This is a genomic window from Porphyrobacter sp. CACIAM 03H1, assembly GCF_002215495.1.
GTDB lineage: Bacteria > Pseudomonadota > Alphaproteobacteria > Sphingomonadales > Sphingomonadaceae > Erythrobacter.
Genome location: NZ_CP021378.1, coordinates 1,426,764 through 1,647,413, shown reverse-complemented (window position 1 = coordinate 1,647,413; position 220,650 = coordinate 1,426,764). Strand labels below are relative to the sequence as shown.

Genomic DNA, 220,650 nt, shown 5'->3' with positions numbered 1-220,650 from the left:
CGTTGCAGGCGATGGTCCGCTTCCGCGAACTCAACCTGATGGGCGATTGGCCGATGCGGCGCCCCTTCGATGTCATCTTCTGCCGCAATGTGATGATCTATTTCGACGCCCCGACCAAAGAGCATCTGGTCGCCCGTTTCGCCCGCCAGCTGGCACCGGGCGGCCATCTCTACATCGGTCATTCCGAAAGGGTGAGCGGTCCGGCAGCGGCGCTGCTCGAACCGGTCGGCCCGACAATCTATCGCCGGAAGGGCACGGCATGAGCATCCGCGTCCTGATCGTCGACGATTCCCCGCTGATGCGGGCGCTGCTCCAGCACCGGCTCGAGCGCGAGAGCGACATCACCGTCGCCGGCACCGCCGCCGACGCCGCCGAGGCGCGCCAGCTCATCAAGGCGCTCGATCCGGACGTGGTGACGCTCGACATCGAGATGCCGGGGATGGACGGGCTGTCCTTCCTCGAGAAGATCATGGCCCTGCGCCCGACGCCGGTGATCCTCGTGTCCGGCGCGACCGAGGCCGGCGCGAGCGCGACGGTGCGCGGCCTGCAGCTCGGCGCGGTGGGCTGTATCCCCAAATCCCAGTTGCGGATGACGCAGGGCGGCGCCGACGACGGCGCCTTGCCGGCAATGGTGCGCGAGGCCGCGCGGGTGCGCTTCGCCACCGCCCCTGCGCGGCCGGCTCGCACATCCTCCGCCGCTGCACCCACCCCGGCCTCCGCCACCGCCCTGCCCGACGCCATCGTGATCGGCGCCTCGACAGGCGGGGTCGAGGCGCTGCACACCCTTCTGGCAAACTTCCCTGCGGATTGCCCGCCGACCCTCGTCGTCCAGCACATCAACGGCTGCTTCGCCGGGGCCATCGCCCAGTCCCTCGACCGCGCGGTGCGCCCGCGCGTGATGCTGGCGGAAAGCGACATGCCGCTGGAAAGCGGCACGATCTTGCTCGCGCCGGGCAACGAGCGCCACCTGCAGGTCGCGGCGGCCGGCGCGCGGGGGCTACGCTGCGTGCTGCGCGAGGGCGATCCGGTGTCCGGCCACCGCCCCAGCGTCGACCGGCTGTTCGCCTCGCTCGCCTCCACACTCGGCCCCGCGCGCGGCCCCCGGGCACTCGGCATCCTGCTCACCGGCATGGGGCAGGACGGCGCGCAGGGCATGGTCGCGCTCGCCAGTATCGGCGCGCGCACCATCGCCCAGGACCAGGCGAGCTGCGTCGTCTTCGGCATGCCGCGCGCGGCGATTGAGCTGGGCGCGGCCGGCGAGGTGCTGCCGCTCGAGCGCATTGCCCCGGCCATCTTCACACCCAGCAAGGCACCCGCGCCATGACCGCCATGACCCCCTTCTCCGCTCCGGCCGGATCGCCCTCCGAGGCGATCCGCGTCACCATCGTCCAGGGCGAGGCCAAGGCGAGCACCGATCCTCGCGTGGAGATGAGCACCATTCTCGGCAGCTGCGTCGCAACCTGCCTGTTCGATCCCGTGGCGCAGGTGGGCGGCATGAACCACTTCCTGCTCGCCGAGCCCCCGGCCCATGTCCGAAACCAGACCTTCGACAGCGATTACGGCCTGTTCCTGATGGAACTGCTGATCAACGAGATGCTCGCGCTGGGCGCAAACAAGAGCCGGATGCGCGCGCGGCTTTACGGCGGCGCGAACCTCAATCCCGATCTCTCCCCGATCGGCACCGCCAATGCCGCCTTCGCCCGCCAGTTCCTCGAGCGCGAGAACATCCCCAAGGTGTTCGAGGATCTCGAGGGCACCCAGGCGCGGCGCATCCAGTTCCGCCCCGCCAGCGGGCAGGTGCGCGCCCGGCTGGTGCCTTCCGACAACGCCCCTACGCAGAAACCACTGGGGCGGCCGCAATCGGCATTTGGGACGGTCGAGCTATTCTAGGGCCAAACGGAGCACATCATGCAAGCCAGCAACCCCTCCACCATCCGTGTCCTGACGGTCGACGACAGCGCCTCAATGCGCGCGCTGCTGCTCGGCGCCCTCACTTCGCGCGGCTTTGCGGTCGAACAGTGCGAGGATGGTCAGGAGGCGCTCGAATGGCTCGCCTCGAACGAGGTCGACGTCATCATCACCGACATCAACATGCCGCGCCTCGACGGCTTCGGGCTGATCGAGAAGCTGCGCTCGAGCGCGCTCCATGCCGAACGCCCGATCCTGGTGCTGACCACCGAAAGCTCCGAGGAAAAGAAGCAGCGCGCCCGCAACGCCGGAGCGACGGGGTGGATCGTCAAGCCCTTCGATGCCGACAAGCTCACCGCCGCGCTGCGCCGCGTGATCCACTGACCCTGCCCGAGGTAACGCCCCCATGCGCCACGAACTCATCACCTTCGGGATCGCCAGCCAGCGGTTCGGCATCGACATCATGACCGTGCGCGAGATCCGCGCCTGGTCGCCCGTTACCCGCCTGCCGCGCGTGCCCGACTATGTCGCGGGGGTAGTCAACCTGCGCGGCGCGGTGCTGCCGGTGATCGACCTCGCCGCCCGGCTCGGGTGGGAGCCGACCGACGCAACGCCGCGCAACCCTATCATCGTCATCGAGCACGAGGGCCAGATGCGCGGCCTGATCGTCCACGACGTCGCCGACATCGTCGGGATCGAGGCCGGCACGCTCCAGCAGCCCGATGCGATGGGGCACGAGACCATCACCCACTTCCTCGAAGGCATCGCCCCGCTGGGCGAGGACATGGTGATGGTGCTCGATCTTGCCCGGCTGATGGCGGACGAACCGGTCGAACTGGCGGCCTGAGGATGGTTCAGCCTCCCGAATCCCGTGCGGCTCCCTCTCCGGCCCTGCTCGAAGGCATCGCCGCGCACCTTGCCGCACTGGCTGAGGAGTCCGAGACCTTCGGCATCGTGCTGTGCAGCGACCCCGATGTCGCGGGCCGCTATCTGGTGCAGTTGCAGCAGATCGACCGGCTGGCGCAGTCGCTGCGCGAAATGGCCGGCGTGCTCGCCTCCCCCGATCCCCGCGCGGCGGTGGCGGCGATCCGGCTCGGCGACCTGCGTCACGCGCTGGAGGAGGCCGGTGCGGCTTGAGCGCGCCCTGATCGGCCTGCATGCGGCGGGCGTGGTGTTCGCGCTGGTCGCAGCGCTGGCATGGCCGCGTCCCGGGCAGGCGGCGTTGCTGGTGCCGCTCGGCACCGGCGGTCTCCGCGGCGTGCTCGCATGGGCCGACCGAACGGGGGCACCGCTGCTGGCGCTCGACAGCGCAAGCGGGCGGGTGATCGCGCGCATTTCCGACAACCGCAGCCTGCTCCATGCGCTGTCGCAAGGCATCGTGCCAGTTGCCGCGCGCGCGCCGGGCTGCCGGTCCGATGGGGGGTGACATGACGATGATTGTCGACGAGATGCGTGAGCTGCGGGAAACCGGCGTGCGGGTGGTGGGCTCGCTCGCGGGCGTGGTGGGATCGATCCTCGTGGTTTGGGGATTGGCGGGCGGCGCCCCCTTCATTGCACTGAGCTCGGCCCTGCTGGTGGCGGCCCCGGTCTGGTTCGCCGCCACGCGCCGCTGCGATCCGCTGGCGCGGGTCGTCATCTCGGTGACCTATCCGCTGCTGGCAGCGCTCCTCCTGGCGATGGCGAGCGACAGCGGCTGGATCATCGACATGCACATGCTGTTCTTCGCCTTCCTGGCGGTGCTCGCGGCGCTGGCCGACTGGCGCACCATCGTGATCGGTACAGTCGTCACCGCGCTGCACCACCTGCTGCTCAATTTCGTCGCGCCAGCCTATGTCTTTCCGGACGGTGCCGACATCTCGCGGGTAATGTTCCACGCAGTGGTGGTGCTGATCGAGGCGGGGGTGCTGATCGCGCTGTGCCGCCATTTCGAGGCGCTTATACGGCGGCTGATGGAAACCCGCGCCGCGCAAGCCGCCCGCGATGCCGAACTTCACGCCGAGCGCGAAGCGAAGGCGGCCGAGCAGCGCAGCGTTCTCGCCAGCCTCAGCGAACGGCTGGTCGCGATGTCCGGCGGGGACCTCGGTTCGCAGATCGCGACCCCCTTCCCCGGCGACTACGACAGCGCGCGCACGCTGCTCAACGAGACCTGCGCGCAGCTCGACGGGCTGGTCGGCGCCGTGGCCTTCACCGCCGAGCAGGTCGCCACCGGCGCGCACGAACTGCGCGAGGCCTCGGGAGATCTGGCGGCCAAGACCGAGCAGCAGACCGCCGCGATCGAGACTGTCGCCCGCACCGCCGCGGAACTGCTGCGCGATATCGAGGCGCAGGCCCGGCTGTGGGCCGAGACCCGCGAAACCGCGCTCGGCGCCAAGGCCGACGCCGACAGCGGCGCCGCCGATGTTGCCGGCGCCGCCGAGGCGATGACCCGGATCGAGACTTCGTCGACCCAGATCGGCGAGATGATCGCCTTCATCGACACCATCGCCTTCCAGACCAACCTGCTGGCGCTCAACGCCGGGGTCGAGGCGGCGCGGGCGGGCGAGGCGGGCAAGGGCTTTGCCGTGGTGGCAGGCGAAGTGCGCGAACTTGCCCAGCGGTCGGCGCAGTCGGCCGGAGCGATCAAGCAGCTGGTGGCGACCTCGAAGGAGGAGGTCGCGCTCGGCGTTGCGCGGGTGCAGCAGCTGGTCGCCCTGCTCAGCTCGCTGGTGAGCCGCTTCTCCGACATCGCCAGCCAGGTCGAAAGCATCGCGCAGGGCTCGGGCAGCGCGGTCGAGGCGATCCGCCAGATCGACGCCGCGATGGGCCTGCTCGACCGCGGGATGCAGCAGAACGCGGCGATGGCCGAACAGACCAGCGCGGCCTCGGTCGAATTGCTGCGCGGAGCGGAGGACCTGCGCGGACAGGTGAGCCACTTCCGCCGCGAGGATGGCGAACCGCGCCCGATGCGCCTGCGCCCGGCAGCCTGACGGGCGGCGCTACTCGGCGGGCTGTCAGGGGGCCTGCATGATCTTGGGCGCCGAAGGAATCGGCCCGCCCGTGAGGATCGAATTGGCCTCGTTGGCGAGGATCCCCACCACCATCGTCCACACCGCGACATTCTGGCGCAGTTGCACCGGATCGATCTTGTCCAGCGTGTCGTCGGGGGTGTGGTGCAGGTCGAAATAGCGCATCCCGTCCTGCTGGAGATCGATCAGCGCGCCCTTCTGGTCACGCACGATGTTGAGGTCCGCGCCGCCGGTGGCGACATCGCTGCCGGCCGAGACGCCGAAGCGCGCGACGGCGGCGGCGATGCGCTTGTGGAGCGCAGGGTTGCTCTCGCGGAAGTTCGAATCGAAGCGCCACACCCGGTCCGCGCCGAAATCGCTCTCGATCCCGACCGCGATCGCCTCGTCGAGGTGCGCCTCGCTATAGGCCTTGCTTCCCCACAGGCCGGTCTCCTCGGCCCCGGCCATCAGGACACGCACGGTGCGCAGCGGCTGGCCGGCCTTGGCGGCATTGAGCGCGGCCGCCGCGACGATCGCGCAGCCCGCGCCGTCGTCGAAGGCGCCCGGCGAATTCCACCAGCTGTCGATATGGCAGGCAAGCAGCACCGGCGGGAGCGAAGGGTTCTGCCCGACGATCTCGCCCACGACATTGCCGCTCTCGGTCTTGCCGAGCTGGCGCGGGTTCATTTCGAGCCGCAGCGTCAGCGGCCGCCCCTTGGCCCGGGCGAACATCCGCTCGAGGTTTTCGGCGTCCGGCAGGCTCAGCGCGCCCGCCGGGATCGGCTTCACGCCCTCAGGGAAGCTGGTGCCGCCGGTGTGCGGGTTGCGGTGGTGATCGGTGCCGACCGACTTGATTACGACACCGACCGCGCCCTTGCTCGCGGCGAGGCCCGGGCCGACCCAACGCACCGGGCCGGCAAAACCGTAATGCGATCCGTCCTGGGCGGGGCGCATCTGGTGGCTGATATAGGCGATCTTGCCCGCGAGGCTCTCGGCGGGCGCGGCGCGCAATTCGTCGACGGTGCGGAAGAACACCACCTCCGCCTCGATCCCCCCCGCGGGCGTCGCGCCGGAATTGCCGAGCGGCAGCACGGTCAGGTCCTGCGCGAAAGGCGCGGTGACGCGGGCGCGGGCGATGTCGCCGGGCACCCAGGTGTCCATCATGAAGGGCTCGTCGGCGACATTGGCGAAGCCCTTGGCCTTGAGCCAGGCCACGGCCCAAGCCCGCCCGCGCGCCTCGGCTTCGGTCCCTGCCTGACGCGGGCCGACCTCGGTGGTGATCCCCTCGACGAAATCCCACGCGTAGGTGTCGCTCTCGAGCGCGGCGGCGGCGGCCTGTTCGAGCGCCTGGGTCTGCGCGAAGGCGGGGGTGGACAGGAAAGCGAGCGGGAGCGCGGCGAGCACTGGGACGAGGCGGTTCATGGCCACAGGTGCTATCGGCAGGGCGCACGCAAGTCTAGCCGCTTGCCCTCGCCCCTCCCCTTCCCTATCTGCGGCCCACAAATTTCCCGCTGATCACTCGACCCGAAGGACCATCCGATGGCCGCGCAATACGCCTATGTCATGAAGGGCATGACCAAGACCTTCCCCGGCGCCCAGAAGCCGGTGCTGAACAACATCTCGCTCCAGTTCTACCAGGGAGCGAAGATCGGCATCGTCGGGCCGAACGGGGCGGGCAAGTCGACGCTGATCAAGATCATGGCCGGGATCGACAAGGACTTCACCGGCGAGGCCTGGCCGGGCGAGAACATCACGGTCGGCTATCTGGAACAGGAGCCCGAGCTCGATCCGACCAAGACCGTGCTCGAGAACGTGCGAGAGGGCGCCAAGGAGACCGCCGATCTGGTGGCGCGTTTCAACGAAGTCAGCGCGCTCATGTGCGAACCCGATGCCGATTTCGATGCGCTCGGTGCGGAGATGGGCGAGCTGCAGGACAAGATCGACGCGGTCGATGGCTGGACCCTCGACAACCAGCTCGAAGTGGCGATGGAAGCGCTGCGCTGCCCGCCGGGCGACTGGCCGGTCAAGGACCTCTCAGGCGGTGAGAAGCGCCGCGTCGCGCTCACCCGTCTGCTGATTCAGAAGCCCTCGATCCTGCTGTTGGACGAACCGACCAACCACCTCGACGCGGAATCGGTCCAGTGGCTCGAAAACCACCTCAAGGAATATGCCGGCGCGGTGCTGATGATCACCCACGACCGCTACTTCCTTGATAACGTAGTCGAATGGATCCTCGAACTCGATCGCGGCTCCTACTACCCCTACGAAGGCAACTACTCGACCTACCTCGAGAAGAAGGCCAAGCGCCTCGAGCAGGAAAGCCGCGAGGAAAGCGGCAAGCAGAAGGCGCTGGCCCGCGAACTCGAATGGATCCGGCAGACGCCCGCCGCGCGCCAGACCAAGTCCAAGGCGCGTATCCGCAAGTTCGAGGAGCTTCAGAACAGCCAGGACAACCGCCAGGTCGGCAAGGCGCAGATCGTCATCCAGGTGCCCGAGCGCCTCGGCGGCAAGGTGATCGAGGCCAAGAACCTCACCAAGGCTTACGGCGACAAGCTGCTGTTCGAGAACCTGTCCTTCATGCTCCCCCCTGGCGGGATCGTCGGCGTGATCGGGCCGAACGGCGCGGGCAAGTCGACCCTGTTCAAGATCCTCACCGGCAAGGAACAGCCCGACAGCGGCACGATCGAGATCGGCTCGACCGTACGCCTCGGTTACGTGGACCAGAGCCGAGACCATCTCGACCCGAAGAAGAACGTCTGGGAGGAAATCTCCGACGGGCTCGATTACATGAAGGTCAACGGCCAGGACATGAGCACGCGTGCCTATGTCGGTGCGTTCAACTTCAAGGGCGCGGACCAGCAGAAGAACGTCGGCAAGCTCTCGGGCGGTGAACGCAACCGCGTGCATATGGCCAAGATGCTGAAGCAGGGCGGCAACGTGCTGCTGCTGGACGAGCCGACCAACGACCTCGACGTCGAAACGCTGGCGGCATTGGAAGACGCGATCGAGAATTTCGCGGGCTGCGCCGTGGTCATCAGCCACGACCGCTTCTTCCTCGACCGGCTCGCCACCCACATCCTCGCTTTCGAGGGCAACAGCCATGTCGAGTGGTTCGAAGGCAACTTCGAGGCCTACGAGGAAGACAAGCGCCGCCGCCTCGGCGATGCGGCGGACCGCCCGACGCGCCTCGCCTATAAGAAGCTCACGCGCTGAACCTGATGCGCCATCCCGGAGCCGCCCCAGGATGGCCGCATCAGCCGAGCTTTACCTTCCCGCGCATCACCTCCTCGCTGAACATCATCAGATGGATGGTGGCGTATTTGCGCGCTTCCTCCGAGAGGTCGGCGCGGGTCGCGTATTCGTGCAGCTTCTCGCGCTGCAAGGCGACCAGGCCGTCGGCATAGCCGTTCTCGGCATCGGGGTTGTAGAGCACCATGCCGAAACGCGCCTTTTCCAGCGCGCTACGCAGCGGGCTTTCAGGGTCCATCGCCAGAAGCTTGGCAATCGTCGACGGGCTCTTGAGCAGCGCGAGTCTGTTGCCCGCCATGTGCGGCTTCAGACCGTTGCGTTCCAGCATCGGGCCGATCGCGGGATCCGTCCACAGGCTGGGAGCGAAGATGAACCCGCTCTCGAAATCGAGATCGAGCCCGAGCGCCTGCGAGAGCATCGCTATCGCCGCATCGGCGCCGTCATTCGCGCCGGATTGCGACGGGCGCGGCTCGGGGGCGAAGCGCTGCGGCTCCGGGCGGGGCTGGGGCTGCGGCTTCTTGCGACCGAAAATGGGCATGGGGCGCTCCTTGCGCGGTGATGCGATATGCCATCTTTACCAGCGAGGCGTTGAGCAAGCGTGAAGACCCGCAGGAACTCCGGCAAATTGCTGAACCCTGCGAACCGCTTGTCGCAAGTGTTTACCCCTTCTTAATCAGGCCTACGTCACTCTCCTTAACAACCAACAAGGTCGCATAAGGGGCAGCAGGGGCAATGACAGGGATCGAGGTGCCGCTGGAGCTGGCCTTGCTGCTGTGCGCGGGCTTTGCCGCAGCCGGGGCTTGGGCCGGGCAGGCGCGCGCCATTCGCCGGCTGGATCCCCGGCGCAATCCGCTGCGCGACCTGTTGAAGCCCGAGGTGCTCTCCGAGGCGATCGACCTTGCCGCCCGCCGCAACGCGATGCGCGCCGGCTCGCGGGCGGTGCTGCACGGGCGGATCGACCAGCTCTCGGCCTGCTCGGGTACCTGGAACAGCGCCACGCGCGACGAGGTGCGCGAGCATGTCGCCGCTGTGATGCGCGCGGGCCTGCGCCGCGACGACCGCATCGTGCTCTCGGGTCGCGAGGGCTTCACCATCACCATCGGCGGTGCCGACGAGCGTGCCGCGACCCGCATCGCCGATCGGCTGCGCAGGGCGCTGGCGCAGCTCAGCCTCCCCCAGCTCGGCAGCGAGGCGCGGCTGACCGCCAGCTTCGGTGTCGCGGCCGAACGGTTCGGCGACGGAGAAACCGGGCTCGACCGGCGGGCGCGACAGGCGCTCGATGCGGCGCTGGCCAAGGGTTTCGACCATGTCGTGCCGGCGAGCGAAATCGAGGAGGTCATCCTCCTGCCCGCCCCGTCCGGTCCGACAGCCTCGGCCGCCTAGGGCGAAACCCAGCGCCCCTCCCACGCTCCGTCTTCGGCCGCGCGGGAGAACTGCGCGCGGACATGGCCGGTGTGGGCGAGATAGAGCCAGTCGAGCGCAGTCAGCGTGATCTGCAGCAGGGCGAAGTTCTCGCGCGCCGGGATGAGCTGGGCATCTTCGGGTTCCACCCCCTCGAACTCGGGCGGAAGGCCCGAGGTCGGCCCGTCAGCGCTGGTGCCCGGCCCCTCGCCCAGGTAACAGCGCCGCGCGAAATTGGTGCTCGCGGCCCAGGCCGCATCGACCTCGCCGCCCTCGCGCAGGATTGCGCCGGTGCCACGCGCACGGATCTGCACCTTGGCGCCCTTGTCGTAGAACAGCACAGCGATCCGCGGGTCGGCGGCGATCACCTGCGCCTTGGGAGCGCGCGAATCGGTGTGGAGCCGCAGCCGCCAGCCTTGCGCATCGAAAGCGCGCAGCACCATCACCCGGGCATCGACATCGGCGGTCACGATCACCGGCGTGTGCATCGGCGCCTTGCGGTCGCGCGGCGCGCGAATCAGCCGGTTGCGGCAATCGGCAAGCACATCGTCGAGCGTTTCGGACATGGTAGGACGGTTTGGCACCGGACGCGCGCGCGTCAAGCGCAGCGAGAAATGTTAAGCTCACGCGCTTTTTTTCTGAACACAGGCGCCTCGGTTCATCGCCGCGACAACTTGCCGGGCGTAAGGCTCGGCCCATCGACATGCCGCTTGTGGTGGGCTGGCGTTACTGGAGGCAACACAATGACCACCCTCTTTGCGAGGGGCGGATCGCTGGCGGCGCTCGCCGCGGCGCTCGCCCTTGTCCTTCCCGCCACCGCTGCCGCCGCGCAGGAAGTCCCCTTCCAGCCCGACGAATCTGATCCTCCCGGGATCAGGGTCGAGCGGCCCTCCTCCGGCACCGAGTTCGGGGGCGGACCGGCGCGCGCCGAAATCGCGCGCCCCGCGGCGCCGCCGCCGAGCTATGCCCGTGCCGATGCCGACACGCCTGCCCCGCGGTTCGAGCGGGTCGCTGCCGAGCAGCGCCAGCCGCGCCCGCGCGGCGAGGGACGGGCGGAACGCGGTGCACCTAGCGGGTTTGGCGGCGACGTGATCGCCCGCGCTCGCGCCGCCCAGCAGGCGGAACGGCGCGGACCCGACCGGGCCGAACGCGTCGACCGCCGCAGCGAACAGCGGGCCGACCGGGTCGACTGGCGCAGCGAACAGCGCGCGAACCGGGTCGACCGGCGCAGCGAACAGCGCGCGGACCGGATCGAGCAGCGCGGCGACGTGCGGGCGGACCGGCTTGAATGGCGCGGCCGCGACAACGCCGCCGACCGCGTGGACCGGCGGACCGAGAACCGCGCCGACCGGGTCGAGCGCCGGGGCGATTTTCGCGCCGACCGCATCGAACAGCGTGGCGACAACCGCGCGGGCCGTATTGAACAGCGCGGCGACAACCGCGCCGAGAGGGTCGACGGACGCCGTGGCAACTGGCGCGACGGCCAGGGCGGAGGCTTCGACGGTCAGGTCCGCGACATTGCCCGCGATGCGCGCCGAGCCGACCAGTGGCGCGACGGGCGCCGCGACGATTGGCGCGACGGGCGCCGTGACGACTGGCGCGATGGCCGGCGAGACGGCTGGCGTGACGGGCGCCGCGACGACTGGCGCGACAGCCGGCGCAATTGGCGGCGCGACGACTGGCGCTGGGGCTGGAATGGCCGTCCGGGCTGGGACAACCGCGACTTCCGGCGCTGGAACCGCGGCTGGCGCGGCAACCGGTCCTACGACTGGTTCGATTTCCGGCGCGGCAACCAGTTCCTGTTCCGCCCGGGCCCCTACTTCGCGCCGTTCCGCAGCCACCGCTACAGCCGGGTGGACATCGGCTTCTTCCTCGACAGCCTGTTCTTCCAGCCGCGGTTCTTCATCAACGATCCATGGGCCTACCGCCTGCCGCCGGCCTACGGGCCGTATCAGTGGGTTAGGTATTATGACGATGTCCTGCTCGTCGATATTTACACCGGCGAGGTCGTAGACGTGATCCACGGCTTCTTCTGGTAGGTCTCCTGGTCGGTCTCCACCAGATGCAGGAAGCCCCGTCGGACCTGTCCGGCGGGGCTTTTTCGCGCCCTGCGCGCTTGCTACCGCCAGATCATGACCACGCCCGATCCCGCGCCCGACCGGCAGGCCCTCGCCCGGCTCGGCGAGGCGGTGCGCGCACGGCTGGCTGCGGACCCGGCGATCTACCGCATCGAGGACGAGCGGATCGAGCTCTTCGCCGTCGGCGGCTTCCTTTCCGATGAGGAATGCGCCCGTCTCGTGGGGATGATCGACGCGGTCGCCCGGCCCTCCTCGCTCCACGAACTCGACTATGCGAGCGGCTTTCGCACCTCCTACTCGGGCGATCTCGACCCGCGCGATCCCTTCGTCGCGGAGATCTCGGCGCGGATCGACGCGCTGCTCGGAGTCCCGCCGGAGATCGGCGAGCCGGTGCAGGGCCAGCGCTACCTGCCCGGCCAGGAGTTCAAGCCGCACAACGACTGGTTCTATACGTCCGAGAGCTACTGGCCCGGGGAGCAGCGACGCGGCGGGCAGCGCAGCTGGACGGCGATGGCCTATCTCAACACGGTCGAGGCGGGCGGCGCGACCGTCTTCACCCTGCTCGGACTCGAGATCGAGCCCAAGCCGGGCGTGCTCCTCTTGTGGAACAACGCCCTGCCTGACGGCCTTCCCAACGAGGCGACCCTGCACGCCGGGTGTCCGGTCGAACGGGGAGCGAAACACGTCATCACCAAGTGGTATCGCACCCGCACCTGGCGCTGAGCGATCAGGCCTTCGCCAGTGCCTCGGCGATCAGCTGGCGCGTCGGCGCGATGCCGTAGAGCGCAATGAAGCTGCCCATCCGGGGGCCCTGCTCGCTTCCCAGCAGCGTCTCGTAGAGCGCCTTGAACCAGTCGCGCAGCGACTCGAAGCCGAACTCGGGCTGCTTGCCGATCTCGTAGACGATGGTCTGGAGGTCCTCCGCGCTCGTCGCCGGGTCGGCCGCCGCGAGTGCCGCGTCCAGCGCCTTCAGCGCCTCGGCCTCGCCGCCCGCAGGGGCGCGCTTGGCGAGCGTCGGGGCCACGAAGTCGCGGTTGTAGGCGAGCGCGCGGCCCACCAGCGCATCGAGCGCGGGGTGCGCGGCCGGATCGGCGTCCGCGACATAGTTTCCGAGGTAGGACCACACCGCCTCGCGCGTCGCCCCTGCGCCCAGAACGCCCACGAGGTTGAGCAGCAGGCTGAAGGGCACCGGCAACGCATCGCCCTGTCCCGGCGCGTCGGCGCCTTCGTGATGAGCATTGGCGCGCAAAAGGTGCCACACGGGGTTGCCGAGCCGCTTGTCCACGTCCTGCCCGGGGATTGCGGCGCGGAACTGCCAGTAATCGTCCACCGCCTTGGGGATCACGCCGGCGTGAAGCTGCTTGGCGCTCTTGGGGTTGGCGAAGATGTAGTAGCCGAGGCTCTCCGGGCTGCCGTATTCGAGCCACTGCTCGATCGACAGGCCGTTGCCCTTGGACTTCGAGATCTTCTCGCCCTTGGCATCGAGGAACAGCTCGTAGATCAGCCCCTCGGGCTTGTTGCCGCCGAGCACGCGTGCGATCTTGCCCGACTGGATGCCGCTGTCGGTCAGGTCCTTGCCGTACATCTCGTAATCGACGCCGAGCGCCACCCAGCGCATCGCCCAGTCGACCTTCCACTGGCACTTGGCCATGCCGCCGAGCGCCGATTGCTCCACCACGCTCCCGTCCTCGTCGGTGAAACGGATGATCCCGGCATCGGCATCGACCACCTCGACCGGCACCTGAAGCACGGCCCCGGTGGTGGGGCTGATCGGCATGACGGGGGAATAGGTCCTGCGCCGCTCCTCTCCGAGGGTCGGGAGCATGATGTCGAGGATCGCCTGGAAGTTCGCCAGCACGCCGCGCAGCGCATCGTCGAAGCGGCCCGAATTGTAGCAGTCCGAGGAGCTGACGAACTCGTATTCGAAGCCGAACCGGTCGAGGAAGTCGCGCAGCATCGCATTGTTGTGCGCGGCGAAGCTTTCGAACTTTTCGAAGGGATCGGGGATGCGCGACAAGGGCTTGCCGAGATGCTCGGCCAGCATCGCCTGATTGGGGACGTTGTCCGGGACCTTCCTCAAACCGTCGAGATCGTCCGAGAAGGCCACCAGCCGCGTCGGCGCGCCCCCGGTCAGCGTCTCGTAGGCGCGCCGCACGAGGCTGGTGCGCAGCACTTCCTGAAAGGTGCCGATATGCGGCAGGCCCGAGGGGCCGTATCCGGTCTCGAACAGCACGCCGCCGGGCTTGCCTTCCGGAAGGCGCTTGGCGAGGCGCTGCGCCTCCTGGAAGGGCCAGGCCTTGGAGTTCTGCGCAGCAGCGATGAGGGCATCTTGGGTTATCGTCATGACGGCGGGGCTATTAGGGATGCAAGGGCGGCTTGCAAGCGGAATGGCGCACCCCAAGCGGACAAAGCGGACACCGTGTCCGCTTGCCACAACCGCGATTTTCGCAGGTGTTTCATTGCACTGCACTCCTTTTCGTGCTGCGGACGGACAGGGAAGCGGGGCCTTTTCTTCCGCCCACCGGTCCGCAGCACCCGATGATCTACCAATCTGCCAGCGTGTAGGACAGCGGATCGGGCACAGCGGCGGCGCGATGCGTTTACATCGCCCCTGCCCTCGCCCATCTTGGTCGGCGTGACGCCGCCTGCGACCCTGCCCGCCCCGCTTCCGCTCCCCGCGCTCCACGCCAGCCATGGCGGCCACTGGCTGCGCACCGGCAGCGGCGCGACCGAGGCCGTGTCCAAGGGCGATGCGATCATGGCTGCCGCCGATACTCCGGTGCTGCTCGTCAACGCGCCGCTGGTGGCGAGCCGGCTCGGCTATCCCGACCTCTCGGGGCTCGACCTGCTCGAGGCCTTCGCCTTCATCCACCCGGCGCGCTTCTGCGTCCCGACTCCGCGCGGTCTTGCCGAGGCGCTGGGGCTGCCGGTGCCCGAGAACGACGCTGCCGTGCCCGAGATGCTCCAGCGCGCGGCGGGCGCCCTGATCGCCGCCTGCCACGATCCCGAGTGGTTCGAGCGCGAGGGCGCGTGGAGCGCAGTGCAATCGCTCGAACGCCTGCGGTGGCCGTGGGCGCAGGTGCTGCGGCCCCATATCGCCAAGCCCGAGAAGGCCGAACGCTGGCTCTTCGCGCGCCTGCCCGAATGGGAGGAGACGGGCGAGCGCCCCGCCCCCCGGCAAGTGGAAATGCCGGCAGAGGCGGTCCAGCAGCAGCTTGCCCGCCTCACTGGCGAAGGGGCGGAACAGCGCGACGGGCAGCGCGCCTATGCCGCCGATGTTGCCCGCATCTTCGCCCCGCGCTCCGCTCCCGGCAGGCCGCATCTGGCGCTGGCGCAGGCGGGGACGGGGATCGGCAAGACGCTGGGCTATCTCGCCCCTGCCTCGGTCTGGGCTTCCGCGAGCGGGGGCACGGTGTGGGTCTCGACCTTCACCAAGAACCTGCAACGCCAGCTGCGCGCCGAGAGCCGCCGGGCGTGGCCGGTAAAGCGCGCCGACGGCACCCCGCCGGTGGTGGTGAGGAAGGGGCGGGAGAACTACCTGTGCCTCCTCAATCTCGAGGATGCCTTGCAAGGCGGCTTTGCGGGGCGGCCCGCGATCCTCGCGCAGCTGGTGGCGCGCTGGGGGGCCTATACCCGCGACGGGGACATGATCGGCGGCGATCTGCCGGGCTGGCTCGGAACCTTGTTCCGCAAGCGCGGCATAGCGGCGCTCACCGACCAACGCGGCGAGTGCATCTATGCCGGCTGCCCGCATTACCGGAAGTGCTTCATCGAACGCGCGGCGCGGGACAGCGCCCAGGCTGACCTCGTCATCGCCAACCACGCTTTGGTGATGGTCAACGCCGCCCGCGCCCGCGACCCGAACCAGCGCCCGACGCGGCTGATCTTCGACGAGGGCCACCATGTCTTCGACGCTGCCGATTCCACTTTCGCCGCAACGCTTTCCGGTCAGGAGACCATCGAACTGCGGCGCTGGATCATCGGGCCGGAGAAGGAATCGCGCGGACGGCGGCGAGGCCTCGCGGCCCGGCTCGCCGACCTTGCCAGCTATGACGAGGCCGGGTCCGAGGCCATCGCGGCGGCCTGCAAGGCGGGCCAGCTGCTCCCCTCCGATGGCTGGCTCCAGCGCCTCGCCGAAAACAGTCCTTTCGGACCCATCGAGGCCCTGCTCGCCGCCGTTCGCACCGCGACCTATGCCCGCGACGAGAGCGGCGGGATCGACGCCGGATACGGGATCGAGACCGAGGCGGCGGGTCTTCCGGGCGAGGTGATCGAGGCGGCGGGCGCTGCCTCCGAGGCGCTCGCGAGCATCCGCGTGCCGCTGATCCGGCTGGGCGGCAGGCTCGAGGCGATCCTCGCGGAGCCGCCTGACTGGCTCGACGCACAGGGCCGTGCGCGGATCGAGGGCGCGCGGTTTGCGCTGGCATGGCGGATCGAATTGCTGGCTGCATGGGAAGCTCTGCTCGACCGGCTGGGCGGCCCGGCCGATCCCGAATTCGTCGACTGGCTCGCGGTCGACCGCTCCGATGCGCGCGAGTTCGACGTGGCGATCCACCGCCGCTGGCTCGACCCGATGAAGCCCTTTGCCCGCGTCGTGCTCGAACCCGCACACGGGGTGCTGCTGACCAGCGCCACCCTCGCCGACCGGACCGAAGACGACGACAGGTGGGCGAGCGCCATCGCCCGCTCCGGTGCGGCCCATGTCGAGGTCGCCCCCTTGCTCTCGGCTGCCGAGAGCCCCTTCGATTACGCCTCCCGCGCCGAGGTGCTGATCGTCACGGACATCGCAAAGGGCGATCTGCCCGCGCTCGCCGGGGCCTATGCCCGGATCATCGAGGCCACACAGGGCGGCGTGCTCGGCCTGTTCACCGCGATCCGGCGGCTGCGCGCGGTCCACGGCCGCATCGCCGACCGGCTCGCGCGGGCGGGCCTGCCGGTCTATGCCCAGCATGTCGATCCGATCGACACCGGCACGCTGGTCGATATCTTCCGCGACGATCCACGGGCGAGCCTGCTCGGCACCGACGCCCTGCGCGACGGGGTGGACGTGCCGGGGCACAGCCTCAGATGCGTGGTGATGGAGCAGGTCCCCTGGCCGCGCCCCGACATCCTCCACAAGGCGCGCCGCCTTGCGGGCGGCGGCAGCGCCTATGACGACCGCATCATCCGCGCGCGGCTCGCGCAGGCCTTCGGGCGGCTGATCCGCTCGAAGGAAGATAGCGGCCACTTCATCGTCCTCTCGCCCGCCTTCCCCTCGCGCCTGCTCTCGGCTTTTCCGAAAGGCACGCCGGTGGTGCGCGTGACGCTCGATCAGGCTTTACAACGCAGCGCGGCTGGTGTTGGAGGCCTTGCCTCTCCGGTTGCGCAAGGAGCCCTCGATCCATGAAGATTCTCGGTCTCCTGCGCCACGCCAAGTCGGACTGGGACGACACGAGCCAGCGCGATTTCGACCGCGGCCTCAACGCCCGCGGCCGCAAGGGCGCGGAGCTGATCGGCAGGCACATCCGCGATCACGGCATCCGGTGGGACAAGCTGATCGCCAGCCCTGCGGTACGGGTGAAGCTCACGCTGGAGGGCGCTCTGCCCGAGATCGAGCCGATCTACGACCAGCGGCTCTACCTCGCCAGCTTCGACACCATCGTGGAGACCATCGAGGCCCATGCCGGCACGGGCGACGAGGAGGCGCAGGCGATCCTCATTTCGGGCCACAATCCGGGCCTTCAGGACGTGCTGCTGGAACTGGTCGCCCCGGGCAAGGAGAACGCCCTGTTCAAGGAGGCGGTCGTCAAGTTCCCGACCGCCGCCTATGCCGTGCTCGAATGCGACGTGGCGCACTGGAGCGAGCTGAAACGCTACTGCGCCGAGCTCGTCCATTTCGCGCGCCCCCGCGATCTCGACCCCGATCTGGGGCCGGAGTTCTAGCTGACCTCCACCAGGTTGTCGTCCGAATCCCGGTCGATGTAGAAGTTGTAGGGGTCGATCCCGGCGAAAACCGGCTTCTTCGCGGTCACCACCTCGATCACCTGCTTGCCCGCCCGCACCGGCATGCGCTGCATCGACAGCACCGCCGCCTTGTCGAAGGCACCGCTGCCGGGCCGGTCGGTGAACAGGCCGACCTCGATGCTCTCGGCGAGCGGCGCGGGCGTCTCGACACCCTTGCCGTCGGCGTAGAACTTGCCCGCCTCGATCGTGATCCGCGTCACCCACCTGCCATCGGCGCGCTTCGTGCTGGCGGCTTCGGTCGCCTTCAGATCATAGATCGTGATCTTCTCGAACAGGTCGGTGATCAGCGCCTGATCCTCCGCCGATTTCGCCTCCTTGCGCAGTTCGCCGAGGAGGTCGAGGCTGCGCGGATAGGGCGCGCCCTTGAAGCGATACTTCGCCACCAGCCGCGCCAGCGCGCGGTTGACCGCATTCTCGCCCAGCCGCTCCTGCAGCAGGTACATCACGAGGCTGCCCTTCTGGTAGTGGATATGCTGCTGGTTCTCGACCCGGTAGAGCGGCTGTTCGGGCAGCGGGTCGCCCTTGCGGCCCGAAAGGTAGCGGTCGAGCTCGAACTTCAGGAAGCGGCGGATCTTGTCCTCGCCATAGAGCTCTTTCATCACCATCAGCGCGGAATACTGCGCCAGCGTTTCCGACAGCAGCGTCTGGCCCTGCATGTTCGCGCCGATCACCTGGTGCGCCCAGTACTGGTGCCCAACCTCGTGCGCGGTGATGTAAGAGACGTAGTCGATCGTCTCGGGATCGCGCACGTCGGCGGCAAAGCCGATGCTTTCCGAATAGGGCATCGTCCCAGCGAAAGCCTGCGCGAAGCTGTCATACCCCGGGAACTCGATGATCCGCGCATAGCCGAACTGGTAGGGGCCGAAATTGCGCTCGTAATAGGCAAGGCTGGTCTTCAGCGCCTTCTGCATCGCCGGCACGTTCCACGCGTGGCGCGGATCGTGGTAAACGCTGAGCAGCACCGGCCCGACCTGCTCCTCGGCCACGGCATAGCGCGCGGATTGCACCGAGAAGAAGTTGAGGATCGGTGCGGGGCTCTTGAACACCGCGATGCGGCGATTGCCCTTGACCTCGTCGGACAGCTTGTTGCCCGGCGCGATCGGAACCTGATCGGCCGCGGTGCTGACGGTGATGCGCGAATTGACCCAGTCGGCGCCGATGTAGTTGCCCGCCTGCGCGCGGGTGTCCTCGAGCTTCGCCATGCGCAGCTCGGCCGGCAGGCCCTGCCGCCGCCGCGCGGTGCGATCCTGCAACAGGCCGCGCCGGTCCATCCCGATGATGGGCGCGAAGGTGTAGTTGTTCACGAAGGTGCCGTTGTCGACCAGATCGGTCGCCGCCCCGTCGTTGGCAAAGCCGCGCCGCCAGACATCGCTGGCGAAGTCGAGCCGCACCGTCGCGCCGGGCTCGAGCGGGGTGTCGAAGCGGTAGATGCGGTAGAGGTGGACCTTGTCGTGGCTCGCCAGCCTTGCGCCTGCGATGTCGAGACGGGTGAATTCCGCGCCCTCATCGCCCTGCCGCACGTGCAGTTCGCTGATCGGAACGCCGCTGTCGTTGCGCAGGGCATAGCTGCCCGTCACCTTCATGCGCCGCTCGTCAGGATAGATCGCGACATCGAAGACGACATCTGTGACGACGGGGCGCGGCAGGGTCTCGTATTTGAGATATTTGCGCTCGTAGTCGGCGAGACGCTCCTCGGCCTGGTCGGAAGTCTCGAAGGTGTTGAGCTCGTTGATGTTGCGGTGGATGACGAGGCCGGTGCCCGCCATCACCGCGACCGCCGCGACCGCGATGCCGCCAGAAGCGAGACCCGTGCGCCGCGCGATGCCCTTGAGCCGCGGGACCACCGCGACCACGGTGCCGCGCGGCCATGCCCAGTGGGCGAAGACCAGCAGCAGCACGGCGAACGCCGCCCAGTAGGTGCGGGCGATCGCCGCCCCCACCCAGAAGCCGCCGGTGCCGTTCATGTCGGAGAGCGGCTCGGACGGGGTACCCGCGTAATTGTAGAGGATGTTCGAATAGCCGAGGTTCGACATGAAGATGCGGGCCAGGAACCACGCCAGGAACAGGCCCCAGCCGACATACTTGTTGGGGCTGAGCACCTGGAAGAACACCGCCAGCACAGCCAGCAGCAGCAGGTCTACGCTCTGCGGGAGCACATAGGCCGAAAGGTACAGGCCATAGTCGATCGATCCTGCGCCCTTGCCCAGCTGGTAGAGTACGCCCGTCGCCATCCCCGCCATCGCCATGGCCAGCAAAACGGTAAAAATGGCGAGGATCTTGGGCACGAACATCGCCCATGCAGGAACGGGGGTCGCGTCGATGATCTCGCCCATCTTCACGTCGCGTTCGCGCCACACCAGTTCCCCGCCGTAGAACACGGCGACGATCAGGCTGAACAGCGCGGCGCTGCTGATCACCGTCTCGATGACATTGGCCGTCAGCGGGTAGGACGGCGTGCCGTAGGCGGTCTCGGAAAAGACGAGGTTGAGCGTCGCAAAGGCGACCGAGATGAGCAGCAGGACGATCAGGCCCGGGCTCTTCAGCACGAACATCACCTCGGCGCGCAGCCGCAGCCAGAAGGTGGCGAGCGCATGGCCGGAGCCGAAGCGGCGGGCGACGGGCGCGGTCAGCGCGCGCGGCGCGACGCGCTCGGCCCTGGCGACCTTGGCCGCCTGCCGTGCCAGCCGGCGCTGCTGCCAGCGCGACGGCGCGCGCTCGGTCATGCTGAAGCGCAGCCAGGCGATGCCGAGGAACACCGCCGACAGGCCCAGCACGAAGATGCGGTTGAACAGCAGGTTGCCTTCCAGCGGAACGGCGCGCGTGTTCATCTCTGCCGCAGTCCAGTAACGCGCGACCTCGGAAATCGCGCCGGTGCCGAGCGGCTCGTAGCGCGCGACCACGTCCTGCATCGACGGATCGGCCGACAGGATGATGCTGACCGCAAGATAGCCCATCACCAGCACCAGCACGCCGATATAGCTCGCCAGCATCGACCGGGTGAGCGTTGCAAGGCTGAACAGGAACGCGGCCGACAGGATCAGGTTGGGGACGGCAATGACGAGGAACGGCCAGGCGTAGAGCGCAAGGCTGTTTGGCCCCACCGTCTCGGCATCGACCCACGGCATCGCTGCGCCGAGCGCGATCCCGGCGGGAATCGCGACATAGCCAAGGATCGCGATCGCCAGCCCGCCGATGAAGCGTCCGGCAAGGAAGCTCGTCCGCCCCACCGGGGTGGCGCGGATCATCGGTCCGAAGCCGGTCGCATCGTCGCGCACCACCGCATTGGCGACGAAGGCCGTGATGACGAAGAGGTAGAAGGTCGCGAACACCGCGGTCGCCAGCGTCACGGTATAGGGCGAATTCTCGTTCACCGCGCCGGGCGCGCCGAAGCTGACATTATCGCTGGCGCTGAGGCCGAACCCCAGGAGGAAGAAGATAGCGACCGATACCCAGAACACCGGATTGCGGAGCTGGTAGCGGATTTCGAATGCGGCGAGGCGGGCCGTCAGCATGATGCGCGCTCCTCTCAGGCCGCAGCGGCGGCAGGGGCGCGACGGGTTTGCGCGAGCGTGGCGAAATACACGTCCTCCAGCCCGCCGCTGACAGGCGCGAAGCCTTCAGGCTGGGTGTCGCTGAGCACGTGGACCACGATCTCGCCGGCGAAGAAGCGGTGCGAGATGACCTCGTATCGCGCCTGCATGTCGGGCAGCTCGGTGTGCGGCACGGTCTTTTGCCACACCTGCCCCTGCGTCTGGCGGATCAGTTCGAGCGGCGCGCCTTCCAGCCGCACCTTGCCCCCGGCGAGCACCGCCATGCGCGGGCACAGGTCGGCGACGTCGTCGACGATGTGGGTCGAGAGGATCACCACCACGTTCTCCCCGATCCCGGCGAGCAGGTTGAGGAAACGGTTGCGCTCTTCCGGGTCGAGGCCGGCGGTGGGTTCATCCACGATGATCAGCTGCGGATCGCCGATCAGTGCCTGCGCAATGCCGAAACGCTGGCGCATCCCGCCCGAAAAGCCTGCAATTGCCTTGCCGCGCACGGCCCACAGGTTGGTCTGGTTGAGCAGGTGCTCGACCATCGCCTTGCGCTCGCCCGCGGCGGTCACGCCCTTGAGCACCGCCATGTGATCGAGCATCGCCTGCGCCGAAATGCGCGGATAGACGCCGAAATCCTGCGGCAGGTAGCCCAGCGTGCGGCGCAGGCGATCGGGCTCGGCCAGCACGTCGATGTCGCCGAAACGGATGCTTCCGTGGGTGGGTGCCTGGAGCGTGGCGATGGTGCGCATCAGCGTCGACTTGCCCGCGCCATTGGGGCCGAGCAGGCCGAACATCCCCTTGGGGATCGACAGCGTCACATCGTCGAGCGCGCGGGTGCCGTTGGGATAGGTGTGGCTGACGCCGGCAAGTTCGAGCATGGAAGGAGGCCCCTGTTTCAATCCTTTGCATGGTAACGCGGGCCGCGCGGAGTTAAAGCCGGTTTGGTGGAGCGGCACCGGCGATTGATCGAAGGTGATTGCCGTTCGTCGACCGCAGTCGGCGGTGCGGGGTTCAGGCCAGCAGCTTGCGCGGCCCCGGTCCCTGCGCGCCCAGTTCGTCGCCGGGGTTCCAGATCGCGCAATGGGAAAGGCTCAGGCAGCCGCAGCCGATGCAGCCGTCGAGCCGGTCGCGGGTGCGGACGAGCTCGGCGATGCGCTGATCGAGCCGCGCCCGGACTGCGCCGCTGATCGCCTCCCAGTCGGGTGTCGTCGGCGTGCGGCCATGCGGAAGCCGCCCAAGCTCGGCCTCGATCTCGCCGAGCGAGAGGCCGAGCCGCTGGGCGATCAGGATGAAGCTGAGGCGGCGGATGTCCGAGCGCGGGAAGCGCCGCTGGTTGCCGCCGGTACGCACCGGCTCGATCAGGCCCCGCTCCTCGTAGAACCGGATCGCCGACACACTGAGGCCGGTGCGGCGCGCGATCTCGCCGATGGTGAGCAGGTCGGTCGATTTCGGGCGGCGGGCGGCGGCCATGCAGGAGCTCTCCGATAAAGCTTGACCTCAAGTTAGGTTGAGATTGCACCTTCGGCAAGTTCGTCGATTCGCACCGCCTTTTTCAGGTGCGCGTCGGCACATTGCGAAAGGACTTCTGCCATGCCCTCCGGACATCTCGAACACGTCAACATCACCGTCAGCGACATCGACAGGAGCGCCGCGCTGCTCGCGCAATTGATGGGCTGGCGCATCCGGTGGCGCGGGCCCTCCCAGCTTGGCGGGGAGACCATCCATGTCGGTGGCGACGACGATTACATCGCGGTCTACACCCGCGGCACCGTGCCCCGGCCGTTCGCCAAGGGCGTGCCGCTCAATCATGTCGGGCTGGTGGTCGACGATCTGGATGCGGCCGAAGCGGTGGTGACGGCGGCCGGGCTCGAATCCTTCAACCATGCCGATTACGAACCCGGACGGCGGTTCTACTTCTTCGACTGGGACGGGATCGAGTTCGAGATAGTGAGCTACGCCTAGAACAGCCCCGGCTGCTGCAGGGCGGGCGCAGGGGCGGCAGCCTTGCCCCAAGGGTCGCCGGTGCGCTCGATCGCCAGCGGCCCCGCCCATGCGCGGCACAGGGCGAAGGCGTCCTGCGGCGACGCTTCGAGCCAGCGCGCTTGATCCGAGGGCGCGAGCAGCACCGGCATGCGTTCGTGCACGGCAGCGGCATCGGTGCCTTCGCTGGCGGTCATCACCATCGAATAGCAATCGCCCCATTCCTCCGAAGGCCGCCACACGCCGGCCGCGGCGAACAGGGGCCGGTCGGGAAGCGACAGCCAGGTGCGGGTCATCCGGCCCTTCGGCCCCTCGGCCTCGCCCCAGGCCTCGAGCGGGATCAGGCAGCGGCGATGCTCGAAGGCGTGGCGCCAGAACCCGGTCGCGAGCTTGTCGGAGCGCGCGTTGTTCACCGGCTTCGGCTTCAGGGGCTGGCCCTTCGCGCCCTTGAGCACCAGCGGGAAGCCCCAAGTCATCGCCCGCACCGCCCCCTCGGCGACGACGAGGCCGGTGTAGCCCGGATAGACCTCTGCCGCGAAGTTCGCGCCCCTTGCCCCCTCCACCGCATCGAACCACGCGGCGACCTCGCTCGCGTTCTTCGTCATGCGGTAGAGATTGCACATCGCGCCTAGACCCCGGCGTTCCCGACCACGAAGCAGGCCGCCGCCATCAGCGCCCCCGCCGTACGGTTGGCGCGGAAGCGGGCGAGCGGGTTGGCGGGGTCCTGCGGGTCGAGGGTCGCCACCTGCCAGGCGAGGTGCCCCGCCACCGGCAGCAACGCGAGGCAGGCGATCGGATCGGCGCGGTAGAGCCAGAAGCCGAGGCCCCACAGGCCCACGGCGGCGGCATAGAAGGCCGCGATCCCGCCCCTGACCCGCGTGCCCATCGCCAGCGCCGAGGAACGGATGCCGACCATCGCGTCGTCCTCGCGGTCCTGCAGGGCATAGATCGTGTCGTAGCCGATCACCCAGCAGATGCACCCGGCATAGACCGCCGCAAGCGCGTCCCAGTTGTCGAAGCGCAGCTCGGCCCAAGCCACCGGCAGGCCCCAGCTGAACACCATCCCCAGCCACGCCTGCGGCCACCACGTGATGCGCTTCATGAAGGGATAGGCGGCAACCAGCGCAAGGCTGGCAAGCGCCACCAGTTGCGCCTGCCAACGCAGTTGCAGCAGCACCAGGAAGCCGACAAGGCTGAGCGCGACGAGCCAGCCCCAGGCGAGACCCTTCGTCACCCGCCCGCTCGCCACCGGACGCAGCATGGTACGCGCCACCTGCCGGTCGAGATCGGCGTCGACGATATCGTTGTAGACGCATCCCGCCCCGCGCATCGCGATGGCGCCGGCAAGCAACCAGGCGAGCAGCACCGGCTGGACCCCCGCGCCTGCCAGCCACACGCCGAAAACGCAGGGCCAGAACAGCAGCCACCAGCCGATCGGGCGGTCGAAGCGGGCCAGCAGCGCAAGGTCACGCGGAAGCTGCGGCAGGCGCGCGACAAGGCCGCGGTGCTCGGTATCGGGGACGATCTGTTCGCTCATGCCCGTCGCTCCGCAATCCGCGCTGACCGCCAGCCGACGAGCGCGCACGCCAGCATCACCACGTTCCCGGCAAAGTCGAGCATCCCGATGCTGGTCAGCACCGGCACCTCGTAGTGAAACCAGTAGTTGAAGCCGAAAAACGGCAGGAGCAGCAGCGCGAACACGAGAAAGCCGCGCGCGCTCCAGCGCACCGCCAGCGCCATCAGCCCGAACAGCACCGCCTGTGCGCCGAAGCAGGCAACGGCGAAACGAGCCAGGAAGCCCTCGTCGCGGAAGGGTTGTGCGATGGCGAGATCGATCACGTTTGCGGGTGCCAGCAGCGCCCAGCCGCCGAGCAGCAGGAAGATGGCAGCGATCAGGACCTGCGCGATCCGCGCGGCACTCGGCAGAGCGGTGGCCGGGAAGGTAGTGGGAGCAGTCACCCGCCCCCACTAGACCAGACGGATCAGAAATTCACTACCGCCACGCTCAGCTGATAGGGATAGGCCTTGCCCGAGGTTTCGGCGGCCCCCATCAGGTAGACGCGGATGGTGTAATCGCCCTTCACCGTCTTGATCCCGGTCGCGTCATTGCCCTCGACCGAGCTGTTGTAGACCGCCTCGCCCTTGCTGCCGGGCGGCAGGATGTTGAAGTTGACCGAGCTGCTGCCGGTCAGCGACACCGCCATGGTCTGGCCGTTGCCCACGCCCAGCTTGTAGTCGCGATAGGCCTTGCCCTTGATCGTGCCCTTGACCGAGGCGTTGTCGTTGCCCTTGGCGAAGGTGATGCGCGACACGGTCTGCGCGACGGCCGGTGCGACGACAACGGCGCCCGCGAGCGCCGCGCAGGCCAGCGGCAACAGGAACTTGCTTTTCATCCCGATTATCCCCCTCATAAGCGACCGCGACGACTCGCGGGCTGCCGGAATTGTAGACGCGGAGAATATGCCGACCTACAGAAATCAGCAGATCGCATGACCCACACGCCCCTCCCCCGCACACCCGCTTGGCCGCCCCGAAGCGCCCCGCGCCTGTTCGTCACGGACACTCTCGAGGAAAGCCGCAGCCTCGCGCTCGATGGTCCACAGGCCCATTACCTCGGCAAGGTGATGCGGATGCGCGAGGGCGACACGGTGATCCTGTGCGACGATGTCACCGGTGAATGGGCCGCGCGCATCGGCGATGTCGGCAAGCACCGGGTCGATGTGACCATCACCGAGCGCTTGCGCGGGCGCGAGGCCGTGCCCGACCTGTGGCTGTGCGCGGCGCTGCTCAAGAAGGACCGCTTCGACCTAATTCTCGAGAAAGCGACCGAACTCGGCATCGCCCGTCTCCAGCCGGTCCTCACGCGCCGCTGCGTCGCGGACAGGCTCAACATGGAGCGCGCCCGCGCGATCACCACCGAGGCGGCCGAGCAATGCGCTCGCACGGCGCTCCCCGCGCTCGCCGAACCGGTGAAGCTCGACGCGCTGCTCGCCGATTGGCCGGAGGGCCGCGCGCTGTTCTTCGCCGACGAGAACGGCGGCGCGCCCGCGGCGGCGGCCTTCGCGGCCCATTCCGGCCCCGCAGCGATCCTCACTGGCCCGGAAGGCGGCTTCGACGATGCGGAGCGCGAGCGCGTGCGCGCCCATCCTGCGGCGCGCGCCATCACCCTTGGTCCGCGAATTCTGCGCGGTGAGACCGCGGGCATCGCCGCGCTCTCGCTGTGGATGGGCACCGCGGGCGACTGGTAGGCCCCCGCCCCGTCACATTCCGGCAAGACATTTCGGCTTCACGGCGCCAAAGGCGAATTCGGCTTCCCACCGGCAAACCCGTTTTCTAAAGCAACCGGCCAGAGAGGGCCTAACGAGCGATGAGCACACGCGAAGCTTCCACTGCCGACGATCCGGTGATCGAAGGCTTCGACCAGCTGGTTGCGCCGATGATCGGGGGGGAGAAGCCGCCCGAGCGCTGGCGGATCGGCACCGAGCACGAGAAGCTGGTCTACAAGCGCAAGGATTTTCGCGCGCCCTCCTATGACGAGCCCTGCGGCATCCGCGATCTGCTGAAAGGTCTCGAACCCTTCGGCTGGTCCCCTGTCGAGGAGGGCGGCAACGTCATCGCACTGAAGGGGGATGACGGGGCGGTGAGCCTCGAACCGGCGGGCCAGCTCGAGCTGTCGGGCGCGCCGCTCGAGAACCTGCACCAGACCTGTGCGGAGACGGGAAGGCACCTGGCGCAGGTCAAGGAAGTCGGCGAAAAGTGCGGCGTGGGCTATCTCGGCCTCGGGATGTGGCCCGACAAGACCCGCGAAGAGCTGCCCATCATGCCCAAGGGCCGCTACGACATCATGCTGCGCCACATGCCGCGCGTCGGCTCCATGGGCCTCGACATGATGCTGCGCACCTGCACGATCCAGGTGAACCTCGATTATTCGAGCGAAGCCGACATGGTGAAGAAGTTCCGCACCAGTCTCGCGCTGCAACCGCTGGCGACGGCGCTCTTCGCCAATTCGCCCTTTACCGAAGGCAAGCCCAACGGCTTCCTGTCCTACCGCTCGCACATCTGGTCGGACACCGATCCGGCGCGCACCGGGATGCTGCCCTTCGTCTTCGAGGACGGTTTCGGCTACGAACGCTGGGCCGAATACATGCTCGACGTGCCGATGTATTTCGTCTTCCGCGACGGCAAGTACATCGACGCGGCGGGCCTTTCCTTCCGCGACTTCCTCGAGGGCAAGCTCTCCGTCCTCCCCGGCGAGCGTCCCACCCAGAGCGACTGGTGGGACCATCTCTCGACCGCCTTCCCCGAGGTGCGGCTCAAGAGCTTCCTCGAAATGCGCGGTGCGGACGGCGGCCCGTGGAGTCGGATCTGCGCCCTGCCCGCCTTCTGGGTCGGGCTGCTCTATGACCAGGGTGCGCTCGATGCGGCGTGGGATCTGGTCAAGGGCTGGTCGATGGAGGAGCGCGAGCGCTTGCGCAACGAAGTGCCACGCCTTGCGCTTGCCACCAGGTCGCCGAGCGGCGGCACCTTGCAGGATCTGGGGCGCGAGGTCCTGAAGATCGCGCATGCCGGTCTGAAGGCCCGCGCGCGGCTCAATGCGGCGGGCGACAACGAGACCGGCTATCTCGACACGCTCGACGAGATCGTCGCGAGCGGCAAGGTCCCGGCCCAGCGCCTGCTCGATGCCTATCACGGGGAATGGAACGGGGACATCACCCGCGTCTACGAACAATCGTTCTGAGGAGGGGGAAAGAAGATGCTGATCGTGCTAGCGAAAGCGCAAGTCGGTGAGGGCGCGATGGAGGCGGCGAAGGCGGCGATTGCCGACATGGTCGCAGCCTCCAACGCCGAGGAAGGCTGCATCGCCTATGCCTTCACGCAGGACGTGCTCCAGCCGGGTGTGCTCCACATCGTCGAGAAGTGGAAGGACGAGGCGGCCCTCGCCGCGCACTTCGCCACGCCCCACATGGCGGCCTTCGGCGCGGCCATTGCGGGGCTCGATTTCACGGTGATCGAGGCGCTCAAGTTCCACGCCGACGAAGGCGCGCCGGTGATGTGATCCTACTCGGCGGGGAAGGCTTCGGCCTCGCCCGCCCTGTCAGCGGCGCCCCCGGTGAGGCGCGCCTTCAGCCGCGCGAGCGGGGCGGTGATCAGCCCGTGGCGCTCCATCCACGCGTGATATTCCCGGTATTTGGGGTCCTCGGCGAGCAGGTGCGCCTCCTCGGTGCGGGCGCGCCAGTAATAGATGGCGTTGACCGCCAGCAGGAAGACGCAGTTGCGCAAGGCCTCCAGCAGCGAACCGCCGTTGACGAGGAAGGGCAGGACGCTCGCCCACCAGAACAGGTTCTTCGAGAGGTAAGCCGGGTGGCGGGTGAAGCGGTAGGGCCCGTGGGTCAGCACACCGCGATAGGTGAGGTTCGAGAAGCGGATCCCGAACACCACCGTCGCCCATGCATAAACGCCTGTCAGGAAAAGCAGAAATCCGCCCCAGGCCCACAGCAGCGCCGTGTGGCCGCCCAGCCAGTGCGCCCAGCCGGGGGTGGCGAATTCGTAGCTCAGGATCTGGTTGTCGGGCCCGATGATCCCCCAGACGAAGGGCGGATAGCACAGCAGCGCGGCGAGCCAGCCAGCCAGCAGCGGGTTGCCCGAGCGGATGTGCGAATCGAGCGGGCGCAGGGTCAGAAGGTAGCCCACGGTTCCGATCTGCACGTCGATGACGAACAGCAGCGTCACCAGCAGCATCACGAATTCCACAGGATTGCCAATCAGTTGCGCCGGGTCAGCCTCGACCACCTGGGCAAAGCCGGGGGGCAGGATCGAGATCATGAAGGCCCCGAAAAAGCCCTTGATCGCCCAGGCGCGCCAGTGCTTGGCGATCGCCGCGCCGTCCCATTGCTCGCGACCCACGATCCCGCCGCCGGCGACGAAGGCGCCGAAGTGGAAGCACCCGTCGCGCGGCTCGACCAGATGGCGATCGAGCCAGATTACGTAAGGAACAGAAAGGATTACCAGCGGCAGGATGGCGATCGACAGGACCTCCATCGCGAACAGGTAACTGCCCGTCCAGTACCACCGCCCCAGAACGTAAAAGGCCGCGAGCAGCGCCCAGGTCGCCCACAGGCCGACGAGCTTGATCACCGCCACCGGCATCACTTCGGGCAGGGGACGCTTCAGGTTCCAGTCGATGCCGGTCGAGGGGCGCAGGTGGACCTTGTCGACCAGCACCGACCACGCCGCCATCGGCAAGGCGGTGAAGATCATCGCTGCAAGCGAGGCATAAGGTCCTGAAAGGACGCCCCGTTCCCCCGAGAATCCACCACCGAGGCCGAGCACCCCGGCAATCACCGGATAGTTGCGGCAGAACAGGATCCACGCGAACAGCCCGAGCAGCCCGACCAGCCCGACGCCGGTCGAGACGTCGCTGGGCGGCAGCGCGGGGCGCGCGGTCGGGGCGGAGGAATGCGGCGGATTCATCGCCGCACACTCCTACAGCAGACTGGTTAACAGCTCGGCAAAGGCCGGCTCGCGCGGGCGATGCGGATGCAACGACGCGGCGACGACCCGCACACGACCTGCCGACGGCCGCGCAACGGCACGGTGCAGCCGGTTGGGCCTACTTCCAGGCGTGGATCGTGCCGCTGTCGTCCAGCAGGTAGAGGTAGCCGTCGGCCACAACCGGCGGCAGGCTGACCGGCTGGCCGACATCGGCGAAGAGGCTCGCCGAGCCTTCGCCCGCGCTCACCTTCCACACCTCGCCGCGCGAGCTTGCCACCCACAGGTTGCCGCCGGCGAGCACCGGGCCGGTCCAGAAGATCGGGCCCTTCTTGTCTTCCACGTCCTTGTAGGCCTGGAGCTGGGTGATCCAGCGCACCCGACCGCTCGACCGGGCGATGGCGAGCAGGCGCGCATCGTCGGTCAGGGTGAAGATCCACTCGCCCGCGATCGCGGGGGTGGAGATGCCGGCGAGGTTCAGTTCCCAGATGCGCTGGCCGGTGACCAGTTCATAGGCCGCCATGCGCCCGCCCTGCCCGAGCGCATAGACGCGGCCCGAATCGATGATCGGGTCGGCGTCGATGTCGGTGATCGAGCCCACGGTGGTCGAGATGTTGGTGCGCGCCAGCGCGTCCGACCACAGCACGCGGCCGTTCTCGTAGCGGTAGGCGGTGAGCTCGCCGCTCGAATAGCCCGCGACGATCGTGCCCTGCCCGGCGGCGGGTGCGGCGACGCCGAACACGCCCGACTGGGTGTTCGATCCGCTCTCGTCCCAGACCAGCGAGCCATCGTTGATGTTCAGCGAGATCAGCTGGTTGTCCTGCGTCATCACGAACAGCTGGCCGAAGGCGATGGTGGGCGAACCGCGCAGGGGACCTGCCGGCTTGACCTTCCACAGCACCTCGCCGGTGTCGGCGTTCACCGCCTTGACCTCGCCCACACCGTTGGTGGCGTAGAGCTTGCCCGCCTCGTAGCTGACCCCGCCGCCGAAGGCCGAGGGGGCCTGGTCCTTGGTCATCTCGTCATCGCCGCGGGTCCACAGGCGCGCGCCGGTGTTCTTGTCGAAGGCGACGATCACGCCGTCGGTGCCTTCCGCGAAGAGCTTGTTGCCCCCCACCACCGGTGCGGCGGCAAGGCGCATGCGGTTGCTCGAACCGGCGACCCGCGCGGTCCAGACCTTCGCGGGATTGTCGGCCAGCGCGAGGTGACCGTAGGACTTGCCCGCCGCCCCGCCGACCTGCGCCCATTCGGTGTTGGCGCGCTGCGGGGGCAGCACCACAGAGATCGAGGCGAGCGCGGGATCGACCTCGGCCCCGCTCTCGATCCGCGAGAGGATCGGCACGCGGTTGCCGACGGTGGGCGTGACATCGTCATCGTCACCCCCGCCGAACAGGCCGCCCTTGCAGCCGGTCAGCCCCGCGGTCATCAGGCCCGCGAGCAGCGCGGCGCGGGCAAGTTTCGTGTTCATCATCGAAGTAGCGTCCAATCCTCGTCCTATCGGGGCGCGGCGGTGCTGCCGTCTTCCCCGCCCGCTTGCGCGACCCCCTGATCCTTGAGCAGTTTCTCCACGTCCACCACCGCGTCGACGCCCATCAGCCCGGCCATCTGGCGGGCGCGGCTGCGCAGGGTTTCCGGCTGTTCCTCGTCCTTGGCGATGGCGGCGAAGATGCGGCCCGCCTCGGCGCGGTTGCCGCCCTCGAGATGGGCCATCGCCACCAGTTCGCCGGCGCTGCCGAAGAAGGGATTGCCGGGCTTGGCGAGATCGCCGAGCTGGGCGATCACGTCGGACGGCTTCATCCGGTCGAAATTGATGCTGATCTCGCGGATGCGCGCCAGATCGCGCAGCACCGGCGGCGCCTCTTCATCGGTTGCGATCGCCTTGTAGAGCGTGCTCGCCTTGGCATTGTCACCCGCCTCGAGCGCCGCGCCGGCCTGCATGAACCGCGCCGAGGCGCGCGCGCCGGGCGAGGTGTCCTCGCCGAGCAGGCCCGCGACCTTTTCCGATGCGGTCTTGAAATCGCGCTGTTCGGCATAGTCGAGCGAGGAGATCAGCGCCTCGGACTGCCGCTCCAGATCCTGTTCCGCATAGTGATCCCAGACGAGATAGCCGCCGAGACCCGCGATGCCGAGGCCGATCACGCCCAGCACCTTCAGCCCGTGATCGCGCAGGAAGGTGAGCACGGCATCCTCGCGCACCGCCTCGTCGATCTCGCGGATCAGGACTTCGTCCTCGCGCGAGGGCGTGGAGCCTTCTGGGATGGTGGTCGGAGTGCGCGCCATGGGGCCTTGGTGTTCCTCGGTTGGTCGTGCGCCGCCATGTGGTGACGGGCAGCGCGCTCTTTAGGCAGGTGACGCCTCTCGTGCAATGGCACCGGCCAAATGGCCCGGGGCAATTGAACGGGGGATGAAGCGATCTGCGCAGGTTGGCAGGTATCAGAAGCCCCGCCCCATCGCCCCGGCATAGACCGCCTCGTAGGCGGCGCGCATGGCGGCGATGTCGAACAGGGCACGGGCGCGCGCGGCGTTGGCCGCGCCAAGAGCAGCGCGCCGCGCCGGATCGGCGCCGAGGGCGACGAGGCTTTCACCGAGCGCGCGGGGGTCGCCCGGCGAGGTCAGCAAGGCGGCGTTTTCGGGCGCGAGGATGTGGCGGATGTCTCCCACGTCGGGCGCGGCGACCGGCAGCCCCGCCGCCATCGCCTCGACCACCGACAGCGGGAACTGCTCGGAGGCCGAGGAGAGCGCGAAGATGTCGAACAGGCCGACCGCTTTGGCGGGGTCGACGTTTCCGGGCAGGTGAACGCGCGCAGCGATGCCCAGCGCCTCGGCCTCGGCGAGGATCGCCCCGCGCTCCGGCCCCTCGCCGCAGATCACGAGGTGCCAGTTGGCGGGGAGGTTTTCGAAGGCGGCGACCAGATCGGGCAGCCGCTTGACCGGGCGCAGGCCGGCGAGCGTGCCGACCCAGAATTCCCCCTCGCACTTGCGGATCGGCAGCGCGACGGGATCGGGCGCGGCGACGAAGGCGGCGGTGTCGATGCCGTTCGGGATGCGCCGGACGCGGGCTTCGGGCTGGCGCCAGACCTTGCGGGCGATGGTCTCGAGCGCGGTCGAAGGCACCACCAGCGTCGCCGCCCGCCCCAACGCAGCGCGGCGGTAGAGGTTGCGTTTCGGGTCGAGCCGCTCGGCCTCGTCCTCGTTGAAGCCGTCCTCGTGGTGGACCAGCGGCGGCAGGCGATAGGCGGGCGCGAACAGGCGGTGCGCCATCACCGCGTCCATCGCGCCCCAGTTGTAGGTGCACACGAGGTCGTAGCCCCGCATCGCCCGCGCGATTCCCGCCAGCCGCCACGGGGTCGGCTTGCCGGTGAGCGGGGGGAAGTCCTGCGGATAGGCGACCGGCACGCCCGGCCCGATCAGCGCGGCGGCCGCCATTGCCTGCGGCTCGGCGGAGACGACGGTGTGATCGAGGCGCGGCCCCCAGGCGTTCATCAGCCGGGCGCAGCGCACCTCCTTGCCCCCGGCGCTGAAGGTCGAATGCAGGTGCAGGACGCGGGGGCGCACCCCCGGGGCCTGGTTCACTCCACCCCGTCCAGCAGTTCGAGGATCGCCTCCCGCACCTCGGACTCGTCGAGCGTCGGGGCGTGGCCCACGCGCGGGACGGTGATGGTGCGCATCTTGGGGTTGCGCATGCCCATCTGCTTGACCGTGTCGGGGGTGATGAGATCGGACAATTCGCCCCGCACCAGCAGCATTGGGACCCCCGCCAGCGCCTCGAAGGCGAGCCACAGGTTGGGCGGCGCGGCATTGCCGGGCTTCCCGAAAGGCTCGGCGATGGCCATGTCGTAATCGAACACGATCCGCCCGTTCTGGCTCACCACCATCGTGCGCTTGGCCATCTCGAGCCACTGGTCGAGCGTGTAGTCGGGGAAGGCCGCCCCATGCGCCTCGGCAAGGCCCCGCGCGGCGTGGACCCAGGTCGGGAAGCTGCCCCCCTGCCCGACATAGCCCGAGATGCGCGACAGCCCCTCGGCCTCGACCACCGGGCCGATGTCGTTCATCACCACCGCCGCCATTCGCCCGGGCGCGCCCGCGGCCATCAGCATGGTCATCAGCCCGCCCATCGAGGTACCCACCGCCACGAAGCGGGTGATCCCCTGCTCGGCGAGCAGCTTTTCCACATCCTGGACATAGGTGACGGGCGAATAGGTGTCCGAATCCGGCGCATAGTCGCTCATGCCCCGACCGCGCATCTCGGGCACGATCACCCGGCGGGTCGTGGCCAGCACCTCGGCGAGGCTGGCGAAGTCGCGCGAATTGCGGGTGAGGCCGTGCATGCACAGCACCGGCAGCCGCTCCCCGCCGTCGGGGCCGGGATAGTTGCGGTAATGCAGATCGAGCCCGTCGCTGCTGGTCCAGAAGCGGTCTTCGTAAGTCGCGGCCATGAGCCCTGGTCGTTCCCCGTGATGCTGCGGGCGGCGCGCCTTGCGCCCGGCCCAGCTTGCGCCCACTATCGCGGGATGAGCGATGCTGTGCAACACCCCGATTTGCCCCCGACCTATCACGCCGATCCCGCGATCCTCGCATTGGCGGGCTGGCTGGGGGACATGGTCGCACCCGCCGACTTCCCCGAGACCCGCATCCGCTTCCGCAACGACCGCGCGGCGGCGGGCGTGGGGCTGGCGGAACTGCCGGATACGCAGTGGGCTGCGCATTTCGGGCGGTTTGCGCCCCTGCCGGACAACCTGCCCCACCCCCTCGCCCTCAGGTATCACGGGCACCAGTTCCGCGTGTACAACCCGGAAATCGGCGACGGGCGCGGGTTCCTCTATGCCCAGATGCGCGATGCAGGCGGGCGGTTGATGGACCTCGGCACCAAGGGTTCGGGCCAGACCCCGTGGAGCCGCTCGGGCGATGGCCGCCTGACCCTGAAGGGCGCCGTGCGCGAGATCCTCGCGACCGAGATGCTCGAGGCGCTGGGCGTCAACACCTCGAAGACATTCAGCGTGATCGAGACCGGCGAGAGCCTGTGGCGGGGTGACGAGCCATCGCCCACCCGATCGGCGGTGCTGGTGCGCCTCAGCCACTCGCACATCCGCATCGGCACCTTCCAGCGGCTGCTGGCGCTCGAGGCGGCGGACGAGATGGAGCAGTTGATCGACTACTGCCTCGCCCACTTCCCCGGCCCGCCCCCGCCCGAGGACGCGCCGGGCCGCGACGAACCCGCGATCCGGCTGATGCACGCCGTGGTCGAGCGCATGGCCGATCTCGCCGCGAGCTACATGGTGGCAGGCTTCGTCCACGGGGTGCTCAACACCGACAACATGAACATCACCGGCGAAAGCTTCGACTACGGCCCGTGGCGCTGGCTGCCCGCGTGGGACCCGGGCTTCACCGCCGCCTATTTCGACCACGCCGGCCTCTATGCCTTCGGCCGCCAGCCTGAGGCGCTGCACTGGAACTGCGGGCAGCTCGCCGTCGCGCTGCGCCTCCACGCCGAGACCGCGCCGCTGGTCGCCGCGCTCGAACGCTTCGGGCCGCTCTACATGGCGGCGGTGGCGCGGCGCTGGTGCTGGCGGCTGGGGGTGCAATCGCAGGGGGTGGAGGCCGACACGCAGCTCGTCGCCGCCTGCGAGCAGGCGATGCGCGAGGGCGCGCTCCAGCCCGATGCCTTCTTCTTCGCCCACCGCGGCGGGCGCGGCGATGCCGCCGGGGCGCTCGGCGAGGTGCTGGCGTCCTATGCCCCGGTGGCCTCCGATCACCCCTACTGGTCGGACCCCGCCCCGCAATCCATGCTGATCGAGGAGGTCGAGGCGATCTGGGCCGCCATCGCCGAAGGCGACGACTGGGGCCCGCTCCGCGCCAAGGTCGAAAGCCTCCGGCGCATGGGCGAGGCCCACGGGGCACCCCCCGTTCCTGCGGGTCATGCGTAGCGGGCTTCCCCCTATCTTTTCAGAGACAACCGCGATAGTGCCCCAGACACACGGGAGCAGGGCACAACGGGCATATAGCGCGAGCGTGAGCGAGAACATTCTCATCTCCTACGAACCCGCGAGCGGCGAGGAGCTGTGGCGCGGCGCGGTGTCCGATGTCGATGCCGCGGTCTCGGCCGCGCGCCGCGCCTGGGCGCCCTGGGCCGCGCGCGCGCTGACAGACCGGATCGAGATCCTTCGCGCCTTCGCCAACACCGTGCGCCGCGACGCCGACATGTTCGCCGACCTGATCGCGCGCGAGGCGGGAAAGCCCCTGTGGGAAGCCCGCAACGAAGTCGACGCGGTGGTGAACAAGGTCGACATCTCGGTCGGCGCCTATGCCGAGCGGACCGGCAAGAAGAAGCTCGACGCGGGCGTGGGTGCCAGCGCGGCGCTGCGCCACAAGCCCCACGGGGTGATGGCGGTGCTAGGCCCCTACAATTTCCCCGCGCACCTGCCCAACGGCCACATCGTCCCCGCCCTGATCGCGGGCAATGCGGTGCTGTTCAAGCCCTCTGAAAAGACACCCGCCGTGGGCGAGGCGCTGGTCGCCGCCTTCCACCGCGCGGGCGTTCCGGAGGACGTGATCCAGCTGGTGATCGGCGGGCCGGACGAAGGCAAGGCGCTGGTCGCCCATCCGGGGATCGACGGGGTGCTGTTCACCGGCTCGGCGCAGGCGGGGATCGCCATCAACCGCAAGCTCGCCGCCAATCCGGGCAAGATCGTCGCGCTGGAAATGGGGGGCAACAATCCCATCGTCGTGACCGACACGCCCAAGCTCGCCGATGCCGCCGCGATCATCGTCCAGAGCGCCTTTGCCACCGCCGGCCAGCGTTGCACCGCGGCGCGGCGGCTGATCGTCAAGGACAGTGTCTACGATCCGCTGATGGCTGAACTCGTGCCGCTCGCACGGAAGCTGATGGTCGGCGATCCGCTGGGCGAGCCGCAGCCCTTCATGGGGCCGGTGATCGACAACGAGACCGCCGAGCGGCTGATGGAAAGCTTCGTCGCGCTCATCACAGCCGGGGGCCGGGCGCTGCTCAACATGCGCCGCGCGGTGCCCGATCTGCCCTTCCTCAGCCCCGGGATCATCGACGTCACCGACGTGCCCGAACGCCCCGACATCGAGCTGTTCGGGCCGCTTTTGCAGGTGATCCGGGTGCCCGATCTGGACGCGGGGATCACCGAGGCGAACAACACCCGCTTCGGCCTCTCGGCCTCGCTGATCGGCGGCTCGCCCGACGATTACGGGCGCTTCTGGGCGAATATCCGCGCCGGGATCATCAACTGGAATTCGCCGACCAACGGCGCCTCGTCCAAGGCGCCATTCGGCGGGATCGGGTTGTCGGGGAACCATCGCCCGGCGGCCTATTACGCCGCCGATTACTGCGCCTATCCGGTCGCCAGCACCGAGATGGACCAGCCGCGCGCGACGATCAACGTCGGCCTCAGGCCCTAGTTCGCGCGGTAGACCAGCGTCACGCCGGTCAAGGCGTGGGGCGCGGCGCGGACATGGGCGACGAGCTTTTCCGCACCCTTGCCGCTCGCCGCGATCGCATCCCCCTGGCGCTGAGAGGTCAGCCCGGCGCGCAGGGCCCGGGCGTGGTGATATTGCAGCACGTCCTCGCGCGGCGCGGCGGTGAGGTATCGGACGATGCGCAGGCGGCACCCCGGGCCGTCCGAGCCTCCGGCCTGCTGCACCATGCCGCGCGGCGGAAGGGCGGCGGCAGGCGGCAGGCTGGCCGCGAGCGCGAAATCCTCCGTCAGCCCCGCGGCGCAAGGCCCAGGTGCGCCGACCGCCGCTAGCAGATCGGCCGCGCCCGACATCGGGCCGAGCGCCTTGCCCCCGCTCTCCTGCGCCAGCGGCAGATCGGGGATCGGTCCGCTCTCGAGCAGTTCGAGCCGCAGCGCTTCGCGCGCGGCTTGGGCATCGGCGCTGCTCGCGGGCAGCACCGGCAGGGCGGTCGAGTCGGCAAAGCCGATGGCGGCATTGGCCTCGTTGCGGGCGGCGAGATCGGGATCGCTCATCAGCGGATCATTGAGCGCGCGGGCGATCACCGGGTCGCGGTCGATCAGCGCCGCATCGCGCGCGGCCTCGCCCTCGCCGGAGGAGCAGGCGGCGAGCATCAAGACGGCCGGAAGGATCAGGACAGGGCGCATGATAGCCCCCATGCCACGGCGATGGTTAACCGGCCCTTCACCCGCGCGCATGAAAACGCCTCCGGCATCCTGCGACACCGGAGGCGCTTTCCGCACCGGCCCCAAAGCCCGGCGCGCTGGCGGCCCCTGGTGGGAAGGACCGCAAGTCGATTTCGTTCATCTATAATGGTTCGAAACTGAACGAATCGGCAGCAGGTTCGACAGCCGCCGTTCAGTGATCGCTCTTCTTGCGCCCCGCGCCCGGTCCCCCTAACGCCGCGCGATCATGAGCACCCCTGCGCCCGCCCCTGCCGTCGCCACGCCGCCTGCCTCGGGCCTCGCGCCCGCGATCGGGGCCTATCTGATCTGGGGCTTCCTGCCGCTCTACCTGATGCTGGTCCGGAGCGTCCCCGCCTTCGAATTCGTCGGCTGGCGGATCATCTGGACCTTGCCGCTGTGCCTCGCCATCGTCGCGGTGCGCCGCCAGTTTCCCGAGCTCCTTGCGGCACTCAAGTCCCCGAAGAGCCTGCTCGCCCTGCTGGCGAGCAGCGTGCTGATCGGCGGGAACTGGTTCATCTACGTCTGGGCGATCATGGCGGGCGAGGTCTATGCGACGAGCCTCGGCTATTACCTAAACCCGCTGCTCAACGTGCTGCTGGGCACGCTGTTCCTCGGCGAGCGCCTGTCGCGCCGGCAGTGGGTGGCGGTGGCAATCGCCTCGGTCGCCGTGGCGCTGCTGGCGGCGGGCGCGGTCACGAGCCTGTGGATCAGCCTCAGTCTTGCCCTGAGCTTTGCGCTCTATGGCCTTGTAAGGAAACAGGTTGCCGTCGGCTCGCTACCCGGTCTCACGATCGAGAGCGCGATCCTGCTGCCGGTCGCAGGCGCGGTGGTCGCGTGGTATGCGGCCGGACCGCAAGGCTCCGCCTTCGGGCAGGATGCGGCGATGAGCGCGCTGATCGTCTTCTCCGGCGTCGTCACCGCCGTCCCCCTGCTGATGTTCGCGATCGCCGCGCGGCGGATGGATTACTCGACGCTCGGCTTCATCCAGTACCTTGCGCCGACCATCGTCTTCATCCTCGGCCTGACCGTGTTCAAGCAGCCCCTCGCGCCCGCCAAGCTGGCGAGCTTCGTGCTGATCTGGGTGGCCGTGGGCGTGTTCGTGTGGGACCTGTGGGCGAGGCGGCGGGCGGGCTGACCAACGATCCGTTCGTGTCGAGCGAAGTCGAGACACTTGCCACAGCCTCTCGACCACGCTCGAGGCGAACGGGCTCAGGTCAGCCCAGGAATTTCCACCCGATCGTCTGCCCACCGTGCCAGGGGACGATCTCCTCGCCTGTCACGTGCAGCACCGGCGGCACCGCCACCTCGGCGCGTTCGAGCGTCACGCTCTCCTCGTTGACGGGGAGCTTGTAGAAGGCCGGGCCGTGGAGCGAGGCGAAGCCTTCGAACCGGTCGAGCGCGCCCTCCTCGTCGAAGACGGTGACGTAGCTCTCGAGAGCATAGGGCGCCCCGAAAATCCCCGCGCAGCCGCAGGCGCTTTCCTTGTCCTTCCTGAGGTGCGGCGCGGAGTCGGTGCCGAGGAAGAACTTGGGATTCCCGCTCGTCGCGGCCGCCCGCAAGGCCAGCCGGTGCGTCTCGCGCTTGGCGACGGGGAGGCAGTAGTTGTGCGGCTGGATCCCGCCCACCAGCATGGCGTTGCGATTGATGTGGAGGTGCTGCGGGGTGATGGTCGCGGCGACCTGCGGCCCGGCGGCGGTCACGAAGTCCACCGCGTCCGAGGTGGTGATGTGCTCGAACACGATCCTGAGTTTCGGAAAGGCCGCAACAATGCCGCGCAAGTGCCTCTCGATGAATTCCTTTTCCCGGTCGAACACGTCGACCGAGTGATCGGTGACCTCGCCGTGGATGCACAGCACGATGTCCTCGGCCTCCATCCGCGCGAGCACGGGATAGAGCTTCTCGACATTCGTCACCCCCGCAGCCGAATTGGTGGTGGCGTTGGCGGGATACATCTTGGCGGCAGTGAACACCCCCTCGGCCGCGCCGCGCGCGAGATCGTCTGCGTCGGTGTTGTCGGTGAGGTAGCAGGTCATCAGCGGCGTGAAGCGCACGCCCTCGGGCACCGCGGCGAGGATGCGCTCGCGATAGGCCGCGCCCAACTCGGTCGTCGTCACCGGCGGGGTGAGGTTGGGCATCACGATCGCCCGGGCGAACTGGCGCGCGGTGTAGGGCACCACCTCGCGCATGATCGCGTTGTCGCGGAAATGCAGGTGCCAGTCGTCGGGGCGGCGGATGGTGATGCGGTCGGGGGATGACATCGACAAAGACTCCGTTCGGGCTGAGCTTGTCGAAGCCCTGTCCTGCTTGCGGGTTGGCGGGCCAATAGAAGAAAATGCAGCCCTTCGACAAGCTCAGGGCGAACGGTGATTGATGCGGGTGGCCGCGCAACCTACTTCAACCGCATGGCAACGCACCTCTCCTCCCGCGCGCTCGTCCGCCTCTCGCCCCTCGACGAGGGCGAGGACGTCGCGGCCTTCCTCCAGGGCCTCGTCACCAACGACGTCATGGGCCCGCTGCCCTGCTATGCCGCGCTGCTGAGCGCGCAGGGCAAGCACCTGTTCGACTTCCTCGTGTGGCGCGATGCGGCAGGGCTGCTACTCGATTGCGAGGCCGCCCATGCCGACGAGCTGGTCAAGCGCCTGTCGATGTACCGCCTGCGCCGCAAGATCGCCATCGCGCGCGACGAGAGCCTCGCGGTGCACTGGAGCCCGGAGCCGCAGGAGGGGGCCGTCGCCGATCCGCGCCTGCCGGAGCTTGGCCACCGCTGGCTCGCCGCTGCCGAAGGCGGGAGCGCCGATGCCGAATGGCTGGCGCACCGCCTCGCCCTCGGCGTGCCCGAGGGGCGGGCCGAGATGGGCGACATCCTCTGGCTCGAAACCAATGCCGTCGAACTCAACGGCGTGAGCTTCACCAAGGGCTGCTATGTCGGGCAGGAGAACACCGCGCGGATGAACTGGCGCCAGAAGGTCAACCGCCGGCTGGTGGTGGTGCCGCTCGCCGCCTCGGACGAGGCGCGGCGCACGGCGGCCCATCCCGATCTCGGCCTTGCGGTCGATCACCTGAGGGTGGAAGGCCTCGATCCCGCCACGCTGCCCGCATGGCAGGGTGCAGGGGTGGCGGCGCCCGAGGGCTAGCCCGGCTGATGCTCGGCGAAGCTCGTCTCGAGCATCGCCGTCGCCCGCTCGCGCGCGGCATCGCGCGGCAGGCCGAGCGACTTGGCCAAGGCATCGCCGATCAGCGCGTCGCCAAGCGCCAGTAGAACCAGGCTCAGCGTCTCTCGGTGCATCCGGCGGTCGGCGATATGCTCCGGCGGCTCGCCCGGGGCGAGCTCGTCGAGCAGGTCGTGGATCGTGCCGATGATCGGGTCGAGCGCATCCTCGTTGCCGGTCAGCAGCATCCAGCTCGTCAGCGCCCCCGCCCCTTCGCGGTCGAAGGCGTCGAAGGCCAGATCGACCACCTCGCGCGGGTGGCCGAGCCCGGCGCGGCTGGCATGGACGGCCTCGCGGATGGTCTCGCACACCGTGCGGGCGAGATGCTCGGCGAGCGCCTTCTGCAACCCCGAGGCCGAACCGAAGTGGTGCAGCAGGTTCGCATGGGTGCGCCCGATACGCGCCGAGACCGCCTTCAGGGTCACCGACTGCGGCCCCGTCTCGATCAGCAGCGCACGCGCGGCCTCGAGCGCGGTGCTGCGCGATTCTTCCGGAGTCAGTCTTTTTCTGGCGACCATAGGGCTGCGGCACTAGGGGATTATGCAGGCACGGACAAGCCGCCCGCCCCCGGTTCAGGCGGCGCGCTGGCTTGCGATCGCCTCCTGCCCCAGCAGGCGGCGGTACTGCACCGCATCGACCTCGGCCCCGCGCCCGCACGACCAGCGCGGCTCGACCCGGCCCGTGGGCTCGAAGCCGAGCTTGCGCAGCACCCGCCCCGAGGCCGGATTGTCGAGGAAGTGTGCGGCGGTGAGGACCTCGTGGCCGAGCGTCGCGGCGATCTCGAGCACCGCTGCGCCGGCCTCGGTCGCATAGCCCTGCCCCCAGTGCTCGCGGGCGATCCAGTAGCCGAGCTCGCACTCGCCGGGATGGCTGCTGCCGGCATCGCCCGGCTGGCCGATGCCGATGCAGCCGATCGCTGCGGCATCGGCGGCGCGGGTGATCAGGAAACGCGGATGGAGCGGATCGGCGGGCATCGCTGCGAATTCGCGCGCGTCGGCCTCGCGATAGGGCCACGGCGCGCGCGCCAGGTTGCGCACCACGCCCTCGTCCGCAATCCCTGCGAACAGCGCCTGCCAGTCCTCGGGCCAGATCGGCCGGAGCAGCAATCTTTGACTGCGATGGAACACGAGAACTCCCTTCCTCGCCCCGCGGCGCCTCTAGGGCGACCGCATGACAATTTTAAGGCCGCGAAACATTATGATTCCGCAGCTTTTCGAGGGAGAACGCGAAAAAGGGAGACAGACCCCCTCGGCTGAGGACGGTCCTGTCTCCCTCGTCTGGTCGGTCTTTCACCGACCGGGACCGTCCTTTCGGACGACCCCTTTATCGAATCGTCCGCTTATTCTGCGGCTTCGGCCATGGCGTCCACGGAGACGTATTTGCGGCCGAGCTTGCCCGCGTGGAATCGGACCACACCGGCTTCGAGCGCGTAGAGGGTATGGTCCTTGCCCATGCCCACGTTGACGCCCGGGTACACCTTGGTCCCGCGCTGACGGATGATAATGTTGCCGCCGATCACTTCCTGACCGCCGAACTTCTTCACGCCGAGACGACGACCGGCCGAATCACGACCGTTGCGCGACGAACCGCCTGCTTTCTTGTGTGCCATGGCTCAGTCGCTCCTTATTCGGCCGACGCGGCCGCTTCGGCGGCCGGGGCTTCGGTCTTGGTCTTCTTGGCGGCGGCCTTCTTGGCCGGCTTGGCGGCTTCGCCAGCGCCCACGGCGGTGATGCGCAGCAGGGTCATCTGCTGGCGGTGGCCGTTCTTGCGGCGATAGTTGTGACGGCGGCGCTTCTTGAAGACGACCACCTTCTCGCTCTTGGCCTGGGCGATGATCTCGGCCGAGACGGTCACCGACTTGGCATCGGCGAGGGTATCGCCTTCACCGGCCAGCAGGACATCGCCCAGCGTGATCGTGTCGCCGGCTTCGCCTGCGAGCTTTTCAACGGCAATCTTGTCTCCGGCGGCAACCCGATATTGCTTGCCGCCCGTGCGCACTACAGCGAACATGGCTCTAAACTCTCTTGTCTTACGCGGTGACCGGAACAGGTGGTGACGCCCACAGGAACCGACCAGCAATGCGGGGCTTGCGCAAGTGCAGCCCCGTAAAGGATGCGTGCCGTTAGGGGAAAGGCGGGCCCAAGTCAACGCCCCAGCCGCGCCCGCGCCGTCAAAAAGTCGCACCCCTGTTTCCGTAAGCACGCTTTGCCAGCATCGAGTGTCATGCTAACAAGACACGGGATCTTTATGCGTTCACGACTGACAAAATCCGTTGCTCTGGCTGCGCTTGCTGCGGGCCTTGCCGCCTGCGCGGGGGGCGACGGCGACTATCCGTCGCTGGCGATGCGCCCGTTCGAGAGCGGCCCCGCGCCCGCGACACCCGCCGCGCCCGCGCCGATTCGCCCCGTCACCCCGCCCGCCCGCCTCGCCGAGCTGCGCGAAGCCGCCGCAGCCTCGCACGCGGCCTTCCTCGCACGGGAAGACGATGCCGCGCGACTCGCACGCGCCGCCTCCGGGCAGCCGTTCGAGAGCCGGGCACGGGCCTCCGCGCTGGTCGCGCTCGCCGATCTCGATGCGCAGCGCGGGCGGACCGCCGGGACGCTCGCCGCGCTCGACGCGCTCGCCGCAGAGGCCGCCGCCGCGCTCGGCCCGGACCCGGCGCTCGTCGCGCTTCAGAGCGAAGTGGCGGCGAGCCTTGCCCGCGAGGATGCGGGCATTGCGCGTTTGTGGGAGACGATGGGATCATGAACCTCGCGTGCAGCACCTGCCCGGTCAAGGAAACCGCCGCCTGCGCGGTGCTCACCCCTGAGGAACGCGACGCCATGGCCGCCGCGGGGCGCACCCGCGTGTTGAAGCGCGGCGAGATGCTGTTCGCCGCGGGCGACGAGGAGGCCGCCTGCGCGACGCTGCTGACAGGCGCGCTCAAGGTCTCGGCGATTGACCAGGATGGGAACGAGCAGATCCTCGCCCTCGTCCACCCCGCAGGCTTCATCGGCGAGCTGTTCGCGCCTTTCGCGCATCACGACGTGGTGGCACTGACCGAAAGCCGGTTGTGCACCTTCGCGCGGCGCGACATCGAGCGGGCGATCGAGGATTACCCTGCGCTTGCCCGCGCGCTGCTGCGCCGCAGTCAGGCGGACCTGCTGGCGACCCGCAACCTCCTCGAGCTGACCGGCCATGCCAGCGCCGAGGCGCGGCTTGCCGCCCTGCTCCACGATTTCGCGGCGGCCGCGAGCGAGAGTTCGTGCCATCTCGCCAAGTTCTTCGAACTGCCGCTGACCCGCGGCGAGATCGCCAACATGCTCGGCCTCACCATCGAGACCGTGAGCCGAAAGCTCGGCGAGCTGGAGGACATGGGCGCGATCAAGCGCGAGGGCAAGCGCGGCATCGCGCTGCGCAATCCGGAACTGCTGCACGAGATTTCGGGACGTTGAGAGCCCAGTTCCGTTCGTGCTGAGCTTGTCGAAGCACTGTCCTTTTCTTCAGACCTCGTCTCGAAAGAAGAGCAGCCCTTCGACAAGCTCAGGGCGAACGAAGGTGGTTCTCATCCGAAACAAACCGCCCACCCCGACTCCCCACCCGGCAGCCATACCCTGACGGTACACTTGGCGGGCCGGATGGAGAGACGGGACGGGCGCGTTGAATTCAGGAAAAGTTGGGGCGGCAGCGGGGGGAGAGGAGCCGCCGCCCCTAGGGGAGAGCCTTTCAGGCCACCACGGCGGCGATCACCGCCACCGCAAGGCCCCAGATCACCAGAAGCACCGGCAGGATCAGCACCTGGATGGCGGCGTCGCGCGGCGCGAGGCGCCCGGTGTTGGTCATGATCCCGCGCGTCTCGAACTCGCCGAAGGTCTGCGGCGCGCTGGCATTGCCTGCCAGCCGCGTCCAGATCGCCGGAATGCCGAAGCCCGCGATGATGAACAGCACGAAGATCGCCATCGGGATCGCGAGGACGGGGTTGGCGAAGGCGCTGCCGACGATCACCAGAAAACCGAGATAGCCGGCCACGGTCGCCCCGTAGAGCGCGGTGGGCAGGCCGAAATTGCGGTCGACATCGACCTGGTGGCGGACGGGTGCCGCTTCGGGCAGCTCGACGACGCGCGCGTCGCCGCGGGCGATGAGATCGTGGACGATGTGGCTCATGGTGATCCTCCTGATGTTGGAAGGAGAATTACCGGTGCGGGGGCGCGCCTGCTTTGATCGCGGTCAAATCACGTCTGCCAGCGCGCAAGATCCCTGTGATCCTGTTCGCGCGGCTCGATCCAGTGCCATTGGCCCGCGCGCTTCTCGCGCTTCCAGAACCACGCGGCGCTCTTGAGGTGGTCCATGCAGAAATCGACCGCGTCGATCGCGTCGCGGCGGTGGAGCGCGGCGGCCGAGACGCAGACGATCGGCTCGCCCGGGCGCATCAACCCGACGCGGTGGACCATCAAGAGGCCCATCAGGGTGAATCGGTCGAAGGCGCGATCCGCCAGGTCATGCATCCCGGGCAGGGTCAGGGGCTCGTAATGGGTGAGCTCGAGCGCCTCGACCCCGTCATCGAAGCGCACTTCCCCCACGAAGGTGCACACGCCCCCGAGGCCGGGGTTGGCATTGGTGAAGGGCCCGATCAGCGTGCCGGGGATGAACATCTGCGGCAACAGGCGGATATCGCGCATCATCCCCCCGACACCGGCGGGAGCAGGGCGATCTCGTCGCCCTCGCCGGCCCGCAGTGCGCCCTTGTCCGCGAGCAGCGCGCCGTTCAGCGCCACGCGGTTCCTCGGATCGTCCGCCGCCTCGGCCAGCGGTCCGGGAAGCGCCGCCTTCAGCCCCGCCCAATCGAGCGGCGCCGCGAGCGCCAGCGAAGGCGCGCCCGCAAGGTCGGCAAGCTTGCCGAGGAACACCACCGTCACCACCGGCCCCTAGCCCCCCGTCATCGACATGTGCCGCGCCAGCGCCGGGGCCGCGCCGCGCTGGTCCATGCGGAAGTGGTGCTTCTCGGGCTTGATCCGTAGCGCCTCGTCGAGCGCGGCGGAAAGGTTCGCCTCGGGCGCATCGGAGCGCAGCGCCGCGCGCAGATCGACCCGCTCGCCTCCGCCGAGGCAGGGGTAAAGCTGCCCCGTGGCGGTCACCCGCAGGCGGTTGCAGCCCTCGCAGAAATTGCCCGTGTGCGGCGTGATGAAGCCCAGCCTGCCGCCGGTCTCGGCAATGTCGACATAGCGCGAGGGCCCGCCGGTGCGGTGCGCGCTCTCCGTCAGGGTCCAGCGCCGCGCGAGGCTCTCGCGCACGGCGTCGAGCGGGAGATACTGGTCGAGCCGCTCCTCCTCGACGTCGCCCAATGGCATCACCTCGATCAGGGTCACGTCATGGCCCTGCCCGTGACCCCAGGCGATGAGATCGGGAAGCTCGTCCTCGTTCACGCCCTTGAGCGCCACGGCGTTGAGCTTGACCTTGAGCCCCGCCGCCTTGGCCGCGGCGATGCCTTCGAGCACCTGCGGCAGGCTGTCGCGGCGGGTGAGCTCGGCGAACTTCGCGCGGTCGAGCGTGTCGAGCGAGACGTTCACGCGCCGCACCCCCGCCTTCGCCAGCGCCTCGGCATGGGCCGCGAGCTGCGTGCCGTTGGTGGTGAGCGTCAGCTCTTCCAGATCATGCCCCAACCGGCGGCCCAACGCCGTAAACAGATCGACAATGTCGCGCCGCACCAGCGGCTCGCCGCCGGTGATGCGGATCTTGGTGACCCCGCGGGCGATGAAGCCGGTGGCGAGTTCGTAGAGCTCTTCGAGGCTCAGCACGTCCTTCTTGGGCAGGAAGGTCATGCGCTCGGGCATGCAATAGGAGCACCTGAGATCGCAGCGGTCGGTGACCGAAAGCCGCAGATAGGTGATGCGGCGGCGGAAGGCGTCCACCAGCGGCCGCGCCGTGCCCAGCTCGGGGAGCAGGATCAGATCGGGCTTGCGGGGCGAAGAGAGCGGCACGGCGTCATTCATCGCACACGAGATACTGGCCTGTCACCCCCGGCGCATTTGCCAAAAATCGCAGCGTCTCTGCGAGCGCCCCGCCCTCGCGGCCGGCAACGACATTGACCCGCCTGGGCGCCGCCTCGCGCGCCAGATCGCGGGCAAGCGCGAGGCGCCAGTCGCGGTGGTCGGGCCCGGCGGGCGGCAGCACGATGGCGAGCGCGGCGGTTTCCGGATCGGCCAGCAGGGCGCGGGCGGCTTCGAGGTGGAAGGCCATGAAGGCCCCCGCGGCATCGAGCGCGCCTTCGGGCAGCAGGCCGACCTCGAGCTGCCGCTGCATCCGCTCAGCCCCCGTGTTCCGGCCGCCGTTCGCGGTGGAGGGTGATGCCGATCTGCTCGTCCGCCTCGGCGATGGCGAGCTTGACGATCTTGACCGTCACCGCCTGCACCTTCGCATCCTGCACGAACAAGGTCTCGCAGATGTGGTCCGCGACCGCCTCGATCAGCTTGAAGTGCACGCCCGCGGGCAGGCCTTCGGAGGCGGCGAACTTCAGGTCCATGTAGTTCTTCGACGCATCGAGCGGGGTGTCGGGCTCGTAGCGATCCGCCACCGCATAGCGCGCCGCGACCGAAATGCGCAGCGGCTGGGGCTTGCCGGTCTCCTCGGAATAGATGCCGGTCAGGACATCGACTACGAGATCGTTGACCTCAAGGGTAAGCGAGTCGGTCATGTTCTCTGTTTTCTGCCCCAATTGAAGCATTCCTCCACGCATCGGGCGTGAAACTCTTCTTCATCCCCCACTGTGATTCCGAGACGCCTAGCACCGTCGGCAAAACCCGAAAGAGCATCTTCACCTAGCGTGCCGGTTCCAAGATTCTCGCGATTCACGCAGATCGCCGTCAGCAGCGGCAGGCCCTGCGTGCGACATACATCGAGCAGGGTATCGAGATGCCCTTTGGGACCGTTCATTTGATGCCGAGCATGACTCCATTCGACCCCGCTGGCGGCCGCCAAATCGCCATAGGTCGTAAACTTGCCCTCGATTGCACGCACTTTCAGGTGCTCAAGCGACAGCTCGAAGCTTAGCTTTTGCTTGACCTGCCGGCGCCTAGCTCGCTCGGCCACTATGGCAGCGTAGTCGGGATGGTCAGTCCTCCCGGCCTTCTCGAAATTGCTTGCCCAGCTTTCGATCTGGGAATCGGTCTTGTTGTCGAACCTCATGGATTGCTCCATCTGGCGAAGATTGCGGTCGGCAGCAGCCGCCCGCCTTCCCCGTCCTCGCGCACGGCCAGATCGCCGTGCTCGATCACGCCGGGGAGATGGCCGAGCGCCTCCTCGAGCAGACCCGCGATGGCGAGGCTGCTCATCCGCACGGCATAGACGGTGAGGAACAGGAAGCGGCTGTCCCCGTCGAGCAGGCGCGCGCAATCGGTGATGAGGCCGGGGAGGTGTTCCTCCAGCCGCCATACTTCGCCCTCCGGCCCACGGCCGAACTTGGGGGGATCGAGGATGATCCCGTCATAGCGCCGCCCGCGCCGCACCTCGCGCGCGGTGAACTTGGCGGCATCGTCGGTCAGCCAGCGGATCGGGCGCGCCTCCATGCCCGAGAGTGCGGCGTTCTCGCGCGCCTGGGCGACGGATTTCTTGGAGGCATCGACATGGGTGACCTTGCCGTGCCGCGACAGCGCCAGCGTGCCGAGGCCGGTGTAGCCGAAGAGGTTCATCGTCTCGGCCGCGTCCATCCCATCGAGCTGCGCGCGCATCCAGTCCCACACCGGGGCCATGTCGGGGAAGAACTGCAGGTGGCGGAAGGGCGTGGGGCGGGCGGTGAAGCGGACCTCGTTCCACGAAAGCTCCCAGCCCTCGTCGGGCAGGCGACCGGTGAACTGCCAGCGTCCGCCGCCATCCTCGTCGGAGCCGGGAATGAACTCGCCCGCGGCCTGCCAGTTGTCGCGGCGCGGCTGCCAAAGGGCCTGGGGTTCGGGGCGGATGAAGGAATGGGGGCCGAAGCTCTCCCACTTGCGCCCTGCGCCGCTGTCGAGGAGGCGGTAGGAATCCCACCCAGCGCACTCCATCACCAGCGGTTGCTGGACGAGGCGTGCCATCACGCCTGCGCGCCGGCGGCGTGGGCCAGCACGTGATCGCGGGCGGCGGCGTAATCGCCGGCCAGTTCGGTGAAGCTCTCCGCCCGTCCGAACAGGTCGCCGACCCGCGCCGGGAGCGCCGGGCGCATGCCGATGGCGCGCTCGACCGCGTCGGGGAACTTGGCCGGATGGGCGGTCGCCAGGGTGACGACGGGCACGCGCGGATCGATCGAACCGCCCTTCACCGCATCGCGCGCCGCCGACAGGCCTACTGCCGTGTGCGGATCGATGATCTGCCCGCTGGCCTGCCAGGCCCATTGCATCGCCCGCGCTGTCTCGATCTGGTCCGCGCGGAAGGCGGTGAAGAGCTCCTTGATGCCGGTGCTCTGGGCATTTGTGAGCCGCATCGCCTTCGACGCCTCGAAGCCGCGCATCTGTTCCGCCAGCGCCGCCCCGTCGCGCCCGCCCGCATCGAACAGCAGCCGCTCGAAATTGGAGCTGACCTGGATGTCCATCGAAGGCGTGATCGTGGGCGTCACGCCGCCGGCCGAATAGTCCCCTTCGTTGATCGCGCGGCGCAGGATGTCGTTGACGTTGGTGGCGACCACCAGCACCTCGATCGGGAGGCCCATCTTGGCGGCGACATAGCCGGCAAAGACATCGCCGAAATTGCCGGTGGGGACGGAATAGGCCACCGTCCGGTCGGGCGCGCCAAGCTGGAGCGCGGAGGCGAAGTAATAGACCACCTGCGCCATCAGCCGCGCCCAGTTGATCGAGTTGACCGCGCCGAGGTTGAGCACGTTCGCCACGTCCGGATCGGTGAACATCCGCTTCACGTGGGCCTGCGCGTCATCGAAGCTTCCTTCGATGGCGAGGTTGTGGACGTTGGGCGCGCGCACCGTGGTCATCTGGCGGCGCTGCACCTCGCTCACCCGCCCCTTGGGGTGGAGCATGAAGATCTCGGTCCGCTTGCGCCCCGCGACGGCATGGATCGCGGCCGAGCCGGTGTCGCCGCTGGTCGCCCCGACGATGGTGAGGCGCTGGTCACGACGTTCGAGGAAGGTTTCGAACAGCCGCCCGAGCAGCTGCAGCGCGATGTCCTTGAACGCCAGCGTCGGCCCGTGGAACAGCTCGAGCAGCCAATGCTGCTCGTCGAGCTGCACCAGCGGGGTCACTGCGGCATGGGCGAACTGGCCGCCATAGACATCCCGACAGATCGCGGTGAGCTCGGCCTCGGTCAGGGCATCGCCGATGAACGGGCGCATTACCGCGACCGCGACTTCCCAGTAGGCGCGTCCGCGCAGGGCGCGGATCTCGTCCTCGGTGAAACGCGGCCATTCTGACGGGACATAGAGCCCCCCGTCGCTGGCGAGCCCAGCCAGCGTCACCCCTTCGAAATCGAGCGCCGGTGCGCTTCCCCTGGTCGATACGTACTGCATGGGGGACAGCGCCTACCCGCGACGCCGCCTTAATGCCAGCACGTAGATGACAAGCGCGGTCAGGGCGAAGAAGAACCATTGCCCGGCATAGGCGAGGTGGTTGTTGGGAAGGTCGCCCGGATCGGGCTTGCCCATCGGCTGGAGGCCAGCGACCGGCGGATCGGCGACAAGGCGCGGACCGGGGGCGATGATGCCGGTGATCTCGCCTCCGGTGAAGGCGGGCGTGGCGAGATCGCGGCTGAAACCGAGATCGACCGTGACGGCGGCATCCGGACCGACCGCGCAGGTCGCGCGCTGAACCCAGCCCTTCTCGCCCCGGGCCGAGGTGCCCGAAACGGCAGCGATGTCGCTCACCTTCGTGCAGTCGAACCGGCTGCGGCGAAACAGCACGCCCTCGCCGCCGCCACCTACCGGGAAATCCACCGCCTCGCTCGATGCTGCCACCGCCTCGTAGTTGGCGATCAGCGCCTCCTTCTCGGACCGGCGCCCCAGCTGCCACACCCCCAGGGCGATCATGGTGCCAACCGCGGCGAGCACGACAAGCGTCGCAAAGAAGGGCAATGGGCGGCTCATGGCTGGCGTTCCTCGAATTGGTGGTAAACCCACATCGTCTTGTAGAGCCTGAGCCCGCCGATCACCGTTGCCACGGTCACCGGCCCCCAGAACAGAAAGGTCGCCCACAGCGGCGGGCGCAGCCATTCGTCGACCGCGAGCGCGGCAAGGATCAGCACCAGCGCCAGCAGCATCGTGACCACGCCGACGAAGCGTCCGCCCCGCTCCAGAGCGAGGAAATCGAGCCCGCAGTTCGCGCATTCGTCCGCCAGCCCCGCGGGTGCAGAGAAAAGCGTCTTCGATCCGCAGCGGGGGCACAAACCGGAAAGGGCAGCCGAGACGAGTCCCGGCTGCCCCTTCTGATCACGCGGACCGGATGGCCCGTGCCGCATCAGTGATATTCGGCACCCCAGCCGCCCCACACGTAGACGGCGACGAAGAGGAACAGCCACACCACGTCGACGAAGTGCCAGTACCACGCGGCAGCCTCGAAGCCGAAGTGCTGGCGCGGGGTGAAGTGGCCGAGATAGGCGCGGTAGAGGCAGACGGCGAGGAAGATCGTGCCGATCAGCACGTGGAAGCCGTGGAAGCCGGTCGCCATGTAGAAGGCCGAGGAATAGGTGTTCCCGCCGAAGCCGAAGGGCGCGACACTGTATTCGTAGGCCTGGATGCAGCTGAACAGCACGCCCAGCGCGATCGTCGCCCACAGGCCCTGCTTGAGGCCCTGGCGGTCGCCGTGGATCAGCGAGTGGTGCGCCCACGTCACCGTGGTGCCCGAGCACAGCAGGATCAGCGTGTTGAGCAGCGGCAGCGCGAAGGGATCGAGCACCTCCATGCCTTCCGGGATGAAGGCGGCGATGGCGCCCTCGGTGCCGAACAGGCTGGTGGTCGCGCCGGTCGCGTGGTCGAATTCAAGCGGCGTCGGGAACAGCGCGAAGTCGAAGAAGCTCCAGAACCAGCCGACGAAGAACATCACCTCCGAGGCGATGAACAGGATCATGCCGTAGCGCATGTGGAGCTGCACCACCGGAGTGTGATCGCCGCGCTGGGCTTCGATCACGATGTTCTTGAACCACATGAAGAAGGTGGCGATCAGGCCCGCAAGGCCTGCCCACATGACGAAGCTGGCCGAGGCCCCGAACAGGTCGGGGTGCCAGCTCAGCACCATGCCGCTGGTGAAGGTCAGCGCCGAGATCGAGCCGACGAGCGGCCAGATATCGGGTTCGAGAATGTGGTAATCGTGGTTTGCCTTGCCAGCCATGTGGTCGTTCCCGTCCCTGGGTTTAGCGGATCAGTTCGTGCCCGAGGACGCCGGGCGGGCCGGGTCCTTCGCGCGGTGGAAAGTGTAGCTCAGCGTGATCTGCTCGACACCCTTCATGTTCGGGTCATCGAGTGCCGCCGGATCGACGTAGTAGAGCACGGGCATGGTCACTTCCTGCCCGGGCTGCAACGTCTGCTCGGTGAAGCAGAAGCACTGGATCTTGTTGAAGTACTTGCCGGCCTGTTCGGGCTCGACGTTGAAGGTCGCCATACCGGTTACGGCCACATCGCTGTCGTTGCGGGCGATGTAGGTCGCGATGTCGCGCTCGCCGATGGTGACGGTGTCGGTCGCCTGCGCAGGGCGGAAGGTCCACGGCATCCCCATCGCCGTCGTGGCGTCGAAGCGGATCGAGATTTTCTGCCCCGTGGCGAGCGAGGCGGCGCGGGCGGCGTCGCTCTCGGTCGCCTGCATGGTCGTGCCGCCGAAGCCGGTGACCTGGCAGAAGAGGCGATAGAGCGGCACCGAGGCATAGCCGAGGCCGAGCATTGCCAGCGCGCCCGCAAAGGCGAGCAGGCCGACGCGCAGGTTGCTGCGCGCGGTTTCGATGCTGACGGGCGCGGCGCTCGCCATCAGCCCTGCCCTCCGATACGGACCATGGTGATGGCGTAGAACAGGATCACGAAGAACAGCAGCGTTCCTGCGACCACCAGATTGCGCGCCTTGCGGCGGCGCAGGAATTCCTTCTCTTCCTCGGGGGTCATGCAATCCACCCCTGATAGGCCGCGACGCGGTCGGCAACCAGCGCGGCGAACAGCACGAAGAGATAGACGATCGAGAACTTGAAGAGCGTCTTTTCCGGCGTCATGGCGTCGACCTCGGCGCGCATCCGGGTGAAGACCGGCATGGCCAGCACCACGAACAGCGCAGAGAGCACCACCGCGACCGAACCATAGATCCAGCTCGTGCCGCCGATGGCCCAGGGGGCGATGGCGATGGGTGCGAGCACCAGGGTGTAGAGCATGATCTGGTTGCGGGTCGCCTTCTCGCCCGCGACAACGGGGAGCATCGGGATGCCGACCTTGGCGTAGTCCGACTGCACGAACAGCGCGAGCGCCCAGAAGTGCGGCGGGGTCCAGAAGAAGATGATCGCGAAGAGGAGGATCGGCATCGCCGTCACCTCGCCCGTCACCGCCACCCAGCCGATCAGCGGCGGAAAGGCCCCGGCGCCGCCGCCGATGACGATGTTCTGCGGAGTGCGCGGCTTCAGCCACATGGTGTAGATCACCGCGTAATAGATGATCGCGCCCAGCAGCAGCGCCGCCGCGAGCCAGCCCACCGCAAGGCCCATCAGCACAATCGACACGCCCGACAGGAAGATGCCGAAGTCGCGCGCATCCTCGCGCCGCATCCGGCCGCCCGGAAGCGGACGGTTCATGGTGCGCTTCATGCCGGCGTCTATGTCGGCTTCCCACCACTGGTTGAGCACCGCCGAGCCACCGGCGCCCATCGCGATCGCCAGGATCGCGGTAAAGCCGATCACCGGATGGATCGAGCCCGGCGCCGCCAGCACGCCGCAGATCGCGGTGAAGATCACCAGCGTCATGACGCGCGGCTTGGTCAGCGTGAAGAAGTCACGCCATTCCGTCGGCATCGTCGCGGCAGTCTGGGGTGCGGTGCTGGCCATTCTCTCGTTTGCTCTAAGGGCAAGGAGCGCGAGGTCACTGACCCGCGCTCCCCCCGTTTGTCACGCTCCGGCGAGGGAGCCGATCACGCCGTCACCGGACGGTGATCGTGGTAGTCGTGCGCGTCGGTGATCACCGGCAGCGTCTCGAACTGGTGGTAGGGCGGCGGGCTCGGCAGGGTCCATTCGAGCGTCGTCGCGCCTTCGCCCCACGGGTTGGCCTCGGCCTTGCGGCCCGCAACCAGCGCGTAGAGGATGTTGACGAAGAAGAAGATCATCGACCCGGCCATGATGTAGTAGCCCAGCGTGCTGATCTCGTGCCAGAAGGTGTAGGCTTCCGGATAGTCGGGGTAGCGGCGCGGCATCCCCTGCATGCCCAGGAAGTGCTGCGGGAAGAAGATCACGTTCACGCCGATGAAGAAGGTCCAGAAGTGGAGGTGCGACAGCAGCTCGCTGTGCATCCGCCCGCTCATCTTCGGGAACCAGTAGTAGAAGCCGGCGAACATCGAGAACACCGCGCCCATCGACAGCACATAGTGGAAGTGCGCGACGACGTAGTAGGTGTCGTGCAGGTTGTCGTCGATCCCGCCGTTGGCGAGCACGACGCCGGTCACGCCGCCCACGGTGAACAGGAAGATGAAGCCCATCGACCAGACCATCGGCGACTTGAAGCTGAGGCTGCCGCCCCACATCGTCGCGATCCACGAGAAGATCTTCACGCCGGTCGGCACAGCGATCACCATCGTCGCCGCGGTGAAGTACATCTTCGTGTTCACGTCGAGGCCCACGGTGTACATGTGGTGCGCCCAGACGATGAAGCCCACGACGCCGATCGCGACCATGGCGTAGGCCATGCCGAGGTAGCCGAACACCGGCTTCTTCGAGAAGGTCGCCACGATCTGCGAGATCATGCCGAAGCCCGGCAGGATCATGATGTAGACTTCCGGATGGCCGAAGAACCAGAACAGGTGCTGGTAGAGCACCGGATCGCCGCCGCCGGCCGGATTGAAGAAGGTGGTGCCGAAGTTGCGGTCGGTCAGCAGCATGGTGATCGCGGCCGCAAGAACGGGGAGCGCCAGCAGCAGGAGGAAAGCGGTGACCAGCACCGACCACACGAACAGCGGCATCTTGTGCAGGGTCATGCCCGGCGCGCGCATGTTGAAGATGGTGGTGATGAAGTTGGTCGCGCCCAGGATCGAGCCGGCACCGGCAAGGTGCAGCGAGAAGATCGCGAAGTCGACCGCCGGCCCGACCGAACCGCTCGTCGAGAGCGGGGCATAGACCGTCCAGCCGGTGCCTGCGCCCGGACCCGTGCCGCCGGGCACGAAGAGCGAGAACAGCAGGCTGAAGAAGCCCGCGACCGTCAGCCAGAAGGAGACGTTGTTCATGCGCGGGAAGGCCATGTCCGGCGCGCCGATCATGAGCGGCACGAACCAGTTGCCGAAGCCGCCGATCATCGCCGGCATGACCATGAAGAACACCATGATGAGGCCGTGCGCGGTGATGAACACGTTCCACATGTGGAGCGCGGTGTTCAGATCGCTGCCGCCACCCATGAACTGGGCCCACCACTGCAGGTACTGGATGCCCGGCTCCTGCAGCTCGACGCGCATGATGCCCGAGATGGCACCGCCGACGATCCCCGCGATGATCGCGAAGATCAGATACATCGTGCCGATGTCCTTGTGGTTGGTCGACATGAACCAGCGGGCGAAGAAGCCCGGCTTGTGGTCCGCATGATCGTGGGCGTCGTGCCCGTGATCGTGATGAATGTCGAAGCCTTCTGCGGTGGTTGCCATGATCAGCTACTCTTCTGCTTCAATTCTTGTTTCTGTCTCAGCCGGCCGCGGCCGGGGCGGCGGCCTCGGTCGCTGCGGGCGCCGCGGGGGCGACCGTCGCCGCGCCGTTGTCGGCCTCGCCCGGCATCGTCCCGCCCTGCGCCCGGACCCAGGCAGCGAACTCGGCGGGCGGAAGCGCCTCGACGACGATCGGCATGTAGGCATGGCGCGCGCCGCACAGCTCGGAACACTGGCCGTAATAGACGCCCGGTTCCTTGATGGTCAGCATCTTCTCGTTGAGCCGCCCGGGAACCGCGTCCATCTTGAACCACAGCGACGGGACGGCGAAGGCGTGGATCACGTCGCTCGCGGTGGTCTGGATGCGCAGCGGGACGCCCGCGGGCACGACCATGCGGTTGTCGACCGCGAGCTGCCCGGGCTCGCCGCGCTTCACGGCCTCGGCCTCGTCGAGCATGTTCGAGATCACCTCGATCTCGCCATGGTCGGGATAGGTGTAGCCCCAGTACCACTGGTAGCCGGTCGCCTTGATGGTGACGGCATCGGCGGGAGGAGTCTCGTACTGGCGCGCCAGCAGCGTGATCGAGGGGATGGCGATGATCACGAGGATGATCACCGGAACGATCGTCCACACCACCTCGATCATGGTGTTGTGCGTGGTCTTGGAAGCGACCGGATTGGCGCGGCGGTTGAAGCGCACGACGACGTAGAGCAGCAGGCCGAGCACGAACAGGCTGATCACCGTGATCACCGGCAGCAGGATGCTGTCATGCATCCACAGCGCATATTCGCCGTTGGCCGAATACTGGTCCTGGAAGGTCAGGCTCTTGACCGGATCCTCCTGATAGGAGGTCGGCATGCCCTTGCCCTTGGTCGGGGCCATCGGGGTGTAGGCACCCTCGCCCGCGGGAGCGGCAGCGGCTTCGGCGGGGGTGAGATTGCCCGGCAGGGCCTCAGGCCCGGGCGCGGTCTGCGCGCCTTCGACGACACCCGCTTCGGACGCGTTGGATCCGGGCGCGATGGTGTCCTGCGCCGCAACGGCCAGCGGCGTGAACGCCGCCAGCCCGGCAGCCAGCGCCGCCAGAATAGCCTTCTTCATACGGGTGTCCCTCTGACCCATCGTCATGTGCCTAAATGCTACGTATCTGATCCCATACTGCCCGGCGACCGGCCCCCCTGAGACCTGCTGCGGACAGCGTTTGGCCGGCCGAGGGCCAGCTTCAACCCCGCCCTTAGCGATGCTTGCCGAGGGCCTCAAGCGCTTCTAGGGAGAAAATTATGCACCGGCCCATGTGGCACGCGCAAGTCGGCGCTTTCCCTCAGGTTTTCTAAGGAGTTCGTTCGTGACGCAAGAGGAAGTTCTGGCCGAGTTCCGCAGTTCCGGCGCCCTGCTGGAAGGCCATTTCAAGCTGTCCTCGGGCCGCCACAGCGGACATTACCTGCAGTGCGCGCGGGTGCTGATGAACCCCGCCCGCGCCGCCCGGCTGGCCGAGGCGGTGGTCGCGGGCCTGCCTGCCGAAGTGGTTGAAAAGGTGGATGTCGTCGTCTCGCCGGCGATGGGCGGGATCATCATCGGCCACGAGGTCGGCCGGGCGCTGGGCAAGGACGCGCTGTTCCTTGAGCGGCCCGAGGGCACCTTCCACCTGCGCCGCGGCTTCGCGCTCGCGCCGGGCGCGAAGGTGCTGATGGTCGAGGACGTCGTCACCACCGGTCTCTCCAGCCGCGAGGCCATCGCTGCCGTCGCGCGCGAAGGCGGCGAGGTGATCGCCGAATGCGCGATTATCGACCGTTCCTGCGGTTCGGTCGATCTCGGCGTGCCGTTCTACCCGCTGCTCGCCATCGATTTTCCGACCTATGACGAAAGCGACATCCCTGCGGCGCTGGCGACCGTAGAAGTGACCAAGCCCGGCAGCCGGAAGGAATGACCCTGACCCAACCCCACCACCTGCGTCTCGGCGTCAATATCGATCACGTCGCCACGATCCGCAACGCGCGCGGCGGGGATCACCCCGATCCGGTGCGCGCGGCAGAGATCGTCGCGGCGGTCGGCGGCGACGGCATCACCGCGCACCTGCGCGAGGACCGCCGCCACATCCGCGACGAGGACTTGGCGCGCATCCAGGCGGCGACCGACCTGCCCCTGAACCTCGAAATGGCCGCCACACCGGAGATGCTCGCCATCGCCCTGCGCCACAAGCCCCACGCCGCCTGCATCGTCCCGGAGAAACGCGAGGAGCGCACCACCGAGGGCGGGCTCGATGCGGCGGGGATGCACAACACGCTGGTCCCCATCGTCGAGGAGTTGCGCGCGGCAGGCATCCGCGTCTCGCTGTTCATCGAGGCCGAGGAACGCCAGCTCGACGCCGCGCTGCGGCTGGGCGCACCCGTGGTGGAGTTCCACACGGGCGAATATGCCCACGCCTTTCTCGATGGCGACAGGGAGAAAGTGGCGCGCGAACTGAAGCGCATCGCCGATATGGCCGCTCTCGCCGCCAAGAACGGGATCGAGCCGCACGCAGGCCACGGCCTGACCTTCGACAATGTCCAGCCCATCGCCGCCATCCCCCAGATCGCCGAGCTCAATATCGGCCACTATCTGATCGGCGAGGCGGTGTTCGTCGGACTCGAGAACGCGATCCGGCGGATGCGCGAACTGATGGACGAGGCCCGCTAGTGACCGCGCCCGACCTTCCCCCGCTCACCGGCGAGCAGAAGCGCTGGGCCTTCGGCGCGGCGGCGCTGTTCCTGGTGGCGGTGGGCTTCCTCGGCTTTGCGCTCAATACCGGCGTCATGCGGGTTTTCGCGGTCGGCTGGGTGGCGCTGATGATCTTCGGCTTCGTCGGCGCTGGCCGCGTCGCCAAGGGGGACTTCGCGCACCCGCTGTTCAAGGCGCAGGTGATGCTCCACGTGGTCGCGGTCGGCCTGCTGGTGGCCGTGATAATCAGGGCGTTCAAATGATCATCGGCATGGGCTCCGATCTCTGCAACATCGAGCGGATCGCCAACTCGCTCGCACGCTACGGCGAGCGGTTCGAGAACCGCGTCTTCACCGAGGTCGAAATCGCCAAGGCGCGCCGCCGCCCCTTCACCATCGCCGGCACCTATGCCAAGCGCTTCGCCGCCAAGGAGGCGTTCAGCAAGGCGGTCGGCACGGGCTTCAAGCGCGGCGTCTTCATGAAGGACATCGGCGTGGTCAACGCGCCCTCCGGCGCGCCGACGCTCGCGCTCACGGGCGGGGCGGCTTTGCGGCTTGAAGAAATGACGCCGAAAGGCCATGAGGCGCGCATCCACCTGACCCTCACCGACGATCATCCCTGGGCGCAGGCCTTCGTGATCATCGAAGCCATCCCCCTGCGCTAGGCCCTCCGTTCATGGCAACCACCGAAAGCCCGCAGATGACCGACAGCCCTGCCCCGGACAGCGCAGCCCCCGAAGGCGAGGCCCCGGCCGCCCCCGCAACCGCCGCTGCGGCGCAGAGCGATGCTCCCGAGAAGGTCAACTGGCTCGCCGAGATCCGCGGCCTTGCGCTGATGCTGCTCGCGGTGCTGGCCTTCCACAGCCTCGTGGCCAAGCCCTTCTACATCCCCTCGACGTCGATGATGCCGACCCTGTGGGTTGGCGACCGGCTGGTGGTGAGCAAGTATCCCTATGGCTGGTCGTGGGCCTCGGCGAGCTTCCACCTCCTGCCGCGCGGCGACTGGCGGGTGCTGGGATCGACCCCGGAGTATGGCGACATCGTCATTCCCGTGCACCCCACCCGCGACGAGGACTACATCAAGCGGGTCGTCGCCTTGCCCGGCGACACGATCGAGGTGCGCGGCGGCCAGATCATCCTCAACGGCACCCCGATCCGGCGGGAGGTCGTGCCCGAGGTGCGCATCCCCTTCGAGCCCGAACTCATTTGCAAGGACGGCCCCTGCCTGACCGCCTTCGAGCCCTTCCGCGAGACCAGCCCCGACGGGCGCGAATACTACGCCCCGCCGACTTGGCGCGAGACCCTGCCGAACGGCGCGACCTATCTCACCATCGACTATACCGACCAAGAGCTCGACAACTTCGGGCCCTACACCGTGCCCGAGGGCAATGTCTTCGTGATGGGCGACAACCGCGATCTTTCCGCCGACAGCCGTGCACCGGCCATCGCCAACGGGCTGGGCGGCGGCGTGCCGCTGGCCAATATCGGCGGGCGGGCGGAGTTCATCACCTTCAGCCTCAACGGTTCGACCACCTGGAACCCGGCGACCTGGTTCTCGAGCCTGCGGGGCGACCGCGCGTGGACGACCCTGCGCCCGCCGCTCGCCGAGGGCGCCGCTGCAAAGTAAGCTGAGGATACAGCCTTAGAATGGCCCGCAAGTTCCTCTATTTCATCGCCTTCTGCCTCATCCTCGTGATCGGCGGGCGCATCCTTTACGAGCTGTTCCAGGAGGAACTGGCCGAAATCGCGCTCGTGCCCTCGGCCGCCTTTGCGCCGGTCGAGCCGCTTGAAGCGAACGCCTACGAGGACCCCAAGCTGTGGCATTCGCGCCCCGGCATCGGCGTCAGCGATCCGGCCCGCTGGCAGCCCGCCTGGGCCTCGGACCGCGGCGTGCTGCCGACCCCGGCCGAGCCGAAGGTTCCCTTTGCGGTGTTCTTCGTCCACCCGACGAGCTACCTCAACCGCGCGAGCTGGAACGCCCCGCTCGCAAACGGCGGCGATCCCGAGGCCGAGCGAATCGCGCGCATCTATCTGCGCGGCATGGCGAGCCCCTTCAACGCCGCCTCCGAAATCTGGGCGCCCCGCTACCGCCAGGCGACCTTCGGCGCCTTCCTCACCGATGCGCCCGAGGCAAGGCAGGCGATCGATGCCGCCTATGCCGACGTGCGCGAGGCTTTCCGCTATTTCCTCTCCAGCGTCGATCCGGGGACGCCGATCGTGCTGGCGGGCCATTCGCAAGGGTCGTTGCACCTCAAGCGCCTCATCGCCGAGGAAGTGAAGGGCACGCCCGTCGCGTCGCGGCTGGTGGCGGCCTATGTGATCGGCTGGCCGGTCTCGACCCTGCACGACTTGCCGGTGATGGGCCTGCCCGCCTGCGCCGCGCCCGAGCAGACGGGCTGCGTCGTCAGCTGGTCGAGCTTTGCCGAACCGGCCGACCCGGGCACGCTGCTCGAGACCTATGCAAGCACCCCCGCGCTCGACGGCAAGGCGCCGGGCAACGAGCCGATGCTGTGCACCAACCCGCTCACCGGCACCCCGGGTGCGAGCGCGCCGGCCAGCGCCAATCTCGGCACGCTGGTGCCCGAGGACAGCATGGAGAAGGGCACGCTCCAGCCCGGGCTCGTGCCCGCCCGCTGCGACAGGCGCGGGTTGCTGCTGATCGGGCCGCCGCCGGAGATGGGCTCCTACGTGCTGCCGGGGAACAATTATCACGTCTACGACCTGCCGCTGTTCTGGGCGAACACCAAGGCGGACGTGGCGCGGCGGGTGGGCGCGTGGAAGCCCGCGAACTGATCTTCGAGGACGCGCGCGGCTTCGGCGAAGCCGTGGGAGACGGCGGCGTGCTGCTGGGGCTCGACCTCGGCACCAAGACGCTCGGGACCGCGACCTGCGATGCGGGCTGGCGCTTCGCCACCAACGGCACCACGATCCAGCGCGGCAAATGGGGCAAGGACCGCGAGACGCTGGCGGCGCTGATCAGGAGCCGCAGCATCAAAGGCATCGTCCTCGGCCTGCCGCGCAACATGGACGGATCGGAAGGGCCGCGCGCGCAGGCTTCGCGCGCCTATGCGAGGAACTGCGCCGAGGCATTCGCCCTCCCCCTCCTGCTGTGGGACGAACGCTGGTCGACGCAGGCCGCCGAGGCGGCGATGATCGGCATGGACATGAGCCGCGCCAAACGCGCCGCCGCGATCGACAGCCATGCCGCCGCCGTGATCCTGCAGGGCGCGATCGACCGGCTGGCGGGGGGCGTGCTCTAGCCCAAACTCCGTTCGCCTCGAGCGAAGTCGAAAGGCGATGCGCTGGTGTCTCGACTACGCCCGACACGAACGGAACAAGGCTTGCGCTCGCAAAAAAAGGGCGTTGCCACCCCGGCGTCCACGCCCCTATGCCCGCGCCCATGAACACCCCCACCCCCCGGTTCGACGCGCGCGAGGCGTCCAAGTGGTTCTTCCGCCACGGCCACACCGGCTGGCTCGGCCTGAGGTTCACCGATCAGGGCGAGAACTGGGTCGAGCTCGAACTCCCTTGGCGCGAGGATCTGCTGGGGGACGCCAGCCGGCCGGTGCTCGCATCCGGCCCGATCATCAGCCTGATGGACATGGCGAGCGGCATGGCGATCTGGCAGACGCGCGGCAGTTTCCAGCCGGTGGCGACGCTCGACCTGCGCGTCGATTACCAGCGCCCGGCGCGCGAGCGGGCGAGCGTGAAGGGCCGGGTCGAATGCTACCGCATCACCCGCTCCGCCGCCTTCGTGCGCGGGATCGCCTATGACGACGATCCGGCCGATCCGGTCGCTCACGTCGCGGGCTGCTTCATGACCATCGGCGCCGATCCGCGCGAGAGCAATCCGGCCCTGCGAGGAGGCGAGGATGCCTGAGGGGCTGGAGCTTCCCGCCTACGCCCGTTCGCTCGGAGTTACGCTCACCGGCGAGACCGAGGGCGGGATGCCGGTGCTGACGGTCGATTTCGGCGGAAACGTCGAGGGCCGGCCGCAACATTTCCACGGTGGTGCGACCGCGGGTCTGCTCGAGAACGCGGGCTATGCGGCCCTTCGCACCGCACTGCTGGCGGCGGGGCGCGATCCGCTGCTCAAGCCGATCAACATCACGGTGCAATATCTCGCCGCGGGCAAGTCACAGGCGAGTTTCGCGGTGGGACGGATCACGCGGCTCGGCCGGCGCAATGCCAACGTGACCGTGGAGGCATGGCAATCCGACCGCGCGCGGCCGATCGCGACGGCCGTGATGAATATCCTGATGGTCTAGGGCGGGGGCGCCGGGCTCGGCGAGGCCGAGGGCTGGACCACCACCCCGCCGCCATCCACGCGCACCTCCACCGGCACGCCGGGTTGGCTGAGGGTCACGCCGCCCTGTTCGATCCTGAGGGTAGTGCCGTCCTGCCCGACCGGGATTTCCTCGCCGTCGAGCACGTCGAGCGGCTGGACCGGGCCTTCGGGATCGGGCGTGTCCTCCGCCTTCGGCTCCGGCGCGGCCTCGATCTTGAGCGCGCCGCGCAGGAAATCGCGCCAGATGCGCGCCGGGGTGCTGCCGCCGGTGACGCCGTTCAGGGGCGTGTTGTCGTCGTTGCCGACCCACACTCCCACCACGAGGTCCCCCGCATAGCCCACGAACAGCGCATCGCGGTAATCCTGGGTCGTGCCTGTCTTGCCGTAATTGGCGATCGGAAGGGAGGCGTTGCGCCCCGTCCCGCGATTGATCGCGGCGCGCAGCATCCCTTCGAGATCCTCGTGATCGCCCGAGGACATCGAATCCCGCCGCGTCGTCAGCCAGTCCCACCAGCTGCGCTCCCCGCGAGCGAAGGCGTGGGGTTCGACCGGGTATTCGTTGGCCGCGATCCCCGCATAGGCGGCGGTCAGCTCCATCAGGGTCATCGAGAAAGTGCCGAGCGCAAGGCTCGGGTCGCCCTCGGTCATGGGCGCGGTGATGCCGAGACGGCGGGCGGTGCGGATCACCTTGTCGCTGCCCACCGCCTGGAACAGCCGCACGGCGGCGACATTGCTGGAGGAGGCGAAGGCGTCCTCCAGCGTGATCTGGTCGGAATATTGCTCGCGCGCGTTCTTGGGGCGGTAGCTGCCTTGGGTGATCGGGGTGTTGGGGATGGTGTCGTCGGGCTCCCAGCCCTCTTCCAGCGCGGTCAGATAGACGAAGGTCTTGAAGGTCGATCCCGGCTGGCGGCGCGCCTGCGTGGCGCGGTTGAAGGGGCTCTTGCGATAGTCGCGTCCGCCGACCATCGCCACGACCTCGCCGTTGCGGCGCATCGCCACCAGCGCGACCTGCGCGCCGCCCAGCGGGGCGCGCGCGACGATGCGGTTCGCCAGCGCCTGGAGGCGGGAATCGAGCGTCGTGGTGAGGGTCTGCTTGGAATAGCTCGCCTCCATCCCCTCGCGCGCCAGCGGCAGGGCCCAGTCGGCGAAATAGGTGCCGGTCGGCAGGTTGTCGTCGCGCGTGCGCACGTCGATGCGCGGGTCGGGCAGCGCCTTCGCCTCGGCGGCGGTGAGATATCCCTCGTCGACCATCGAGCCGATCACCAGCTCCATGCGCTTCTTGGCCTTGTCGTAGTGCTTGGTCGGCGCATAGCGCGAAGGCGCCTGGAGCAGCCCCGCCAGCATCGCCGCCTGTTCGGGCCGCAGCTTTTCGGGCTGGCGGTAGAAGTAATGGAGCGAGGCGGCGCGCAGGCCGTACTGGTTGTCGCCGAAATAGGCGTTGGACAGGTAGCGTTCGAGGATCTCGTCCTTGGTAAGCCAGCTTTCCAGCCACAGCGCGATCAGCGCCTCGCGCGCCTTGCGGCTGAGGCTCTGTTCGGGGGTGAGGAAGGTGAACTTGGCGAGTTGCTGGGTGATCGTCGAGCCGCCGCCGTATCCCGTCCATGCCGCCCGGGCGATGCCGCGCGGATCGATGCCCCAGTGCGAATAGAACCGCCGGTCCTCGATCGCTATGAAGGCCTGCACCACGTGGGGCGGCAGGTCGGCGACCTTGACCGGCGCCTCGACGATCGCCCCCTGCCGCGCGATCGGCGTGCCGTCGCTGGCGAGCAGCGTGACCTGTGGCGGGGCGATGGGTTCGAGGCTCTTGGAGAGCGGGGCGGTGACGGCAAGCCAGCCGATCAGCAGGGCGAAGACGGCGAAGGCGGCGAGCAGCCCCCGCCCTGTCCACCACAGCTTCGACCGTGCGCGCCAGTAGTCGCGCTGCCACCAGCGCAGGCGCCGCTTCTCCTCGACCGCCAGCGCCTCGTCGACGAGGCCGAGCTTGGCGTCCCAGGCGTCGAAATCGGGTGTCGCCGAGACGCGCGGGCGCGGCAGGTCGTCCTCGTCGTCATCAAGGGGCCGCTGCGATTCGTAGAGCGGGTAGAACCCCGCAGGCGTGCCCGTCCCGTCCGGAGCACCGGCACGCGAGCCTTTCCAGAATCGGTCGAAGAACGCCATGGTGACGGCTGTGTTACCAGCCTAGGACACTTGGTAGCAAGCGGATGGTTACCGCTTCTTCGCCGCGCCCTCCGGCAGGTCCTCGCCGAAGACGCGCTGGTAGTATTCGGCCACCAGCGTGCGCTCCGCCTCGTCGCACTTGTTGAGGAAGCTGAGGCGGAAGGCGAAGCCCACCGAGCCGAAGATCGCGGCGTTCTGCGCCCAGGTGATCACGGTGCGCGGGCTCATCACGGTCGAGATGTCGCCGTTCATGAAGCCCTGCCGGGTCAGCTCGGCGACCTTGACCATGTCGGCGATCAGCTTGTCGTCGGCCTGCGGGGTCTTCGACTTGACGATCTGCTGCTCCACCTCGGGCTTGAGGTAGTTCAATGCGACGACGATGTTCCAGCGGTCCATCTGCGCCTGATTGATCGCCTGCGTGCCGTGATAGAGCCCGCTGGTGTCGCCGAGGCCCACGGTGTTGGTGGTGGCGAAAAGGCGGAAGAACGGGTTGGGCGTGATGACGCGGTTCTGGTCGAGCAGGGTCAGGCGGCCGTCGAACTCGAGCACGCGCTGGATCACGAACATCACGTCGGGGCGACCTGCGTCATATTCGTCGAAGGTCAGCGCCACCGGGTGCTGGAGCGCCCACGGCAGGATGCCTTCCTTGAACTCGGTCACCTGAAGACCGTCCTTCAGCACGATCGCATCGCGCCCGACGAGGTCGATGCGGCTGATATGCGCGTCGAGGTTCACGCGGATCGAGGGCCAGTTGAGGCGGGCCGCGACCTGTTCGATGTGGGTCGACTTGCCGGTGCCGTGATAGCCCTGCACCATCACCCGGCGGTTGTGCGCGAAGCCCGCGAGGATCGCCAGAGTGGTGTCCGGATCGAACACATAGGCGCCGTCGATCTCGGGCACGTGCTCGTCACGCGTTGAGAAGGCGGGAACCTGCCAGTCGACATCGATGCCGAAGGTCTCGCGGACATCGATGGTGGTGTCGGGCTGGGTGGGCATGGCGCTGGCGCCGGAGGGGATCGGTGAAGTCATTGCCGCGTCCGGTTAGAACGCATGGGGCCGGGCTGCAAGCGGTGGTTTGACAGGCGGTGCTGGCATTTTGGCGAGTCCCGATAGCAGGGCGGCAGAGTTGTCCCTATATCCCTGCCCATGGCCGATCCCGTCGAATCCCTGCGCCTCAAGCTGGTCAGCCAGGTGCGCGGCGTGTTCCACGACACGGCGAACGGCCAGACCCCCACCCCGCCCTCGGACGAGGCCCTGTTCCAGCGCGACACGCCGATCCGGCTGGTCCATGCCGATCTGGTGGGCATGATGACCGGCGGGGTGCGCGCGCTGCTGCTGCAGATGCTCCATCCCCATGCGCTGCAAGGGGTGCTCGACCATTCGAATTTCCGCGAGGACATGCACGGACGCCTGCGTCGCACCGCGCGGTTCATCGCGGTGACGACCTTCGGCCATCGCGACGAGGCGATGAAGGCGATCGACCGCGTCAACCGCATCCATGCCAAGGTCGGCGGCACGTTGCCCGACGGCTCGCGCTACGAGGCGACCAATCCGCGCACGCTCGCCTGGGTGCACGTGACCGAGGCGCAGAGCTTCCTTGCCGGCTATGTCCGCCACGTAAGGCCGGCGATGCCGGTCGCCGAGCAGGACGAATATTACCGCCAGTTCGCCGTCATCGCCCGCGCCCTGGGCGCCGATCCCGTTCCCGAGACGCGCGGCGAGGCGGAGCGGATTTTCCGCGAGTTGCGCCATGATCTTGCCACCTCGCCCGAGGCGCGGGAGGTGGCCCAGCTGGTGCTCTCGCAGCGCCCTCCCGGCGCGCCGCGCAGCGTCCAGACAATGATCACTGCCGATGCGGTGTCGATGCTGCCCGACTGGGCGCGGCACATGCTCGGGCTCCAGCGGCCCGTCCTCACCGCCCTCCCCGCGCGTGCGGCGACATGGGGCATGGGGCGGACGCTCCGATGGGCCTTCCGGCAGAACTGAGGATACGAGGGAGAGGACAATGGCCGAATTCACTTTCTACACCGTGGCCATGAGCCGCGGGCAGATCTCGCGCTGGGCGCTGCACGAGGCGGGCGCGGATTACGAGCACGTGGTGTTCGACTGGGCGACGCGGCCCGAGAGCTTCAAGACCATCAACCCGATGAACAAGGTGCCCGCGCTGGTGCACCACCATGGCGGCCACGATCACGTCGTCACCGAATGCGCGGCGATCAACCACTACCTCGCCGAGACCCACCCCGAGAAAGGCCTGCTGCCCGACGCGCACGAGAAGGCCGGCTATTTCCGCTGGCTGTTCTTCGCTGCAGGGCCGCTCGAACAGGCGGTGGTGGCGCAGGCGATGGGCTGGCAGGTGCCCGAGGGCAAGACCGGCATGGCGGGCTTCGGCAGCCTCGAACTGACGCTGGATGCGCTCGACAGCTGGCTGTCGGCGAACGATTTCATCGCCGGAGGCCGCTTCACCATGGCCGATACCTATGTCGGAAGCCAGTTCGTCTGGGGCCTGCGCTTCGGCTCGATCCCCGAGCGGCCCTCCTTCAGGGCCTATGTCGAGCGCATCACCCAGCGTCCGGCCTATGCCGAGGCGAATGCCATCGACGCGAAGATCATCGCCGCGGCGCAGGCCAGCGGGTGAGGGTGCGCCCCGCCACCCTTGCGGATGTGCCGCAGTGGGCCGCGATGCGCGCGCAGCTCTGGCCGGACAATCCGCCCCCGGCCCATGCCGAGGATATCGCAGGGACGTTCCTCTCCGGCGACCCCGACCAGGTCGCCTTCGTTGCCGAGGGCCATGACGGCGCCCTGCTCGGCTTTGTCGAAGCGAGCATCCGGCACGACTATGTCGACGGCTGCGACACCTCGCCCGTGGCTTTCGGCGAAGGCGCGTTCATCGTGCCGGGCGCTCGCGGTACCGGCGTGGGCCGGGCGCTGGTGGAGGCGGTGGCCGATTGGGCCCGCACCAACGGCTGCACCGAACTCGCCTCCAACGCCTTGCTAGACAACACCGCCAGCCACGCCTTTCACGAAGCGGTGGGCTTCGAGGAGACCGAGCGGGTGGTGTTCTTCCGCCGGATGCTGTGAGGCCTCAGGCCAGCGCCGCGCTCCTGCGCAGCAGCTGGTAGGCGTCGACCACCGCGGTCAGCTGCGCCTCGTGACGGCGGTCGCCGCCGTTGCGGTCGGGATGATAGCGGCGGACGAGTTCGGAATAGCGGCGCCTGAGCCGCGTGCGGTCGGTGTCCGAGCCGAGCCCCATGACCTCGAGCGCCGCCGCCTCCTCGCGGCTGAAGCGCCCGGACATCGCCGCCTTGGCCTCGCGCTCGGCACGCGACCTGATGCCTCGGGCGCGGGCGGAGATGGCATCGAGCGGATCGGCATAGTCGGCCCAGCGCGGAGTATCGCCGATGCCCGCCGTGGGCCGGAACACGCGGCTTTCGGTCTGCCAGCCGGCGATAGGGGACTGGGCGCGCAGGATCTCCTCGGCGCTCATGCCCTCGAACCAGTCGTAGCCCGCGTTGAATTCGCGAACATGAGGCAAGCAGAACCAGCGCCACTCGCCCGGGCCGTCAAAGCCGTGCGGACGGCGCCCGGGGGCGCGGAATTCGCCCGCCTCGCGGCAGCCGGGGGCTTCGCATTGGCGTCCGGGGCTCTCGACGCGGCCGTGGAATCGTGGTGAAGGCATAAGCGCGTTGAATGGCGATTGGGCGCCCAAGTTCCAAGTCCGATCCGCCCCTGCCTGCTTGCGAAAAAGGAAAGCCGTGATGAGTGTCGCCGAGGAAATGCACGCCCTGCTGACCGAAGCCTTCGCCCCCGCCCGCCTCGCGATCATCAACGATTCCGCGAAGCATTCGGGCCATATGGGCGACGACGGTTCGGGCGAATCGCACTTCACCGTCGAGATCGAGGCGGCGGCCTTTGCGAGCATGAACCGCCTCGCCCGCCAGCGCGCGGTGATCGCGGCACTGGGCGATATCGTCGGGCAGCGCGTCCATGCCGTGGCGATCAAGGCGAGCGTGCCGGCCGAATGACGCTGAACCCCGCCCTGCGCCTGCGCCGCGCGGCGCGGCTGATCGTGGTCGATCCGGAAATGCGCGCACTGATGTTCCGCTACGACGTGCCGGGTCGCGATCCCTTCTGGGTCACGGCCGGGGGCGAATGCGATCCGGGCGAAAGCTTCGAGGATGCGGCGCGGCGCGAACTCTTCGAGGAAACCGGCATCACCGCCGATCCCGGCCCCCAGATCGCGCGGATGACGCCCGAATTCATAACGGTCGAGGGCGAGCCGGTGCAGGCGGACGAACGGTTCTTCCTCGTGCGCGTCGACAATGCGCGCGTGGATACGGCGGGCCACACCGAGCTCGAACGGAAGCTGATGACGCAGCACCGCTGGTTCACGCTCGACGAGCTGGAAAGCTGGCACGAGGCGGTGTTTCCGGTGAACCTTGCCGACATGATCCGGTCCCATATCGCAACCTGATTGCACCGCGCCGGAGCGCCCGCTACTCCTCCCCTCAAAGGGAGAGAGACATGGACTATGCAGGCAAGGTGGCGTGGATCACCGGCGCATCCTCGGGCATCGGCGCGGCGCTGGCGCGCGAACTGGCCGCGCGCGGCGCGCATGTGGTGCTGTCCGGCCGTGACGCGGCGCGGCTGGAGGAAGTGGCGGCGGATTGCGGCGAGACGCTGATCCTCGCCTTCGATGTGCGCGACGAGGCGGCGCTGGCCGACGCGACCGCCAAGGCGATGGCCTGGAAGGGCGGCGTCGATCTTGCCATCGCCAATGCCGGCATCTCGCAACGAAGCCGCGCGCTCAAGACGTCGATGCAGGTCTATCGCGACATCATCGACATCGATCTCACCGCCCAGATCGCCTTCTCGCAGGGGCTGATCGGCCATATGGCGGAGCGGGGATCGGGCGGGCTCGCCTTCATCTCCTCGGTCGCGGGCAAGGTCGGGGTGCCGATGCGCACCGCCTACTCGGCCGCCAAGTTCGGCCTTGCAGGCTATGCCGATGCGCTGCGGGCGGAACTCTCGATCAACGGCGTGTCGGTGCACACCATCTACCCCGGCTCGGTCGCCACCAACGTCTCGCGCAATGCGCTCACCGCCGAGGGCACCGCGCGGGGCCGGTCGGACAAGGCGATCGACGAGGGCATCCCCGCCGACGTCGCCGCCCGCGCGATGCTCGACGGGATCGCCGCCGGGACACGCGAGATCATCGTCGCCGAGGGCATGGAACTGGCGATGGGCGAGGCGCGCCGCACGCCCGATGCGCTGTTCGATCAGGTCGCGGGGATGGTCGCCAAGGGCTACATGGACAAGCTGGAGCAACAGTGATGAGCTTTGACCTCAAGCGCGTGGCGCTGCCGAACGGCATCCACCTCGACATCGTCGACGAGGGCCCGACCGATGCGCCGGTGCTGATCTTCCTGCACGGCTTTCCCGAAAGCCACCGCACCTGGCGGCACCAGATCCGGCATTTCTCGGATCGCTACCGCTGCATCGCCCCCGACCAGCGCGGCCATCGCGGGTCCTCCAAGCCGCAGGAGGTCGCGGCCTATACCCCCGACAAGCTGATCGGCGACATCTTCCTGCTGGCCGACGCGCTGGGGATCGGCAGCTTCACCATCGTCGGCCACGACTGGGGCGGCGCCATTGCCTGGGGCGTGGCGCTCGCCGGGCAGCACGCCCGCGTGACCCGCGCCGTGATCGCCAATGCGCCGCATCCGGTGGTGTTCCAGCGGCTGCTCTACACCAATCGGGTGCAGCGCGAGGCGAGCCAGTACATCCGCGGCTTCCGCGACCCCGCCAACGACGCGCTGGTCAAGGAGCACGGCCTCACCGGCCTGCTGCTCAAGGAAGTGAAATGGGACCGCCCCACCGCGATGGAGCCCGAGGAGCGCGACCAGCTGCTGCGCGACTGGCAGAACCGCGACGCGGCCTTCGGGATGCTCAACTACTACCGCGCAAGCCCGATCGACGTGCCGACGATGGACGCGCCCTTCGAGGTCCCCGAGGGCTGGACGCCCCCTGCCCTGCCCAAGCTGACCATCCCGACCCTCGTAATCTGGGCGCTCGACGATCTCGCCCTGCCGCCGGAAAACCTCGAAGGGCTGGAGGACATCATCGACCCGCTCACCATCGTGCGCGTGCCCGATTGCGGGCATTTCGTGCCGTGGGAAGCGCCCGGGGCTGTGAACGCGGCGATGGAGGAATTTCTCGCGGGCTAACCCGCCAGCCACTCCACATCCGCCCCGTGCGGGTGGGACCAGGCTAGCTGCACCTCCTCGCTCCTGCCGGGCCAGTGGCGCACGGTCAGCTTGTGACGGTGGACGGTGCGGTCGGCCTCGACCTGCACCCATGCGAGCGGGCGCTCGGGCGTGGCCTTCGCGCCCGCCGCTTCCATCGCCGCCGTCACCCGCGCCTGCTGGTCGGCAGGCACATATTGCCAGACGATCGAGTGCATCAGCATCCGCGTGGTGCCCTGTTCCTGCGGCCTTGCAAGCTCAGCCTCGACGAAATCGGCGGCGTTCATCGCCACGATGTCGGGCTTGCTCTGCGAGGCTGCGCGGATCGCGGCGTCCATCCGCTCGAAGCGCACCGCGTGCTCGGGCCAGATATAGGCCTTGAGCCTGAGCGCCTGCGCGGGATCGGTCAGATCGACCGGAGCGACATCGCAACCCCTGGCCTTGGCGATCTCGATCCGGTGCGCGGGCGGCGGCGCCCCGTTCCATGCAGGCGCGAAGGTCATCACCGGATCCTCCGGCCCCACCTTCACCCCACCGAGGTCATAGGCATAGCGCCCCAGCATCAGGTTTATGCCGGCGCTGGAGCCGATCTCGAGGCATTCGAACCGCGGCGGTAGGCCCCGCTCGGCCAGCCACAGCGTCGCGGCGATGAAGTTGGCCGAACGCCCCGCCTCGTTCGTCTGCGGCGGACCGTCCAGCCAGGGCAGCAGCGCCGCCTCTTGCGCGGCGATGACCTGCGCGATCACCGCCGCATCCTGTGCCGCCTCCCCGCGGTATATGGGCCCAAGCTGCGGCGCCGCGCCCGACAGGTGGAGCGCGTGCAGCCCTCCCGCCACCCGCAAGGGTAGCGCATCGGCGAGCGGCGCGCCCTGCCAGCCGCGCACCCTGCCGAGCAAGGCACCCTGCGCTTCCGAGGCCAGCACCGCGGCGATGCCGCCGACCACCCGCGCGGTGACATGCGCGCCCGCCGCCTCGCAATAGGCAACCTGGTTGGCGAAGGCCGTCGCCACCGCCCCCGGACCTGCCGTGTTCATGTCGACGAATTCATAGGCCGGCCGCGCCCCGGATCCCTGCATCACCATTGCCCTTTACGCCTCCCAGCCCTAAGTGCGCGACCGATCATGACCAGCATCGGCCTTCCCGACAACAGCTTCTTCCGGCCCGGACAGCTCACTTTCGCTGTCCCCAAGGGTCGCATCCTCGACGAGGCGCTCCCCGTCATGGCGCGCGCCGGGGTGGAGCCTGCCGCCGACTTCCACGACCCGAAAAGCCGCGCCCTGGCCTTTGCATGCACCCGCGACGACATGCGGATGATCCGCGTACGGGCCTTCGATGTCGCGACCTTCGTCGCCCACGGCGCGGCGCAGGTCGGGATCGTCGGCTCCGACGTGATCGAGGAGTTCGACTACGCCGATCTCTACGCCCCCGTGGACCTCGGCATCGGCATCTGCCGCCTCTCGGTCGCGCGCCTCGCCACGGACACGGACGAGGCGGGCAGCGCCAGCCACCTGCGGGTCGCGACCAAGTATCCCAACCTCACCCGCCGCCACTTCGAGGCCGCGGGCGTGCAGGCCGAATGCGTCAAATTGAACGGCGCGATGGAGCTTGCTCCCTCATTGGGCCTTGCGCGCCAGATCGTCGACCTCGTCTCGACCGGCACCACCCTGCGCGAGAACGGCCTCGTCGAGACCGCCACCATCCTCGAGATCTCCGCCCGCCTGATCGTCAACCGCACCGCCCTCAAGACCGACCCGCGCGTGCCCGCACTGGTCGATGCCTTCCGCCGCGAGGCCGAGGCGCGCGCACAGAAGGCTCCCGCCGCCGCATGACCGTGTCGCTCCTCTCCACGCTCCAGCCCGATTTCGAGACGCGCTTCACCCGCATCGTCGAGGCGCGGCGTGAATCCGACACCGATGTCGCGGGGCAGGTCTCGGCCATTCTCCAGGCGGTGAAGGGTCGCGGCGATGCGGCGCTGGTGGAATACACCCAGCGGTTCGATGGCCACGCGCTGATCGCCGAGAGCGACTGGGTGATCCCGCGCGAGGCCTGCGAGGCGGCCTACGACGATCTCGCGCCCGACCTGCGCGACGCGCTCGAACTCGCCGCCGCCCGGATCCGCGCCTATCACGAGGCGCAGCTGCCGCAGGACCGCGACTATGTGGACGCGGCGGGCGTGCGCCTGGGCGCGATCTGGCGGCCGGTCGATGCGGCGGGGCTCTATGTGCCGGGCGGCCGCGCGGCCTATCCCTCCTCGTTGCTGATGAACGCCATTCCGGCGCGCGTCGCGGGGGTCGAGCGGCTGGTGGTGGTGACCCCCACGCCCAAGGGCCAGACCAACCCGCTGGTGCTCGCCGCCGCCCATATTGCCGGGATCGACGAGATCTGGCGCGTCGGCGGGGCGCAGGCGGTGGGCGCGCTCGCCTACGGCACGCAGCGCATCCGTGCCGTGGATGTCATTACCGGCCCGGGCAATGCCTGGGTCGCCGAGGCCAAGCGGCAGCTTTACGGCGTCGTCGGCATCGACATGGTGGCCGGGCCCTCGGAAATCCTCGTGATCGCGGACGGCAAGAACGATCCCGACTGGATCGCCGCCGATCTGCTTTCGCAGGCCGAGCATGACCCGACCTCGCAGTCGATCCTCATCACCGACGATGCCGGCTTCGCGCGGCAGGTGGAGGACTGCATCGACCTCCAGATCACCCAGTTGGCGACCGCCAAGACCGCCCGCGCCTCGTGGGACGCGCACGGGGTGATGATCGTGGTCAACGACCTCCTCGCCGAGGCTCCCGCCCTCGCCAACCGCCTCGCCGCAGAGCATGTCGAGATCGCGGTCGACGACCCCGAGCCCTACCTGAAGGCGATCCGCCATGCCGGGAGCATCTTCCTCGGCCGCATGACGCCCGAGGCAGTCGGCGATTACGTCGCCGGACCGAACCACGTGCTGCCGACCGGACGCCGCGCGCGCTTTTCGAGCGGGCTTTCGGTGCTCGACTTCATGAAGCGCACCAGCTTCCTCGGGCTCGATGCGGCCTCCTTCAAGGCGATCGGCCCCGCCGCCGCCACCCTCGCCCATGCCGAAGGGCTACCGGCGCACGCCAAATCCGTGGAATTGAGAATCCGATGAACAGCCCCGCCCGTTCCCAGGCCCGCTCGGCCGCGCGTCTTGCCGCCGTGCAGGCGCTCTACCAGCAGCACATGGAGGGCACCCCGCTCGCCCGACTGCTCGACGAGTTCCACCAGCATCGGCTGGGTCGGACCATCGACGAGGATGCCTTCGACCAGGCCGAATATGCCGAGGCCGAGGTGCCCTTCTTCGACGACGTGGTGCGCGGGGTGGATGCCCGCCGCGACGAGATCGACGCGCTGGTGGCGAGCAAGCTCGCAAGCGGCTGGAGCCTCGCACGGCTCGATCGGGCGATGCTCCAGGTGCTGCGCGCCGGCACCTACGAGCTCATCGCCCGCGCCGACGTGCCGGCGCCAGTCGCGATCAACGAATATGTCGAGGTCGCCAAGGCCTTCTTCGACGACGGGCAGGCGAAGTTCGTCAACGGCATCCTCGATGCGGTGGCGAAAGAGGCGCGGGGCTAGAAACCAGAACCGTTCGGGCTGAGCTTGTCGAAGCCCTGTCCTTTCTCCGAAGAGAAGTGCAGCCCTTCGACAAGCTCAGGGCGAACGGATATTGGTGAGGGCGATGAACGAACCCGACTTCATCGCCGCCCTGCGCGCCCTTCCGCTCCATCCCGGCGCGCGCGGGCTGTCGGACGATTGCGCGGTGATCGAGGTCGGCACCGAAACCCTCGTCATCACCCACGACATGATGGCGGAGGGCGTGCACTTCCGCCCCGATGCCGACATGGCCGACGTGGCGTGGAAGCTGGTGACAACCAATCTTTCGGATCTCGCGGCCAAGGGCGCGGTGCCCCTCGGCGTCCTGCTCGGGCACACGCTGGGGCGGGACGATGCGCGCTTCATCGCGGGGTTGCGCGAAGCCCTCGAGGCCTTTGGCACCCCCCTGCTAGGCGGGGACACGATCGCCGCGGCAGGCCCGCGCTCCCTCGGCCTGACGGCCATCGGGCGGGCGAGCCACACCCCGGTCCCCTCGCGCAGCGGCGCGCAGGCGGGCGACGCGGTCTGGCTGACCGGGCAGGTGGGCCGCGCGATGCTCGGCTTCGAGGGGGCCGAGGAGCACCGCGCCGCCTTCGACCGCCCTGTCCCGCGCCTCGCCGAGGGGCAGGCGCTCGCGCCCCATGTCACGGCGATGATGGATGTGTCCGACGGGCTCCTGCTCGATGCCTTCCGCCTCGCCGAGGCGAGCGGCGTGACCCTCGCGCTCGATCCTGCCGCCATTCCTGTCGCCGATGCCGCGCGGGCCGACCAATGCATCCGCTGGGGCGACGATTACGAGCTGCTGTTCACGGCGCCTCCGTCCGCAAGGCTGCCCATCCCCGCGCACCGGATCGGCACCGTCACCGACCGCGCCGACGCACCCCTGACGCTCGGGACGGAGACCTTCGGCGACCCTGCCAGCCTCGGCTATCGCCACGGCGATCCCTCCCAAAACTGCTGAAACCGTCGCAAAACCGGGATTGGCACTCTCGGTGAGGCTTGCCAGCCTTCCCTTTGTGCCTATGACTGTGCGCCTCGCGCCCGAGGGATCAACAAGAGGCGCGCGTCTCCATCATCGGGGACAGGACATAACGAGAGGGGATTGCTCGTGAATCTATTGCTCATTTCGATTGGGCTGGGGGTGCTTGCCATCGTCTATGGCATCATCACCAGCTCGCAGGTGCTCGGCGCCAGCGCCGGGAACGCGCGGATGCAGGAAATCGCAGCCGCCATCCAAGAAGGCGCGCAGGCCTACCTGAACCGTCAATACACCACCATCGCGATCGTCGGCGTCGTCGTCGCCGCGATCGTCGCCTTCGCGCTCGGGACCACCGCCGCGATCGGCTTCGTCACCGGCGCGGTGCTTTCGGGCGTCGCCGGCTATATCGGCATGAACATCTCGGTGCGCGCCAACGTGCGCACGGCCGAGGCGGCCAGCACGGGCCTTCAGGCCGGCCTCACCCTCGCCTTCCGCGCGGGTGCGATCACCGGCATGCTGGTGGCGGGCCTCGCGCTGCTGGCGATTGCGGTGTTCTTCTACGTCATGGTCGGGCCGATGGGCCTCACCCCGGCGAGCCGCACCGTGATCGACGGCCTTGTGGGCCTCGCTTTCGGCGCCTCGCTGATCTCGATCTTCGCGCGTCTGGGCGGCGGGATCTTCACCAAGGCAGCCGACGTCGGCGCGGACCTCGTCGGCAAGGTCGAGGCGGGCATCCCCGAGGATGACCCGCGCAACCCCGCCGTGATCGCCGACAACGTGGGCGACAACGTGGGCGACTGCGCAGGCATGGCCGCGGACCTCTTCGAGACCTACGTCGTCACCGTCGGCGCCACCATGGTGCTGACCGCGCTGCTGCTCACCCAGCTGGGCGACCTGCTGCTGCCGATGATGGCGCTGCCGCTGCTGATCGGGGGCGCGTGCATCGTCACCTCGATCCTCGGCACCTACTTCGTGCGCCTCGGCGGCGGGACCAACGTGATGGGGGCCATGTACAAGGGCTTCATCGTCACCGCCGTCACGTCGATCCCGCTGATCTGGTTCGTCACGCAATATGCGCTCGGCTCGGTCGGCATGGACATGAACACGGTGATCAACCCGGGCCAGGAGATGACCGAGTTCAACGGCCGCGAGCTGTTCTACTGCGCGCTGCTCGGCCTCGCCATCACCGGGCTGATCATCTGGATCACCGAGTACTACACCGGCACCAAGTACCGCCCGGTGCGCTCGATCGCCAAGGCCTCGGAAACCGGCCACGGCACCAACGTGATCCAGGGCCTCGCGATCAGCCTCGAGGCGACCGCGCTGCCGACGCTGGTGATCGTCGCAGGGATCATCATCGCCTATGGCCTCGCCGGCCTCATGGGGATCGCCTATGCGGCGACCGCGATGCTGGCGCTCGCCGGCATGGTCGTGGCGCTCGACGCCTACGGCCCTGTCACCGACAACGCCGGCGGGATCGCCGAGATGTCGGGTCTGGACGATAGCGTGCGCGAGAAGACCGACCTTCTCGACGCTGTCGGCAACACCACCAAGGCCGTCACCAAGGGCTATGCCATCGGTTCGGCGGGCCTCGGCGCGCTGGTGCTGTTCGCGGCCTACACCACCGACCTTCGGACCTTCTTCCCCGATGCGAACGTGGACTTCAGCCTCGAGAACCCCTTCGTGATCGTCGGGCTGCTGCTCGGCGCCCTGCTGCCCTACCTCTTCGGGGCGATGGGCATGACCGCGGTGGGCCGTGCGGCGGGCGACGTGGTGGTGGACGTGCGCGAGCAGTTCCGCACCAACCCGGGGATCATGGCGGGCACCTCCAAGCCCGACTATGCCCGCACCGTCGACCTCGTCACCAAGGCGGCGATCAAGGAGATGATCATCCCCTCGCTGCTGCCGGTGCTGGCGCCGGTGGTGGTGTACTTCGTGATCACCGCGATCGCGGGTCAGGACAACGGCTTCGCGGCGCTGGGCGCGCTGCTGCTCGGCGTGATCGTGGGCGGGCTGTTCGTGGCCCTTTCCATGACCGCCGGTGGCGGGGCGTGGGACAACGCCAAGAAGTACATCGAGGACGGCAACCACGGCGGCAAGGGCTCGGAAGCCCACAAGGCCGCGGTGACCGGCGACACGGTCGGCGATCCCTACAAGGACACTGCCGGCCCGGCCGTGAACCCGATGATCAAGATCACCAACATCGTCGCCCTGCTGCTGCTCGCGGCGCTGGCGCACGGGGTGGCCTGAACCCATCAGGCCTGCCTGAAAATCCTCACCCCGCCGGGAGCAATCCCGGCGGGGTTTATCTTTGCCTTTTCCCCTGTCCCCCAACCGGACAGGTCCCGACAGGGCACAAGCTTTCTTAAAATCTATGTGACATTGCAGCTGCCGAAGGCGCGGAGGGCTGCGCCCGAACGGGGTTAACCGCAGATGGACATGGCACGTGCGGACAGTTTTCGCACCGGCGCGCCGCGCGGCTATCCGCCCGGCGCCCTGCCGCATGGCGAGCTGCACCTGCTGACCGCGGCCGAGCTTGCCCGGCCCGCCTTCCTCGCCGCCTGGGAACGGCTGGTGCTCGCCGCGGCGGAGCCCAACCCCTTCTACGAACCGTGGTTCCTGCTGCCTTCGCTGGCGCAATGGGGCGAGAGGGACCGGGTCGTAACCAAGGCCTGGTATCACGAAGGCAGGCTCGCCGGGCTGCTGCCGGTGGTGCGCAGCGCGGCCTATTACGGCCACATCGTCACCCACGCTACCGGCTGGTCCCACCCCAATTCCTTCTGCGGCGCGCCGCTGATCGCGGCCGGACACGAGGACGCCTTCTGGCGCGACATCCTGGCCCATTTCGACCGCCGTGCGCGCCGGGCGCTGTTCCTGCACCTGCCGATGATGCCCGCCGACGGCCCTGCCAATGCCGCGCTCGAAAGGGTGCTCGCCCGCCACCCGCGCGCGCAATACATGGTCGCCGAGGAGAACCGCGCGCTGCTGGCCGGGGATGCGGGCGCCGCCGCCTATCTCGAGGCGGCGATGAGCGCCAAGAAGCGCAAGGAACTGCGCCGCCAGCACAACCGCCTCGCCGAGGAGGGCGCGCTCGTCTTCGAGCGGTGCGAGGACGATGCGGGCCTCGCCGAATGGACGGCGGAGTTCCTCGCGCTTGAGGCGGCCGGGTGGAAGGGCGAGGCCGGCTCCGCCCTCGCCAGCGCGCCCGACACCCGCGCCCTGTTCGAACAGGCGCTGGCCGGCGCTGCGGCGGCAGGGCGGCTCGAACGGCTCGCGCTCAGGCTCGACGGGCGCGCCATCGCGATGCTCGCCAATTTCATCACCCCGCCGGGCGCCTACAGCTTCAAGACCGCCTTCGACGAGGCCTATGCCCGCTTCTCTCCGGGGATGCTGCTGCAGCTGGAAAACCTCGCCCTTATCGAACGCCCGGACGTGGCGTGGGCCGACAGCTGCGCGGTCGAGGGCCACCCGATGATCGAACGCCTGTGGCGGGACAGGCGCCGCATGATCAGCCGCAACATCGCCATCGGCGGGCCGCTGCGCCGCGCCTGCTTCCGCCTGCTGATGGCGTGGGAAACCCGACCGAGGAGGATTCCATGAACGCCCCTGCCCGTTTCACCGATGCCCTGCCCGCGACCGTCTTCGACGGCCCCGCCCGCACCCGCTTCGCCGCCCATTACCCCGAGACGCCGCACATCCTGACGCACAGCCTCACCAGCCACCCGCTGCTCGAGATCGAGGCCCTGGCCGCCCTCGCCGAGAGGCTGCCGCTCGCCTCGGTCGAATACAACCGCGGCGACCTGCCGATCGGGGTCGACGGCAAGCCGGGATCGAACGGCATGACCATCGCCGAGACCATCCGCCGCGTCGCCGAGGCGGAAAGCTGGGCGGTGCTCAAGAACATCGAGCAGGTGCCCGCCTATGAGGCGCTGCTGATGAGCCTGCTCGAGGAGATCCGCCCGGAGATCGAGGCGGCGACCGGCGCGATGCTGACCCCGCAGGGCTTCATCTTCGTCTCCTCGCCGAACTCGGTCACGCCCTACCACTTCGATCCCGAGCACAACATCCTGCTCCAGATCAGGGGCAGCAAGGTGATGACCCAGTTTCCTGCGGGCGACACCCGCTTCGTGCCGGACGAGGCCCACGAGACCTACCATTCGGGCGGCCCGCGCGAATTGATGTGGGACGATGCGATGCTCCCCCACGGCACCGAATTCGCGCTTGCGCCGGGAGAGGCGCTGTTCGTGCCGGTGATGGCGCCGCATTTCGTGCGGAACGGCCCCGCCCCCTCGGTGTCGCTGTCGATCACCTGGCGCTCGGAATGGAGCTACCGCGAAAGCGATGCGCGCATCTTCAACGCGATCCTGCGCGAGCGCGGCTTCCGCCCCAGCGCGCCGGGGCGCTGGCCGCAGCAGAACTATGCCAAGGCCTATGCCTTCCGCGCTCTGCGCAAGCTTGGCTTGACGGGTTCGTAAGCCGCAAGCATGGCCTCGCGCCATGACTGACACGCCCACGAACGAAGAACTGGTCGCCGGCCTCGTCCGCCTGCTGACGGTCGAGAAGCGCGCCGCCGATGTCTATGCCGGGCCCCCGCAGGCCGACGGGATCGGGCGGGTGTTCGGCGGGCAGGTGCTCGCGCAGGCGCTCCAGGCCGCGCAGGCGAGCGTCACGGACGGCAAGTGCGCCCATTCGCTCCACGCCTATTTCCTGCGCGGCGGGCGCGAGGGGGCGGGTATCGAATACCGCATCGAACGCGACTTCGACGGGCGCAGCTTCGCCAACCGGAGGGTGGTCGCCTCGCAGGAAGGCGAGGACGGCACGCCGGTGCCGATCCTCAATCTCACCGCCAGCTTCCAGCTGCCGGAAGACGGCCTCGAACACATCGATTCGCCCATGCCCGATGTCGCGCGTCCGGATGATCTGCGCCCCGACATGGAGCTGCGCCGCGAGATCGCCGAACAGTGGGCCGACAGGCTCTCCGAGACCCAGCGCCGGATGATGCTGCGCCCGCGTCCGATCGAGATGCGGACGATCGACCGTCTGCACTGGATGAGCCGCGAACCGAGGGAGCCGCGCGCCCACACCTGGTTCCGGGTCTGCGCCCCGATCACGGGCGAGGCCGACACCCCCGAACTCCACCGCGCGATCATCACCTATGCCAGCGACTACACCCTGCTCGGCACCAGCGCCCTGCCGCATGGCCTGAGCTGGATGCGCAACGAGTTGGTCGGCGCCAGCCTCGACCACGCGATCTGGTTCCACCGTGACGCGCGGGCGGACGAATGGCTGCTCTACGCCACCGACGCGCCGTGGTCGGGCGGCGGGCGCGGGTTCAACCGCGGGCGGATCTTCAACCTTGCCGGCGAACTGGTCGCGAGCGTGGCGCAGGAGGGGATGATGCGGAAGAGGGTCAAGGGGTAAGCCCGCCGCGCCTTGCCCGTCATGCGCCGCTGGCCGATAAGCGCGCCATGCTCCGGATCGACCCGTTCCACGCGATTCTCGCCAACAGCCTGTTGCAGAACGTGGTCAATTTCACGGTCTGGTTCGCGCTCGTCTTCTGGGCCTATCTGGAGACGCAGTCGGTCTTCGTGACCGGCATGATCGGCGGCATCCACCTGGCCTTCACCGGCGCCTTCGCGATCTGGTTCGGAAGTCTCGTCGATCACCACCGCAAGCGCCCGGTGATGCTGGGATCGAGCGCGGCCTCGCTGGCGCTCTATGCGGCGGCGCTCGGCGTGTGGCAGCTGAGCCCGCCGGGGGCGATGGCCGATACCGCCGGACTGGCTCTGTGGGGCTTCATCGTGCTCGTCATGCTTGCGGTGATCGCGGGCAACATCCGGATGATCGCGCTCGCGACGCTGGTGACGGTGCTGATCCCGCCCGACCGGCGCGACCGCGCCAACGGCCTTGTCGGCATCGTCGGCGGGGTGGGGTTTCTGGTGACCTCGGCGATCAGCGGCTTCCTGGTCGCATGGGACGGCATCCGCGGGCCGCTGGCGCTGGCAATCGGCTTCAGCGCGCTCGTGATCGTGCATCTGCTGACGGTGAGGATCGGCGATCCCGAACCCGAATCCGCCACCGGGGGCGCGCGCCGGGAGATCGACCTTCGCGGCACGATCCGGGTGGTGGCGGCGGTGCCGGGGCTGTTCGCACTGATCCTGTTCGCGACCTTCAACAACCTGCTGGGCGGCGTGTTCATGGCGCTGATGGACGGATATGGCCTGTCGCTGATGAGCGTCGAGGAATGGGGCCTGCTCTGGGCCGCCGCCTCGAGCGCCTTCATCCTCAGCGGCATGGTGATCGCCCGCACCGGCCTCGGCAGGAACCCGCTGCGCACGCTGCTGCTGGTGAACCTCGTCATCTGGATCGCGGCGAGCCTGTTCACCATCCAGGCCTCTATCCCGCTGCTGATCGCCGGCTGCGTGGTCTGGATGTTCTTCGGCCCCTTCGCGGAAGCCGCCGAGCAGACCACGCTGCAACGCGTCGTCCCCTTCGAGAGGCAGGGGCGGGTGTTCGGCTTCGCGCAGTCGGTCGAACAGGCGGCAGCGCCCCTCACCGCCTTCCTGATCGGGCCGCTGACGCAGTTCGTCGCGATTCCGTGGATGACCACCGGCGCGGGCGCGTCGCTGATCGGCGGGTGGTTCGGCACGGGCGCGGACCGGGGGATGGCACTGGTGTTCTGCCTGACCGGCGCGCTCGGGGTGGTGCTGACCCTCGCCGCCTTTGCCTCGCGGTCCTACCGGCGGCTGTCGCAGGCCTACGCGGCAGCGCCCGCCGGGGCGCCGCCGGTGGTCGTCACCCCGCGCGAACCCTAGAGCGGGATCGGCGGCGCGTAGCCGCTGGGCGTGCGGACACCTAGTGCGCCAGCAAGACCGGCATCTGCGGCTCGCTCAGCATCCGCCGCGTCACCCCGCCCATGATCATCTCGGCAAGCCGCGAGTGGCCATAGGCGCCCATCACCAGCAGCCCGCAATCGCGCAGTTGCGCCGCCGAGAACAGCGTGTCCGCCACCGCCGCCTCGCCGCGCGGAATCTCGACGATCTCGCAGTCGATCCCATGCCGGCTGAGATAGCGCGCGCCCTCGGTGGAAGGCAGGTCGAAGCGCGCGCGTTCGCTGTCCTCGACCACGCAGGCGAGCATCACCTTGCACGAACAGGCAAGCAGCGGCACCGCCGCCCGCAGCGCATGGGCGCTTTCCGACGAGCCGTTCCACGCGACCAGCATCGGCGCGCCGACATCGAAGCTCTTCGTGCCCTCGGGCACCACCAGCACCGGCACCGGCGCCTTGAGCACCACGTCGCCCACCAGCGCCGAGGGCCCGCGCCCGTCGCTGCCCGCTTCGGCCGGGCCGACGATGACGATGTCGGCCAGCGGCGAGGCTTCGAGCAGGCGGTGCGGGGCGATGCCGTAGACGAAGCGCCAGTCCCACGGCACGCCCTCGTGCTCGAGCTCGCGCTCGATCTCGGCGCGCAGCTTCTCGGCGTTCTCCTTGATCACAGGCATCGCCGCGGCGATCGCCGAGCCGTAGAAATCGCCGGGCGCAAAGACCTCGTAGCTGATCGCCTGAAGGCAGGTGATGTGGCCGTTGGTCGCCCGGGCGATGTCGAGCGCCACCTGCAGGCGCGCCTGCATCGCCTTGTCGTGATCGATGTGCAGCAGGATGGATTTCATGGCGTGTCTCCCATTGATGATGAGGATGATCGCCCCGAGCGTCGCGCTGTGCCTTGACCCGGATCAATTTTGCGGGCCGCGCTGGCGCGCGCATAGCACCTTGCCATCGACAAGGCGCGCGATCATTCTGCAGCCCGAGGGAGAAAGCCATGCAGATCACGCGCCACCCGCCGGTGAAGACCAGCCTCGAACCGTCGAACCACCCCTACCTCACGGGGCCGTGGACGCCGCTGCACGAGGAAGTCGATGTTGCCGAGCTGCCGGTGATCGAAGGCGAGATCCCCGCGGACATCGACGGCATCTACCTCAGGAACACCGAGAACCAGGTGCACCAGCCGCTCGGGCGCCATCATCCTTTCGATGGCGATGCGATGATCCATCAGGTCAACATCAGCGGCGGCAAGGCGAGCTACCGCAACCGCTTCGTGCGCACGCACTGCTTCGAGGCGGAGCAGATCGCGGGCCGATCGCTGTGGGGCGGGCTGATGGACCCGTGGGGCACTAGCGTGCGCCCCGGTTTCGGCGCGCATGGCGGGCTGAAGGACACCGGCAGCACAGACATCATCGTCCATGCCGGGACCGCCTATGCGACGCTCTACCAGTGCGGCGAGGCGTGGATGCTCGATCCGGTGACGCTCGGCAGCAGGGGCAAGGCGCCCTGGGTGCCGCTCGACGGCATCTCGGCCCACCCCAAGGTCGACGAGGCGACCGGGGAGCTGATGTTCTTCAACTATTCCAAGCACGCCCCCTTCATGCATTACGGCGTGGTCGACCGCACCGGCCAGCTGGTCCACTACGTCCCCGTCCCCCTGCCCGGCCCGCGCCTGCCGCACGACATGGCAATCACGCCCAACTGGTCGATCCTCAACGACATGCCTTTGTATTGGGACGAGGAACTGCTGGGCCGCAACATCCACGCCGCGCGGCTGCACCCGGGCGTGCCCACCCGCTTCGCCCTGATCCCGCGCCGCGGAAGCCCGCAGGACATCCGCTGGTTCGAGGCCGCGCCCACCTACGTGCTCCACTGGACCAATGCGTGGGAGGAAGGCGACGAAGTCATCCTCGAAGGCTATCACCAGGCCAAGCCCATGCCCGATCCGCTCGAGGAGATGGGCCGCTACAGCCACATGATGGCCTATGTCGACGAGCATTCCTTCCAGTCGCGCCTGCACCGCTGGCGCTTCAACCTGAAGACCGGCGAGACCCGCGAGGAGCGCCTGTCCGAACGGATCGTCGAGTTCGGCATGATCAATCCGCTCTTCGCCATGAAGAAAAGCCGCTACGTCTGGTCCACGACCACGCGCCCCGGCTGGTTCCTGTTCAACGGCTATGTCCGCCACGACACCGAAACCGGCGAGGAACAGGTCTATCGCCTGCCCGAGGGCATCTATGCCAGCGAAAGCCCGATGATCCCGAGAAAGGGCGGCACTATCGAGGACGACGGATATCTCGTCACCTTCCTGATCGACGAGAACACCGGCACCTCGGAATGCGCGATCCTCGATGCGAGCGATGTGACCAAGGGCCCGATCTGCCGCCTCGCGCTGCCGCACAAGATCTGTTCGGGAACCCATTCGGTGTGGGTCGAGCATGACCAGTTGCGGGCCGATGCAGCCTTCCATGCAAGCCGTTTCGCCGCCGCCCGGGCCTGACCGCACGCGTCAACTCGTCGTATCCTCTGCCCTGATGACCCCCTCCTGCGGGGTGCAGGGCGGGTGCGTTCATCTGAGAGCAAGGTTTCGAACAACAACCACGCCTCGCTCACGAAGCCATCGAGGGCCAACAAGGGATCGCGGCCCGCACCGCAGGAGGATTACCACTGTGACCACCACCATCTTCACCCCGCGCAAGATCGCGCTCGCCGCCCTCATGGGTGCTGCCGCAGCGTCCGGTCTCGGCGCTCAGACCATGCCTGCCAACGTTCCGCCCGGCGAACAGCAGGGCGAAGTCCTGACCACCGTCTATGGCTCGCTCCCCCCGCTCGCCGAGATGGAAGCCGGGCCGCGCGTCACCGGGATCATCTCGGCCCGCAAGGGATCGCGCCTCCAGATCACCGGCGATGACGGCGCGACCACGATGGTCACGCTCCACCCCGACACCGAGATCCGCACCCGTGGCGGTTTCCTCGGCATCGGCAACAAGACCCTCGACCAGAGCGCGCTGATGAACGGCCTGCCGGTGATCGTGAAGACCTCGCAATACGGCGAGGGGCTGGTGGCGAGCGAGGTCCGCTTCACCAGCGACGACCGCCAGATCGCGGCTATGATCCGCGGCGGCACGCAGCAGCAGTTCGGCGAACAGGGCGCGGCGATCCAGGCCAACGCCGCCGCCACCGAGGCCCTGCGCGGCCGCCTCGGCGACATCGACAAGTACAACCTCAAGAGCACCACCAACGTCTATTTCGACACCGGCAAGTGGGCGCTCTCGCCGAGTGCGAAGAACGAGCTGTGCAACGCCGCGCAGCAGGCGAACGCCAACGAGAACTCGCTGATGCTGGTGCTCGGCTACACCGACATCACCGGTTCGCAGGAGTTCAACCAGACCCTGTCGGAACGGCGCGCGGCGGCGGTGGTCAACCACCTGCAGCAGGTGTGCAAGTGGAAGCCCTACCGGATGCTGACCCCGACCGGCATGGCGACCGCCGATCCGGCCGCCGACAACACCACCGCCGCCGGCCGCGCGCAGAACCGCCGCGTCTCGGTCAACGTGCTGGTGAGCAAGGCGCTCGACGGGCAGTAAGGACGAACGGGGCGGGCCTCGCCGCGGCCCGCCCCCTTCCCGCGCCGCGCCTCAATAGGCGTTGGTGCAGAGCACGTCGGCGAGATAGACCCGCTGGCGCACCGTTTCGAGGGTCTGGCGGGCCGAACGCCGCCACCCCATCGCGGTGCAGAACTGGTTCGCGGTGCGCTCGGCGCAGTTGGCCGTGGGGGAACCCGTCGAACAGGCCAGAACCCGGTAGCCGCGCTGGGCCGGCGCCGGATAGAACTCCGAGGCCATGCCCCTGAGCGAGGGATTGCGCCCCGGCTCGAGGCTGCCCCAGCCGCCCCCGCCCCCGTTTCCGCCGATCGGGCGCATCGATTGAACCCGCCGCCCCTTGAACGCCGCGCCGAACAGCGGCGTGTCGCGGTCGACCGTCCAGCAATCGCCGCGATAGCCCGGTTCCTCGCACAATTCCCACCGCCCCGAGCGCACCCGCACCGACTGGACCCGCCAAGACAGGCCCATATTCGGCTCCGCCCGGGTGGCAGTGACGGCGGGGCCGTCGTAGCCCGCATCGCGGTAGACCGTGGCCTCGGCATTGTTGCCGAACAGCCCGCGCTCCTGGGGCTCCTGCGCCGTGGCGCCGCCCATGCCCGCCAACGTCATTCCCGCCAGCGCCGCCGCGCCCGCGCCGATTGTCCAGATTTTCTGCTGCATCACCATCTCCCCCTCCACGCGCCGCAGCGCAACCCGGTGGCGAAAGTGACTCACCTTGAGCGGGCTGGCAAGCCCGTCGCGGGCGGGCCGTGTCAGCCGCCCGCGTGGTAGAAATCATAGACCTTGCGCGCCACCGTGGCGCTCACCCCGGGGGCCCGCTGGAGGTCCTCGAGCGCCGCCGCGCGCACCTTCGACGCGGTGCCGAAATGCAGCAGCAGCGCGCGCTTCCTCGCCGGGCCGATGCCGGGGATCTCGTCGAGCGGGCTGGCCGTGATCGCCTTCGACCGCTTGGCCCGGTGCGCGCCGATGACGAAGCGGTGCACCTCGTCGCGCAGGTTCTGGAGGTGGAACAGCAGCGGCGAGTTCACCGGCAGCATCTTCTCGCGCCCGTCGGGGAAGTGGAACACCTCGCGCCCCTCGCGCCCGTGATGCGGCCCCTTGGCGATGCCGATCACCGCCACCTCGTCGGCGATGCCGATCTCCTCGAGCACCCGCATGACGCTGGAGAGTTGCCCCTTGCCGCCGTCGATCAGGATCAGGTCGGGGAGGATGGTTTCGTGCCCGCCCGCCTTCGCCTCGGGGTTCTCCTCCCCTTCCGCGAAGTTGCGGAACCGCCGCGCCATCACCTCGCGCATCATCGCGAAGTCGTCGTTCGCCTGCGCCTCGCGGATGTTGAACTTGCGGTATTGCGACTTCTCGAAGCCGTCCGGCCCGGCGACCACCATCGCGCCCACCGCCTTGGTGCCCTGGATGTGGCTGTTGTCGTAAACTTCGATCCGCTGCGGCGGCGTGTCGAGCTCCAGAAACTCCGCCAGCTCGCGGTTCAATCGCGCCTTGGTGCCGGTCTCGGCCAGCCGCCGCTCGAGCGCCTCGACCGCATTGCGCTGCGCCTGCTCCATCAGCTTGCGCCGGTCACCACGCTCAGGGACGGAGAGCCGCACCTTGCGCCCCGCCAGCTCGGACAGAGCGGCCTCGATCAACTCGGTCTCGGGCAGTTCGCGGTCGACGAGGATGGTCGGCGGCGGCGGCACTTCCTCGTAGAATTGCAGCATCACGTCGGCGAGCACCTGTGCCTCGTCCACATCCGCCGTGTGGCGCGGGAAGAGCGCGCGGTGGCCCCAGTTCTGCCCGCCACGGATGAAGAAGGACTGGACGCTCATCTGCCCGTTCTTGGACGCAAGCGCGAAGACATCGGTATCGCCCAGCCCCTGCGCATTGATCGCTTGGCTTCCCTGGATGAAGGTCGCCGCCCTGAGGCGGTCGCGCAGCATCGCCGCAGTCTCGAAATCGAGGTTCGCCGCCGCCTCGGCCATCTGCCGCTCGAGATCGGCCTGCACCGCGCCCGACTTGCCCGAGAGGAAATCCTTGGCCTGCCGCACCAGCGCGTCATAGCCCGCCTCGTCGATCCGCCCGACGCAAGGAGCGGAGCAGCGCTTGATCTGGTAGAGCAGGCAGGGCCGGTCGCGGTTGTTGAAGAAGCTGTCGGTGCAGCTCCTGAGCAGGAACAGTTTCTGGAGCGCGTTCAGTGTCGTGTTGACGCTCCCGGCGCTGGCGAAAGGCCCGTAGTAATTGCCCTTCGCCCGCCGCGCGCCGCGGTGCTTCTGGATGCGCGGAAAGGCGTGATCGGCGCGCAGCAGGATGAAGGGAAAGCTCTTGTCGTCGCGCAGCAGCACGTTGAAGGGCGGGCGAAACCGCTTGATCAGCTGCGCCTCGAGCAGCAGCGCCTCGGCCTCGGAGCGCGTGACGACGATCTCCATGCTGCGCGTCTGGCTGACCATGCGCTGGAGCCGCCCCGAAAGCTGGGCGATCTGGGTGTAGTTGGCAACGCGGGCCTTCAGCGAGCGCGCCTTGCCGACATAGAGCACCTCGCCCCGCGCATCGAGCATCCGGTAGACGCCCGGGACGGGCTTGAGCACCTTCACCGTTTCGCGGATCGCCCGCACCCCGCCCTCAAGATCGGGCTGGGCCGAGGCGACGGTGTAGGCGGCGCGCTCCTCGTTGAAGCGTTCCGCACCGCGGGGGTCGTGGGGGGTGCCTGCGGGGGTTCGGGCCATGCGGGTCAGATAGGGATGGTGGGGGGCGATTGGCAATCGCCGCGCGCGCCCCTATCGGCAGGATCGTGGAACAAAGCGACGTCATCATCCTCGGCGCGGGCGCGGCCGGACTGTTCTGTGCCGGGCAGGCGGGGCAGCGCGGGGTGCGCGTGGCACTGCTGGAGAAGGCCGAGGCTCCCGGCAAGAAGATCCTCATATCCGGCGGGGGACGGTGCAATTTCACCAATCTCGGGGCGGGACCGGCGAATTATCTCTCGGCCAACCCCCATTTCGCCAAGAGCGCGCTCGCCCGCTACACCCCGGCCGACTTCATCGCGCTGGTCGATCGCTACGGCATCGCATGGCACGAGAAGACGCTGGGGCAGCTGTTCTGCGACGGCTCGGCGAAGCAGATCGTGGCGATGCTGCTGGAGGAATGCCCGCCCGAATTCGTGACCCTCACCTGCGGGGTCGATGTCGCCAAGGTCGTGCGCGGAGAGGATGGCACCTTCACCGTCAACGCCGCCGATGGCCGCGCGTGGCAGGCCCCCGCGCTGGTGATCGCCACCGGCGGGCCCTCGATCCCCAAGATGGGGGCGAGCGATTTCGCCTACCGGCTGGCGCGGCAATTCGGCCTGAAGGTGGTCGAGCCCCGCCCCGCCCTCGTCCCGCTGACGCTCGGGGGCGAGGAGGCGCTGTTCCGCGAGCTTTCGGGCGTCGCCGCACCGGTGCGGGCGCGGGCCGGACGGGCCGAGTTCGCGGAGGCGGCGCTGTTCACGCACAAGGGGCTCTCCGGCCCCGCGATCCTGCAGGTGTCGAGCTACTGGCGGCACGGCGAGCCGGTGGGGATCACCTTCCTTCCCGAGGCCGCGACCGACTGGCTGATCGAGGCCAAGCGCGACCGCCCCCGCACCCACCTGCGCACACTCCTGCGCGAGCGGCTTCCCGATCGCCTCGCCGATGCGCTGGCCGACCGGCTGGGGCTGGACCGCGAGCTCGGGAACCTCGGCGACAGGGATCTGCGCGCCGCACAGGCCAAGCTCGCCGACTGGCGCTTCGCCCCGAACGGGACCGAGGGCTATGCCAAGGCCGAGGTCACCGCCGGGGGCATCGCCACCGCCGAACTCTCCAGCCGCACGATGGAAGCGAGCAAGGTGCCCGGCCTCTATGCCATCGGCGAGGCGGTGGACGTCACCGGCTGGCTCGGCGGCTACAATTTCCAGTGGGCCTGGGCGAGCGGCCATGCCTGCGCCGAGGCGCTGGGCGCGCGCACGGCCTGAGGCGCAGCGGGCGTTTTCCTACTGCCGCGCCGCGCGCTATGTCCCTTGCGGCTCTTTCCCATGGTCCATCCCCGCGCCCGCGCCTGATCGAATCGCCGGGGCCGCGAAAAAGCGAAAACACAGTGTCAACTTCGCTTTTCGCGCCTTACCTCATGAATTTACAGGGCAATTCGTGTAGGAATGCGAAGTTTACAGTGTCAACTTTGTAAACTTCGCCACCCCGCTCAGAACAGCTTCCTGAGGTCGATCCCGAGATAGAGCCCGAGCGGGTCGATCACGAAGGGATTGTAGTTGACCGGCGTGACACCGGCCGAGTCCCGCACCCGGCGCTGCGCATCGAAGACGTTGTCGGCGACGAGACTTACGCGCAGGTCCTTCATCAGGCCCTCGTTCTTCCCCGTCACCTCGCCCATATTGGCGAAGATGCGCAGGTTGAAGGTCACGATGTCGTCGAAGAACAGGTCGCTGGTGCCGACCGCCCCGTCGAGCCGGGTTTCGCCGGTGTAGATGCCCGAAAGGCGGAAGCCGACGCCCTTGCCGAACAGGCCCGCTTCCAGCCGGCTCGAATGGCGAGGCAGGCCGAAGGCACCGGTGGCCTGCCCGTCGAGCTGGTCGAGCGGGGCAATGCCCGGCGCGATCAGGATCTCGTTGGCGAGCTCGATCGTGTGGGTCAGGTTGAAGAAGTAGCGCCAGCCCTGCATCTGCCGCCCGCCCGCGAGCGGGTTGAAGGCCGGGCCGCCCGCAGGCGCACCCCCGCCACCCGGAGCACCGCCGGCACCCGGAGCCCCGCCGGACGGCGGTGCCGCGGCGCAGAAGCGCTGCTTGAACTGCTCGAGCGCCTCGGGCGGGATCGTCCCGTCGGGGCGGCGCGAACGGTCGAGCGCCATCTTGATGAAGGCCGGATCAACGCCCGGCAGTTCGGCCGAGACATCCTCGCCGCGCTCGATCTTGCCGACCAGCTGGGCGATCGCCGCGGTGCCGTCGGGGCCGCAGGCCCGCTCGCGGAAGGCGGCGAGCGCCGGGGGCATGGCCTGCCCCGCCGGACGTCCGGCAGGCGCGCCGCCGGGAGCACCCCCCGCCGCGCCGCCGCCCATCATCGCCGGGTCGATGGCGCAGATGCGGGTGCGGAACTGGGCAAGGCGCGCAGGGTCGATCTTGCCGTCCGCGCCGCGCAGGCGGGCGAGCATCGGGGCGAGCCGCGCGGCGTCGATCCCGGGGTATTCGGCCGAGATGTCCGCGCCGCTGTCGATGGCGGCGACGAGCTTCGTCAGGAAGGCCTCCCCGTCATCGGCGCAAAGCCGGGCGCGGAAGGCCATGAACTGCTCGCGCTGTTCGGGGGTCGGGGCGAAGCCGCCGCCGAAGCCCCCGGCGGGAGGCCCACCGGCGCCCGGCTGGGGTGCGGGGGCCGGTCCGGTGGTCGGCGGGGCCGGCTGGGCGGCCGCGGCAGGCGCGCCGCCCCCACCGCCGGGGCGTCCGCCGCCACCGCCGAAGGGTCCGCCGGGGCCACCCGCCGGCGCGCCGATGCTGCCGTTGGTCGAGAAGGTGAACTGCAGCCGGTCCGCGCGGGTCTCGGCGAAGCTCACCGGACGGCGGTCGACGGCGATCAGACGTCCGGCGGCGTTGCGGGTGACGCGGCCCGGGAAGGCGGCCTCGATGTCGGCGGTGATCTGCGGGAAGCCGCTGACCACGTTGTCCGAGCGGTTGCGGATGTAGTCGACCGCGAACCGCGAGTTCTCCCAGAAGGGCAGCGACCAGTTGGCCGAGAACTTCCAGTCGCGCTGGGTTTCGGGCGGGAGCGCGGGGTTGCCCCCGGTGGTGACATCGGCCAGCACGGTCTCGCCGCGCACGAAGTCGAACACGGGGACGTTGAGGTTGACGATCTGCGGATTGCCGAGCTGCGCCAGCCCCGGCGCCACCTCCCGCCAGATATAGGTCGCCGACAGGTCGAGCCCGTCGAACGGCTTCCAGGTCAGGCCCGCGTTCCAGTCGCCAAGCACGCCGAAGTCGCTGAGGTCGTCAACGCCCGCCTGCAGGTTGAGCGTGAAGTCACCGAGCGCATCGAGGAACTCGTCGCGGCGGCTGGTGAGCGGGATCACGACATTGGCCCCGGTCGACAGGTTGCGCCGGGTCAGCGTGACCTCGGTCGCCGAACGGGTGTCGGCGCTCTCGATCCGCTGCCAGTCGAGGCGCAGGTCGAAGGTCGCCAGCACCTCGCCCGCCGGAAGCTCGCCGAGCGGGCCTTCGAGCGTTGTCAGCGTGCTGCCGTTGATCACCCGGCTGCGCGCCGTGTCGAAACCGTTGGCGGTGTCTGCCGGCAGAGGACCGTTGAGCGCCAGCGTGCCGGCAAGCGCAGCGGCCTGGAAGACCGCGAGCTGGTCGGCGCGCAGTCGCCGGTCGATCTCGGTCTCGCTCTCGGTGAACGAGCCATCGAAGGTGCTCGTCAGGCGGAACGAATTGACCGGCCTGGTCACCGATCCGGCGGCCGAGATCGTGTCGCTCGAATTGCGCCGCGCCAGCGGGGTGTCCTCGCCGAAGGTGCGGCGCAGGCCGTCCGGGTTGGCCGCATTGCGCAGCACCACGGTGTTGAGCCCGTCGAGGCTGCGGCTTTCGTTGCGGGCGTAGTTGAGGTTGGCACTCAGGGAGGTGCCGCTGTCGATGATCGCCTTGGCCCAGGACACGTTGGCGTCGATGCCGAAGGTGTCGGCGAGCAGGCTGCGGAAGGCGGCCTGGTCGGGATCGGTCGCGACCTGCGAGATCGAACCCGGCGTCTGGGGAACGTCGCGTTCGTCCTCGGTCAGGAGGTTGGTGTCCTCCAACCGGATGCTGGCGTTGATCCGCCCGCCATTGGCGATCTTCAGCAGGCCGAGCTGCTGCTCGTTGCGGCTGTAGCCCCCGCGCGAGGGCGCCTCGAACTCGAGGTCGAGCTGGCGGTTGGCGTAATTGTCCTTGAGGATCAGGTTGATCACGCGGCGATCGGGCGGGAAGCCGAAGCGCTGGGCGACTTCCTCGGGGAACACCTCGACCCGCGCGAGCGCCTCGGGCGGGTAGTTGGCGAATTCGCGGAAGGAGCCGATGCGGATGCCGTTGACGAGGATCACCGGTCCGCCGCCCCCGCGCCCCCGCGCCGAGCCGGTGCGGGCGCTGATCTGGGCGATGAGGTCGGTGATCGAGGTCACGCCTTCCGAAGCGATGGCAGTCTCGTCGAGCTCGAGCAGCGGGGCCTGGTCGACGAACAGCTGGCCCTTGAGCCGCCCGGAGCGCACGATGATCTCGTTGGGGGTGACCGAACCCGCATCGCTGGCGCTGGCGGGCTCTTCCTCCTCCGGCTCGGCCGGAGGGCCGGGCTGCGGCTGCACGGCCGCACCGGCGGTGGCGCCGGTCTCGGCAGCGACCGGCGGCAGCGTCATGGCCAGCCCCAGTGCACAGGTGCCTGCGCGCAGCATCGCGCGGGAGAGCGGGGAGAGGTTCATGGTGTCCCTTCGATTGCAGTTCTTCGGTCAGGGCGGCTTTTACCGCTCCCGTGCAGGCCGTCGGCGAATACAGGTCGCCGATCGGCAACGCATAATGCGCCCGATCCCGAACCTGCGAAAACCCGCAGATCACCGCCCTAACGCACGAGCCTTCCCTTTTGGTTCCCGCATCGCTAAAGCGCAGCCCCACATCGACGGGCGTATTGTGCGCCGCAACGGGAATACGAAGGAATTTCATGGCCAAGGAAGAACTCCTCGAAATGCGCGGGCGCGTGGTCGAACTGTTGCCCAATGCGATGTTCCGGGTGGAGCTTGAAAACGGCCATGAAGTGCTCGGCCACACTGCGGGCAAGATGCGCAAGAACCGCATTCGCGTGCTGGTGGGCGACGAGGTGCTGTGCGAGCTGACGCCCTACGATCTCACCAAGGCGCGCATCACCTACCGCTTCATGCCGGGTCGCGGCGGCCCCGGTCCGCAGTAAGGCCCAAGGGCCCGCCGGATGGGCTCTCTCCATCTGACACTGGCATCGGCCTCCCCCCGGCGGCGCGAGCTGCTGGGCCGGCTCGGCCTGGCACCCGACGCCGTTACCCCTGCCGATATCGACGAGACCCCGCTGAAGGGCGAGCAGCCGCGCTACTATGCCTTGCGCATGGGACGCGAGAAGGCGCTTGCGGTGAACGCCCCCGGCTTCGTGCTGGCGGGCGACACCGTGGTGGCGGTGGGTCGGCGGATCCTTCCCAAGACGGAAGACGAGGCCGAGGCCCGCGCCTGTCTCGAACTGATGAGCGGGCGGCGGCACCAGGTGCTCTCGAGCGTCGTGCTGCGCGCGCCCGACGGCACTGTGCGCGAGCGGCTCGACGAGACGGTGGTGTGCTTCAAGCGCCTGAGCGCGCAGGAGATCGCCGATTACCTCGCAGGCGGCGAGTGGCGGGGCAAGGCCGGCGGCTATGCCATCCAGGGTGCCGCGGAAGGGCTGATCCGCTGGATCCACGGCAGCCATTCGGGGGTGATGGGCCTGCCGCTCTACCATGCCCGCGCGCTGCTCAAGGCGGCCGGGTTCCCCATTGGCTGAGTGGCTCGTCGAAGAGGGCATCGGGGAGACCCGGGCCCTGCTGGTGGAGGGCGGGCGCGTGCTGGCGGCACGGCTGCGGTGGCCGGGCGAGCCGGTCTGCGGTGCGGTCCACGCGGCACGCCTGACCCGGCGATTCGCCGGCACCCGGCGCGGGATCGCGACACTCGACACCGGCAGCGAGGCGCTGATCGACCACCTGCCGCGCGAGGCGACGGAGGGCGTTGCAGGCAAGGTGCGCCTGACCCGCGCACCGATCCACGAACGCGGACGTCTCAAGCGCGCGCAGGCCCGCTGGCTGGGCGAGGCCGACCCAGGCAATGATCCGGTCGAAATCGAGGGCGAGATCGTCCGCCGGTTCCCGCAAGGCCTGTGGGAGGATGTCTGGCACGCGGCATCGGCCGGCGCGATCGCCTTTGCGGGCGGCGAGATCCTGTGCGCCGCGACGCCGGCCATGACCGTCATCGACATCGACGGCGAGCTAGCCCCGACCGCGCTGGCCCTCGCCGCGGTCCCCGCCATCGCGGCCGCGCTGGCGTGGTTCGAGAGCGGCGGCAACATCGGGATCGACTTCCCCACCATCGAGGCCAAGGCGGATCGCCGCGCGGTCGACGACGCGCTGGCGGCGGCGCTCGACCACTGGCCGCACGAACGCACCGCGATGAACGGGTTCGGCTTCGTCCAGATCGTCGCGCGGCTCGAAGGGCCCTCGCTCCTCCACCGTTTCGCCACCTCGCGCACGGGGATGTGCGCGCGCTTTGCCCTGCGTCAGGCCGAAAGGGTCGAAGGCGCGGGCGTCACGCTGCTGACGGTGCACCCCGCAATCAAGGCGAAGCTCAGGCCGGAGTGGCTCGAGGACCTGCGCCGCCGCACGGGCCGCGCGGTGCGGGTGGAGACCGATCCCGGACTTGCGCTCGAAGCGCCCAGTGCCCAAGTCGTACCGGCATGACCACCAAGCCCAAGCCCTGTCCGATCTGCCGCAAGCCGCGCTCGGAAAGCTATCATCCCTTCTGTTCGCAGCGTTGCAAGGACCGCGATCTGGCGCGCTGGTTTTCCGATTCCTATGCCGTTCCCGGCCCTCCGGCCGATCCCGAGGAACTCGCGCAGGAAAGCTGGCGCGAGCAGGATTGAGCCACCGCGGAGAAAGGCGAAAAAAGGGCGTGAAAACCCCTTGCCAACCCCCGCGCCCTTCGCCATAGGGCCGCTCTCATTTGCTCGCCGGGGCAGCCAGATGGCTTCGCCCCGTCGCTCGCAGCGAATGCCCGGGTAGCTCAGGGGTAGAGCAGCGGATTGAAAATCCGCGTGTCGGTGGTTCAAATCCGCCCCCGGGCACCATTCGCTGAAAAGGGAAACCGTCGATGTCCCGCCGCACCAAGCTCTACGAAGGCAAGGCCAAGATCCTCTACGAGGGCCCCGAACCGGGCACGCTCATCCAGTACTTCAAGGACGACGCGACCGCCTTCAACGCCGAGAAGAAGGGCACGATCAACGGCAAGGGCGTGATCAACAACCGCATCAGCGAGCACGTCTTCACCCGCCTCGGCCATATCGGCATCCCCACCCACTTCATCCGCCGCCTCAACATGCGCGAGCAGCTGATCCGGCAGGTCGACATCATCCCGCTCGAAGTGGTGGTGAGGAACGTCGCCGCCGGCTCGATCTCCAAGCGCCTCGGGATCGAGGAAGGCGAGCCGCTGCCCCACACGCTGATCGAGTATTATTACAAGGACGATGCGCTCGGCGATCCGCTGGTGGCCGAGGAACACATCGCCTGCTTCAACTGGGCCAGCAACGACGAGATGCACGACATCTCCTCGATGGCGATCCGCATCAACGATTTCCTGTGCGGGATGTTCGCCGCGATCGACATCCGCCTGATCGACTTCAAGCTTGAGTTCGGCCGCCTCTACGACGGCGATTACAGCCGCGTGATCCTCGCCGACGAGATCAGCCCGGACGGCTGCCGGCTGTGGGACATGGCGACCGGCGAAAAGCTCGACAAGGACCGCTTCCGCCGGGATCTCGGCGGCGAGGAGGAGGCCTATCGCGAGGTCGCCCGCCGCCTCGGCCTGCTGGGCGCCGAGGACAACGGCCCGGGCGAGGTCTTCGACCTGTCGCACGCACGCTCGCGCCTGCGCGGCCCGCCGCCGCTCAAGAAGTGAGCGGGCCCGAGAAATAGGCTGACAGCCGCGTTTCCGGCGCTAGTCTCGGCACGGTAACCATCAAGCCGTGAGAGACCTCTGAAATCCATGCGGAAATTTCCCTTAACCGCCGCGCTGATGCTGGCGCTCTCTCCGCTTGCCCTGACGTCGGCGCTCGCCGCGCAGGATACCCCGGTCGCCGCAGCCGCCGCCCCGGCCGAAGCACCCGCACCCGTCTGGGCCTTCGAGACGAGCGACGTGCCGGTCGATCCCGGCTACACCTTCGGTCGGCTCGACAACGGAATGCGCTACATCATCCGCCGCAACGCTACCCCCGCGGGCACGGCGCTGGTGCGGATGCGGATCGATTCCGGCGCGCTCGAGGAAACCGACACCGAACGCGGCCTTTCCCACTATCTCGAACACATGGCCTTCAACGGATCGAAGGGCATTCCCGAAGGCGAGATGATCAAGCTCCTCGAGCGCGAGGGCCTGGCTTTCGGCGCCGACACCAATGCCTCGACCGGCTTCGAGGCGATAACCTACATGCTCAACCTGCCGCGCAACGACGAGGCGCTGCTGGGCACGGCGCTGAAGCTGATGCGCGAGACCGCGAGCGAGCTGACCATTTCCGAGGAAGCCGTGGCGCGCGAGCGCGGGGTCATCCTCGCCGAACGGCGCGACCGTGCGGGCTTTTCCCTGCGCAACTACGAGGACAACGCCGCCTTCCTGGCGCCCGGCGCGCGCTACACCCAGCGCCTGCCGATCGGCACGCTCGAGGTGCTCTCGGGCGCCACCGCGGCACAGATCAGGGCCCTCTACGAGCGCACCTACACCCCTGCCAACACGGTGCTGGTGGTGGTCGGCGACTTTCCCGTCGAGTTGGTCGAGGCCGCGATTCGCGCCCGCTTCGCCGACTGGACGCCTGCCCCAGCCCCTGCCCGACCCGTTGCAGGGCCGATCGATGTGACGCGCAAGGGGCTGACCGACATCCATCTCGACCCCTCCCTGCCCGAGTTCGTCACCATCAGCCGCCTCGCCCCCTGGCGCGACGAGCCCGACACCATCGCCAACCGCCGGGGGACGACATTCCGCAGCGTCGGCTACGCGATCATCAACCGCCGCCTCGCCCGCCTTGCCCGCGGCGCAGATGCGCCCTTCCGCAGCGCCACCTTCGGTTCGGGCGACATCTTCGAGGATGCGCGCATCACGAGCCTGCAGGTCGGCAGCGCCGATGGCGAGTGGCGCAAGGGCGTGCTCGCCGCCACGCGCGAGGTGAACCAGGCGCTCGCCTACGGCTTCACCCGGGCCGAGGTCGACGAACAGCTCGCCAATATCCGCACCGCACTGGAAAACGCCGTGAAGGCGGCCGACACGCGCGGCAATGCGGTCTTCGTGAACGCCGCGCTCGGGCTGGTCGGCAATGAACAGGTGCCGGTGACGCCCGAATGGCAGCTCGCCGAGTTCGAGCGGCTGGCTCCCGAAATGACCCCGCAGGCGATCTGGCAGGCGGTGAAGGACGATGCGGCGCCGCTGGTCGATCCGCTGATCCGCTTCGAGGGCCGCACCGCGCCCGAAGGCGGCGAGGCGGGGCTACGCAGCGCCTTTGGCGAAGGCATGGCGCTCGCCATCGCCGCGCCCGCCGACAACGGACCGCTCGCCTTCGGCTACAGCGACTTCGGCCCGGCGGGAACGGTGGTGTCGGACACGCTGGAGCCGCGCCTCGGCCTGCGCCTGGTGCGCTTCGCCAACGGCGTGCGGCTGACGCTCAAGAAAACCGATGTGCGCAAGGACCGGGTCGCCTTCACTCTCGCGGTCGATGGCGGCGACCTGATGAACACGCGCGAGGCACCCTTGCGCACCTACCTCACCAATTCGTTGGCTGCGGGCGGGCTCGGCAAGCACAGCCAGGACGAGCTCACCAGCGTGCTGGCCGGGCGCAGCGTCGGCTTCAGCCTGTCGAGCGATGCGGACGCCTTCGGCAGCGGCGGCACCACCACCCCGCGCGACCTCGCGCTGCAGATGCAGGTGCTCGCGGCGATGCTGACCGATGCGGGGTACCGCCCAGAGGGCGTCGAGCGCTATCGCAAGAACATCGACAACTTCTTCAACACGCTCGATTCCACCCCCGGACGGGCGCTGTCCTCGGCGAGCGGAGCGATTCTGTCGGACAACGACCCGCGCTTCAGCCTTCATCCGAAATCCGCCTTCGAGGCGCTCGACTTCGTGCAGCTGCGCGACGCGATCGGCGACAGGCTGGCGCACGGCGCGATCGAGCTCGCGCTGGTGGGGGATCTCGACGAGAACGCCGCCATCGCCGCCGTCGCCGCGACGCTCGGTGCGCTGCCGCCGCGCGAGGAGGCCTTCCAGCCACGCGCCGAGAACCGCAACCGCAGCTTCACCTCCACCCGCGGCCCGCGCACGCTGACCCACAAGGGCGAGCCCGACCAGGCGCTGCTGCAATGGGTGTGGCCGACGACCGACGACCGCAACCACGCCGAGGCGCTGCGCCTGCAACTGCTCGCCCGGATCGTGCGCCTGGAACTCACTGACCGACTGCGCGAGAAGCTGGGACAGGCCTATTCGCCCTCGGCCGGATCGAGCAACAGCCGCATCTATCCCGGCTATGGCACCTTCGCGATCAGCGCTTCCGTCGCCGCCGATCAGGTTGCGCCGACGCAGGCAGCCTTGCAGGAGCTGATCGCCGACTTGCGCGCCGGCCCGCTCGATGCCGACGTGGTCGAACGCGCGCGCAAGCCCTTCCTCGAGGAGTATGCCAACCTGCTCAAGGATCTGGGCGGCTGGCTCGGCCTTGCCGCTAGGGCGCAGAGCGAGCCCGAGCGGCTTGACCGCTACTTCGCGACGCCCGTCCTGATGGCGGCGATCACGCCTGCGGATGTGCACGCCGCCGCGCTCAAGTATCTCGATCCCGCAGGCGCGGTCGCCTTTGCCGTCCTGCCCGAAGCCGTAGGCGAGGGCCCCCACCCATAGGCAAAAGAAAAAGCCGGCAGGTCGCCCCCTGCCGGCTTTCCCCTTTCGGTGCGCTCCCCGTTGCCGGGGAGCCTACCCTCAGTACTTGACGCCGAACATCACCCCGATCACGCGCGGATCGTTGACGAAAGCGGTGTTGTTGTTGAAGTCCACCACGCCGAGCACGTTGTCCTCGTCGGTGATGTTGCGCGCGAAGGCGGCGACTTCCCACTGGCCGTTGTCGCCCGAGTAGCCCACCTTCAGACCACCCTCGATCCGGCTGCCCGCGTTGAATTCGCGGCTTTCGTAAAGGAGGAAGTTGGTCTCGCCGAGGAAGATCCAGTCGGTGAAGATGAAGAACTCGCCCGAATTGCCCACCGGAATGCCGTAGCGGGCGGTGAAGTCACCGCTCCATTCGGGGGCGTTGGGGAAGGGATTGCCGTCGATCAGCGCGCGGCGGTTGCCGGCAATCACGCGGGTCGGATCGGTCACGGTGCACTGCGCGCAGATGCCGACCGCGAGGTTCGGATCCTGGATCTCGGTGTTGTTGTAGGCAACGCCGAGCGTCACGAGGAACTGCGGGCTGATCTGGAACGCGCCGTCGAGTTCAAAGCCGTAGGCCTCGCCCTTGTTGGCGTTGATCAGCTGGACGAGATTGCCCGCCCCGCCCACGGCGGTGAACTGCGGGTCCTCGACGGTGTAGTAGTAGACCGCACCGTTCAGGCGCACGCGGCGATCGGCCAGCTCGCTCTTGAAGCCGACTTCGTAGGAGGTGATGTTCTCCGACTGCGCGACCGAGGGGGGCGAGAAGAAGGCGACGTCGCGGCCCTGGATGGTCGGCCCGCGGAACGAGTTGGCGACCTTGGCATAGACGCTCGCATCATCCGAGACGTCGGCGAACAGGCTGATGTCCCAGTCGAACTGCTCGTCGCCCACGCTGCGCGGCTGGCGCGCGGCGCCCGAGCGGACGAAGAAGTCCTTCTGGTCGTCGGTGTAGCGCAGGCCGCCCGTGACGCGCAGCGTCTCGGTGAGCTGGTAGCCGAGCTGGCCGAACAGCGCCCAGGCCTCGTTGGTGTGGTTGACGGTGACCGGCGGCGGGAAGGTGAAGCCGACGGTGGTGACGTCGAAATCGCTCTCGAAGTAGAAGCCCCCGACCTGCCACGTCAGCGGGCCGTCGGTGTTCGAGGCGAGACGCACTTCTTGGGTGGTCTGCTTGAGGTCGATCGAGTCCTGCGTGTCCGAGGGGAACGGGATGAAACCCGGGCCCATAACAGGCAGGAAGGACGCGCCGAAACCGCCGTCGATGTCGCCGCGGCTCGAGCCTTCGCTGGTCCAGTGGCTGGTGATCGAGGTCAGCGTCGCGCCGTCGAATTCGTAGGACGCGGTCAGGGTCGCGCCGAACTGCTGGTAGTTGGCAAGGTTGCCGCCGCCCGCATCGTAGAACACGGTGTTGCGGTCGTAGTTGTTGTTGAGGCGATTGTTGCCCGGGCCGAGAATGTTGGCGCGGAAGAAGGTCGAGGAACCGTCGAGATCGCGGAAATTGACGGCGGCAAGGATGCTCGCCCGGTCGCTCGGGGTGAACAGCAGCTGGCCGCGCGCGGCAATGTCGGTGTAGCCGCCGAGCACGTTCTCGTCGTTGGTGAAGCCGTTGTCGATCCAGTCGCCGCGGCGCTGGAGCTGGACCGAGGCGCGGAAGGCCAGCACGTCCTTCGCAATCGAGCCGCCGATCGCGCCGTTGAGCGAGATCGTGTCGAGGCTGCCGAAGGAAAGGTTGGCGACCGCCGAGGTGTCGTGGCTGGGCTTCACGGAGTCGATCTTCACGATGCCCGCCGGGGTGTTGCGGCCGAACAGCGTGCCTTGCGGACCGCGCAGGACCTCGACCCGCTCGACGTCGAAGATCGGGAAGCTCTTGAGCGTCACGTTCTCCATCACGACATCATCGAGCAGCACCGAGACGGGCTGCGAGGCGGCAAGGTCGAAGTCTGTGTTGCCGAGACCGCGGATGTAGAAGCGCGGGGCGACACGGCCGTTCGAGCTTTCGACGTTGAGGCCCGGCGCGGTGCCGGCGAGCGCGGTGATGTCGGCCGCCGCGCTGAAGATCGCGCCGACCCGCTCCTGATCGAGGATGTCGGCCGAGACCGGCACGTCCTGGAGGTTTTCCTCGCGGCGGTTCGCCGTGACGATGATGGTTGCGAGCTGGCCCTCGGTTTCGGCGGCGGCAGTGTCCTGCGCCGCAGCGGGAGCAGCGAAGCCGAAGGCGGCGGCGAGCACGGTGGAACCGGCCCATGCTGCACGGATGGCAGAGAAGCGGTGAGACATCGGACAACCTCTTTGGTTGGAGCGGATGGAGAGGGGGTGCGCGCGCGGTGACATTTTTGCGCGATTCGCGCGAGGATGCAGCTTCGCAATGCTGCGAGAATGCGCAGGATCGGCGGCGATCTTGGAGCGCATGTTGCAAGAAGGTTACAATCATGGATGATGATTGACCGCTTTGTGACAGGGGCGCGACACATCCCTGCGCGAAGCCTGCGTGCACAAGCCGCATCAGCGTGATTGCACCCGCGCGGTCACACGCTATAGCGACGCCGCAACGGCCCTGCGCCGGTCCCTCGCGAAATATGGAGCATCAGGTCATGCAAGTGCGCGTCCTCGTCAGGTTGAAGCCCGGGGTGCTCGATCCGCAGGGCCGCGCGGTGCACCATGCGCTCGAAGGGCTCGGCTTCACCGGCGTCGAGGAGGTGCGGATCGGCCGGTTGATCGAACTCGACCTCGCCGACGGCACCGACGAGGCGACGATCCGCCAGATGTGCGAGAAGCTGCTCGCCAACACGGTGATCGAGAACTTCAGCATCGAAGGCGCGCAGTGATGGCGTTCCGGGCGGCGGTGATCACCTTCCCCGGCTCGAACTGCGACCGCGACATGGCGGTGGCCCTCGAGGCGGTCTCGGGCAGCCCTGCGATCCGCGTGTGGCACGGCGATGCCGAGCTGCCGGACCGGCTTGACCTGATCGCCCTGCCGGGCGGCTTTTCCTACGGCGACTACCTGCGCTCGGGCGCGATGGCGGCGACCAGCCCGATCATGCGCGCCGTGATCGCCGCAGCCGGGCGCGGCGTTCCGGTGCTCGGCGTGTGCAACGGCTTCCAGGTGCTGACCGAGGCGCGCCTCCTGCCGGGCGCGCTGCTGCGCAATGCCGGCCAGCGGTTCGTATGCCGCACCGTGCCGCTGACGGTCGCAAACGCCGCCTCGCCCTTCACCGCAGGCTATGCGGCAGGCGAGACGATCCGCATCCCCGTCGCCCACCATGACGGCAACTACTACGCCGATGCCGAAACGCTCGACCGGCTCGAGGGCGAAGGCCGCGTCGCCTTCCGCTACGCCGAAAGCTGCAACGGCTCCTCGCGCGACATTGCCGGGGTGCTCAGCGCCAATGGCCGGGTGATGGGCATGATGCCGCACCCCGAACGGGCGATCGAACCGGCCGCGGTGGCGGCGCTCGGCGGGGCCGACGGACGCCGGCTGTTCGAGAGCATCCTGTCGAGCTTCGCCACGGCCTGACGGCGGGCGTCAGGCGCGACGCTCGCGGATTGCGGCGAACAGACTGCGCGCGTCCTCGGCGGTCATCGGCCGGCCGAAATAGAAGCCTTGGATCTTGTCGCAACCGAGGTTGCGGATCAGTTCGGCTTCCTCGGAGGTCTCGACCCCTTCGGCGGTCGTGGTCATCTGCAGGCTCTTGGCCATCGCCACCACCGCGTTGATGATCGCGAGGCTCTCCGCGCTGCCCTGCGCCGCCCCCTGCACGAAGGTGCGGTCAACCTTGATCGTCGAGAACTTGAGCTTCCTGAGGTAGCCGAGCGAGGAATAGCCGGTCCCGAAATCGTCGAGCGCAACCGAGCAGCCCAGCGCCATCACCTGTTCGAGCGCATTGCGCGCAACGCTGGCGTCGCGCAGGAAGATGCTCTCGGTCACTTCCACCTCGAGCCGCTCGGGCCTGAGGCCGCTGGCGGCAAGCGCCTGCACCACCTGATCGTGGAAGCCCGGTTCGAGCAGCTGTTCGGGCGAGACGTTGACGTTGACCTTGACGTGCTCGGGCCAGTTCCGGGCTTCCTCGCAGGCGCGTCGCAGCACCCACTGGCCGATCGGGACGATGAGGCGGGTATCCTCGGCAAGGGGGATGAACTTGCCGGGGCTGACGAAGCCGTGATCGGCGCTGTTCCAGCGCACCAGCGCCTCGAAGCTGACAACGCTCTCGCTGCGCGCATCGACCACCGGCTGGTAGTGCAGCACCATCTCGTCGCGCCCCAGCGCCTTCCTCAGCGCGACCTCGAGCTGGCGGCGTTCCTCGGCCGAGGCGTGGAGCACCGGTTCGAAGCGGCAATGTTCGCCGCCGCCCATGTCCTTGGCCCGGTAGAGCGCAAGGTCAGCGTTACGCATCATCTCCTCGACGCTGTTGCCGTCGCGCGGACCCTCGGCCGAACCGACGCTGGCACCGACGTAGAGGGTGTGGTGATCGACCTGATAGGGTTCCGACAGACGGTCGATCACGCGCCGCGCCAGATCGCGCACGATCCCGACCTGGCTTGCGTCGCGGATCACGATCGCGAATTCGTCGCCGCCCAGACGCCCGCATAGATGGTTCTCGCCCATCAGGGACTGCAGCCGCGCGGAAACCTGCGCGAGCAACTTGTCGCCCGTCATGTGGCCGAGCGAATCGTTGACCGCCTTGAACCGGTCGAGATCGACCATCAGCAGCGCGCAGCGCGTGCGCCATTGCGCGGCATAGCGCAGCGCCTCGCCCAGCGCCTCGGTAACCTGGAGGCGGTTGGGCAGCTGGGTGAGCGTATCGTAGCGCGCCAGATAGGCGATCTTCTCCGACGACTTGCGCTGTTCGGTCACGTCAGAGCCGACCCCTCGGAAGCCGGTGAATCTCCCCTGTTCGTCGCGCACCGGGGTGCCGGAGAGTTCCCACCAGCGTTCCTCGCCGAGGATCGAGACCTGCACCAGCATGTTCGAGAAGTTCTCGCGGTTCTTCAGCCGCTCGGCGAGATCGTGGAGGCTGGGCGGAAACTGGCCGCTCGCCCAGTTCTGGCCTGCGACCATCTCGAGCAGCGGCTTGCCCTCGACCTCGCCCTGGGCGCGGCCGAGCGCAAAGGCGAAGCGCGGGCTGACCGAACGCAGACGCCGGGCCGGATCGACCTCCCACAGCCAGTCGGCCTCGTTCTCCTCGAATTCCCGCAGCAGCAGCGAGACCACCGCTTCCTTCTCCGCCACGGCAGCCTCGGCAAGGCGCGCCTTCACGAAGGTGGTGCGGATCTGGATGGTCGCGACGAGACTGGCGATGGTGAACAGGATCGCCCCGCCCACTGCCTGCCACTGGCCCGCGAGCGCCAGCGACAGGATGACGCCGAGCCCGAGAATACCGATATAAAGCAGGACGCTCAGCGGGGAAGTCGAGAACACGAAGGTCGAGGCGACCATCAGCGTCAGCAGGATCATCTGCAGGGTGTAGGCCTGAGCGCCCCCCGAGAGCAGAGGAAAGAGCAGCACTGCCCCCACCCAGCAGGCTGCGCCGGCGATGGCGTGGAGGTTCTGCCAACGCTCGAGCGTGGCCGGCCCGACGCGGGTGCCGCTGGCCGCCAGCAGCAGGTCGGTCTGCCGCGAGCGGTAGAGGACGAAGGCAAGCAGACCCGCCCAGGGCACCACCACCAGAAAACCGATCAGCGGCGCGAAGACCGCAGCCGTGAAGAAGGCTACCAGCGCATTGGCGAGCATCCGGTTGCGGCTGGCATAGGCGAGTTCGGCATATTCATCGCCACGCAGGCGCATGGGATCGAACGCCGGATTGCGCGTCAATCCGAGCACATCGGCGATCGACAATTCGGCAGAAGGTGCCGAGGCGGAAGAGGTGCGGTTGTTGCCCACGCCCGCGGCCTTAACGCCGAATGGTTAGGCCCCGGTAAAGCGCCCGAGAATTTCGCGCGCCGCCATGGTTAAGGCTCGGCCGGCTTATTCGACCGTCACCGACTTGGCGAGATTGCGCGGCTGATCGACATCCGTGCCCTTCACCACCGCAACGTGATAGGCCAGCAACTGCACCGGCACGGCATAGACCAGAGGCACGATCAGCGGGTGGACCACGGGCATCTCGATCGTGGCGATGCAGCCCTCGCCGGCGTGGGCGATGCCCTGGGCGTCCGAGATCAGAACCACCTGCCCGCCGCGCGCGCGCACCTCCTCCATGTTCGAGACGGTCTTCTCGAACAGAGGGCCCGAGGGCGCGATCACCACCACCGGCACGGCGTCGTCGATCAGCGCGATGGGACCATGCTTCATCTCCCCCGCGGCATAGCCCTCGGCGTGGATATAGCTGATTTCCTTGAGCTTAAGCGCCCCTTCCAGCGCCAGCGGATAGTCCTGCCCGCGCCCGAGATAGAGCACGTCGCGAGCAGGGGCGACGAGGTGCGCCATGGCCGCGATATCGTCATCGTGCTCGAGCGCCGCGTTTAGCGCGGCCGGGGCCTCGAGCAGGTGGCGAACGATCTCGGCCTCCTGCTCGCGGGTCAGGCGCCCCTTCTTCACCGCCATGTGCGCGGCCAGCGCGGCGAGAACAGCCAGCTGGCAGGTGAAGGCCTTGGTCGAGGCGACACCGATTTCCGGCCCGGCGTGCGTGGGCAGCAGCAGATCGGCCTCGCGCGCCATGGTGCTGGTCGGCACGTTGACCACCACGCCGATGGTCTGCCCGTTCGCCTTGCAGTGCCTGAGCGCCGCGAGCGTGTCGGCGGTCTCGCCGCTCTGCGAGATGAACAGCGCAAGGCCGCCCTCCTCCAGCACCGGCTCGCGGTATCGGAATTCCGAGGCGACATCGATGTCGACCGGCACGCGGGCGAACTGCTCGAACCAGTATTTCGCCACCATCCCGGCGTAAAAGGAGGTGCCGCAGGCGACGATCGTGAGGCGGCGCACCGCAGAAAGGTCGAAATCGATCTGCGGCAGCGCGACCGAATTGTCCGAGCGCCTGAGATAGGAGGCGAGCGTCTGTGCCACCACGGTGGGCTGCTCGTAGATCTCCTTCTGCATAAAATGGCGGTAATTGCCCTTTTCGACCGCCGCGGCGGACGCGCCCGAGGTCTGGATCTCGCGGGTGACGGGCTTGCCCTCGACGTCGAAGATTTCCGCGCTGCCGCGGCGGATCACCACCCAGTCGCCCTCTTCGAGATAGGCGATGCGCTGCGTCAGCGGGGCGAGCGCGAGGGCGTCGGAGCCGAGATACATCTCGCCCGCCTCGGCATCCTCGCCATAGCCCACAACCAGCGGCGAACCGAGGCGCGCGCCGATCAACAGATCGGGGTGGCGGCGGAAGGCGATTGCGAGCGCAAAGGCACCGCGCAGGCGCGGCAGCACGGCGCGCACTGCAGTAACCGGATCGGCCCCTGCCTCGACTTCGACCGAGATGAGGTGGGCGACGATTTCGGTGTCGGTCTCGCTCTCGAAGACACGGCCCCTGGCGGCGAGTTCGGCGCGCAGTTCCTTGTAGTTCTCGATGATCCCATTGTGGACGATGGCGAGTTCGGCCGTGGCATGGGGGTGGGCATTGGCAGCGGTCGGCGCACCATGGGTGGCCCAGCGGGTGTGGGCGATGCCGACATTGCCCGGCGCCGGGTCGGCGCCGAGCACGGTCACGAGGTTGGCGAGGCGCCCCTCGGCGCGGCGGCGCACCAGCGCGCCATCGTGCAGGGTGCAGATCCCGGCGCTGTCGTAGCCGCGATATTCCATCCGCTTGAGGCCGTCGACCAGCCGGTCGGCAACGCTGCTCTGGCCGACGATCCCGATAATCCCGCACATACGCCTGACTCGTCCCCTGTGACCGTTACCGCCGCTCTACCCGCACCGGGCGCGAGGGCAAGCCCTGCGAGTGCTGCCCTTTCGGCAGCTTAGGAAAAAAACAACCATTACCGCCTATTCACCATTCTTCGTGACGCACCCTTCGCTTGTCATGGGCGAGGTGCCAGATTGATTGAGACCCTCGGGGGCTGGGAATGAGCGCATTCGGCAAAAAGGGCAATGCAGGCGGAATGAAGCCGGGCGCGCGGCCCGCCTTCGGTGTCGCACGACCCATGAAGGGCGCAGGTGCGGTTCCGCGCGGCGGTGAGCAGTTCCCGCCGATCCCCGGTGAAGCCGTGCCGCCCCGCCCCGCTCCGACACCCCAGCCCGCCCCGGCCCGCCCCGCCTCGACCTCGGAGGCGATCGACCGGCTCAACGAGCGCATGGCCGCTGTCAACGAGGCGAACTCGGAGGTCGGCGGCTTCGAGGCGAGCGTTCACAAGATCAAGGAACAGGTGCTCCCCCGCCTGCTCGAGCGCGTCGACCCGGAAGCGGCGGCGACGCTGTCCAAGGAGGAGCTCTCCGAGGAATTCCGCCCGATCATCATGGAAGTGCTGGCCGAGCTCAAGGTCACCCTCAACCGGCGCGAACAGTTCGCGCTGGAGAAGGTGCTGATCGACGAGCTGCTGGGCTTCGGTCCGCTGGAGGAGCTGCTGAACGATCCGGACGTGTCCGACATCATGGTCAACGGCCCGGACCAGACCTACATCGAAAAGAAGGGCAAGCTCCAACTCGCCCCGATCCGCTTCCGCGACGAGCAGCACCTGTTCCAGATCGCGCAGCGCATCGTGAACCAGGTCGGCCGCCGCGTCGACCAGACCACCCCGCTCGCCGACGCCCGCCTCAAGGACGGCTCGCGTGTGAACGTGATCGTCCCTCCGCTCTCGCTGCGCGGCACCGCGATCTCCATTCGTAAGTTCTCCGAAAAGCCGATCACGCTCGACATGCTGCGCGACTTCGGCTCGATGTCGGACAAGATGTGCACCGCGCTCAAGATCGCGGGCGCGTGCCGGATGAACATCGTCATCTCGGGCGGTACCGGTTCGGGTAAGACGACCATGCTCAACGCCCTGTCGAAGATGATCGACCCGGGCGAGCGCGTGCTGACCATCGAGGACGCGGCGGAACTGCGCCTGCAGCAGCCGCACTGGCTGCCGCTCGAAACCCGCCCCCCGAACCTCGAAGGGCAAGGCGCGATCACCATCGGCGACCTCGTGAAGAACGCCCTGCGTATGCGTCCGGACCGCATTATCCTCGGCGAAATCCGCGGCGCGGAGTGTTTCGACCTCCTTGCGGCGATGAACACCGGTCACGATGGCTCGATGTGTACGCTCCACGCCAACTCCCCGCGCGAATGCCTTGGCCGTATGGAAAACATGATCCTGATGGGCGACATCAAGATCCCCAAGGAAGCCATCAGTCGCCAGATCGCCGAATCGGTCGACCTGATCGTGCAGGTGAAGCGTCTGCGCGACGGTTCGCGCCGCACCACCAACATCACCGAGGTGATCGGGATGGAAGGCGACGTGATCGTGACGCAGGAGCTGTTCAAGTTCGAATATCTCGACGAGAGCGAGGACGGGAAGATCCTCGGCGAATTCCGCTCGTCGGGCCTGCGTCCCTACACGCTGGAAAAGGCGCGGCAGTTCGGCTTCGATCAGGCTTATCTGGAGGCCTGCCTGTAATCGGCTAGGACGCGCCGAGCACCACCGGCAGGCTCATCGCGAGGCACCCGCCGCCGAGGATCGCGGCGAGCATGAACAGGCCCGTCCACGGCACCCAACCGACTTGTTCGAGCCGTGCCAGATTGCGCCCGCGCGTCCGGCGTCGCTCCATGACCCCTGCAAATCCGGCAAACAGCCACAAGGCCCCGCCCGCCAGCGCCAGCTGCGCCGCATCGCTCAGCAGTTCGAATTGCGCGATAAGGTTCGCCGGCAGGTCCATCGCGCGCCCATGTAGGCGCGCGCGGCGCTTGCGCAATCCCTGCTGCTCGGCCAAGCCCGCCAGCGATGGATGGCTCGATCGCCCGCCCCCGCCCCCTCCTCGCACTCGGCGTGCGGCTGCTGGCCGCCTTCGCGCTCGCGACGATGGGGATGCTGGTGAAGCTTGCCGGGAGCCGCGGCGCGCACCTCGTGGAGCTGATCTTCTGGCGCCAGCTTCTGACCACGATCCTGCTGGCAGGCGGCCTCGCCCTGACCGGCCGTCTGGCGCTACTGAGGACGCAGCGCCTGCCCGCCCATGCCCGGCGCGCCGCCGCCGGGGGGGTCGGCATGGTCTTCACCTACGGCGCCGTGCTGCTCCTGCCTTTGGCCGAGGCGACCACGCTCGGCTTCACTGCGCCCGTCTTCGCCGTGCTGCTCGCGATCGTGCTGCTCGGAGAGCGCATCGGCCCCTATCGCTGGGGCGCTGTGGCCATGGGATTTGCGGGCGTGATCGTGGTGATGCAGCCCTTCGGCGGCCTGCATGAAGGCGTGACGGCGGCAGGCGTGGCCGTCGGCCTGGTCGCGCCCTTCATGGTCGCGGTCATCAGCTTCCAGATCCAGGACCTCAACACCACCGAGAACCCGTGGAGCATCGTCTTCTGGTTCGCTGCCCTCTCGACCCCGGTTGCCGCCTTGGCCCTGCCCTTCGTGTGGGCCGCGCATGATCCTGTCACCTGGGCGCTGATCCTCGGGATGGGGCTGGTCGGGGCGGCCGCGCAGATGCTGCTGACGACCTCGCTGCGTTTCGGATCGGCAGCGGTGATCCTGCTGATGGACTACACGGCGCTGCTCTGGGCGAGCTTCTACGGTTTCTATGTTTTCGACCGCGCCGCGCCCGCAAGCCTGTGGCTCGGTGCGCCGCTGATCATCGGCGCCGGCCTCCTGATCGCGTGGCGCGAGCGGCAGCTTGCCCGATCCCGGGTGCATTCCGGCGAATAGGATGGACCTTGGGCAGCGCGGCTCCGGTTGCCTTCCCAGGGACCATCACGAAGGAGCACCCTGCCATGAACAGTCGCATTCTCATCACCGCCCTTGCGCTTGGCGCTGCCGCGCTTGGCACCGCCGCCTGCAACACCGTCGAAGGCGCGGGCGAGGACCTGCAATCGGCCTCGCGCGAGGTGAAGGAGGAAATCTGACCCTAGAACCGGGGCGGCGGTGGCCACGCAGGCCTTGTCAGGAAAACTTAAGCCGGTTCATGCGTTGATCCACCAAGATCGACGAAAAAGGGACCTGCCGATGATTCGCAACCTGCTCGCCACCGCCGCCCTTGCCATGCTCGCGCTTGGCACCACCGCCTGCAACACGGTCGACGGGCTCGGCGACGATATCAAGTCCGTCGGCCGGGCGGGCAAGCGCGCGATCGACTAGACGGCGCGATAGACCAGCACGATGTTGTTCGCTGGCAGCGCATGGCGCGCGCTGCGGGCCATGTCGTGCCGCGCGGCGAGCGCATCGAGCGCCTCGGCCTCGCGCAGGCCCCAAGCCCGATCGCGCGCCTTGAGACTGGCATCGAAGTCGAGGTTCGATGCCGCCGTCTCCACGCCCTGCTCAATGAAGGGGCCATAAATGATCAGCGGACCGCCAGTGCTGCCCACCAATCGGGCAGCACCCCGGAAAAGCCCCTCGGTTGCAGCCCAGGGGCTGATGTGGACCATATTGATGCACAAAACCGCGGCAGCCTGACGCGCGGGCCAGCTCTCCGGTGCCGCCGCATCGAGCAGCTGCGGAGCGGCGAGGTTCGCGCCCTCGTAATCCTCCCGGTAGGCCGCGATCGAGGCGAGCGCCTCGGTGGAAGGATCGGTCGGCTGCCATTCCAGCGCCGGGAAACGCCCGGCGAAGAACACCGCGTGCTCGCCCGTCCCCGCCGCGATCTCGAGCACCGTGCCGGTCGCGGGCAGTTCGCGCGCGAGCACATCGGCGATGGGCTCGCGGTTGCGCAGGGTGGCGGGTGCGTGACGCTTCACCTCACGAGACCTGCCGTTCCTGCCCTTCCCAATAGGGTGCGCGCAGTTCGCGGCGCAGGATCTTGCCGCTGGCGTTCCTCGGCATCATCGGGATTATATCGACGCTCTTGGGCGCCTTGAAGGCGGCGATCCGCTCGCGCGCCCAGGCGATCACGTCGGCCTCGTCGACCTCGCAGCCGGGCTTGGGCACGACGCAGGCCTTGACCTCCTCGCCCCACTTCGCGCTCGGCACGCCGATCACCGCGACCTCGGCGATGGCGGGGTGGCCGTAGATCGCGCTCTCGACCTCGGCCGGATAGACGTTCTCGCCGCCGGAGATGATCATGTCCTTGATACGGTCCTGAATGTAGACGTAGCCGTCCTCGTCCATCACGCCCGCGTCTCCGGTGTGGAGCCAGCCGTCGGGATCGATCGTCTTTGCGGTCGCCTCGGGCAGCTTCCAGTAGCCTGCCGTGTTCGAGGGTGAGAGGATGCAGACCTCGCCGATTTCGCCGCGCGGCACCTCGACATTGTCGGGCCCGCGCACTTCGATCGCGACCCCGGGCAGCGCCCTGCCGGCCGAGCGCATCCGCTGGTTGCCCTCGAGAGTGTGGTCCTCGGGCGGCAGGATCGAGACCGTGCCGGTCGTCTCGGTCATGCCATAGGCCTGGAGAAACTGGGTATTCGGCATTGTCTGCACCGCCTGCTTGAGCAGTTCCAGCGGCATCGGCGCGGCGCCGTAGATCAGATAGCGCAGGTTCGAGAAGTCGGTGCTTGCCGCCTGCGGGTGCTGGATCACCATCTGCAGCGCGGCGGGAACGAGGAACATATGGGTCGTCCCCGCCTCGATCGCCTCGAGCACGCCGGCGGGCGTGAACTCGGCCTCGAAGCGGCAGCGGATGCCGGCAATGATCGCGAGATTGAAGGTGCCTGTGCCGCCAATATGAGCGATCGGCATGGCCACCATCATGCAATCGCCGGGTCGGTAATCGGTGTAGTAGGTCAGCCCCGCCGCAATCCCTTCGTTGCGCAGCCGGGTAAGGTTGGCGTTGGACAAGAGCACGCCCTTGGGATGGCCGGTGGTCCCGCTGGTGTAGAGCTGCAGGATCGGATCATCCGCGCCGCAGGGCGTGAACGGCGCCGGGTCGCAGGCGCGCGCCGCCTCCAGCATCGCTGCATCGCCGAGCAGTTCGGGCGGGCTCGCCAGCTCCGCCATCGCCTTGCCCGCAAGCTCCTCGAAATCGGGCGCCGCCACCAGCAGCTTTGCTCCGGTATCGGCCAGGATGTAGGCGATCTCGCGTGGAGCAAGACGCCAGCCGACCGGGGCGATCACGATCCCCGCCCGGGCGCAGGCACAATAGAGCAGGCCGTAGGCCGCCGCATTCTTGCCGAGAAAGGCCACCCTGTCGCCCGCCCCGATCCCTCGTGCTGCAAGCAGCGCGATGATCTGGCGCGACAGCCGGTCGAGCTCGCCATAGCTGAACGAATGGCCCGTGCCTTCGATTGCAGGTGCATCGGGCTGCTCAGCCGCCCAATGGGTCAGGATGTCATCGATGGTCAGCAGGCGGTGCTGCGCAATCTGGGCCATGCCGGTCTCTCTCCCCTAAGGCTTTTTGCCCGGGAGATTAGCCGACCGTCTGGCGTCGTCCAGCCCTTCCTTGTCAGCGGAAGCGGCCCTGCCTCCGGGCGATCGGCTCGCGGATCAGCAGCCACAGGCCCAGCCCCAGCGGTCCGGCCATGAGCGTCGCGAACAGCACCGGAGCCTGAACGAACCGCGAGATGTTTTTCGCATCGCCGTCACGGGCAATCCAAAGGCCGACAAAGAGATCGAAGGCGAGGTAATGCGTCCAGCCGATCGTCACGCCGGCATCGGTGGCAAAGATCGCGCGGATGCCGTCGATGGTCGAGAAATCCGCACCCCCGCCCCCGGGATTGGGGATCAGCCCGCTGACGACGCCGATCAGGCCCGCGGCATAGACGAGGCACAGCAGCCCGACGCCGAGATAGAGCACTGCCGCCAGCAGCGCTGGCCAGCGCGGCAATGCGATCAGTGCCACCCAGCCGAGCAGCGCCAGCAGGTTGACCGCACCGAACACCGCATCCCAGCTCATGCCGCCTCTCCCGTCTCGCCGACGCGGCGCCATTCCCGCGCCGCGCGGCGCATTGCCTCGTTGTCGTGGGTGAAGCGCCCGCCCGCCCGGCGCAGCGCCAGCCCGAGCGCGGCTTCGGCAACCAGCGCGGCGTCGATCGAGCGATAGCGCGTCCACGAACCGGAGAGCAGCGGATCGATCAGCGGCGCAGCGATCAGCGCGGCGCGCTCGGCGAAGCGCAGATCGTCCTCGCGCTGCCCGCGCAGCAGGCCGGGGCGCAGGATGTCGAGCCGCTTGAAGCCGATACGCGACAACGCCTCCTCGGTCTCGCCCTTGACCCGCATGTAAAAGGTCTTGGAGCGCGCGTCGGCCCCCGCGGCGCTGACCAGCACCATGTTGGGCACACCTGCGCGCTTGGCCGCCTCGGCGGTGGCGAGCACGAGATCGTGGTCGACCGCACGAAACGCGGCCTCGTCCTTGCCCGCCTTCTTCCAGGTGGTGCCGAGCGCGCAGATCAGCGCGCGCGGGCGCACCGCGTCCATGACATCGCCCCACTTGCCGGGGTCGGAAACGAACATCTCCATCCGCGCGCCTGGCGGCAGCGGCGCCTCGCGCCGGGCGATGCCGAGCAGGCGCACCTCGTCCCCGCGGCTGGCGGTGGCGATCACCTCGCGGCCAACCAGACCGGTCGCGCCCACCAGCGCCACCCGCACGGGGCCCGTCACGCGCGGCTCATACATTGATCAACCCTTCCGGCCTTGTCCCGTAGATGCGCGCCACCGCTTCCATCGCGAAGCGGTCGCTCATGCCGGCGATGAAATCGGCGATCATGCGCGAACGCTGCGGCTCCTGCGCGGGGAGGCGCGCCGGCCAGTCCCCGGGCATCAGGCGCGCGTCCTGCGCATAGGCGGCATAGAGCCGCGCAACGACATCGCGGGCACGCTCCGCGGCGGCGATCTGTTCGGGGTGGTAGTAGAGGCGTTCGTACATGAAGGCCTTCAGGCGTCGCTCCTGCGCGGCCATGGCGGGGGAAAAGCCCGCCAGCTGCCGCCCGGCAGCGCGCACCTCGGCGACCGATCCCATGCCCTTTGCCGCGGCCGACGTGTTGGCAATCACGTCGTTCACCATCATCCCGATCTGGTCGCGTATCATCTCGCGCAGCAAACGCTCGCGGGGCGCATGGGGGAAGCGCTTTTCGACCGCCCGCCACTGGTCTGCGAGGAAATCGAGCGTCAGCAGATCGTCGAGCTGGAGGAAGCCTGCCCGCAGGCCATCGTCGATGTCGTGGTTGTCGTAGGCGATGTCGTCCGCCACCGCCGCCACCTGCGCCTCGAGCGAGGGCCAGGTCGCCAGATCCAGCGGAAAGGCGGCGTCGAGTTCGGCCAGCGCCCAGCCCGGCGCACTCACGGGTCCGTTGTGCTTGGCAAGCCCTTCGAGCAGGTCCCAGGTGAGGTTCAGACCGTCGTGATCGGGATAGGGGCTCTCGATCCGCATGACCGTTCGCAGCGCCTGGGCGTTGTGGCAGAAGCCGCCGTGGCGCTCCAGCGCGTCCGAAAGCGCCGCCTCCCCGGCATGGCCGAAGGGCGGATGGCCGAGATCATGCGCGAGACACAGGGCTTCGGTGAGGTCTTCGTCGAGCCCCAGCGCCCGGGCGATCACCCGGCCGATCTGGGCGACCTCGAGGCTGTGTGTCAGGCGGGTGCGATAGTGGTCGCCGTCGGGAGCGATGAACACCTGCGTCTTGGACTTCAGGCGGCGGAAGCTCATCGAGTGGATGATCCGGTCGCGGTCGCGCTGGAAGGCGCTGCGCGGGCCCCGCCGCTCGGCACTCTGCGGCCCGCCGAATTCGCGCAGCACCGGCGCATCGGGATCGGCGGCGAAGGGGGCGCGGGTCATCACGGTAGGAGCGATTAGGGGACCGCAGCGCGCGGCTCAACCGGAACAGGTCGGGAACCTTGCCGGAAGCGCGAGATATGTGCGGGCAATTATGGGGCCGCCCCCCGGTGATTGGGGGGGAAGGGAGGCAGCCCCAAGGGCCTGTCGGTGCGACCCGAAGACCCGGATAATGTCGAGTACGTTTCCGTGACAAAATCCGCGCGCCACATAGGAGAGGCGTTAAGACGTTGCACCCCATGCAACCTTGCGATGCGGCAGGGTGCCCGCATGGGCGGACGAACCGAGGACTAATTCACCACTTCCTGCTCGAGAATCCAGTTCGCGGCGGCCTCGCAGTGGATCCGGGTGCTGTCGAAGATCGGCAGGACGTTGGCGTCGACATCGACCACGAGGTCGAGCTCGGTACAGGCGAGCACGATCGCCTCGGCGCCTTCCTGGGCCTTGTTCGTGATGATCGTCTTCAGCGTCCGCTCCGCCTCGCGGGTGACCTTGCCGACCATCAGCTCGTCATAGATGATCCGGTCGAGCATCTCGACATAGGTCAGATTGGGCGGCAGCAGGTCGATGCCGTGCGCGACAAGGCGCTTGCGGTAGAAGCTCTCGGTCATCACGTTGCGCGTTCCCAGCAGGGCAGCGCTGTTCTTCCCGGCGCGCTTCATGGCGAGGCCGACATATTCGGCGATGTGCAGGATCGGGATGTTCACCGAGGCTGCGACATCGTCGTAGAGGCGGTGCATCGAGTTCGCGCCGATGATCAGCGCCTCGGCCCCCGCCCCTTCGAGCCGCCGCGCGCTGTCGATCAGCACGCTGGCCGCGCGTTGCCAGTCGCGCTCTTCGGTGAGGGCGTAGAGCTGGCAGAAGTCGAGACTCTCGATCAGGAGCGGTGCGCTCGCCATCGGGGCGGCGCGTTTCTGGACGATGCGGTTGATGCGATCGTAATAGGTCGCGGTCGACACCCAGCTCATGCCGCCTATGATCCCGAGTTTGCGCAAACGGGCATCCCTTCCTGTTCCAATGTGCACTTGCGAACGGCTTTAGGCGGCAAGCGTTCCGCGCGTCCAGAGGGTGCGGGCGTCAGGGTGCTTTCGGCGGGACGGCGTGCCCGGCAAGCCACGCCTCGAGGGTCGCAAGCGTCTCGGCGGCCGCTTCCTCGTGCGGCAGGTGGCCGATACCGCGGTAGACCACCAGCGTGCTGTCGGGCAGGGTCCGGTCGAGCCACTCGCCCGCCTCGACCGGGATCAGGCGGTCCTCCTCGCCCCACAGGATGAGGGTCGGTGTGGTAACCGCCGCGACCTCGGCCTCGGTCAGCGGATCATAGGGCTCGCTGAAGCGCTTAAGCGTGGCGCGGCGGTTGCCGGGATAGCGCAGCAGCTCCCAGTAGCGGTCGATCATCGCCGGAGTGACGATGGCCTTGTTCGACACCGACTGCTCGAGGCTCTGGGCGATCAGGCTGCGCGGGGTGATCTGTTCGGCCAGAAGGTTGACGCCCGGCATCCGCGCGATCCTGAAGCCGATATTGCCGGAGGTCTTCTCCTCCTTGGCCTTGTCGAGCTTGAGCATCGGCCCGCCGCTGCCGTCGACCAGCACGAGGCCGGCGAGCCGCTCGGGATGGGCCACGGCGAAGGCCAGCGCGTGCTTGCCGCCCATCGAATTGCCGCCGAGGACGAAGCGTTCGAGGCCCAGCCGGTCCGCGACCTCGAGGATATCGGCGACATAGTTGTCGCGCGAGTAATCCTCCTTCGGGTCGGGGCCTGTGAGGCCGTGACCGACCTGGTCAAAGCGGATTACGCGGTAGCGATCCTTGAGTGCCTGCACCCAAGGCTCCCAGGTGTGGAGATCGGCGTTGGAGCCGTGCAGCAGGACGATCGCGGGCGCATCGCGCGGGCCCTCGTCGCGCAGGTGGACGGTCACCCCGTCGCCAATCTCCACGAATTGCGAGGGCGGCGCGCCGTACTTGCCGCGCATTTCCGCCGCGTCGGTATCCGGCGTGCGGAAGACCAGGAAGGCGATCACCAGCACCGCAAGGAGCGCGAGCAATCCGCGCAGGAACCACTTGATCATTTCATCTCCGCGATCCAGCGCCGCACCACCGCGACGCCATCGTGATCGATACTGCTCTTGCCCAGTTCGGGCATGGCGATCCCCGGTTCGGCGCTGTCCATGCGGTAGAGAAGGATTGAGGCATCGGGGCGCCCCGGCAGCACCGAGAAATCGTGCCCTCCCGCGCCGCGCCCGGCGGCGACCGGGCGCTTCATGACGCCGATGGCGTGGGGATCGGTCTGCTCCCAGCGCAGGTCGAGCCCGGAATTGGAGGCGCCCCCGCCGGGCTGGTGGCAATGCGCACAATTGACGTCGAGATAGGCCCGCGCGAGCGGCTGCGCGGGGGCGGTCGCATGGGTGCGCCAGTCGGGCAGACGGTCGCCGGCGGCTGTGTCGCCCTCCAGCCGGCCCTCGCGCTGCATGTCGCCCAGCCACTGCGCCGAGAGGTTCCTTGCCTTGGGGCCGATGGGGATCACCTGCCCGTCCTTGCTGTGGCAGGTCTTGCACTGGTTCTTGTTCGGGATGGCATAGGAGATCGCCTCGCCCGCCGGGGTGACAAGATCGAGCCGCCCGCCCGCCAGTGCAAGGGTCGCCTCGGTCTGCTCGGCGTTCCAGCGATAGGGCAGCGCCACCCAGCCATCGGCGCGGTGGAGGAGGATGCGGGTCTCGATCAGCCGACGGTCCGCGCCCTTGCCGAAGGCGAAGGTCTTGATGATCGCGGCGCCCACGGGGAAGCGCAGCAGGCCCTCCCCCTCGGCAGCAAGCTGTGTGCCTTGCGGAAGGTAGATGAAGCGCAGCTTTTCCGCCCCGTCCGACCACAACGAAACCTTGAGTTCGTAGGGGACGACCCCAAACGCCGGCACCTGCCCCCGGCCATCGGCGAAGAACCCGAATTCCGAAAGCGACCGCGGCATCCCCGCGCCAGCCACAACGCCGTCATTGACGCGCGGCGCGGCAGGCACCGCCCCGCGTGCGGCGATCGTGCCCGAAAGCAGCGCGGCCGCCGCCGCCAGCAGCGCGACGCCCCGCCTCACTTCAGCCGCGCCTCCAGCGCCGCCGGAGCGCCGACTTCCGGGAACTCCCAGCTTGCGACCGGCGTCAGCATCAACGGACCGGGCTGCGCCTCGGCGAGGCTCTGGCCGGGTTTCGCGAGGTTGAGGCTCCAACCGGTGACGCCCTCGGCGATCTTGAGCCCGTTGCCGGGCTGCTCCGCGATCCCGTCCCACAGCACCGGTGGCAGCGCCCCGCCGAAGGCCGACAGCAGCATCGCCGCCCCATCGAGCTGCGGATCGTCCCCGCCGCGACCGAAGGCGTTGGAGCCGACGATCACGTTGCGGGCATGGGGATTGTAGCGCGCATCGTCATAGGGCTGGGTATAGGCGATAACCACGACATGGGCGGTGGGGTTGTTCTCGAAGGCGTTCTTCTCGATCAGCACGCCGTCATTGGCCATCACCAGCACGCCCGTTCCGCGCCGGACGGAAGCGACGATGTTGCCCGGCGGCGCGAAATTGGGGGTGTCGTTGTCTGACACGGCGTTGTTGCGCAGGATCACGTTGCCACCGCCCATCACCGGCAGGCCGGGAAGGTCGAACACCAGCAGCCCGCCGGTGTTGCGGGTGGCGACGTTCCGCTCGACCAGCGCGTTGCGACTGTTCTCGATCTCGATCCCGGCGACATTGAACCTGACGACATTGCCGCGCACCGTGATGTCGCGACTCTGGCCGACATAGATCCCCGCGTCGGACGCACCCGAGACGATCGACCGCGTCACCAGCACCCCGGTGCTCTCGACCGGGTAGATGCCGTAGGCGCCATTCTCCGCCTTGGGCCCGCCGGTCCATTCGACGCGGATGCCGTCATAGATGATCATGTCCGCGCCCTTGGACTTGATCCCGTCGCCCTTGGGGTTCTCGACCGCGAAATCGCGCAAGGTCACGTTGTCGGAGGTGACCAGCAGCCCCTCCCCCGCCCCCGCCTGGGTCGTGAAGTCGAGCACGGTCTTGTCCATGCCCGCCCCGCGCACCGTCACCCCGTCAACGTCGAGGCTGAGCCCGTCGGTGAGGACGAAGCGCCCCTCGGCGAGTTCGATCACGTCGCCCGGAGCGGCAAGGATGAGCGCCTCCTGCAGGCGGGCAGCAGCGCCCTCGCCCGGTTCGACGCGGTGGGTCTCGGCGGCGAGCGGCGCGGCGGTTACGAGCAGCGCAGCGGCAAGTGCCAGTCGGATCATGATGTTCTCCCTCTCCGCCGCGCACTCTGGCGCAAGGGGGGGAAGAAATGCAAGCGGCTAGCCGATGCCCAGCGCGCACAGCCCCGCGGAGGTGGTGAGCACCGCGACCGCCTCGCCGTCGTCGACGCGGCGAAGGCGCTTGACGAGTTCGCCAAAGCCATAGCCTTCTTCCGGTTCGCCCTCCTGCGCCGCCATGCCCTGCCGCAGTTTCCACAGCTGGCCGAGGGTGAGGCGTTCGACCATCCGTTCGGCCATGCATTCGGCGCGGCCCTCGCCAATGCCGGATTCGACCAGCGCGCCCTTGACCTGCCAGCGCACCAGCGGGTCGGCGAGGCCGGTGAACAGCGCACCGGCCCCGAGACCTGAGATCAGCAGCAGTCCGATAAAGAGCTTGCGCATCAGTCGAGCGACTTGACGATTTCCTCGACCATCTTCTTGGCGTCGGCCAGCAGCATGACGGTCTGGTTCATGTAGAACACGTCGTTGTCGACCCCGGCATAGCCGACCCCGCCCATCGAGCGCTTGATGAAGAACACCTGCTTGGCCTTGTCGACGTCGAACACCGGCATCCCGTAGATGGGCGAGGACTTGTCGGTCTTGGCCGCAGGGTTCACCACGTCGTTGGCGCCGATGATGAAGGCGACGTCGCACTGGGCGAACTCGGAGTTGATGTCCTCCAGCTCGAAGACCTCGTCATAGGGCACACTGGCTTCGGCGAGGAGCACGTTCATGTGCCCCGGCATACGCCCCGCGACGGGGTGGATGGCATACTTCACCTCCACGCCCTTTTCCTTGAGCTTGTCGCCCATTTCGCGCAGCGCGTGCTGGGCCTGCGCGACCGCCATCCCGTAGCCGGGGATGATGATGACCTTCTCGGCCTGTTCGAGCATGTAGGCGGCGTCTTCGGCAGAGCCCTGCTTGTAGGGCCGCTGTTCGCGTGCCCCGCCTGCACCGCCGGCGCCTGCATCCGCGCCGAAGCCGCCCGCGATCACCGAAATGAAGCTGCGGTTCATCGCCCGGCACATGATGTAGCTGAGGATCGCGCCCGAGGAACCGACCAGCGCGCCGGTGATGATCATCGCCGAATTGCCCAGCGTGAAGCCCATCGCCGCCGCGGCCCAGCCGGAGTACGAGTTCAGCATCGACACGACAACCGGCATGTCCGCGCCGCCGATCGGGATGATCAGCAGGAAGCCGATGGCAAAGGCCAGCACGGTGATCCAGATCACCAGCTGCCCCTCACCCGCGCCGCCCGCGCCCGACAGCGTGTAGGCGGCGATCAGGCCGAGGATCGCGAGCAGCGTGCCGAGGTTGATGATGTGGCGCGCGGGCAGCAGGATCGGCGAACCGCTCATACGTCCCGAAAGCTTGAGGAAGGCGATGACCGAACCCGAGAAGGTGATCGCCCCGATCGCGATGCCGAGGCCGAGTTCGACGCGGCTGACCGCCATGATCTGCCCGGCGGCATCGGTGATGCCGAAGGCGGCAGGGTTCAGCCATGCGGCAAGGCCCACCACCACCGCAGCGAGGCCCACGAGGCTGTGGAAGCCCGCGACCAGCTCCGGCATCGCGGTCATGGCGATGCGCCGCGCGATGGTCACGCCCAGGATCGCGCCGATGGCAATCGCAATTCCGATCTCGACAAGGTTGGTGCCGTGCATGACGAGGGTCGTGCCGACCGCGATGGCCATGCCGATCATGCCGTTGCGGTTGCCCGCGCGGCTAGAGGCCGGGCTCGAGAGCCCGCGCAGCGCGAGGATGAAGAACACGCCCGCCACGAGATAGGCGAGCATCGCCCAGGCGGGGGTGGCGCCTTCGCCGGAGGCGGCGGCGGAAAGGAGGGAGAAGTCCATCACTTACTTCTCCTTCTTCTTGTACATCGCGAGCATGCGCTCGGTCACGGCAAAGCCGCCGAAGATGTTGATGCTCGCCATCACCACGCCGGCGAGCGCGAGATACTTGGCGACCGGGTTCTCGGCCTCGGCCGCCGCGATCAGCGCGCCGACGATGATCACCGAGGAAATCGCATTGGTCACCGCCATCAGCGGGGTGTGGAGCGCCGGCGTGACCGACCAGACGACGTAATAGCCCACGAAGCAGGCCAATACGAAGATCGAGAGAATCGAGATAAAGTCCATGTCAGCCCCTTGTTGCGGTCCATGGCAGAACGAAGTTGCGGCCCTCCGCCCAAGTCTGGCCCACCATTGTGCCATCCACCAGACAGGCCGATGTGTGATAGAGACCCTGCCCGTCGGTGGTGCGGAACGCGACGCAGGACCGGCCCTGCGCCGATCCGGCACGCCCCGCAAGGATCTCGCTGTTGTAGAAGCTGCCGGTCACTATGCCATCAGCCGCCACGGTCAGCACCATCGGCTGCGAATAGGGTTCGTCGGCGAGGTCGACCCTGAGATCGACGCTCCACGTGCCGGAAAGCGCGGCAGCACGTTCCTCGGCGGGGGTGGCGGCCACAAGAACGGCTGCCAGCGGTACGATGGCGAGCCGTGTTGCGTAGTACGAGAGCCTTCCCATTCGTCCCCTCATTTGCCCGGAGCGAGATATTCGGTGAGCAGCGTCACCAGGCCAGGCACGTCCGCGCCCCGGCTGACGTTGAAGGCAATCGGCGCAGAGCCCGACACGGTCAGCGTCACCTCGGTATCGAGGTCGAAATGTCCGGCGCTTTCGAGCGTGAAGGTGGTGATTGCGCGGTACGGGATGGTCAGGAACCGCTTCTTCGATCCGGTCAGCCCCTGGATGTCGATCATCAGGATGCGGCGATCGGTGAAGATGATCGAATCCCGCACCAGCTTGAACGCCATGCGCACCACTTCGCCCTTGCCGAGCGCATAGGCGAGGTCCTCGGCTGCGTCGGCAGTGTCCCAGACGGTGGCGTTGATCAGCCCCATCGGATCAGCCGAGCAGCCTCTCGTTCACCACCTTGCCGCCCTGCGTCAGGCGGATCGCGTTCCCGATCTCCTCGTCGAGCACGGGTCGCCCGGCCTCCTTGTCCCAGAAGGCGCTGAGAAAGTTGTAGTGGTTGCGCGCGAACAGCGCCGAGGCGTCGGCAGGAAGCTGCGCGGGCGTGTTCGAATAGCCGATGATGGTGACGCCGTGCTTGACCACGACCTGATCGGCGACCGAACCCTCGACGTTCCCGCCCTGCGCCACGGCAAGATCGAAGATCACGCTGCCCGGCTTCATGGTCGCGATCTGCGCGTCGGTGATGAGGCGCGGCGCGGCCCGGCCCGGGATCAGCGCGGTGGTGATGACGATGTCCTGCTTGGCGATGTGCCCGCTCACCAGTTCGGCCTGGGCCTTCTGGTATTCCTCGCTCATCTCGGTCGCATAGCCGCCAGAGCCCTCACCCTCGATCCCGGCGACGTTCTCGACGAAGATCGGCTTGGCGCCCAATGACTGGATCTGCTCCTTGGTGGCCGAGCGCACGTCGGTCGCCGAGACCTGCGCACCGAGGCGCCGCGCCGTCGCGATCGCCTGGAGGCCGGCGACGCCCACGCCCATGATGAAGACGCGCGCCGCCTGCACCGTGCCGGCCGCGGTCATCATCATCGGGAAGGCGCGGCCATATGCGTCCGCCGCCGCCAGCACGGCCTTGTAGCCGGCAAGGTTCGACTGGGAGGACAGCACGTCCATCGACTGCGCACGGGTGATGCGCGGCATGAACTCCATGCTCAGCGCCTCGAAGCCGCCTGCCGCATAGGCGTCGACCACATCGCGCTTGGTGAAGGGCTCGAACAGCGCCGCCACCCATGCGCCCGGCTTTGCTCCCGAAAGCAACGCCACATTGGGCGCCTGGATGCCGAGCACGATATCGGCATCCTTCACCGTTGCCACCGCGTCGCCCAGCGTCGCGCCTGCATCCGCATAGGCCGCATCCTCGACGGAAGCGGTCACGCCCGCCCCCGCTTCCACCGCGACCGTGCAGCCGAGCGCGGCAAACTTCTTCACCGTTTCCGGCGTGGCGGCGACGCGCGTCTCGCCCGAGGCGCGCTCTTTCAGGATGGCGATTTTCACGTTGGCGCGGCTTAGCTGGCGATCGCCGCGACGACGGCGAAGGTGATCAGCGCGATCACCGGAACGGCCCATTTGAGCGTGCCCATGAAGCCGCTGTAGGTGGCCTGGGCCTTTTCCATGTCGTGAACAGTCATTCTGCTTATTCCCCTTGGGCCCCTCAACGCGCGATGGCGCGATTGGTTGCCGAATGGTTGCCGAAAAATCGGACCGGGTGGTCCATGGCGTTCCCGTATCGGAGCAGGACGGCTATCTCAAGTCACCTTTAGTGAGAGTCCGCCCCTTCCTCCGCCCGCCGTCGCGAAGCCCCTGTCCCGCGACGGCACAGCCTTAATCGGGTCTTTACCTCCCTGTCCTATGGATAGCCGGTGATGTCGGTTCGGGCGCCGTGCCCGGACGAACGAGGGAGCCGAGCGGCACAGCTGATGGCAGAGATGGATTGCCTCCCCCACGCGCAGGAAGACGCGCGAATCGTCATGCTGATCGACGACGAGCCCGCCCAGTCGCGGCTCATCACCGCGATCGCTGCGCGCGACGGCTGGCGCACGATCGTCGCCCCCGATGCCGAGACCGCGATCGCGATGCTGGGCACGCGCGAGGGGATGCAGCTCTCTGCGATCCTGCTCGACCAGTGGGTGCCGGGCGACGATGCCTGCGCGCTGATCGCTGAGCTGAAATCCCGCCGCCCTGCGCTTCCCATCCTGATGCTCACCACCAGCGCCTCGCCGCTGCTCGCCGTGGAGGCGATGCGCGCGGGCGCCAGCGACTATCTCGTCAAGCCCGTCTCGCCCGACCGGCTGATGGAGGCGCTGCGCACCGTCACCACCCGCGAGAGCGCGCGCGACGAGCTCGCCCCGCTGACCGAGAAGATGTCGGCCAGCCTCGATTTCGACGCGATGATCGGCACCGCCCCGTCGTTCCGGGCCGCGCTCGCCCAGGCGGCCAAGGCCGCGCGCGGGCATGGCCATGTCCTGATCGAGGGCGAGAGCGGCACCGGCAAGGAAATGCTGATGCGCGCGATGCACGGCGCCTCCCCCCGTGCCAAGGACCCGCTGCGGATCATCAACCTCGCTTCGATCCCGCCCGGGTCGATCGACTCGGTGCTGTTCGGCCACGAGCCCGGCAGCTTCCCCGGCGCCTTCGACCGCCAGATCGGCGCCTTCCAGCATTGCGACGGCGGCACGCTGATCCTCGACGAGATCGACCGCCTCACCCCCGTCCTCCAGCAGCGCCTCGCCGAGGCGCTCGAGACCGGCATCATCCGCCCCGTGGGCGCGAGCTACGGCTTCCGGGTCGAGGTGCGCCTGCTGGTCACCAGCAATGTCGGGATCGACCGGATGGTGGAGGCCGGCCAGTTCGACGCGGCGCTTGCCGCCAAGCTCGGCGCGACCCGCATCGTCCTGCCGCCCCTGCGCGAGCGCACCGGGGACATCCCGGCCCTCACCCGCCACTTCCTCGCCCGGATCGGCGAGCAGCCGGGGCTCAACCACCTCTCGGTCAGCGACAGCGCCCTCGCGCTGCTCGCCGCCTACGACTGGCCGGGCAACGTCCGCCAGCTGCAATCGGTGCTGTTCCGCGCCGCGGTCTATTGCGAGGGCAACTCGCTCACAGCCGACAGCTTCCCGCAGCTGTCCGAGATGCTCGGCGGGCAGGGCAGCCTCGCCAGCGCCAGCAGCCACGAGGGCGTGGGCATCATGCTCTACACCCCCGACGGCAACCTGCGCCCGCTCGAGGAGATCGAGGCCGACGTGATCCGCCTCGCCATCGGGCACTACCGCGGCCGCATGACCGAGGTGGCGCGCAGGCTCGGGATCGGGCGCTCGACGCTCTACCGTAAGCTCTCCGACCTCGGCATCGACAACGCGGCTTGATCGGCAACCCCGCTGGCTATAGCCCGGGGGCATGACGACACTTCAGGACTTCACCGGGCGCTCGGCGCTCGTCACCGGCGCGGCCTCGGGGATCGGGGCCGCTTGTGCAAAGGCGCTGGCGGCGCGGGGCGCGGCGCGGCTGTTCCTCGTCGATGTCGACGGGGCGGGGCTCGACGCGCTCGACCTGCCCGGCGAGGTCCACCGCATCACCGGCAGCGTCGCCGACGAGGCGCTGTGGCAGGCGCTCGAACCCCGCCTCGCCGGCCTCGACCACGCCGTCGTCAACGCCGGCATCGGCGCGGGCGGCCCGATCGCGGGCCTGTCGCTGGCCGAATGGCGCCGGGTGATGGCGGTCAACCTCGACGGGGCCTTCATGACGCTGGCGACCTCCCTGAGGGCGATGGAGGGCAAGGCCGGCAGCGTCGTCGTGGTCGCCTCGACCACCGGTCTCAAGCCCGTCCCCGGCATCGGCCCCTACGGCGTCTCCAAGGCCGCGGTCGCCCACATGGCCCGCATCGCCGCCGCCGAGAACGCCAGAAAAGGCATTCGCGTCAATGCGATAGCGCCCGGCGGCGTCGACACCGCGATCTGGGAGAGCGGCGAGGACTTCAAGGCCTCGGTCGCCGCCATCGGCCGCGAGGCGACCCTCAAGGCGATGGCCAAGACCACCCCGCTGGGCCGCTTCGCCACCTCCGAGGAGATGGCGGACTCGATCCTCTACCTCCTCGGCGATGCCGCCGCCAACATCACCGGCCACGTGCTGGTGTCGGACGGCGGCTTCACGCTCTGACGGGTCACCAGTTGAAAGCCTGGCTCGCCAGCGTCGCGCTTGTGTTGCCCTTGAGCGTCAGCGTCAGCGCCTTCGCCTTCCAGTCGATGTCGACAAGGCCGTAATTCTCGATCGGGAAGAACTTCGTCACGCGCGCCGGATCGGGCTCGCGCGCGGTGCTGCGTTCGATATCGTCCCCGAAGGCGAGGTTGAGCGAGGAGCTGGTCAGCTCCCACAGCGTCTCGCCCTTGTGCTCGGTCTTGTAGATGCCGGCCGCATGGCGATCGCCCGAGAGCAGCACCAGCCCGCTCGCCTCGCGCGCCGCCAGGAGATCGAACAGCCGCGCGCGCTCCGCGGGGAAGTTGGTCCAGCCCTCGAACTGGTGCGCGGTGGTGATGACCTGGGTCGAGGACACCACGATCCTGAGATCGGCGGGCTTGGCCAGCTCCTGTTCGAGCCACTTCCACTGCGCCGCCCCCAGCACGGTCTTGTCCGGGCTGTCGTCGGGCAGGTAGCCGCCGAGCGGCGGGCGGTCCTTGCTCCACGCTACACGCTTGAGGTCCGAACGGAAGAAGCGGGTGTCGAGCAGGATCACCTGCACGCGCCTGCCCTCGGGGCCTGTGATGGTGCTCTCGTAGACCCCGGGCCGCGCCTTCACCGCATCGGACGAGCGCCAGAAGCTCTCGAACAGCGCCTCGCCCCAGCGTCGCATGGGGAAGCTGGCGCCGGCATCGTTGAGGCCGAAATCATGGTCGTCCCATGTCGCCATCATCGGGATCTTCGTGCGGAAGTCGCGGAATTCGGGGTGCGAGGCCTGAAGCAGATAGGATTTGCGCAAGCTCTCCAGCCCGGCGTCGGCATCCCAGCCGTTGTCGCCATAGACATTGTCCCCGATCATCAGGAACAGCTGCGGGTTCTGCGCGGCGATCTGCGCCCACATATGCTGCGGCGCGCTCTGGTGGTTGCAGCTGCCGAAGGCGATGCGGGTTAGCGTCGCGGCCGGGCTCAGCGCGGGCGTGGGCCCCGCATCGGGCATGGCGACCTGCTGGCGCAGGGCGGCGAAATAGGGCTCGAGCAGCTGGTCCGGGGTCACGGCGACCGGCGACGGCGCCGCGCCGATGGCGGGGGCGGCAAGGCCGAGGGCGGTGGCAGCGAGCAACAGCGAGGGGCGCATCGGGAAACTCCTTTAAGCAACAGACATGGCGTGGCCGTGCTGGCGACCTCCGATGACAGGGTTGCGACAGCGAAGTGCGTTCCGCCCCGCCTGCCCTGCCCGCTCGCCGCTGGCCGGGCGAAGTTTACAAAGTTGACAGTGTAAACTTCGATTTCCTACAGGTTTTCCGCTTTCCTTTCATGGGGTTATCCCCCAAAACCGAAATTGACACTGTGCGCGGCGTTTTTCCGGGCGTCCCTGCCAGCGCAGGCGTCCCCGCGTCCGCCCTGCCTAGCGCACCGCCCCGGCGTAGGAAAGGCTCAGGCTGGCCTCGTCAGAGCGGCGGGAGCGCGCTGAAATTGGTGAGCGCCGCATCGCGCAGCCCGCGCCACACGTTGCGCGCCTGCACCGTCTCGGCGACATCGTGGACGCGCAGCAGGTGGACGCCCGCGTCCATGCCTTTCACGGCGAGCGCGATCGATCCCGCCAGCCGCGCGCCCGCCTCCTCCTCGTGCGACAGCGCGCCGATCATGCGCTTGCGGCTAGCGCCCAGCATCAGCGGGCTGCCAAGCGCATGGAACAGCGGCAGGGCATTGATCAGCGCGAGGTTCTCGGCGAGCGACTTGCCGAAACCGATGCCGGGATCGCAGATGATCCGCTCCGCCGCCACCCCGGCGGCGATGGCGCGGGCGCGGGCGGCCTTGAGGAAGTCGAAGACCTCGCTCACCACGTCGACATAGTCGCCGCCCTTGTGCAGGTCCTCGCCGCTTCCGGGCGCGTGCATGAGGACGACCGGACAACCCTCGGTCGCGACCACCTCGATGCTGCGCGGATCGTAGCGCAGGGCCGAGACGTCGTTGGCCATGTGCGCCCCCGCCCCGAGCCCCGCCGCCAGCACGCCCGCCCGGCGGGTGTCGAGGCTGATCGCGGCGCCCATCGCGGCGCAATAGGCGACCGCGGGGAGGATGCGGCCGATCTCCTCGTCCTCGAAGGTCGCCGAGGCGCCCGGGCGGGTGCTCTCCCCGCCGATGTCGATGATCGCCGCACCGGCCTCGAGCATGGCGGCGGCATGGGCGCGGCCGGCCTCGGCCTCGTCGTGCCGGCCGCCATCGGAAAAGCTGTCGGGGGTGACGTTGAGGATCCCCATCACCTGCGGCTGGTCGAGCCGGACGGTGCGTGCGCCCAGTTCCAGCGGCGGGTGGACCCGGGCGAGGTTCGCCCATTGCTCCGTGGCATCCTGCGCGAGGCCGCCCGGAAGGCGCGCGATCGCCGCCTCGATCACCTCGCGGGTGCCCACGGTCCGCTCGGCCACCTGCCCGCCCTCGCGCACCACCATCGCGAACTCGCGGGCATAGGCCATGCTGCCCCCGAGCCGCACCGCCCCGCCCTCGACCGCCTGGGGGCCGGAAACGAGGGTGAGCGGGTGGATGTAGACCGCGGCGGCCATGGCCCGCGATCAGTCCTCGGCGGCGAGCAGGTAGAGCTGGCGCGCGGCGTCGATCGGCTGAACCTCTGTACCCGCCTCGTAGTGCCAGAAGGCCCAGCCGTTGCAGGACGGCGCACCCTGAAGCTCCTTGCCGAGGCCGTGGATCGATCCGGTCTTGCCCTGGCACTCCAGCGAGCCGTCGGTCCGCACCGTGGCGATCCAGCGGCGCTTCTTGTCGAACACCTGCGAGCCGGGCGGGATCAGCCCCGCCTCGACCACCGCCCCGAAGGCCACCTTGGGCGCGGTGCGGGGGCTCTGCATGGTCGTAAGCGCACTTTCATCGAGCGGCAGTTCGCGGGCGATGCGCTTGGTCGCGACCTCGCGGTAGACATCCTCGCGCTCGCACCCGATCCACTCGCGCCCCAACCGCTTGGCGACCGCGCCCGTGGTGCCGGTGCCGAAGAAGGGATCGAGCACGACATCGCCCTTCTCGGTCGTCGCCAGCAGCACGCGGTAGAGCAGCGCCTCGGGCTTCTGGGTGGGATGCGCCTTCTTCCCGTTTTCCTTGAGCCGCTCCGCGCCGCCGCAGATCGGCAGCACCCAGTCGCTGCGCATCTGGAGTTCGTCGTTGAGCGTCTTCATCGCGCGGTAATTGAAGTGGTAGCGCGCCTTCTCGCCCATGCTCGCCCAGATCAGGGTTTCATGGGCGTTGGTGAAGCGGGTGCCCTTGAAGTTGGGCATGGGGTTGGTCTTGCGCCAGACGATGTCGTTGAGGATCCAGAAGCCGAGGTCCTGAAGGATCGTGCCGACGCGGAAGATGTTGTGATAGGAGCCGATCACCCACAGCGCCCCGTCGGGCTTCAGCACGCGGCGCGCCTCGGTCAGCCATTCGCGGGTGAACTTGTCATAGGCCGCCATGCTGTCGAACCGGTCCCAGTGGTCGGTCACGGCATCGACATGGCTGCCGTCCGGGCGGTTGAGGTCGCCGCCGAGTTGCAGATTGTAAGGCGGATCGGCGAAGACGAGATCGACGCTCGCCGTGGGCAGAGAGCGCATCGCGGCGATGCAGTCACCGGGCAGGATGCGGCCCAGCGGCAGATCGGGTGAACGCGCAATTTCCTGCGTCTTTTGAACGCTTTTCGCCCGCAACTTCACCTTGTCTATCACGCCCGCCACGTGGCCCTCGCCTCTCATGCATGGAACTTATCCACAGGCATGAGTCTTTGAAGAGTCCGCGTCAAGCCTCTAATTTTTCGCACCCTTTGCGGCCCGCAACGCCAGCGGCGCGGAACGAAACGAGTCCGGCACAAGATGTAGAGTCCCCGGCCACCCGGCGGACTCGATATGCGGGGGTGTGGCGCAAAGGACTCAAGCGCCGGGGCTTCAGTCCCCGAAGGGCCAGCCGAGCGTTTTGGCGAACAGCTTCTTGTGCCGCGCATAGGCTTCCTCGCCAACGCACATCTGGCCGACATAGTGCGCCATCGCCATGATCTTGGGGATCATCGCCACCCGCGCCGCATCCCATGCCGCGACCGCATCCCAGCTGAGGCTGGCGGCGGCCTTGGCCTTCGCCATCTCGGCATCCATCTCCCCGCGCAGCTCGCCGAGCAGACGCTCGAGCTGGGGGACGAAATCGGGCGGATAGCCGCCCGGATGCTCGGGCAGGTCGAGCACGAAGCTCGACCGCTGGTCGGCGGCGAGCAGCAGGGTGTTCCACGGCTGCTGCGGCCACAGTCCGCAGGTCACCGCCAGCATGTGGCCATAGGGGCCGTTCCAGAGCGCCCACGGCAGCATGGCATAGGCGCACACCGTCGTGCCCGCGGGAAGCTGGGAATTGACCCGCTCGAGGAACTGGCGCTGCAGGTCGATCTGCTCCTGCTGGAGCGCGTCGGCGCGTTCCTGGGTCATGCGGTGGTTGGCGGGCGAATCCGGGTGCATCCCCATGTCGCGCAGGGTGTCGCCCGCGGGCCCGTCCCACACTTCCTCGGGCAGGATGCGCTTGGCGGGCGCGTCGTTTGCAACCTCATGGGGCGCGACGCGCAGAGGGGGGCGTTGGCCGGCGCCGGTCTGCTTGCGGCCGAAGATGGGACGATGGATGGTCATGACGCATTACCCTTTCGCGCCATGCTTAAAACAAAAAGCTGAAATCTTTATTGATTGCCCGTTCAGATCAGCTGGAGCTGCGCGACCGGCGCGAAGCTGCGGCGGTGGAGCGGGCTCGGACCGTGGCGGCGCAGCGCCTCGAGGTGTTCCGCCGTGCCGTAACCCTTGTTGCGCTCCCAGCCATAATGGGGATGGGCGGCGGCCGCTTCGCACATCAGGCGGTCGCGCCATTCCTTGGCGATGATCGAGGCGGCGGAGATGCACGGCTCCAGCCCGTCCCCGCCGACGATAGCGCGCGCCGGCCAGCGCCAGTCGCCGCAGCGCCCGTGCGGGGTGAGGTTGCCGTCGATCAGCACCTCGCGCGTCTCGCAGCCGAGCGCCGCGGTGAGGCCCGCCACCGCGCGGGTCATCGCCAGCATCGTCGCCATGAAGATGTTGACCCGGTCGATCTCCTCCGGCTCGACCACCGCGACGGCCCAGCCGCAGCCCTGCCGGATCTCCGTGTCCAACCGCGCGCGGCGGTTCGCCGAAAGGCGCTTGGAATCGTCGAGCCCTGCCGGTATCGCCGCACCCAGAACCACGGCCGCAGCCACCACCGGCCCGGCGAGCGGCCCGCGGCCGGCCTCGTCGACGCCGATCACGACCGGCTCGTCCCTGATCGCCAAAACCGGAGTGACCCCTATCATGATCCGTTCCGCCCGATTGCTCGCCGCCTTCTCTCTCCCGGCGCTGGCGCTGGCAAGCTGCGCCAATGCCGAAACCGGGGAAACAGCCGCAGCCAGGGAAACCGCCCAGGCGGACCCGATCGTCGCGACTACCGGACCCGTCACCCCGTTCCGCGCCACCGGAGCCGGGACCTTCGAGGAACCCTGGGCGATTGCCTTCGCGCCCGGCACCCAGATGCTGTTCGTCACCGAAAAGTCGGGGACGCTCAAGGTGCTCGACGCCGCCAGCGGGAAAACCGGCACCGTCTCCGGCATGCCCGAGGTCGCCTATGGCGGCCAGGGCGGGCTCGGCGATGTCGCCTTCCTGCCGGCCGAGGCGGGCAAGCCGCTGAACGGCCGCACGATCTATCTCAGCTGGGCCGAGGCGGGCGAGGGCGACACCCGCGGCGCGGCGGTCGGCAGGGGCACGCTGGCCTGCACCGCCGTCGATTCCTGCGCCGTGGAGGGCCTGTCGGTCATCTGGCGCCAGACCCCCAAGGTCACGGGCCGCGGCCACTATTCGCACCGCATCACTTTCTCGCCCGACGGGAAGTATCTCTTCATCGCCAGCGGCGAGCGGCAGAAGATGCAGCCCTCGCAGGAAACCGGCAACACGCTCGGCAAGATCGTGCGCCTCAACCTCGACGGCACGCCCGCCGCGGGCAACCCGATCGCCGATCAGGGCGGCGTCAATGCCGAGATCTGGTCGTGGGGCCACCGCAACATCCTCGGGATCGACTGGGACGCGCAGGGCCGCCTGTGGGAGGTCGAGCATGGCCCGGCGGGCGGTGACGAATTGAACCTCGTCAAGCCCGGCGCCAATTACGGCTGGCCGGTGCGCTCCAACGGCGAGCATTACAACGGTGACCCGATCCCCGACCATGAACCCTCGGATGGCTTCGCCCAGCCCGCGGCGAGCTGGACCCCGGTGATCGCACCGGGTGACATGCTGATCTACACCGGCGATCTGTTCGCCGAATGGAAGGGCAAGGTGCTGATGCCGGGGCTCGGCAGCCAGGCGCTGGTCGCGGTGACGATCGAGGGCGAGAGCGCGCGCGAGACCGCCCGCTGGGGCTTCGAGAAGCGCCTGCGCAGCATCGCCCAAGGGCCCGATGGGGCGATCTGGATCGCCGAGGACGGCAAGGGCGCCAGGCTGTTCAAGCTGACCCCGCGCTGATGGCCGCTGCCCCCCGCGCGGCCGAGACCGCGACAATCATCCCGCTCGAGGCGGTCGACCCCGCCATGATCGAGGAAGTGCTCGACCGTGCCTTCGGGCCGGACCGCCATGCGCGCACCGCCTACCGCATCCGGGAGGGCATGGACTGGCTGCCCGGCCTCAGCCTCGCCGCGCTCGATGCGGACGAGATGCTGGTGGCGACGATCCAGTCCTGGCCGATCGGGTTGCAGACGAAAAAGGGGCAGGTGCCGCTGGTGATGGTCGGCCCCGTCGCGGTCGTTCCGGAACGGCAGGGCGAAGGCTTCGGCATCGGCCTGATGAGCGCCATGCTCGCCGAGGATGCGCGGCTCGCCGCCACCGGTGGTCGCGCCCTCCCGCAGGTGCTTATCGGCGATGCGGAATATTACGGTCGCTGGGGCTTTTCCGCCGCGATGACGGGCGGCTGGCGCTGCCCGGGTCCCTATGAACAGCACCGCCTGCTCGCCCGCGGCCACGGGCTTGCCGCCATGCCGGCGGAAGGCATGCTGGGGCCGTGGGAGGGCTAGGGGGAGATAACCCCTTCACCTTGCGCGCCCCATCTGTCATCCCTGCCTGCGCCATGCCCTACGAACCGCCCCCGCACCTTGCCGGCCTGTCGCTCTCCGAGATCGCCGCGCTGGTGGCCGACCGCAAGCTCCCGCCGGTCGAGAGCTGGGCGCCGCAGAAAGTGGGCGAGAGCCACATGGTGATCGCTGCCGACGGGACCTGGTTCCATGAGGGCGGGCCGATCCGCCGCGAGGCGATGGTGCGCGCCTTCGCGGGCCTGCTGACCCGCGACGCGGCCGGGCACCACTGGCTCGTCACCCCCTTCGAGAAGCTCGCCATCGAGGTCGAAGACGCCGCCTTCATCGCGGTCGACTGCGTGCGCGCCGAGGGAGCCCTCGCCTTCCGGCTCAACACCGACGACATCGTCATCGCCGGCCCCGACCATGCCCTGCGCGCGGCGGGCACGGCCGATGAACCCGCGCTCTATCTCCACGTGCGGCGCGGGTGCGAGGCGCGGCTCAACCGTTCGACCTGGGCGCAGCTGGCCGAGATCGCGCTGGCCGAGGGGGCGGAGGAAAACGGCTGGCTGGTCGAGAGCCAGGGCGAGGCCTTCCGCCTGCTGCCATGAGCATCCTTGCCCCCCTCTCGCGCGCCTTCGCCGAGGGCCATGCGCGCGACATCCCCAATCTGCTGAGCGATGCGCAATTCGCCCGCGATGGCCGCGCGACGCCGGCCGCGGTGCTGATCGCGATCACCGATGTCGCGGACGATCCGCAGGTGATCCTCACCCAACGCCCCCGCGCGATGCGCGACCACCCGGGGCAGGTCGCCTTCCCCGGCGGCAAGATCGATCCGGGCGAGGACGCCGTCACCGCCGCCCTGCGCGAGGCCGAGGAGGAGCTCGCCCTCCCCCGCAGCGCGGTGCAGGTGATCGGCACCAGCGACGTCTATCACACCGGCACCGGCTTCGTGGTGACGCCGGTGGTGGGCGTGGTGCCGCACGGCCTGCCGCTGGTGCCCAACCCGACCGAGGTCGAGGCATGGTTCGAGGCGCCGCTCGCCCTGCTGCTCGATCCCGCCAGCTGGACCACCAACGAGACGTACTGGCGGGGGGCGACGCGGCGCTATCTCGAGCTCGAATGGCAGGGCTTCCGCATCTGGGGCGTGACGGCAGCGATCATCGCCAACCTGTCGCGGCGGATCACGCTGGAGGCGCTGCGCGATGCTGCATGATCTTGCCGCGGCCGACTGGACCCGCCGCGAAGGCCTCGCCGCGCTGACGGCGGCGCTCGGGGCGGAGAACATTCGCTGGGTCGGCGGGGCGGTGCGCGACGGCCTGCTGGGCGTGCCGGTCGCCGACGTCGACTGCGCCACCAAGCTGATGCCCGCCGAGGTCATCGCCGCCTGCGGGCGCGCCGGCATACGCACCGTGCCGACCGGGATCGAGCACGGCACCGTCACCGCGATCCTGAAGGACGGACCGGTCGAGGTCACCACCCTTCGCCGCGATGTCGCCACCGACGGGCGGCGCGCGACCATCGCCTTCGCCTCCGACTGGCCCGAGGACGCCGCAAGGCGCGATTTCACGATCAACGCGCTCTATGCCCATCCCGAGACGCTCGAGATCGACGACTGGTTCGGCGGGCGCGAGGATCTTGCCGCCGGGCGGGTGCGCTTCATCGGCGAGGCGGCGGCGCGGATCGCCGAGGATCACCTCAGAATCCTGCGCTACTACCGCTTCCAGACCCGCTTTGGCGCCGATCTCGATCAGGAGGCCGAGGATGCCTGCGCCGCGCTGGCGCACACGCTGAAGGGCCTCAGCCGCGAGCGCATCGCTACCGAGCTGCTGGCGCTGCTCGCCCTGCCCGATCCCCATCCGACGCTCGAACGGATGCGAGCGCGCGGGGTGCTCGGCGTAATCCTGCCCGAGGCCTGCGCCCCGCAGCTCGCCGCCCTCGCCCGCCTGATCGCCGCCGAGCGGGAACAGGGCTTCGCGCCCGATCCGGTGCGGCGCCTCGCCGCCCTGCTGCCGCCCTCGCCCGACGTCGCCGAGACCGTCGCCGCCCGCCTGCGGCTTTCCAAGGCGCAGCGCACCCGCCTTGTCGCCGCCGCCGAGCGCGCGCCTGGCGATGGTGCCGCGCCGCTGGCGCTCGCCTATCGCCTGACCCCGCCCGTCGCGACCGACCGCCTGCTTCTGGCGGGCGCGGATGCGCGCCCAGTGGCGGGATGGAGCGTTCCCGTCTTCCCGCTCAAGGGCGGCGCGATCGTTGCGCGGGGTGTGAGCGCGGGCCCGTCCGTCGCGCGTATCCTTCAGGCCGTCGAGGCGCGCTGGGTCGCCGAGGGTTTCCCCGATTCGGCGCGGATCGAGGCGCTGCTCGCCGAGGAACTGGACAAGGCCCGCGCCTGAACCCCGGCCCCGGGGCGAACGGGGCCAAAACCGCGACAAATGCGCCCCGCTCCGGTTGCCGCGCGTGTCTTACGCAGGTTAGCATCAGGTCTGCGGGCCAGACCGGGACGCAGCCCCAAGAAGGCGCACCGGTCACTCTCCCCGGCCTTTTCGGCCCCTCGCCGCGGTGTCCTTCCCGAACCGCTCGCGCCCGCGATCCCCTGCCGGTCGTGCCGTTCCTTCGGCACGGCTACCGGCCACAAGAGTACGGAGTTGAAAGATGAAAACCCTCAAGCTGGCGCTGCTTGCCGGCGCTCTTGCCGTCACCCCCGCGGCGGCCATGGCGCAGGAGGTCGGCGCGACGATCTACGGCAACGACGGCAACCCGGTGGGCACCGTTTCCGAAATCGACGATCAGGTGGTGGTGATCGATACCGGCAAGCACAAGGCGGCAGTGCCGGTGAGCATGCTCTACGACGCCGATGCCGGCAAGAGCGTCAACGCCACCCGCGACCAAGTCGACACGATGATGGATCAGCGCGTCGCCGAGGCCAACGCCAAGCGTGATGCGGCGCTCGTCGTGGGCGCCAGCGTCGTCTCCGCCGGCGGCCGCGATGTCGGCAAGCTGACCGAGGTCGACCTTGCCGCCGACCGCATCCTGCTCGAGAGCCCGCAGGGCATGCTCCAGATGCGCAAGGAACATTTCGCGGTGAACCCGCAGGGCCAGCTCGCAGTGCTCTACAGCCGCGATCAGATCGCCAGCGCGGCCACTGGCGGCGGCGCGGCGAAGACCACCGGCGGCGCCTCCTGAACCTTCGTCAGGGTCGCAGAAGTGCTGCGGGAGCATGGCGCTCCCGCAGTTCCTTCAGCCAAACTTGCCGGACTTGGGGAAGCCCTGCGGCGGCATCCGACCGGCCGCGCCGCGGGCGACCTTCCACATCCTGATCTCCGTCTCGGTGCGGGTGCGCTCGCCCGATCCGCCCATCTGCCAGCTGAGCCCGTCGGCGAGCACGAAGGTCGTCGCGTCCGACAGCCCGCCGTCGCGGTAGCGTTGCAGCTGCACCCCCTGCCCGCGCGACATTACTGGCAGTTCCTCGAGATTGAACACCACCAGCTTGCGGTTCTCGCCAACGACCGCGACGTGATCGTGACCCTCGCCGATCGGGCGGATCACCGCCAGCCGCGCCCCATCCTTGAGATTGACCACCTGCCGGCCCTTGCGGGTCTCGGCCAGCAGCTCGTTCGTCTCGGCGACGAAACCCTTGCCGTGGTTCGAGGCGAGCAGCAGGCGTCCGCCCGGGCGGTGCACCATCATCGCGCTGACGCTGGCCTCGCTCTCGAGGTCGATCATGGTGCGCACCGGCTCGCCGAAGCCGCGCGCGCCCGGGAGCTTGTCGCAGCCCAGGGTGAAGAAGCGCCCGTCGGAGGCGGCCAGCAGCAGCTTGTCGGTGGTCTGCGCGTGGCAGATGAAGGCGAGACCGTCGCCCTCCTTGTACTTGAATTCCTGATCGAGCGGCACGTGCCCGGAGGCGGCGCGGATCCAACCCTTCTGGCTTAGGATCACGGTGACGGGCGCCTTCTCGATCATCGCCTCCATGCTGAACTCGACTGTGGGAGCGGCTTCCGCGATCAGCGTGCGGCGCTTTCCTAGGGCCGTGTCCTCGGCATAGTCCTTGCGCAGGTTGCGAAGGTCGCGCTTCAGCCGGGTGCGCTGCCGCGCCGGGCTTTCGAGCAGCTTCTCGAGCTCGTCCTGCTCAGCCAGCAGTTCGTCCTGCTCCTTCCTGAGCTGCATTTCCTCGAGCTTGCGCAAGCTGCGCAGCCGCATGTTGAGGATCGCTTCGGCCTGGCGGTCGGTGAGGTCGAATTCGGCCATCATCACCGGCTTGGGCTCGTCCTCGGTGCGGATGATCTCGATCACCCGGTCGAGATTGAGGAAGGCGATGATGTAGCCGCGCACCAGTTCCAGCCGGTCGGCGATCTTGGCGAGCCGGTGCTTCGCGCGGCGCTGGAGGATGTCGATCTGCGCGAAGGTCCAGCTTTCGAGCAGTTCCTTCAGCCCCATGACCATCGGGGTCCGCCCCAGCCCGGGCGGCGCGTCGAGCACGTTCATGTTGAGGCTGAAGCGCGTCTCGAGGTCGGTGAGCTTGAACAGGCTCTCCTTGAGCAGCTCGGGATCGACATTGCGGCTCTTGGGGACGATGACGATGCGGATCGCCTCGTCGCTCTCGTCGCGCACGTCCTCGAGGATCGGGAGCTTACGGTCGGCGATGGCCTGCGCGATCTGCTCGATCAGCTTGGACTTCGGCACCTGGTAGGGGATTTCGGAGATCACCAGCTGCCACTGGCCGCCGCCGAGCCGCTCGATCCCGGCCTCGATGTCGGCAGGATCCTTCGCCTCGGGCGCAAGGAACCGACCGCGCAGGCGGAAGGCGCCGCGGCCGGTGCGATAGGCCTCGCTGATGACCGCGGGGCTGTCGATCACGTGGCCGCCGGTGGCGAAATCGGGGCCGTGGAACAGCTCCATCAGCCGTTCATGCGTGACAGAGGGGTTGTCGATCAGCTCCAGCGTCGCATCGATGATCTCGGCGACGTTGTGGCTCGGGATGCTGGTCGCCATCCCCACCGCAATCCCGCTCGCGCCGTTCGCCAGCAGATTGGGGAACAGGCCGGGGAAGATCTCGGGCTCGATCTCCTCGCCGTTGTAGGTGGGAAGGAAATCGACCGTGCCCTCGTCGAGCCCTGCCATCAGTTCCAATGCGGTCTTGGTCAGGCGCGCTTCGGTGTAGCGGTAGGCGGCGGCGTTGTCCCCGTCGACATTGCCGAAGTTCCCCTGCCCCTCGACCAGCGGATACCTGAGGGCAAAGTCCTGCGCGAGGCGCACCATCGCGTCGTAGACCGAGGCATCGCCATGCGGGTGATACTTCCCGATCACGTCACCGACGACGCGGGCGGACTTCTTGAAGGCGCTGGAAGGATCGAGCTTCAGCTGCCGCATCGCCCACAGCAGGCGGCGGTGAACCGGCTTCAGCCCGTCCCGCAGATCCGGCAGCGAGCGCGCGGTGATCGTCGAGAGGGCATAGACGAGGTAACGCTCCGACAGCGCGGCATCGAAGGGCGCATCGACAATCGCGTCGAAACCATCGTCGGGCGTGTCGGTGATGGTGGGATCGGACATGGCCCTCGTCTAGCAACCCGCACCGCTGCGAGGGAGAGGGGTTTCCACAGGGAAAGCGGCCCGCCGCGCGCCGTAGCCGCCCTGACCCGCCCGAAGGAACTGCACGAGCGAGGCGCGACTAGCATCGGTCTTCAAAAGGAGAATTTCCATGCAGCGCGTCCTCATCATCGCCACCGACGGCTTCGAACAGTCCGAACTCGAAAAACCGCGCGACCTGCTGGTCGAAGCGGGCGCCGAAGTTACGATCGCCAGCATCGAACCCGGCGAGATCCGCGGCTGGGACAAGAAGGACTGGGGCCAGACCGTACCGGTTGACCTGACCATCGGCGAGGTCTCGGTCGACGATTACGACGCCCTGCTGCTCCCGGGCGGCCAGATCAATCCCGATGTCCTGCGTACCCATCGCAAGGTGATCGACCTGGTGCGCGCCTTCTATGCCGCCGAAAAGCCGATCGCGGCGATCTGCCATGCGCCCTGGCTGCTGGCCGAGGCCGATCTGATCGAGGGGCGCACGGTCACCGGGTGGCCCTCGATCCGCACCGATCTCGTCAATGCCGGCGCGGCGGTGGTCGACGAGGAGGTGGTGGTCGACGACAATCTCATCACCAGCCGCAAGCCGGACGATATCCCCGCCTTTACCGAGGCGCTGATGGCGGCGCTCGACATGGCGCCTGCCGACTGAGCCTGCGCTGGCGGCGATGGGAGAGGCGGACGCTGAGGAGAACGGGCGCAACGGCCTCGCCGAGCAGCGCACCGACTGGGCGGAGCGGCGCACGGACTGGGCCGAGGACCGGACCATCATGGCGAACGAGCGCACCTTCGCCGGATGGATGCGCACGGGCCTCGCCGCGGTGGGCATCGGGCTCGGCTTCAACGCGCTGTTCGGACGGCTCGAGCCGCCCTGGATACCGCGGGCGCTGGCAAGCGTCTTCATCCTCGTCGCCATCGCGATCTTCTACGCCGCGCAGCGCAAGGCAGCGGAGGTGGCCGACCGGCTCGAATGCCACAAGGCGCGCCCGATGCGGGGGCTGACGCTCAAGCTGGTGGCAGGCGCGCTGATGGTGGCGAGCGCAGGACTGGTGGCGGCGATCTGGCTGCTCGAGCTACGCCCGGAATAGCGGGGGCTACATTCGCCTCAGATCGTTGCTTTCGGCAGGGACGGAGACGGTCAGCCCGTCGAGGTCGGGCGTCAGTTCGATCTGGCACGACAGGCGGGAGGTGCGCCGTGCGCCGGCGGCGAAATCGAGCATGTCCTCTTCCTCCTCCGAGGCCGGAGGGAGGCGGTCGAACCACTCGGCCGCGACGATCACGTGGCAGGTGGAGCAGGCCATCTGCCCCTCGCAGGTGCCCTCCAGCGGCAGCCCCGCCGCCTGGCCCGCGCGCAGCAGGTTGTCGCCGCTTTCCGCCGCTGTCTCGACGGCTTTCCCGCGCGGATCGATGAAGGTCAGGGTGATGCTCACAGGCCTTGCTCCTTCGCGCCCGCGAGAATCGCGGCGGCGGCGGTCTCGATGTCCTGCCGGGTCGTATAGCGTCCGAAACCGAGGCGGATAGAGGACTTTGCCTCGGCCTCGCTCAGCCCGATCGCGCGCAGCACATGGCTGGGCCGCCCCGATCCGCTGGCGCAGGCGCTGCCGGCGGAGAACATCACCTGGCGGCAGTCGCTCATCAGCCGGGCGACGTCGAGACCGTCCTTCCTGATGTTGAGATTGCCGTGCCAGCGATCGACCGCGCTGCCGTTCAGCTCCCACCCGGCGAAGGCTTCGCGCGCCATGGTCCAGAGCTGTTCCACGTGAAACATCTGCTCCGACAGGCTCTCCTGCGCGACCTGCGCCGCCGCGCCGAAACCGGCGCACAGCGCGGGCGAGAGCGTGCCCGAGCGCAGCCCCCCTTCCTGCCCACCACCGTGCAACAGGGGGGCGACGGGAGCGCCAGGACCCACCCACAAGGCGCCGATGCCCTTGGGACCGTGACACTTGTGGGCGGAGATCGCGATGTAATCGGCAGCGACCTCGACCGGCACCCGGCCATAGGCCTGCACCGCATCGACCAGCACCCTCGCCCCGACCGACTGCGCGATCTCGACCACGGCGGCGAGCGGATTGCGCACCCCGATCTCATTGTTGATCGCCATGACCGCGACAAGACCTGTCGATGACGTGACATGACCGGCCAATGCCTCGACATCGGCGCGGCCATCGGGCGTCACGGGGAGCACCGTGAAGCGCCGCCCCTGAGCCTCGACCGCGCGCCGGCAATCGAGCACCGCGGCGTGCTCGGTGGCGAAGGTGACGACGTCGCCCGGGGTGCCTTGCAGCACCATGTTGATCGCCTCGGTCGCGCCGGAGGTGAAGACCAGCTGGCCGCCCGCAGGCAGCAGCGCCGCGACCCGCTCGCGCGCGGTCTCGACCGCCGCGGCGGCCATGCGGCCCATGCGGTGCGCGCTGTGCGGGTTGCCGAAGGTGTCGTCGGCAGGTCCGCCGAGCCAGCGCAGCATCGCCTCGCGCGCTTCGGGCGCGAGGGGCGTGGTGGCCTGGTAGTCGAGGTAGATCATGCCCCTGCCCCTACCCGTTCGTGCCGAGCTTGTCGAAGCACCGTTCTTCTTTGTGCGCTTTGGTCCGGAAGGAAAGACGGCCCTTCGAGAAGCTCAGGGCGAACGGTTCAGGTCAGCGAGCCCCACGCCTCAGCAAACCGTTCCAGTTCCTCGGGCGTGGTCGACCACCCGAGGCTCACCCGGATGGTGCGCGCTGCGACATCGTCGGGCACCCCGAAGGCATCGAGCACCCGGCTTTTCTTCAGAGTGCCCGAGGAACACGCGCTCCCCGCCGAGACGGCAAACCCCATCGCGTCGAGCCGGATGAGGAGGGCCTGCGCACTCATGGTGGGGTGCGCTATGGCGAAGATATGGTCGGTCTGCGCTCCGGGAGCGATAAGCTCGCCGGACTGTCCTAACGCGTTGGCAAACGCCAAATGGTCGGCGCGCTTCGTCGCCCATCCCTCCATTCCGCCCGTCTCCAGCGCCGCCGCCATTCCGATAGCGGCGGGCACGTTCTCGGTCCCCTGCCTGTAGCCGCGCTCGTGCCCACCGCTCGGTTCGAGGAGGTTGAAGTCCCGCACCAGCAGCGCCCCAATGCCGATCGGGCCGCCGAACTTGTGTGCGCTGACCACGATCATGTCCGCATCGGGCAAAGGCAACTTGCCTGCACTTTGCGATGCATCGACTAGCAGGGTGCTGCCCGCCGCACGGATCGTCGAGAGCAATTTGCCGCCCTTGTACGGCTGCATGATTGTCCCTGTTTCCGAGTTGACGTGCTGCAAGGCGACCAGCGCCCCGGAGCAGTCGGGCAACTCATCGGGATCGAACCCGCCGTCGAACGGCGGCACCACCTCGGCATCCGGTGCCGCGCGGAACACCGCATCATGCTCCACCGCGCTGACGATCCGGCGCTCCACTTTCGCCCGGTTGAGCGCAATCCACAGTGCCTCGCTCGCCCCCGAGGTGAAGATCAGCTCGCCTTCCCACCCAAGCGCCCGCTTGATCCGCTCGCGCGCATCCTCCAGCGCGGCGCGCGCCTTGCGCCCCTCGGCGTGGGGGCTGGAGGGGTTTGCCCAGATCGCAAAACCTTCCTCCATCGCCGCCTTCGCCTCCGGGCGCAGGGGCGAGGTGGCGGCGTGGTCGAGATAGACCCGTTCGGGAATGATGCCTGTCCTCGTGAAAAAATTGCGATTTGCGAGGCCCAGCCTATATAGGCGCACAATAGCGAGCGCCACCCGGCGGCTCGCGATCCCTCACGCCTAAGGTCGATCAATGCCGTCCGTCATCTTTCCCGGCCCCGAGGGCCGTCTCGAAGGCCGTTTCTCCCCGCCCCCGCGCCCGCGCGCGCCGGTGGCGATGATCCTCCACCCGCACCCCGAGGGCGGGGGGACGATGAACGACCGGATCGTGCAGCGGCTCTACAAGACCTTCGCCGACCGCGGCTTTGCCACCCTGCGCTTCAACTTCCGCGGCGTGGGGCGCTCGCAGGGGTCCTTCGACAGCGGGATCGGCGAGCTTTCGGACGCCGCGAGCGCGCTCGACTGGGTGCAGTCGATCCACCCCGAGGCGCAGAGCACCTGGATCGCGGGCTACAGCTTCGGCGCGCTGATCGGGATGCAGCTGCTGATGCGCCGCCCGGAAGTGCGCGGCTTCATCTCGGTCGCGCCGCCGGCCAACATGTACGATTTCTCCTTCCTCGCCCCCTGCCCCGCGAGCGGCATCTTCCTGCAAGGCGCGGCGGACACGGTGGTGCAGCCCAATGCGGTGCAGAAGCTGGTCGACAAGCTGCGCACCCAGAAGCACATCACCATCCACCACGAGGAAATCCCGCGCGCCAACCACTTCTTCGAGAACGAACTTGAGGAGCTGATGCGCGCGGTCGACAACTATCTCGACTTCCGCCTCTCGCCGGATTGCCCGATCAGGTGACGGTTTTGACGAGCGGGCGTGGTGCTGCGTTCTCTCCCAGCTTTCTCTACTGATTTGATTGCAAAAAATACGGTATTGAAAAGCAACGCGAAACCGCTTCGCCCCTAGCAAAAGTCATAGTATTCTCCGAGGCGAGCGGGGCCGGCGTGCCGTGCTTGCGAAAGGTGCTCCGGCCACCGCTCCCACGTGATGGAGAGAGGAGCACCCCCTATGACCTACGCTTCTGCCAACCGCCGCCCCAACCCCGCCGCTCTTGCCGGCGCGCTCGGCATTCCCGGTGCCTTCGGCGCGCTGCTGGTGGTGGGCCTTGCGGTGACGGTGGCGACCGCGCCCGACAAGCCGCGCCTGGAAGGTCGGCAGATCGCCGACATCCCCCTGCCCCCGCCGCCCCCGCCCCGGCCAGATCCCGCCAGGACGGACAGCACGCCGAAGACCCCCGCGACCCCCTCAGGCCCGACGACCATCGGACCGCGGGACGTGACGATCGGCGATCCGGTGCTGATCCCGCTGCCCTGGCCGGGCGAGGTGGTGGTCGGCAACGGCGCGGGCTCGGGCGATGCGATCATCCCGCAGCCGACCCCGGGCACCACGCCCTTCAAGCCGGTGGGCGCGGCACCGCGCAACAATCCGGGGCGCTGGGTGACCAACGACGACTACCGCACGCGCTGGATCAGGGAGGACATGGCGGGCACCGCCGCCTTCACCCTCGCGATCGATGCGAGCGGGAAGGTTACGGGCTGCACCGTCACCCGCTCGACCGGGCACGCCCCGCTCGATGCGGCGACCTGCGAGCTGGTTACGAAGCGCGCCCGCTTCGATGCGGCGCGCGACAGCAGCGGCAAGCCGGTGGCGGGCAGCTATTCCGGCAGCGTCACCTGGCAGATTCCCTGACCGGGTGAAGGGGCGCCCCGGGGGAGGAGGATCATTCTCCCCCGGCCGCCCTGATCTGCTCGATCGGCGCCTCGCCCGTGGCGGTGGGGAGCGTCCAGATGAGCACGTTCGCGACCGCGATCACCGCCAGCAGCACCATCAGCGCGGGGTTCCTGACCTCGCCGGTGCGCCGCCACAGGACGAAGGCCCCCGCCACCAGCGCGAAGGCGGCGAGCATCACGATCGAGAGCACGATATCGGTCATGGCGCGCGCCTTAGCGTGGGAGCGAGGGCCGGCGCAATTGACTTGCGCGCGAGGCCTCGCCACACCTTCGCGCCATGAGAGAGAGCACCATCGCCGTCACCCGCCGCCAGACCCTTGCAGGGCTGGCCGGCACCTCCGCCATCGCCCTGCTGCCCGCCTGCGCCGCGCGCACCGCTGCGCCCGCGACCGCCGCCGCGCCCGCATCGCTCGCCGGGCTCGACCCCGACGCGGCGCTCGACAAGGTCGCCTACCGGATGCTCGCGCACGAGCCGGGCCGCGCGACCGGGCTCGGGGTCGACACCGGCGAATACGCCGCCTGGCGATCGACCTTCGGCCAGCCCGGCGAGGCGGGGCGCGAGGCCTATGCGGCAACGCTCAAGGAGCTGGTCGCCGAGGTGCGCGCCTATCCGCGCGAGGGCCTCACCAGCGACCAGCAGATCGGCTTCGAGGTGGTCGAGACCGCCTTCACCAGCGCGCTCGAGGGCATGGCCCAGCCCTATGGCGATGTCGCGGTCGGCAGCTGGCGCAATGCGCCCTATGTCGTGATCCAGAACGTGGGCGGCTATATCGACCTGCCGCGCTTCTTCGGCTCGGGCCAGCCGCTCAAGACAAACGAGGACATCGGCCCCTACATGGACCGCCTCGCCGAGGTCCCCGCGATCCTCGACGGCGAACTCCAGCGCATCCGTGAGGCGCGCGGCGAAGGTCTGGTGCCGCCCGCCTTCCTGCTCGACAAGGCCATCGCCCAGATGGAAGCGAGCATCGGCGCGGCGAAGGAGAGCTATGCCGGGCCGCTCGAAGGCTCGGGCATCGCCGGCGCGGACAAGGCCGCCGCGCAGGCCGAACGCATCGCCGCCAGCGGCATCGTCCCCGCGCTCGAGCGCCAGCTGGCCGAACTGAAGGTCCAGCGCGCCGCCGCCAAGGATGCGGCCGGGATGTGGGCGCAGCCGGGCGGCGAGGCCTATTACGACTGGGCGATCCGCGCCTCGACCACCACCCGCATGACCCCCGACGAGATCCACCGGCAGGGTCTCGACGAGCTGCGCACGCTCCACGGGCGCATGGACCCGATCCTGCGCGAGATCGGCTACACCAAGGGCAGCGTCGGCGAACGGATGCGCGCTCTGGCGGAGGACCCGCGCTACAAGTTCGCCGAGGGCGATCCGGGCCGCGCGGAGATCTTCGCCTTCATCAACGAGCGCGTCGCGTGGATCAAGTCGCAGATGCCGCGCGCCTTCAACCGGCTGGTCGACCCGCCGCTCGAAGTGCGCCGCCTGCCGCTCACCGAGGAGCCCGGCGCTCCCGGGGCCTATGGCGGCGCGGGCAGCAAGGACGGCTCGATCCCGGGCCGGTTCTGGATCAACCTCAGGACCACCGACCTCCACCGCAAGTACGACCTTGCCGACCTCACCTTCCACGAATCGATCCCCGGCCACGTGTGGGAGGGCGAGTTCTCCAACCGCCTGCCGCTGATCCGCTCGATCCTCGCCTTCAACGCCTTCTCCGAAGGCTGGGCGCTCTATGCCGAGCAGATCGCCGACGAGCTGGGCGCCTATGACGAATTCAAGGTCGGGCGGCTGGGATACCTGCAATCGCTCGCCTTCCGCGCCTGCCGGCTGGTGGTCGACACCGGGCTGCACTCCAAACGCTGGACGCGCGAGCAGGGCCGCCAGTTCTTCGTCGAGGAGAACGGATCGCAGGTCGAGGAGGTCGCCTCCGAGGTCGACCGCTATTGCAGCTGGCCGGGGCAGGCCTGCGGCTACAAGATCGGCCATTCCGAGATCGTCCGCCAGCGCGCCCGGGCGCAGGCGGAGCTGGGCGCGAAATACGACTTCAAGGCCTTCAACACCGCCGTGGTGCTGGGCGGCAATGCGCCGCTCTCCGTGATGGCGAACACCGTGGGCCGCTACATCGCGCAGGCGAAGGCCTAGCGAAGGGGGGCAAGGCTCCCCCTTCCCATCCCGCGCCCCTGACCCCATCTTGCAACCTTCGGGCGGCAGGAGGCGGACATGGAATCTCTCGGACAGGACCTTGAAACCATGCGCCGGGTGCCGCTGGCACCCGCCCATGTCGATGCCATCTGCGCGATCGGGGGCGAGAAGTTCTACCCCGCCGGCGCCATCGTCATGGACATCGGGGAGCCGATGGACCGCTTCGTCTACGTGCTCGAAGGCGAGATCGAGGTGGTCAATCCCTACACCGGCGAACGCCTGCTCGCATCCGCGCTCGGCCCCACGCAGTTCATGGGCGAGATCGCCTTCCTGAACCGCGGCACCAATTACCTGAAGATGCGCGCGGCGGTGGACACCCGCGTGATCGAGGCCCCGCGGGAGGGCGTGCTCGAGCTGATGAGCCGCATCCCCGAGCTGTCCGACCACCTCATCACCGTCTTCGCCGCGCGGCGGCGCAAGCAGTTCGAGCTCGGCAATGCCGCGGTCAAGGTGATCGGCGCCGATCGCGACGCCAGGGTGCAGGCGGTCGAGCGGTTCCTGTCGAGGAACCGCATCCCCTTCAAGAGCTTCGATCTCGACGCCTCGGACGCCCAGACGGTGGAACTGTGCACGCTGGTCGGCAGGGAGCCTGCTGTGCTGCTCGGCGCGGGCACCCGGCTGGAGGACCCGACCCCGCGCAAGGTGGCGCAATATCTCGGGCTCGATCTCGATATCTGTTCGCGCCGCACCTACGACCTCGTGATCGTCGGCGGCGGCCCCGCGGGCGTGGCGGCGGCGGTCTATGCCGGCTCCGAGGGGATCGAGGCGCTGGTGATCGAGGATACGGCCGTGGGCGGGCAGGCGGGCACGTCGAGCCGGATCGAGAACTACATGGGTTTCCCGACCGGCATCAGCGGCACCGACCTCACCTGGCGCGGGCAGGTGCAGGCGATGAAGTTCGGCACCCGTTTCGTCATGCCGCGCCGCGTCGAGGCCATGTCGCGCCGCGAGGACGGGGCCTATTGCCTGACGCTCGACGACGGCGACGAGCTCTGCGCCCGCGCGGTGCTGATCGCGACCGGGGTGCAGTACCGCCGCCTGCCGATCGACAACCTCGAGGCGCTCGAGGGCGCAGGCATCTTCTACTCGGCGACCGAGATGGAAGCGCGTTTCTGCTCGCACACCGAGGCGGTGGTGATCGGCGGCGGAAATTCGGCAGGGCAGGCGGCGATGTATCTCAGCCGCGCGGCGAGCCACGTGCATCTCGTGGTGCGATCGGGCAGCCTCGCCGCCTCGATGTCGAGCTACCTGATGCAGCGGCTCGAGGCCGATCCGCGCGTAACGATCCACTACCACTCCGAAGTCACCGCGCTCCACGGAGAGAATTGGCTCGAGGGCATCACCCTGAAGACCGGCGAGAGCGAGCAGCGCATCGACACGCGCGCGCTGTTCATCATGATCGGCGCGGCGCCCAACACCGGCTGGCTTTCGGGTCTTGCCGAGACCGACGCCAAGGGCTTCGTCCTCACCGGCGCGGCCGCCGGGCAGGCCGACGACTATGCCACCACCGCGCCCGGCATCTTCGCGGTGGGCGATGTGCGCGCTGGCTCGGTCAAGCGGGTCGCGAGCGCGGTCGGCGAAGGTTCGGTGGTGGTCAGCCGCATCTGGCAGTATCTCGAGGACACGCGGCCCCACGCGGACGCAGGCATTTCACCGCAAGCCTCTGGTGTCGCGCAGTAAAGCCGATATGTTCGAGCCGATCGTCCGGGTGTCGCAGACCGGACGGGAGGGGACGCACGCCATGATTTCCGGATTTTTCCGCCTGCTGCTCGCTGCCCTCATGGCGTTCGCGGCCGCAGCGCCCGCCTCCGCCGAATGGTACGAGGCGTCCAGCGACCACTTCGTCATCTATGCCGACGACCGCGAAGGCGACATCCGGATCTTCGCCGAGAACCTCGAACGATATCACAGCGCCATCGCCGCGCTGACCGGGCGCACGGTGGAGAAGCCCAGCCCTTCCAACCGGGTGACGATCTTCGTCGTCGGCGGCCAGCGCGACATGCGGGCGCTGACCGGCGGGAACCGCTATGTCGGCGGCTTCTACATCCCGCGCGCCGGGGCAAGCCGCGCCTTCGTGCAGGAGATCCGCAACCAGAAGGGCTACCCGCATTTCTCCACCATCGTGCTGCTGCACGAATATGCGCACCACTTCTTCATCTCCTCCTCGCGCTTTCCCCTGCCACGCTGGCTGAGCGAGGGGTCGGCGGAGTTCTTCGCGGCGGCGAGCTTCAATAACGACGGCAGCCTGCTGATCGGCCGCGCCGCGCAGCACCGCGGGCCCGAGCTGCTTCTTGCCGATCCGGTCCACGTGCGCGAGCTGCTCGACCCGGCGCTCTACGAGAAGCAGCGCGGCAAGGGCTATGACGCCTTCTACGGCAAGAGCTGGCTGCTCTACCACTTCCTGACCTTCAACCCGGACCGCAAGGGCCAGCTCGAACAGTATCAGGTCAACCTGTTCAACGGCATGGCTCCGCTCGCCGCGGGCGAGGCCGCCTTCGGCGATCTCGATGCACTGGAGCGGCAGCTGGGCGCCTATCTGCGCGCCAAGACGATGATGACCTTCGTCCTGCCGCCCGGGAAGCTGAGCACCGGCAGCACGATCGCGCTGCGCAAGCTGCCGGCGGGTGAGGCGGCGATGATGCCGCTGGTGATCCGCTCGCAGCGCGGCGTCAACGACAAGGAGGCGGCCGAGATACTCGTCGAGGCGCGCGCCGTGGCGGCGAAGTATCCTGACGACCCGGGCGTGCTCGCCGCGCTCGCCGAGGCGGAATACGACGCGGGCAACGATGCCGAGGCCATCGCCGCCGCCGACAAGGCGATCGCCGCCGATCCATCGCGCACCAATGCCTATGTCCAGAAGGGCTTCGCCCTGTTCCGCCGCGCCCGCGACGCCGAGGACAAGCGGGCGGCCTATGGCGAGGCGATGCAGCCGTTCCAGGCGCTCAACGCGGTCGAGAACGACCACCCCCTGCCGCTGATCCACTACTACCGCAGCTATGCCGAGCGTGGGGCGGTGCCGCCCGAGGGCGCCCGCGCGGCGCTGGAGCGGGCCTCGCAGCTCGCCCCCTTCGATCAGGCCTTGCAGATCAACACGGCGGTGATGCTGGTGCGCGAGGGCAAGATCGATCTGGCGCGCGATTACCTGGCCCCGCTCGCCGCCAACCCGCACGGCGGACCTTTGGCGGGCCGGGCCAAGGCGCTGTCCGAGATCCTCGCCAAAGCGCCGGCGGGCGCCAAGATCGACGCCGAGAGCCTGCTGGCGGGCGAGGCGGGCGAGGCGGAGGAAGCCGACGGGGCGGAGGATCCAGACGCCGGGCCCGAGCCTGCCGCCTGACGCGCGCTCCGGAGCGGCCCTTGCGCGTCAGCTCTTGCCGAACAGCTTGCCGGCCATGCCCATGATGTCGTCGAGCGGATTGCCGTCCTTGTCCATGTCGATCATCGAGGCGAAGTGGGCGAGCGAGCCCTCGCCCCCGATCGCGGCGACCACCTGATTGAGCACGTCGGGGCTGAGGCCGGTCTTCTCGGCGGCCAGCTGCACCGTGTCGCCCTCCAGCACGTGGGTCTTGCCGAGCGCGGCAATCGCCTGTTCGGCCATCGCCGGGTCGATGCCGATCTTGGCCGCGAGGTTCACCACATCGTCCGGCGCGCCGCCGATGTTCTTCAGGATGCCGTCGAGAATGCTCATGTCGTGTCTCCCCCGGGATGATTCGCCCCGGAGTGTGACGCGGGAACATGGCGATTCAAGGAAAAAGCCCCGCTCCGGCTCGGGCCGGGCGGGGCTTTCCTCTCCAACTCGTGGCTTGCCTCAGGCGGCGATGAGGCCCGGCGCGGCCTGACGCACACCGTCATCGACGTGGGCTTCGAACTGGGCGAAGTTGTCGATGAAGAGCTGCACCAGCTTGCGCGCGGTGGCATCGTATTCGGCGCCGTCGGCCCAGGTCTTGCGCGGATCGAGGATGGTCTGGTCGAGCCCCGCCTCGGCGAGCGCGGGGACGAAGACCGGCACTTCGAAGCCGAAATTCTCGTCCTTGCGGAATTCGACATCGTCCATCTTGCCGTCGAGCACCGCGTTGAGCAGCGCGCGGGTCGCCTTGATCGGCATGCGGGAGCCGGTGCCGTACTTGCCGCCGGTCCAGCCGGTATTGACCAGCCAGCACTGCACATTGCCCTTGGCGATGCGCTCCTTGAGGAGGTTGCCGTAAACGCTCGGGTGGCGCGGCATGAAGGCGGCGCCGAAGCAGGTCGAGAAGGTGGCTTCCGGCTCGGTCACGCCGATTTCGGTGCCCGCGACCTTGGCGGTGTAGCCCGAGAGGAAGTAGTACATCGCCTGATCGGCGGTCAGCCGCGCGATCGGGGGCAGCACGCCGAAGGCATCGGCGGTCAGCATGATCACGTTCGAGGGCGCCGGGCCGAGGTTCTTCTCCGAGGTGTTCGGGATGAACTCGATCGGGTAGGCGCCGCGGGTGTTCTCGGTCTTGCTGCCGTCGGTGAAGTCGAGCTCGCGGGTTTCCTCGTCCATCGTCACGTTCTCGAGGATCGTGCCGAACATCTTCGTGGTCGCGTAGATCTCAGGCTCGCCCTCGGCCGAGAGGTTGATCATCTTGGCGTAGCAGCCGCCCTCGAAGTTGAAGACCGCGGTGTCCGACCAGCCGTGCTCGTCGTCGCCGATCAGGGTGCGGCTCGCGTCGGCCGACAGGGTGGTCTTGCCGGTGCCCGACAGGCCGAAGAAGATCGCGCTCTTGCCGTCCGCGCCGATATTGGCCGAGCAGTGCATCGGCATCACGCCCTGTGCAGGCAGGAGATAGTTGAGCAGGCCGAACACGCCCTTCTTCATCTCGCCCGAATATTCGGTATTGCCGATCAGGATCAGCTTCTCGGTGAAGTTCACCGCGATCACCGTATCGCTGCGGCAGCCGTGGCGTTCCGGGTTGGCCTTGAAGCTCGGCAGGTTGATGATGGTGTATTCGGGCACGAATTCCGCCAGTTCATCGGCGGTCGGACGCACCAGCAGGGTGCGGATGAACAGGTTGTGCCAGGCGAGCTGGTTGATGACGCGCACGTTGACCCGGTATTCGGGCTGCGAGCCGCCGAACAGGTCGGCGACGTAGAGCTCCTGCTGCCCTTCAAGCTCCTTGAGGAAATCTTCCTTGAGATTGGCGAAGTGCGCCTCGCTCATCGGCTGGTTGATCGTGCCCCAGTTGATCGTGTTCTCGGTCTCGGCATCGCGGACGATGTACTTGTCCTTGACGCTGCGGCCGGTGAAGCGGCCCGTGTCGACCAGCAGCGCGCCGTGCTTGGTCAGCTTGCCTTCGCCCTTCTTCAGTGCGTGCTCGACCAGTGCCGAGGTGCCGAGATTGGCATGGATCTTGGCGCCGGTGTGAAGGTTCTGGGCGGCCAGCGGGGTTGCGAACGAGGTCAACTTACGTCTCCTGGGCGAGGCGGCTTGGGCATGATGGACGAGGATCGTCCGGCTGCTGCCGCCGAATCTCCCCCGCCCTTCGTCACATCCCCGTAGCAGGTGCGCATACGTATGCAACCGCAGGCGGAGGCGTAGTCGACAAGCCGTCCGATCCCTTGTCCGGCCCCATAATTGCCAAGCCGCGCTGCGTCAAACCGCTGCCCGCATGGCAAATCCGGCAGTCCTCCGGACCGTCGCCTTTTCCGCCCGCTTCGCCGAATGCCGCGCCGATTGCGAAGGCTGCGCGATGGCGCTACCCAAAGTCCCCAGCGATGGCGGCGGCCAGGAGGATCGAGCCCATGTCCGACAGCACCACCGAGCCCGCGCCGACCCTGCCCGAGAGCGGGGCGGGCGAGGCGCGCAAGCTCCAGATCGCGCTGGTCGACGATGATCGCAACATCCTCACCACCGTCTCGATCGCATTGCAGGCCGAAGGATTCGCCACCCGCCTTTATTCCGACGGCGAAACCGCGCTGAAGGCGCTGCTCGACAATCCGCCCGATCTTGCCGTGTTCGACATCAAGATGCCCAAGATGGACGGGATGGAACTGCTGCGGCGGCTGCGCGAGAACTCGGCGCTCCCCGTCATCTTCCTCACCAGCAAGGACGACGAGAGCGACGAGGAGGCGGGGCTGGAACTTGGCGCGGACGATTACATCGCCAAGCCCTTCAGCTTGCGCCTGCTGATTGCCCGCATCCGCGCGATCCTGCGCCGCGCCGAGCCGGTCGCGGCGGGCACCGGCCCTGCCGCCAGCCCGGAGCCGGCCCCCGCCAGCCTCACCCGCGGGCGTCTGTTCATGGACCCGGCGCGCCATCAGGTGACATGGCAGGGCGAGGCGGTGAGCCTTACCGTCACCGAATTCCTGATCCTCGAGGCGCTCGCCATCCGCCCGGGCGTGATCAAGAGCCGCAACCAGCTGATGGACGCCGCCTACCCGGACGATGTCTTCGTCGACGACCGCACGGTGGACAGCCACATCAAGCGGATGCGGCGCAAGTTCAAGCTGGTCGATCCCGGCTTCGACGCGATCGACACGCTCTACGGTGCCGGATACAGCTTCACCGATGGCTGAACCGCAGCGGCGCGCGAACGGGACCGAGCAGCTGACCGCGACCGGACGCTTCGCGCTCACGGGCCGGATCCTCGCGGTCAACATCCTGCCGCTGCTGATCCTCGGCGGCGGGCTGTTCTATCTCGACAGCTACCGCACGCAGCTGATCAACGAGCGGTTCAAGCTCGCCCGTATCGAGGCGCAGATCACTGCCGAGGCGCTCGCCGGCGCGACCCGCCAGCGGCAGGAGGCGCTGCTGGTGCAGATCGGCAAGGAGCAGCGCATGCGGCTGCGCACCTTCGATGCTCAGGGGCGGCTCACGGCCGACAGCTTCGCGCTTGCCGAACCTGCCTTCCGCTTCAACGACATTGCCGACGACGACTGGGAACAGAACTTCGCCCGCTGGCTCGACCGCACGGTCGACACCATCGTCGCCGCCGAACCGGTGCAGGATTATGTCGAGCCGGAGGCGCAGGAGGCCGATGCCTGGCCCGAGCTTGCCCGCGCGCGCGAACTCGGCCTGTCGCAGGTCCGGCTCTACGACTGGCGCGACGGCACGCCGGTGATCACCGCGGCGGTGCCGGTGGGCCTCCAGGGCGCGACCCTCCTGACGGTGCGCAACGCGGTCGACATCACCGAAAGCGTGCGCGCGGCGCGCACCACGCTGTTCGTCGCGATGCTGCTGGTGATGGCGGCCTCGGCGCTGCTCTCGCTGTTCCTCGCCCGCACCATCGTCACGCCCCTTCGCCTGCTGGCGCGCGCAGCGGTGCGGGTGCGGCAGGGGCGCGACCGCGAGGTCGAGGTGCCGCGCCTGCCCCAGAGGAGCGACGAGATCGGGCTGCTCGCCCGCGCGGTCTCGGACATGACCGGCGCCCTGCGCCAGCGCATCGACGCGGTCGACAGCTTCGCGGCCGATGTCGCGCACGAGATCAAGAACCCGCTCGCCAGCTTGCGCAACGCGATCGACACCCTGCCGCGCGTGGACGATCCCGAACTGCGCCAGCAGCTTGTCGGCATCGCCGCCCACGACGTGCGCCGGATCGACCGGCTCGTCACCGAGATCGCCGCCGCCAGCCGGGTCGATGCCGAGATCAGCCGCGCGACGCTGGAGCGGGTCGACCTCGCCGCGCTGTTCGAGAATCTCATCCGCAGCCGCGAGGACCGCGGGATGAACGGCGGTCGCCGGCTCGAACTCGACGCAGCGCATGACGGACCGGCGCGGGTGATGGGGGTGCCGAGCCAGCTCGAACGGGTGGCCGAGAACCTGCTCGACAACGCCGTGTCCTTCTCGCCGGAAGCGGGCACCGTTCGCGTCACGATCCGGCTTGCCGGGCGCCATGTCGTCACCGAGGTGTGCGACGAGGGCCCCGGCATCGCCGCCGACGCGCGCGAGGCGGTGTTCCGCCGCTTCCATTCCGACCGGCCCGAGGGCGAGAGCTTCGGCAACCATTCGGGCCTCGGCCTCGCCATCGGGCGCGCCATCGCCGAGGCGCACGACGGGACGCTGATTGCCGATGCCCGCCCCGACGGCGCGGGCGGCGCGTGCCTGCGCCTGACCCTGCCCGCGGCGCCATGACTGCGGAGGTCCATCAGGCGAGCGCAGTCGCGATCGGCGGCCGCGCGCTGCTGATCGAGGGCCCGCCCGGCAGCGGCAAGTCGAGCCTCGCGCTGGCCCTGATCGATCGCGGCGCGGGACTGATCGGGGATGACGCGGTGACGCTGGCCCCGGCGGACGGGCGCCTGATCGCCGCCCCCCCGCCCAACATCGCCGGCCTGATCGAGGTGCGCGGCGTGGGGCTTGTGCCCCTGCCCTGCGCGTCCCCTGCCCCGGCCGCGCTGATCCTCACACTAGGAGGGCCGCCGCCCGAGCGCCTGCCGCTCGCCCCGCTGCCTGCCCGCACCATCGCCGGGGTCGCCATCCCCGTGCTCGCCTTCGATCCCGGCCCCGTCGCGCCGGCCCTGCGCGCCGAATGGGCGCTGCGGGTGCATGGGCTCGTATTCGAACCATCTTCCCTTTGCGCCCCGGTGCGGTCAGACTAGGGCCGATGAGCCAGCCCGAGCCCAGCCCCGCCCCGCCCGAGAAGCGCCAGCTGCTGCTCGTCACCGGGCTTGCGGGCGCGGGCAAGTCGACCGCGCTCGACGTGCTCGAGGATCTCGGCTGGGAGACCATCGACAACTTCCCCGTGCGGATGCTCAAGCGCCTTGTCACCATGCCCGACGAGACCCGCGCGCCCCTTGCGATCGGCTTCGATTCGCGCACCCGCGGGTTCGTGCCGAACGACATCATCGCGCTGGTGAAGGATCTCGGCGCGCGGCCCGATCTCGCGCTCACCTCGCTGTTCCTCGATTGCGGCGGGAGCGAGCTCGAACGCCGCTTCAACGAAACGCGTCGCCGCCATCCGATGGCAGCCGGCCGTCCGGTGCTGGACGGCATCGCCGCGGAGCGCGAGCTGCTCGAGCCGTTGCGCCGCTGGGCGGAGGTGCTGATCGACACCACCGCGCTCACCAGCAATGACCTCCAGGCCCGCGTGCGCGAGCTCTTCGCCCCCGCCGAGGCCGAAACCGCTTTGACCCTCACCATCTCGAGCTTCGGCTTCGCGCGCGGGATGCCGCCGCTTGCGGACCTCGTGTTCGACATGCGCTTCCTCGACAACCCGCACTGGGTGCCGGGCCTCAAGGAGCAGACTGGGCAGGACGCGGCGGTGGGCGAGCATATCGAGCGTGACCCCGCCTTTGCCGACGTCTTTGCCCGGATCCGCGACCTGCTGCTGGTGCTGCTCCCCCGCTATGCAGCGCAGGGAAAGCCCTATGTCCACGTCGCCTTCGGCTGTACCGGAGGGAGACATCGCTCGGTGTTCACCGCCGAACGGATGGCAGAGGCCTTGCGCGCGGCGGGATTTTCGCCCACTGTCCGGCACCGCAACCTGGGCTCGCGCGCGGCCGACGCCATCGAGGGCGATCGCCGCTGACACCCGGTGCCGGATTTCGGCCGCGCAATGCAATGCAAGGCGCATTGTCGGCCATGGTATAAACGCGTAAGGCAGCCCCACGGGCGGGCAGTTAACGGACCCCTATTCACACATGATCGGCTTGATCCTGGTAACCCATGGCCGCCTCGCGGACCAATTCGTCGAGGCGATGGAGCACGTGGTCGGCCCGCAGGAAGGGATCGTCACGGTCTGCATCGGCCCGAATGACGACATGGAGCAGCGCCGCGCCGAGATCGCCGCGGCGATCGCCGCGGTCGACACCGGCAAGGGCGTGATCATCCTAACCGACCTGTTCGGCGGCACGCCCTCGAACCTCGCGATCTCGCTGCTCGATGGCGGGCACGTCGAGGTGATAGCGGGGATCAACCTGCCGATGCTCATCCGGCTGGCCGGCGCGCGCAAGGCGATGGACGTGACCGCCGCGGTCCACGCCGCGCAGACCGCGGGGCGCAACTACATCACCATCGCCAGCGAGCTGCTTGGGGCCGACACGGCGCCGCCCGCAAGGGCCAAGGCTTGAGAGTCGCCGCCGTGGGGGAGGCAAGGCAGAGCGTCACCATCGTCAACCGCCGGGGCCTGCACGCCCGGGCGAGCGCGAAGTTCGTCGGCGCGGTCGCGGCCCTGCCCGAGGGGCTCAAGGTCACCGTCAGCAAGACCCCGCACAGCGCCGCCGGGGGATCGATCCTCGGGCTGATGATGCTCGGCGCGGCCAAGGGCGACACGGTCGAGGTCGCGGTCGAGGGTGACGGCGCGGATGCGGTGCTCGCCGATCTGGTCGCGCTGATCGCCGACGGCTTCGGCGAGGATTGATACCACGAGGCCATTCGCCTCGAGCGCAGTCGGGAGGCCGGTGCGAGGTGTCTCGACTACGCTCGACACGAACGGCATAGGCTCACCATGCGCAAGCACATCACCGGCTTTTCCAATCCGACGGTCAAGTACCTGCGGTCCCTGCGCGACAAGAAGCACCGCAAGCGCGCGGGCCAGTTCCTGGTCGAGGGCCTGCGCCTGCTCGAGGACGCGCGCGCCTCCGGGCGCGTGCCGCGCACGCTGGTGATGGCCGAGGGGCGCGAGCATCCCCTGCTCGGGCGGCTCGAGGCCGAAGTCATGGCGGCAGGCGGCGAGGTGATTGCGACGACGCCCGACATCTTCTCCAAGATCACCGGCAAGGAGAACGCGCAGACGGTTGCGGGCGTGTTCGACGAGTGGGACACCGCGCTGGGGCGGCTGGACCGGAGCGCCGCGCCGATCTGGCTGGCGGCGCAGGCGCTGCGCGATCCGGGCAATCTCGGCACGATGCTGCGCACCTGCGACGCGGTCGGCGCGGGCGGGCTGATCCTGATCGACGACTGCGCCGACCCTTTCAGCGCCGAGGCGGTGCGGGCGAGCATGGGCGCGGTGTTCACGGTCGGGCTGGCGCAGGCGCGGTGGGAGGAGTTCGTGCCGTGGCTGCGGGGCGGAGAGGGACAGCTGGTCGCGGCGAGTTTGCGCGATGCGGTGCCCTATCGCGGCGCGGCCTACCAGGCGCCGTGCTTCATCCTTGTCGGCAACGAATCGCAGGGCCTGCCCGAGGACTACGAGATGGCCTGCGACCTGCGTGTGACCATGCCGATGAAGGGCCGGGCGGATTCATTGAACGCGGCCGTGGCAGGGGCGGTGCTGGCCTACGAGGTGCTGGCGGCGCTCGGCAACTAGTCGCCCGCGATCAGCGCGGTGATCCGCCAGCCCTGTTTGGTGTCGGTCGCGAGGAGGCGATAGTCGATCAGGCTGCGCAGCTTCGCGGTCTCGACGAAGGCGGTTCCGCCCCCGCCGGGCAGGACGATCTGCGTGAAGGACTTGCCCGGACCTTCGGAACCTTCGGCAAAGTCGACGATCGCCCAGTTCAGCTGCCCCGAGGCGGGCGATCCGGCATCGGGCTTCGGATAGGCGGGCACGGCCGGCCCGAGCGTCAGCATGCCCCGATAGGCATCGGCGTCCGCGGGCGTGTTGGCGAAGATCCACGGCATCGCCGCAGCGCCGCCGTCCTGTTGCCCGCAGCCCAGCGGCAGCAGGGCGGCGATCTCGTCCCACAGCCGGTAGCCCGGATCGTCGAGCCGTCGCCGCAATTCCTTCACGCCCGCGCCGCCGCCGAAATCGAGCCGGATATCGGGATCGACGAGCGCAGCGAGCGCGTCGGCATCGCGGCGCGCGACGGCCGCTTCCAGCTTCCCGCGGAATTCCGTCCAGCCCGGCAAGGCGGCACAATCGTCGCGCGGCGGGTAGCTGACGGAATTGAGCACCGGCCTGGTCGCGCCGGAGGGTGCGGGCCCGCCCCCCTGCGTGCCGCGCTCCCGGGCGGCGGGCTGATCCTCCACGTCTCCCGCAGGGCCCTCGCCGCAGCCGGCGAGGAGCACCAGCGCCAGCAATCCCGACGTCGCGAAACCTGTCTTCATGTCCGGCCTTTCGATCATCTCGCTGCCGCGAACCGCGCAAGCCGCGCCGGGTGCAGTCGCGGCACCGGGACTTACACCTAATGCACCCCACGGTTCCATCCGGGCTTAGGCGATCACGCGTTGCCGGTGGACCAAGGATCGAGCGTCATGTCGACCGTCGGCGTTCCCTCGCCCGGACGCGGGACGCGCGCCTTGAAGGTGAAGCTCTGTGGGGTCGACCAATAGCGGTCGAGCATCCACAGGCGCGAAAGGCCCCAGACGATCGAGGGGTGATGCTTGCCGGGGTTGATCTGCGCGAGCTGCCAGCCCGAACACCAGCCGCCCGTCCGTCTCACTCCGCCGCGTCGCGATTCTCGCTTTCGTTCTGTTTGTGAGGCGCTTCCAGCGCTGCAACATCTTCGGCATTGTAGCGCGGGGCGCTCGCCACCAAGGGCACCTCGTCGATCTCGCGCTTGCCGATCTCGACGCCCTTTTCCGCGAGCCGCCGACCGGAGGACAGCACGTTGCGTTCGAAGCTTCCGACGAATTTGTTGTAATTGTTGACCGCGCTTTCCAGCCCGCCACCGACGCGCTTGAGATGCTCGGCGGCTGTGGCGAGGCGATCGTAGAGCTCGGCGCCCATCCGGCCGATCTCCTGCGCCTCTTTCGCGAGACCGTCCTGCCGCCACACCTGTGCCACCGTGCGCGCGATCGCAACGAGGTTGGTGGGGGTCGCCAGAAGCACGCGCTTGTCGAAGGCGAAGTTCCACAGGTCCGGATCAGCCTCGAGCGCGGCGGCGACGAAATGCTCGCCGGGCACGAACATCACCACGTAGTCGGGCGCGTCCTCGAACTGCGACTGGTAGCTCTTGGCTCCCAGCGTCTGGACATGGTTGCGCATCGAGCGGACATGATCGGCCAGCGCACGGGCGCGGGCCTCGTCGTCGGTCGCCTCGAAGGCCGCCTGATAGGCGTTGAGCGAGACCTTGGAGTCGATCACCAGCACCTTGCCGCCGGGGATGCGCACGATCGCGTCGGGGCGCAGGCGACCGTCCTCGGTGGCGACCGAGTGCTCCATGATGAAATCGGTGTGCTGGGCGAGGCCGCACTGCTCGAGCAGGTTCTGCAGCGCCTTCTCGCCCCAGCGGCCCCGCGCCTTGGGCGCGTTGGTGAGCGAATTGCCGAGCCGCTGCGCCTCGCGCCGCACCTCGTCCTGCCCCTTGCGCATTTCCTCGATCAGCCGGTTCAGCCCGGCGAAGGCATCGCTGCGCTTCGTCTCGAGTTCGGCGACCTGCTTTTCGTAGCTGGCAAGCTTCTCGCCCACCGGAGAGAGCAGCGCCTTGATCTTCTGTTCGCCCGCTTCCTCGGACTGGCGGAAGCGCGCCTCGGCCCGTTCGAGAAACGCCTTCTGCGCCTGTTCGAGCACCCGGCTACCGGCGTTCTCGAACTCCTTCTTCAGGCTCTCCTGCGCGGCAAGCAGCGCGGCCTTCTGTTCGGCAAAGGCCTTCTCACGCTCGGCCGAGGCGCTTTCGAGCGCGGCGAGGCGCTGCGCCAGATCGGCGCGCTCGGCCTGCACCGCGTCGAGCCGCAGCAGCAGCCCGTCAGCCTGGGCCGCGCGCTCCTTGAGGCCCGCCACCTCGATCCGCGCCTCGCCCAGTTCGGCGACCGCGCGCTTGAACTCGGCCTCGTCCTCGGCCGCCGCACGCTCCGCATCGGCCAGCCGCGCGCGCAGATCGGCGAGCGGGCGGGAGGCGAGGAACCAGCCGCCGGCTCCGCCAAGGACGAGACCGGCAACAAGCGCGAGGAGGGGGAGAATCGAGGTATCCATATCCCGTTCCTACACGGAACGAAAAGAGAACGCCAGCCCCCGCGCGCGCCTATCCCCCGTCCTTTCCCGCAGCTTGCCCCGATCCCTCGGCCTTCGCCTTCTTCTGCCACGGCCAGCGCCCGTCGATCTCGACCTCGAGGCTGAAGCTGAGGAAGGTGCGGATGAGCACGATGAGGCCGAGCACCGCCACGCTTTCGAGGGTCGGGTCGATGGCGACGGTGCGGATGATGTCGGCGGCGACGAGCAGCTCGAGCCCCGTCAGGATCGCGCGGCCTAGCATCCGGCGGAAGATGGCGACGCGGTCCTCACCGGACGTCGCACCGGGCCTTGCCAGTCCCGCGGCGGCGATCAGCGCGCCGAGAACGATGACCGCCAGCCCGGCGAGTTCGAACACCTGCGCCACACCGCGGGCGACGGCGAGCATGGTCGCATCGTCGATCATGCGCGGGGTTACCCTGGTGGAGGCGGCGAGGTTCCAACGGCAAGCAAGCGGGGCCCCGGGTCAAGCCCGGGGAGGAGAGAGAAAGCAGCCGGGCGATAGCATCGGCCCGAAGGGCCGCGAGCGCACGCGCGCGAGCCGCAGCGGCCGCAGCTCTGCTGCGCGTCTAGCGAGGACGAAGGCGCGGCGGCGCCTTCGCAATCAATTACGCCGCGCGCCTGATCTTCTCGAGCTTCTTCAGCACCATCGCGCGCTTGAGGCGGCTGAGGTGGTCGATGAAGAGGATGCCTTCGAGGTGGTCCATCTCATGCTGCAGGCAGGTTGCCATGAGGCCTTCGAGGTGTTCCTCGTGGGTGTTCCCCTCGAGGTCCTGATAACGGACGGTGCACGTCGCCGGGCGATCGACGTCGGCGTAGATCTCGGGGACCGAGAGGCAGCCTTCCTGATAGGTCGAAAGCTCCGCCGCCGGATCGAGGATCACCGGGTTGATGAACACCCGCGGTTCCTTCTTGGTGGCCGGATGCGTGTGCTTGTGCCCGCCGTGGCTGGTGCATTCCACCGGCGGCGCGTCGGGGTCGTCCGGCTGGAGATCGATCACCAGCACCCGCTTGGGCACGCCGACCTGGATCGCGGCCAGACCGATGCCGGGGGCGTCGTACATCGTCTCGAACATGTCTTCGACGAGCTGGTTCAGCTCGGGGCCGAATTCATGCGGTTCGACCGGGGTCGAGACGACTTTGAGCCGGGGGTCCGGCACTTCGAGGATTTCGCGGATAGCCATAATGCGCGCAAGATAGGGCCCGCGCCGCCTTCCGGCAAGCGCGATGCTCCGATCAGGGTGATCGGCTCAGCCGACCGGCCTTCTCGCCCGCAAGGCCTGCGCCAGCGTGCCCTCGTCGAGATAGTCGAGCTCGCCGCCGACCGGCAGGCCGTGGGCGAGCTGGGTGACGCGCAACGGGTATGCCTCCAGCCGTTCGGCGAGGTAATGTGCGGTGGTCTGGCCCTCGAGCGTGGCGTTCATGGCGAGCACCACCTCGTCCACGCCGCCCTCCTCGACCCGCGCGAGAAGGCTGGCGATGTTGAGGTCCTCGGGCCCCACGCCATCCAGCGCGGAGAGCCGCCCTCCGAGCACATGGTAGCGCCCGGGGAACAGGCGCGCGCGGTCGAGCGCCCAGACATCCGAGACTTCCTCGACCACGCACAGCGCGCGCGCGTCGCGGCGCCGGTCGGCGCAGATGCCGCAGGGGTCGCGCGTGTCGACATTGCCGCAAATGTGGCATTCGACCAGCGTCTCGGCGACCCCCGCCAGCGCCTCGAGCAGCGCAGGCAGCGCGCTTTCGCGGTGCTTGACCAGCCACAGCACCGCCCGCCGCGCCGAGCGCGGGCCGAGGCCGGGCAGGCGGGCGAGCGCGGAACTGAGGGCTTCGATTTCCTGTGAGGCCATGCCTTGTCCTCTAGCCGTTCGCCCTGAGCTTGTCGAAGGGCTGCTCTTTTCTTTTCCGTGGTCGAAAGTAAGGACAGCCCTTCGACAAGCTCAGGGCGAACGGACGTAATCTAGTGCGCATCATTTTCATGGGAACGCCCGATTTCGCGGTGCCCGCCCTGCGCGCGATTCACGCGGCGGGGCACGAGATCGCCTGCGTCTACACCCAGCCGCCGCGCCCGGCGGGACGGGGCAAGAAGCTGATGCCCTCCCCCGTTCAGGTCGAGGCAGAGCGGCTGGGGGTGCCGGTCCGCTCGCCCGTTTCGCTGCGGGGGGCGGAAGCACAGGCGGAGTTTGCCGCGCTCGGGGCCGATGTTGCGGTGGTCGCCGCCTATGGCCTGATCCTGCCCCAGCCGGTGCTCGATGCGCCGCGGCATGGCTGCCTCAACATCCACGCCTCGCTCCTGCCGCGCTGGCGCGGGGCGGCGCCGATCCACCGGGCGGTGATGGCGGGGGACGGGGAAACGGGCGTCACGATCATGCAGATGGAGGCGGGGCTCGATACCGGGCCGATGCTCCACAAGGTGACGGTGCCGGTGGGGCACAAGACCACGGGCGAACTGTTCGAGGAGCTGGGCGCTTTGGGGGCTGCGGCGATGGTCGAGGTGCTGGCCGACCTCGCGGCCTTCCCGCCCGAGGCGCAGGATGATGCGGCGGCGGTCTACGCCCCCAAGATCGACAAGGCCGAGGCGAAGATCGACTGGTCGCAAAGCGCCGAGGTGATCGAGCGCCTCGTTCGCGGTCTCGCCCCCTTCCCGGGCGCATGGTTCGAACTGGGCGGAGAACGGGTCAAGCTGCTGCTCGCCGAGGTGGTGGAAGCCAGCGGCGTTCCCGGCACGGTTCTGGACGAGGATTTCGCCATCGCCTGCGGTTCGGGCGCGATCCGGCCCCTGAAGCTCCAGCGCGCCGGAAAGCCGGTGCTGGAACGGGTGGAATTCCTGCGCGGGCGGCCGGTGTCGGCGGGGACGGTGCTTGCCTAGGCCCTTCGCCTCGAGCGCAGTCGAGAGGCCCTGCGCAGGTGTCTCGACTTCGTTCGACACGAACGGCTAGGGCAGGACGGCATGACCCGCTTCGCCCTCACCCTCGAATTCGACGGGACTCCCTTCTTCGGGCTGCAACGCCAGTCGCACGGCCCGAGCGTGCAGCAATCGGTGGAGGACGCGCTGCACCGGATCACCGGCGAGACGGTCGTCATGCATTCCGCCGGACGCACCGATGCGGGCGTGCACGCGTTGGCAATGCGCAGCCATGTGGACATCGAAAAGCCCTTCGATCCCTTCCGCCTGATGGAGGCCCTCAACGCGCACCTCAGGCCCGATCCGGTTGCGGTCACCGACTGCGCGGTGGTGCCCGACGACTGGCACGCGCGCTTTTCCTGCACCGGGCGGCGCTATCTCTACCGCATCGCCAACCGCCGCGCGCCGCTGACGCTGCTGCGCGACAGGGCGTGGCACGTGCCCCAGCCGCTCGACGCCGAGGCCATGCATCGCGCCGCGCAGGCCTTGGTGGGGCGGCACGATTTCACCACCTTCCGCTCGGTCCATTGCCAGGCCGCCGATCCGGTGAAGTCGCTGGACGAGCTGCGGGTCGAGAAAGTTGGCGAGGAAATCCACATCCACGCCGCCGCGCGCTCCTTCCTGCACCATCAGGTGCGCTCGATGGTGGGTTGCCTCAAGCTGGTCGGCGCGGGGACGTGGCCGGAGAGCCGCATCGCCGAGGCGCTGGCGGCGCGGGATCGCAATGCGCTGGGCCTCAACGCCCCGCCGCACGGGCTCTATTTCGTCGAAGCCACCTATCCCTGACGACCTGACGTAAGGTCACCCTAGCCATCGCGTGATTGCGGGCGTAGCGAAAGCGCAACTCGCAACGACGAACAAAGGGAAACGCAGGATGACCACCGGAAAGCAGCTCTTCACCACCCTCACCGCCGACGGCAAGCTGACGCTCGAGGTGGCCGAAAGCCAGTTCCCCGCGCCCACCGGCAATCAGGTGCTGGTGAAGATGGAAGCCGCACCCATCAACCCGAGCGACCTCGCGATCCTCACCTCCGCCGCCGATTTCGAGACCGCCGAATACACCCCCGGCAAGGTCGTGGCGACCATGCCCGAGCCCTTCCTCACCGGCAACAAGGCGCGCCACGGCCAACGCCTGCCCGCCGGTAACGAGGGCGCGGGTACGGTGATCGCCACCGGCGACAGCGACATGGCCAAGGCGCTCATGGGCCAGCGCGTCGCCTGCGTGCCGGGCAACGCCTTCTCGCAATACGCCATCGCCGACGCCATGATGTGCCTGCCGCTGGGCGACCATTCCTCCGAGACAGGCGCCTCCAGCTTCGTCAACCCGATGACCGCGCTCGGCTTCGTCGAGACCGCGAGGATGGAAGGCCATTCGGCCATCGTCCACCTCGCCGCCGCATCGAACCTTGGCCAGATGCTCAACCGCATCTGCATCGAGGACGGGATGAAGCTGGTGAACATCGTCCGCAAGGACGAGCACGTCGCGCTGCTCAAGTCGCAGGGCGCGCAATATGTCGTCAACTCCTCGGCCCCCACCTACATGGCCGACCTGCGCGCCGCGATCGCCGAGACCGGCGCCTTCCTCGGCTTCGATCCGATCGGCGGCGGGCAGGCGTCGGACGGCGTGCTGAAGGCGATGGAGCAGGTCGCGGTCAGCCAGATGAGCGAGTTCTCGCGCTACGGGTCGAACCAGCAGAAGAAGATGTACATCTACGGGCGGCTCGACCTGTCGCCGACCATCCTGACGCCCTCCTATGGCCTGCAGTGGAGCATCGCCGGCTGGCTGCTGACGCCCTTCCTCCAGCGCGCCGGCATGGAAACCGTGGTGCGGATGCGCAAGCGGGTGATCGACAATCTGACCACCACCTTCGCCTCGCATTACAAGGCGAAGGTGACGCTGGAAGGGATGCTCGAGAAGGAGGCGATCTGCGACTACCGCCAGATGAAGACCGGCGAGAAGTACCTCGTCACGCCCTGGGGGTGATCAGGCAGGGCGCCGCGCGGCGGGCTCAGGCCCCGCCGCGCGCGCTGAGAAACATCGCGCGGGTCTTGCGGGCAAGGTCGGCCCCCGAGAGCCGGTCCTCGGGCGCGGTGAAGAAGGCGCCGGTGTCGGCTGCCGCCACCAGATCGTTGCAGCGCCCGGTGAAGCTCTTCTGAAAGCGGTATTGCGCATCGCTGCCCGCATCGACGCCCGTCAGGGTCATGGCCGAGGCCCAGACGGCAGGGCCGTGGATCGCGTTGAACCGCTCGCGCGCGGAGACGACATCGCCGCGGATGCGGGCGAGCGCCTGTTCGGACGGGATCGCCGCGTCCGCCGCCATCCGCTCTCCGATTGTCTCGCCCCAGCCGGCAAGGCCTTCGTAGTTCACGCCGAAGCCGAGATGCTCGCAGACGTAGGCGGTCACGAGCACATCGGCGAAGCGCGCGGAACCGCCGTCGGCAGCGCTCACCAGCCGGTCGTCCGCCATCGTCATGGCCGCGAGCGGCAGCATCAGGGACATCGTGAGGGACATAGGATCGCTCCTTGTTTTCCAGCGACATAGCAGATTATGGGCGGGACATGAACCGCCCATGAGCGAAGGGCAGCGACAGAAGCGCTCACCCCCCGTCGAACGCCGCCTGCACCGCCTCCGCGCCGGTGATGCCGTTCGCCACCAGCACCATCAGCAGCACCCGCGCCTTGGCCGGGCCGAGCGCGCGCGCGGCGACCAGCCCGAGACGGTCGTCCTCGACCTCGACATTGCGGTCGACCAGCCCCTCGTCGATGCGGCTCGCGCGCACCACCGGCACGCCGCTCGCCGCCGCGCGGGCGAGCGCCTCCAGCACCACGGCGGGTGCATTGCCTTGCCCCATCCCAGCGAGCACGATCCCGCGCGCGCCGATGCCGAGCAGCGCCTCGACCGGCTTTTCGTCCATCCCCGCCCCCGCCGTCAGGATCGCGACGCGCGGCAGCTCGGCCGGGAAGGAATAGCGCGCGCCCTCGCCCATCCGGTGCGGGGGGCCGAACCAGTCGAGACTCGCCGGCGTGACCCGTGCGAGCGGACCTCTCGGGAAGCTGCGGAAGGCGTCGATGCTGCTGGTCGCGGCCTTGCGGGCATCGCGCGCGGCGAGCACTGCGTCGCCCATCACCAGCATCACGCCGCGCCCCGCCGCCGCCGGATCGCCCGCGACCTTCACCGCGTTGGCGAAGTTCCGCATCCCGTCCGCCCCCACCGCGTCCGCCGGTCGCATCGCGCCGACGAGGATGACGGGCTTGGTCGTCGGCAGGGTGAGATCGAGCAGCAGGCCGGTCTCCTCTGCCGTGTCGGTGCCGTGGGTGACGATTACCGCATCGATAGCGGGATCCTCCATAGCTCCCGCGCAGGCCACGTGGAGCGCCTGCCACTCGGCGAAACCGATGTCCTGCGAACCGATGCGGGCGATCTCGTGCGGGACCAGTTCAGCCGCCAGCCCGAGCGCCGCGAGATGACCCACCAGCACCTCCAGCGAGAGGCCCCCGGGGCGATAGGCCGCTCCCGTCCCGCCCGCGCCCGCGCCCGCAATCGTGCCGCCCGTGCCGAGAACGAGGATGCGTGGTGACCTGGTCATGCCGATGCCCTAGCCGCCCCGATCGTCCTCGCCTAGACCTGCTCGCCGAACTGTTCGAACACCGCCGCAAGCCCCGGCACGTCGGGCTCGGCGCGCAGGGCCGCAAGGGCCTCGGCGATGTCGATCTCGAGCACCGAGACCCCGCCTTCGTGGCCCACTCCTTCCGCACCCAGCGACCGCGCCAAAGCCAGCGCCGGACGATTCTCGGGCAGGATGTGAACAGTGAACCGCTCCAGCCCCTCGCGCGCGCAATCGAGCAGCAGCACCGCCGTCAGCAGCCGCGCGAGGCCGCGGCCGTGATATTCGTCGATCACCGCGACCGAATACTCGGCCGCTTCCGGATCGTCGGCATCGCGGAAGGCGTGGACGACGCCGAGCGCGGGCGTATCGGCAAGGTCTGAGCGCAGCGCGCCCCAGGCGATGTGGTCGTGCCCGTCCGCGCTCGCCAGCGCGCGCAGCACCTGCGGCGGTGCCTCGCGCATTCCAGAGAAGAACCTCAGATAGCGCGACTGTGGCGAGAGGCGCGCGATCCCCTCCTTCAGCCGCGCCTCGTCCTCGGGCCGGACGCGGCGGATGCAGACCGGGGTGCCGTCGTTGAGCTGGGTCTGAATGGTCATGGCCTGAAGGTTCTACCAGCTTGACCGCCGCGCGGACACGGGTAAACCGCCCGGACGCGCGCGCCTTGGGGCGGTTAGCTCAGTTGGTAGAGCATCTCGTTTACACCGAGAGGGTCGGCGGTTCGAGCCCGTCACCGCCCACCAGGCGCACGGCATCAACGGGGAGGCTGCGGGCGATGGACCTAGGGCTCGAAGGCAGGACGGCGCTCGTTCTGGGTGCCAGCAAGGGGCTGGGCCGCGCGATCGCAGCGGCGCTTGCGGCGGAAGGGGTCGAGGTCATAACCGTCGCACGCTCGGAGGGCGCGGACACGGGCGTGCTCCACATCACCGCCGATCTCGACGATCCGGATGCGCCTGAAGCCATCATCGCGGCCGTGCGGGACGCGGGCCGCTCGCCCGACATCCTCGTGCTCAACGCCGGCGGGCCGCCGATGGCCGGTGCCGCCAGCGCCACCCCTGCGGACTTTGCCGCGGTCTTTCCGCGGATGTTCAACGCCCAGATCGCGCTCGCTCAGGCGTTTCTTCCCGCCATGCGCGAGCGCGGCTTCGGCCGGATCCTCGCGGTCGCCTCGACCAGCCTTCTCACCCCGATCCCCGGCCTCGTGCTCTCCAACGCGGTGCGCGCGATGCTGGCCTCCTGGTGCAAGACCCTCGCCGCCGAGGTCGCCGCCGACGGGGTGACGGTGAACCTGCTGCTGCCCGGCCAGATCGCCACCGACCGCCTCTCCAGCCTTCATGCCGCGATGGCCGCCGGACAAGGCCTCGCTGCCGAGCAAGTCACCGCCCGCTCGGTCGCGGCGATCCCCGCCGGGCGGCTCGGGCGGCCGGAGGAGTTCGGCGACATCGCCGCCTTCCTCGCCTCACCGCGCGCGGGCTTCATCACGGGAAGCGCGATCAAGGTCGACGGCGGGCAGACCGCGACACTCTAACCCCTGCGCTTGCGCACGGACGCCAAGGCCCCTAGCGCGGCGCCATGTCGTCCCTGTTCATCGCCCTCCAGCACATCCTCCCCCAGCATGCCCTTTCGCGCCTCGCCGGCAGCCTTGCCGCGAGCGAGACCCCGTGGCTGCGCGATGCGCTGATCCGCCGCTTCGCCCGCGCCTACGGGGTCGATCTGTCCGAGGCCGCGCGCGGGATCGGGGAGTTCGCGAGCTTCAACGACTTCTTCACCCGCGAGCTGAAGCCCGGCGTGCGGCCCCTGGCCGATGCGGGGCAGTTCATCCTCTCGCCTGCGGACGGCGCGGTGAGCCAGCTCGGCCCCGTCAGCGGTGGACGGATCATCCAGGCCAAGGGACGCGACTACAGCGTGGCGGAGATCCTCGGCTGCGGGCCCGATGAAGCCGCGCGGTTCGAGGGCGGGAGCTTCATCACGATCTATCTCAGCCCCAAGGACTACCACCGCGTCCACATGCCTGCAGCCGGCACGCTCGCGGCGACGAGCTACATCCCGGGCGATCTCTATTCGGTCAATGTCGCCACAGCCGCCGGGGTCGACCGCCTCTTCGCCCGCAACGAACGCCTCGCCTGCCGTTTCGACGGCCCGGACGGGCACTTCGCCAGCATCATGGTGGGGGCGATGATCGTCGCCGGGATCGACACGGTCTGGCCCAACCGCTTCCGCACCCATGCGCACGCGCCGGTGCACGAGGATTTCGCCGGGCAAGGCCGCAGTTTCGCCGCCGGTGACGAGATGGGGCGCTTCTACCTCGGTTCCACGGTTGTGCTGCTGTTCGAGCCGGGCCGGGTGGCGTGGCGCAAGGACCTGAAAGCGGGCGATCCCCTGCGCATGGGCGAGGCGATCGCGCAGCGGCTCAGCTAGGTCACTTCGCGGCGAGGCTGCCGCGGATCAGCGCCGCCGCCTCGGGCGTGCCCCATTCGTAGCCGCCGGTCACCCGCAGGACCTCCTTGCCGCTGGCGTCGAACAGGATCGTCAGCGGCAGCACGCCTTCAGGGGTGAACTGGGCCGATAACTCCGTCTCGGGGTCGAGCCACGGCTCCAATCGCGTGTAGCCGCCCTTGGCGAAGAACGGCGTCACCACCTCGGCCCCGCGGATGTCCTGGCTTATGGTCAGAACCCGCACCTCGCTCTCGAGTTCGGCGGCAAGGGCATCGAGTTGCGGCATTTCCTTGACGCAGGGCGCACACCATGTCGCCCACAGGTTGACCAGCACCGGTCCGTCCTGCGCGCCCAGATCGAGCGTGTTGCCGGCCGGATCGGCGAGCGTGATCGCCGGCATGGGGGTGCCGGCGAACCTGCGCTCCACCGTGCCCGCCGCGCCCGCCGCCGTCTCAACCGGTTGCGCCGGGGCCTCTGCGGGCCTATCGCAGCCCGCCAGCAGCAGGAGCGATACGGCGAGAATGACAGGCGAGCGGGACATGACGGGCTCCGGAAGCAGTGCGACCAACGCCATGTGGGGCGGCCGCTTCGCCGACGGCCCTAGCGCCATCATGCGCGAAATCAACGCCTCGATCCCCTTCGACAAGGCGCTGTGGCGGCAGGACATCGCCGCGAGCAAGGCCCATGTCGCGATGCTCGGCACGCAAGGGATCATTCCGGCCGAGGATGCGCTGGTGATCGCCAACGGCCTCGATGCCGTCGCCGCCGAATACGAACGCGACGGCGTGCCGGAGGATTGGGACCGCGAGGACATCCACATGACCACCGAGGCCCGGCTTGCCGAGCTGATCGGACCGGTCGCGGGACGCCTCCACACCGCGCGCAGCCGCAACGACCAGGTGGCGACCGACTTCCGCCTCTGGGTGCGCGATGCCTTCGTCCAGATGGACGAGGGGCTTGCCGCCTTGCAGCGCGCGCTGGTGACACGGGCGGGTGAGCATGCGGACAGCATCATGCCCGGCTTCACCCACCTCCAGACCGCTCAGCCCGTGACGCTCGGCCATCATTTGTTGGCTTATTACGAGATGTTCCGGCGCGACCGCGCGCGGATCGCCGACGCAAGGGCGCGGATGAACGAGTGCCCGCTCGGGTCGGCGGCGCTTGCCGGCACCGGCTTTGCCATCGACCGCGAGGCCACGGCGCGCGCCTTGGGATTCGACCGGCCGACCGCCAATTCATTGGACGCCGTGTCCGACCGCGATTTCGCGCTCGATTTCCTGTGGAGCTGCTCGGCCACCGCGCTCCACCTCTCACGCCTCGCGGAGGAGCTGATCCTCTGGGCGAGCCAGCCCTTCGGCTTCATCCGCCTGCCCGACAGCCTCTCGACCGGCTCCTCGATCATGCCGCAGAAGAAGAACCCCGACGCGGCCGAACTGGTGCGCGGCCATTCGGGGCGGGTGATCGGCGCGCTGACTAGCCTGATGATCACCATGAAGGGCCTGCCGCTCGCCTATTCCAAGGACATGCAGGACGACAAGCCGCCGGTGTTCGAGGCGGCGGGGCTGATGGCGCTCAGCATCGCGGCGATGACGGGCATGATCGCCGGCGCGACCTTCAATACCGCCCGGATGCGCGCCGCGGCCGAACTGGGCTACGCCACCGCGACCGACCTTGCGGACTGGCTGGTGCGCGCGCGCGGCATCCCGTTCCGCGAGGCGCACCACATCACCGGCAGCGCGGTGAAACTGGCGGAGCAGCGCGGCATCGCGCTCGACCAGCTGGCGCTCGCCGACCTGCAGGCGATCGATGCGCGGATCGACAACAGCGTCTATGCCGCACTGTCGGTCGATGCCTCGGTGGCGGCGCGCGCGTCCTATGGCGGAACCGCACCCGATCAGGTCCGTTTGCAGGTCGCTGCCGCGCGTGCGGTGCTGGGTATGGAGGAATGATGCGCCGCCTTGCCGTTCTGAGCCTCGCCGGGCTCGTCGCTGCCTGCGGCACCGCCGCCCCCCTCACCCCGCCCGAGGGCGCAAGCCTGCCGACCGCTCCCTATGGCGCGAGCGAGAAACCCTCGGCCGAGGAATTGCTGCGGCGCGAGGCGCTCGCCGCGCCCGAACGCAGCGTCGAACTGCGCCGCCGCTCCGAAGAACGCCAGGACGATCCCTTCGACCTGCCCCCCGAATAGAAACGAAACCCGATGGACCACTTCACCTACCGCGACGGCGTGATGCACGCCGAGGACGTGCCCCTGCCCCAGATCGCCGAGGCCGTCGGCACCCCCGTCTATGTCTATTCGCGCGCAACGCTGGAACGCCACGCGCGGGTGTTCCGCGAGGCGCTGGACAGCGTGCCGGACAAGCTGATCGCCTTTGCCGTCAAGTCCAACCCCAACCTCGCCGTCTTGAAGGTGCTGGGCGCGGCCGGCATGGGTGCCGACGTCGTCTCGGTAGGCGAGATGCGCCGCGCTCTGGCAGCGGGAATCGCGCCGGAGAAGATCGTTTTCTCGGGCGTGGGCAAGACCGCCGCCGAGATGATAGCCGCGCTTGAGGCGGGGATCGGCCAGTTCAATATCGAGAGCGAGGAAGAGGGCGTCGAGCTGGCGGAGATCGCCGCCGCGCGCGGGCTGACCGCGCAGTGCACCTTGCGCATCAACCCCGATGTCGATGCCGGCACCCACGACAAGATCTCGACCGGCAAGGCCGACAACAAGTTCGGCGTGCCGATCAGTGAGGCGGGGCAGATCTTCGGCAAGCTCGCTGGCCTTGCGGGCGTGAACCTGCGCGGCGTGGCGGTGCATATCGGCAGCCAGCTCGCCGATCTGGCTCCGCTGGAAGCCGCCTTCGGCAAGCTCGGCACGCTGGTGCAGGCCCTGCGCGGAGCGGGCCACACGATCACCCATGTCGACCTCGGCGGCGGGCTCGGCGTACCCTACCGCGTGGGCGAGGTGCTGCCGGCGCCGGCGGAATACGGCGCGATGGTCGCGCGGGTGACGAAGGACTGGGGCGTCACCCTGATCTTCGAGCCGGGCCGGGTGATCGCGGGCAATGCCGGCGTGCTGCTGACCCGGGTGGTGCGGGTCAAGCGCGGGATCAGGGATCCCTTCGTGATCGTCGACGCGGCGATGAACGATCTCGCCCGCCCTGCCCTCTATGGCGCCTATCATCATTTCGAGGCGGTCGAGCCGCGGGGCGCACGCATGACCGCCAACATCGTCGGCCCGATCTGCGAGACGGGCGACACCTTTGCCATGGGCCGCGAATGCGACTTGCTGGAGGCGGGCGACCTCGCCGTGTTCCGCACCGCCGGGGCATATGGCGCGACCATGGCCTCGTCCTACAATTCGCGCGGTTTCGTCGCCGAGGTGCTGGTCGACGGCGACCGCTTCGCCGTGGTCGCCGACCGGATCGAGGCGGGCGCGATCATGGATGCCGAGCGCGTGCCGGAATGGCTCGCCTGATCCGGCCATGAGCCGTATCGCCAGCCTGCCGCTGTTCCACCGGATCGCGGGGCAACAGGTGCTGGTGCTGGGTGACGGCCCCGCCGCGGAACCCAAGCGGCGGCTGGTCGAACGCGCGGGCGGCGTGATCGTCGAGGATTTCGCCCAGGCGGTGGACGAGGGCGTCCGGCTGGCCTTCATCGCCTTCGACGACGCCAGGGCCTGCGAGGTGGCGGCGATCAATGCGCGCTGCGCCGGGATGCTGGTCAATGTCGTGGACCGACCGGAACTGTGCGATTTCACCACGCCCTCGATCCTCGACCGCGATCCCTTGCTGGTGGCGATCGGGACCGGGGGTGCTTCGGCGGGTCTTGCGAAGCACGTGCGGCTCAGGCTGGAGCGGGTCTTGCCCGAGACCCTCGGCGCGCTCGCGCGGGCGCTCGAGGCGGCGCGGCCGGTGCTGCGGCGGCGCTTTCCCGACGGGGCCGAGCGGCGCCGCGCGGTGGATGCCGCACTGCGTGAAGGCGGGCCGCTCGATCCGCTCGATCCGCAAGCCTCCACGCGTGTCGCGGCATGGGCCGAAAGCGGGGCGGCGCATCGGGGCGCGGGCGCGGTTTTCGAGATCACCCTGACCAGCCCCGACCCGGAGGACCTCACCCTGCGGCAGGCGCGCCTGCTGGGCGAGTCGGACGTGCTGTGCCTCGACGGTGCGGTGCCGGCGGCCATCCTCTCCCGCGCCCGCGCCGATGCCGTGCGGCGGGCGCTGGCAGAGGGCGAAGGTGTGGATGCCGAAGCCGCTTCGGGCCTCGTCCTGGTCCTGCGCTGGCGGCCCGGCTAGAGGCGCGGCCCGCACAAGCTTCAGGCCGCCTGCAGCAGCGGCGTGCGCAGGCTCGCAAAATAGCCCGACATGGCGGCGATCGCCTTGTCGCTGAGGGCAATGAAGGCGCGGCGACGGTCATCCGGATCAGGGACCCGCACGAAGATCCCGCTTTCGACCATCTGAGTCAGCCAGCGCAGCGCCGTCGTGGCGGGGACACCGGCAGCAATGCACAGCGAGGTCACCGAGACGCGGGTGCCTTCGCCATGCGCGGCGGTGAGATCGAGCAGCATGTCCCACGCCGGATCGCCGAACAGCTCGGGCGCGAAGAAGCGTGCGCGTGCCTGGCGACCGGCGATGATCTGGCGCACCATCTGCGGATCGGGCAGCGGCGGGACAGCGGCGGGCGCCGGGTCAGCGTGCTGGGCACCGAAGACAGGCGCTGACACCATCCCGGGCCCGCGATAGTCGCGCTTGAGTTCGCCCACTGCCGCGCCGGCGGAGACGGCATGGCCCATCCGGTCGAGCGAATGGGCGATCGCCTCGACCTGCTGCGAAAGCCGCAGCAGGGCCACGCGGTCCTCCTCGCCCATCTCGCGAAGGCGCGCCGCCCCGGCCTCGCCCATCACCCGCCCGACCGCGATCACCCGTTCGGCGCGGGTGGGAGATACGAGGATCTGAGGGTTGGACTGGTCGAGCACGGCAAAGACATCGTCGAGCCCCGCAAGGTTGGTCGCGACGATCAGCTTGGCACCCGACCGCGCGACCCGCATGTCGAGCCGTGCAAGGCCCGCCAGCATCATCGCGTCGATCCCACGGCTGCCCATGACCGTGCAATCGACCACCACCACATCGCCGAGCAGGGCGATCGGCCCTTCGAGCAGGGAGCGCAAGGGCCCTCCGTCGATGCTGCGGAACCCCGCCCCGCCGAGGTCGGCGCCGATCTGGCGCCGCACCCCTTCGTCCTCGCCGAAAATCGCGACACGGGCGGGCAGGCCCGCACCGTCATCAGCGCAGCCATAGGTGAAGTCATCGGCAGGGGAAGCACCACGGACGGGGGAGGTCAGCATCGACTCGACTCCAACTAGGTTGGAACGAGAATAGAACAAAAAGGGATCAGGTCAAGTAAGTTGGCCCAATAGTCGCAGGCCCTCCGCCCCGCTCACGGCCTGATCTCGATCACCGTGCCGTCGGGCACGATGCGCCACAATTCCTCGATCTCCTCGTTGGAAAAGGCGATGCACCCGTCGGTCCAGTCGCCGGGAACGCGGCCGAAGGGCAGGGAATTGGGCTGGCCGTGGAGGAAGATGTCGCCTCCCGGCGAGCGGCCGTATTGCGCAGCGAAGGCGCGGTCGGCAGCATTGGGGTAGGACACCTTGAGGCTGAGGTGATAGGCGCTCCCCGGGTTGCGGCCTTCGATCACGTAGCGGCCCTCGGGCGTGCGCTCGTCGCCCTCGAACTGCTTGTGGCCTTGCGGCCGGTCGCCGAATTGCAGGCCGCGCCATGCCTTGACGGGCTGCCCGCCGGCATAGGCGACCATCAGCCGTTCGGACTTGTCGACGATGAGATAGTCGACGCTGGCGAAGCGCAGTTCGGGCACGATCCGCGCCGCCTCGCGCGCCAGCGGGGGCTGCGAGGAGGGGGCCTGCGCCTGCTCCACCGGCGGCGCGGCACAGGCGGCGAGCGCGAGCAGCGGGAGGGGCGCGAGGCGGGTCATGCGGGCAAGACTAACCCGCCCCGCCCCTCGCGATCAATCCACGAAAGGATCGCGCATCAGGATCGTGTCGTCGCGTTCCGGCGAGGTCGAGACCAGCGCGACGGGGCATTCGATCAGCTCCTGGATGCGCTGGATGTACTTGATCGCGTTCGCCGGGAGGTCGGCATAGGAGCGGGCACCTGCCGTGCTCTCGTGCCAGCCGGGCATTTCCTCGTAGATCGGCTCGCAGGCGGCCTGATCGGCGGCATGGCTGGGGAGGTAGTCGTAGACCTGCCCGCGCAGGCGATAGCCGGTGCAGATCTTCACCTTCTCCAGCCCGTCGAGCACGTCGATCTTGGTGAGCGCGATGCCGGTGACGCCGGAGATGGCGCAGGACTGGCGCACCAGCACGGCATCGAACCAGCCGACGCGGCGCTTGCGGCCAGTAACGGTGCCGAACTCGTGGCCCCGCTCGCCAAGCCGCTGGCCGATCTCGTCCTCGAGTTCGGTCGGGAACGGACCGGAACCGACGCGCGTGGTGTAGGCCTTGACGATGCCGAGCACGAAGCCGGTCGAGTTGGGGCCGAGGCCGGAGCCGCTGGCCGCGGTGCCACTGACCGTGTTCGAGGAGGTGACGAAGGGATAGGTGCCGTGGTCGACATCGAGCAGCACGCCCTGCGCGCCCTCGAACAGGATCTTGGCGCCGGCGCGGCGGACCTTCTTTAACCGCTTCCAGACCGGCTGGGCGAACTTCAGCACGAAGGGCGCGATCTCGCGCAGGTCCTCGAGCAGCGCGGCACGGTCGACCGGCGGCTGGCCGAAGCCGGCGCGCAGCGCATCGTGGTGGGCGCAGAGGCGGTCGAGCTGGGCCTCGAGGCTGTCGAGATGCGCGAGGTCGCACACCCGGATCGCGCGGCGGCCGACCTTGTCCTCGTAGGCCGGGCCGATCCCGCGCCCCGTCGTCCCGATCTTGCCCTTGCCCGCCGCGGTCTCCCGCAGGGCGTCGAGATCGCGGTGGAGGGGGAGGATCAGCGGGCAGTTGTCGGCGATGGCGAGGTTGTCGTCAGTGATGGTGACCCCCTGCCCCTCGACCTTGGCGACCTCGTCGCGCAGCGCCCAAGGGTCGAGCACCACGCCGTTGCCGATCACCGAGAGGGTGCCGGAGACGATCCCCGAGGGCAGCAGCGAGAGCTTGTAGGTCTTGCCGTCGATCACCAGCGTGTGACCGGCATTGTGCCCGCCCTGGAAGCGGACCACGGCATCGGCGCGGCTGGCGAGCCAGTCGACGATCTTGCCCTTGCCCTCATCGCCCCATTGGGCGCCGATCACGGTGACGTTTGCCATGTGTGTCCTTATCCGGTGGCGGTGAACCGGGCGGGGGCCTAGGCGTTCGGGACGGGCGAGGCAAGCACGCCGCGAAGGGTTTTGCGGCCGACCTGCGTTGAACGGAACAACTGCCGTCCGCTCGAAAGGAAGCCTTCGCCGATGCGCCCCGCCGCCCAAGCCCTGATCGCCGCTGCCGCTCTGGCGGTGCTCGCCAGCCCGATCCTCGCCCAGCAGCGCCGCGGGGAGGAGCGCCTGCCCGCGAGCTGCCGGCAGGAGGTGGTGCGGCTGTGCGGCATCAACCGGGGGCAGATCGCCGCCTGCCTGCGCGAGAAATATGCCGAGCTTTCCGAGGGCTGCCAGGCCGAGCTGCGCCAGCGCATCGAGGCGCGCGGGGGCCGCGAGGGGGCGCGGCGCGGGGGAGCCGCGATGGCGTCCAGCCCCGCCCTCGCCCCGCAGCAGACCCTCGCCTACGGCAGCGATCCGCTCCAGGCACTCGACCTGTGGGTGCCCGAGGGCAGGCCCGCCCCGCTGGTGCTGTTCGTCCACGGCGGCGGATGGTCGCGCGGGTCGAAGAGCAATGCCGTGGGCCGCGTCCTGCCCGGGCACCTGCTGGCGCAGGGCTATGCCTTCGCCTCGATCGACTACCGGCTCGTCCCCGCCGCGCGTGTCGAGGACCAGGCGGCGGACGTGGCTGCGGCGCTCGCCCACCTGCTCGCGCGCGCCGACGCGCTCGGCATCGACCGGACCCGCGTGGTGCTGACCGGCCACTCGGCAGGCGCGCATCTGGTGGCGCTGGTGGGGACGGACGAGACATACCTTCGGGCTGCGGGCCTCTCCCTTGCCGACATCGACGGGGTGATGCCCAACGACGGCGCGGCCTATGATGTGGCGCAGCAGTTGGCACTCGCCGGACCGCAGATGCGCGGCACCTATGAACAGGCCTTCGGCAGCGATCCCGCGCGGCACAAGGCGCTCTCCCCGATCGCCCACGCCGCAGCGCCCAATGCCCCGGCCTTCCTCCTCCTCCACGTCCAGCGCCCCGATGCGGCGGCGCAGTCGAAGGCGCTGGCCGAGGCGCTGCGCAAGGCGGGCGCCGAGGCCGAGGTCTCCGGCTTCCCCGGCGAGGGCCTGCGCGGCCACATGGAGATCAACCGCAACCTCGGCCAGCCCGATTACCCCGCGACCCCGGTGATGGACGCCTGGCTGAAGAAGGTGCTGGGCGGCCAGGCGAAGTTTACAAAGTTGACACTGTAAACTTCGAATTCCTACGGGAATTCGTGATGCAATTCATCGGGTTGCTTGGCAAAACCGAAGTTGACACTGTGTTTTGCGTTTTCATGGGCCCTTTCGGGGCCGATGCGGCATCCGGCGCGGCAACGACAATGCGAAAGAGCCGCCCGAGCCTAATCGCGCTTCCCTCGGTAGGAAAGCGGGTGCCGCCTTGCCACTCCGGAGCGGCGAGGATGGGGCGCGATGGCCGGAACCTGCCCTAGATCGCCACCGGCTCCCCGCCCTCGAGCACATAGTCGCAGCCCAGTGCCCTGGGGTCCTCGCCCTCGGCGAGCTGGGCGATGGTGCGCCAGCCCTCGAACCTGAGGCGCGCCGCCGCGGCGCGGTCGTGTCGAAGGGGGAGGTAGCAGGTGCGCGGAGCCTCGGGCTGGGGCGCGGCCTCGGCGAGGCGGTCGAGATAGAGGGTGAAGCCGGTCGCCGGCTCCTCGCTCCCTGCGATGCGGTAGGTGCCGCCCCGCCCCACCGCGCGGCGCTGCCCTTCGGCATAGAGGGTGAAGCCGAACCATGACTGGTATTCGAAGCCGTGGCGCTCGGTCGGATCGAGCGTGATGCGCGCCGCATCCCCGATGTGCCCGGCAATCGCCTCCAGCGCGTCGAGGCGCGACTTCAGTGCCCCGCCCGCATCCACATCCCGCAGCGCAGCGAGGGCACCTTCCAGCGGTCCGGTCGCGTAGAGCAGCGGCAGGTAGGCGCTGCCGCCCGCCGCGCGCAATCCGCCCGCGTCCTTGGTGTCGAGCTCGCGCCGCACGCCCTCGATCTGCTCGGGGGCGAGCGGGAAGGCCTTTGCCGCCAGCGTGTCGACGAGATCGGGCAGGGTGAAATCGACCGAGATGCCGGTCAGCCCGGCTGCCTTGAGCGCCTCGATGGCCAGCATCACCGCCTCGCCCGCGGCGGCCACGGTATCGGAGCCGATCAGCTCGGCGCCGAGTTGCAGCCGCTCGCGCGCAGGGTCGAGCTGGCTCGCCTTGATCACCACCGTATCGCCACAATAGGCAAGGCGCAGCGGACGCGGCGCGGCGGCGAGGCTGGTGGCGGCGATGCGCCCGATCTGCGGGGTCATGTCGGAGCGCAGCGCGAGGGTGCGCAGCGAAGCGGGATCGACGAAGCGGAACATCGTGCTGCGCTCGCCGACGCTGACGCCCGCCATGCGGCCGACCAGCGCGGCCTCGAACTCCAGCAGCGGCGGGCGGACGCGGTCGTAGCCGTGGGCGGCGAGCACATCGAGACAGGCGCGCATCGCGGCGGTGATGCGCGCGGCTTCAAGCGGCAGGCGGTCTTCGAGGCCTTCGGGCAGGAGATCGTTGGGCTTGGTCATCGCTGGTGCGCTTAGCGGGCATTGCCGCGCTGGTGAAGGGGGCTAGCACCGCGCAGGCCCACCCCCTGCCCCTCCCCGCAAGCGGGAGGGGAGTATCGGCGCGCACCAGTCCCCCTCCCGCTTGCGGGAGGGGTCAGGGGTGGGCGCTTCACCTCAGAACGACAGCGCCTTGACCAGCTTCACGCCCTCGAGCGTCTCGGCCTCGGCCACCACCTCGGCGGGCAGGGCCTCGTCGAGGCTCAGCAGCAGCACCGCTTCCCCGCCCGCCTCGCGGCGGCCGAGGTTGAAGGTGCCGATGTTGATGCCGTGGCTGCCCAGCAGCGTCCCGATGCGGCCGATGAAGCCCGGCTTGTCGTCGTTGACGATGTAGAGCATGTGGCCGGCGAGTTCCGCCTCGATCCCGATGCCGAAGATCTCGACGAGGCGCGGGCTTTCCGTCCCGAACAGCGTGCCGGCGACCGAGCGCGGCCCCTGCGCGGTTTCCACGGTGACGCGAACGAGGGTGTTGAACGCGCCCTCGCGCTGGTGGCGGACCTCGGCGACCTCAAGGCCCCGCTCCTTGGCGAGGAAGGGCGCGTTGACCATGTTCACCGTGTCCGAATAGCGGCGCATGAAGCCCGCCAGCACGGCGGCGGTGATGGGCTTGCCGTTGAGTTCGGCCGCCGCACCCTCGCGCTCGATCCCGATGCGGGTGAGGTTGCCGTGGGCAAGCTGGCCGACGAGGCTGCCGAGCTTTTCGGCGAGCGCCATGTAGGGCTTGAGCTTGGGGGCTTCCTCCGCCGACAGGCTGGGGACGTTGAGCGCATTGGTGACGCCGCCGTTCACCAGATAATCGGCCATCTGCTCGGCCACCTGCAGCGCGACGTTGACCTGCGCCTCGGTGGTCGAGGCCCCGAGGTGCGGGGTGCAGATGAAGTTGGGCGCACCGAACAGCGGGTGATCGGCCGCCGGCGGCTCGGTCTCGAACACGTCGAGCGCCGCGCCTGCGACCTGCCCGCTTTCGAGGCAGTCCTTGAGCGCCGCCTCGTCGATCAGCCCGCCGCGCGCGCAGTTGATGATGCGGATGCCCTTCTTGGCATTCTCGAGCCGTTCGCGGCTGAGGATGTTGCGGGTTTCCTCGGTGAGCGGGGTGTGGAGCGTGACGAAGTCGGCGCGGCTCAGCAGCGTGTCGAGATCGACCTTCTCGATGCCGAGTTCGATCGCACGGTCCTCGGTCAGGAAGGGATCATAGGCGATCACCTTCATGCGCAGGCCGAGCGCGCGGCTGGCGACGATCGAGCCGATGTTCCCGGCCCCGATCAGGCCGAGGGTCTTGTTGGTGAGCTCCACCCCCATGAACCCGCTCTTGGGCCACTTGCCGGCCTGGGTCTGGGCATCGGCCTGCGGAATCTGCCGGGCGAGCGCGAACATCAGCGCGATGGCGTGTTCGGCGGTGGTGATCGAATTGCCGAAAGGGGTGTTCATCACCACCACACCCTTGCCGCTGGCGTAGGGGATATCGACATTGTCGACCCCGATGCCGGCGCGGCCGATGACCTTGAGGTTGGTCGCGGCATCGAGGATCGCCTTGGTCACCTTGGTCGAGGAGCGGATGGCAAGGCCGTCATATTCGCCGATGCGAGCGATCAGCTGTTCGGGCGTTTCGCCGGTGATCACATCGACATCGCAGCCGCGCTCTTCGAAGATGCGGGCGGCGTTGGGGTCCATCTTGTCGGAAATGAGAACTTTGGGCTTGGTCATGGGATTTCTCCGCAAATCTGGGAAAACCCGTTCGCCCTGAGCCTGTCGAAGGGCCGCCCTTCACTTTGCGGGCGGCACGGCATCAGAAGAAAAGCGGTGCTTCGACTAGCTCAGCACGAACGGGAGGATAGGGATAAGCTTGGACGGCCTCAGCCGTTCTTGACCTTCTCGTAGGCCCACTCGATCCACGGCAGGAGGCGCTTGATGTCCTCCTGCTCGACGGTCGAACCGCACCAGATGCGCAAGCTCGGCGGCGCGTCGCGGTAGCCGTTGAAGTCGAAGCCGACGTTGCGTTCCTCGAGCAGCTTGACGATCTTCTTGGGCACGGCGGCCTTGTCCTCGTCCGACAGGCTCTCATACCAGTCGCCCTGGAAGACCATGCACACGCCGGTGTTGGTCTGGAGTGCGGGGTCGCTGGCCATGTTGCGCAGCCACGGGGTCGCCTCGATCCAGTCCTTGACCAGCTGCGCGTTGGCATCCGCCCGCGCGATCAGCGCCTTGCGGCCGCCGATCGACTTGGCCCATTCGAGCGAGGCTATGTAATCCTCGGTCGCCAGCATCGAGGGGGTGTTGATCGTCTCGCCCTCGAAGATGCCGCGGTTGAGCTTGGCGCCCTTTTTCATGCGGAACAGCTTGGGCAGCGGCCATGCCGGATCGTAGCTCTCGATCCGCTCGACCGCCTTGGGGCTGAGGATCAGCATCCCGTGCTGCGCTTCCGAACCCAGAACCTTCTGCCAAGAATAGGTCGTGGCATCGAGCTTGGCCCAGTCCATCTCCATCGCGAAGATCGCGCTGGTGGCATCGTTGATCGTCACGCCCTCGCGGCCCGGCTCGAGCCAGTCGGTGTTCGGGATCTTCGCGCCGCTCGTCGTGCCGTTCCAGGTGAACACCACGTCGTTGCGCTGCGGGATGGTGGTGAGGTCGGGAATCTGGCCGTAATCGGCGGTCAGCACCTGAAGGTTCGGCAGCTTCAGCTGCTTCACCGCGTCCTGGATCCAGACATTGCCGAAGCTCTCCCACGCCGCGACCGTCACCGGGCGCGCAGGATCGAGCATCGACCACATGGCGGCCTCGATCGCCCCGGTGTCGGAGGCGGGCATGATGCCGATCAGGTAATCGTCGGGGATGCCGAGCAGTTCGCGCGACAGGTCGAGCGCATACTTCAGACGCGCCTTGCCGAGGCTCGAACGGTGCGAGCGGCCAAGCGATTCGGTCTTGAGCTTGTCCAGCGACCAGCCGGGGAATTTCGCCGTGGGGCCCGAGGAAAAGAAGGGGCGCTCAGGCTTCAGCACAGGCTCATGCGCGAGCCCGCGAACATAGTCAGTCATGTATTCTCTCCTTGCAGAGAGCACGCGCGGCGTTGGGACCGCGTGGCCCGTGGGCGGCTTTAGAGAGACCCGGTGACAAGTCAATGACGAAAGGGCCCTACCCCCGGCAAACGTCCCTCTCGCAAAACGCGCACAACCCGCCTAAACGCGGCTCTCCATGGACATTTCCGATCTGCGTGTTGCCCTGTTCAGCGGTAACTACAATTACACCCGCGACGGGGCGAACCAGGCCCTCAATCGCCTCGTCGGTTCGCTGCTTGGGCGCGGGGCGAAGGTGCGCGTCTATTCGCCCAAGGTCGCCCAGCCCGATTTCGCCCCGACCGGCGATCTGGTCGGCCTGCCCAACGTGCCGATGCCGGTGAAGGGGCGCGGCGAATACCGGATGCCGACGCACCTCGGCGCTGCGGTGAAGCGCGATCTGGAAGCCTTCGCGCCCGACATCGTCCACCTCTCCTCGCCCGATCCGGCCGCCCATGCCGCGCTGCGCTGGGCGCGCGCGCGCGGCCTGCCGGTGCTCGCGAGCGTCCACACCCGCTTCGAGACCTATCCGCGCTACTACAACATGGCCTTCCTCGAGCCGCTGATCGTCAAGGGCCTCCAGCGCTTCTACAACCGCTGCGACGCACTGGTCGCGCCCTCGCAGTCGATGATCGACGAGCTTCTGGCGATGGGGATGCACAGCCGCATCGGGCTGTGGAGCCGGGGCGTCGACCGCACGATCTTCTCCTCCGCCCGCCGCGACCGCGAATGGAGGCGCAGCATCGGCCTTTCCGACGAGGATGTCGCGATCGTCTTCCTCGGGCGGCTGGTGATGGAAAAGGGGCTCGACGTGTTCGCCGAGACCATCGCCCGCCTCAAAGCCGCCGGCGCGCCGCACAAGGTGCTGGTGATCGGCGACGGTCCGGCGCGCGGCTGGTTCGAGGCGAACCTCCCGGCAGGCGCGATCTTCGCCGGGTTCAAGACCGGCGATGCCCTCGGCCAGGCGCTCGCCAGCGGGGACGTGTTCTTCAACCCTTCGGTCACCGAGACCTTCGGCAACGTCACGCTGGAAGCCATGGCGAGCGGCCTGCCGGTGGTCGCAGCCGGGGCAACCGGCAGCGCCAGCCTCGTCGCCGACGGGATCACCGGCCGGCTGGTCGCGCCCTCGGGCAGCAAGGAGGCCGATGCCGCCGCCTTCGCGGCCGTGCTCGCGCCCTATTGCAGCGACCCGGCGCTGCGCTCGGGCCACGGTGCGGCGGGCGAGACGCGCGCCTGCGAATACAGCTGGGAGGCGATCAACGCGGTGGTCGCCGACACCTATCTCGAACTCGTCGAGGAACGGCGGCGGGCCGCTAAGCCGCCCCGCGAGGCGGCCTGAACGCGCGCGGGCTCCGCCCTACCTGAGCACCCCGGCGAGCGCCATGCGGCGGGTGTAGAACAGCAGGAACAGCGTCACGACCCAGATCGCCACGTCGAGCGTGTGCGCCTGCATCGTGGCCGGCACCTCGAGCACGAGGTAGTTGCCGATGGTCGTGCCGACGAGGCCGACCGTTCCCACCACCATCGCCGCCACCGCCCATTTCGAACGCAGCAGCAACAGCAGCGATCCGGCGAAAGCCCCCCACACGCCCAGCGCCCAGAAGGCACTGATCCATGCCGGATAGCTCTCCATGAAGGCGATCTGCTCGGGCGTCAGCCCCATCTCGGCCAGCATCCCGAGCTTGGTCGTCAGGTAGCTGATGATGCCCATCGCGTTGAACAGCAGCGTCAGCCCGCCGACCAGCCACAGATGCCACGGCGTCGCCGGCCGCCCCCCGATCACGGTTGCCATAAGCTCTCTCCCCCATCCGGCGCGACCCGAACGGGGGAGAGGATATGCCTAACCTGCGTTAGCTGCAATCGGCTGCGTGTCAGAGGCGCTCGATGCGCTTGGCCATCTCGTCGATCATGTCGACGATCTCGTTGATGGTGTGCTCGTCGAGCTTGCCCGCGCGGGCGCGGTTCTTCAGCACCGAGCCGAGGTTGCCCATCGCCCGGAACAGGTCGTGCGAGCGCACGGTGGTGGTGCGTTCGCCGTGGCGGCCGAGGCGGCGCATTAGGGTTTCGACCTCGTCCTGCCGGCTCTCGAGCTCGTCGCGGCCCTGCTGGGTGGCTGCAAAGGGCTTCTTGGCGCCCTCGGCCTCGGCCTCCTCGATCGCGCCTTCGTCCTCGAGCAGCTGGAGCGTGGGATAGACCGCGCCGGGGCTGGGCGCATAGGCGCCGCCGGTCATTTCCTCGATTTCCTTGATGAGCTCGTAGCCGTGGCGCGGGGTTTCGGCGATGAGGGCCAGCAGCGCGAGGCGCAGTTCGCCCTGTGCGAACATCCGCCCGCGGCGCCCGCGGCGGCCGCGCTCCTCGCCCTCGCCGTCGCCTTCGCGCTCGCGACCGCGCGGAAACTCCTCGTCGAAGCGCGCGCGCATCTTCCAGCCGGGGCCGCCGAAGTTCATGTTGCCGTTCATCGCCATCATCGCCATCGTCTCGGCGAACTTTTCCCAGCCGCCGCCGCGGCCATACCGGTTCCAGGTCATGCCATCCTCCCTTGAGGGTTGAAGATACATCCAAGATATATCTTAGACCTATCGTTTCAAGCGCCCGCGCCTGCGACGGTTCCCTTTTCCGCCCGATGCCCTATCACGTCCGACCAATGGCTGACCTGTTCGGACAAGACGCTCCCGAAGATGCGCCGCGCGGCGATGCGCCCGCCCCCGACGCGCCGCTCGCCGACCGGCTGCGCCCGCGCACCCTCGCCGAGGTGGTGGGGCAGGAGCACCTGACCGGCCCGTCCGGCGCGATCGGGCGGATGGTGGCCGCCGGACGGCTGTCGAGCATGATCCTGTGGGGGCCACCGGGCACCGGCAAGACCAGCATCGCCCGCCTGCTCGCCGACGCCGTGGGGATGCGCTACGCGGCGATCAGCGCGGTGTTCTCGGGCGTGGCCGACCTGAAGCAGGCCTTTGCCGAGGCCGAGAAAATGGCGAAGGCGGGCCGCAAGACGCTGCTCTTCGTGGACGAGATCCACCGCTTCAACCGCGCGCAGCAGGACGGCTTTCTCCCTTACGTCGAGCGCGGGGTGGTGACGCTGGTGGGGGCGACCACCGAGAACCCGAGCTTCGCGCTCAACGCCGCGCTGCTCAGCCGCGCGCAGGTGCTGGTGTTGAACCGCCTGGACGAGCGCGCCCTCGCCGCGCTGCTCGAAAAGGCCGAGGCGCTGGAAGGCCCCCTGCCCCTCACCCCCGAAGCGCGCGAGGCGCTCATCGCCCAAGCCGATGGCGACGGGCGATTTCTGCTGGGGCAAGCCGAGACGCTCTATTCGGCAGAGTTGAAGGAGGCCCTCGACCCTGCGGGCCTCGGGAATTTCCTCCAGCGCCGGGTCGCGGTCTACGACAAGGACCGCGACGGGCATTACAATCTCATCAGCGCGCTCCACAAATCGGTGCGCGGGAGCGATCCGCAGGCCGCGCTCTACTGGCTGGCGCGGATGCTGGTGGCGGGGGAGGAGCCGCTGTTCCTGGCGAGGCGGCTGGTGCGCATGGCGGTCGAGGATATCGGCATGGCCGATCCGCAGGCGCTCCCGCAGTGCATGGCGGCAATGGAGGCCTACCGCTTCCTCGGCTCGCCCGAGGGGGAACTGGCGCTGGTGCAGGCCTGCCTCTACCTTGCCACCGCCCCCAAATCGAACGCCGCCTACATGGCACAGAAGGCGGCCTGGAAGGCGGCCAAGGACACCGGCAGCCTCGCCCCGCCCGCCAATATCCTGAACGCGCCGACCGAGCTGATGAAGGACCTCGGCTACGGGGCGGGCTACACCTACGACCACGAAGCGGCCGAAGGCTTCTCGGGTGACAACTACTGGCCCGAGGGCATGGAGCCCGCGCAGTTCTACGCCCCGGTCGAACGCGGCTTCGAGCGCGAGGTGAAGAAGCGCCTCGATTACTGGGACAAGCTGCGGAGCGAGCGGGGATGAGCGAGGCCTTGGACAGCTGGGAGGCGGCCCGCGATTTCGCGCTCACCCTGCCCGGCACCGAAGCGGCCAAGAGCTACGGCAAGCCCGCCGTGAAGCTGGCGGCGAACGGCCGCGCGATCCTCGGCACGGGGCGCGAGCCGGGCACCTCCTTCGTGCTGCACATCGACATCGCCACCGCCGAAATGCTGATGGCGACCGATCCCGGGACCTATTGGCAAACACCGCATTACGAGGGACATCCGGCGGTGCTGGTGCGCTATGACAGCCCCGATCCCGAGCGGGTGCGGGCGATGATCCGCCTCGCGCACGAACAGGTCGCCGCGCTGCCGCCGCCGGGCAAGCGCAGGCGATGACGGCGCGCTTCTCGCATTTCCTCGCCGTCGACTGGTCGGGTGCCAGGGGGCCGCGCCAGAGGGGCATCGCGCTTGCCGTGGCGCTCGCCGAAGGGGGCGCGCCTGTGCTGGTCGCGCCCCCCGATCCGCGCGGATGGGCGCGCGAGGAGGTGCTGGCGCTTCTGGCGAGCCTTGAAGCGCCGACGCTGGTCGGGCTCGATCTCGGCATCAGCCTGCCCCATGCCGATGCGGGCGCCTTCTTCCCCGGCTGGGACGCCTCGCCCGCCGACGCGCACGGGCTGTGGGCGCTGATCGACGCGCTGTGCGCCGCCGACCCTCACCTCGAGGCGGGCGGCTTCGTCACCCACCCCGAAGCCGCGCGCTATTTCCGCCATGGCGCAGGCGCGACGGGCGACCGCTTTCTCCTTCCCGGCGCGCCCGGCCGCGAGGGCCGTTTCCGCCTCGCCGAACACGCGCAGCGCAAGCAGGGGGTTCGGCCGGTAAGCAACTTCAACCTCGTGGGCGCAGCGCAGGTCGGCAAGTCGAGCCTGACGGGCATGCGGATGCTCCACCGGCTGGGCGGCAGGGTGCCGGTCTGGCCGGTCGATCCGTTGCCGGACCAAGGGTCGGTCATCACCGAGATCTACACCGCGTTGGCCGCAAGGCGCGGCGGCGTGACAGGCACCGCGACCAAGATCCGCACGCGGGAGGCGCTCAATGACGCGCTCGATGCGCTCGGCAGCCCGCCGGTCGCCGGAACAGGGCCGATCGACGACCATTCGTCCGACGCGCTGCTGACCGCCGCCTGGCTGCGGCAGGTCCACGCCCTGCGCGACCTTTGGCACCCCGAAAGCCTGACCCCCGCCGTGGCACGCACCGAAGGGTGGACTTTCGGCGCGTTGTGAGATTAAGGCCCGGCTCCTGAAGCCATGTGCCGGCTTAGCTCAGTTGGTAGAGCAGTTGATTTGTAATCATCAGGTCGTTGGTTCGATTCCGACAGCCGGCACCGCCTCCCCCTCCGATCCGACCCGATCCCCTCCGTCATACCCTTAGAAACCCGAGGGAAATCATGGGGTGGTCGTTCGGATTAATCCGCATCGCACCATTGACAGCCGATGCATATGGGGGCCAGATACGGGGGCCACTGCTGAGGTGGAGTCGAAAAAGGCCCCCATTATGCCGCTCACCGACCTTCAGTGCCGCTCTGCCAAGCCGAAGGAGAAACCCTACAAACTCGGCGATTCCTTGGGACTGTTCCTCCTAGTGCAGCCGACCGGGGGCAAGCTCTGGCGCCTGAAGTATCGCATCGCTGGCCGCGAGAAAAAGCTGGGGCTAGGGACCTATCCCGAGGTGAGCTTGTCCGATGCGAGGAAGGGGCGCGACCATGCCCGCCAAATGATCGCAGGGGGCAAGGATCCCAGCCTTGAGAAGCAGCGCCGCAAAGCCCGTTCGCTGATCAACGCGGAGAACACTTTCGAAGCGGTCGCGGCTGAATACATCAGCAAGCGCTGCCGGGATGGGGACCAGCCGTGGTCTGACGCGACCAAGGCAAAAGCGGAATGGCTGCTCGCCGAACTGAAGCCGACCCTCGGCCGCATTCCCGTTGCAGACATCATCCCCAGCGACATCCTCGCCGCGGTGCGCAAGATCGAAGCGCGCGGAAAGCTCGAGAGCGCGCGCCGGGCCTTGCAATTCACAGGCTCAGTGTTGCGCCATGCCGTCGCCACCGCTCGCCTGACATCGGATCCCAGCCGCGACCTGCGAGGCGCTCTGCTCGCTCCAAAGGTCAATCACCGCGCCGCCATACTCGACCCCGTCGAGTTCGGAGCACTGTTGCGGGCGATCGACGGCTACAGGGGCAACGCATCGACGCTCCATGCCCTGCGGCTGGCACCTCACGTGTTTCAGCGCCCGGGCGAGCTGAGGCGCGCAGAATGGGCAGAAATCGACCTCGAGGCGGCTGTGTGGACCATCCCTGCTGACAAAATGAAGATGCGCCGCCCCCATGCCGTGCCGCTGTCAAAGCAGGCCGTGGCTATCCTGAGCGAGGCCCGTGCGATCGGCGACCCTGAGGACCGCTACGTCTTCCCCAGCCTGCGCACCCCGGCCCGGCCGATCAGCGAGAACACGTTGAACGCGGCCCTGCGCCGGCTGGGTTACTCGAAAGAGGTTGTGACGGCTCACGGGTTCCGGTCGACGGCTTCCACACTGCTAAACGAGTCCGGGAAATGGTCCCCCGACGCGATCGAGCGCGCCCTAGCTCACAGTGACAAAGACACGGTGCGAGCCGCCTACAATCGCGGCCAGCACTGGCAAGAGCGGGTCGCCATGGCGCAATGGTGGAGCGACCACCTCGACACGCTCAGGGACGGGGGCCAGGTGCTGCCGTTCGCTGGCAAGCTCACCACGAATTCACCGGGCAAGGCCCGATGAAGCGGGCCAACCGGGAAGGTAGCAGCTTCCGGCTGGCCCTATCACCACCGATCAATAGGAGATCGCGACAAGACAGTGACCCCGATAAAGCCGAAGCCCCCCAAGACAACCCCCGATGAGTGCGAGCGGCTCTACAGGGCATGGAGCTATACCCGCGCACAATGGGACCTCGCAGCAAATGACCCCGCGCAGCCCAGGGGGCTAACCGAGGAGGAGGATGGCACATTCTGTGACGCAGAGCATGGCGCACTGATGGCGTTCCTGCTCCACCCGATCAGCGTTCCCGACCATCTCGCCCTGAAGCTGCGCGTCATCCGCGATGAGCAAAGCTGGCGCCTCACTGACGCGGCAGTGATATTCGATCAGCTGTGTGGCGATGCTGCGCGGCTGGTCCGGAATGGGAGGGCTCATTGATGGCTGCTATGACCCACAACATGGAATTCTTTGTCTGCGCCAGCTTCGAGCCGGTCGCCAAGGTCATGGTGATGCCCGTGCTGGTCAAGCCCGACATCAGAAGCACCACGACAACACCGGACCTCGCCACAGCCCGCAAACTGGCTCGGAACGGGGCGGACCTATTGGGATGCGAGCTCGAAGACACATGCGAGGAGCCGGCAGAATGAACGACCTCAGATGCATCATTGGTGACGGCGAGGTGGCGCTGCCATAGCCATCCCCAGCCGCCCTCTTTCGGCGCTGCGAACCGACTCGAACCGACTCCTAATTCCGGCGCGGCGGTGTGTGAGAGAGGGACCGAGTCTTGCGTTTTCGTCCCCTGCGGGCGATCAGTGTGACGGGGCTAGGCTGGCCGGCCGAACGCGGGATTCCCACCCGCTGCCCCGTCACTTCCTTGGGAGCCGCGAAGGGAAGCGGACATGGCCAAGCGGGATGAATGGGCCCCTTTCGGCGCCCTACTCTGGCGCATTGCTGAGAAAGAGATTTATCCTATTTCGCATAGCTGGACGGCCGCTCACAGGGCCGCCTGGGCACTCATGCTAGAAGCCCTAGAAAACGAGGATTGGATCGCGCGCACCACCTCTCCGGCCACCTATTCCTTCCAGCATGGCGAGCAGGAGATACCCCTTGGGGATGGGGCCACGATACACCCTTACTTCTGGGAAAAGCTAAGTGAGGCCGAGAGAAACGAAGAGCCGTTGGTCGGCCTCACACTTCTCGGCGATTCGTGGGCCGAAAGAAAGCCCAATGATGGCTTCGACCTCTTCATCCGTAATCGCGCCAGTGGGGACATAAAGGGCACCATTGATCATGTCCAAGTGCGCATTCCCGAGGGGAAACTCGCGGCAGGGAGGCCTAAGTCTTCTGGCCGCCCTAAGGGGAGCAGTAGCTTGATGGGGCAAGATCGGCCGATAGTCGAGAAAGCGAGGGCCTACATGGAAGCAACAGGCGCGACAGCATACGCCGCAGCGAAAATGTTCGGCCATGAGATGCCGGGCTCTGCGGGAGAGGCGAGGAAGATCGAGCGCCTCAATGATACTCTCTTGGGTCACCGCACACTCGACTGAGCATTTTCTTGCCCATTTCTCACCCCTATCTGGCGCAAACGCCTCCGCATTAAACCGCATCTCGCCACAACAAAGCGAGGCAGTTCAATGCAACCCGAGAATGCCAAAAGTACCCGGCCGCCCCTGAAGCGGCTTTCCTACCGCCCCAAGGAAATCCCCGCCGTCACTGGTATCGGTCTCACCCGCGTGTGGGAACTGATCGGCGACGGCACGCTCGAGTCCCGCCTTGTCGGCAAGACTCGCATAGTGACCGCGGAATCGGTCGAACGGCTGGTGCGGGGCGAGTGATGAGCGCCGCCGCCATGCCCCCCGAAACCCGCGCCCTGATCGGGGACCTCGCCGAGAAACTGCTCGATGCCGGCAACGCCATCCTCGCGCTGCTTGATGAGCTCGACGGCGATGCGGACTACGAGGACGATGACCCCCGCGGCGAGGAGCCGGCAGAATGAGCGTCGCCAGCCGCATCAATGGCCTTGTGCTGATCGAGCCCGCCATGCCCGAACCGAACGTGCTGGTGACCACGCGCACCGCTGCACCCGATCGCGAGCGAGGCAGGTTCTTTCCCGACATTGCCGAGGCCCGGGCCTTCGCCACCGAACTCGCCGAGCAGCGCGGGCTGATGCTGGTCGACCTAATCGCGGCGGCCGAAGGGGCTGAGCAGTGACATGGCAGAGAGGCGCCCGTCCTACACTTCGCCGATGCCCATGCGTGCGGCCGTCGACACCCGTCTCAGCGCATCAGCGTTGCGCCTGATCATGGCTGTCGCTTGGCACGATCGCATGTCGCTAATGACGGGGACGGGCAAAGGCTGCATCGCAGCGAACAAGACGCTCGCCCATGAAATCGGCTGCGACTACACCACGCTGATCAAGCTGCGGAAGCATTGCGAGGAAACAGGGTATTTCCAGCTTGAACCCAGCCAAGGTGGCAAGCGCCTTGAGGTTATCCGAGTTATTCCCGACCACCTCGCCGACCCTAAATGTTGGCCGTTTGACCAATCTTTTATTGGCGAGGGGTGTCTGAAAGCTTGGCACGCTCGCCAAAGAAATGGTGGCGAAGTGGCCAACATTTCAGCCGAGGAAGTTGGCGAACTCGCCAATGACGATGCCGAGAAAGTTGGCGACCCGAATTCTGAAACCCGCAGAAATCCGCCAGAAACTGACCCCCAATATATTCCCTTAAAGGGTGCAACATACCCTTCTGAAGAAGGTGGAAGAGATTCCCCTGAAGGGGCGCACTTTTTGGAAAGTGCGTGCCATGACATTCCTGCCAGCGGATTGCAGATTTCATCGGCCGGCTCGATTCACCGGGAAGATCTGAGAGAGCCCGTCATCTTCGCTGCCAGCATCCTCGGCAGCCAAGCGGCGTTAGCAAAGCGGTCCGGCGTGTTGGCTGCATACATCAGCCTCGCACGGCAGGGTCAGCCAATACCTGCGCCCGCTGCGATGAAACTTGCCACCGAATGCAAAATCATCATCGATGAGCACGCCGAGCATTCGCCAGCAAAGCTTTTTGGCCGCTTTGGCTATTACCTGCCCGGGAACTTCGAAACCTCACCACCGGGAGCGCAACTGGCGATCTTCGAGAGGGCTTTCAAGGAAGCAGCCGGCACTTCCGACCTCCACTACGCGAAGAAGTCGATTTGCGACTTCATTTACGATGGTTTCGATGAGGATGACGATGACAGCATCCATCAGCGTGCGGTGCGAATGGAATCGGACCTGTCACAAGGGGAATACGATTGATGATCACCCCCGCCCCCAACCCAGCCGCCGGCACCGTCCCCCAGCCCTCACCATACTGACTGAAAGGAAGTCCGATGTCTGACCCCTGTTATCCGTGGTGTTGAAGGGCGGGCGTGTGCGTGCTGGTGATTGCATCGCAATTGAGCTGCCGGAGCCGCATTTTTTGCCTCTGCAGCGCGTCTGATCCGGCACGTGCTTCTGACGGCTAGGGGGTCGATTGCCGCTTGCCGGGTTTCGAAGACTGAACTTTGCAGAGCCTCCATTTGCGGCATAACCAGGGCAGGGGCAGGTGCCGACCCAGAACTTGCGCTTCAAGATCGCATGAACAAATGTCGCTTTTCGCTGGAAGCAGCCGAGCCGGATTGGATATCGATCCTGCAGTGTTTCGCGGTTGTATGGAAGGCTGAGGTTCGTTTTCGGCGAGCCTCCCTAGCTTGTACAAGCAACGGGGGATGACTGATTGATGCAGTCGTCCCGTTTACGACGACCCGCCGACCGTTCGGGACGGCCGGCGGGTGTGTGGTAGGTTCGATCAGTGCGGATCGGTTCCGGTCTCAGGCACCGGCGCTGCCTCGCCCGCCGGGGCCTGCGCGCTCGTTTCGCCTCGCGCTTCGCCGGCGACCAGTGCGTTGCCCGATGCGCTGAACATCCCAGCGGGCAGCATGCGGGTGACCTTGCCCTGCTTCACGACCACCTGCTGGACTTCGCCGCGCCCGTTGGCGATCACCTCGCGCACCTTGCCGAGCGAGGCGCCGTCCGGCGTCATGACCGGCATACCGGGCGCGACGCCGGTCATGCCCTGCCCTGCCGCCGCTGCCGAACCCGCGACTGCGAGCGCCGAGGGCATCAGCGATACCGAGCCTTCACCGCCCGCGCTGCCGCTTCCGCTGCCCTCGCCCGAGACCCCGCCGAGAGCCGGGATCGCGGGCATGCCGGGCATCGGCGCGTTCCGGGCGGCGGCGCGTGCCGTGCCCACAGCGCTACCGGCGGTGTTCGCGGCGAACGACTTGGCGGTGCCCGCCGCCGGCGCGAGGGTGCCGGTCACGGCATCGGTGCCGATCAATTGCGCATTGGCGCTGCCCTGGCCGCTGGCCGAACCACTCCCGCTCGCCTGCGTCATGCCGTCCATCGGGGGCACGACCAGATCGGCGAGGCTGGCGGTCGAACCGGTGATCGAACCTTCGGCGCTGCGCTCCGCCTGAACGGTGCCCTTGCGCGCATCGACCGACTGGCTGCCACGGGTCGAGCCGCGACCGCTGACGGTGCTGTCGACCGTGCCGCGCACGGTGGTGGTGGTGCGTTCGATGGTGCCGCCGAGCGTTCCGCCGATGCCGCCGCCCAGACCGCCGCCGAGGCCGCCGCCGCCGCCGAGTAGCTGCGCCTGTGCGGCAGCGGGGATCAATGCGATGGCGCTTGCAGCGAGGATAAGCTTCTTCATGTCCGTCTCCTTTCAGGTGTCCAGCGGGCCACGCTGGCCCGCTTGAAAGGAAAACGGATGGGGCCCGGCGCCTAATGCATGGCCCCGCGCAAAAATCATTTCGGCTGGCCGCAGCTCCCGCACAGCAAGCCGCGCCCAAAGGTCTCGTCCGCGCCCTTTGGCCCGAGATCGCGGGCCTCGGCGTCGAGCTTTGTGCGCCAAACCCCGCCGCCGCCCAGCGCTGCTGCCACGCGAGCGGCGGCGAGCGGGGCGGCAAAGCTGGTGCCGCGCCAAGCCTTGATCCGGCCGCGGGCATCGCGTGCATGGACCCCGGCGCCCGGCGCGGCATAATCGAGATGCTGCGCCCGTCCGGCCTCGATGAGGGCGCGCCCCTTGCGGTCGACGCCCGTGATCGCGAGAACACCTTCATAGGAGGCCGGATAGGCGGGCGGCGCGGCGGGGCCGTCATTGCCGACCGCGGCGATCACCACCACGCCCTTGCCCCGCGCGGCGGCGACGGCGCGCTCGACCAGGGCGTTGCGCGGGCCGACGAGGCTGACCGTTATCACCTGGCAGCCGTTCGCGGTCAGCCAGCCGAGCGCTTTTGCGATGGCCGAGGCATTGCCGCCCGCCGGGTCCTTGCCATAGACATCAGCGACCCAGAGCTGCGTCGCGCCATGATCGTGCAGCAGGCTGGCCACCGCGGTGCCATGGTCCGAGGGACGGGGCGCTTCTGCGGCAAAACCCTTCTGCCCCTGCACGGGCACCGATACGCCGACCCCGCCATCGATGATCCCGACTTTCACGATCACCGCGCGGCTAGACGCTTGTGCCGCAGCCGCAACGGGAAGCGGGCGCGAGCCTGTCTGTGACCCCGCCTCCCAGTGGAGCGTATCGGCCTCGATCTGCGCCCCGGGCGCAAGGGCGGCGGCACGCGCCTGCGCGTCCGCTAGCGTCATGCCGGCGGGAACGCCGAGGCGGGCGAAGGCAATGTCCAGCCCTTCGATCTCCTCGCGCGCCAGCACGCGGAAGCCCGCCTGCTCCATCTGACGGAGTTCCGCTTCGGAAGCGCCCGTCGCCAGCAGCTCGCCGCGCCGGGCGAGGTTGCCCGTCGCGTCACGCTCGATGGCCTGCGCGTTGGCGCGTAGCAGCCTTTCAAGCGTGCGCTCGCGCAGCCGCAGCAAACGCTTGGCCTGGCGCTCTGTCAGCGTCCTTGCCTCGCCCACTGTCTGGTCCAAATGACCACCAACCTCACCCAGCACCTCGCCCACCGGCGGCACGCGCACCGGCACGCCGGGCACCTGAAGCTGCGCCGCCAGCGGCCCCGCAAGCGTCCCCGCGAAAATCGCGAAAGCCAGAAGTCTCCTCCCACCGCGCATGATTGTGTTCTTCCTCCAATCCGCATTAAGCATGGATGAAACGGACAAGCCCATCCGTTTCATCCGCAGAAAGGCAAGGAACGCTGCCCCAGAGCTTCGAAAACCAGGTGCTCGATCTGCTGCCGCGTCTGCGGCGGTTCGCGATCGGGCTTGCCGGGTCGAGGCCCGACGGCGACGATCTGTGCCAGATGACCATCGAACGGGCCCTCGCCCGCCGTGAGCAATGGCAGGAAGGCACGCGGCTCGACAGCTGGATGTATCGGATCATGCGCAACATCTTCATCGACGAGGCACGGGCCACTTCGCGCCGCCGTGAGACCTTCGTGGACCCCGACGCCGGGCTATCGGTGGGCGGCGACGGCGCGCAGGAGGCGGCGGTCGAGCTGTCGCTGGTCGACCGCGCTATGGCGCGCCTGCCCGAGGAACAGCGCGAGGCGGTGCTTCTGGTGATGGTGGAGGGCTGGTCATACAAGGAGGCGGCCGAGATCGTCGGCTGTCCTGTGGGAACGCTCAATTCGCGCCTGGTGCGCGGGCGCGACGCGCTGATGGCGATGCTGGAGGATGCAGAATGCGCGTGACCGAAGAATTGCTGGCCGCCTATGCCGACGGCGAGCTTGACCCGGCCGGGCAGGCCGAGGTCGAGGCGGCGATCGCCGCCAACCCCGCGCTTGAGGGCAAGATCGCGGCCCATCGCGCTCTGAAGGCAACCCTGGCCGCCCATTATGCGCCGATCGCGCAAGAGGCGGTGCCGCCCGGCCTCGCGGCGCTGCTCGCCACGCCGGCGCAAGACGGCGGTGCGGGCGCTGCGGAGGTCGTCAGCCTCGCAGCCGCCCGGCAGAAGCGCGGGCTCCCGGCGAGCTTTCGGCGCTGGGCGCCTTTTGCCGGTCCGGCCCTCGCGGCCTCGCTGATCCTCGCGATCGTGCAGCCGTGGCAGTCAGGCACGCCCGAAGGCTATGCCGGGGGCGATCTGGCCACCGCGCTCGATACGCAGCTGGCCGCGACGCAGGCGGGTCAGACAGACACCCGGATCCTCCTCAGCTTCGCGCGCGAGAACGGCGATCTGTGCCGCGCTTGGCGCGGCGCCGACAGCGGCGGGATCGCCTGCCGCGATGACACGGGCTGGAAGATCGAGCGGCAGTTTGCGCTCGCCGCAGCTCCGGGAACCGAGTTCCGCCAGGCCGGGAGCGAGACCGATCTGCTCGCTGCCGCACAGGACATGGCCGCGGGCGAGGCGCTCGATGCAGAGGGGGAACGCGCCGCCCGGTCGCGTGGCTGGAAGCAGCCCTGATGCAAGAAGGGGCCGGCAATCCTGCCGACCCCTCCCCGGTGCCTCGATAAAAAGAATGTGGCGGATCAGCCCACCGTCACGGTGCCGCTGCGATAGCCGCGTTCGGCCATTTCCTCGATGTATTCCTTGCGCTCCTGACGAAGTTCGCGGGCATATTCCTCCCACGCATCGCGCAGGTCCTCGAGATCGCTCGCCCGGCCGAGGTCCGCGCGCAGTTCCTTCTGCGCTTCGGTGATGTCGATGCGGTAGTCATACCACAGACTGTTCTCGATCCCGGCGATCGGCGCGGTGAGGATCATACGCTCTTCCGCGCGGGCAAGGCGTTCCTCGTAGAGGTCGCTCCCGGCGGCCTGTCCGGCGGTAGCCATCATGCCCAGAGCGATGATCGGGGTAGCGATTGCGAATTTCACGTGATGTCTCCTTCCATTGCTGCCCGCCCCGATCGGGACGGTCGTGGAGGGAACGAGCGGTGCAGCCGGTTTAATTCACGCCGGGGTCATTATTCGTGGGCCAGCGAGAAACGCCGTTACGCGGCCCATAAGGTAGTGAAGAATGGCGGCTCCCGACCCGGCTAAGGTCGTTCACATTGACCGGCAAGAATCGCACACTCCCACGCAAGCTCGCGATGATGTTTTCGGATGTGCGCCTACTCGGTGACAACGACTTGCGATGCGTGGAAAGTTATTTTCGTACGAAGCTTCTATGCTGCGGCCAGCATTCTTGCCTTGGCGAGGCGCTTACCTGGTACTCTCGGCCGAGCGGACGCTTTCGCGTCAACCGAACTACGCGATTGCCGCTGTGCGACAGTTGTCGCTATGGTTCGCGGCCGCATTTGTCGCTGCCGGAGGGAGAGGACCCATGACAGAACAGGGGCGATACAGGCAGTCCGACCAGTCGTCGCTGGACTTCGGCGGTCCGCTGGCTGCCCGGCACAAGGCCCGGCTGGTAGGCAGCGGTGCCCGGCTTGTTGTCTTCTCGCACGGCCTCGGCACGGATCAGAGCGCGTGGGACGGGATCATCGAACGGCTGCCCGATGACATCTCGGCCCTGGTCTTCGACCTGCCCGGTGCGGGGCCGCTGCTTCCCGCCGGCTTCGACCCCGACGACTACAGCTCGGTGGGCGACTACGCGGACGACCTCCTCAACCTGCTCGATGAACTCGGGATCGAGCGCTGCACTTATGTCGGGCACTCCGTGTCGGGCATGATCGGCGTACTCGCGTCCATCGAGCATCCGGCCCGTTTCGAGCAGCTCGTCCTTCTCAACGCGTCGCCCCGCTATCTGAATGCGGAGGGCTATGTCGGCGGGTTCGAGCAGGCGGAGCTCGACAGTCTCTTCACCGCAATGTCCGACAATTACCAGGCGTGGGTCGCAGGCTTCGCTCCGGCCGCCGTCGGGGTGGACGTGCCCGAAGCGATCATCGACTTCACGGCGGGCCTGCTCGCCATGCGTCCCGACGTGACTGCCAGGATCGCGCGGATGATCTTCACCTCCGATCTGCGCCACGTGCTGCCCATGGTCAGCGTTCCCACCCTCATGATCCATGCCCGCGAGGACATGGCTGTGCCGGCCGCGGTCGGCCAGTACCTGAACGAGCAGATCCCGGGCAGCCGCCTCGAATGGATCGATACTGCAGGGCATCTGCCTCACCTCGCCGCGCCCGACGAGGTCGCCGCCGTGCTGCGAGCCGCCCTTGCAGACTGACCTGCCGGCCGATGACAGCCCGGTTGCCACCGCGCGCGCGATCCTCCAGTTGCTCGTCGGGCCGGCGCCGAAGCAAATGGTCGCGCTTGTCGCCTCGTGCGAGAAGCCGGGGCGGATCCGTATCGAGGAGGCCTTTCCGCCTGTCCAGACCGTGGGCGAGACAATCGCCGCCCCCGATGGCCTTTGCGAGGAACAGCCGCGGCTTCTGGCAGTCGGCCAAGTCCGGGTGCCGCTCGCATGGACGGCGCTGTGCGGAGCGCGCCCGCTTGCGATCGCCGCAGTTCCGATCGCGGGCATCGGCCGGTTCCTGATCTGCGCCTCGGCACACGTGCAGCCCGATCTTGCCCTGATGGGCTACGCCGCCGAGACGATCAGCCGGCTGCAGGGCATGGGCCCGCTGACCGCGCGGGAGTATCATACCTCGCAGGGCCTGCAATCGCTGATCAACAACCTGCCTATCCCGCTCATCTTCGTGGATTCGCGCAACATCGAGGTGTTCCTCAACGAGCCGGCCCGCACCCTTCTGGAAATTCCGCGCGAGGGCCTCAGCAATCGCCGGGTTGCTGCCCGGCTGGCGCGGCTCGCGGCCGACGAGTTCCCGGCCAGCGGTGGCTTCGATCTCGCCAGCGCGCCGCATGAAGATTTTGCCTTCGAGATCGAGCGGGGCGAGCGTACCTACAAGGTCGAAAGCCGGTGGGTCGATGATGGCGTGCTGCTCGGCCGCATGTGGCTGTTCCGCGACGTGACCAGAGAGAAGGCCGCCGCCCGCATCAAGGACCAGCTGGTCGCCACCGTCAGTCACGAATTGCGCACGCCGCTGACGGCCATCATCGGCTCGCTTGGGCTGCTCCAGGGGGGCGCGGCGGGGGCGCTGACCGACCAGAGCGCCAAGCTGGTGACGATGGCACGCAAGAACGGCGACCGGCTGGTCAAGATCGTCAACGACCTCCTCGACATGGAGAAAATGCAGTCGGGCAAGATGCAATACACCTTCGCCCCCGTCGACCTAGGCGGACTGATCGGCGAGGTCGTGGTGCAGAACCTTCCCTACACTCAGGGTTTCGGAGTCGAGGTGCGCGTCGAGGCGGACGACGAGCCTGTAACAGTGCTCGCAGACGAGGGCAGGATCGCGCAGGTGCTCACCAACCTGATCTCGAACGCGGCCAAGTTTTCGCGGCGCGGCTCCGAGGTGATCCTGAGGCTCGAACGGGGCGCCGGTGTGGCCCGCATCAGCGTGATCGACAAAGGGCGCGGCATCTCCGAGGAGTTCAGGAAGCATCTTTTCGCGCGCTTCTCGCAGGACCGCGAATCTGCCGTGACCGGCCACCCGGGGTCGGGGCTCGGACTCGCGATCACGCGCAGCATCGTCGAAGCGCACGGCGGGACGATCCGCCTCGATGAGACCACGAAGATCGGCTCGACCTTTATGGTCGAGCTGCCACTTGCCAAAGGAGAATAAGACTTGGGGACGAGCACTGATCGTCGACAGAAAGCGGCGCCCTGCCGATTTGGCCGTGATTGTGCATTTGGAATTTAGACCCCGCAGCTAGGCTGTGCGCCATGAACCCGACCCGCCCGATCCTCATCGCCGATGACGAACCATTGCTCACGGAAATCCTCGAGTTCCGGCTGCGAGCCAAGGGGTACGAGACGGTGATCGCCCATAACGGGCGCGAGGCGCTCGCCCGGTTCGAGGAGCTTAACCCGGCGGCGGTGGTGCTCGACGCGATGATGCCGGTCCATGACGGGATGGAGGTGCTTCGGCGAATCAGGGCCCGCGAGACGGCAGGCGACGTACCGGTGATCATCCTTTCGGCGCGCCGAAATGAGGAGGACATCGTCCGCGCGCTCGAGATGGGGGCGAGCGACTACATGGTGAAGCCCTTCCTGCCCGAGGAACTGCTGGTGCGCCTCAAGCGGCTGCTGGACGCCCGGCCGTGAGGCTCGTCCTTCCCGGATTGCTGCTGGTGCTGGCGGGCCCGCTGGCGGCGCAGGAGGCGGAGAGCAGCTACGAGGCTGCGGTCGCTGCCCGGCTGGCCGGCGACAACGCGGAGGCGGTGCAGCTGCTCGACCGCTGGATCGCCGCCCATCCGCAGGACAGCGATGCTTTGGTGCAGCGCGGCTATGCCCACCTCGCGCTCGGTAACCCCCGCGCGGCGGAGCGCGATTTCCGCGCCGCGCTGGCCCTCGCCCCGGACTATGCCGATGCGCGTGCCGGGCTCACGCTGGTAGCCGAGCGGCGGGAGGAGCCGCGCGGCGGCTACCTTATTGCTGGTGGCGCATGGAGCGACCTTGATTCAGGCGCGCGCGACTGGGGTGAGGCGAGCCTCACCGGCGAGGCCCCCGTTGCGCAGGCGCTCTCGGTCGGCGGCCGGGCGAGCTGGTACCGGCGCTTCGGCCTCGAAGATGTCGAACTCGAAGGCCGCATCGCCGCCCGACCTTCGGAAAACGTCTGGCTGCGGGCGAGCGTCGGGGGAACGCCGAACGCCGACTTCCGACCGGAACTGGCGCTCGGCGCGGGTACGGATGTGCGGATTGCGCAGGGGCCGCAGGCGACCGTGCTGTCGCTCGACGCCGCGTGGCAACGCTTCCCGCTGGAGGAGATCGTGACCGTCTCGCCGGGCATCACCCAGTACTTCGGCGGGGGGCGTTGGTGGGGCACCCTGCGGGGGATCGGGATCGTGCCGCAACAGGGCGATCTCGAGGTCGGCGTGCTCGGGCGGATCGATCATGCACCCGACGAGCGACACCGCTATTTCTTGGGTGCGGTCAATGCGCCTGACACGAACCTCGGGGTCGTCAGCCGCGTAACCTCTTTGTTCGCCGGGGCGGAGCTGCCGCTCTTGGCAGGGATCTCGCTTTTGCCGGCGATCTCGCACGAATGGCGCGAAGCCGGTCCGGACCGGACCGAGCTGCGGCTTGAAGTGAAGGCCGCCTTTTGACGACGCTTCTGGCGATCTGGCAGCTTTCTCTGCTGCTGTGCACCGTCGCGCTGCTAGCGCTTGCCTCGATCCTGATCGCGCGGCTGTTCGCCGAGCGGCGCGATACCCGGCGCGTCGAAGAGCGACGCCGGGTATCGCGAGCGCTGATGGGCGTGTCCGACGAACCGGCCGATCCGCCGAGGCGGCGCCTCGAACGCAAGGAGGCCGCGCGGCTCGCGCTCGAACTCGCCGAACTCGTCCGCGGCCCCGACCGCGCGGCGCTACTCGCCAATGCCGAGCAGCTCCGCATCCCGCGCGTGCTGTGGGAGCGCAGCGTCAGCAGCACGCCGCAGGAACGGCTGCTGGCGGTGGAGGCGCTAGCCATGTTTCCCTCGGGCCGGGAGCGCGCGCGCGAGATGCTGCGCGACCGCAATGCCAACGTCCGCCTCGGCGCGGCGCTCGCGCTGGCGCAGAACGAGGCCGCGCCGCCTGCGGGGATGCTGGTCCGGCAGCTCGGCCTCGGCACCACCGAACGTTCGCTGCTCATCGGTTCGCTGATGCGCGATCTGGTGGAACACGACCCGGCCTCGGTCGAAGCGCTGCTGGCTGACAAAGAGGCCAGCGACGCCATCAAACTCGCCGCTGTCGATGCGCTGGCGGCCAGCGGCCGGGCCGAGCACGCGCCGCTGGTCGCGCGGATGGTCGAGCAGGCCGCGCAGGACGGCGATTTGCTGCCGCGCATCTTCCACGCCATGGGGCGGATCGGCCATCCTTCCGGCCATCCCACGATCCTGCGCGGGCTTTCGCATCCCGCCTGGGCGGTCCGCGCCGCGGCGGCGCAGGCGGCAGGAACCAGCGCGCTGGTCGAGGCTGTCGAGCCGCTCGGCGGGCTGCTCGGCGATGAGACATGGTGGGTGCGGTTTCGCGCCGGCGAGGCGCTGTGGCGCCTCGGCCCGCGCGGCCATGCGGTGCTAGAGCGCATTGCCGCCGGTACCGACGAGATCGCCAGCCGGGCGGCACGGCTGACCCTGGAGGAGCGGCGCGGCGCATGAATTTCGAACCCGCCGCCTGGGCGCGCGACTGGATGCTCGATTCGGCGCAGGCCATCGCGCTGGTGGTGATCGTCACCGGTCTCGCCCAGACCGCCTTCTACATCGTGCAGCTCGTCTATGCCGCAATCGCGCTCCACAACCGCCCGCCGGTGCCGCGCGGGGCGACGCTGTGGCGGCGCTATTCCGACCAGGCGCCGCCCATCGCCGTCATCGCGCCCGCCTACAACGAGGAGTTGACCGTGGTGGAGAGCGTGCGCTCGCTGCTCGCGCTCCATTATCCAAGCTTCGAGGTGCTGCTGGTCAACGACGGGTCGAAGGACGGCACGCTCGCGCGGGTGATTGCCGAGTTCGGTCTGAAGCGGGTGGGATGCTACATCGACGACAGCGTCACGCACCAGCCGATCCGCGGCTTTTACGCCAGCCCCGATCTGCCGCGCCTCCTGGTCATCGACAAGGAGAACGGCGGCAAGGCCGATGCGCTCAACGCCGGGATCAACGCCGCGCGCTCGCCGCTGTTTTGCGCCATCGACGCGGACTCGATCCTCGAGACCGACGCGCTCCTGCGCGTGGTGCGCCCCTTCATCGACTATCCCGACAAGACCGTCGCGGTCGGGGGCACGATCCGGATCGCCAATGGCTGCACGATCGACACGGGCCGCGTGACCGGCGTGCGGCTCCCGCGCAACTTCCTCGCGCTGGTGCAGATCATGGAATATCTGCGCGCGTTCCTTATGGCCCGCCTTGCGCTGGGGCAGATGCAGGCGCTGACCGTGATCTCGGGCGCCTTCGGCCTGTTCAGCCGGCAGCGCGTGGTCGAGGTCGGGGGCTACAGCCACGGCACGGTGGGCGAGGACATGGAGCTCGTCATCAAGCTCCACCGCCACATGCGCGACCTCAAACTGCCCTACCGCATCGACTTCATTCCCGAGCCGGTGTGCTGGACCGAGTGCCCCGAGGATCTGGGCGTGCTAGCTCGGCAACGCAGCCGGTGGCAGCGCGGGGCGCTCGAGTGCTTCGTCAAGCACCGCGACATGACCTTCAACCCGCGTTACGGCCGGATCGGCTTCGTCGGCTTCGGGCATATCGTTCTGGTCGACGTGCTGGGGCCGCTGATCGAGGTGCTCGGCTACATCCTCGTGCCGCTGCTGTGGGGGCTGAAGCTGCTGGCCCTGCCTTGGCTGCTCGCCTTCCTCGCGGCGACCTTCACCTTCGGCATCGCGATCAGCGCGCTGACCTTGATCCTCGAAGAGGTGCAGCTGCGCCGCTTTCCTCGCGCCCGTGAACTTGCGATCCTGGCGCTGATCTCCGTGATCGAAAACCTCGGCTACCGGCAGCTCTCCAACGTCTGGCGGCTGAAGGGCTGGTGGCAGTTCTTGCGGCGCGAGCAGGGCTGGGGCGCGATGACTCGCAAGGGCTTCGGCGGAACGACGGCCTAGCTGCGCGCGCGCTCGATCGCGGCGATCAGCTGGAAGAGCTGCCCCGCGTAATCGGCACCGCTGCGTGCGGTTTCCTCGAGCTCCAAGGCCGCCTCGCCGACTTCCGGCGCCCCTAACATGCCGGCGAGCCCTGCAAGCTTGTGGGCACGGTCTATAACCGTCTCCCTGTCGCGCCGCGTCCAGGCAGTGCGGAGAGCCTCGACTTCGCGCGTGAGCCGGCCTGCGAATTTCGCCCGCAGCGGCGCCAGCCATTCCTCGTCGGCGCTCATCCGAGGAACTCGCGCACCTGCTGCGCGAGGGTCATCGGATCGAAGGGCTTGGCAATTACCCCGCGCGCGTCGAGCGTCGCGAATGTCTGCAAGTCCTGGGCTTGCGCACGGGCTGTGATGAAGACGACCGGCAATTCCGCCGTCAGGGGGGCCATGCGCAGGCGAGCGAGCGTCGCGGGACCGTCCATACCGGGCATCATCACGTCGAGCAGGATGAGATCGGGCAGCCAATCTGCAACCGTCGCGATAGCCTCGACGCCGCTCGCAGCGGTCCGCACTTCCAGATCGGGGTCGAGCGAGAGCGCGAGCAGGGCGATCTCGCGAAGGTCAGGCTCGTCGTCGACGTACAGAATGCGGTTCATGGGACGCACCGTACACTTCTATCGCAAGCAATTCCATGAGGGCAGCGGATGAGAAGGGAGTCGCGAAATCGGTGCATTCGGGCACGCACGGTTTGTCGGCTTCTGACAGAACCCGCCGTTGCATACGTTGCTTTGGAATGGCAGCTAAGTCCCAGATCCAGTGATCCGGGGCTGAACGGGCCACCTATCCGGATTTGGACGATTGGAAGGGCAGCTAACATGACGAGGTTAGGGTGCTAGTCACTGACCATGATGGACACCTCGAAGAACCGTCTGGTTTTGATCTGACGACGGCGCGAGATGTCTGATCGTGGCTTTGGGTCCGTGAAGGTTGGCATTTCCGGCCTCGCTTCCTTGGTTTTCGGAGCGCCGCTCTGCGCCCCGTTTTCGCGCTACGCGGGCGCACTTCGCTTCTCGAGCCAAGCGAGCCGCTGGAAGTTATAGGCCAGGTTGGCCATCCCGATCTTGATCCTTGCACGGGCGATACCGATGGTGCGGATAAACAAACGCATACGGTGCTTCTGGCCCGCGAACACGTGCTTGACTGCCGAGCGAACAGCAGAGCGCTTGGCATTTGCTCTGGCGATGTGCGCGGGCAGCGGCCGACGCGGCATGCGATTCTGGTGGATGTTGCTCTTGAACATGCCCCGCTCGAGGAACACTTCGTTCTTCTTCGAGTGATAGGCCGTGTCGGCCCACACGCGCGAGCCGGTGTTCTGCTTGCTGATCAGCTCCGGCAGCCATGTGCCATCATGAGCGTTGGCCGCGCTGGCATTCCAGGTGCGGATCAACCCATGGACCCGATCTATGCCGGTGGTATTTGTAGCCGAACATCGGGATGGCAAGATCCACCGGCTTGAAGCTCCTGGGATCAGCACCCTCCTTGACCTTGGCCTTGGAGTATTTGACCGTCCAGCGCGCATCGCGGTCCTTCTGACGGAGGGCGAAGGCTTAGCTCGAAGCCAACATAGCGCCGAGGGGAGAAATTTTGAGACTGCAACTTCAGACTGCTATTAATGGCCCAACGCACGTCTGTGGGGAGAAAAGCGGTCCCGCAGCGATAACAGTTTTCCCGCCCCCTAGGTAGGACCCGCAATTTTCCCGTGCCCTGCGGTTACTTTGTTGCGCCATCGCAGCCGTGCCCCGCTGGTCGGCAGAGCACGGCGCGACGGGCGGGGCACTGTCAGCCACGTAGGACCGGCAGGAGCTTGGCCTCGATGGTGGCGACGCTTCCGAGAATAGCCTTGCTGATGTCGCCTTCTCCCTCACACTTCCAGTCGCAGAGGTTGTTCCGGACTTTCATGTCTAGATCACGATCGATCCCGCGATCATGGATGTAGGCTTGGATTTCCACGGTGAGCACCCAATGCTGTCGGCCAAGCTCACCGAGAGCAGCCTCGACCTCGGGACCGAAGAGAGCCCGCGCCAATGGGCCACACTCAGCCAATCGGTCGAAGCGTTCGGAAAAATGGTCTAGCCTATCGATGTAGACTTGGCCTTGCTCGTGCTGGCGCTTCTGTTGCTCTGTGAGATCGCTCCACCGCTGATCTTCGGACAGCTTGGCGCGGGCGCGATCAAGCTCGAAGCCATGTAGCAACGGCGACCGCACCGCCTGGAAAGCGTCGACCACCTGATAGGCAGAAACGAGGCATTCCTGTGCGTGCGCCTCTTCCCTCTCGTTCACCCGCTTCTGCTTCCACTCTCTAAGCGTGCCGGTTGCCCGGTGTGTGGCCCAGAGGACGGCCGCAGCGCTCAACAAGCTGCCCCAACCTGACAACGCCGTGCCGGTGATAGTCCAATCAATTGCCATTGGTTTCCCCGTGATGCTTGGCGCGGTCTGCCATTAGCCGCGATCAATGCCTAGGGCCCACCAGTTGGGGGCCAGACAGGGGGCCATTTCTGAGAGAGCTTGCGCCATAGCAAGGAAAAGCATGAGCTTAAGCCGCCTATGCGGCTCCGACAGCCGCACCGCCACCACCTTTCCTCACCGCTCGTCGGCAAAAGTCACCTGCGCGGCCTCGGTCACGTGGACCCAGACCTGGTAATAGCCGACTTCGTGCTCGCCATAGAAATTGGCGATGGGCCGCGGCGAACCCAGAGGCGAGTCGATCCAGTTGCGGCGCACCTCGCCCTCCACGATCAGCCGGCGCCCGCCGAGCCGCTGCATCATCGTGAACATGTTGAGGTCCGGCACCCCCTCGCCGTAGCAGGCCTTCACCGTGATCTGCCCGTCGACCACATCCGCCGCGCCGCACCCGCGTGCCCGGCGCAGCAGCGCGTGCAGGGCCTCGGGCTCGAAGGCGATGGTGAGCGTGCCGAGCGTGGCGTAATCCCGCCGCGAGTTGACGAACAGCATGGTGCCGAGCTGCCCCTGGAGGCTCTGCCCGCCGCCGCGCACGTCGAGCAGGAATCGGCCTGCGCGCGCCTCACCCTCGCCCAGCGCGAGCGCCATCGCCGTTGCCTCGCCCGGGGTGATGCAGCCGGGTTCGCAATCGGGAAGGTCCGCCCGCGCGGCCTTGAGGGAGGCATCGGCCTCGGCCAGACCGGCGAGCTGCGCCGGGCCGAGCGCGTCCCCGGCGGCCCGCAAGGGAGGCGCGGCAAGAGCAAGGGTGACGAGGGCGGCCGCCGCGGCCGCGCGCAGGACGGCAGGTGACTGTGTCATCGTGCAGGCTGATGCATGGCGCGTGGCACCTTGGCGGGCGGCCCTGAACACGTGGTGAATCCGTCACCCTTGCGGGCCGCCCCTAGCCGAGGCGCAGGAAAAACTCCTCGCGCTCGCGGCGCAGTTCCGCGGGGGTCATGGCGGCGAGGGTGTCGAGTTCGGCGCGCAGGGCCAGGGTCAGGCGCTTGACAGTCTCGGCCGGATCGCGGTGCGCGCCGCCGCGGGGCTCGTAGACGATGCGGTGGATCACGCCGAGCTTGAGCAGATCGCCCGCCGTCACCCGCATCGCCTCGGCAGCCGTGGCAGCCTGCGCGGCGCTGCGCCACAGGATCGAGGCGCAGCCTTCGGGGCTGATCACCGAATAGACCGCGTGCTCGAACATCAGCACGCGGTTGGCGGCCGCGAGCGCCACCGCCCCGCCCGATCCGCCCTCGCCGATGATCACCGCGACGAGCGGCACCCCGAGCGCAAGGCAGGCCTCGGTCGAACGGGCGATGGCCTCTGCCTGTCCGCGCGCCTCGGCATCGACGCCGGGGAACGCGCCCGGGGTGTCGACCAGCGTCACCACCGGCAGGCCGAAGCGGTCGGCCAGTTCCATCAGGCGGATCGCCTTGCGATAGCCCTCGGGCCGCGCCATGCCGAAATTGTGCTTGAGCCGCCCGGGCGTGTCCTCGCCCTTGACGTGGCCGATGACCATCACCTTGCGCCCCTCGAAGCGCGCAAAGCCGCCGATGATCGCCTGATCGTCGCCGAAGGTGCGATCGCCTGCGATGGGCAGGAACTCGCTGAACAGCCCGGCCACCAGCTTCTCGAACCGGGGCCGCTGCGGGTGGCGGGCGACCAGCGTGCGCTCCCACGGGGAGAGGCGGGCGTAGGTGTCCGCGAGCAGCTTGTCGGCCCGCTCGGCGAGCATCCGCGCCTCCTCGGTGCCCTCGGGATGGGCAGCGAGTTCGGCAACGTGCTTGTCGAGCGCCTCGATCGGCTTTTCGAAGGGCAGGTACTGGATCATGCCCGCCAGCTTATACCGTCATCGACATCCCGCGATAGATGCGTGCGCGATAGCGCGAATCCTCGGCATCGGGCAGCGGCGCGCCGACCAGCAGGACCGCACGGGCGAAACGGCGCACCTCCTCGAGATGCTCGTCGAGATCGCGCGGTTCTTCGGATTGGACGCGGCGGGTGAGGTTGATCTGGTTGACCGGCACATCGTGCACCAGCCGCTCGTTCTCGACCGCGAGCGTGGCGGTAAAGGCATGGAGCGTGGTCTTGATGAAGTTCGCCAGCGCGAAGGCCGGGGACTTGTCGCCCATCGGCACGTCGGGGCTGGTCAGCACAAGCTGGCAATCGTCATACAGCGAAGCGCGGCGCGAGACGCGGAAATGGTGGGTGAGGTTGTCGGCCACCACGCTGCGGAATTCCTCGGGGGTGAGCGGATCGTCGGTGGCGAACAGCTTGCCCGGCAGTGCCGACATCGGGGTCGAGAGGATGGTGGTGGGCTTGCCCCAGGCGAGCAACGCCTCGTCCATCGCGGCTTCGATGTCGGTGGTCTTCACCAGCGAGGTCAGGGCCTCGGCGGTCTCGGGTTCGAGCTGCGCCTTGATCGCCTCGAAGGCTTCCGCCGTTCGGGTGATGACCACCACGTTGGCCGCGTGGCAATCCTCGATGAAGGCGCGCGCGGTTTCGGCGAGGTAGTCGGCGAGGTGCTCGCCGATGATCCACACAGTCTTGCCGCGCATCTGGTCGAGGCGTTCCTGCTTGGGGCTGCCGAACAGCTCGCGCTCTGTGGTCGAGCGTTCGACGCTGAGGCCGCCCGAGGGCATGAAGGTCTCCCCCGAAACGGCGCGGTCGGCGAGGAAGAAGACGGTCGCCTGCGCGACATCATGCTCGGTCGGCATCTTGCCGAGGTAGAGCTTGGAGAGTACCCCGCTGCCGACCTTGTTCGCCTCGACGGCGATCTTGTCGGCGGGGAGGAAAGGCGCATCCTCGGGCGGGACGCGCAGCAGCCAGTCGCCGTCCTCCTCGGGCTTGCGCTCCGACCATTCAGGCGCATCGAGGAACAGGCCTGCCTGCCTGAGGCGCGCCACCAGCGCGGCGGCGATCTGGGGGGTGAGGAGATACTGGTCCCAGGTGCAGGTGCCGTCCCCCTCGCGCGCGCAGGCGAGCGCCAGCTCGCGCAGTTCGTGCGGGTTGTTGGTGTCGTGGCTCATCTTGACGGTGTCGTTGCGGGCGAGCCGCGCGAGCACTGCCTCCACGCGCACCCCGCGCCGGATCGCCTTGATCGCGGCGGCGTGGACGGCATTGAGGCGCTTGTTCTCGAGGATCAGCTTGCCGCGCCGCTCGAACAGGCCGGGCTTGCCGCCGGTGCCCGACAGGCGGTCGCCATCGACCGGCCCCGGCGCGATGGCGTTGAACTGCACCTCGGGGCCGAGATAGCGCGCCATGCTCTCGACCATCGCGCGCTGCCCGGCCTTGGAGACGGCGTAGTCCGCGCGATTGGGATAGGCGACCGCGAGATACTTCTCGCCGCCGAAATAGGACGAGACGTTGAGGATGTAGCCCGATCCTTGCGCCTTCATCAGTGGGGCGACGTGGTGCATCAGGAAGTAGTTCGACACGAGGTTCGCATCGAGCGTGTAGTTCCAGGCGTCGACCCCCATGTCGACCACCATGTCCTCCGCCCCCGCGACCCCGGCGTTGTTGATGAGGTAGTCGATCCGCCCGAAGGCCTTCAGCGTGGCGTCGACCGCGCCCTTGAGGCTCTCGAAATTGCTGACGTCGACGTTGGCGAGGGTCTGCACCCGGCGCTCGACGCCCGCGAAACCGATGTCCTCGAGCTCCGAGACGATCCGCGCCCGCGCTACGGCAAGCTCGCTTTCGCGGCGGGCGACCATCATCACCTTGCCGCCCGCCAATGCGAGCAGGCGCGCGACCTGTCCGCCGATCCCGGCCGAACCGCCGGTGATGAGCGCGACCTTGCCGAGGTGCAGGCCGGTGATGTTCTCGGAGAAGCCCGGCATCGCCTTGCGCGCCCCGGTCGCCTCGCCGATGTTCGCCGGGACGTAAAGCGTGATCTCGCCGAGCTTGCTCTCCTTCAGCAGGATGCGCGCTGCGTGGCCGGCGGTGAAGCGGATGTTCTCGGCCTCGGTGTTGGTGAAGCGAACGATCTGGTTGCCCCACTCCGCTTGCCGGCGACGCCCGTGCGCGGTGTCGATCTCGCTCTCGTCGCGCCAGATGCGGATCAGCTGTTCGGTCGCGGCGCGCAGGATGTGGCCGTAGATGTCGCCCTTCCCGTCGCTGGCATGGCTGACGAAGACGAAACGCGGCGGCTGCAAGAGGTTGTCGTGCCGCTTCCAGTAACGGCTCATGGTGCGCGCGAGCGCCATGTTGCCGGCGAGTTCGGCATCCATCAGCGCCTCGACCACGCTGTCGTCCGCCGCCGTGATCGCGCCGCTGAGTTCGCCCGCGCCCAGAGCGGGGAGGAACAGCGCACCGCTGACCGGCGTGCCGCCCTTGGTGTAATCCTCGAGCGCGGCTTCCATGCCGGCCGGGTCCTTGCGGCTGAAACGGATGATCGCGAGTTTGTCGCCGAGGCCCAGCGCTTTGCAGCGCTTCTCGGCGATGGCAACGTCGGCGGCGCGCGGCAGGCCGAGCACCACGCTTGCCCCGCAAGCGAGCTGGACCTGCGCGATCTCGAGCGCCTCCTCCCAGTCGTCTCCGGCCGCGATCAGCACGGCCAAGCCCGTGCCGTCCATCGAGCGCATGGTGGGCCGCGCGAGGTAGGTGGAGCGCTGTTCCTTGCGCACGCTCATCCCGTGGGTGACCTCGAAATCGTGGCCGTTGTAGGCCGCGCTCTCGTCCGAGCCGAGGAAGACGCAGGTGGTGGCGATGTCGGTCGGTGTCGGGAAGGTCTTGGCCTTCTCGTTCCCGCCGGTCGCACGTTCCAGCGACATCATGTCGAAGAACTGGTTGGCGGTCGTGCCCGCCTCGTCCCCGCGCGCGGCGTCCATCGCGGCAAAGACGTTGCGGATGCGCTCGCTCTCGATCGGGCCAGGGTAGACGAGGTTGACGCGGATTCCCTTGGGACCGAGCTCCAGCGACAATTCGCGGCTCCACGCATTCATCGCCGCCTTGGGGACGACATAGGCCGCGCGCGCGTAATAGGGCGTGCGGCTGAAGATGGTCGATACGTTGATGATCGAGCCGCCTTCGGGGATGTGCTCGGCCGCGACGCGCGCGACGTTCCACGCAACGCCGAAGATGTTGCGCAGCGCATCGCCTACGGTCTCGCTGTCGGTGCTGCCGGTCTTCTGGAGCGCGGCCAGCTCTTCCGCCGAAAGCGGCAGGTTCTCGATCGGCTGCTTGGGCCCGGCGCTCCCGGCGTTGTTGACGAGAATGTCGATCCGCCCGAACTGCTTGACCACCTCGGCGATCGCCGCGCGGACCGAGGCGATGTCGCCCCCGTCGAGCGCCACGGTTGCGAGCCGCGCCGGATCGGCGCCGGTCGCCTTGAGCAGTGCCTCGGCGGCCGCCTTGGTGCGGTCGGGCGTGCGGCCCGTCATCACCACGGTTGCGCCTTCTGCAAGATAGTGCGTGACGATATGCCCGCCGAGGTTCCCGGCCGCGCCGGTTACGACCGCGATCTTGCCGGCGAGACGGCCGGGGATATCGCCCTGGAGGGCAGGCGCAGCAGCAGCGGCTTTGGACTTCGCCATAGGACTCTCCTCACAGAAAATTGCCGCGAAGCCGCGCTTCGCTTTGCACTTCGTTCAAACCCTGGGGAGGAGAGTTAAGAACGTTTCAAAAACCGCAACGCGCGGGTCAGGCTTCCGGTTCCCCGGGACTTGCAGATGCCGCGCCCGAGGCCGCCCACGCTTCGAGCAATGCGTCGCGGCTCCTGAGGCCCATTTCGGGGAGCGCATGGTTGACCACATAGGTCGATCCGGTGTGCCGGTTGTCCCACATCGCCTGGTGCGCTTCCGGCAGGCCCTCCCACGGCACCACCTCGGGCTCGGTCACTTCGAGCAGGCCCGCCGCGATCATGTCATTCATCCGCGCGACCTCGTAGGCGTTGCACAGGTGCGTGCCGAAGATCTGCGCGGTCGGCATGTAGATGCGCCGCTGGCGGGTCCACACCTGCGGGGCGTAGAAAGTGAAGCGGCAGCCGGTGAGGTCTTCCGCAAAAATCACGCGGCCGGTGAAGGGCTTCACCAGCGAGGTCGAGATGCCGAGCGTGTCCTGCCCGGCGCGTTCGAACACCAGATCGGGGCTGCCGCGCGGATTGTCGGGCGAGCGCAGGATCTTGCCGACCGCCGAGCCGAAGGGCTTCATCACCCGGTCCTGGTAGTCGCGCACGGCGGCCTTGAAGACCTCGATGTCGGCCTTGGCATCGGGCAGGCGCGGCATGGTGTCGGGCCAATGGAAGTTCGCCCCCTCGCGGCGGCGGATGCTCTCGAGGCTGACGATGCCCTCGATCGCGTCCTCGAGGCCCAGCGATTGCAGGAACTCGCGCTGCCCGTCGGTGGTGGTGGCGATGACCGAGCGGGCGTTGAAGCGGCGGGCGGCTTCGATCATTTCGAGCCCGGTCTCGTCGAGCAGGTCGGAGGAGCCGGGGCCGTAGAAGATCAGCACCGCCTCGCCGCCCCTGAGCTGCGCACGGCGGAGCATCTCCTCGGGCGAGGCCGTCCCCGGCTTGCCCATGAAGCTGAAGTGGTAGCCCGACGACGCGCCGTAGAAGGCGAGCGTGCCGCCTTCGGCGAGCAGCTGGAACGAGCGCGGGAAGGCGGTCTCACCTGCGTGGCTCACCACGTAATCGGCAAGCTTGCCGCCGTTCAGCGCCTTGTATTCCTCGACCAGCGGTGCGCCTGCGGCTTCCCACGCGATGGCCTCGGCCTTGTCCTCGGGCACGACGGTGTAGAGGTCGGCAAAGCGCCCATCCTTGCGGTTGATCGCCCCGACCGCGCCCTGCACCTTGGTGATGAAGGCCGCGCGCTCCTCCGAGGATACCAGCCCCGTCACCTGCAAGCCGGTGCGCACCGAGGAACGCAGCGCATCGAGTCCCGTCCCCGTCGCCGCGCCCTCGACGAACAGCGTCCGCCCCGGCGCGATCTGCAAGGTGGTGAACAGGCAGCGGGCAATCGTGCCCAAGTTCAGCACATAGCTCCCCGCCTGCTCCAGCGTCAGGTCGGGCGGCACCTTGTGCATCTGCGGCGCCTGCACCGTCAGGAACTGCGCGTGGCTGCCGGTCTCGGTCTCGTAGCCCTGGATGCTGAAGTCGGCATACATCGGGTCATTGCCGACCAGCGGGCTCAGGAGATCGTTGGTCCCCGAATACACGGTGACCAGATCGCCGACCTTGATCCGCCCCTGCGCGCGGGTCTCGGAACCGAGCGCCGCGACCAGCGCGATGCCGCCCGATCCGGTGATCTGCACGTCTTCCTCATGCGCATCGAAGGGCGAGACGGGGATACCGGTCAGCGCCCAGATGTCGTTGAAGTTAACCTCGCTCGTCAGCATGTAGAGCAGCGCCTCGTTCGGCGCGGGCTCGGGGGTCTTGACGATCAGCTCCTTCTCGTGGCTCGCGGGCGGGCCGAAGCGGGGCTGACCGGTAGCGGGATCGCGGGCGATGCCGAAGGCATATTGCCACGGCGGGATCGGGGTGACGCCCGGGTAGAAGGGCGCGCCGACGGGGAGCAGATCGCCCGCTGCCTCGAGTGCCTGTGCGCGCATCTCGTGCTCGGCGTCGATCCACACCCCGTCGCGGCGGACGGGGAGCGGGGGGGCGACCTTGTCGATGAACTGGCGGATGCCGGTCTTCCCGCCCTCGGGATCGACGATGGCTTCGGCGAAGAGCCGCGCCTCGCGCGCCGTCCCTTGCGTGATGCCATGCTCCAGCCCGGTGCGCACCGCGTCCAGCGCCCGGGCACCCGCGATATCGCGGCCTGCCCATTCGAGCTGCCGCAGGATACGCTGGAGGAAATCGTCTTCCAGCACGGCATCGAGATCGACCTCTGCCGCGCTTTCCCAGCGCGCGGTCGCCGCCTGCCGCTCCGCGAAGGCGCAGCCGAGCGCACTGCCCGGCCCGTGCTTCACGAAATCGCGCACGGCGGCGTGGGCTGCCGAAAGCGCATCCTCGGCACCGTCGACCAGCTGATCCACCAGCCTGATGTTCGCCGCCTGCTCGGCGGTGATGCTCCGCCCGCCGAGGATCAGGTCGAGCGCATCGCGCACGCCTTCCGCGCCTCGTCGGTCGGCGAGCAGGCGCGGCAGGCGCTGGGTGCCGCCGTAGCCGGGAAGCAGCCGCAGCCGGATTTCCGGCTGGCCGAAGCGCGCCACCGGCTCGGCAACGCGGTAGTGGCAGGCGAGCGCGAACTCCATGCCCCCGCCCAGCGCCACCCCCTGCACCGCCGCGACGCAGGGCTTGCTCATGCTCTCGATGGTGCGGAAGGCGAGGTGCGCGTTGTTGGGGAGCACCATCGCTTCTTCGACCGTGTGGATCTCCTCGAGCATCTGGCGGATGTCGGCCCCCGCGACGAAGGACGAGGTGCCCTCGCCGGTGAAGACCACCGCCACCACGTTGTCGTCGCGCGCGAGGGTGGAGGTGACCAGCACCAGTTCGTCGATAGCGCGTTCGTTCAATGCATTGACGGGCGGATTGGTGACCGTGACGGTCGCGACCTGCTTGCCCGGCGCAACCGTGTTGTACTGCACGAGGAAATAGCGGTGCCGGTCGAACAGCGCCTGCTCGTCGCTCATGCGCTGCTTTCGCTGCCAGTCGGCGATAACGCGCTGCAATTCATCCAGCGCCTCGGGGTTGCGCAGCGTCGTGACGTCGCCGACATCCTCGCCCACCACCAGCGCGCGGACCATGCGGCGCATGTATTTGCCGCTGCGGGTCTCGGGGAACTGGCTGACCTCGATGAAGTCCGCCGGCACCGCGACCGCGCCTTTCTCGGTGCGCACCAGATCGAACAGACGGCGCTTGTCCTCGTGCGTGAGCTTCCGTCCTGCGACCGGCACCACGAAGGCGAGCGGGGTCAGTCCCTTCTCGCGGTGCGGCGCGCCGACCACAAGAACGTTGCCGACCGGCGAATCCGGCGCAAGCGCCTTGTCGCGCAACACCGCGCCCTCGATCTCCTCGGTGCCCATGCGATGGCCCGAGACGTTGATCACGTCATCCGAGCGACCGTGGAGCGAGAAGGAGCCGTCGGCGTGCTGGATAGCGAAATCGCCTTGGGTATAGGCCCAGGCACCCTTCCAGCGCCGCCAGTAGCCTTCCTCCCAGCGCTTGGCGTCCCCGCGCCAGGCGGGATCGACGCGGCCGTCCTCCACCTTGAAGCCCGCGATGTCGCCCCAGATGGTGCGCGCGAGGTAAGGGTAAGGCGCGGCGATGACGATTTCGCCCTTCTCTCCCACCTCGGCCCTGCGCCACGGCACGCCGCCCTCGCCGGAACGGGCGAAGGGGGCCTCGCCGCCCTGACCCGCCTCGTCCTCGACCCAGACATCGCCGACGATCCACGGCAGCGGATAGGCGTGCGCGTCGGGGCGCAGCGGGAAGTCGTCGTTCGCGAACATGTGCGTCCAGGCGATCCCGCCGTGCTCGGTCGCCCAGTAGGAATTGATGTAGCGGGGCGTAACGTGCTCCATCCCGAAGGCCTGCACCGATGGCGAGACAGGCTCGGCACAGAAGGTCGCCACCCTCAACCCGCTCATGTCGTAGCGCTGCACTTCGGCGAGGTTGTCGGGATCGCTCATCACCGACTTGAGGAAGGTCACGCCGGCCTTGAAGATCTTCACCCCGTGCCGCTCGATCATCGAGGCGAAGCGCCCCGCGTGGGGAAAGACCGGCGAGCCTTCCGAGACCAGGCTCGTCACGCGCGTCATCAGCGGCGCGCAGATCAGGTAGCTCTGCCCCGTGATCCAGCCCGGATCGGCGACCACGAACAGCGTGTCGCCGGCCCGCGCGTCGAAGCTCACCTTCATCGTCTCGGCAACGCCCGCGGCATAGCCGTGGCTGTGGACAATCCCCTTGGGCTTGCCGGTGCTGCCCGAGGTGTAGATGAAGAACATCGGGTAATCGGCATCGACCGGCATCGGCTTCGACGAAGCCCAGATCGCGCGCACGAAGTCGCCGTCCGGCAATGCCATCAGTTCCGCTTCCGACTGCACGGCGAAGCCTGCCGCGCGCGCCTTCTCCAGCACCGTGCCGAGCGCCGCCTCGGTCAGCTCGTGGCTCCAGCGGTCGCGTTCCTCGCGCCAGATCATGTCGGGCTGGTGAGTGTGGCGGCACACGATCACCGCCTCGACCCGCGGCGGCAGGGTGACGAGGCTCGAGGCAATCGCGATCCGCACCCGCGCCGCGTCAGCCGAGGTGATGCGGCCCTCGCCGCCGAGCTGGATCAGCGCCTTGCCGACGCCGCGCATCACGTCCGAACGGTCGACCGTGATCTCTCCAGCGAGCGCCTCGCGCACCGCGGCAAGGATGGTGTCGTGATCCTCCGCCGCCAGTTCGAGATCGAGCCCGCCGAGGATCTCCAGTGCCGTCGTCACCGGCACGAAATTGTCGAGCGCCGGATCGGTGTAGGCGTTCTTGAAGGCCGCGACCTGCGCGTTGCGGTAGGAGCCGTCGCTGGTGACGATCACCCGCGCCCCGGTGTCGGCGATCCGGTCCGAGAGGGTCTTGTCGGAAAAGCCCCCGAACACCGCCGTGTAGACCACGCCCATGCGCTTGGCGGCCTCGGTCCAGTAGATCTGGGGCACGATGCTGGGCATGTTCAGCGCCATGCGGTCGCCCGGCTTCAGCCCCAGCGCCTCGAGCGCCACCGCGCACTTGGCGACCTCGAGCAGCAGCCGCTTGCGGCTGACAGTGAAGCAGTCGATCGGGGCGCCCTTGCCGCCGTTGGCGGACATGTCCCAGCGGTCGCCCTCGAACACCAGCGCGGCTTCGGCCCCGTGTCCGGCGAGCACGTGGCGGTCGAGTTCGGAGAAGGCCGCGTTGGTGCGCCCACCCACGAACCAGCGCCAGTGCGGCGGAGTGGAGCCGTCGAAGCCGGTGTGCCAGGGGGTGAAGCCCTCCGCCAGATCGGGAGCAACCGGAGCGGCGGTGGCGGCGTCCCATCCGGTCCAGCGCCCGTCCTCGCCCTTGGCCAACCACGCGCCTTCAGCTCCGCAATCGGCCACGAACCAGTGCATGTTCCGCGCCGCGATGGCACCGTGGAACGCGCCCGGATCGGCGAGCGCGGCCGCGCGCATCGCCTCCCAGTCGGCGCGGGTGGCGACGGGGTTCACCAGGTCATCGGGCTTGCTCGCCAGCAGAGTGTCGACAGAAATGACGCAGTCCCCCCGATTGTCGCAAAGTTCGCAAGGGCGCGGTCCCCAACGCCGGTGGTGATGTAGCAAAATTACGCAAGGCAGCCGTGCATCGGCAAGAAAATGCCCCACAGTTGCACAAACCGATAACGCTGCGAAACCCGAACGGTTCCGCATCACTCGCCGCTGGCCTGCCTCGATCTGTCGTGCGCCGCCATGCCAGTGGGCGCGTAACGCTTTTTCAACGACGTTCGTCCTATGGCGGGCCATCCTGCGTGGACGATCCGCCCTGCGCCGGAGCAAGCACGCCTCGACACGGATTGCGGACAAGGATTGGGCATGCCACTCAGTTTTCGCAAAGCTTCCAGCAGCCCCAGGGGGCAAGCGTCCGGGCGACGCAGCGCCGGGTCCCGCGGCGCGCCCGATCGCGGGGCGGTGCTGAGCGAGGTCGAGGAACTCGGCGTCGGGATGTTCTGGGCGACCGATGCCGAGGGCAATCTCAGCTTCCTCTCCCAGCGTGCGCTCGACGATCTCGGGGCAAGCGGCGAGAGCATGATCGGCAAGCCGCTCACCCGTGTCTTCTACGATATCGACGAAGAAGCCGGCGCGCCGACCCAGCGCAGCCTCGCCTTCAAGCTCAACGCCCGGTCCAAGCTCGAGGAGCAGATCGTCGCCGTGCCCGACGGGCGCGGCGCGACGCGCTGGTGGCGACTCAACGGGCGGCCGCTGACCGATGCGGGCGGCACCTTCCGCGGCTATCGCGGCAGTGCGGTCGATATCTCGGCGCAATATGCCTACGAGACCCAGGTCGCGCGGCAATCCCAGGTCGACGAGCTGACCGGGCTCGCGAACCGGCGCAAGCTGAACGAGCGCCTGTCGGCGATGCTCGCCGCCTTCCGCATCACCCAGCGCAGCTGCGCGCTGATGATGATCGATCTCGACCGCTTCAAGCAGGTCAACGACACGATGGGCCACCCCGCGGGCGACGAGCTTCTCAAGCAGGTGGGGCAGCGCCTCACGTCGATCGTCGGCAATCACGGCGAGGTCGGCCGCCTCGGCGGCGACGAATTCCAGGTGCTGCTGCCCGACATGGATGACCGCGGCACGCTCGGCGAGCTGGCCAACCGCATCGTCCAGTCGGTGTCCCAGCCCTACCAGATCAACGGTCGCCGGGCGATCATCGGCACCTCGGTCGGGATCGCGGTCGCGCCCTATGACGGGGTCGAGGCCGACGAGCTGACCCGCGCGGCGGACATGGCGCTCTATTCCGCGAAGGAAACCCGCGGCGGCACCTTCTGCTTCTTCACCAGCGAGCTGCGCGACGCCGCATCCAAGACCGCGATTCTGGGCGACCGGCTGCGCGACGCGGTCGACCGCGACGAGCTGCGGCTCGCCTACCAGCCGCTCGTCGACCCCGTCACCAACGAGGTCAAGTGCTTCGAGGCGCTGCTGCGCTGGCACGACGAGGAACAGGGCGACATCAGCCCGTCGCAGTTCATCCCCGTCGCCGAGAACGACGACCTCATCATCCGCATCGGCGAGATCGCGCTGCGCCAGGCCTGCATCGATGCGCTCGCCTGGCCCGAGACGATCCGGGTGGCGGTCAACGTGTCGGCCAAGCAGTTCATCCGTCCCGGCTACCGCAAGGCGGTCGCCGCCGCGTTGGCCGCCTCGGGCCTGCCCCCGCAGCGGCTCGAACTGGAGATCACCGAGAGCGTCTTCGTCGGCGATCTCGAGACGGTCGACGCGATCTTCCGCGATCTCAAGAAGCTGGGGGTGCGCCTCGCGCTCGACGATTTCGGCACGGGCTACTCATCGCTCGGCTATCTCAAGCACGGCCATTTCGACAAGATCAAGATCGACCAGAGCTTCGTGCGCGGCTGCACCGAGAACGGCGACATCAACCCCGCGATCATCGCCGCGATCGTCGCGCTGGCCAAGGCGCTGGGGATGGAGACAGTGGCCGAAGGGGTCGAGGCGATGGACGAGCTCGCGCTCGTCAAGGAGCGCGGCGCCGACCTCGTGCAGGGCTACATCTTCTCGCGCCCGATGACGCAGGAGCAGGTGCTCGCCCAGTTCGCCGAGGGTTCGGGCACCTTCCGCCCCAGCGGCCCGCCGCGTCACCGCTCGGAACGCATCACGATCTTCCGCAAGGTCGGGCTGATCCACGAGGACCACTACTACGACGTGATCCTGCGCAACCTCTCCAAGACCGGCGCGCGGATCAACGGGCTGGCCGGGGTGCCGGTCGGGACCGAGGTGGTGCTCGATCTCGGCCACGGGCAGCTGGTGGTTAGCAAGGTCGCCAATGCCACCGAGAACAGCCAGGGCCTGAAGTTCGAGACCCCGCTGATCTCCGACGGCAGCGGCGGGTTCATGACGCGCCACCGCATCTCGCCCTACTCGCTCGCCGAGGCCGGGATTCCGCTCGCGGCGCTCGGTGCCGGCGCCTTCCCGCTGGCCAAGTGGCGGGAGGCGAACAAGTCGGTGCCGAAGTTCGTGCAGCTCGAACTGAGCGTGCCGGGGGCCTGATCCGGGCCCCGCTGTTTCACGTGAAACGCTTCGGATCGACGAAGCGCCTCGCAACGACACCGCGATGACCGGACGATGATCACGCGACGACGGCGTGATGCGCCCCGATACAGCCTACCCGCGCCCGCGATAGGACGGCACGCCCTGGTCGGGCAGCCATAGCCCCTCGGGCGGCGCACCCGATTGCCAGAACACGTCGATCGGAATGCCGCCGCGCGGATACCAGTAGCCGCCGATGCGCAGCCATTGCGGGCGCATCTCCTCGAACAGGCGCACCCCGATGCCCACGGTGACGTCCTCGTGAAAGCCGTTGTGGTTGCGGAACGAGCCGAGGAACAGCTTCAGGCTCTTGCTCTCGACAATCGTCTTCCACGGAACGTAGTCGATCACCAGATGGGCGAAATCGGGCTGGTTGGTCACCGGGCACAGCGAGGTGAACTCGGGGCTGACGAAACGCACCAGATAGGTGAGGCCGGGGCGCGGATTGGGGACATAGTCGAGCACCGCTTCCTCCGGCGAGGCGGGGAGCGGGGTTTCCTTGCCGAGGAACTGCGGGGTCGGCCTGGCGGGAGGGGGTGTGCTTTCCATGCCGCGCTGTTGCCGCGTTCCGCCGCAGCGCGCAAGGCCGGAACTGGCGCGGGGCGAGCGGCGGGCCTATGGGGGGGCGATGTCGGGACAGGCGCGGTTCAGACCCGCCCCCGCACATACCCGCCCACCCCCTTTGTCGCCCTGCCAACCCACGCCCGGAACGCCGCCGCGCCATGATCCTCCGCCCGACCCCGCTTCCCGTCATCGCCCGCCTGTCCGCCGCCGCCCTTCCCGCAGCCGCGCTGCTGGCGCTCGCCGCGCCGCTTGCCGCGCAGGAGACGCCGGGGAGCTTCGAGCTGCCCCCTGCCAGCCCCT

General features: G+C 68.4%; 225 protein-coding genes, 3 tRNA genes and 1 pseudogene (1 of these 229 cut by a window edge). 120 read left to right on the top strand and 109 right to left on the bottom strand.

Features of this window, described 5'->3' with window-relative positions; translation table 11 throughout:
* The 8 genes in view from CBR61_RS07825 to CBR61_RS07790 are tightly spaced (at most 22 nt apart) and all read left to right on the top strand, a layout consistent with a single transcriptional unit that may run on beyond the window.
* Positions 1 to 263, top strand: partial view of a CheR family methyltransferase gene (locus CBR61_RS07825; RefSeq protein ID WP_088913856.1) — the end only. 634 nt of this gene lie to the left of the window's left edge; 263 of the gene's 897 nt are visible here — the last part of the coding sequence; its start codon lies off the left edge, out of view; it ends in the stop codon at positions 261 to 263.
* Positions 260 to 1,324, top strand: a complete 1,065-nt coding sequence (gene cheB / locus CBR61_RS07820; RefSeq protein WP_088913855.1) for a chemotaxis-specific protein-glutamate methyltransferase CheB — start codon at positions 260 to 262, stop codon at positions 1,322 to 1,324. Before CBR61_RS07825 ends, cheB begins: the two co-directional genes overlap by 4 nt.
* Positions 1,321 to 1,890, top strand: coding sequence for a chemotaxis protein CheD (locus CBR61_RS07815; RefSeq protein WP_233996917.1), 570 nt, complete (start codon positions 1,321 to 1,323; stop codon positions 1,888 to 1,890). The genes cheB and CBR61_RS07815 overlap by 4 nt, the downstream gene beginning before the upstream one ends.
* Before the next feature lie 18 nt (positions 1,891 to 1,908).
* Entirely contained in the window at positions 1,909 to 2,292 is a 384-nt protein-coding gene (locus tag CBR61_RS07810; RefSeq protein WP_088913854.1) for a response regulator, read from the top strand.
* A gap of 22 nt (positions 2,293 to 2,314) precedes the next feature.
* The gene (locus tag CBR61_RS07805) at positions 2,315 to 2,755 is read left to right on the top strand and encodes a chemotaxis protein CheW (RefSeq protein WP_088913853.1); all 441 of its coding nucleotides are present in this window, start codon (positions 2,315 to 2,317) and stop codon (positions 2,753 to 2,755) included.
* 2 nt (positions 2,756 to 2,757) lie between these two features.
* On the top strand, positions 2,758 to 3,045 hold the full coding sequence (locus CBR61_RS07800; protein WP_088913852.1) for a hypothetical protein: 288 nt from the start codon (positions 2,758 to 2,760) through the stop codon (positions 3,043 to 3,045).
* The gene (locus tag CBR61_RS07795; protein ID WP_088913851.1) at positions 3,035 to 3,334 is read left to right on the top strand and encodes a hypothetical protein; all 300 of its coding nucleotides are present in this window, start codon (positions 3,035 to 3,037) and stop codon (positions 3,332 to 3,334) included. The genes CBR61_RS07800 and CBR61_RS07795 overlap by 11 nt, the downstream gene beginning before the upstream one ends.
* A gap of 1 nt (position 3,335) precedes the next feature.
* On the top strand, positions 3,336 to 4,874 hold the full coding sequence (locus CBR61_RS07790; protein WP_157696531.1) for a methyl-accepting chemotaxis protein: 1,539 nt from the start codon (positions 3,336 to 3,338) through the stop codon (positions 4,872 to 4,874).
* Between the two features lie 24 nt (positions 4,875 to 4,898).
* On the opposite strand, the gene CBR61_RS07785 is transcribed toward CBR61_RS07790, so the two are convergent.
* Positions 4,899 to 6,314 (bottom strand): M20/M25/M40 family metallo-hydrolase, encoded by a 1,416-nt coding sequence (locus CBR61_RS07785; protein WP_088913849.1) that lies wholly within the window; start codon positions 6,312 to 6,314, stop codon positions 4,899 to 4,901.
* Between the two features lie 117 nt (positions 6,315 to 6,431).
* Here CBR61_RS07785 and ettA point away from each other — a divergent pair, with 117 nt between their 5' ends.
* Positions 6,432 to 8,105 (top strand): energy-dependent translational throttle protein EttA, encoded by a 1,674-nt coding sequence (gene ettA, locus CBR61_RS07780; protein ID WP_088913848.1) that lies wholly within the window; start codon positions 6,432 to 6,434, stop codon positions 8,103 to 8,105.
* A 40-nt stretch (positions 8,106 to 8,145) separates the two neighbouring features.
* Here ettA and CBR61_RS07775 read toward each other — a convergent pair whose 3' ends face one another.
* Positions 8,146 to 8,679: a hypothetical protein gene (locus CBR61_RS07775; RefSeq protein ID WP_088913847.1), complete on the bottom strand. Its 534-nt coding sequence runs from the start codon at positions 8,677 to 8,679 to the stop codon at positions 8,146 to 8,148.
* Between the two features lie 194 nt (positions 8,680 to 8,873).
* Between CBR61_RS07775 and CBR61_RS07770 the strand changes: the two genes are divergently transcribed.
* Complete coding sequence (locus CBR61_RS07770) at positions 8,874 to 9,524, top strand: GGDEF domain-containing protein (protein WP_088913846.1); 651 nt, start codon at positions 8,874 to 8,876, stop codon at positions 9,522 to 9,524.
* Here CBR61_RS07770 and CBR61_RS07765 read toward each other — a convergent pair.
* Positions 9,521 to 10,108, bottom strand: a complete 588-nt coding sequence (locus CBR61_RS07765; protein WP_088913845.1) for a pyridoxamine 5'-phosphate oxidase family protein — start codon at positions 10,106 to 10,108, stop codon at positions 9,521 to 9,523. The genes CBR61_RS07770 and CBR61_RS07765 overlap by 4 nt on opposite strands.
* Before the next feature lie 177 nt (positions 10,109 to 10,285).
* Between CBR61_RS07765 and CBR61_RS07760 the strand changes: the two genes are divergently transcribed.
* Together CBR61_RS07760 and CBR61_RS07755 are read left to right on the top strand one after the other, a co-directional pair.
* Complete coding sequence (locus CBR61_RS07760) at positions 10,286 to 11,581, top strand: RcnB family protein (RefSeq protein WP_088913844.1); 1,296 nt, start codon at positions 10,286 to 10,288, stop codon at positions 11,579 to 11,581.
* Positions 11,582 to 11,674: 93 nt separating this feature from the next.
* A complete protein-coding gene (locus tag CBR61_RS07755) occupies positions 11,675 to 12,343 on the top strand; it encodes a 2OG-Fe(II) oxygenase (protein ID WP_088913843.1) in 669 nt (222 codons plus the stop codon).
* 4 nt (positions 12,344 to 12,347) lie between these two features.
* Here the strand turns inward: CBR61_RS07755 and CBR61_RS07750 are convergent, their stop codons facing one another.
* Positions 12,348 to 13,964 (bottom strand): lysine--tRNA ligase, encoded by a 1,617-nt coding sequence (locus CBR61_RS07750; RefSeq protein ID WP_233996916.1) that lies wholly within the window; start codon positions 13,962 to 13,964, stop codon positions 12,348 to 12,350.
* Between the two features lie 309 nt (positions 13,965 to 14,273).
* On the opposite strand from CBR61_RS07750, the gene CBR61_RS07745 reads away from it, so the two are divergent.
* Both CBR61_RS07745 and CBR61_RS07740 read left to right on the top strand, forming a co-directional pair.
* On the top strand, positions 14,274 to 17,006 hold the full coding sequence (locus tag CBR61_RS07745; protein WP_088915523.1) for an ATP-dependent DNA helicase: 2,733 nt from the start codon (positions 14,274 to 14,276) through the stop codon (positions 17,004 to 17,006).
* Entirely contained in the window at positions 17,003 to 17,542 is a 540-nt protein-coding gene (locus tag CBR61_RS07740) for a SixA phosphatase family protein (protein WP_088913842.1), read from the top strand. The genes CBR61_RS07745 and CBR61_RS07740 overlap by 4 nt, the downstream gene beginning before the upstream one ends.
* Here CBR61_RS07740 and CBR61_RS07735 read toward each other — a convergent pair.
* The 3 genes from CBR61_RS07735 to soxR all read right to left on the bottom strand — a co-directional run bounded on the left by CBR61_RS07735 (position 17,539) and on the right by soxR (position 22,632).
* Entirely contained in the window at positions 17,539 to 21,135 is a 3,597-nt protein-coding gene (locus CBR61_RS07735) for an ABC transporter permease/M1 family aminopeptidase (protein ID WP_233996915.1), read from the bottom strand. The genes CBR61_RS07740 and CBR61_RS07735 overlap by 4 nt on opposite strands.
* A gap of 14 nt (positions 21,136 to 21,149) precedes the next feature.
* Positions 21,150 to 22,040, bottom strand: a complete 891-nt coding sequence (locus CBR61_RS07730) for an ABC transporter ATP-binding protein (protein WP_088913841.1) — start codon at positions 22,038 to 22,040, stop codon at positions 21,150 to 21,152.
* A 133-nt stretch (positions 22,041 to 22,173) separates the two neighbouring features.
* Positions 22,174 to 22,632 (bottom strand): redox-sensitive transcriptional activator SoxR, encoded by a 459-nt coding sequence (gene soxR, locus CBR61_RS07725; protein ID WP_088913840.1) that lies wholly within the window; start codon positions 22,630 to 22,632, stop codon positions 22,174 to 22,176.
* Positions 22,633 to 22,752: 120 nt separating this feature from the next.
* Here soxR and CBR61_RS07720 point away from each other — a divergent pair, with 120 nt between their 5' ends.
* Positions 22,753 to 23,124 (top strand): VOC family protein, encoded by a 372-nt coding sequence (locus tag CBR61_RS07720; protein ID WP_088913839.1) that lies wholly within the window; start codon positions 22,753 to 22,755, stop codon positions 23,122 to 23,124.
* Here CBR61_RS07720 and CBR61_RS07715 read toward each other — a convergent pair.
* From CBR61_RS07715 to CBR61_RS07700, 4 genes are read right to left on the bottom strand one after another with little or no spacing between them, the layout of a single operon-like run.
* Positions 23,121 to 23,765, bottom strand: coding sequence for an SOS response-associated peptidase (locus CBR61_RS07715; protein WP_088913838.1), 645 nt, complete (start codon positions 23,763 to 23,765; stop codon positions 23,121 to 23,123). The genes CBR61_RS07720 and CBR61_RS07715 overlap by 4 nt on opposite strands.
* A 5-nt stretch (positions 23,766 to 23,770) precedes the next feature.
* On the bottom strand, positions 23,771 to 24,679 hold the full coding sequence (ubiA, locus tag CBR61_RS07710; protein WP_088913837.1) for a 4-hydroxybenzoate octaprenyltransferase: 909 nt from the start codon (positions 24,677 to 24,679) through the stop codon (positions 23,771 to 23,773).
* The gene (locus CBR61_RS07705) at positions 24,676 to 25,101 is read right to left on the bottom strand and encodes a hypothetical protein (protein WP_233996914.1); all 426 of its coding nucleotides are present in this window, start codon (positions 25,099 to 25,101) and stop codon (positions 24,676 to 24,678) included. Before CBR61_RS07705 ends, ubiA begins: the two co-directional genes overlap by 4 nt.
* A gap of 23 nt (positions 25,102 to 25,124) precedes the next feature.
* Positions 25,125 to 25,535, bottom strand: coding sequence for a hypothetical protein (locus CBR61_RS07700; RefSeq protein ID WP_199797461.1), 411 nt, complete (start codon positions 25,533 to 25,535; stop codon positions 25,125 to 25,127).
* A 96-nt stretch (positions 25,536 to 25,631) separates the two neighbouring features.
* Here CBR61_RS07700 and CBR61_RS07695 point away from each other — a divergent pair, with 96 nt between their 5' ends.
* The 3 genes from CBR61_RS07695 to CBR61_RS07685 all read left to right on the top strand — a co-directional run bounded on the left by CBR61_RS07695 (position 25,632) and on the right by CBR61_RS07685 (position 28,198).
* Entirely contained in the window at positions 25,632 to 26,390 is a 759-nt protein-coding gene (locus CBR61_RS07695; protein ID WP_088913836.1) for a 16S rRNA (uracil(1498)-N(3))-methyltransferase, read from the top strand.
* Positions 26,391 to 26,509: 119 nt separating this feature from the next.
* Positions 26,510 to 27,880 carry a glutamate--cysteine ligase gene (locus CBR61_RS07690; protein WP_088913835.1) on the top strand — a complete coding sequence of 457 codons (1,371 nt, stop codon included), beginning with the start codon at positions 26,510 to 26,512 and terminating at the stop codon, positions 27,878 to 27,880.
* Positions 27,881 to 27,895: 15 nt separating this feature from the next.
* Complete coding sequence (locus CBR61_RS07685) at positions 27,896 to 28,198, top strand: putative quinol monooxygenase (RefSeq protein ID WP_088913834.1); 303 nt, start codon at positions 27,896 to 27,898, stop codon at positions 28,196 to 28,198.
* A gap of 2 nt (positions 28,199 to 28,200) precedes the next feature.
* On the opposite strand, the gene CBR61_RS07680 is transcribed toward CBR61_RS07685, so the two are convergent.
* From CBR61_RS07680 to CBR61_RS07660, 5 genes are all read right to left on the bottom strand, one after another.
* Positions 28,201 to 29,613, bottom strand: a complete 1,413-nt coding sequence (locus tag CBR61_RS07680; RefSeq protein WP_088913833.1) for a methyltransferase family protein — start codon at positions 29,611 to 29,613, stop codon at positions 28,201 to 28,203.
* A 139-nt stretch (positions 29,614 to 29,752) separates the two neighbouring features.
* Positions 29,753 to 31,102, bottom strand: a complete 1,350-nt coding sequence (locus CBR61_RS07675) for a PQQ-binding-like beta-propeller repeat protein (RefSeq protein WP_088913832.1) — start codon at positions 31,100 to 31,102, stop codon at positions 29,753 to 29,755.
* A 23-nt stretch (positions 31,103 to 31,125) separates the two neighbouring features.
* Positions 31,126 to 31,911, bottom strand: coding sequence for a tetratricopeptide repeat protein (locus CBR61_RS07670; protein WP_088913831.1), 786 nt, complete (start codon positions 31,909 to 31,911; stop codon positions 31,126 to 31,128).
* A 153-nt stretch (positions 31,912 to 32,064) separates the two neighbouring features.
* Positions 32,065 to 33,204, bottom strand: a complete 1,140-nt coding sequence (locus CBR61_RS07665) for a glycosyltransferase (protein WP_233996913.1) — start codon at positions 33,202 to 33,204, stop codon at positions 32,065 to 32,067.
* Positions 33,201 to 34,067 (bottom strand): alpha/beta fold hydrolase, encoded by an 867-nt coding sequence (locus CBR61_RS07660; protein ID WP_088913830.1) that lies wholly within the window; start codon positions 34,065 to 34,067, stop codon positions 33,201 to 33,203. Before CBR61_RS07660 ends, CBR61_RS07665 begins: the two co-directional genes overlap by 4 nt.
* Before the next feature lie 75 nt (positions 34,068 to 34,142).
* On the opposite strand from CBR61_RS07660, the gene CBR61_RS07655 reads away from it, so the two are divergent.
* A complete protein-coding gene (locus CBR61_RS07655) occupies positions 34,143 to 35,555 on the top strand; it encodes a protein adenylyltransferase SelO family protein (RefSeq protein ID WP_088913829.1) in 1,413 nt (470 codons plus the stop codon).
* Positions 35,556 to 35,640: 85 nt separating this feature from the next.
* The gene (gene astD / locus CBR61_RS07650; protein ID WP_233996911.1) at positions 35,641 to 37,053 is read left to right on the top strand and encodes a succinylglutamate-semialdehyde dehydrogenase; all 1,413 of its coding nucleotides are present in this window, start codon (positions 35,641 to 35,643) and stop codon (positions 37,051 to 37,053) included.
* On the opposite strand, the gene CBR61_RS07645 is transcribed toward astD, so the two are convergent.
* Complete coding sequence (locus CBR61_RS07645) at positions 37,050 to 37,754, bottom strand: hypothetical protein (RefSeq protein ID WP_157696530.1); 705 nt, start codon at positions 37,752 to 37,754, stop codon at positions 37,050 to 37,052. The two genes, astD and CBR61_RS07645, sit on opposite strands and share 4 nt — an antisense overlap.
* Before the next feature lie 265 nt (positions 37,755 to 38,019).
* Here CBR61_RS07645 and rarD point away from each other — a divergent pair, with 265 nt between their 5' ends.
* A complete protein-coding gene (gene rarD / locus CBR61_RS07640; RefSeq protein WP_088913826.1) occupies positions 38,020 to 38,928 on the top strand; it encodes an EamA family transporter RarD in 909 nt (302 codons plus the stop codon).
* A 79-nt stretch (positions 38,929 to 39,007) separates the two neighbouring features.
* Here rarD and pyrC read toward each other — a convergent pair whose 3' ends face one another.
* A complete protein-coding gene (gene pyrC / locus CBR61_RS07635) occupies positions 39,008 to 40,051 on the bottom strand; it encodes a dihydroorotase (RefSeq protein ID WP_088913825.1) in 1,044 nt (347 codons plus the stop codon).
* 144 nt (positions 40,052 to 40,195) lie between these two features.
* On the opposite strand from pyrC, the gene CBR61_RS07630 reads away from it, so the two are divergent.
* On the top strand, positions 40,196 to 40,927 hold the full coding sequence (locus tag CBR61_RS07630; protein WP_088915519.1) for a YgfZ/GcvT domain-containing protein: 732 nt from the start codon (positions 40,196 to 40,198) through the stop codon (positions 40,925 to 40,927).
* On the opposite strand, the gene CBR61_RS07625 is transcribed toward CBR61_RS07630, so the two are convergent.
* The 4 genes from CBR61_RS07625 to rplU form a co-directional block, all read right to left on the bottom strand.
* Complete coding sequence (locus CBR61_RS07625; protein WP_088913824.1) at positions 40,924 to 41,520, bottom strand: TetR/AcrR family transcriptional regulator; 597 nt, start codon at positions 41,518 to 41,520, stop codon at positions 40,924 to 40,926. The two genes, CBR61_RS07630 and CBR61_RS07625, sit on opposite strands and share 4 nt — an antisense overlap.
* A 54-nt stretch (positions 41,521 to 41,574) precedes the next feature.
* The gene (locus CBR61_RS07620; RefSeq protein WP_233996910.1) at positions 41,575 to 42,108 is read right to left on the bottom strand and encodes a GNAT family N-acetyltransferase; all 534 of its coding nucleotides are present in this window, start codon (positions 42,106 to 42,108) and stop codon (positions 41,575 to 41,577) included.
* A gap of 233 nt (positions 42,109 to 42,341) precedes the next feature.
* Complete coding sequence (rpmA, locus tag CBR61_RS07615; protein WP_088913822.1) at positions 42,342 to 42,611, bottom strand: 50S ribosomal protein L27; 270 nt, start codon at positions 42,609 to 42,611, stop codon at positions 42,342 to 42,344.
* Positions 42,612 to 42,625: 14 nt separating this feature from the next.
* Positions 42,626 to 43,012 carry a 50S ribosomal protein L21 gene (gene rplU, locus CBR61_RS07610; RefSeq protein ID WP_088913821.1) on the bottom strand — a complete coding sequence of 129 codons (387 nt, stop codon included), beginning with the start codon at positions 43,010 to 43,012 and terminating at the stop codon, positions 42,626 to 42,628.
* Between the two features lie 237 nt (positions 43,013 to 43,249).
* On the opposite strand from rplU, the gene CBR61_RS07605 reads away from it, so the two are divergent.
* Both CBR61_RS07605 and CBR61_RS07600 read left to right on the top strand, forming a co-directional pair.
* A complete protein-coding gene (locus CBR61_RS07605; protein WP_088913820.1) occupies positions 43,250 to 43,750 on the top strand; it encodes a hypothetical protein in 501 nt (166 codons plus the stop codon).
* Positions 43,747 to 44,436 carry a Crp/Fnr family transcriptional regulator gene (locus tag CBR61_RS07600; RefSeq protein ID WP_088913819.1) on the top strand — a complete coding sequence of 230 codons (690 nt, stop codon included), beginning with the start codon at positions 43,747 to 43,749 and terminating at the stop codon, positions 44,434 to 44,436. The genes CBR61_RS07605 and CBR61_RS07600 overlap by 4 nt, the downstream gene beginning before the upstream one ends.
* Before the next feature lie 271 nt (positions 44,437 to 44,707).
* On the opposite strand, the gene CBR61_RS07595 is transcribed toward CBR61_RS07600, so the two are convergent.
* The 17 genes from CBR61_RS07595 to coxB all read right to left on the bottom strand — a co-directional run bounded on the left by CBR61_RS07595 (position 44,708) and on the right by coxB (position 56,853).
* Positions 44,708 to 45,145, bottom strand: a complete 438-nt coding sequence (locus CBR61_RS07595; protein ID WP_088913818.1) for a hypothetical protein — start codon at positions 45,143 to 45,145, stop codon at positions 44,708 to 44,710.
* Between the two features lie 68 nt (positions 45,146 to 45,213).
* Positions 45,214 to 45,660: a molybdenum cofactor biosynthesis protein MoaE gene (locus tag CBR61_RS07590; protein WP_088915518.1), complete on the bottom strand. Its 447-nt coding sequence runs from the start codon at positions 45,658 to 45,660 to the stop codon at positions 45,214 to 45,216.
* Positions 45,660 to 45,896: a MoaD/ThiS family protein gene (locus CBR61_RS07585; RefSeq protein ID WP_233996908.1), complete on the bottom strand. Its 237-nt coding sequence runs from the start codon at positions 45,894 to 45,896 to the stop codon at positions 45,660 to 45,662. The genes CBR61_RS07590 and CBR61_RS07585 overlap by 1 nt, the downstream gene beginning before the upstream one ends.
* 9 nt (positions 45,897 to 45,905) lie before the next feature.
* The gene (moaA, locus tag CBR61_RS07580; RefSeq protein WP_088913816.1) at positions 45,906 to 46,970 is read right to left on the bottom strand and encodes a GTP 3',8-cyclase MoaA; all 1,065 of its coding nucleotides are present in this window, start codon (positions 46,968 to 46,970) and stop codon (positions 45,906 to 45,908) included.
* The gene (locus CBR61_RS07575; RefSeq protein ID WP_088913815.1) at positions 46,963 to 47,280 is read right to left on the bottom strand and encodes a Rossmann fold domain-containing protein; all 318 of its coding nucleotides are present in this window, start codon (positions 47,278 to 47,280) and stop codon (positions 46,963 to 46,965) included. Before CBR61_RS07575 ends, moaA begins: the two co-directional genes overlap by 8 nt.
* Before the next feature lie 4 nt (positions 47,281 to 47,284).
* On the bottom strand, positions 47,285 to 47,671 hold the full coding sequence (locus CBR61_RS07570) for a dihydroneopterin aldolase (protein WP_088913814.1): 387 nt from the start codon (positions 47,669 to 47,671) through the stop codon (positions 47,285 to 47,287).
* Positions 47,668 to 48,162 carry a hypothetical protein gene (locus CBR61_RS07565; RefSeq protein WP_088913813.1) on the bottom strand — a complete coding sequence of 165 codons (495 nt, stop codon included), beginning with the start codon at positions 48,160 to 48,162 and terminating at the stop codon, positions 47,668 to 47,670. Before CBR61_RS07565 ends, CBR61_RS07570 begins: the two co-directional genes overlap by 4 nt.
* Positions 48,159 to 49,046, bottom strand: coding sequence for a class I SAM-dependent methyltransferase (locus CBR61_RS07560; protein ID WP_088913812.1), 888 nt, complete (start codon positions 49,044 to 49,046; stop codon positions 48,159 to 48,161). Before CBR61_RS07560 ends, CBR61_RS07565 begins: the two co-directional genes overlap by 4 nt.
* Entirely contained in the window at positions 49,046 to 50,464 is a 1,419-nt protein-coding gene (gene thrC, locus CBR61_RS07555; RefSeq protein WP_088913811.1) for a threonine synthase, read from the bottom strand. Before thrC ends, CBR61_RS07560 begins: the two co-directional genes overlap by 1 nt.
* Before the next feature lie 12 nt (positions 50,465 to 50,476).
* Positions 50,477 to 51,037, bottom strand: coding sequence for an SURF1 family protein (locus CBR61_RS07550; protein WP_088913810.1), 561 nt, complete (start codon positions 51,035 to 51,037; stop codon positions 50,477 to 50,479).
* A complete protein-coding gene (locus CBR61_RS07545; RefSeq protein ID WP_233996906.1) occupies positions 51,034 to 51,408 on the bottom strand; it encodes a DUF983 domain-containing protein in 375 nt (124 codons plus the stop codon). The genes CBR61_RS07550 and CBR61_RS07545 overlap by 4 nt, the downstream gene beginning before the upstream one ends.
* Positions 51,408 to 52,277 carry a cytochrome c oxidase subunit 3 gene (locus CBR61_RS07540; protein WP_088913808.1) on the bottom strand — a complete coding sequence of 290 codons (870 nt, stop codon included), beginning with the start codon at positions 52,275 to 52,277 and terminating at the stop codon, positions 51,408 to 51,410. Before CBR61_RS07540 ends, CBR61_RS07545 begins: the two co-directional genes overlap by 1 nt.
* Positions 52,278 to 52,307: 30 nt before the next feature.
* On the bottom strand, positions 52,308 to 52,907 hold the full coding sequence (locus CBR61_RS07535; protein ID WP_088913807.1) for a cytochrome c oxidase assembly protein: 600 nt from the start codon (positions 52,905 to 52,907) through the stop codon (positions 52,308 to 52,310).
* A complete protein-coding gene (locus CBR61_RS17230; protein ID WP_267890710.1) occupies positions 52,907 to 53,038 on the bottom strand; it encodes a hypothetical protein in 132 nt (43 codons plus the stop codon). Before CBR61_RS17230 ends, CBR61_RS07535 begins: the two co-directional genes overlap by 1 nt.
* On the bottom strand, positions 53,035 to 53,961 hold the full coding sequence (locus CBR61_RS07530; RefSeq protein WP_088913806.1) for a heme o synthase: 927 nt from the start codon (positions 53,959 to 53,961) through the stop codon (positions 53,035 to 53,037). Before CBR61_RS07530 ends, CBR61_RS17230 begins: the two co-directional genes overlap by 4 nt.
* 83 nt (positions 53,962 to 54,044) lie before the next feature.
* Positions 54,045 to 55,757: a cytochrome c oxidase subunit I gene (gene ctaD, locus CBR61_RS07525; RefSeq protein ID WP_088913805.1), complete on the bottom strand. Its 1,713-nt coding sequence runs from the start codon at positions 55,755 to 55,757 to the stop codon at positions 54,045 to 54,047.
* A 37-nt stretch (positions 55,758 to 55,794) separates the two neighbouring features.
* Positions 55,795 to 56,853, bottom strand: a complete 1,059-nt coding sequence (gene coxB / locus CBR61_RS07520; protein ID WP_088913804.1) for a cytochrome c oxidase subunit II — start codon at positions 56,851 to 56,853, stop codon at positions 55,795 to 55,797.
* Between the two features lie 244 nt (positions 56,854 to 57,097).
* Between coxB and pyrE the strand changes: the two genes are divergently transcribed.
* From pyrE to CBR61_RS07475, 9 genes are all read left to right on the top strand, one after another.
* On the top strand, positions 57,098 to 57,679 hold the full coding sequence (gene pyrE / locus CBR61_RS07515; protein WP_088913803.1) for an orotate phosphoribosyltransferase: 582 nt from the start codon (positions 57,098 to 57,100) through the stop codon (positions 57,677 to 57,679).
* Positions 57,676 to 58,428 carry a pyridoxine 5'-phosphate synthase gene (locus CBR61_RS07510; protein WP_088913802.1) on the top strand — a complete coding sequence of 251 codons (753 nt, stop codon included), beginning with the start codon at positions 57,676 to 57,678 and terminating at the stop codon, positions 58,426 to 58,428. The genes pyrE and CBR61_RS07510 overlap by 4 nt, the downstream gene beginning before the upstream one ends.
* Positions 58,428 to 58,712: a pyridoxal phosphate biosynthetic protein gene (locus tag CBR61_RS07505; protein WP_088913801.1), complete on the top strand. Its 285-nt coding sequence runs from the start codon at positions 58,428 to 58,430 to the stop codon at positions 58,710 to 58,712. Before CBR61_RS07510 ends, CBR61_RS07505 begins: the two co-directional genes overlap by 1 nt.
* Positions 58,709 to 59,113: a holo-ACP synthase gene (gene acpS / locus CBR61_RS07500; protein ID WP_088913800.1), complete on the top strand. Its 405-nt coding sequence runs from the start codon at positions 58,709 to 58,711 to the stop codon at positions 59,111 to 59,113. The genes CBR61_RS07505 and acpS overlap by 4 nt, the downstream gene beginning before the upstream one ends.
* Before the next feature lie 11 nt (positions 59,114 to 59,124).
* The gene (gene lepB, locus CBR61_RS07495; protein WP_233996905.1) at positions 59,125 to 60,075 is read left to right on the top strand and encodes a signal peptidase I; all 951 of its coding nucleotides are present in this window, start codon (positions 59,125 to 59,127) and stop codon (positions 60,073 to 60,075) included.
* 20 nt (positions 60,076 to 60,095) lie between these two features.
* Positions 60,096 to 61,241 (top strand): DUF3089 domain-containing protein, encoded by a 1,146-nt coding sequence (locus CBR61_RS07490; RefSeq protein WP_088913799.1) that lies wholly within the window; start codon positions 60,096 to 60,098, stop codon positions 61,239 to 61,241.
* Positions 61,223 to 61,708, top strand: a complete 486-nt coding sequence (gene ruvX / locus CBR61_RS07485) for a Holliday junction resolvase RuvX (RefSeq protein WP_088913798.1) — start codon at positions 61,223 to 61,225, stop codon at positions 61,706 to 61,708. Before CBR61_RS07490 ends, ruvX begins: the two co-directional genes overlap by 19 nt.
* Before the next feature lie 140 nt (positions 61,709 to 61,848).
* Positions 61,849 to 62,328 (top strand): PaaI family thioesterase, encoded by a 480-nt coding sequence (locus CBR61_RS07480; RefSeq protein ID WP_088913797.1) that lies wholly within the window; start codon positions 61,849 to 61,851, stop codon positions 62,326 to 62,328.
* The gene (locus CBR61_RS07475) at positions 62,321 to 62,716 is read left to right on the top strand and encodes a PaaI family thioesterase (RefSeq protein ID WP_088913796.1); all 396 of its coding nucleotides are present in this window, start codon (positions 62,321 to 62,323) and stop codon (positions 62,714 to 62,716) included. The genes CBR61_RS07480 and CBR61_RS07475 overlap by 8 nt, the downstream gene beginning before the upstream one ends.
* Here CBR61_RS07475 and CBR61_RS07470 read toward each other — a convergent pair.
* Positions 62,713 to 64,893 carry a transglycosylase domain-containing protein gene (locus tag CBR61_RS07470; RefSeq protein ID WP_088913795.1) on the bottom strand — a complete coding sequence of 727 codons (2,181 nt, stop codon included), beginning with the start codon at positions 64,891 to 64,893 and terminating at the stop codon, positions 62,713 to 62,715. The two genes, CBR61_RS07475 and CBR61_RS07470, sit on opposite strands and share 4 nt — an antisense overlap.
* A 48-nt stretch (positions 64,894 to 64,941) precedes the next feature.
* The gene (gene cobS, locus CBR61_RS07465; RefSeq protein ID WP_088913794.1) at positions 64,942 to 65,922 is read right to left on the bottom strand and encodes a cobaltochelatase subunit CobS; all 981 of its coding nucleotides are present in this window, start codon (positions 65,920 to 65,922) and stop codon (positions 64,942 to 64,944) included.
* A gap of 117 nt (positions 65,923 to 66,039) precedes the next feature.
* Here cobS and CBR61_RS07460 point away from each other — a divergent pair, with 117 nt between their 5' ends.
* From CBR61_RS07460 to aac(6'), 3 genes are read left to right on the top strand one after another with little or no spacing between them, the layout of a single operon-like run.
* A complete protein-coding gene (locus tag CBR61_RS07460) occupies positions 66,040 to 66,879 on the top strand; it encodes an oxygenase MpaB family protein (RefSeq protein WP_088913793.1) in 840 nt (279 codons plus the stop codon).
* Between the two features lie 19 nt (positions 66,880 to 66,898).
* Positions 66,899 to 67,531: a glutathione S-transferase family protein gene (locus CBR61_RS07455; RefSeq protein WP_088913792.1), complete on the top strand. Its 633-nt coding sequence runs from the start codon at positions 66,899 to 66,901 to the stop codon at positions 67,529 to 67,531.
* A complete protein-coding gene (gene aac(6') / locus CBR61_RS07450; protein ID WP_088913791.1) occupies positions 67,528 to 67,974 on the top strand; it encodes an aminoglycoside 6'-N-acetyltransferase in 447 nt (148 codons plus the stop codon). Before CBR61_RS07455 ends, aac(6') begins: the two co-directional genes overlap by 4 nt.
* Positions 67,975 to 67,978: 4 nt before the next feature.
* Here aac(6') and CBR61_RS07445 read toward each other — a convergent pair whose 3' ends face one another.
* On the bottom strand, positions 67,979 to 68,572 hold the full coding sequence (locus CBR61_RS07445) for a DnaJ domain-containing protein (protein ID WP_088913790.1): 594 nt from the start codon (positions 68,570 to 68,572) through the stop codon (positions 67,979 to 67,981).
* Between the two features lie 79 nt (positions 68,573 to 68,651).
* Here CBR61_RS07445 and CBR61_RS07440 point away from each other — a divergent pair, with 79 nt between their 5' ends.
* From CBR61_RS07440 to CBR61_RS07425, 4 genes are read left to right on the top strand one after another with little or no spacing between them, the layout of a single operon-like run.
* Entirely contained in the window at positions 68,652 to 68,918 is a 267-nt protein-coding gene (locus CBR61_RS07440; protein ID WP_088913789.1) for a BolA family protein, read from the top strand.
* Positions 68,915 to 69,367 carry an NUDIX hydrolase gene (locus CBR61_RS07435; RefSeq protein ID WP_088913788.1) on the top strand — a complete coding sequence of 151 codons (453 nt, stop codon included), beginning with the start codon at positions 68,915 to 68,917 and terminating at the stop codon, positions 69,365 to 69,367. The genes CBR61_RS07440 and CBR61_RS07435 overlap by 4 nt, the downstream gene beginning before the upstream one ends.
* 50 nt (positions 69,368 to 69,417) lie before the next feature.
* Entirely contained in the window at positions 69,418 to 70,227 is an 810-nt protein-coding gene (locus tag CBR61_RS07430; RefSeq protein WP_088913787.1) for an SDR family NAD(P)-dependent oxidoreductase, read from the top strand.
* On the top strand, positions 70,227 to 71,120 hold the full coding sequence (locus CBR61_RS07425) for an alpha/beta fold hydrolase (protein ID WP_088913786.1): 894 nt from the start codon (positions 70,227 to 70,229) through the stop codon (positions 71,118 to 71,120). The genes CBR61_RS07430 and CBR61_RS07425 overlap by 1 nt, the downstream gene beginning before the upstream one ends.
* On the opposite strand, the gene CBR61_RS07420 is transcribed toward CBR61_RS07425, so the two are convergent.
* Positions 71,117 to 72,214 (bottom strand): DUF2332 domain-containing protein, encoded by a 1,098-nt coding sequence (locus tag CBR61_RS07420; RefSeq protein WP_088915516.1) that lies wholly within the window; start codon positions 72,212 to 72,214, stop codon positions 71,117 to 71,119. The two genes, CBR61_RS07425 and CBR61_RS07420, sit on opposite strands and share 4 nt — an antisense overlap.
* 45 nt (positions 72,215 to 72,259) lie before the next feature.
* Between CBR61_RS07420 and hisG the strand changes: the two genes are divergently transcribed.
* From hisG to CBR61_RS07375, 9 genes are all read left to right on the top strand, one after another.
* Positions 72,260 to 72,967: an ATP phosphoribosyltransferase gene (hisG, locus tag CBR61_RS07415; RefSeq protein WP_088913785.1), complete on the top strand. Its 708-nt coding sequence runs from the start codon at positions 72,260 to 72,262 to the stop codon at positions 72,965 to 72,967.
* A gap of 2 nt (positions 72,968 to 72,969) precedes the next feature.
* The gene (gene hisD / locus CBR61_RS07410) at positions 72,970 to 74,262 is read left to right on the top strand and encodes a histidinol dehydrogenase (RefSeq protein WP_420705702.1); all 1,293 of its coding nucleotides are present in this window, start codon (positions 72,970 to 72,972) and stop codon (positions 74,260 to 74,262) included.
* On the top strand, positions 74,259 to 74,726 hold the full coding sequence (nusB, locus tag CBR61_RS07405; protein WP_088913783.1) for a transcription antitermination factor NusB: 468 nt from the start codon (positions 74,259 to 74,261) through the stop codon (positions 74,724 to 74,726). Before hisD ends, nusB begins: the two co-directional genes overlap by 4 nt.
* 103 nt (positions 74,727 to 74,829) lie before the next feature.
* On the top strand, positions 74,830 to 75,705 hold the full coding sequence (thiL, locus tag CBR61_RS07400; RefSeq protein ID WP_088913782.1) for a thiamine-phosphate kinase: 876 nt from the start codon (positions 74,830 to 74,832) through the stop codon (positions 75,703 to 75,705).
* A gap of 147 nt (positions 75,706 to 75,852) precedes the next feature.
* Complete coding sequence (locus tag CBR61_RS07395; protein WP_088913781.1) at positions 75,853 to 77,973, top strand: sodium-translocating pyrophosphatase; 2,121 nt, start codon at positions 75,853 to 75,855, stop codon at positions 77,971 to 77,973.
* A 189-nt stretch (positions 77,974 to 78,162) separates the two neighbouring features.
* Positions 78,163 to 79,323 carry a GNAT family N-acetyltransferase gene (locus CBR61_RS07390; protein WP_233996904.1) on the top strand — a complete coding sequence of 387 codons (1,161 nt, stop codon included), beginning with the start codon at positions 78,163 to 78,165 and terminating at the stop codon, positions 79,321 to 79,323.
* Complete coding sequence (locus CBR61_RS07385; RefSeq protein WP_088913780.1) at positions 79,320 to 80,198, top strand: cupin-like domain-containing protein; 879 nt, start codon at positions 79,320 to 79,322, stop codon at positions 80,196 to 80,198. Before CBR61_RS07390 ends, CBR61_RS07385 begins: the two co-directional genes overlap by 4 nt.
* Before the next feature lie 22 nt (positions 80,199 to 80,220).
* A complete protein-coding gene (locus tag CBR61_RS07380; protein WP_088913779.1) occupies positions 80,221 to 81,144 on the top strand; it encodes an acyl-CoA thioesterase in 924 nt (307 codons plus the stop codon).
* Between the two features lie 47 nt (positions 81,145 to 81,191).
* A complete protein-coding gene (locus CBR61_RS07375; protein ID WP_088913778.1) occupies positions 81,192 to 82,538 on the top strand; it encodes an MFS transporter in 1,347 nt (448 codons plus the stop codon).
* 40 nt (positions 82,539 to 82,578) lie between these two features.
* On the opposite strand, the gene CBR61_RS07370 is transcribed toward CBR61_RS07375, so the two are convergent.
* Entirely contained in the window at positions 82,579 to 83,394 is an 816-nt protein-coding gene (locus CBR61_RS07370; protein WP_088913777.1) for a universal stress protein, read from the bottom strand.
* 149 nt (positions 83,395 to 83,543) lie between these two features.
* Between CBR61_RS07370 and CBR61_RS07365 the strand changes: the two genes are divergently transcribed.
* The gene (locus tag CBR61_RS07365) at positions 83,544 to 85,046 is read left to right on the top strand and encodes a carotenoid oxygenase family protein (protein ID WP_088913776.1); all 1,503 of its coding nucleotides are present in this window, start codon (positions 83,544 to 83,546) and stop codon (positions 85,044 to 85,046) included.
* Positions 85,047 to 85,215: 169 nt separating this feature from the next.
* Positions 85,216 to 86,133, top strand: a complete 918-nt coding sequence (locus tag CBR61_RS07360; RefSeq protein WP_088913775.1) for an OmpA family protein — start codon at positions 85,216 to 85,218, stop codon at positions 86,131 to 86,133.
* A gap of 51 nt (positions 86,134 to 86,184) precedes the next feature.
* Here the strand turns inward: CBR61_RS07360 and CBR61_RS07355 are convergent, their stop codons facing one another.
* Together CBR61_RS07355 and uvrC are read right to left on the bottom strand one after the other, a co-directional pair.
* Positions 86,185 to 86,811 (bottom strand): beta/gamma crystallin-related protein, encoded by a 627-nt coding sequence (locus tag CBR61_RS07355; RefSeq protein WP_088915514.1) that lies wholly within the window; start codon positions 86,809 to 86,811, stop codon positions 86,185 to 86,187.
* Between the two features lie 92 nt (positions 86,812 to 86,903).
* A complete protein-coding gene (gene uvrC, locus CBR61_RS07350; RefSeq protein WP_088913774.1) occupies positions 86,904 to 88,865 on the bottom strand; it encodes an excinuclease ABC subunit UvrC in 1,962 nt (653 codons plus the stop codon).
* Positions 88,866 to 88,930: 65 nt separating this feature from the next.
* On the opposite strand from uvrC, the gene CBR61_RS07345 reads away from it, so the two are divergent.
* A complete protein-coding gene (locus CBR61_RS07345) occupies positions 88,931 to 90,124 on the top strand; it encodes an NAD(P)/FAD-dependent oxidoreductase (protein ID WP_088913773.1) in 1,194 nt (397 codons plus the stop codon).
* A gap of 224 nt (positions 90,125 to 90,348) precedes the next feature.
* Here the strand turns inward: CBR61_RS07345 and CBR61_RS07340 are convergent, their stop codons facing one another.
* Positions 90,349 to 93,594, bottom strand: a complete 3,246-nt coding sequence (locus tag CBR61_RS07340) for a hypothetical protein (RefSeq protein ID WP_088913772.1) — start codon at positions 93,592 to 93,594, stop codon at positions 90,349 to 90,351.
* A gap of 236 nt (positions 93,595 to 93,830) precedes the next feature.
* Here CBR61_RS07340 and infA point away from each other — a divergent pair, with 236 nt between their 5' ends.
* The 7 genes from infA (at position 93,831) to CBR61_RS07305 (ending at position 99,796) form a co-directional block, all read left to right on the top strand.
* Entirely contained in the window at positions 93,831 to 94,076 is a 246-nt protein-coding gene (infA, locus tag CBR61_RS07335) for a translation initiation factor IF-1 (RefSeq protein WP_007163491.1), read from the top strand.
* 18 nt (positions 94,077 to 94,094) lie between these two features.
* A complete protein-coding gene (locus tag CBR61_RS07330) occupies positions 94,095 to 94,667 on the top strand; it encodes a Maf family protein (RefSeq protein ID WP_088913771.1) in 573 nt (190 codons plus the stop codon).
* Positions 94,660 to 95,613, top strand: coding sequence for a ribonuclease (locus CBR61_RS07325; protein WP_088913770.1), 954 nt, complete (start codon positions 94,660 to 94,662; stop codon positions 95,611 to 95,613). Before CBR61_RS07330 ends, CBR61_RS07325 begins: the two co-directional genes overlap by 8 nt.
* Complete coding sequence (locus CBR61_RS07320) at positions 95,610 to 95,795, top strand: DNA gyrase inhibitor YacG (RefSeq protein ID WP_088913769.1); 186 nt, start codon at positions 95,610 to 95,612, stop codon at positions 95,793 to 95,795. Before CBR61_RS07325 ends, CBR61_RS07320 begins: the two co-directional genes overlap by 4 nt.
* A gap of 129 nt (positions 95,796 to 95,924) precedes the next feature.
* Positions 95,925 to 95,999: transfer RNA gene (locus CBR61_RS07315), tRNA-Phe, on the top strand.
* Positions 96,000 to 96,022: 23 nt separating this feature from the next.
* Positions 96,023 to 96,826 (top strand): phosphoribosylaminoimidazolesuccinocarboxamide synthase, encoded by an 804-nt coding sequence (purC, locus tag CBR61_RS07310; protein WP_088913768.1) that lies wholly within the window; start codon positions 96,023 to 96,025, stop codon positions 96,824 to 96,826.
* Positions 96,827 to 96,913: 87 nt separating this feature from the next.
* Positions 96,914 to 99,796, top strand: coding sequence for a M16 family metallopeptidase (locus CBR61_RS07305; RefSeq protein WP_088913767.1), 2,883 nt, complete (start codon positions 96,914 to 96,916; stop codon positions 99,794 to 99,796).
* Positions 99,797 to 99,874: 78 nt separating this feature from the next.
* Here the strand turns inward: CBR61_RS07305 and CBR61_RS07300 are convergent, their stop codons facing one another.
* Complete coding sequence (locus CBR61_RS07300) at positions 99,875 to 102,094, bottom strand: TonB-dependent receptor (protein ID WP_088913766.1); 2,220 nt, start codon at positions 102,092 to 102,094, stop codon at positions 99,875 to 99,877.
* Between the two features lie 314 nt (positions 102,095 to 102,408).
* Between CBR61_RS07300 and purS the strand changes: the two genes are divergently transcribed.
* Both purS and purQ read left to right on the top strand, forming a co-directional pair.
* On the top strand, positions 102,409 to 102,642 hold the full coding sequence (gene purS, locus CBR61_RS07295; protein ID WP_088915513.1) for a phosphoribosylformylglycinamidine synthase subunit PurS: 234 nt from the start codon (positions 102,409 to 102,411) through the stop codon (positions 102,640 to 102,642).
* On the top strand, positions 102,642 to 103,331 hold the full coding sequence (gene purQ / locus CBR61_RS07290; RefSeq protein ID WP_088913765.1) for a phosphoribosylformylglycinamidine synthase subunit PurQ: 690 nt from the start codon (positions 102,642 to 102,644) through the stop codon (positions 103,329 to 103,331). The genes purS and purQ overlap by 1 nt, the downstream gene beginning before the upstream one ends.
* A 9-nt stretch (positions 103,332 to 103,340) precedes the next feature.
* Here the strand turns inward: purQ and CBR61_RS07285 are convergent, their stop codons facing one another.
* Complete coding sequence (locus CBR61_RS07285; protein ID WP_088915512.1) at positions 103,341 to 105,599, bottom strand: putative bifunctional diguanylate cyclase/phosphodiesterase; 2,259 nt, start codon at positions 105,597 to 105,599, stop codon at positions 103,341 to 103,343.
* Between the two features lie 180 nt (positions 105,600 to 105,779).
* Complete coding sequence (glmS, locus tag CBR61_RS07280) at positions 105,780 to 107,615, bottom strand: glutamine--fructose-6-phosphate transaminase (isomerizing) (RefSeq protein WP_088913764.1); 1,836 nt, start codon at positions 107,613 to 107,615, stop codon at positions 105,780 to 105,782.
* A gap of 194 nt (positions 107,616 to 107,809) precedes the next feature.
* Between glmS and CBR61_RS07275 the strand changes: the two genes are divergently transcribed.
* Positions 107,810 to 109,339, top strand: a complete 1,530-nt coding sequence (locus tag CBR61_RS07275) for a CpaF family protein (RefSeq protein WP_088913763.1) — start codon at positions 107,810 to 107,812, stop codon at positions 109,337 to 109,339.
* A 4-nt stretch (positions 109,340 to 109,343) separates the two neighbouring features.
* Here CBR61_RS07275 and CBR61_RS07270 read toward each other — a convergent pair whose 3' ends face one another.
* Positions 109,344 to 109,598: a hypothetical protein gene (locus CBR61_RS07270; protein WP_088913762.1), complete on the bottom strand. Its 255-nt coding sequence runs from the start codon at positions 109,596 to 109,598 to the stop codon at positions 109,344 to 109,346.
* Between the two features lie 65 nt (positions 109,599 to 109,663).
* On the opposite strand from CBR61_RS07270, the gene CBR61_RS07265 reads away from it, so the two are divergent.
* From CBR61_RS07265 to CBR61_RS07260, 3 genes are all read left to right on the top strand, one after another.
* A complete protein-coding gene (locus CBR61_RS07265; protein WP_088913761.1) occupies positions 109,664 to 110,575 on the top strand; it encodes a DMT family transporter in 912 nt (303 codons plus the stop codon).
* A gap of 65 nt (positions 110,576 to 110,640) precedes the next feature.
* Entirely contained in the window at positions 110,641 to 110,772 is a 132-nt protein-coding gene (locus CBR61_RS17225; protein WP_157696529.1) for an entericidin A/B family lipoprotein, read from the top strand.
* A 100-nt stretch (positions 110,773 to 110,872) separates the two neighbouring features.
* Positions 110,873 to 111,004: an Entericidin EcnA/B family protein gene (locus CBR61_RS07260; protein WP_088913760.1), complete on the top strand. Its 132-nt coding sequence runs from the start codon at positions 110,873 to 110,875 to the stop codon at positions 111,002 to 111,004.
* Here CBR61_RS07260 and CBR61_RS07255 read toward each other — a convergent pair.
* The 16 genes from CBR61_RS07255 to CBR61_RS17220 form a co-directional block, all read right to left on the bottom strand.
* Entirely contained in the window at positions 111,001 to 111,600 is a 600-nt protein-coding gene (locus CBR61_RS07255; protein WP_088913759.1) for a DUF938 domain-containing protein, read from the bottom strand. The genes CBR61_RS07260 and CBR61_RS07255 overlap by 4 nt on opposite strands.
* A 1-nt stretch (position 111,601) precedes the next feature.
* Positions 111,602 to 113,167, bottom strand: a complete 1,566-nt coding sequence (locus tag CBR61_RS07250) for a long-chain-fatty-acid--CoA ligase (RefSeq protein WP_088913758.1) — start codon at positions 113,165 to 113,167, stop codon at positions 111,602 to 111,604.
* A 73-nt stretch (positions 113,168 to 113,240) separates the two neighbouring features.
* Entirely contained in the window at positions 113,241 to 113,690 is a 450-nt protein-coding gene (locus CBR61_RS07245; protein WP_088913757.1) for an ABA4-like family protein, read from the bottom strand.
* Positions 113,687 to 114,409, bottom strand: a complete 723-nt coding sequence (locus CBR61_RS07240; RefSeq protein WP_233996902.1) for an NAD(P)H-binding protein — start codon at positions 114,407 to 114,409, stop codon at positions 113,687 to 113,689. Before CBR61_RS07240 ends, CBR61_RS07245 begins: the two co-directional genes overlap by 4 nt.
* Complete coding sequence (locus CBR61_RS07235) at positions 114,402 to 115,565, bottom strand: deoxyguanosinetriphosphate triphosphohydrolase (protein ID WP_088913756.1); 1,164 nt, start codon at positions 115,563 to 115,565, stop codon at positions 114,402 to 114,404. Before CBR61_RS07235 ends, CBR61_RS07240 begins: the two co-directional genes overlap by 8 nt.
* Before the next feature lie 287 nt (positions 115,566 to 115,852).
* Positions 115,853 to 116,557, bottom strand: coding sequence for an aspartate/glutamate racemase family protein (locus CBR61_RS07230; RefSeq protein ID WP_088913755.1), 705 nt, complete (start codon positions 116,555 to 116,557; stop codon positions 115,853 to 115,855).
* 82 nt (positions 116,558 to 116,639) lie between these two features.
* Positions 116,640 to 117,626 (bottom strand): alpha/beta fold hydrolase, encoded by a 987-nt coding sequence (locus CBR61_RS07225; protein WP_088913754.1) that lies wholly within the window; start codon positions 117,624 to 117,626, stop codon positions 116,640 to 116,642.
* Positions 117,623 to 118,639 (bottom strand): SO2930 family diheme c-type cytochrome, encoded by a 1,017-nt coding sequence (locus CBR61_RS07220; RefSeq protein WP_088913753.1) that lies wholly within the window; start codon positions 118,637 to 118,639, stop codon positions 117,623 to 117,625. Before CBR61_RS07220 ends, CBR61_RS07225 begins: the two co-directional genes overlap by 4 nt.
* Positions 118,636 to 119,835: a parallel beta-helix domain-containing protein gene (locus CBR61_RS07215; protein ID WP_088913752.1), complete on the bottom strand. Its 1,200-nt coding sequence runs from the start codon at positions 119,833 to 119,835 to the stop codon at positions 118,636 to 118,638. Before CBR61_RS07215 ends, CBR61_RS07220 begins: the two co-directional genes overlap by 4 nt.
* Positions 119,836 to 119,892: 57 nt before the next feature.
* Entirely contained in the window at positions 119,893 to 120,234 is a 342-nt protein-coding gene (locus CBR61_RS07210; protein ID WP_088913751.1) for a hypothetical protein, read from the bottom strand.
* Positions 120,234 to 121,688, bottom strand: a complete 1,455-nt coding sequence (locus CBR61_RS07205) for an NAD(P)(+) transhydrogenase (Re/Si-specific) subunit beta (protein WP_172835932.1) — start codon at positions 121,686 to 121,688, stop codon at positions 120,234 to 120,236. Before CBR61_RS07205 ends, CBR61_RS07210 begins: the two co-directional genes overlap by 1 nt.
* Positions 121,689 to 121,691: 3 nt before the next feature.
* Positions 121,692 to 121,973, bottom strand: coding sequence for an NAD(P) transhydrogenase subunit alpha (locus tag CBR61_RS07200; RefSeq protein ID WP_054117330.1), 282 nt, complete (start codon positions 121,971 to 121,973; stop codon positions 121,692 to 121,694).
* Position 121,974: 1 nt separating this feature from the next.
* Entirely contained in the window at positions 121,975 to 122,364 is a 390-nt protein-coding gene (locus tag CBR61_RS07195; RefSeq protein WP_088913750.1) for a hypothetical protein, read from the bottom strand.
* 8 nt (positions 122,365 to 122,372) lie between these two features.
* Positions 122,373 to 122,738: a PH domain-containing protein gene (locus tag CBR61_RS07190; protein WP_088913749.1), complete on the bottom strand. Its 366-nt coding sequence runs from the start codon at positions 122,736 to 122,738 to the stop codon at positions 122,373 to 122,375.
* A gap of 4 nt (positions 122,739 to 122,742) precedes the next feature.
* On the bottom strand, positions 122,743 to 123,864 hold the full coding sequence (locus CBR61_RS07185; RefSeq protein WP_088913748.1) for an NAD(P) transhydrogenase subunit alpha: 1,122 nt from the start codon (positions 123,862 to 123,864) through the stop codon (positions 122,743 to 122,745).
* Between the two features lie 11 nt (positions 123,865 to 123,875).
* On the bottom strand, positions 123,876 to 123,998 hold the full coding sequence (locus CBR61_RS17220) for a hypothetical protein (RefSeq protein WP_267890709.1): 123 nt from the start codon (positions 123,996 to 123,998) through the stop codon (positions 123,876 to 123,878).
* 297 nt (positions 123,999 to 124,295) lie between these two features.
* On the opposite strand from CBR61_RS17220, the gene CBR61_RS07180 reads away from it, so the two are divergent.
* Both CBR61_RS07180 and CBR61_RS07175 read left to right on the top strand, forming a co-directional pair.
* Positions 124,296 to 125,732, top strand: coding sequence for a sigma-54-dependent transcriptional regulator (locus CBR61_RS07180; RefSeq protein WP_088913747.1), 1,437 nt, complete (start codon positions 124,296 to 124,298; stop codon positions 125,730 to 125,732).
* 31 nt (positions 125,733 to 125,763) lie between these two features.
* Complete coding sequence (locus tag CBR61_RS07175; RefSeq protein ID WP_088913746.1) at positions 125,764 to 126,522, top strand: SDR family NAD(P)-dependent oxidoreductase; 759 nt, start codon at positions 125,764 to 125,766, stop codon at positions 126,520 to 126,522.
* Positions 126,523 to 126,526: 4 nt separating this feature from the next.
* Here the strand turns inward: CBR61_RS07175 and CBR61_RS07170 are convergent, their stop codons facing one another.
* The 5 genes from CBR61_RS07170 to CBR61_RS07150 form a co-directional block, all read right to left on the bottom strand.
* Positions 126,527 to 127,675, bottom strand: coding sequence for an alkaline phosphatase D family protein (locus CBR61_RS07170; RefSeq protein WP_088913745.1), 1,149 nt, complete (start codon positions 127,673 to 127,675; stop codon positions 126,527 to 126,529).
* Between the two features lie 313 nt (positions 127,676 to 127,988).
* Positions 127,989 to 129,101 (bottom strand): dihydropteroate synthase, encoded by a 1,113-nt coding sequence (gene folP / locus CBR61_RS07165; protein ID WP_088913744.1) that lies wholly within the window; start codon positions 129,099 to 129,101, stop codon positions 127,989 to 127,991.
* Between the two features lie 9 nt (positions 129,102 to 129,110).
* Positions 129,111 to 130,274, bottom strand: a complete 1,164-nt coding sequence (locus CBR61_RS07160) for a site-specific DNA-methyltransferase (RefSeq protein ID WP_172835931.1) — start codon at positions 130,272 to 130,274, stop codon at positions 129,111 to 129,113.
* 189 nt (positions 130,275 to 130,463) lie between these two features.
* On the bottom strand, positions 130,464 to 131,183 hold the full coding sequence (locus CBR61_RS07155) for a hypothetical protein (RefSeq protein WP_088913743.1): 720 nt from the start codon (positions 131,181 to 131,183) through the stop codon (positions 130,464 to 130,466).
* Between the two features lie 62 nt (positions 131,184 to 131,245).
* Positions 131,246 to 131,869: a ribonuclease HII gene (locus CBR61_RS07150; protein ID WP_088913742.1), complete on the bottom strand. Its 624-nt coding sequence runs from the start codon at positions 131,867 to 131,869 to the stop codon at positions 131,246 to 131,248.
* Here CBR61_RS07150 and CBR61_RS07145 point away from each other — a divergent pair.
* The 6 genes from CBR61_RS07145 (at position 131,868) to CBR61_RS07120 (ending at position 136,786) form a co-directional block, all read left to right on the top strand.
* Positions 131,868 to 133,064, top strand: a complete 1,197-nt coding sequence (locus CBR61_RS07145) for a PQQ-dependent sugar dehydrogenase (protein ID WP_088913741.1) — start codon at positions 131,868 to 131,870, stop codon at positions 133,062 to 133,064. The genes CBR61_RS07150 and CBR61_RS07145 overlap by 2 nt on opposite strands.
* The gene (locus CBR61_RS07140) at positions 133,064 to 133,609 is read left to right on the top strand and encodes a GNAT family N-acetyltransferase (protein WP_088913740.1); all 546 of its coding nucleotides are present in this window, start codon (positions 133,064 to 133,066) and stop codon (positions 133,607 to 133,609) included. The genes CBR61_RS07145 and CBR61_RS07140 overlap by 1 nt, the downstream gene beginning before the upstream one ends.
* Positions 133,610 to 133,662: 53 nt before the next feature.
* Positions 133,663 to 134,217 (top strand): DUF1285 domain-containing protein, encoded by a 555-nt coding sequence (locus tag CBR61_RS07135; RefSeq protein WP_088913739.1) that lies wholly within the window; start codon positions 133,663 to 133,665, stop codon positions 134,215 to 134,217.
* Positions 134,214 to 134,822, top strand: coding sequence for a CoA pyrophosphatase (locus CBR61_RS07130; protein WP_088913738.1), 609 nt, complete (start codon positions 134,214 to 134,216; stop codon positions 134,820 to 134,822). The genes CBR61_RS07135 and CBR61_RS07130 overlap by 4 nt, the downstream gene beginning before the upstream one ends.
* Positions 134,812 to 135,996, top strand: a complete 1,185-nt coding sequence (locus CBR61_RS07125) for a CCA tRNA nucleotidyltransferase (RefSeq protein WP_088913737.1) — start codon at positions 134,812 to 134,814, stop codon at positions 135,994 to 135,996. The genes CBR61_RS07130 and CBR61_RS07125 overlap by 11 nt, the downstream gene beginning before the upstream one ends.
* A 259-nt stretch (positions 135,997 to 136,255) precedes the next feature.
* Positions 136,256 to 136,786, top strand: a complete 531-nt coding sequence (locus tag CBR61_RS07120; RefSeq protein ID WP_088913736.1) for a hypothetical protein — start codon at positions 136,256 to 136,258, stop codon at positions 136,784 to 136,786.
* Positions 136,787 to 136,840: 54 nt separating this feature from the next.
* Here the strand turns inward: CBR61_RS07120 and parC are convergent, their stop codons facing one another.
* On the bottom strand, positions 136,841 to 139,150 hold the full coding sequence (gene parC / locus CBR61_RS07115; protein ID WP_088913735.1) for a DNA topoisomerase IV subunit A: 2,310 nt from the start codon (positions 139,148 to 139,150) through the stop codon (positions 136,841 to 136,843).
* 148 nt (positions 139,151 to 139,298) lie between these two features.
* Here parC and CBR61_RS07110 point away from each other — a divergent pair, with 148 nt between their 5' ends.
* On the top strand, positions 139,299 to 139,832 hold the full coding sequence (locus CBR61_RS07110; protein ID WP_088913734.1) for a type 1 glutamine amidotransferase domain-containing protein: 534 nt from the start codon (positions 139,299 to 139,301) through the stop codon (positions 139,830 to 139,832).
* Between the two features lie 16 nt (positions 139,833 to 139,848).
* On the top strand, positions 139,849 to 140,268 hold the full coding sequence (locus tag CBR61_RS07105) for a YidH family protein (protein WP_088913733.1): 420 nt from the start codon (positions 139,849 to 139,851) through the stop codon (positions 140,266 to 140,268).
* A 6-nt stretch (positions 140,269 to 140,274) separates the two neighbouring features.
* On the opposite strand, the gene CBR61_RS07100 is transcribed toward CBR61_RS07105, so the two are convergent.
* The 3 genes from CBR61_RS07100 to CBR61_RS07090 all read right to left on the bottom strand — a co-directional run bounded on the left by CBR61_RS07100 (position 140,275) and on the right by CBR61_RS07090 (position 142,849).
* Entirely contained in the window at positions 140,275 to 140,604 is a 330-nt protein-coding gene (locus CBR61_RS07100) for a 2Fe-2S iron-sulfur cluster-binding protein (protein WP_420705701.1), read from the bottom strand.
* A gap of 2 nt (positions 140,605 to 140,606) precedes the next feature.
* Positions 140,607 to 141,701 carry a cysteine desulfurase family protein gene (locus CBR61_RS07095; RefSeq protein WP_088913731.1) on the bottom strand — a complete coding sequence of 365 codons (1,095 nt, stop codon included), beginning with the start codon at positions 141,699 to 141,701 and terminating at the stop codon, positions 140,607 to 140,609.
* 107 nt (positions 141,702 to 141,808) lie between these two features.
* On the bottom strand, positions 141,809 to 142,849 hold the full coding sequence (locus CBR61_RS07090) for a cysteine desulfurase family protein (protein ID WP_088915508.1): 1,041 nt from the start codon (positions 142,847 to 142,849) through the stop codon (positions 141,809 to 141,811).
* Positions 142,850 to 142,955: 106 nt separating this feature from the next.
* Here CBR61_RS07090 and CBR61_RS07085 point away from each other — a divergent pair, with 106 nt between their 5' ends.
* Both CBR61_RS07085 and CBR61_RS07080 read left to right on the top strand, forming a co-directional pair.
* Positions 142,956 to 143,612 carry an alpha/beta hydrolase gene (locus tag CBR61_RS07085; RefSeq protein WP_088913730.1) on the top strand — a complete coding sequence of 219 codons (657 nt, stop codon included), beginning with the start codon at positions 142,956 to 142,958 and terminating at the stop codon, positions 143,610 to 143,612.
* 210 nt (positions 143,613 to 143,822) lie between these two features.
* The gene (locus tag CBR61_RS07080) at positions 143,823 to 144,503 is read left to right on the top strand and encodes an energy transducer TonB (protein ID WP_088913729.1); all 681 of its coding nucleotides are present in this window, start codon (positions 143,823 to 143,825) and stop codon (positions 144,501 to 144,503) included.
* A gap of 31 nt (positions 144,504 to 144,534) precedes the next feature.
* Here CBR61_RS07080 and CBR61_RS07075 read toward each other — a convergent pair whose 3' ends face one another.
* Complete coding sequence (locus tag CBR61_RS07075) at positions 144,535 to 144,747, bottom strand: hypothetical protein (protein ID WP_088913728.1); 213 nt, start codon at positions 144,745 to 144,747, stop codon at positions 144,535 to 144,537.
* A gap of 74 nt (positions 144,748 to 144,821) precedes the next feature.
* Between CBR61_RS07075 and CBR61_RS07070 the strand changes: the two genes are divergently transcribed.
* From CBR61_RS07070 to CBR61_RS07060, 3 genes are all read left to right on the top strand, one after another.
* Positions 144,822 to 146,678, top strand: coding sequence for a DUF885 domain-containing protein (locus CBR61_RS07070; protein ID WP_088913727.1), 1,857 nt, complete (start codon positions 144,822 to 144,824; stop codon positions 146,676 to 146,678).
* A 78-nt stretch (positions 146,679 to 146,756) separates the two neighbouring features.
* Positions 146,757 to 148,418 carry an FAD-dependent oxidoreductase gene (locus CBR61_RS07065; protein WP_088913726.1) on the top strand — a complete coding sequence of 554 codons (1,662 nt, stop codon included), beginning with the start codon at positions 146,757 to 146,759 and terminating at the stop codon, positions 148,416 to 148,418.
* Between the two features lie 61 nt (positions 148,419 to 148,479).
* The gene (locus tag CBR61_RS07060; protein ID WP_088915507.1) at positions 148,480 to 150,072 is read left to right on the top strand and encodes a hypothetical protein; all 1,593 of its coding nucleotides are present in this window, start codon (positions 148,480 to 148,482) and stop codon (positions 150,070 to 150,072) included.
* Between the two features lie 27 nt (positions 150,073 to 150,099).
* Here the strand turns inward: CBR61_RS07060 and CBR61_RS07055 are convergent, their stop codons facing one another.
* Both CBR61_RS07055 and CBR61_RS07050 read right to left on the bottom strand, forming a co-directional pair.
* Positions 150,100 to 150,423 carry a hypothetical protein gene (locus CBR61_RS07055; RefSeq protein ID WP_088913725.1) on the bottom strand — a complete coding sequence of 108 codons (324 nt, stop codon included), beginning with the start codon at positions 150,421 to 150,423 and terminating at the stop codon, positions 150,100 to 150,102.
* A 120-nt stretch (positions 150,424 to 150,543) separates the two neighbouring features.
* A complete protein-coding gene (locus CBR61_RS07050) occupies positions 150,544 to 152,157 on the bottom strand; it encodes a phosphoenolpyruvate carboxykinase (RefSeq protein WP_088913724.1) in 1,614 nt (537 codons plus the stop codon).
* A 338-nt stretch (positions 152,158 to 152,495) separates the two neighbouring features.
* Between CBR61_RS07050 and CBR61_RS07045 the strand changes: the two genes are divergently transcribed.
* The 7 genes from CBR61_RS07045 to CBR61_RS07015 all read left to right on the top strand — a co-directional run bounded on the left by CBR61_RS07045 (position 152,496) and on the right by CBR61_RS07015 (position 157,933).
* Entirely contained in the window at positions 152,496 to 153,269 is a 774-nt protein-coding gene (locus CBR61_RS07045; RefSeq protein ID WP_088915506.1) for a response regulator transcription factor, read from the top strand.
* The gene (locus tag CBR61_RS07040) at positions 153,262 to 154,824 is read left to right on the top strand and encodes a sensor histidine kinase (protein WP_088913723.1); all 1,563 of its coding nucleotides are present in this window, start codon (positions 153,262 to 153,264) and stop codon (positions 154,822 to 154,824) included. Before CBR61_RS07045 ends, CBR61_RS07040 begins: the two co-directional genes overlap by 8 nt.
* Positions 154,821 to 155,288: an HPr kinase/phosphorylase gene (locus CBR61_RS07035; RefSeq protein ID WP_088915505.1), complete on the top strand. Its 468-nt coding sequence runs from the start codon at positions 154,821 to 154,823 to the stop codon at positions 155,286 to 155,288. Before CBR61_RS07040 ends, CBR61_RS07035 begins: the two co-directional genes overlap by 4 nt.
* A gap of 5 nt (positions 155,289 to 155,293) precedes the next feature.
* On the top strand, positions 155,294 to 156,217 hold the full coding sequence (rapZ, locus tag CBR61_RS07030; RefSeq protein WP_088913722.1) for an RNase adapter RapZ: 924 nt from the start codon (positions 155,294 to 155,296) through the stop codon (positions 156,215 to 156,217).
* A 112-nt stretch (positions 156,218 to 156,329) separates the two neighbouring features.
* Positions 156,330 to 156,758, top strand: a complete 429-nt coding sequence (locus CBR61_RS07025) for a PTS sugar transporter subunit IIA (protein ID WP_088913721.1) — start codon at positions 156,330 to 156,332, stop codon at positions 156,756 to 156,758.
* Positions 156,759 to 156,769: 11 nt separating this feature from the next.
* Entirely contained in the window at positions 156,770 to 157,048 is a 279-nt protein-coding gene (locus tag CBR61_RS07020; protein WP_088913720.1) for an HPr family phosphocarrier protein, read from the top strand.
* Positions 157,049 to 157,135: 87 nt separating this feature from the next.
* Positions 157,136 to 157,933 (top strand): TrmH family RNA methyltransferase, encoded by a 798-nt coding sequence (locus tag CBR61_RS07015; RefSeq protein ID WP_088913719.1) that lies wholly within the window; start codon positions 157,136 to 157,138, stop codon positions 157,931 to 157,933.
* Here CBR61_RS07015 and CBR61_RS07010 read toward each other — a convergent pair.
* The 6 genes from CBR61_RS07010 to recR form a co-directional block, all read right to left on the bottom strand.
* On the bottom strand, positions 157,930 to 158,670 hold the full coding sequence (locus tag CBR61_RS07010) for a hypothetical protein (protein WP_157696528.1): 741 nt from the start codon (positions 158,668 to 158,670) through the stop codon (positions 157,930 to 157,932). The two genes, CBR61_RS07015 and CBR61_RS07010, sit on opposite strands and share 4 nt — an antisense overlap.
* Positions 158,671 to 158,783: 113 nt before the next feature.
* On the bottom strand, positions 158,784 to 159,005 hold the full coding sequence (locus CBR61_RS07005; protein ID WP_088913717.1) for a hypothetical protein: 222 nt from the start codon (positions 159,003 to 159,005) through the stop codon (positions 158,784 to 158,786).
* Entirely contained in the window at positions 159,002 to 160,477 is a 1,476-nt protein-coding gene (gene rmuC / locus CBR61_RS07000; protein WP_088913716.1) for a DNA recombination protein RmuC, read from the bottom strand. The genes CBR61_RS07005 and rmuC overlap by 4 nt, the downstream gene beginning before the upstream one ends.
* A gap of 49 nt (positions 160,478 to 160,526) precedes the next feature.
* The gene (locus tag CBR61_RS06995) at positions 160,527 to 160,919 is read right to left on the bottom strand and encodes a DUF1622 domain-containing protein (protein WP_233996900.1); all 393 of its coding nucleotides are present in this window, start codon (positions 160,917 to 160,919) and stop codon (positions 160,527 to 160,529) included.
* 202 nt (positions 160,920 to 161,121) lie between these two features.
* A complete protein-coding gene (locus CBR61_RS06990; RefSeq protein ID WP_088913715.1) occupies positions 161,122 to 161,697 on the bottom strand; it encodes a peptide deformylase in 576 nt (191 codons plus the stop codon).
* A 66-nt stretch (positions 161,698 to 161,763) separates the two neighbouring features.
* Complete coding sequence (gene recR, locus CBR61_RS06985; protein WP_088913714.1) at positions 161,764 to 162,360, bottom strand: recombination mediator RecR; 597 nt, start codon at positions 162,358 to 162,360, stop codon at positions 161,764 to 161,766.
* Positions 162,361 to 162,473: 113 nt separating this feature from the next.
* Here recR and fmt point away from each other — a divergent pair, with 113 nt between their 5' ends.
* The 3 genes from fmt (at position 162,474) to CBR61_RS06970 (ending at position 165,399) form a co-directional block, all read left to right on the top strand.
* Positions 162,474 to 163,379, top strand: coding sequence for a methionyl-tRNA formyltransferase (gene fmt, locus CBR61_RS06980; RefSeq protein ID WP_088913713.1), 906 nt, complete (start codon positions 162,474 to 162,476; stop codon positions 163,377 to 163,379).
* Between the two features lie 81 nt (positions 163,380 to 163,460).
* The gene (gene truA, locus CBR61_RS06975) at positions 163,461 to 164,201 is read left to right on the top strand and encodes a tRNA pseudouridine(38-40) synthase TruA (RefSeq protein WP_088913712.1); all 741 of its coding nucleotides are present in this window, start codon (positions 163,461 to 163,463) and stop codon (positions 164,199 to 164,201) included.
* Between the two features lie 88 nt (positions 164,202 to 164,289).
* Positions 164,290 to 165,399: a zinc-binding dehydrogenase gene (locus CBR61_RS06970; protein WP_088913711.1), complete on the top strand. Its 1,110-nt coding sequence runs from the start codon at positions 164,290 to 164,292 to the stop codon at positions 165,397 to 165,399.
* Between the two features lie 25 nt (positions 165,400 to 165,424).
* On the opposite strand, the gene CBR61_RS06965 is transcribed toward CBR61_RS06970, so the two are convergent.
* From CBR61_RS06965 to CBR61_RS06955, 3 genes are all read right to left on the bottom strand, one after another.
* Positions 165,425 to 165,928, bottom strand: a complete 504-nt coding sequence (locus CBR61_RS06965; protein ID WP_088913710.1) for a hypothetical protein — start codon at positions 165,926 to 165,928, stop codon at positions 165,425 to 165,427.
* An 85-nt stretch (positions 165,929 to 166,013) separates the two neighbouring features.
* Positions 166,014 to 167,003 (bottom strand): asparaginase, encoded by a 990-nt coding sequence (locus CBR61_RS06960; protein WP_088913709.1) that lies wholly within the window; start codon positions 167,001 to 167,003, stop codon positions 166,014 to 166,016.
* A gap of 32 nt (positions 167,004 to 167,035) precedes the next feature.
* The gene (locus CBR61_RS06955; RefSeq protein WP_088913708.1) at positions 167,036 to 167,620 is read right to left on the bottom strand and encodes a GNAT family N-acetyltransferase; all 585 of its coding nucleotides are present in this window, start codon (positions 167,618 to 167,620) and stop codon (positions 167,036 to 167,038) included.
* 68 nt (positions 167,621 to 167,688) lie between these two features.
* On the opposite strand from CBR61_RS06955, the gene CBR61_RS06950 reads away from it, so the two are divergent.
* The 3 genes from CBR61_RS06950 to asd all read left to right on the top strand — a co-directional run bounded on the left by CBR61_RS06950 (position 167,689) and on the right by asd (position 169,439).
* Positions 167,689 to 167,764: transfer RNA gene (locus CBR61_RS06950), tRNA-Val, on the top strand.
* Between the two features lie 32 nt (positions 167,765 to 167,796).
* Positions 167,797 to 168,549 carry an SDR family oxidoreductase gene (locus CBR61_RS06945; RefSeq protein ID WP_088913707.1) on the top strand — a complete coding sequence of 251 codons (753 nt, stop codon included), beginning with the start codon at positions 167,797 to 167,799 and terminating at the stop codon, positions 168,547 to 168,549.
* Positions 168,550 to 168,593: 44 nt separating this feature from the next.
* Positions 168,594 to 169,439 (top strand): archaetidylserine decarboxylase, encoded by an 846-nt coding sequence (gene asd / locus CBR61_RS06940; protein ID WP_088913706.1) that lies wholly within the window; start codon positions 168,594 to 168,596, stop codon positions 169,437 to 169,439.
* Between the two features lies 1 nt (position 169,440).
* On the opposite strand, the gene CBR61_RS06935 is transcribed toward asd, so the two are convergent.
* A complete protein-coding gene (locus CBR61_RS06935) occupies positions 169,441 to 169,998 on the bottom strand; it encodes a TlpA family protein disulfide reductase (RefSeq protein ID WP_172835930.1) in 558 nt (185 codons plus the stop codon).
* Between the two features lie 31 nt (positions 169,999 to 170,029).
* On the opposite strand from CBR61_RS06935, the gene argH reads away from it, so the two are divergent.
* From argH to CBR61_RS06915, 4 genes are read left to right on the top strand one after another with little or no spacing between them, the layout of a single operon-like run.
* Complete coding sequence (gene argH, locus CBR61_RS06930) at positions 170,030 to 171,406, top strand: argininosuccinate lyase (RefSeq protein WP_088915503.1); 1,377 nt, start codon at positions 170,030 to 170,032, stop codon at positions 171,404 to 171,406.
* Entirely contained in the window at positions 171,403 to 171,642 is a 240-nt protein-coding gene (locus CBR61_RS06925) for a hypothetical protein (protein WP_088913705.1), read from the top strand. The genes argH and CBR61_RS06925 overlap by 4 nt, the downstream gene beginning before the upstream one ends.
* A gap of 12 nt (positions 171,643 to 171,654) precedes the next feature.
* A complete protein-coding gene (lysA, locus tag CBR61_RS06920; protein ID WP_088913704.1) occupies positions 171,655 to 172,914 on the top strand; it encodes a diaminopimelate decarboxylase in 1,260 nt (419 codons plus the stop codon).
* Between the two features lie 7 nt (positions 172,915 to 172,921).
* Entirely contained in the window at positions 172,922 to 173,731 is an 810-nt protein-coding gene (locus CBR61_RS06915) for a precorrin-2 dehydrogenase/sirohydrochlorin ferrochelatase family protein (protein WP_088913703.1), read from the top strand.
* A gap of 20 nt (positions 173,732 to 173,751) precedes the next feature.
* Here the strand turns inward: CBR61_RS06915 and CBR61_RS06910 are convergent, their stop codons facing one another.
* From CBR61_RS06910 to CBR61_RS06900, 3 genes are all read right to left on the bottom strand, one after another.
* A complete protein-coding gene (locus CBR61_RS06910) occupies positions 173,752 to 174,780 on the bottom strand; it encodes a MarR family transcriptional regulator (protein WP_088913702.1) in 1,029 nt (342 codons plus the stop codon).
* Between the two features lie 92 nt (positions 174,781 to 174,872).
* On the bottom strand, positions 174,873 to 175,427 hold the full coding sequence (locus CBR61_RS06905; RefSeq protein ID WP_088913701.1) for a L,D-transpeptidase family protein: 555 nt from the start codon (positions 175,425 to 175,427) through the stop codon (positions 174,873 to 174,875).
* Between the two features lie 33 nt (positions 175,428 to 175,460).
* A complete protein-coding gene (locus CBR61_RS06900; RefSeq protein ID WP_088913700.1) occupies positions 175,461 to 176,750 on the bottom strand; it encodes an adenylosuccinate synthase in 1,290 nt (429 codons plus the stop codon).
* 141 nt (positions 176,751 to 176,891) lie between these two features.
* Between CBR61_RS06900 and CBR61_RS06895 the strand changes: the two genes are divergently transcribed.
* Complete coding sequence (locus CBR61_RS06895; RefSeq protein WP_088913699.1) at positions 176,892 to 177,986, top strand: alpha/beta hydrolase; 1,095 nt, start codon at positions 176,892 to 176,894, stop codon at positions 177,984 to 177,986.
* A 235-nt stretch (positions 177,987 to 178,221) separates the two neighbouring features.
* Here CBR61_RS06895 and CBR61_RS06890 read toward each other — a convergent pair whose 3' ends face one another.
* The 3 genes from CBR61_RS06890 to CBR61_RS06880 form a co-directional block, all read right to left on the bottom strand.
* Entirely contained in the window at positions 178,222 to 179,337 is a 1,116-nt protein-coding gene (locus tag CBR61_RS06890) for an ATP phosphoribosyltransferase regulatory subunit (RefSeq protein ID WP_088913698.1), read from the bottom strand.
* Positions 179,338 to 179,490: 153 nt separating this feature from the next.
* The gene (serA, locus tag CBR61_RS06885) at positions 179,491 to 181,077 is read right to left on the bottom strand and encodes a phosphoglycerate dehydrogenase (RefSeq protein WP_088913697.1); all 1,587 of its coding nucleotides are present in this window, start codon (positions 181,075 to 181,077) and stop codon (positions 179,491 to 179,493) included.
* Positions 181,078 to 181,226: 149 nt separating this feature from the next.
* The gene (locus CBR61_RS06880) at positions 181,227 to 182,405 is read right to left on the bottom strand and encodes a phosphoserine transaminase (protein ID WP_088913696.1); all 1,179 of its coding nucleotides are present in this window, start codon (positions 182,403 to 182,405) and stop codon (positions 181,227 to 181,229) included.
* Between the two features lie 157 nt (positions 182,406 to 182,562).
* On the opposite strand from CBR61_RS06880, the gene CBR61_RS06875 reads away from it, so the two are divergent.
* On the top strand, positions 182,563 to 183,762 hold the full coding sequence (locus CBR61_RS06875) for a glycosyltransferase family 4 protein (protein ID WP_088913695.1): 1,200 nt from the start codon (positions 182,563 to 182,565) through the stop codon (positions 183,760 to 183,762).
* Positions 183,763 to 183,780: 18 nt separating this feature from the next.
* On the opposite strand, the gene CBR61_RS06870 is transcribed toward CBR61_RS06875, so the two are convergent.
* Positions 183,781 to 184,215: a hypothetical protein gene (locus tag CBR61_RS06870; RefSeq protein ID WP_088913694.1), complete on the bottom strand. Its 435-nt coding sequence runs from the start codon at positions 184,213 to 184,215 to the stop codon at positions 183,781 to 183,783.
* A 79-nt stretch (positions 184,216 to 184,294) separates the two neighbouring features.
* On the bottom strand, positions 184,295 to 184,951 hold the full coding sequence (locus CBR61_RS06865) for a PadR family transcriptional regulator (RefSeq protein WP_088913693.1): 657 nt from the start codon (positions 184,949 to 184,951) through the stop codon (positions 184,295 to 184,297).
* Positions 184,952 to 185,067: 116 nt separating this feature from the next.
* On the opposite strand from CBR61_RS06865, the gene CBR61_RS06860 reads away from it, so the two are divergent.
* From CBR61_RS06860 to CBR61_RS16760, 12 genes are all read left to right on the top strand, one after another.
* Positions 185,068 to 186,387: a replication-associated recombination protein A gene (locus CBR61_RS06860; protein WP_088913692.1), complete on the top strand. Its 1,320-nt coding sequence runs from the start codon at positions 185,068 to 185,070 to the stop codon at positions 186,385 to 186,387.
* A complete protein-coding gene (locus tag CBR61_RS06855) occupies positions 186,384 to 186,740 on the top strand; it encodes a hypothetical protein (RefSeq protein ID WP_088913691.1) in 357 nt (118 codons plus the stop codon). Before CBR61_RS06860 ends, CBR61_RS06855 begins: the two co-directional genes overlap by 4 nt.
* Positions 186,737 to 187,624 carry a hypothetical protein gene (locus CBR61_RS06850; protein ID WP_088913690.1) on the top strand — a complete coding sequence of 296 codons (888 nt, stop codon included), beginning with the start codon at positions 186,737 to 186,739 and terminating at the stop codon, positions 187,622 to 187,624. Before CBR61_RS06855 ends, CBR61_RS06850 begins: the two co-directional genes overlap by 4 nt.
* Before the next feature lie 28 nt (positions 187,625 to 187,652).
* Positions 187,653 to 187,725, top strand: a tRNA-Thr gene (locus tag CBR61_RS06845).
* A gap of 170 nt (positions 187,726 to 187,895) precedes the next feature.
* Positions 187,896 to 189,152, top strand: a complete 1,257-nt coding sequence (locus CBR61_RS06840; RefSeq protein WP_088915501.1) for a tyrosine-type recombinase/integrase — start codon at positions 187,896 to 187,898, stop codon at positions 189,150 to 189,152.
* 252 nt (positions 189,153 to 189,404) lie between these two features.
* Positions 189,405 to 189,566, top strand: coding sequence for a hypothetical protein (locus CBR61_RS16770; protein WP_157696527.1), 162 nt, complete (start codon positions 189,405 to 189,407; stop codon positions 189,564 to 189,566).
* Positions 189,566 to 189,775 carry a hypothetical protein gene (locus CBR61_RS06830; protein WP_088913688.1) on the top strand — a complete coding sequence of 70 codons (210 nt, stop codon included), beginning with the start codon at positions 189,566 to 189,568 and terminating at the stop codon, positions 189,773 to 189,775. The genes CBR61_RS16770 and CBR61_RS06830 overlap by 1 nt, the downstream gene beginning before the upstream one ends.
* 252 nt (positions 189,776 to 190,027) lie before the next feature.
* Entirely contained in the window at positions 190,028 to 190,675 is a 648-nt protein-coding gene (locus CBR61_RS06825; protein WP_088913687.1) for a hypothetical protein, read from the top strand.
* Between the two features lie 87 nt (positions 190,676 to 190,762).
* The gene (locus CBR61_RS06820) at positions 190,763 to 190,963 is read left to right on the top strand and encodes a hypothetical protein (RefSeq protein WP_088913686.1); all 201 of its coding nucleotides are present in this window, start codon (positions 190,763 to 190,765) and stop codon (positions 190,961 to 190,963) included.
* Positions 190,963 to 191,124 (top strand): hypothetical protein, encoded by a 162-nt coding sequence (locus CBR61_RS16765; protein ID WP_157696526.1) that lies wholly within the window; start codon positions 190,963 to 190,965, stop codon positions 191,122 to 191,124. The genes CBR61_RS06820 and CBR61_RS16765 overlap by 1 nt, the downstream gene beginning before the upstream one ends.
* Positions 191,121 to 191,339 carry a hypothetical protein gene (locus CBR61_RS06815; protein ID WP_088913685.1) on the top strand — a complete coding sequence of 73 codons (219 nt, stop codon included), beginning with the start codon at positions 191,121 to 191,123 and terminating at the stop codon, positions 191,337 to 191,339. The genes CBR61_RS16765 and CBR61_RS06815 overlap by 4 nt, the downstream gene beginning before the upstream one ends.
* A gap of 1 nt (position 191,340) precedes the next feature.
* Positions 191,341 to 192,420 (top strand): hypothetical protein, encoded by a 1,080-nt coding sequence (locus CBR61_RS16760; protein WP_157696525.1) that lies wholly within the window; start codon positions 191,341 to 191,343, stop codon positions 192,418 to 192,420.
* A gap of 532 nt (positions 192,421 to 192,952) precedes the next feature.
* Here the strand turns inward: CBR61_RS16760 and CBR61_RS06805 are convergent.
* Positions 192,953 to 193,858: a hypothetical protein gene (locus tag CBR61_RS06805; RefSeq protein WP_088913683.1), complete on the bottom strand. Its 906-nt coding sequence runs from the start codon at positions 193,856 to 193,858 to the stop codon at positions 192,953 to 192,955.
* A gap of 95 nt (positions 193,859 to 193,953) precedes the next feature.
* Positions 193,954 to 195,216, bottom strand: coding sequence for a S8 family serine peptidase (locus CBR61_RS06800; RefSeq protein ID WP_088915500.1), 1,263 nt, complete (start codon positions 195,214 to 195,216; stop codon positions 193,954 to 193,956).
* Positions 195,217 to 195,251: 35 nt separating this feature from the next.
* Here CBR61_RS06800 and CBR61_RS06795 point away from each other — a divergent pair, with 35 nt between their 5' ends.
* Both CBR61_RS06795 and CBR61_RS06790 read left to right on the top strand, forming a co-directional pair.
* Positions 195,252 to 195,794 (top strand): RNA polymerase sigma factor, encoded by a 543-nt coding sequence (locus CBR61_RS06795; RefSeq protein WP_088913682.1) that lies wholly within the window; start codon positions 195,252 to 195,254, stop codon positions 195,792 to 195,794.
* Positions 195,785 to 196,504, top strand: a complete 720-nt coding sequence (locus CBR61_RS06790) for an anti-sigma factor family protein (RefSeq protein ID WP_088913681.1) — start codon at positions 195,785 to 195,787, stop codon at positions 196,502 to 196,504. The genes CBR61_RS06795 and CBR61_RS06790 overlap by 10 nt, the downstream gene beginning before the upstream one ends.
* Before the next feature lie 65 nt (positions 196,505 to 196,569).
* On the opposite strand, the gene CBR61_RS06785 is transcribed toward CBR61_RS06790, so the two are convergent.
* A complete protein-coding gene (locus CBR61_RS06785) occupies positions 196,570 to 196,914 on the bottom strand; it encodes a hypothetical protein (protein WP_233996899.1) in 345 nt (114 codons plus the stop codon).
* 448 nt (positions 196,915 to 197,362) lie between these two features.
* On the opposite strand from CBR61_RS06785, the gene CBR61_RS06780 reads away from it, so the two are divergent.
* The 6 genes from CBR61_RS06780 (at position 197,363) to CBR61_RS06755 (ending at position 203,617) form a co-directional block, all read left to right on the top strand.
* Positions 197,363 to 198,208: an alpha/beta fold hydrolase gene (locus CBR61_RS06780; RefSeq protein WP_157696524.1), complete on the top strand. Its 846-nt coding sequence runs from the start codon at positions 197,363 to 197,365 to the stop codon at positions 198,206 to 198,208.
* Positions 198,198 to 199,667: a sensor histidine kinase gene (locus CBR61_RS06775; RefSeq protein WP_088913678.1), complete on the top strand. Its 1,470-nt coding sequence runs from the start codon at positions 198,198 to 198,200 to the stop codon at positions 199,665 to 199,667. The genes CBR61_RS06780 and CBR61_RS06775 overlap by 11 nt, the downstream gene beginning before the upstream one ends.
* 101 nt (positions 199,668 to 199,768) lie before the next feature.
* Complete coding sequence (locus CBR61_RS06770) at positions 199,769 to 200,149, top strand: response regulator transcription factor (protein ID WP_088913677.1); 381 nt, start codon at positions 199,769 to 199,771, stop codon at positions 200,147 to 200,149.
* Positions 200,146 to 201,150, top strand: a complete 1,005-nt coding sequence (locus CBR61_RS06765; protein WP_088913676.1) for a YaiO family outer membrane beta-barrel protein — start codon at positions 200,146 to 200,148, stop codon at positions 201,148 to 201,150. The genes CBR61_RS06770 and CBR61_RS06765 overlap by 4 nt, the downstream gene beginning before the upstream one ends.
* Positions 201,147 to 202,181 (top strand): HEAT repeat domain-containing protein, encoded by a 1,035-nt coding sequence (locus CBR61_RS06760; protein WP_088913675.1) that lies wholly within the window; start codon positions 201,147 to 201,149, stop codon positions 202,179 to 202,181. The genes CBR61_RS06765 and CBR61_RS06760 overlap by 4 nt, the downstream gene beginning before the upstream one ends.
* Complete coding sequence (locus tag CBR61_RS06755; RefSeq protein WP_199797459.1) at positions 202,178 to 203,617, top strand: glycosyltransferase family 2 protein; 1,440 nt, start codon at positions 202,178 to 202,180, stop codon at positions 203,615 to 203,617. Before CBR61_RS06760 ends, CBR61_RS06755 begins: the two co-directional genes overlap by 4 nt.
* Here CBR61_RS06755 and CBR61_RS06750 read toward each other — a convergent pair.
* The 8 genes and pseudogenes from CBR61_RS06750 to CBR61_RS06715 all read right to left on the bottom strand — a co-directional run bounded on the left by CBR61_RS06750 (position 203,614) and on the right by CBR61_RS06715 (position 217,194).
* Complete coding sequence (locus CBR61_RS06750) at positions 203,614 to 203,886, bottom strand: Hpt domain-containing protein (protein WP_088913674.1); 273 nt, start codon at positions 203,884 to 203,886, stop codon at positions 203,614 to 203,616. The two genes, CBR61_RS06755 and CBR61_RS06750, sit on opposite strands and share 4 nt — an antisense overlap.
* Positions 203,883 to 204,248, bottom strand: a complete 366-nt coding sequence (locus CBR61_RS06745; RefSeq protein ID WP_088913673.1) for a response regulator — start codon at positions 204,246 to 204,248, stop codon at positions 203,883 to 203,885. The genes CBR61_RS06750 and CBR61_RS06745 overlap by 4 nt, the downstream gene beginning before the upstream one ends.
* A gap of 392 nt (positions 204,249 to 204,640) precedes the next feature.
* A pseudogene (locus tag CBR61_RS06740) lies at positions 204,641 to 205,187 on the bottom strand (transposase); the annotation flags it as partial.
* Between the two features lie 244 nt (positions 205,188 to 205,431).
* Complete coding sequence (locus CBR61_RS06735; protein WP_088913672.1) at positions 205,432 to 206,058, bottom strand: hypothetical protein; 627 nt, start codon at positions 206,056 to 206,058, stop codon at positions 205,432 to 205,434.
* Between the two features lie 174 nt (positions 206,059 to 206,232).
* Positions 206,233 to 206,910 (bottom strand): hypothetical protein, encoded by a 678-nt coding sequence (locus CBR61_RS06730; RefSeq protein ID WP_157696523.1) that lies wholly within the window; start codon positions 206,908 to 206,910, stop codon positions 206,233 to 206,235.
* Positions 206,911 to 206,992: 82 nt separating this feature from the next.
* On the bottom strand, positions 206,993 to 207,919 hold the full coding sequence (locus CBR61_RS06725; protein WP_088913670.1) for an acetyl-CoA carboxylase carboxyltransferase subunit alpha: 927 nt from the start codon (positions 207,917 to 207,919) through the stop codon (positions 206,993 to 206,995).
* 10 nt (positions 207,920 to 207,929) lie between these two features.
* Positions 207,930 to 211,622, bottom strand: a complete 3,693-nt coding sequence (locus CBR61_RS06720) for an SDR family NAD(P)-dependent oxidoreductase (protein ID WP_088913669.1) — start codon at positions 211,620 to 211,622, stop codon at positions 207,930 to 207,932.
* A 106-nt stretch (positions 211,623 to 211,728) separates the two neighbouring features.
* On the bottom strand, positions 211,729 to 217,194 hold the full coding sequence (locus CBR61_RS06715) for an AMP-binding protein (RefSeq protein WP_324616830.1): 5,466 nt from the start codon (positions 217,192 to 217,194) through the stop codon (positions 211,729 to 211,731).
* Between the two features lie 360 nt (positions 217,195 to 217,554).
* On the opposite strand from CBR61_RS06715, the gene CBR61_RS06710 reads away from it, so the two are divergent.
* The gene (locus CBR61_RS06710) at positions 217,555 to 219,747 is read left to right on the top strand and encodes a putative bifunctional diguanylate cyclase/phosphodiesterase (RefSeq protein WP_088913668.1); all 2,193 of its coding nucleotides are present in this window, start codon (positions 217,555 to 217,557) and stop codon (positions 219,745 to 219,747) included.
* Between the two features lie 114 nt (positions 219,748 to 219,861).
* Here the strand turns inward: CBR61_RS06710 and queF are convergent, their stop codons facing one another.
* Positions 219,862 to 220,335, bottom strand: a complete 474-nt coding sequence (queF, locus tag CBR61_RS06705) for a preQ(1) synthase (RefSeq protein WP_088913667.1) — start codon at positions 220,333 to 220,335, stop codon at positions 219,862 to 219,864.
* Positions 220,336 to 220,650 lie beyond the last annotated feature (315 nt).

Coding starts and splice junctions, on each gene's coding strand:
- cheB (WP_088913855.1), top strand. CDS start 260: ATGAGCATCCGCGTCCTGATCGTCGACGATTCCCCGCTGATGCGGGCG.
- CBR61_RS07815 (WP_233996917.1), top strand. CDS start 1,321: ATGACCGCCATGACCCCCTTCTCCGCTCCGGCCGGATCGCCCTCCGAG.
- CBR61_RS07810 (WP_088913854.1), top strand. CDS start 1,909: ATGCAAGCCAGCAACCCCTCCACCATCCGTGTCCTGACGGTCGACGAC.
- CBR61_RS07805 (WP_088913853.1), top strand. CDS start 2,315: ATGCGCCACGAACTCATCACCTTCGGGATCGCCAGCCAGCGGTTCGGC.
- CBR61_RS07800 (WP_088913852.1), top strand. CDS start 2,758: ATGGTTCAGCCTCCCGAATCCCGTGCGGCTCCCTCTCCGGCCCTGCTC.
- CBR61_RS07790 (WP_157696531.1), top strand. CDS start 3,336: ATGACGATGATTGTCGACGAGATGCGTGAGCTGCGGGAAACCGGCGTG.
- CBR61_RS07785 (WP_088913849.1), bottom strand. CDS start 6,314: ATGAACCGCCTCGTCCCAGTGCTCGCCGCGCTCCCGCTCGCTTTCCTG.
- ettA (WP_088913848.1), top strand. CDS start 6,432: ATGGCCGCGCAATACGCCTATGTCATGAAGGGCATGACCAAGACCTTC.
- CBR61_RS07775 (WP_088913847.1), bottom strand. CDS start 8,679: ATGCCCATTTTCGGTCGCAAGAAGCCGCAGCCCCAGCCCCGCCCGGAG.
- CBR61_RS07770 (WP_088913846.1), top strand. CDS start 8,874: ATGACAGGGATCGAGGTGCCGCTGGAGCTGGCCTTGCTGCTGTGCGCG.
- CBR61_RS07765 (WP_088913845.1), bottom strand. CDS start 10,108: ATGTCCGAAACGCTCGACGATGTGCTTGCCGATTGCCGCAACCGGCTG.
- CBR61_RS07760 (WP_088913844.1), top strand. CDS start 10,286: ATGACCACCCTCTTTGCGAGGGGCGGATCGCTGGCGGCGCTCGCCGCG.
- CBR61_RS07755 (WP_088913843.1), top strand. CDS start 11,675: ATGACCACGCCCGATCCCGCGCCCGACCGGCAGGCCCTCGCCCGGCTC.
- CBR61_RS07750 (WP_233996916.1), bottom strand. CDS start 13,964: ATGACGATAACCCAAGATGCCCTCATCGCTGCTGCGCAGAACTCCAAG.
- CBR61_RS07740 (WP_088913842.1), top strand. CDS start 17,003: ATGAAGATTCTCGGTCTCCTGCGCCACGCCAAGTCGGACTGGGACGAC.
- CBR61_RS07735 (WP_233996915.1), bottom strand. CDS start 21,135: ATGCTGACGGCCCGCCTCGCCGCATTCGAAATCCGCTACCAGCTCCGC.
- CBR61_RS07730 (WP_088913841.1), bottom strand. CDS start 22,040: ATGCTCGAACTTGCCGGCGTCAGCCACACCTATCCCAACGGCACCCGC.
- soxR (WP_088913840.1), bottom strand. CDS start 22,632: ATGGCCGCCGCCCGCCGCCCGAAATCGACCGACCTGCTCACCATCGGC.
- CBR61_RS07720 (WP_088913839.1), top strand. CDS start 22,753: ATGCCCTCCGGACATCTCGAACACGTCAACATCACCGTCAGCGACATC.
- CBR61_RS07715 (WP_088913838.1), bottom strand. CDS start 23,765: ATGTGCAATCTCTACCGCATGACGAAGAACGCGAGCGAGGTCGCCGCG.
- ubiA (WP_088913837.1), bottom strand. CDS start 24,679: ATGAGCGAACAGATCGTCCCCGATACCGAGCACCGCGGCCTTGTCGCG.
- CBR61_RS07700 (WP_199797461.1), bottom strand. CDS start 25,535: ATGAAAAGCAAGTTCCTGTTGCCGCTGGCCTGCGCGGCGCTCGCGGGC.
- CBR61_RS07695 (WP_088913836.1), top strand. CDS start 25,632: ATGACCCACACGCCCCTCCCCCGCACACCCGCTTGGCCGCCCCGAAGC.
- CBR61_RS07690 (WP_088913835.1), top strand. CDS start 26,510: ATGAGCACACGCGAAGCTTCCACTGCCGACGATCCGGTGATCGAAGGC.
- CBR61_RS07685 (WP_088913834.1), top strand. CDS start 27,896: ATGCTGATCGTGCTAGCGAAAGCGCAAGTCGGTGAGGGCGCGATGGAG.
- CBR61_RS07680 (WP_088913833.1), bottom strand. CDS start 29,613: ATGAATCCGCCGCATTCCTCCGCCCCGACCGCGCGCCCCGCGCTGCCG.
- CBR61_RS07675 (WP_088913832.1), bottom strand. CDS start 31,102: ATGATGAACACGAAACTTGCCCGCGCCGCGCTGCTCGCGGGCCTGATG.
- CBR61_RS07670 (WP_088913831.1), bottom strand. CDS start 31,911: ATGGCGCGCACTCCGACCACCATCCCAGAAGGCTCCACGCCCTCGCGC.
- CBR61_RS07660 (WP_088913830.1), bottom strand. CDS start 34,067: ATGGCCGCGACTTACGAAGACCGCTTCTGGACCAGCAGCGACGGGCTC.
- CBR61_RS07655 (WP_088913829.1), top strand. CDS start 34,143: ATGAGCGATGCTGTGCAACACCCCGATTTGCCCCCGACCTATCACGCC.
- CBR61_RS07645 (WP_157696530.1), bottom strand. CDS start 37,754: ATGCGCCCTGTCCTGATCCTTCCGGCCGTCTTGATGCTCGCCGCCTGC.
- rarD (WP_088913826.1), top strand. CDS start 38,020: ATGAGCACCCCTGCGCCCGCCCCTGCCGTCGCCACGCCGCCTGCCTCG.
- pyrC (WP_088913825.1), bottom strand. CDS start 40,051: ATGTCATCCCCCGACCGCATCACCATCCGCCGCCCCGACGACTGGCAC.
- CBR61_RS07630 (WP_088915519.1), top strand. CDS start 40,196: ATGGCAACGCACCTCTCCTCCCGCGCGCTCGTCCGCCTCTCGCCCCTC.
- CBR61_RS07625 (WP_088913824.1), bottom strand. CDS start 41,520: ATGGTCGCCAGAAAAAGACTGACTCCGGAAGAATCGCGCAGCACCGCG.
- rpmA (WP_088913822.1), bottom strand. CDS start 42,611: ATGGCACACAAGAAAGCAGGCGGTTCGTCGCGCAACGGTCGTGATTCG.
- rplU (WP_088913821.1), bottom strand. CDS start 43,012: ATGTTCGCTGTAGTGCGCACGGGCGGCAAGCAATATCGGGTTGCCGCC.
- CBR61_RS07605 (WP_088913820.1), top strand. CDS start 43,250: ATGCGTTCACGACTGACAAAATCCGTTGCTCTGGCTGCGCTTGCTGCG.
- CBR61_RS07600 (WP_088913819.1), top strand. CDS start 43,747: ATGAACCTCGCGTGCAGCACCTGCCCGGTCAAGGAAACCGCCGCCTGC.
- CBR61_RS07595 (WP_088913818.1), bottom strand. CDS start 45,145: ATGAGCCACATCGTCCACGATCTCATCGCCCGCGGCGACGCGCGCGTC.
- CBR61_RS07590 (WP_088915518.1), bottom strand. CDS start 45,660: ATGCGCGATATCCGCCTGTTGCCGCAGATGTTCATCCCCGGCACGCTG.
- moaA (WP_088913816.1), bottom strand. CDS start 46,970: ATGAATGACGCCGTGCCGCTCTCTTCGCCCCGCAAGCCCGATCTGATC.
- CBR61_RS07575 (WP_088913815.1), bottom strand. CDS start 47,280: ATGCAGCGGCAGCTCGAGGTCGGCCTGCTGCCCGAAGGCGCGCTCGAT.
- CBR61_RS07570 (WP_088913814.1), bottom strand. CDS start 47,671: ATGACCGACTCGCTTACCCTTGAGGTCAACGATCTCGTAGTCGATGTC.
- CBR61_RS07565 (WP_088913813.1), bottom strand. CDS start 48,162: ATGAGGTTCGACAACAAGACCGATTCCCAGATCGAAAGCTGGGCAAGC.
- CBR61_RS07560 (WP_088913812.1), bottom strand. CDS start 49,046: ATGGCACGCCTCGTCCAGCAACCGCTGGTGATGGAGTGCGCTGGGTGG.
- thrC (WP_088913811.1), bottom strand. CDS start 50,464: ATGCAGTACGTATCGACCAGGGGAAGCGCACCGGCGCTCGATTTCGAA.
- CBR61_RS07550 (WP_088913810.1), bottom strand. CDS start 51,037: ATGAGCCGCCCATTGCCCTTCTTTGCGACGCTTGTCGTGCTCGCCGCG.
- CBR61_RS07545 (WP_233996906.1), bottom strand. CDS start 51,408: ATGCGGCACGGGCCATCCGGTCCGCGTGATCAGAAGGGGCAGCCGGGA.
- CBR61_RS07540 (WP_088913808.1), bottom strand. CDS start 52,277: ATGGCTGGCAAGGCAAACCACGATTACCACATTCTCGAACCCGATATC.
- CBR61_RS07535 (WP_088913807.1), bottom strand. CDS start 52,907: ATGGCGAGCGCCGCGCCCGTCAGCATCGAAACCGCGCGCAGCAACCTG.
- CBR61_RS17230 (WP_267890710.1), bottom strand. CDS start 53,038: ATGACCCCCGAGGAAGAGAAGGAATTCCTGCGCCGCCGCAAGGCGCGC.
- CBR61_RS07530 (WP_088913806.1), bottom strand. CDS start 53,961: ATGGCCAGCACCGCACCCCAGACTGCCGCGACGATGCCGACGGAATGG.
- ctaD (WP_088913805.1), bottom strand. CDS start 55,757: ATGGCAACCACCGCAGAAGGCTTCGACATTCATCACGATCACGGGCAC.
- coxB (WP_088913804.1), bottom strand. CDS start 56,853: ATGAAGAAGGCTATTCTGGCGGCGCTGGCTGCCGGGCTGGCGGCGTTC.
- CBR61_RS07510 (WP_088913802.1), top strand. CDS start 57,676: ATGACCCTGACCCAACCCCACCACCTGCGTCTCGGCGTCAATATCGAT.
- acpS (WP_088913800.1), top strand. CDS start 58,709: ATGATCATCGGCATGGGCTCCGATCTCTGCAACATCGAGCGGATCGCC.
- lepB (WP_233996905.1), top strand. CDS start 59,125: ATGGCAACCACCGAAAGCCCGCAGATGACCGACAGCCCTGCCCCGGAC.
- CBR61_RS07490 (WP_088913799.1), top strand. CDS start 60,096: ATGGCCCGCAAGTTCCTCTATTTCATCGCCTTCTGCCTCATCCTCGTG.
- CBR61_RS07480 (WP_088913797.1), top strand. CDS start 61,849: ATGAACACCCCCACCCCCCGGTTCGACGCGCGCGAGGCGTCCAAGTGG.
- CBR61_RS07475 (WP_088913796.1), top strand. CDS start 62,321: ATGCCTGAGGGGCTGGAGCTTCCCGCCTACGCCCGTTCGCTCGGAGTT.
- CBR61_RS07470 (WP_088913795.1), bottom strand. CDS start 64,893: ATGGCGTTCTTCGACCGATTCTGGAAAGGCTCGCGTGCCGGTGCTCCG.
- cobS (WP_088913794.1), bottom strand. CDS start 65,922: ATGACTTCACCGATCCCCTCCGGCGCCAGCGCCATGCCCACCCAGCCC.
- CBR61_RS07460 (WP_088913793.1), top strand. CDS start 66,040: ATGGCCGATCCCGTCGAATCCCTGCGCCTCAAGCTGGTCAGCCAGGTG.
- CBR61_RS07455 (WP_088913792.1), top strand. CDS start 66,899: ATGGCCGAATTCACTTTCTACACCGTGGCCATGAGCCGCGGGCAGATC.
- CBR61_RS07445 (WP_088913790.1), bottom strand. CDS start 68,572: ATGCCTTCACCACGATTCCACGGCCGCGTCGAGAGCCCCGGACGCCAA.
- CBR61_RS07440 (WP_088913789.1), top strand. CDS start 68,652: ATGAGTGTCGCCGAGGAAATGCACGCCCTGCTGACCGAAGCCTTCGCC.
- CBR61_RS07435 (WP_088913788.1), top strand. CDS start 68,915: ATGACGCTGAACCCCGCCCTGCGCCTGCGCCGCGCGGCGCGGCTGATC.
- CBR61_RS07430 (WP_088913787.1), top strand. CDS start 69,418: ATGGACTATGCAGGCAAGGTGGCGTGGATCACCGGCGCATCCTCGGGC.
- CBR61_RS07425 (WP_088913786.1), top strand. CDS start 70,227: ATGAGCTTTGACCTCAAGCGCGTGGCGCTGCCGAACGGCATCCACCTC.
- CBR61_RS07420 (WP_088915516.1), bottom strand. CDS start 72,214: ATGCAGGGATCCGGGGCGCGGCCGGCCTATGAATTCGTCGACATGAAC.
- hisG (WP_088913785.1), top strand. CDS start 72,260: ATGACCAGCATCGGCCTTCCCGACAACAGCTTCTTCCGGCCCGGACAG.
- nusB (WP_088913783.1), top strand. CDS start 74,259: ATGAACAGCCCCGCCCGTTCCCAGGCCCGCTCGGCCGCGCGTCTTGCC.
- thiL (WP_088913782.1), top strand. CDS start 74,830: ATGAACGAACCCGACTTCATCGCCGCCCTGCGCGCCCTTCCGCTCCAT.
- CBR61_RS07390 (WP_233996904.1), top strand. CDS start 78,163: ATGGCACGTGCGGACAGTTTTCGCACCGGCGCGCCGCGCGGCTATCCG.
- CBR61_RS07385 (WP_088913780.1), top strand. CDS start 79,320: ATGAACGCCCCTGCCCGTTTCACCGATGCCCTGCCCGCGACCGTCTTC.
- CBR61_RS07380 (WP_088913779.1), top strand. CDS start 80,221: ATGACTGACACGCCCACGAACGAAGAACTGGTCGCCGGCCTCGTCCGC.
- CBR61_RS07375 (WP_088913778.1), top strand. CDS start 81,192: ATGCTCCGGATCGACCCGTTCCACGCGATTCTCGCCAACAGCCTGTTG.
- CBR61_RS07370 (WP_088913777.1), bottom strand. CDS start 83,394: ATGAAATCCATCCTGCTGCACATCGATCACGACAAGGCGATGCAGGCG.
- CBR61_RS07365 (WP_088913776.1), top strand. CDS start 83,544: ATGCAGATCACGCGCCACCCGCCGGTGAAGACCAGCCTCGAACCGTCG.
- CBR61_RS07355 (WP_088915514.1), bottom strand. CDS start 86,811: ATGCAGCAGAAAATCTGGACAATCGGCGCGGGCGCGGCGGCGCTGGCG.
- uvrC (WP_088913774.1), bottom strand. CDS start 88,865: ATGGCCCGAACCCCCGCAGGCACCCCCCACGACCCCCGCGGTGCGGAA.
- CBR61_RS07340 (WP_088913772.1), bottom strand. CDS start 93,594: ATGAACCTCTCCCCGCTCTCCCGCGCGATGCTGCGCGCAGGCACCTGT.
- infA (WP_007163491.1), top strand. CDS start 93,831: ATGGCCAAGGAAGAACTCCTCGAAATGCGCGGGCGCGTGGTCGAACTG.
- CBR61_RS07330 (WP_088913771.1), top strand. CDS start 94,095: ATGGGCTCTCTCCATCTGACACTGGCATCGGCCTCCCCCCGGCGGCGC.
- CBR61_RS07320 (WP_088913769.1), top strand. CDS start 95,610: ATGACCACCAAGCCCAAGCCCTGTCCGATCTGCCGCAAGCCGCGCTCG.
- purC (WP_088913768.1), top strand. CDS start 96,023: ATGTCCCGCCGCACCAAGCTCTACGAAGGCAAGGCCAAGATCCTCTAC.
- CBR61_RS07305 (WP_088913767.1), top strand. CDS start 96,914: ATGCGGAAATTTCCCTTAACCGCCGCGCTGATGCTGGCGCTCTCTCCG.
- CBR61_RS07300 (WP_088913766.1), bottom strand. CDS start 102,094: ATGTCTCACCGCTTCTCTGCCATCCGTGCAGCATGGGCCGGTTCCACC.
- purS (WP_088915513.1), top strand. CDS start 102,409: ATGCAAGTGCGCGTCCTCGTCAGGTTGAAGCCCGGGGTGCTCGATCCG.
- purQ (WP_088913765.1), top strand. CDS start 102,642: ATGGCGTTCCGGGCGGCGGTGATCACCTTCCCCGGCTCGAACTGCGAC.
- CBR61_RS07285 (WP_088915512.1), bottom strand. CDS start 105,599: ATGCGCCTGCGTGGCGATGAATATGCCGAACTCGCCTATGCCAGCCGC.
- glmS (WP_088913764.1), bottom strand. CDS start 107,615: ATGTGCGGGATTATCGGGATCGTCGGCCAGAGCAGCGTTGCCGACCGG.
- CBR61_RS07275 (WP_088913763.1), top strand. CDS start 107,810: ATGAGCGCATTCGGCAAAAAGGGCAATGCAGGCGGAATGAAGCCGGGC.
- CBR61_RS07270 (WP_088913762.1), bottom strand. CDS start 109,598: ATGGACCTGCCGGCGAACCTTATCGCGCAATTCGAACTGCTGAGCGAT.
- CBR61_RS07265 (WP_088913761.1), top strand. CDS start 109,664: ATGGATGGCTCGATCGCCCGCCCCCGCCCCCTCCTCGCACTCGGCGTG.
- CBR61_RS17225 (WP_157696529.1), top strand. CDS start 110,641: ATGAACAGTCGCATTCTCATCACCGCCCTTGCGCTTGGCGCTGCCGCG.
- CBR61_RS07260 (WP_088913760.1), top strand. CDS start 110,873: ATGATTCGCAACCTGCTCGCCACCGCCGCCCTTGCCATGCTCGCGCTT.
- CBR61_RS07250 (WP_088913758.1), bottom strand. CDS start 113,167: ATGGCCCAGATTGCGCAGCACCGCCTGCTGACCATCGATGACATCCTG.
- CBR61_RS07245 (WP_088913757.1), bottom strand. CDS start 113,690: ATGAGCTGGGATGCGGTGTTCGGTGCGGTCAACCTGCTGGCGCTGCTC.
- CBR61_RS07240 (WP_233996902.1), bottom strand. CDS start 114,409: ATGTATGAGCCGCGCGTGACGGGCCCCGTGCGGGTGGCGCTGGTGGGC.
- CBR61_RS07235 (WP_088913756.1), bottom strand. CDS start 115,565: ATGACCCGCGCCCCCTTCGCCGCCGATCCCGATGCGCCGGTGCTGCGC.
- CBR61_RS07225 (WP_088913754.1), bottom strand. CDS start 117,626: ATGATCAAGTGGTTCCTGCGCGGATTGCTCGCGCTCCTTGCGGTGCTG.
- CBR61_RS07215 (WP_088913752.1), bottom strand. CDS start 119,835: ATGATCCGACTGGCACTTGCCGCTGCGCTGCTCGTAACCGCCGCGCCG.
- CBR61_RS07210 (WP_088913751.1), bottom strand. CDS start 120,234: ATGCGCAAGCTCTTTATCGGACTGCTGCTGATCTCAGGTCTCGGGGCC.
- CBR61_RS07205 (WP_172835932.1), bottom strand. CDS start 121,688: ATGGACTTCTCCCTCCTTTCCGCCGCCGCCTCCGGCGAAGGCGCCACC.
- CBR61_RS07200 (WP_054117330.1), bottom strand. CDS start 121,973: ATGGACTTTATCTCGATTCTCTCGATCTTCGTATTGGCCTGCTTCGTG.
- CBR61_RS07195 (WP_088913750.1), bottom strand. CDS start 122,364: ATGGGAAGGCTCTCGTACTACGCAACACGGCTCGCCATCGTACCGCTG.
- CBR61_RS07190 (WP_088913749.1), bottom strand. CDS start 122,738: ATGGGGCTGATCAACGCCACCGTCTGGGACACTGCCGACGCAGCCGAG.
- CBR61_RS17220 (WP_267890709.1), bottom strand. CDS start 123,998: ATGACTGTTCACGACATGGAAAAGGCCCAGGCCACCTACAGCGGCTTC.
- CBR61_RS07180 (WP_088913747.1), top strand. CDS start 124,296: ATGGATTGCCTCCCCCACGCGCAGGAAGACGCGCGAATCGTCATGCTG.
- CBR61_RS07175 (WP_088913746.1), top strand. CDS start 125,764: ATGACGACACTTCAGGACTTCACCGGGCGCTCGGCGCTCGTCACCGGC.
- CBR61_RS07170 (WP_088913745.1), bottom strand. CDS start 127,675: ATGCGCCCCTCGCTGTTGCTCGCTGCCACCGCCCTCGGCCTTGCCGCC.
- folP (WP_088913744.1), bottom strand. CDS start 129,101: ATGGCCGCCGCGGTCTACATCCACCCGCTCACCCTCGTTTCCGGCCCC.
- CBR61_RS07160 (WP_172835931.1), bottom strand. CDS start 130,274: ATGAGAGGCGAGGGCCACGTGGCGGGCGTGATAGACAAGGTGAAGTTG.
- CBR61_RS07155 (WP_088913743.1), bottom strand. CDS start 131,183: ATGACCATCCATCGTCCCATCTTCGGCCGCAAGCAGACCGGCGCCGGC.
- CBR61_RS07145 (WP_088913741.1), top strand. CDS start 131,868: ATGATCCGTTCCGCCCGATTGCTCGCCGCCTTCTCTCTCCCGGCGCTG.
- CBR61_RS07150 (WP_088913742.1), bottom strand. CDS start 131,869: ATGATAGGGGTCACTCCGGTTTTGGCGATCAGGGACGAGCCGGTCGTG.
- CBR61_RS07140 (WP_088913740.1), top strand. CDS start 133,064: ATGGCCGCTGCCCCCCGCGCGGCCGAGACCGCGACAATCATCCCGCTC.
- CBR61_RS07135 (WP_088913739.1), top strand. CDS start 133,663: ATGCCCTACGAACCGCCCCCGCACCTTGCCGGCCTGTCGCTCTCCGAG.
- CBR61_RS07130 (WP_088913738.1), top strand. CDS start 134,214: ATGAGCATCCTTGCCCCCCTCTCGCGCGCCTTCGCCGAGGGCCATGCG.
- CBR61_RS07125 (WP_088913737.1), top strand. CDS start 134,812: ATGCTGCATGATCTTGCCGCGGCCGACTGGACCCGCCGCGAAGGCCTC.
- CBR61_RS07120 (WP_088913736.1), top strand. CDS start 136,256: ATGAAAACCCTCAAGCTGGCGCTGCTTGCCGGCGCTCTTGCCGTCACC.
- parC (WP_088913735.1), bottom strand. CDS start 139,150: ATGTCCGATCCCACCATCACCGACACGCCCGACGATGGTTTCGACGCG.
- CBR61_RS07110 (WP_088913734.1), top strand. CDS start 139,299: ATGCAGCGCGTCCTCATCATCGCCACCGACGGCTTCGAACAGTCCGAA.
- CBR61_RS07105 (WP_088913733.1), top strand. CDS start 139,849: ATGGGAGAGGCGGACGCTGAGGAGAACGGGCGCAACGGCCTCGCCGAG.
- CBR61_RS07095 (WP_088913731.1), bottom strand. CDS start 141,701: ATGATCTACCTCGACTACCAGGCCACCACGCCCCTCGCGCCCGAAGCG.
- CBR61_RS07085 (WP_088913730.1), top strand. CDS start 142,956: ATGCCGTCCGTCATCTTTCCCGGCCCCGAGGGCCGTCTCGAAGGCCGT.
- CBR61_RS07080 (WP_088913729.1), top strand. CDS start 143,823: ATGACCTACGCTTCTGCCAACCGCCGCCCCAACCCCGCCGCTCTTGCC.
- CBR61_RS07075 (WP_088913728.1), bottom strand. CDS start 144,747: ATGACCGATATCGTGCTCTCGATCGTGATGCTCGCCGCCTTCGCGCTG.
- CBR61_RS07070 (WP_088913727.1), top strand. CDS start 144,822: ATGAGAGAGAGCACCATCGCCGTCACCCGCCGCCAGACCCTTGCAGGG.
- CBR61_RS07065 (WP_088913726.1), top strand. CDS start 146,757: ATGGAATCTCTCGGACAGGACCTTGAAACCATGCGCCGGGTGCCGCTG.
- CBR61_RS07060 (WP_088915507.1), top strand. CDS start 148,480: ATGATTTCCGGATTTTTCCGCCTGCTGCTCGCTGCCCTCATGGCGTTC.
- CBR61_RS07055 (WP_088913725.1), bottom strand. CDS start 150,423: ATGAGCATTCTCGACGGCATCCTGAAGAACATCGGCGGCGCGCCGGAC.
- CBR61_RS07045 (WP_088915506.1), top strand. CDS start 152,496: ATGTCCGACAGCACCACCGAGCCCGCGCCGACCCTGCCCGAGAGCGGG.
- CBR61_RS07040 (WP_088913723.1), top strand. CDS start 153,262: ATGGCTGAACCGCAGCGGCGCGCGAACGGGACCGAGCAGCTGACCGCG.
- CBR61_RS07035 (WP_088915505.1), top strand. CDS start 154,821: ATGACTGCGGAGGTCCATCAGGCGAGCGCAGTCGCGATCGGCGGCCGC.
- rapZ (WP_088913722.1), top strand. CDS start 155,294: ATGAGCCAGCCCGAGCCCAGCCCCGCCCCGCCCGAGAAGCGCCAGCTG.
- CBR61_RS07025 (WP_088913721.1), top strand. CDS start 156,330: ATGATCGGCTTGATCCTGGTAACCCATGGCCGCCTCGCGGACCAATTC.
- CBR61_RS07015 (WP_088913719.1), top strand. CDS start 157,136: ATGCGCAAGCACATCACCGGCTTTTCCAATCCGACGGTCAAGTACCTG.
- CBR61_RS07010 (WP_157696528.1), bottom strand. CDS start 158,670: ATGAAGACAGGTTTCGCGACGTCGGGATTGCTGGCGCTGGTGCTCCTC.
- rmuC (WP_088913716.1), bottom strand. CDS start 160,477: ATGGATACCTCGATTCTCCCCCTCCTCGCGCTTGTTGCCGGTCTCGTC.
- CBR61_RS06995 (WP_233996900.1), bottom strand. CDS start 160,919: ATGATCGACGATGCGACCATGCTCGCCGTCGCCCGCGGTGTGGCGCAG.
- CBR61_RS06990 (WP_088913715.1), bottom strand. CDS start 161,697: ATGGCTATCCGCGAAATCCTCGAAGTGCCGGACCCCCGGCTCAAAGTC.
- recR (WP_088913714.1), bottom strand. CDS start 162,360: ATGGCCTCACAGGAAATCGAAGCCCTCAGTTCCGCGCTCGCCCGCCTG.
- truA (WP_088913712.1), top strand. CDS start 163,461: ATGACCCGCTTCGCCCTCACCCTCGAATTCGACGGGACTCCCTTCTTC.
- CBR61_RS06970 (WP_088913711.1), top strand. CDS start 164,290: ATGACCACCGGAAAGCAGCTCTTCACCACCCTCACCGCCGACGGCAAG.
- CBR61_RS06965 (WP_088913710.1), bottom strand. CDS start 165,928: ATGTCCCTCACGATGTCCCTGATGCTGCCGCTCGCGGCCATGACGATG.
- CBR61_RS06960 (WP_088913709.1), bottom strand. CDS start 167,003: ATGACCAGGTCACCACGCATCCTCGTTCTCGGCACGGGCGGCACGATT.
- CBR61_RS06955 (WP_088913708.1), bottom strand. CDS start 167,620: ATGACCATTCAGACCCAGCTCAACGACGGCACCCCGGTCTGCATCCGC.
- CBR61_RS06945 (WP_088913707.1), top strand. CDS start 167,797: ATGGACCTAGGGCTCGAAGGCAGGACGGCGCTCGTTCTGGGTGCCAGC.
- asd (WP_088913706.1), top strand. CDS start 168,594: ATGTCGTCCCTGTTCATCGCCCTCCAGCACATCCTCCCCCAGCATGCC.
- CBR61_RS06935 (WP_172835930.1), bottom strand. CDS start 169,998: ATGTCCCGCTCGCCTGTCATTCTCGCCGTATCGCTCCTGCTGCTGGCG.
- argH (WP_088915503.1), top strand. CDS start 170,030: ATGTGGGGCGGCCGCTTCGCCGACGGCCCTAGCGCCATCATGCGCGAA.
- CBR61_RS06925 (WP_088913705.1), top strand. CDS start 171,403: ATGATGCGCCGCCTTGCCGTTCTGAGCCTCGCCGGGCTCGTCGCTGCC.
- lysA (WP_088913704.1), top strand. CDS start 171,655: ATGGACCACTTCACCTACCGCGACGGCGTGATGCACGCCGAGGACGTG.
- CBR61_RS06915 (WP_088913703.1), top strand. CDS start 172,922: ATGAGCCGTATCGCCAGCCTGCCGCTGTTCCACCGGATCGCGGGGCAA.
- CBR61_RS06910 (WP_088913702.1), bottom strand. CDS start 174,780: ATGCTGACCTCCCCCGTCCGTGGTGCTTCCCCTGCCGATGACTTCACC.
- CBR61_RS06905 (WP_088913701.1), bottom strand. CDS start 175,427: ATGACCCGCCTCGCGCCCCTCCCGCTGCTCGCGCTCGCCGCCTGTGCC.
- CBR61_RS06900 (WP_088913700.1), bottom strand. CDS start 176,750: ATGGCAAACGTCACCGTGATCGGCGCCCAATGGGGCGATGAGGGCAAG.
- CBR61_RS06895 (WP_088913699.1), top strand. CDS start 176,892: ATGCGCCCCGCCGCCCAAGCCCTGATCGCCGCTGCCGCTCTGGCGGTG.
- CBR61_RS06890 (WP_088913698.1), bottom strand. CDS start 179,337: ATGACCAAGCCCAACGATCTCCTGCCCGAAGGCCTCGAAGACCGCCTG.
- serA (WP_088913697.1), bottom strand. CDS start 181,077: ATGACCAAGCCCAAAGTTCTCATTTCCGACAAGATGGACCCCAACGCC.
- CBR61_RS06880 (WP_088913696.1), bottom strand. CDS start 182,405: ATGACTGACTATGTTCGCGGGCTCGCGCATGAGCCTGTGCTGAAGCCT.
- CBR61_RS06875 (WP_088913695.1), top strand. CDS start 182,563: ATGGACATTTCCGATCTGCGTGTTGCCCTGTTCAGCGGTAACTACAAT.
- CBR61_RS06870 (WP_088913694.1), bottom strand. CDS start 184,215: ATGGCAACCGTGATCGGGGGGCGGCCGGCGACGCCGTGGCATCTGTGG.
- CBR61_RS06865 (WP_088913693.1), bottom strand. CDS start 184,951: ATGACCTGGAACCGGTATGGCCGCGGCGGCGGCTGGGAAAAGTTCGCC.
- CBR61_RS06860 (WP_088913692.1), top strand. CDS start 185,068: ATGGCTGACCTGTTCGGACAAGACGCTCCCGAAGATGCGCCGCGCGGC.
- CBR61_RS06855 (WP_088913691.1), top strand. CDS start 186,384: ATGAGCGAGGCCTTGGACAGCTGGGAGGCGGCCCGCGATTTCGCGCTC.
- CBR61_RS06850 (WP_088913690.1), top strand. CDS start 186,737: ATGACGGCGCGCTTCTCGCATTTCCTCGCCGTCGACTGGTCGGGTGCC.
- CBR61_RS06840 (WP_088915501.1), top strand. CDS start 187,896: ATGCCGCTCACCGACCTTCAGTGCCGCTCTGCCAAGCCGAAGGAGAAA.
- CBR61_RS16770 (WP_157696527.1), top strand. CDS start 189,405: ATGGCGTTCCTGCTCCACCCGATCAGCGTTCCCGACCATCTCGCCCTG.
- CBR61_RS06830 (WP_088913688.1), top strand. CDS start 189,566: ATGGCTGCTATGACCCACAACATGGAATTCTTTGTCTGCGCCAGCTTC.
- CBR61_RS06825 (WP_088913687.1), top strand. CDS start 190,028: ATGGCCAAGCGGGATGAATGGGCCCCTTTCGGCGCCCTACTCTGGCGC.
- CBR61_RS06820 (WP_088913686.1), top strand. CDS start 190,763: ATGCAACCCGAGAATGCCAAAAGTACCCGGCCGCCCCTGAAGCGGCTT.
- CBR61_RS16765 (WP_157696526.1), top strand. CDS start 190,963: ATGAGCGCCGCCGCCATGCCCCCCGAAACCCGCGCCCTGATCGGGGAC.
- CBR61_RS06815 (WP_088913685.1), top strand. CDS start 191,121: ATGAGCGTCGCCAGCCGCATCAATGGCCTTGTGCTGATCGAGCCCGCC.
- CBR61_RS16760 (WP_157696525.1), top strand. CDS start 191,341: ATGGCAGAGAGGCGCCCGTCCTACACTTCGCCGATGCCCATGCGTGCG.
- CBR61_RS06805 (WP_088913683.1), bottom strand. CDS start 193,858: ATGAAGAAGCTTATCCTCGCTGCAAGCGCCATCGCATTGATCCCCGCT.
- CBR61_RS06800 (WP_088915500.1), bottom strand. CDS start 195,216: ATGCGCGGTGGGAGGAGACTTCTGGCTTTCGCGATTTTCGCGGGGACG.
- CBR61_RS06795 (WP_088913682.1), top strand. CDS start 195,252: ATGAAACGGACAAGCCCATCCGTTTCATCCGCAGAAAGGCAAGGAACG.
- CBR61_RS06790 (WP_088913681.1), top strand. CDS start 195,785: ATGCGCGTGACCGAAGAATTGCTGGCCGCCTATGCCGACGGCGAGCTT.
- CBR61_RS06780 (WP_157696524.1), top strand. CDS start 197,363: ATGACAGAACAGGGGCGATACAGGCAGTCCGACCAGTCGTCGCTGGAC.
- CBR61_RS06770 (WP_088913677.1), top strand. CDS start 199,769: ATGAACCCGACCCGCCCGATCCTCATCGCCGATGACGAACCATTGCTC.
- CBR61_RS06755 (WP_199797459.1), top strand. CDS start 202,178: ATGAATTTCGAACCCGCCGCCTGGGCGCGCGACTGGATGCTCGATTCG.
- CBR61_RS06750 (WP_088913674.1), bottom strand. CDS start 203,886: ATGAGCGCCGACGAGGAATGGCTGGCGCCGCTGCGGGCGAAATTCGCA.
- CBR61_RS06745 (WP_088913673.1), bottom strand. CDS start 204,248: ATGAACCGCATTCTGTACGTCGACGACGAGCCTGACCTTCGCGAGATC.
- CBR61_RS06735 (WP_088913672.1), bottom strand. CDS start 206,058: ATGGCAATTGATTGGACTATCACCGGCACGGCGTTGTCAGGTTGGGGC.
- CBR61_RS06730 (WP_157696523.1), bottom strand. CDS start 206,910: ATGACACAGTCACCTGCCGTCCTGCGCGCGGCCGCGGCGGCCGCCCTC.
- CBR61_RS06725 (WP_088913670.1), bottom strand. CDS start 207,919: ATGATCCAGTACCTGCCCTTCGAAAAGCCGATCGAGGCGCTCGACAAG.
- CBR61_RS06720 (WP_088913669.1), bottom strand. CDS start 211,622: ATGGCGAAGTCCAAAGCCGCTGCTGCTGCGCCTGCCCTCCAGGGCGAT.
- CBR61_RS06710 (WP_088913668.1), top strand. CDS start 217,555: ATGCCACTCAGTTTTCGCAAAGCTTCCAGCAGCCCCAGGGGGCAAGCG.
- queF (WP_088913667.1), bottom strand. CDS start 220,335: ATGGAAAGCACACCCCCTCCCGCCAGGCCGACCCCGCAGTTCCTCGGC.